The following is a 230,686-nucleotide window of genomic DNA, read 5'->3' as shown; positions in this document are numbered from 1 at the left end:
TCCCCTACATTTAATACATGAATTACAAAAAAATATTTATTAGCTGTGTTTCTTTCTTTTTCGGGATGATACTTTCAGCCCAAAGCGATTTCTCTACCATCGTACCTGAAACAGTAGGTTTATCTAGTAATCAGTTGGAAGAGCTCAATACTCAACTACATGATGTGGTTGACTCAGGTCAGCTGGCAGGTATTCAAACCGCGATCCTAAGAAAAGGAAAACTTGCTCATCTGGATACCTATGGATTTTCGAACCTGCAGAACAAAGAGAAGCTAAAAATGAATAGTATCTATAGGATTTTTTCAATGACTAAGCCTATTGTTTCTATAGCCCTCATGCAGCTTTATGAAATGGGAAAATTTAAATTGGATGACCCAATTCATAAGTTTATTCCGGAGTTCGAAAGCATGAAGATGCATTCAGAACAAGGCGGTTTGAAAAAAGCTAAAAACCCAATTAAAATTATTGACTTGTTAAGACACACTTCTGGCATTGGTTACGGTAGAGGTGAAAATGACTACATTAACCAACTATATGCAAACGCGCGATTAACGAATTCGAAAGACTTGAAAACGTTTATCGGAAAGTTATGTGAATTGCCGCTATACTTTGAACCAGGTACCAATTGGGGTTATGGATATTCAACAGATGTTATCGGGTATTTAATTGAAGTGCTTTCCAACCAGTCATTAGATACCTATTTAAGTGAAAATATTTTCGTTCCATTGCAAATGGTCGATACCCATTTTCAACTTCCAAAGGCAAAACTCGAGAGATTTACAGTGGGTTATGGAGCAGATGAAGATGGAAATTTATTCGTATCCGAAGCACCACACGAAAGCAGATTCACGCAAAATGTCACTTTGTTTTTGGGCGGTGGAGGCTTGGTGTCAACAACACCTGATTATATCAAATTTTGCCAAATGTTGCGAAATATGGGAACCTTTGAAGGAGCTGAAATTGTAAAACCGGAAACACTTCAATTAATGACCAAAGACCATTTGAGCGATGTGCGAAAACACCAAAAAGAACCTTTGCGCTTGATGCCGCGAGAAACAGGTTTTGGTCTTGGGTTTTCAGTGGCAGCCTATAAGCCAAATGGAGAAAGAGGCGTTTATGGTTGGGGTGGAGCTGTAGGAACTTATTTCAGGATAGACCCTAAAAACGATTTAATCTATATCATGATGATGCAAATATCGCCATACCGCCAACTCGGTTTACGAGAGAAGTTCCAGAATTTGGTAAATGAAGCACTAATAGTTCAGTAGTATGAATGATGCAACTTTCGTCAAATCATACTGTCTTTTAGATAACCACCATTTTTAAAGTATAATACTAAAAACTGATTTCTAAATGCTAAACCACCAAAAGAGTTTACTTACTGCTTTATTCTTCTTTTTTATCTTTTCATTTTCCTTTGCCCAAACCTTAACCCAAACCGTAAAAGGCAAAATAGTCGACGCCGAAACAGGGGCACCCCTTTTGGGAGCTAATGTGATTGTTTTGAATACCAATCCGGCGAGAGGTGCAATAACTGATGAGGATGGGTATTTTCGTTTAGAGGATATTCCCGTAGGGCGAGCATCATTTCAGTTTACCTATTTAGGCTACGAAGATTTTGTGATTTCTGAAATCTTGATTGGCTCAGCTAAGGAAGTAGAACTAACAATCAACCTGACTGAAGCGCTAAATCAGCTTGATGAAGTTGTTTTGGTTGCTCCGACGGATAATATTAATCCGAATAATAAATTAGCCACGGTTAGTGCTCGTTCATTTAGTGTGGAGGAAACAAAACGTTTTCCGGCAAGCGTTAGTGACCCAGGCCGTATGGCTTTGTCCTTTGCTGGCGTTACGAATTCTGACGATACAAGTAATGAAATTATTATTCGTGGTAATGCCCCAAATCAATTGCTTTGGCGTATCGAGGGAATTGAAGTTCCTGAGCCGAATCATTTTTCTGAAGAAGGGTACTCCCCAGGTAATGTGAGTTTGATAAGTAGTAATATGCTTGGGAAATCAGATTTCTTTACAGGAGCTTTTCCAGCAACCTACGGAAACGCACTTTCTGGGGTATTCGATATCAACTTAAGAAATGGAAACAATGAAAAGGGTGAATACGCCTTTCAATTTGGAGTTCTGGGAACAGATTTAACCGCTGAAGGTCCGTTTAGCAAAAACTACAAAGGATCCTATTTGATTAATTACCGGTATTCTACAATCGCTCTGCTCAATCAAATTACAGATGTAACCCCAGGAAGTACACCGACATACCAGGATGTTTCAATGAAATTAAATCTTCCTTTAGGGGAAAAAACAAATCTATCTATTTGGGGAATAGGAGGAATCAGTGATGAAGATGAAGATCCCGAAGTAAATGGTGATTTTTCGAGCGAGGAGATTTTCAAATCAAAAACCTATATGACGGGTTTGACACTTACTCATTTCCTTAAAAATAATGATAAGTTTGAAGGTCGAATATCCTATTCGGGAAATGCTAGTGATTTTGTATTTGAAGAACAGAATTCAGTGACCGGTGATACTTTTGGAGATAGTGATATTTTAAGGAATAGTGCCCTTCGAGTTAGTTTGGATTACACGAAAAAGATAAATGCTAGAACTACTTTAAACACCGGAGCCATAGGAAGCTTTTTGAATTATAATGTACTAACGACGGAAACTGAAAATGGTCAAACAAGGTATATTGTAAGGGAAGATGGTAATGGAAATATGGCGCAAGCATACATTCAAGCAAAACATCGTTTTAATACTGATTTTTCAACAACCTTTGGACTTCATGGAACATATTTCTCAGTGAATAAAGATATTGCGATTGAGCCTCGCTTGGGTTTTGAATGGAAGGTTGGCACAAAGCACACCTTAAGCGCGGGTCTTGGTATTCATTCCCGAAGAATGCCGCTCAATCAATATTTCATAAGAATTGAAAATAATACGCCCAATACAGAGCTGGATTTGATGCAAGCAACGCATTATATCTTAGGTCATGATTGGCGTATCATCAAAAACGGTCACCTTAAAGTGGAGGTGTATTATCAAAACTTAAATAAGGTAGCGATTGTCAACGACCCAAGTTTGACCGGGTCCTATCTCAATGGAAGGTTTTTAGATGAGGCATTGATAGATTCAGGAAAAGGTAAAAATTACGGACTAGAGCTCACCTTTGAAAAATTCTTCTCGCGTCAGTATTACTTTCTAGCAACAACCTCACTTTACGATACACAGTATAGAGCTGTTGATGGTAATTGGTATGACAGTGCCTATAATTACAACTATACGTTTAATTTAGTGGGAGGAAAGGAATTTACAGTCGGTAAGAAACAAAACAACACATTGGGTTTAGCGGCCAAAACACTTTTCAATGGAGGAAAACGTGCTACGCCTATAAATCAAGAAATCTTTGATCAAACTGGAGAAATTATCCTCGATGAAAATTTGCGAAATACGATTGAGCTTGATTCCTATTTTAGAATAGATGCTAGTATCTATTATCGTCTAAATAAGCCAAAAGCGGCACATCGCATTGCCCTGGATATTCAGAATGCTACAAATCGTTTGAATGTGGACAATGCGTTCTTCAATTCAAATACGGGCCAATTGGAAACTAGCTTCCAATTAGAGTTAATTCCATTCCTGAATTATCGACTTGAATTTTGAGCATAAAAAAACCGCCTTGCTATATGCTTGACGGTTCTTTTGAGTTAGCATGATAACTTATTATCCTACTGTTGCACGTTTGAAACCTGTAACGGATACATCTCCGTGAGAGGCAACGTATTTTGCAACACTGATTTTCTCATCTTTAATGAAATTTTGGTCCAATAAACATTGCTCTTGGTCCAAAGTTGTGTTATCAGAAATGAATCTCTCCATTTTCCCTGGAAGGATTTTATCCCAGATTTGTTCTGGCTTGCCTTCGGCTTTCAATTGCGTTTTCGCATCTTCTTCCGCTTTGGCCATTACTTCATCAGTCAATTGCGCCATAGAAATGTACTGAGGAACGTTCTTAAGTGTTTTTCCTAAACGACCTAGTTCTTCATTATCTTTTTCAATAACTGCGATTCTGGCTTCGGTTTCAGCTGCAACAAATGCAGGATCGAAATCTTTGTAAGACAAGGTCGTCGCTCCCATAGAAGCAACCTGCATAGAAAGGTCTTTACCTAAAACTTCAGCCGTATCTACTTTTGAAGATAAGCCAACTAAAGCAGCAATTTTATTGATGTGTACGTAGCTTGCAACATAGGGTGCTTCCAATTTTTCGAAAGCAGTAATGTCTAGTTTCTCACCAATTACTCCAGTTTGCTCAATCAATTTATCAGCAACGGTCATTCCTCCGAAATCAGCAGCTACAAAGTCTTCTTTTGAATTGTAGTTAAGTGCCACTTCTGCAAGCTCATTGGCTAGAGCAACAAATTTTTCATTTTTTCCCACGAAATCTGTTTCACAACCTAAAACTATTGCAACACCAGCAGTTTGGTCTGCATTCACTTTTGCAATTGCAGCACCTTCCGAAGAATCTCTGTCGGCTCTTTTCGCAGCTACTTTTTGACCTTTTTTACGAAGTACTTCAATTGCTTTGTCAAAATCTCCCTCGGCCTCTACAAGAGCATTCTTGCAGTCCATCATTCCAGCACCTGTAGCTTTTCTTAATTTATTTACTTCTGCGGCGGTAATTTTTGCCATAACGTAATCTTATTTTTAATTTCTTTAATAAAGTTGCTTACTCAACTCCTCCTTTAACACTATCCTGCCAAGCTTTCAATTCATCCCACTTTTCATCAGCGGCCATTTTAGCTTGTTTCGCCCATGATCCAGTATCTAAATGGGCTAATCTTGAACTAGCTTCAGTTAAGATATCTTTCATCTTATCCGCTTTGGCTTTTGAAACTTTTGCAAAAGTGTCAAGTCCTGCGTTTGTTAAGGCCTCCGCTGCTTTTGGACCTACTCCTTCAATTTTAGTCAAGTCATCACCCTTAGTGGCTTTTGTTTTGGCTGCTTTTTTAGGAGCAGCTTCTTTCTTTGTCTCTTCCTCTTTAGCTTCTTTTTTAGGTGCTTCCTTCTTTACGGCTGCAACAGTTTCTTCAACCGCAGGAGCTTCTTCTGCTACGGGCTCAGCTTTAGCCTCTTTTTTCGCCTCTGCCTTTGGAGCTTCTTCTTTACCTTCTTTTTCTCCTTGTTTTTCTGATTTACGCTCTGCTAAACCTTCGGCAATAGCATCAGTAACTTGGGTCATAATTATGTCAATTGATTTTGAAGCATCATCGTTGGATGGAATCAAGTAATCAACATCTCTAGGGTCAGAGTTGGTATCGACCATTGCAAAAATTGGAATGTTCAGTTTTTGGGCTTCCTTAACAGCAATGTGCTCACGCATGGTATCAACAACAAATAGTGCACCTGGCAAGCGAGTCATATCGGAAATAGAACCTAAGTTCTTTTCAAGTTTCGCACGTAAACGGTCAACTTGCAATCTTTCCTTTTTAGAAAGAGTAAGGAAAGTACCGTCCTTCTTCATTCTATCAATCATCGCCATTTTCTTAACAGCTTTACGGATAGTTACAAAGTTAGTTAACATTCCGCCTGGCCATCTTTCTGTGATGTAAGGCATGTTAACTTTTGCTACTTTCTCAGCAACGATATCTTTCGCCTGTTTTTTGGTAGCTACAAAAAGAATTTTTCTTCCTGAGGCAGCAATCTTACTAAGGGCTTCATTAGCCTCATCTAGTTTTGCTACTGTTTTGTAAAGATTGATAACGTGAATTCCGTTACGCTCCATGTAGATGTAGGGCGCCATGTTAGGATTCCACTTTCTGGTAAGGTGTCCGAAATGCACACCTGCTTCTAATAATTGTTTTACTTCGACTTTCGCCATTTTTAAATTTAGTTTACGTTCTTTTGAATTAGCAATGCTAGAGTGGTATCATGATATGAGTCATGAAGCCTCTACCATTTAGATGCTAAACTAATTTACCTTCGCTCTTTAGAGAGATAAGGATTTTTAATTGCTTCCTGAAAATCAGGAAACTTTCAATGAACTTGTTAATGAATATAAATAAAGGTGTCTCTGAAGAGACACCTGAAATTCTGTATTAACGTTTAGAGAACTGGAATTTCTTACGGGCTTTCTTCTGACCGAATTTCTTACGTTCTACCATACGTGGGTCTCTTGTCAATAAACCTTCTGGCTTAAGAGTCAGTCTATTTTCCGCATCGATTTCACACATTGCTCTGGACAATGCCAAACGAATTGCTTCTGCTTGACCAGTGATACCACCACCGTAAACATTGACCTTTACATCGTAGTTTCCTACTGTATCAGTCAAAGAAAATGGTTGATTCACTTTATACTGTAAAGTAGCCGTTGGAAAATAATCATTCAAATCTTTATTGTTAATCGTGATTTTTCCTTTTCCGTCAGAAACGTATACACGGGCAACGGCTGTTTTTCTTCTTCCTATTTTATGAATCCTATCCATTATTTGAAATCGTTAAGGTTGATTGCAGTTGGTTTTTGAGCTTCTTGATCATGATCAGGACCAACATACACTTTTAAGTTTCTAAAAAGATCTGCACCTAATCTATTTTTCGGAAGCATTCCTTTAACCGCTTTTTCAACTATACGGCCTGGAGTTTTTTCCAACATTTCTTTAGCTGAGGTATGACGTTGTCCACCTGGGTAACCCGTGTAACGAGAATATGTTTTATCATCCCATTTGTTGCCAGAAAGGGTTACTTTCTCAGCATTGATGATGACAATATTGTCGCCACAATCAACATGTGGTGTATAGTTAGGCTTGTGCTTTCCTCTTAGTAACTTTGCTACTTTCGAAGCAAGACGACCTAGTGCCTGACCTTCAGCGTCTACCAACAACCATTGCTTGTCAACAGTCTTTCGGTTCGCTGAAACAGTTTTGTAACTTAATGTATCCACTACTACTTTATTTACGATTAAATACTTCAATCCCTATAAACGGGGTGCAAATGTACAACTATTAAGTTGAATTCCAAATGCTTGTTTTCAATTATTTTCTTGATTTTTTGGCGTTTAATTTTTATCCATTTTCAATCATCTTTTTTTTGAAATGAAGGTTTGACTATGGTTTTGATTAAATAAGACCTTAGTTAAAAATGAGCTAAGTTGAAATATAACCCTTATTTCTACGTTTTCTGCGTAAATATGTCCTTAAAATTTAATAAAATGAAATGTAACCTAATAGCCCTATTTGTAGTATCGGTTTTACTATTTTCCTGTTCAAAAGATGAAAATAAAACTGATGAAGTAACTCCTGAAAACGCCATTGTTGGCTCTTGGAGGGCAACCGAGTTCAAGGCCGCTGACCCCAATAGTTCTAATGTCAACTTGGGAGCGGAAATATTGGCAAATCTTACCGCTGAACAGTGTTATATTATAACTTTCACTTTTAATTCTGATATGACTCTCATAGGTGAAAGTGGAGTTAACTACCTTCAAATTAATGCTACACCAACCGGTTTGGAAGTGCCATGTCCAACTCAAAAAGATACAGAATCAAGTACGTATACTTATGATGGAACAACCTTGACCACCGTTGATACTGACGGAGTAACGGTTATGGTGAAGGTTAGTATAGATGGAGATACCATGTCGGCCGACGCTACAGATCTAGATATTCCCAATTTTGATGCTGCTGGAGAAATAATTTTTGAAAAGTTCTAACAGCTCTTTATAAAAATTAAAAAGCCCTTTCGGATTTTTCGGAAGGGCTTTTTTGTTTTTGCACATGAAATAGTGCATGAAATTTGTCTCACACTAGCATAATTGTTTGTTTTTTTGTTTTTTCCATATCATACCTGTATTCCACTTATCTTAGTAGCAAATAATTTGGACTAGATGCAAGTAATCGAAAAAATGGGCTTCCGCTACCAGAAGTTCATCGTTGTTTTTTTTGCTTCCTGTATGCTCTCATCATGCATAGATCCAGTAGAGCCTGAATTTGAGTTCAAAGAGGGGTTGGTTTTTGTAGAGAGTATTGCTTCCACCGTTACCAAGGCTTCATTTGTAACAATAAATAGGTCGACATTAGAATTCGGGGTATATGTGGTAAATTTTGTGGAAGGCGCTTCTGTAAATTTTGAAAACGTTGGCACTGGAGAAGTTGTAAATCTTGTAGAAACTAGAAATTCGTATTTGCCTCCAGATGATTTTTTTGTTCGGCCAGGTGAAGAATGGAAATTGAACATTCAACTCCCAGATGGAAAAAGGATAGAGTCATTGCCTGAGTCTGTTTTGGATGTTGTACCCATTGACAATATTGAAGTGCGTTATGACCCAGAATTGGCTTTTCGTGAGATATTAGGAGGCAAATTTGTTCCGGGCCATCAGGTTTCAATTGATTTTAGTGATCCGGCGGACACTGAGAATTATTACTACTGGACCTACAAGAGTTTTGAGAATTTAGATTATTGTGAACAATGTGTGGAAGCGATATGGAGGAATGGCGAATGTACTCCAGTCGAAATTGCTCGATTTAGAAGTCGCTATTTCGATTATGCTTGTGATGTAGATTGCTGGCGTATTCGTTTCCCAGAAAGTATAACTATTTTTGACGATCGTTTTTCTAATGGAAAATCCGTAACACAATTTCCTGTTGGGGATCTTTTGTTATTTAATAAAGAAAATATCGTTATTGAGGTGCAGCAATTTTCTATTACACCGGCCGCATATCAATATTATAAAGTGTTGCAAGATATTGTAGATAATTCCAGTGGTTTAAACGCTCCACCTCCTGCGGCATTGATTGGTAACTTATCAAACCCAGATGATGACGAAGATTTTGTCTTTGGTCGTTTTACCGCCGCTGCAACATCAACTGCCTCGGCATTTATCAATAGAACATTTATAGAAGAATCTCCTCTGGAATTCAGAGATCCTATAATCCTCGAACCTCAAATTGCATCTCCTTATCCTCCACCTGCAACAGTTATTGCACCTTGTTCGGAAAATAGGGAGCGGACAGCCGTACGGCCAGAAAAGTGGGAATCACAATGAGCATGAAAAGTAAAAATATGATGAACAAGCCATCTTTTTTCTTGCTTTTTGCTCTAGTGGCATTTGCTCCTTTTTTTGCCCAGGCACAAGAATATGCAATCTCATTTGAAGTAGTTGCTAAAGAATCAGGACTTCCCCTAGACGACGCACAAATTTCAATCACCCCATGTAATTGTGGAGGTGTTACAAATAGCGCGGGTAGATTTTCTATCGAACTTCCAAGTGATACCTACAACATTACTGTTTCTTTTATCGGATTCAAAGACGAAACACGAACACTTGAACTAACAAAAAATACAATCCTGAAAATAAATTTAACCGAAGAACAAGAACAATTGTCTGAAGTTGTGGTGAGAGCTAAAAGAAGGCTTGACAATGTTGAAACTCCTCAAATGGGTGCTTTGCAAATCAGCGCTAGAACATTGAAGAAATTGCCGGCGGCCGTCGGTGAATTTGATGTTTTAAGGGGGATGACATTGGTAGCGGGGGTTAACAATTCAGGTGAAGTCAGTAACGGACTTTCAGTTAGAGGAGGTTCTCTTGATCAAAACCTATTATTGTACGACTATGCTCCGGTTTTTAATCCGACACATTTATTCGGATTATTTTCCGTTTTTACCCCTGATATGATTTCAACCGTGGACTTATACAGGGCAAATATTCCATCTCGATATGGTGGAAGGATAACTTCGGTGTTGGATGTAAAAGTGAAGAATCCCTATGTGGAGAAAACGAAATTCTCTGGAGGAATAGGTCTAGTTTCTAGTAGGTTAAATCTTGAGACTCCATTAATCAAAGATAAGTTGATGCTCAATATCGGTGGGCGTGCAGGTCTCACAGGATTTTTGATTCCATTTTTTTCAGAAAGACTTAAAAATACTAAAGCGAATTTTTACGATGGCACCTTTAAGTTATTATATCTGCCCACAGAAAACGATCAGGTATCTTTAACAGGGTTTTACAGCAAAGATTTTTATCAGCTTGACCTTATTAGCCAAGTTGGAAATATAAATGCAGAGAACAATCAATATGATTTACAGACTTTGAATGGTACTTTGAATTGGACCCATACTTTTGGTGATGAATCAAATTGGAGAAATATTTTTGTGTACAGCAATTATACTCCCAAAACAATTTTTCCGGAACAGGCCAATGACAACGAGATAGAATATAATGCTGCAATCAATTACTTGAGTTTCATATCTGAATATTCAAAGATAATAAGTGATAAATTTGACTATTACGGTGGGGTACAAGCGAATCAATATAAGATAAGCCCTGGGGCATTAGATCCTGGAAGTGGAAATAGTATAGTTCCAGTTACGCTTGAAACCGAGACCAGTTATGAGATTGGAACATATGCAAATCTGAATTGGAAACCAACAGAGAATATTTCTGTTTCAGGAGGTTTGCGATTCAATCATTTTGTCTTTGTCGGACCATATACAGAAGCTGTTTTTGATGATGTTTCCGGTACTATTTTAAGTTCCACTGAATTTGAAAAAGGAGATGCTGTAAAGACCTATAACAGTTTGGAGCCAAGGTTAGGAGCTAATCTCAAGCTGGGAGAGAATACCTCTTTAAAGGCTAGTTACGCGAGAACCAATCAGTATTTACAGAATATATACAATACAACAACGCCCCTTCCAACTTCGCGATGGAAAACCTCTGATCCGAATATTAAACCTCAAAGCAGTAATACCTATGGTTTTGGGGTTTATCAAAATTTAAATAATGACGAGATTGAGATTGGTCTTGAAGGTTATTACAGGGAATCTGAAAATAATCTTACCTACAAACCAGGTGCAGATTTCTTCCTTGAAGAATTTCTCGAACGAGATGTAGTTCAAGCTAAAGGTCAGGCCTACGGCGTGGAATTGAGCTTTAAAAAACCACGTGGAAAGCTTAACGGATGGTTCAATTATACCTACTCGAGAAGTTTGTTACAATCACAAAATCAGAGATTGGCAGATCGGGTCAATAATAACAAACAATATCCTTCTGATTTTGATCGACCACATGTCTTTAATGGTACTATTAATTTTGAGGGAGATAAATGGAATACATGGAGCTTCAATTTCACTGCACAAAGCGGAAGACCATACACTGTTGCGAATAGTGTTTTTGCGATAGAAGACATTAACGTTCCTATTTTTATTGAACGAAACAATGCAAGATTGCGACCCTATCATCGACTGGATTTTTCTTGGAAGGTAAAGTACGGAAGGAATCCTAATAGAAAATGGAAGGGAGATTGGACCTTTACGATTTACAACGTATACAGCAGAAGAAATCCTTTTAACCTATATTATTCGCAGCGCCAAGGTGCTGTTGATTCTGAAGTGTTTCTGGGAAGCCCTCTTGGAACCTATGAACTTTCTATATTGAATAGTCCGCTCTTTGCAGTTACTTATAACTTTGTCTTTGACTAGAAGGGACTAATTCTTGTAAAACTTCGCCTGCACCTGTTGCTCCTCTGACTCGATTCGAGCAACATATATACCAGCTCTCAAATTGGGGATAGGAATACTAACAGCATTCTTACGGATAGCCCACTGATGCTTTAAAACAATATTTCCTGAGATATCTGAAATGACAATATCGGCTCGACTGCTATTTTTTAGTCCAAGTATATTGACCACATTCGTCGCTGGGTTAGGGAAAACTTTTATTTTTTGCTTTGAAATTACTTCCGTTTGAGAAGTCGTTTTGTCTTCTTCAATACTTTGAGCAGTGGTCCAAAAAGTGAACAAAGTAAAAATCAATGGTACTAACCAGGTTTTCATAACATATGGTTTGGTACTCTCTTAACGGACTTAGGAGTAGCTTAGTGCATAACAAATCACAAAAAAATGTTAGAAGAATAGTATTTCAGCAGATAGGATTCAAAGATATATTCGAGCGAATTAATCCTCAAATAATTTTAAAAGCTGATTTTTCTAATAAATGAGTTCCTAGACTTTCTCGTGAAATCATATTTGTTCAAGTACACGTGACATAGTCATGACAAAATTGTAACCGTTTAACCGAGATTATCGCGCAATGCCGATTTTTTTTAAGGGAAAAGACCTCCAAAGCTATATTGCGGGAAAACAAATTCTTATGAAGTTTCCCCGTATTCTCCTTGCCCTTGTTTTAGTATTTGGCATTTCATGTAAAAAGGAAGACAATCAAGCCGCAATTGATTCTATCATCGGTCATTGGCATATTTTAGATTTTCAACCAGATGCAAATAGTCCCGAGAATGAATCACAGTTGGCAAAATTAGCTATTGCAGAGTTAATAGCTAGGCCATGTGACCCATTGGAGTACACTTTTAAATCTAATGGTGCAGTGATATATAAAGATGCCATGAAATATTTGGATATATCTATGGGAGATAATGGCGTGGAAGTGGAATGTGCATCTAAGAGCGATTTAATTAATGGCACATTTGATTTTGATGGTTCAAACTTAACGGTAGATTATATTGATGGACAAAGTTATAGCTTTGCCGCCGCTCTTGAAGGTGAAAACTTTACGGTTCGAGTTTCCGATTTATCTGTTAATGGAGTGCTTTTGCAAGGAAAATTGATATTTATGCGAGAGACTGATGTTCATAATTAGTATGACTTAATGCGCCTCCAGCCAATTCGTTCCTACCCCCAATTCTACGTCCAAAGGAACAGACAGCGTGTAGGCATTCTCCATCTCAGCCTTTACCATAGCTTTTAATTTGTCCATTTCGGGGTTGTAGACATCGAAAACCAATTCATCATGCACCTGAAGCAGCATTTTGGACTGGTAATTTTCTTCAGCCAGCTTTTTATGAATGTTAATCATAGCTAATTTGATGATATCAGCAGCGCTACCTTGAATAGGTGCGTTCACCGCGTTTCGTTCTGCAGCTCCGCGAACGATGGCATTACTTCCATTAATGTTTTTTAAATATCTGCGTCTTCCCAAAACGGTTTGAACATAACCATTATCTCTAGCGAAATCAACTTGCTCGCCCATATAATTTCGAAGCTTAGGATAGGTCTTGTAATAGGTCTCGATAAGTTCTTTCGCTTCTGATCGAGAAAGGTCTGTTTGATTGCTCAATCCAAAGGCAGAAACACCATAGATGATACCGAAGTTTACGGTTTTGGCATTACTTCTTTGTTCACGCGTTACTTCCTCTAGTGGAACATTGAAAACCCTTGCGGCGGTTGAAGCATGAATATCTTCTCCGTTTTTGAAGGCTTCTATCATTGTGGTTTCCTCACTCAATGCGGCAATAATTCGCAATTCTATTTGGGAGTAATCGGCGGCCAGTAGGGTATAGTTTTCATCCCTTGGAACAAAAGCTTTTCGCACTTGTCGTCCCCGCTCTGTCCGAATGGGAATGTTCTGCAAATTCGGATTATTACTACTTAATCTTCCGGTTGCGGCCACGGTTTGCATATAGTCTGTATGTACTCGACCTGTACTTTCCTCTACTTGCAAAGGAAGGGCATCAACATAGGTGCTTTTCAGTTTTGACAGACCTCTGTAATCCAAAACATTTTGAATAATTTCATGATCTTTAGCTAAATAGGAAAGAACATCTTCTGCTGTTGAATACTGTCCTGTTTTGGTCTTTTTAGGTTTGTCGACCAGTTTCATTTTGTCAAACAGGATTTCCCCGAGTTGCTTTGGAGAACCAATATTGAATTCCTCTCCAGCAGCCTCGTATATTTTTGCTGTCAGGTTCGTGATATCCGTATTCAAATCATCCGAAAGTGAATTAAGAAATTCTTTATCCAGATTAATGCCCTCCAATTCCATGTCGGCTAGAACATGCAAAAGAGGAATCTCAATATCATTGAACAAGTCCTCTGTGTTTGCTTCCTTTAATTCAGGTTTGAAATGTTCGGCCAATTGCAAGGTAATGTCGGCGTCCTCAACTGCGTATTCGGTTTGTTTTTCCAAAGGAACATCGCGCATCGAGAGTTGGTTCTTTCCTTTTTTACCAATCAAATCGGTAATTGAAACCGGAGTATAATTTAAATACGTTTCTGAAAGCACATCCATATTATGGCGCATATCAGGATTGATAAGATAGTGCGCTAACATGGTGTCAAAGAACTTTCCTTTTACCGTGACATTGTACTTACGAAGTACCTTAATATCATATTTTAAATTCTGACCAATCTTCTCTATATCTTCCGATTCAAAGAAAGGTCGCAGCTCTTCAATAAGCACTTGAGCTTCGTTTTTATCTTCAGGAAAGGGAATGTAAAAGCCTTTTGTAGATTCCCAGGAAAAAGCAATCCCAACCAATTCTGCAGTTAGCGGATTGAGTCCGGTAGTTTCCGTGTCAAAACAAACGGAAGTTTGTTTCATCAAATTCTGAACGAACAACTTCATCGCCATTCCTGGAGCGATACTTTGGTAAACATGCGCCGTATCAGCAATGGTTTTTCTGCTATTATGGTCTTTTAAAGTTCCGGCTGCTTCCGATGGGTCACCTCCGAACAATGAGAATTGTCCGCCGCCGGCTTCTTTTGGTTGTCCCTTAGGAATTGGTGCGCCTTCAGTATCCTTTTTCGGTTCTTCAATTTCTCCAGAAAATATTTTGATAAACTGGTCTTTTAGTCTTCTGAACTCGAGTTCCTCAAAAATGGTCTGCACTTTTTCATTATCAGGCTCGCACATTTCATAATCCTTGGCATCAAAAGTTACGTCAACATCAAGGCTAATGGTAGCTAATTTTTTCGAAAGTAAGCCAAGCTCCCCGTTTGCTTCGACCTTCTCTTTCATCTTGCCTTTAAGCTTGTCAGTATTGGCAAGAAGGCCTTCCATAGAACCAAATTCTTCTAAGAATTTTTTGGCAGTCTTATCACCTACTCCAGGTAATCCGGGAATATTATCACTGGCGTCACCCATCATTCCCAAGTAGTCAATTACCTGCTCAGGTCGTTCGACTCCAAATCGTTTTTGAATTTCAGGAATACCCCAAATTTCGATACCGTTACCCATTCGAGCAGGGCGGTACATAAATATGTTCTCAGAAACCAGCTGACCAAAATCTTTGTCAGGCGTTACCATAAAAACCTTGTAATCTTCTTTTTCAGCTTGTTTGGCCAGTGTTCCTATTATATCATCAGCTTCCCAACCTTCTTTGACGACAACGGGAATATGCATCGCGTTAAGAATATCCTGTATATAAGGAACCGCAATTCGAATAGCATCGGGAGTTTCACTTCGATTCGCTTTGTATTCAGGGAAAAGTTCAGTTCGCTCAGCACTTCCACCTTTGTCAAAACAAACGGCAAGATGGTCTGGTTTTTCACGTTTGATTACATCAAAAAGCGAATTCATAAAGCCCATTATGGCTGAGGTATCCATGCCTTTTGAATTGATTCTTGGGTTTTTTATGAGTGCATAATATCCTCTAAAAATCAATGCGTATGCGTCAAGTAAAAAAAGTCGTTTTTGTTCTGCCATTTTAGCTTTTTTTTGAAGGATTTCAAAACTACAAATATTATCTTCTTCCTTCTATTTATGACTTAAGAAATGATTCCGAAGGATTGTTCATATGTCCCTCCTCTGAGTAGGTTCGATAGGTGAAACCAGGTTGAATGCAATACCCACCGGTTTCTCCTTTTTTATTGATAGCGATAAAACCGATTTGAAAATCAGTTCGCCCCTTATTTTTAGACATGATGCGCTTTACGCCTTCTTCACAGGCTTCCTGTGGAGACTTCCCTTGTCGCATTAATTCGACAATTAGAAAACTGCCCACGGTTCGGACTACTTCTTCTCCTACTCCTGTTGCCGTGGCTGCACCTATTTCGTTGTCGACAAAAAGTCCGGCACCTATTATTGGAGAATCGCCAACGCGGCCAGCATATTTATAGGCCATGCCGCTGGTGGTACAGGCTCCTGAAATATCACCCTTTTTATCTATTGCCAAAATACCAATAGTATCGTGGTTTTCAATATTGATAATGGGCTTGTACTCTGATGTTTTTTTCCATTCTAGCCATTCTTGTTTGGATTGCTCTGTAAGTAGATTTAATTTTTCAAAACCTTGCTCATAGGCGAATTTTTCGGCGCCTTTTCCTGCAAGCATTACGTGTGGCGTTTCTTCCATGACCTTACGCGCTACTGAAACAGGACTAGCAATATTTTGCATCGCTAAAACCGCTCCGCAGTTTCCATTTTTGTCCATAATACATGCATCCAAAGTAACATTGCCGTCTCTATCAGGTCTTCCGCCAATACCTACCGTTTGGTTGTTTACATCGGCTTCTTCGACCATGGCCCCTTGCTGAACTGCATCTAACGAATCTCCTCCATCTTTTAAAACCTCCCAAGCTTTGGCGGTAGCGTTTTCGAAATTCCAAGTGCAGATCGCTATGGGGCGAATGGTTAGGGCTATATCGCCAGTATCGATCTTTGTATCCGTTTCATCCTTGCAGGAAGCAATCAAGGGAGCGGAAATCAATCCTGCGGCGGCGGCACTTGAATTTTTTAGGAAGTTTCTTCTTTGCATCGATTTTGGTTGTTTATTTTAGAGAAATAAATATAGGTAAAATGCTAGTAGAAGTTTGTGCTAATTCATTGGAATCTGCTTTAAATGCAGAAAAGGCTGGAGCAGATAGAATCGAACTTTGCTCGGAACTTGCAGTTGGTGGAATTACCCCATCTTATGGACTTTTAAAAGAGGTTGCCAAGAAAATTTCAATTCCGATTCGTGTACTTATTCGTCCACGAAGTGGAGATTTTACCTATTCTGATGACGAGTTCAATATTATGAAAGAAAATATCAAGCTTTGTGGTGAAATGGGCTTTGATGGAATCGTAATAGGAATGTTACATCCCAATTTTGTTTTTGATGAGAACCGTTTTTGGGAGTTGGGTGAAATGAACCACGGTCTCAAAACTACCTTTCATCGCGCTTTTGATTGGGTGCCCGACCCAATTTGGGGACTCGAATGGATTCAAAGTATGGGTGTCGATACCATATTAAGCTCTGGACAGCAAAAGACTGCGGTTGAAGGTATAGATCTTTTGTCTGATCTTCATGATATGGCATCAAGTACTGTAATAATGCCCGGTTCTGGAATAAAAGCTAGCAACGCTCATTTGTTTAAAGAGAGAGGATTCAAGGCAATACATTTATCAGGGGTTGAAATGAAGCAGAAGCTTTTTGAAGATCCCAAAGTTGAAATGAACTCTCCTAGTATGTTGTCAGACGATTCCATACCTGTATCGAATTTTGAGGTGATTCAGGAAGTTATCAAGGCCGTTAAATAAAACCTAATTGCAATTCGCTTGAATTCGATTTAAAATACCTTTGCCAAAATATTGAATATGCTTCGTTGGATACTTTTTATAGGGTTCTACCTCCTTTTAGGTTTTTATACTTTACAGGCTTTAAAAACAGCATCTCGCCACCCTTGGGTGCATTGGACTTTTATTGCTCTCTCTCTTTTGATTATCGGCAATTTCATTTTTCAATTTACGGTAGGAGAAGAACCGGGTCGCGTTTTGAGTCGCCCAAAGAGCTATGCTTTTGGCTTTTTAATTGCCATGCTGGCGTTTCAAATAATTACCGTACTATTTCTTTTTTCTGAGGATATATTTCGAGTGTTATCGGCTGGTTATAAAAGATTTGCTGGCAGTGAAAAAGAGTTCAGTTTTGGAGAGAGAAGACGTTTTTTGAGTTTAATCGGACTAGGTATTGCAGCTTTGCCTTTTGGAGCCTTGTTATATGGAATGTTCAGAGGAAAGTATAATTTCAAGGTGTTGAAGTATACCATGGAATATGAGGATCTTCCAGATGCTTTTGATGGTTATCAGATTACCCAAATATCTGATGTGCACAGCGGAAGTTTTGACAATCGGAAAAAGATTGAATATGCCATTGATTTGATAAATCAACAGGAAAGCGATGTGCTCTTATTTACCGGGGATATGGTAAATAACAAGTCTGAAGAGATGCACCCTTGGAAAGAACTTTTTTCTACTTTGAAAGCGAAGGATGGAAAGTATTCTGTTTTAGGAAATCATGATTATGGAGATTATATCGCGTGGGATACCCCAGAAGCTAAGTCGGCCAATTTAGAAGATTTAAAAAGTCTTCAAAAGGAAATGGGCTTCGATTTGATATTGAATGAAAGTCGCTATTTGCAGAAGGGAGGCGATCGTATCGCACTAATTGGAGTTGAAAACTGGGGTAAAGGAGGATTTAAAAAGGCAGGTGATTTGCAGAAAGCAAAGTCTTTAGTTGCAAAAGAGGACTTTAAAATATTGATGAGCCACGATCCTAGTCATTGGGAAGAAGAAGTTGTGCCAGATGATTATCATTATCATCTGACTTTAAGCGGACATACCCATGGAATGCAGTTTGGCATAGAAATTCCCGGATGGATTAAATGGAGCCCTGTTAAATGGCGCTATAAGCAATGGGCAGGTATCTATGAGGAAATGGGGCAATTCATAAATGTAAACAGAGGTTTTGGCTTTTTGGGTTATCCAGGTCGATTTGGTATTTGGCCGGAAATCACGGTCATAACCTTGAAAAAGAAATCCTTAACATGAATTTAACTCGGTTAAAGCCCCAAAAACCTACAATACTTCTAGGAATTTAACAATTTTTACTACTTTTGACGTGTAACCCAATGATATACATATGTCAAAATTTGGTGAACTTATAGATTTAAAGGTTCCGGTATTGTTAGATTTCTATGCCGATTGGAACGATCAATCCACTGCTATGCATCCTGTTCTTCGCGATGTTGCGGCTGCTTTGGGAGATAAAGGTAAGGTCATAAAAATAGATGTGGACAAAAATAAAGAACTTTCAAACGCACTTCGCGTAAAAGGTTTGCCAACATTGATGATCTACAAAAAAGGTGAAATGGTATGGCGCCAAAGTGGTGAGCAAGATGCCAATACCTTAATAGGTATTCTTAACGAGTACGTTTAAAAGAAAGACGTCAACTCCCGAATCTTCGAGATATTTTCTTAGATTCAATAAACAAGACTGTTTTAATACTTCATATTTGCGAGTAGTTTTTGCGACGAAGCAATCTGTTTATCTTGGTCTCGTCCAGCTTGGATATATAAATTTATAGCAACTGATTGCTTCGTTTCACGCGCTAAGACGAACTATTAATTACTTGCTGGCACTAACGTTGAATCCTGAATTTCTTCTTGTATTTGAGTCGTATCAGAAATAGGAACCGTATCTGACATATCAGGGTCTGAAGTGTCAACAGGCGGCCTTCCTTCATCTATTTCATCCTTATAGAAGTGACTGAATTTATCAATGTATTCATTGAAAATCAAAGTTTCTTTCTCAACAAATTCTCGATCATTATTGGTAATGAGCACGTCAATATTCCTACGATAGGCTTCCATGTCGCCGATGATGTCATCAATTTTGTCATACTGTTGGTCTAAATCTGTATTCGCAGCATAGTCTAACCTTTCCTGATATTTTACTTTCAAACGCTCGAATAGGGCCCTTGCTTTGGTGGTTTCTCCCACTTTATAATATCCATCAACAAAGGGCTCCACCAAAGTGTAATACCCATATTGGTCGATAGGCATATTAGTCATTGAAATATCGATTACTTCTTTTGCTTTTTCGATTTTACCTTCTTTGATTAAAGTCTCCATTAAACGCGCCAGGTTTCCTCTAAAGGTAACACCTTGAATACGCGTCTGCGTATCGTGGTAGATATCTGGGTCACCTGAATTACCCCAATCCCAGTTTTTGACAATATTGTACATGAGGTCCGTATCAATCCTTCCCATTTCAAAACTGTTCGGTCTCTCTGTTTTAATGGGGACTAATTTGTACGCCAAACCATCCAATTGTAGATAGTCTTTCATCCATATAAATTCCGCATCATCAAAACTTCCGCCAGAAAAATAGATAGGCCTTTTCCAATCGAAGTTGGCCATAATATCTAGCATCATCATGCTCTTTTTGGTAATGACACCAGGCAGTTGAATGTCAATATAATCAACCAATAGTGCAGAGTCTTTTTCTTTTACCAAACCACTTTCCAGAGCATTTTTCTTGTTTACCGGAATACGCAATTTTCTAGTGGGGTAGTACACAAAGTTCAATACATCTTCTGAATATTCAGAAGTATCAGCACCCATCTGTTCCAAATAATATTTGAACTTGGTTTGTGGTTTATCATCATTTACCCATTCGATAAAAGCTTGAACACTCCAAGTACTTTTAGAAACTTCTTTATTAAAGATTTGATCCGCGTTTTGATGATACAGCACATCTCTATTTCCTGTACGGTATTTTTCATGCGCTATTTGTGAAGGGATAGGGTCACTTTCGTAGGCTTTGCGTTTCATTTGATCTACATACCAATCTGTCTCAAAAAGACTAGTGCAGACTACACGTACGTCTGTTCGATAGCCTTCAATTTCTTGGGCGTACCAAAGTGGAAAGGTGTCATTGTCCCCAATAGTAAATAAAATAGCGCCCGCGTCTTCTTGACAAGAGTCGAGATAGGCTTTCGCGGTAGATTGAGCAGTAAATTTGTTTGAACGATCGTGATCATCCCAATTTTGAAATGCCATTAGAAATGGTACTGCTAAAAGACAGATTATGGTTATGGCGGGTGCGGCAATTTTTGCGCTCAGTAATTTCCGAATTTCATCGAAAAGCCCATAAACACCTAATCCTATCCAAATCGCAAAAATATAGAATGAACCCACTAAGGAATAATCACGTTCCCTAGGTTGAAAGATGTAGGGGTTAGTGTAAAACTGTATTGCTATTCCTGTAAACATAAAGAATACAAAGAGTACCCAAAACTGTTTCGGGTTTTTGGAGATTTGAAATACCAGTCCGATAATTCCCAATAACAGCGGCAAAAAGAAATACGTATTTCTTCCTTTGTTGTTTTCGATATCGCTAGGTAAATTCTCTTGGCTACCCAACCGGATACTATCGATAAAGTTGATTCCACTAATCCAGTTGCCATTTTCGTTGTAGCGACCTTGAACGTCATTTTGTTTTCCAGTAAAGTTCCACATAAAATAGCGCCAATACATGTAGCTAAATTGGAACTCGAACATATATTGAATGTTCTGCCAAAGGGTAGGGGGTTGTACCTCAATGTACTCATCGAAACGCTTTAAGAAGCTGATATACTGCTCGGCGTCAATTTCACCGTTGTCGTAGCCATCTTTTACTTGTTTTACGGCCTTACGTAACTCTTCATTAGATCGCTTCATTTTAAAGTCAAGTCGACCGAAATATTGCATATAATTTTCCGCGTGCTGGGTGCTCCACATCCTAGGCAGCAGGCCTACATGGTCCGGGCTCGGGCTTTGGTCGGCATCTTTATAAAAATTTACTATGACGTATTTGCCTGATTTCTCATCACGCTCATACTTGGGCGCTAAATCTCTTTTTTCTCCAGCCGGGGCAAATAAATCAGAATAGTAGGCACCATAAACTGGGCTATCAACACCTGGGTATTGCTCACGATTGTAATAGGCAAGGAGCGAACGAGCATCAGACGGATCATTCTCGTTAATCACTACATTGGCATTTGCGCGAATGGGAAGCATAATCCAAGAAGAAAACCCTAAGAGCAAGAACATCAAACAAAGTACAATCGTATTTGCTGCTTTGAAATCGTTCTTTCGTGTATAACTCAATCCAAAATAGAAGGCTGCGATGAATAAGAGTCCGACGATGATTGAACCGGAATTAAAGGGTAGACCAATGTCATTAACAAAGAATATTTCACCCTTTCCAAAAAGCATTAGAACAAAGGTCAGTGAGAATTTGTACACCAACATTAAAATGGCAATTACGATAATATTGGCGAGTAAAAAGTTTTTTATTGTAGTGTTTTTGTACGTCTTAAAATAATAGAGAAGACCAATGGAAGGTATGGCAAGAAATCCCATAAATTGAATTCCGAAAGTGAGTCCTACAACAAAAGAAATCAAGACAAGCCATCGATTTCCCCTTGGGTCATCTAAATTGTCTATCCATTTTAATCCCATCCATAATAGCGCTGCCATAATAAAACTTGCCATTGCGTATACTTCGGTTTCCACTGCATTGAACCAAAAACTATCGGAAAAAGTAAAGGCCAAACTTCCCACAACGCCGCTGCCCAAAACCGCCATTGCCTTGCTATTTGTAAGCGTATCTTTTTTGTCAATTATCTTTCGGGTTAGATTGGTAATTGTCCAAAACATGAATAGAATGGTAAAGGCACTTGATGCCCCCGAAACAAAGTTTACCATTCGAGCTATCAATTGATCATCACCAAAAGCAAACATGGCGAAAAATGCCCCAATCATTTGCATTAGTGGTGCTCCTGGAGGGTGACCAACTTGTAATTTTGCCGAGGTGGAAATGTATTCACCAGCATCCCAAAAACTGCTTGTGGGTTCAACCGTGATGAAGTAAACGATAAAGGCAATAAAAAAGACGGACCACCCTAGAATAGTGTCCCATTTTTCGAAGTTCTTTGAAAACATGTATCAAGTGTTATGTTGAGCCAGTTTTAGTCGGCCCAAGTCTTGTTCTTTTTCACCAGTACTGCGTTAAAAAATGATTCCGTAGCAAAGGCTATGCACTAATTTTTTGTCTAGTTCTGGCAAAAAATAACTACGACTTAACCAACACAACGGACTAAACATAACACAGGTGTTTAACCGATGGGGCGAATTTAGGAATAAATATAGATATGCGAATAGATTTTTGATAAACCTTTAACAGCCAAAAAGGTGCATTTTTTTATATAATTGTAATGTAAAATGTTTGTGCAAACCAAACATTGTTTTAAATTTGCACGCTCGAAAGCTGAACTTGGTTCAGTTTCTAGAGATTGGCCCATGGTGTAATTGGCAACACTCCGGTTTTTGGTACCGTCATTCAAGGTTCGAGTCCTTGTGGGCCAACGAAAAGTCCCGATACGAAAGTGTCGGGATTTTTTATCCAGTTTTACCTTATTCTATTTTAGTTATTTTACTCTTATAGATGAAGGCGTCTTCAATATCGAATTTTGATTCTTGTAAGTATGAATTCCCCTCGGTTCCTGTTATTCTGACAATCAAATCAGGTGTTGGCTTGTTCTTAGGTCTAGAATTCCAGAAAGCTGTATTTCCTTCTAAAAATTTTAGTAGATAACTACAATCATTAATCCATTCAATTTTAAGTTTCACTTCTTTTTGGCCATATTTTTCAGTTTGAATTGTATCATTCCTCTGAATCTCTGCCTTTAAAATGCCATTTTCGATATTTTGAAATTTCCCAGTTCTAAAGTTTTTACAATTTTCCTGCGAGTAAGCTGAAGTTAATCCTAAAACCAATAGTATATAAAAAAATGCTTTCATAATGATTGCCAATTCGTTTTAATATGGGTGTAACCATGAATTATTCCAGTTCACTAACGCAATAATTAAGGGTTTTGGTGTAATGAGGTATCTTTTTTGGAATACTTTAGTCAGCGGGCAACTCACCGTCAATATCCAAATCTTCCATAGAAATACCACCATCTGTTTCAGGATTTTCCAAAACGTCTGGCTCAGGAGATTCTATGGCTTCTGATGTTTCCGAATGTTCATTCAAAGCATCTTCCGCTTCGTTGCGAAGTAAAATTTCTTCATCGATTTCATCGAGCATTGTTCCCATTTTACGCTTGTCTTTAATCATGGCCCAAGTCATTATCAAACTTGTTGCGATAATTACAAAGAGTAGAATTCCAGATTCAAAACCTTCTACTTCAGCTTGTGCAGGTATAGCATAGAAAAGCAATACGGTAATCAATCCCCTAGGAGCAATAAAAAGTTGGGGTAACATATCCTTCCCGATAAAAACACGTAGAATAACCCAGCGAATCGCATAAATAGAAATGATGATTAAAATACTCACCAACGCCACTTTTAAACTAAGAAGTGATGATAAAACTATGGTTATTCCGAAGATGACAAAAAAGAAGGTTCGAACGACGAATGCAGTTTCTAGGGTTATGATATGCAATTCATGATACATTTGATGCATACGTTCTTCTTCTAAAAATATCTTTGTTTTGCCAGGAAAGAATAGGTTGATGTTTTTGATTATCAGTCCGAAAATCAAGATAATTATTAAGGATGAAAGGTGCATCTGTTTTCCGATGGCATATAATAATAAGAGCACAGCAATCAAAAGAAATAGCTTCGCCTGACTTTTTATACGTTGAAAAATTAGGATAATGGCATAACTTGCTACAACTGCAATTACGATGGTGAGCACTAAATTTCCTGCGAAACCAACTACCCCTCCATCGCTTTCAGGGTTCAATCCTCCTGCTAGAAAATAGAACATCATGATACCGAATATGTCAGAGAAGGTACTTTCGTAGATATGGAATTCCTTTTTAGTTTCAACTAAGCCGCCTACACTAGGAATAATTATCGCACTTGAAAGAATCGACAATGGTGTTGCGTATAACCAAGCTGATTGCATGGTCATGCCGTCTATAAAATAAAAAAGAATTAGCGCGGCCACCCAGGCAGATCCTACCAAACCAATCAGTGCAATTGCCATCGATTTTAGAATAGGAATAGTCTTTTCCTTTTTGAGTTCAAGCTCGAGGGCAGCTTCTAAGACTATCATGATAAGTCCGACTGTTCCTAAGATTTCAAGAGTGCCTCCAAGGGAATCGCCAAAATTCACATCACCGTGAATGAAAAAGCCAAGCCCTATATTAATAAGTACCCCCAAAACAATCAGCATCAATACCGAAGGGATGTTTGTCTTTTTTGAAATTCCGTTAAACCAAAATGATAGAACTACGATAAGTGAAGCCCCAATAATGAGGTTGTAAGAAGACAAAATTTCCATTGGTTATTTGGTTTTTGTGATTAGAACTATGGTTCTCGATATATTAAAAATAGCATTTAATACGATATTATTGTGTCAAGTGGTGGATTATTGAATAAATAGAATCTTTGAAAAGGTAAAATTAAGTGGATCCGTAGAATTGCAGAAAAACAAAAATAAATGTATATTTGCGCGACTGAAAGGATAGATTTTTTATTCATGAGGGGACATTAAGTCCTCTTTTTTATTGCTGAAACTTTGTTTCAGCAACCCTGAAAAATTTCAGGGTCTTTCAAAATTAGATAAAAGATATGTTTAAAAAGCAGGTCGAGACACTTTTGAATGATGCATTAGAGGAAGATGGAAATCTGTTTTTGATTGATTTTTCTATCTCTACGGATAACAAAATCAATGTGGTTTTAGATGGAGATAAAGGGGTTACAGTTCAAGATTGCATGAAAATCAGTCGCGCAATTGAGCATAATTTAGATCGGGAAGAGCAAGACTTTTCTTTGGAAGTAGCTTCGGCAGGAGCCGCTTCGCCGATGGTTTTGCCGCGTCAGTATAAAAAGAATGTTGGTAGGAAAGTAGCAGTTAGAACAGCTGAGGAAACCTTTGAAGGTAATTTGACGGCGGCTACAGAAGATAATATCGTTTTAGAGTGGAAAGCACGGGAACCCAAACCCATAGGAAAAGGGAAGCATACAGTTCAGAAGAAGAAAGAGATTAATTTTTCTGAGATAAAAGAAGCAAAAGTTATACTTAAATTTTAATAGGAAACAGACCCATGGAAAATATTGCGTTAATAGAATCTTTCTCAGAGTTTAAAGATGATAAATTCATAGATAGAGTAACGTTGATGGCTATTTTGGAAGATGTATTTCGAAATGCCCTGAAGAAAAAGTTTGGATCGGATGATAACTTTGATATAATCATCAACCCCGACAAAGGGGATTTGGAGATATGGAGAAACCGTATCGTAGTTGAAGATGGTGAAGTTGAGGAGCCTAATGAAGAAATTTCACTTTCTGAAGCTCAAAAAATAGAGCCTGATTTTGAAGTTGGAGAAGATGTGTCTGAGGAAGTAAAGTTAATGGATTTAGGAAGAAGGGCAATTTTGGCTTTACGTCAGAATCTGATTTCTAAAATTCATGAGCATGATAATACTACAATTTACAAACAGTTCAAGGATCTTGAAGGAGAAATTTATACTGCCGAAGTGCATCATATTCGTCATAAGGCAATTATCTTGTTAGATGATGAAGGTAATGAGATTATTCTTCCGAAAGACAGACAGATTCCGTCTGACTTCTTTAGAAAAGGAGATAATGTAAGAGGTATTATTGAGAGTGTTGAATTGAAAGGTAACAAGCCTGCGATTATCATGTCGCGTAGTTCGCCTAGATTTTTAGAGCAATTATTCTTTCAAGAAATTCCTGAGGTTTTTGATGGTTTGATTTCTATTAAGAAAGCAGTTCGTATACCTGGGGAAAAAGCAAAAGTGGCGGTTGATTCTTATGACGACCGTATCGATCCCGTAGGTGCATGTGTAGGTATGAAAGGGTCTCGTATTCACGGTATTGTGCGTGAATTGGGGAATGAAAATATAGATGTCATCAACTGGACGAACAATCCTCAATTATTAGTTACTAGAGCTTTAAGTCCGGCACGAGTTTCATCGGTAAAATTGAATGATGAGAAAATGACAGCTCAAGTTTACTTGAAGCCAGAAGAAGTTTCTAAAGCAATAGGTAGAGGGGGTCATAATATTCGATTAGCCGGTCAATTAACGGGTTATGAGATTGATGTTTTCCGTGAAGGTGTTGAAGAAGATGTGGAATTGACCGAGTTTTCAGATGAAATCGATGCTTGGATTATCGATGAGTTTAAGAAAATAGGAATGGATACGGCAAGAAGTGTTTTAGAGCAAGATGTGGCGGACCTAGTTAAAAGAACAGATCTTGAAGAAGAGACAATTACAGAAGTTGTACGCATACTAAAAGCAGAATTAGAAGAATAGCTATATATTAGCGGTGTTTTATAAGGTATTACAAGAATAGGAATTTGAATTTATGGCAGATAATGCAACAATAAGGCTTAATAAGGTTCTTAGAGAACTTAATATTTCATTGGACAGAGCGGTGGACTATCTATCGTCAAAAGGCCATGAAATAGAGGCGCGCCCAACCACCAAGATTTCCGAAGAGGTGCATCAGGTGTTGTTGGACGAGTTCCAGACTGATATGAGCAAGAAAGTTGCATCAAAAGAAGTTGGAGAGGAAAAGAGGAAAGAGAAAGAGGCTATTAGAGTTCAATTAGAGCAGGAGCAAGAAGAAAGAAGGATGGCGCGTGAGAAACGAGCTGCTGCCTCGGAAGTCATCAAAGCTAAGGCCGAACTTAGCGGTCCAAAGACTGTTGGGAAAATAGATTTAAATCCGAAGAAAAAAGAGAAAGCTGCTGTAAAAGAAGAAGCTCCAATAAAAGAGGAAGCACCTACTGCAGAAGAGCCTAAGGTTTCTGAGGTTGCCAAATCTGCAAAAGATGAGGTTAAGACAGATGAGGTTGTTGAAGCTAAGGTAAAATCCAAAGCTGCTGAAGGTGAGACGCCCGCTGCTGAGGAAGCTCCAGTGGATGAGAAGATTCAAACCCAATATAAAAAGCTTTCTGGGCCGAAAATTATGGGTGATAAGATAGATCTCACCAAATTTCAAAAGCCGAAGAAAAAGAAAGAAGAAGCGAAGCCCGCAGCGAATACCGAAAAGCGTAAGCGTAAACGGATTATTAGCAATAAGCCTGGTTCAACTTCCGGAAGAGGAACAGGTCCTAGAGGTGCTAATTCCGGAGGTGGAAATCGTAAGGGAGGAGGGCAACGTTTTGGAGCGCCAAAGGTCGAGCCTACTGAAGCCGATGTGCAAAAACAAGTTCGTGAAACTCTTGAGAAACTTCAGGGTAAATCGAAAAAAGGAAAAGGAGCGAAGTATCGCAGAAACAAGAGAGAGCAGCATCGTGAACAGATGGATGTTGATGCTGAATTACAAGAAATAGAAAGCAAAACACTTAAAGTTACCGAGTTTGTAACAGCTAATGAGGTTGCTACCATGATGGATGTCTCAACCACCGAGATTATTTCGGCTTGTATGTCACTTGGGTTGATGGTAACCATGAACCAACGTCTGGATGCTGAAACACTTTCTATTGTTGCCGATGAATTCGGATATGATGTTGAGTTTGTAACCGCTGATATTGAGGAGACGATTCAAGAGGCGGAAGATGCCCCAGAAGATTTACAGCCAAGAGCTCCAATTGTTACGGTAATGGGTCACGTTGACCATGGTAAAACGTCGCTGTTAGATCATATTCGTGAAGAAAACGTTATTGCAGGGGAGAGTGGTGGAATTACGCAGCATATAGGAGCTTATGGAGTGACATTAGCAGATGGTCAAAAAATAGCCTTTCTAGATACACCGGGTCACGAAGCCTTTACCGCGATGCGTGCACGTGGTGCTCAAGTAACTGATATCGCTATTATTGTGATTGCGGCTGATGATGATATCATGCCACAAACTAAGGAGGCAATCAGTCATGCTCAAGCGGCGGGAGTTCCCATTGTTTTTGCAATTAATAAGATAGATAGACCAACCGCAAATCCTGATAAGATCAAAGAAGGTTTGGCAAATATGAATTTGTTGGTAGAAGATTGGGGTGGTAAAATACAATCACACGATATTTCCGCCAAGACAGGTGATGGTGTTAAGGAATTATTAGAAAAGGTATTGCTTGAAGCTGAATTATTGGAGTTGAAGGCCAATCCAGACAAGCTCGCCAATGGTACTGTGGTAGAGGCATTCTTGGACAAAGGAAAAGGTTATGTTTCAACTATTTTGGTGCAGGCAGGAACCCTTAAAATTGGTGATTACGTTCTCGCCGGAACTTGCAGTGGTAAGGTAAAGGCCATGCAGGATGAACGAGGTAAAATTGTAAAAAAAGCAGGTCCTTCGCAGCCTATTTCTATTTTAGGATTGGACGGTGCACCTCAAGCTGGTGATAAATTCAATGTATTGGATGATGAACGTGAAGCAAAGCAGATTGCCACAAGACGTTCGCAGCTTCAGAGAGAACAATCTGTAAGAACACAACGTCACATCACACTCGACGAGATTGGAAGGCGTATTGCTTTAGGCGACTTTAAAGAATTGAACATTATCTTAAAAGGTGATGTTGATGGTTCTGTAGAAGCACTTACTGATTCTTTCCAGAAATTGTCCACAGATGAGATACAGGTAAATATTATCCATAAAGCTGTTGGTCCGATAACAGAATCAGATGTATTGTTGGCTTCTGCTTCCGATGCGGTTATTATTGGATTCAATGTTAGGCCAATGGGCAATGCTAGGCAGATAGCCGATAAGGAAGAAATCGATATCCGTATGTATTCTATTATTTATGATGCCATAAATGATTTGAAGGACGCTATGGAAGGAATGCTTTCTCCTGAAATGAAAGAGGAGATTACAGGTACTGCTGAAATACGTGAGACCTTCAAAATTTCTAAGATCGGTACCATTGCTGGATGTATGGTAACTATCGGTAAGATTTATAGAAACTCAAACATACGATTGATTCGTGATGGGGTTGTTATTTACACAGGTGAATTTGCTTCATTGAAACGATTCAAAGATGATGTGAAAGAAGTTGCAAAAGGGTATGATTGTGGTCTTCAAATTAAGAACTACAATGATATCAAGGAAGGCGATATTGTGGAAGCGTTCCAAGAAGTAGCTGTTGCGAAAAAGCTAAAATAAATTAAAGTATTTAGGTAGAAAAATCTACCATTAAGACAAAAAAATAGAGCCAATTGGCTCTATTTTTTTGGTTTTAATAACATCGCGGCAGGATATTTTCGTCTAACTTCTTGGAGCTTTCTTTCACCCTCCAACTTTGTTTTGAATCTACCTACTTTTACTCTATAAGTGGGGGAATCAAAATCAACCCTCGAAGATAAATTGGGGAAGTCTATATTTACTAATGACCTAAGGTCATTTGCTTTTTGGTTTGAGCTTACAAAACCTACTTGAATGGTATAATATCCAGAGCTACCGGCGGACTTATAAATCTCTAAAAGCGCTTCAATTTTTTCATCTTGGTCAATTGTAATTTCTCCTGTTTGCGCAAGGACAAAAGTAGACGAAAAGGTGAATAGAAGTATGTATGTCAGTGTTTTCATGTTTTCTGCTAAAGGTCTTGTATAGGTACGTACAAAAGTAATTTTTTATCTTTCATAGGAAAGAAATTCATCTTTATTTAGAACAATTATAAATTAGAAATTATCAATACGTTAAGATTTTCTAAATAAAGTCTGTGTCGTATTTTTGCATCCAATTTAGGAAGCGATAATTCTAACCTACATTCTTAAGTATATAAATTATCGTGCCAAGATTTAGATTGAAATATTCTGTATATGAAAAAGGTTACTTACCGCAATCAAATTTCTAAAGTTTTAGGTATCAGTCTAGTAGTTTTTCTACTCTCCTCTATTTCACTTTTTGCACAAAACGAAGTTGTCGCCGAAGAGCCAGCAGCCACTGAAGATGCTTCTAGTGGTGATGCGGTGAAAGGGAAGCAACTTTTTAATCAGAATTGTGCCGCTTGTCATGCCTTAAATCGAAAAATGACTGGTCCGGCACTAGCAAATGTTGAGGCTCGTCTGGCGGAAGATGAAGGCTTGGATCGCGAATGGTTATATGCTTGGATTAAGAATAGTCCAGGTATGATTAAATCTGGTGATGCCTATGCGGTTAAGATTTATAATGAATATAATCAAGCTGCAATGACCGCCTTTCCGACCTTGTCAAATGCAGATATTGATAATATTTTAGCTTACACGGTCCCAGTAATTGATAATGGTGGGGAAAAGGAAACTAAAACAATTCCAATCGTGTCAAACGAACCGGGCATATCCAACGAAATCATCTTGGGCGCCTTAGTTCTGGTTTTTGCCCTTTTGGTAATGATGCTTTTCTTGGTCAATAAAACGCTAAGAAGAATTGCCGAAGCCAATGGGGTGGTTGTTGCTGATGAGAATGCTGAAGAAAGAACACCAATTTGGAAAGCTTTTGCTAAGAATCAGTTTTTGGTTTTATGCACGGTTATTTTCCTTTTGTTAGGAAGCGGATATTTCGCTTACGGATGGATGATGCAAGTGGGTGTTGATCAAGGATATGCACCAATCCAGCCTATACATTATTCGCACAAAATACATGCAGGAACAAACAAAATAGAGTGTAAGTACTGTCACTCTTCGGCACGTAAATCAAAACATTCAGGAATTCCTTCTTTGAATGTTTGTATGAACTGTCACAAGTCTATATACGAGTATACCGGGGTTGCTGGAGAAGCTCCTAGTCAAGAAGATTTGGCAAATGGTTACACGAATGATTTCTATACAGGTGAAATCAAAAAGTTATATGCTGCCGTTGGATGGGATGAAGAAAATCAAAAATATACTGGCGATACGAAGCCAGTAGAGTGGGTTCGAATTCATAATCTTCCTGATTTTGCATATTTCAATCACTCACAACACGTTGAAGTTGGTAAGATTGAATGCCAAACTTGTCACGGACCTGTAGAGGAAATGGAAATTATGTATCAATATTCTCCATTGACCATGGGTTGGTGTATAAATTGTCACCGTGAGACGAATGTGCAGGTTGAAGGTAACGAATACTACGCGAAAATACATGAGGAACTTTCTAAGAAATATGGAGTTGAGACGCTAACTGCTGCGCAGATGGGTGGTCTAGAGTGTGGAAAGTGTCACTATTAATACAAACGATAAAGTAGCTAATTACAGATATACGTATGGCATCAAACAAAAAATATTGGAAAAGCGAAGCGGAGTTAAATCCTAACGATTCCATTGTTGAGGCGCTAAGGCAGAATGAATTCGTTGAAGATATTCCTGTTGATGAGTTTTTGGGTGATAAAGAAACTTTGGAATCCACCAATACTAATAGAAGGGACTTCTTAAAATATGTTGGTTTTAGCACAGCAGCCGCGTCTTTGGCTGCTTGTGAAGGACCGGTTATCAAGTCTATCCCTTATGTTGTTGCTCCTGAGAATATAGTTCCTGGAGTTGCGAACTACTATGCTACTACAATTGCAAATGGTTTTGACTTTGCGAGTATCTTAATTAAGACGCGTGAAGGAAGACCAATAAAAGTTGAAAATAATAAAGAGGCTAAAGTAGCTGGAAGTGCGAATGCTCGTGTTCAGGCATCTGTTTTGTCTCTATATGATAGTACAAGATTGCAAGGTCCTAAATCTGGGGCTGGTGATGATGTATCTTGGGATGTTATCGATGCTGCTGTAAAGTCAAAATTAGGTTCAGGAAAGCAAATCGCTTTATTGACGCAGACCTATGCTAGTCCGTCTACTTCAAGATTGTTAGAGGAGCTGAAAGCGGCTTATCCTACAGTAAATCATGTAACATACGACGCCATATCAGAGGAGGCTGCTTTATCAGCTTTTGAGGCAAAATATGGTGAGCGTGCACTTGCGGATTATAACTTTGAGAATGCGGATATCATTGTTTCTTTCGGTGCTGATTTCCTAGGAGACTGGCAAGGTGGAGGTTATGATAGTGGCTATTCAAAAGGTCGTGTTCCGAAGAACGGAAAAATGTCAAAACACGTTCAGTTCGAGGCAAACATGTCTTTGACTGGAGCAAATGCGGATAAACGTGTTGCGCTAAGCTCTCAGTTCCAAAAAGTAGCTTTGGCATATTTGTATGCAAAGCTAAATGGAACGAACGCTGGTGGCGAGCTTCCTGCTGATGCTCAAAAAGTATTGGATATTCTTATCGCTCAAATTAGAAAGAACAAAAGCGGAGCTGTAGTTGTTTCTGGAATAGATGATATCAACGTTCAAACGGTTGTTTTAGCAATCAATGAAATGTTGGGTAGTAAGGCTTTTGATTCAAAAGCGCCTAGATATACAAGACAGGGAAACACAAAGGCTGTTCAGTCGCTTATCGCTGACATGAATGCTGGTAAAGTGGGAGCCTTAATCATTGATGGTGTAAACCCAATGTACTCTTTACCGAATGCAGCTGAATTTAAAACCGGTATTGAAAATGTAGGTCTCTCTGTGACTTTCTCAACGAACTGGAATGAAACATCTGCTGTTTCAACTTATGCTGCTGCTTCTAACCATTACTTGGAGTCTTGGGGTGATGCTCAAATTAAAAAGGGACACTATAGCTTAATGCAACCTACCATCAAGGAATTGTTCGATACAAGACAATTTCAAGCATCTGTTTTAAAATGGATGGGTAATGACAAGAGCTATTACGATTATATCAAAGAAACTTGGAACACTTTTGTTTTAAATGGAAGTGACTTTAATAAAGCGATTCACGACGGCGTTTTTGTAGCAGGTGGTGATGCAATAGTAAATGATGCTGCAGAGCTTGTCGCAATGGCGACAACGGCTAGTGAAGAAGCGGATACTGTGATTGATGAGGAACAAATGATGTCTTCGTCAACTTCCATCTCTTCAGCAGTACGAAGTTTAGCAAGCGCTACAGGAGCAGATGGAATGGAGCTTACTTTATACTCTAAAGTGGGTATGGGTGATGGTCAACAAGCGAACAACCCGTGGTTGCAAGAATTTCCTGACCCAATAACTCGTGTTTCTTGGGATAACTATGTTACCGTTTCCAAAGCAGATGCACAAACGCTAGGCTTGATAAACGAAAATGTGGCTAACGGAGGATTAGACGGAAGCTATGCCAACTTAACTGTAAATGGCATTCCAGTAAATAATGTTCCTGTAATTATCCAGCCTGGTCAAGCAAAAGGAACTGCAGGACTGTCTTTCGGCTATGGAAAGAAAGCGGGAATGAAATCTGAGATGCAAACTGGCGTAAATGCTTTTGCTTTGTATCAAGACTTCAATAATATACAATCGGTCAAGATTGAAAAAGCAGTTGGAATGCATGAATTTGCATGTGTTCAGTTGCATAAAACCATGATGGGTAGAGGCGATATCATCAAAGAAACTACTTTGGAGATTTTCAACACAAAAGACCATGCAGAATGGAATCACGTTCCCGTTGTTTCTTTGAATCATCAGGAAGTTCCTGCAACTTCAGTAGACCTTTGGGATAGTTTTGATCGCTCTATTGGGCATCATTTCAACATGTCAATTGATTTAAATGCTTGTACTGGTTGTGGTGCTTGCGTTATTGCTTGCCATGCAGAAAACAATGTTCCTGTTGTTGGTAAGCAAGAAGTCAGAAAGTCAAGAGATATGCACTGGCTTCGTATTGATAGATACTATTCTTCTGAAGATACTTTTGAAGCTGATGATATAGAAAAGGACGATGCTGATGGTGTTGGTCTTGGGAATTATATGTTTGGAGATCGCGAAGGGGATGGCTCTCTTTCCACTTTTGATAGGTTGGAAGAACCTTCTGCAAATCCGCAGGTGGCTTTCCAGCCCGTAATGTGTCAGCACTGTAACCATGCGCCTTGTGAAACGGTTTGTCCGGTTGCGGCAACATCTCATAGCCGTCAAGGTCAAAACCACATGGCTTACAATAGATGTGTGGGTACAAGATACTGTGCAAACAACTGTCCGTATAAAGTACGTCGTTTCAACTGGTTCTTGTACAATAACAATGACGAGTTTGATTTCCATATGAACAACGACTTGGGCAAGATGGTCGTGAATCCTGATGTGAACGTTCGTTCAAGAGGAGTGATCGAAAAGTGTTCTATGTGTATTCAGAAAACACAAAAAAGCATTTTGGATGCGAAGAGAGACGGTCGTCCAGTAGCTGATGATGAGTTCCAAACGGCTTGTTCTTCTGCATGTAGCAATGGTGCAATTGTTTTCGGAGATATAAATGACAAAGAAAGTGAAGTCGCTGAACTGAAAGAAAGCGACCGTATGTATCACTTGTTAGAGCACGTAGGAACAAAACCAAACGTATTCTATCATGTGAAAGTAAGAAATACAACAGAAGCATAACCAATACAGTAAAGTAAGTAACTATAATATAAATCTATGGCGTCGCATTACGAAGCACCTATTAGAAAACCCTTAGTGACTGGAGACAAAAGTTACCATGATGTAACTGTCGATATTGCAGCTCCTATTGAGGGTAGAGCGAATAAGCACTGGTGGATTGTTTTTTCCATTGCTTTGGCAGCATTTCTTTGGGGAGTTGGGTGTATAATCTATACCATTTCTACAGGAATTGGTACTTGGGGTCTAAACAAAACCGTAAACTGGGCTTGGGATATTACCAACTTCGTTTGGTGGGTAGGTATTGGTCACGCTGGAACCTTGATTTCTGCGGTACTTTTATTATTCCGTCAGAAATGGAGAATGGCTATTAACCGTTCTGCCGAGGCGATGACTATTTTCTCGGTTATTCAGGCGGGATTGTTTCCGATCATTCACATGGGTCGCCCTTGGTTGGCATATTGGGTATTACCTATTCCAAATCAGTTCGGATCTTTATGGGTAAACTTTAACTCACCACTACTTTGGGATGTATTTGCGATATCAACATACCTGTCCGTTTCATTGGTATTCTGGTGGACAGGATTGCTTCCTGATTTTGCAATGTTGCGTGATAGAGCAATTCTTCCTTTCCAAAAGAAAATATATAGTTTATTAAGTTTCGGATGGAGTGGCCGTGCAAAAGACTGGCAACGTTTTGAAGAAGTATCTTTGGTTCTTGCAGGTTTAGCAACTCCACTTGTACTTTCTGTACATACAATTGTATCCTTTGACTTTGCTACTTCGGTAATTCCAGGATGGCATACCACGATATTCCCTCCTTATTTTGTTGCTGGTGCGATTTTCTCCGGTTTTGCGATGGTAAACACTCTTTTGATTATCATGAGAAAGGTGTGTAATTTAGAAGATTATATTACAGTGCAGCATATCGAATTGATGAACATTGTAATTATGATTACGGGTTCTATTGTGGGATGTGCTTATATTACTGAGCTTTTCATGGCTTGGTATTCGGGTGTTGAATATGAACAATATGCATTCTTAAATAGAGCAACCGGACCTTACTGGTGGGCCTATTGGGCAATGATGACTTGTAATGTATTTTCTCCACAGTTCATGTGGTTTAAGAAACTACGTACCAGTATCATGTTTTCATTCTTTATCTCGATAGTGGTAAATATAGGAATGTGGTTTGAACGTTTTGTAATTATCGTTACTTCATTACATAGAGATTACCTTCCATCTTCATGGACGATGTTCTCGCCTACATTTGTTGATATTGGAATTTTTATTGGAACAATCGGTTTCTTCTTCGTATTGTTCTTATTGTACTCAAGAACCTTCCCTGTAATTGCTCAAGCGGAAGTGAAATCTATCTTGAAGTCATCCGGTTCGAAATACAAAAAATTAAGAGATGCGGGTCAGCCTTTGTATCAAATAAGTAATGAATCTCCAAAAGTATCTCAAGAAATTCCCGCAAAAGCGGAAACAGCAGAGAAAATTGTTGTAGAAAAACCAACTCCCGTAGCGACTGAAAAGAAAGATGCGTCGAGTTTGTTAGCTTCAATTGGAACATTTGACCCAGCAACGGAAACGGCTGACGATTTAAAGAAAGTAAAAGGTATTGGTCCGAAAATGGAGCAGACCTTGAACCAAATCGGCATTTTCACTTTTGCACAAGTAAGTCGAATGACAGGAAAAGAATATGATTTGTTAGACTCTATTACCGAAGCCTTCCCAGGAAGGGCACAACGTGATGATTGGGCAGGTCAAGCGAGAACTTTAAATAACAACAAATAGATATGGCATCTAAAGTTATACAGGCATTTTATAATGATGACGATGTGCTTATGCATGCGGTCAAAAAGGTGAAGGCTGCCAAACATCATATTGAGGAAGTGTATTGTCCTTTTCCCGTTCACGGGCTAGACAAAGCTATGGGCTTAGAGCCAACACGAATAGCAATTACATCTTTTATGTATGGTTGTGTAGGTTTAACCGTGGCTATTGTAATGATGAATTTCATTATGATTGAAGATTGGCCTCAAGATATAGGTGGTAAGCCAAGCTTTAGCTATATCGAAAATATGCCAGCATTTGTACCTATCATGTTTGAGTTGACTGTATTTTTTGCGGCTCATTTAATGGTTATTACGTTCTACTTGAGAAGTAGATTATGGCCCTTTAAAGAAGCTGAAAATCCTGATTTGAGAACAACAGATGACCATTTTTTAATGGAAATTGAAATTCACGATAATGAAGCTGAATTAATGAGCTTGTTATCAGATACAGGAGCAGTTGAGATTAACGTATCAGAAAAAGACCTTCATTAATATGAACAGTTTGAAGAAAATAGGAATCGTATTTGGATTGCTCGCTGTTTTGGTTTCTTGTCAAGACAATAGCAAACCGAACTATCAGTACATGCCTAACATGTATGAGCCGGTAGGTTATGAAACGTATGAGCAAGTTGATTTCTTGCCTAGTGGTCAAGAGGCTATGGTGCCTCCGGCAAACACGGTTCCAAGAGGTTGGATGCCCTACGGTATTGAGAATACACCTGAAGGTAAGGAATTGGCAAGATTGAATGTTAGTCCGTTAGACACTTTACAAAGAGACGCAAACTTGGCCAAGGGAGCAGAGTTATACAATATCTATTGTGCTATTTGTCATGGACCAAAAGGTAAGGGGCAAGGTGCGTTAGTAAAGAACGAGAAAATATTAGGAGTTCCTAGTTATGATGATGTAGCACGTAATATTACCGTTGGAACTTCTTTTCATACCGTTCAATACGGGTTGAATTCAATGGGTTCTTATGCATCGCAAATGAATACGGAAGAAATGTGGCAGGTTTCTGAGTATGTTATGAAATTGAAACAAGACTTAACTAAATAATACATAGATACTGAATATGTACACGGTTTCGAACAAATTAAAGATTGGCGCTATCATTTTAATGGTGGTTGGTGCTTTAGGAATTGTTACTGGATTTTTGTCTGCTCCGTCAAATGTTGCGGAGGCAAAAGCAATGGTAGCGAGTCATGGTGATAGTCACGGAGAATCTCATGGTGATGTGGTTAAGGTAATTGACGAAGGACACGGTTCTTACAAAGAAGAAGGTCATGCGATGACCGAAGCAGAGCACGATGAGCATGTGTTTCACCAGTTAGCAAATAAGCCTTGGGCGGCGTTGTATGTTGCAGCCTTCTTTTTCTTTATGATAGCATTAGGGGTGCTGGCATTCTATGCCATTCAGCGCGCTGCACAGGCAGGGTGGTCTCCTTTACTATTTCGTGTAATGGAAGGAATAACCTCATATATTGTTCCTGGTGGAATTATTGTCTTTGTGATTTTGGTGTTGTCAGTAATGCACATGAATCATTTATTTGTTTGGATGGATCAAACGGTTGTGGACAAAGATGTTTTGTTGCAAGGAAAAGCTGGCTATCTTGATCCAACTTTCTTCTTAATCCGTGCAGCAATTTTCTTAGCGGGATGGATTGGATATCGTGAATATTCAAGAAAGTTATCATTAGCGCAAGATGAGTCTGATGACAATTCAAACTTCAAATTAAACTTTAGAATTTCAGCTGCATTCCTAGTATTTTATTTAATCTCAGAATCTATTATGTCTTGGGATTGGATTATGAGCGTAGATCCACACTGGTTCAGTACCTTGTTTGGTTGGTATATTTTTGCAAGTATGTTTGTTTCGGGTATTACCGTTATCGCAATGGTAACTATCTATTTGAAATCAAAAGGATACCTGGAGGAAGTAAATGATAGTCATATTCATGATTTGGCGAAGTTCATGTTCGGCATCAGTATTTTCTGGACCTATTTATGGTTTTCACAATTCATGTTGATTTGGTATGCGAACATTCCTGAAGAAGTAACCTATTATATCACTAGAATAGAAGATTATAATCTGCCATTCTTTGGTATGGTGGCAATGAACTTTTTGTTTCCTGTGTTGTTATTGATGAATAGTGATTATAAGCGCTTGAACTGGTTTGTAGTAATGGCGGGTATAGTTATACTAGCAGGACACTATATGGATATCTTTAATGCCATTATGCCTTCAACTGTTGGTGATCAATGGTATATAGGTATCCCTGAAATAGGAGCGATATTGTTCTTTGCCGGTTTATTCATTTTCTGGATTTTCAGGGCACTAGCCTCGGCTCCATTACAACCGAAACGTAATCCGTTTATCGAGGAGAGTAGACATTTTCATTATTAGTACGATTAAAGTATAACAGAAATAGATACGATGACTGTAGTTTTAACTTTAGCTGTTTTAGCACTAGTGGCAATTGCGATTTGGCAAATGACCAAAATCTTTGAATTGTCTCAACTAAAGGCAGATCAATCAAGAGCGCAGATAGCCAACGATAACGATAACAAGAATAACGGTTATCTATTATTCGCCTTTATGGTTTTCACCTATCTGATTACCATTTTCTCCTTTTGGAAGTATTCGAAATTCCTTTTACCAGATGCATCTTCGGCACATGGTGAGGAGTATGATTATTTGATGCTGGTATCATTCGTAATTATTTTCATTGTACAGTTTATTACACAATTCTTATTGCATTATTTTGGATACAAGTACAGAGGTAGAGAAGGTCAGAAAGCCCTCTTTTATGCGGATAATGATCGTTTGGAATTTATATGGACTATCATTCCCGTAATTGTCTTAGCTGGTTTAATCCTGTGGGGATTATATACTTGGACAAACATAATGGATGTCAATGACGAAGATGACCCATTGATTGTAGAGTTATACGCACAGCAATTCAACTGGACCGCTAGATATGGTGGAGCCGATAATGTTTTAGGTGGAGCCAATGTTAGAATGATAGATATCGACAGAGCCAATGTTTTGGGTTTAGATGAATCTGATAGCTATGCTGCAGACGATGTAATCGTTAAAGAATTGCATCTGCCAGTTGGTAGAAAAGTAAACTTTAAGATGCGTTCGCAAGACGTATTGCATTCTGCATATATGCCGCACTTTAGAGCACAAATGAATTGTGTTCCTGGTATGACTACCGAGTTTTCTTTTACGCCTATTACGACTACCGCCGAGATTAGACAAAACTCTGAGGTAGTTGACAAAGTAAAAAGGACGAATAAGATACGTGCTGAAAAAAATGTAAAAATTACCGAAGAGAATCGGATTTTAGAAGCACACGGAGAACCCACTAAAGAGCTTTTGGATTCATGGGAATACGATTACATTTTATTATGTAATAAGATATGTGGTAAATCTCACTACAATATGCAGATGAAGATTATTGTGGAGACGCAAGAGGAGTATGAGGCTTGGATGAAAACACAACAGACGTTTGGCCAAACAATGGCATCTGTTCAATAAGTAGGCTATAAAAAGAAGATTAATAAATTAAAGAATTTCGATTATGTCAGCAACAGCACATGCACAGGTAGATGATCACGCTCATGATGATCACGGACATCATCACAAAGAAACCTTTGTAACAAAATACATTTTTAGCCAAGATCATAAGATGATTGCGAAGCAATATCTAATTACTGGTGTTTTGGTAATGGGTTTTATTGGAATCGCAATGTCCTTGTTTTTCAGAATGCAAATCGCTTGGCCAGGAGAATCTTTTCCAATCTTTGAAGCGATTCTTGGAAAGTGGGCACCTGACGGGGTAATGGATGCAGATATGTATCTGGCATTGGTAACGATGCATGGAACCATTATGGTGTTCTTTGTATTAACTGCAGGACTTTCAGGTACCTTTAGTAATCTGTTGATTCCATTGCAGATTGGTGCTAGGGATATGGCATCTGGCTTTTTGAATATGCTTTCCTTTTGGATGTTTTTTGTATCCTGTGTTGTCATGGTTATTTCACTTTTTGTTGAAGCAGGACCGGCGGCGGCAGGTTGGACAATTTATCCGCCTTTAAGCGCTCTGCCCATGGCTCAGCCAGGTTCTGGTATGGGTATGACCTTGTGGCTTGTTTCTATGGCCATTTTCATTGCTTCTTCGCTATTAGGGTCATTGAACTATATTGTTACTGTAATTAATCTAAGAACAAAAGGAATGTCAATGACTAGATTGCCTTTAACGATTTGGGCTTTCTTTATCACTGCAATTATCGGTGTGATTTCATTCCCAGTTCTTCTTTCCGCAGCCTTGTTGTTGATTATGGATAGAAGTTTTGGAACGTCGTTCTTCCTATCCGACATATTTATTCAAGGAGAAGTATTGCATTACCAAGGCGGGTCTCCGGTTTTATATGAACACCTATTCTGGTTCTTAGGACATCCTGAAGTATATATTGTATTATTACCAGCCTTGGGTATTACTTCTGAAGTAATGTCTACCAACGCCCGTAAACCTATTTTTGGTTACCGTGCGATGGTTGCTTCAATTATGGCAATTGCATTCCTTTCAACTATCGTATGGGGTCACCATATGTTCATTTCAGGTATGAATCCTTTTCTAGGGTCTGTGTTTACATTTACAACCTTATTGATTGCGATTCCTTCAGCAGTAAAAGCATTTAATTATATAACCACTTTATGGAAAGGTAATTTGCAGCTCAACCCAGCTATGTTGTTTTCCATAGGATTGGTATCAACTTTCATTACGGGTGGTTTGACAGGAATTATCCTTGGAGATAGTACCTTGGATATCAACGTTCACGACACTTATTTCGTGGTAGCGCACTTTCATTTGGTAATGGGTATTTCTGCACTTTACGGATTATTCGCTGGTGTTTATCATTGGTTCCCAAAATTGTTCGAAGGAAGGATGATGAATAAGAACTTGGGTTATGTCCATTTCTGGGTAACTGCGGTCTGTGCCTATGGGGTTTTCTTCCCAATGCACTTTGTTGGTATGGCAGGTCTACCGAGACGTTATTATGAAAATACGGCATTTCCCATGTTTGATGAATTTACGGATATTCAAGTATTGATGACTACATTCGCTTTAATCGCAGGAGCTGCACAGTTACTATTTGTTTATAATTTTGTAAGAAGTATGTTTTACGGAAAGAAAGGGCCTAAAAACCCTTGGAATTCAAATACTTTGGAATGGACGGCAGAAGTAAAACACATTCATGGCAACTGGGATGGACCAATTCCTCACGTACACCGCTGGGCCTATGACTACAGCAAGGTTGATGAGAATGGGGAATATATAATACCGGGACAAGATTTTGTACCTCAAACGGTGCCTTTACAAGAGGATGAAGAAGAGCTTCAGCATTAAACAAGTTGAAATAATTCAAAAAAATGCCCAACTAATCTAGTTGGGCATTTTTTTTGATACTAGCTATTATGTATTATATTTAGAACACCATCAATAAACCAAGAACACTAGAGATGAAAAATATTGTTGTACTACTTTCCTTGTTATTATGCGTACAAGTTTTTGCGCAACGTAAACCCAAAATAAAAGGAAACAAAAATGTAATTGAGGTAACTGAAAGTCTTCCGGCTTTCAATGCCATCGAATTAAATGATGACCTAGACATCAACTTGGTAAAAGCAAACCAAGAGGGTTATAGCCTTACAATTGATGATAATTTGGTAGACGTATTAAAGTTCAAGGTAGAAGATAATACTTTGGTGATTAGTTCCTTTTATAAAATAACCAGCAAAAAGAAACTTGATATCACGGTCAACTACTATGATATTTCGAGTCTCAAACTCCGTGATGGCAGAATACTTATGAAGGATGTCATTGAGACAGATGAGCTTACTATCGAAACCTACGGCTCTTCGAAATTACAGTTAAATGCAAATACAAATTTTACGAACTTGACTATGGAAGGAAATAGCTCAGGAGATTTGAGTTTAGAAGGTGATTCTTTAAATATAACACTAAAGGATAGGGTGGACGTGAGTTTGTATACTACGAGCCAACGTAATGATATTCAAATGAATTCGAATGCAAGTGCGAAAATGGAGGGTACTGCCTACGCAATGAGCGTAAAACTTTTTGATAACGCAAACTTAAAAGCACGTAAATTAGATGCTGAAGGTGTGGAAGTAATTGCAGAGGGATCGCCAAGTGCCCGCGTATATGCAAGCAAAGTTTTTGAGCTTACCTCTAGGGGTTCGTCAAAAACCTATCTGAGTGGAGATGCCGAGATTGATATTATTGAATTTTTAGATACCTCAGAACTTCACAAAGAGAAGTAGTTTTTTGTTAGATGCGTAACAGACTGACACTTCGAGCGGAGTCGAGAACTTTGAAACTTCAATGATTAGCGAATTTCATTCTACTCAGCAATCTGCGCACTCATACAAGACTGTGGTATTCCCCAACCGTCTACTAGTATTCCAATATGAGGCCTTAGTTCGGTACATAAACGTTCTACGCGCTGACGAATAGCTTTTGACTTCGTACCACTAATGTAACCCTGTTCTAGATACCATTCTGAATCCTTTCGAATTTCATATAGGGCATGAATAGTTCCTAATTTTTTAAAAAGGTCTTTGTTTTTTCCTTCTGACATTCCATCAACAAAATCTGAATAGGTAGTGTAAGCAAGTTCAACGGCATAGGCTTTACCTAATGCTATTAAATGTGTTTGCACTTTCATAAATGCTTGATAAGAAGGCATTCCCTTTTTAATATAACTACGGATACGCTTCGCTAGTGTATAGGTCAACCTGCGGGTGCGATAATCAAAAGCATGTTTATGGAATTGAGGGTTGTATAAATGCTCCTTATCCACTTTATTGGAATATAAGGGATTAATTGTGGATAGCTTATCACTTAACTGACTACTTAGAAGTTTTAATACCGCCGAAAATCCAGCACTATTAAATTCCGCTTTAAAGTCAGAAAGAACGCCTTTGGCTGCAAGTAACAAAAGAACGGTATTGTCACCTTCGAAAGTAGTGAAAATGTCTACATCTCCTTTTAAATCGGCAATGCGGTTTTCTATCAAGTATCCTTTTCCACCACAGGCTTCTCGACATTCTTGAATGGTGTCATTTGCATACCAAGTTATGATAGATTTTAACCCTGCAACCTGCGTTTCTACAATACGTTTGTCAGGTTTGCTCTCATCACAATAATCCTTCATCATCTTATCAAGGGTGACATGATATACATAGGCACTTGCCACTAAAGGGGTCAAACGCAATTGATGTGTAGGATAATCCATCAAGAGATCTTCTTGAACTTTTATGCTGTCATTGAACTGCCGTCTTTTGAGCGCATGTTTGATAGCAACTGTTAAAGCCATTTTTGCACCTCCAAGTCCTGCTCTGGCAACACAGATACGTCCGCCTACCAAAGTTCCAAGCATGGTAAAAAAGCGTTTATTAGGATTTTTAATATCCGAGCGATATGAACCATCTTCTTTGATATCACCATATTTATTCAATAGATTTTCCCGGGGAACGGCCACCTGATTGAACCAAATCTTTCCGTTATCAACTCCATTCAATCCCAACTTATAACCATTGTCTTCAATAGTAATTCCAGAGAGTAATTCATGTTTTTCATTTCGTACAGGAACTAAAATCGCATGTACCCCTTCATTCTTTCCGTCAACAATCAACTGTGCAAATACCGATGCCATTTTAGAATGTAGGGCATTGCCGATGTATTCTTTGTTGTCATTTTTCCCGGGAGTATGAATGATAATTTGGTCTAAAGCCTTGTCATAGGTGGCTGTGGTTTTAATTCCCCGAACGTTGGAACCGTGACCTGTTTCGGTCATAGCGAAACAACCTAAAAGACTTGCCTTTCCTGTTTCAGTCAAGTATTCGTCATGATGTTTTTTGGTGCCGAGTTTTTGAATGCTTCCACCAAATAGTCCAAATTGCACCCCAAATTTTATGGTCAAGCTTCCATCCACATACATCATATTTTCAAACATGTATGCATAGCCTTCCATATCTTCAATTCCGCCGTAAGCTTTTGGGTAGGCAAGTGCGCCATAACCTTTATCCGCAAGATATTTTACTTGATTCAAAACCACCTCACGGAATTCTTCTTTATTTCGATGGATGTCCCATCTGAAAATTGGATTATCCAATGTGTTGCGAAATCCATCAATAACCTCGGCATGTTCTCCTTTTAATATTTCATCAATTTCGGAAGCATTGTAGTAGTTTGACGTGATTTCATGCTCAACCTCCACATCAAACAAATGATTGTAATGATTGGGTTGAATTCCTAAATTTACCTCAATATGTTTTAGGGAATCGTTAAAAGGACATTCCTCAAAATAATTGCAAACGACTTTTTGACTAAAAGTACTTAAAGGATAAGTATTGCTCTCTACAAGCTTTACATCTGAGTTGGACACAATATGCTTCCAGTTCTTGAGCTCATCATTTGCAGGTCGATTTTTTGTATTTAACCAAGATTTCAGGACAAAAGATTCGTCCTTGCTTAAACTGGCATCTTGCCCAATTGCTTTTTCAACAACATTTATTTCTGAAGCAGATACTAAATCATCTGACCAAATCACATAAAAAAAAGGAATATATTGAAGAATTCCCGGGGAGTATGTTTTCTTTTCCATGCTTTGAAATTACGAATTTATTTGCTTTCAAATAGTCCGAACCCAGGTTCTTTATTGGCAACAATCTTCTGACTTTTTCCCCTATCTTTGTGTAACAATGAATGAGTATTTAGACCCTTCTACTGACGGATTTTCCAATGAGGAACTCGATATCGAGAGAGCTTTGCGTCCGGTTAGTTTTGATGATTTTACGGGTCAAGAACAAGTACTGGAGAACTTAAAAGTATTTGTCGAAGCGGCTAATCAGAGGGGTGAGGCTTTAGATCATACTTTATTTCATGGTCCTCCGGGATTAGGAAAAACCACACTTGCACATATTCTTGCCAACGAATTGGGCGTTGGTATTAAAATTACTTCTGGTCCTGTTTTAGATAAACCAGGGGATTTAGCCGGACTGCTTACAAATCTAGATGAGCGCGACGTACTTTTTATTGATGAAATTCATCGTTTGAGTCCTATTGTAGAAGAATATTTGTACTCTGCTATGGAAGATTATCGAATCGATATTATGATAGAAACGGGTCCGAATGCACGATCTGTGCAAATCAATTTAAGTCCGTTTACCCTGATTGGAGCAACCACCCGTTCCGGATTATTGACGGCCCCCATGCGTGCAAGATTTGGAATACAAAGTAGACTTCAGTATTACGACACGGAGTTACTTTCGACGATTGTGCAGCGCAGTGCCCAAATATTAAAAGTACCAATCACGAATGATGCGTCAATTGAAATAGCGGGAAGAAGCCGAGGCACCCCAAGAATTTGTAATGCTCTTCTGAGGCGTGTTCGTGACTTTGCTCAAATCAAAGGGAATGGAAATATTGATATGGATATTTCGAAATTCAGTTTGAAAGCTTTGAATGTTGATGCCCATGGCTTGGATGAAATGGACAATAAGATTCTCACCACCATAATTGATAAATTCAAAGGAGGTCCTGTCGGAATTACCACCTTGGCAACCGCCGTTTCCGAAAGTGCTGAAACGATTGAAGAGGTGTATGAGCCTTTCTTGATTCAGCAAGGTTTTATTATGCGTACTCCTAGAGGTAGGGAAGTGACCGAACTGGCGTACAAACATCTTGGTAAAATAAAAGGAGGAACCCAACCCGGATTGTTCTAATGCAAAATATTCCTACCGTTTCAGCGTACAGAGTTTTTAAGAACCGAAAAAGTATTCTGAAAAATCCCCTTCCTTTTCACAATGAAAATTTTAATAAGCTAGGTGATATTTTTAAGGTCAAAATCGGCCCTACTGGTTTGATTCTTTTTACTAGAAGTCCCGAGTTCATTAAACAAATCCTTCAAAAAAATCACAAAAAGTATCATAAGTCTACTTTGCAAACAGAAGATTTGGCCAAATACATTGGTAAAGGCCTGCTGACATCTAATGGAGAACACTGGCGCACCCATCGACGAATGGTGCAACCTGCATTTCACAAGAAAAAATTGGAAGGTTTAATAGGTATTATGAATTCTGCCATTCATAGGGAACTAGAGCGAATTCATGATGGTGAGGCACAAGATATTTACCCCTTAATGGGGGATTTGGCCTTTCAGGTCGTGGCACAATCACTTTTTAGTAGGGATGATATTCAAGCTGAAATGGCTGAATTGAAACGCATCACAGAAACCAATCAGGTGATGCTGATTAAGGAAATGCGACAGCCTTATTTGAATTGGTGGTTCAAAATGAGCGGGGCAATCAATAGGCATTTAACATACTCTAAAGAAGCCAGGGGAATTCTAGATAAAATCATCCAAGAACGCATTAACTCAGGCATAGAAAAAGATGACCTTCTTGATATGTTGTTGAAAGCGCGCTATGAAGACGAAGAACCCATGTCGCGAGATCAATTGATTGATGAGGTACTTATTTTATTTACTGCAGGTCACGAAACTACGGCCAATGCTTTGAGTTTTACCCTTTTTCTATTAGCTCAGAATGAAGAGGTGCAGGCCAAGGCCTTTGAAAGTGTTTCTAAAGTAGATTTGGACGATCGGAATCATCTTGAAAATATTGTCTCACTTCAATACGTAAAACAGTGCGTTGAAGAAGGTATGCGATTGTATCCACCTGCGTATTATATTGACCGTATGTCAATTGCGGAAGATAAATTGGGGGGACATACCATACCAAAAGATGTTATGATATTACTGGCTGTTTATGAATTACATCGAGACCCAAATTTTTGGAATGACCCAGAGGCATTTCAACCGGAGCGTTTTCATCCTGAGAATAAGAAAGATTTTTCGAACTATTATTACCCTTTCGGAGCGGGACCTAGAATGTGTGTTGGGAATAATTTTGCGATGTACGAAATGATTTTGGTCGTGGCCAGAATCTTAAAAAAGTTCCGAATAGAAAAACAGACAGAGGAAGTGGAACTAGATCCTTTAATTTCGCTGAGGCCTAAAGAAGTTCGTTTAAGATTTATCCCAAGATAAAAAAGGCGAAGTAATATGAATCACTCCGCCTTCTTCATAATCAACCGCTAAATCTACTTTAAAATTGCGTTCTCATCTGAGAATTTTTTATAGCTGAAATAAATTGCAGTTATCGCGAAGGCAATTAATGACAAAAGCATTGCACTGTACATGCCCATATTAATGGTCCCTGCCATAATTTCTTTTACACCCAATCCAATATTCAACACTGGAATAAATACAGTAGCCCAGGTAAACTCAATTCCAGGCATTAGGGCCATAACCAAAGGAATGATTATCAATATAATGATAGGTGAGGCTTTGCTTTGTGCTTCCTTGAAAGAGGTGGCTCCAGCTACCAATGCTATGATAAGTCCGGCCAAGAAGAGAGAGAACGGAATCAATAATAATAAGATCATAGTGATGGATTGAAAGTTCAACATTTCACCTAATGCTGAGGTGATTACTTCTGGTATGCCATCTATAAATTGCAATCCTAAAATCAGACCAATAAGATTTAGTAAGGCAGGTATAAATCCAAGAAAGGAAGCGACAATAGCTTTGCCCATGAGTACCTTGAACTTTGAAATAGGCAGTGATAATGTAGTTTCAATGGTTTTACGTTCTTTTTCACCAGTAACCAAATCAATGGCTGCCAGAAGACACCCCCCCCACATGGTCAAAATAAAGATGTAAGGTATAAAGCCCCCAACTCTTTTGCCGATGAGTTCTTTTTGTTCACCAACTTCAACTACATTCTTAACAAATGGAGTCATTTTCTCAACTGGAATTTTCAATTGTGTTATCCTAGTTTCTTTTAATCTCGCACTATACTCCTCCAGCATTGCTGAAACACGACTATTTACATTATCCTTAGTTCCGTTCTGATATATATATACTTCACTGCTTTCTAGACTATCCATCCGTACGCGCCAATCAGAGGAAAACACCAAAGCACTTTGAATTGTACCATCGTCAATCAGTGTCTTAAAGTCTATAGATTCATCATAATTGGTAACTTGGTTCAAGGTGTCACTGACCACCAAACTTTTAAAATCATCAGGAGCATTCACTAACCCGATTTGTACTTTCTTTTCTTGATTACTCTTCTGAATCATCTGGCTGACCTTTAAGCCTCCAAACATGAGAACTGGAATCAGCAATGTAGGTAGCACAATCGAGTTGATAATTGTTTTTTTATCGCGTAAAAGCTCAGTAAGCTCTTTCTTTATAATTACAAATAGTTCGTTCATCTTAGGCTTCTTTTACTCGATTAATGAATTCTTGGGTTAGGTTGTCGGCCTTCATATCTCTTTTGAAATTGTCAAAAGTGTCGTTGTAGATGATAGAGCCTTTGTTAATTATTGCAAGGTCATCGCATAATAGGTCTACCTCACTCATGATATGAGATGAGAAAATCACCGTTTTGTTATCTGCTTTTGATTCACGGATTAAATCAATGATACTATCCGCGGTAATCACGTCAAGCCCTGAAGTGGGTTCGTCGAATATGAGTACCTCAGGATTATGAATCAAGGTACGTGCAATGGATACTTTTTGTTTCATACCCGTACTCATTTGTCCCATACGTTTTTTGCGAAACTCGTTGATACCGAGTTTTTCAAAAAGATATTCCTTACGTTCTTTTAGTTCTCTCTCTGGCAACTTGAACAATTTCCCAAAGAAATCTAGGGTCTCATCTGGGTTCAGACGTTCGTAGAGTCCGGTTGAACCTGTAAGGAATCCAATACGTTTTTTTACTTCATTATTTCCTTGGGAAATATCCACACCATCTACAATGGCTGAGCCCGAGGTAGGATTGATAATCCCGGCTATCATACGCAGTGTAGTAGTTTTTCCTGCGCCATTTGGACCAAGGAGCGAAAAAATTCTTCCGGGTTTACATTCGAAAGAAACTTCGTTTACAGCATTCACTGTAACAGTTTCTTTTTTAAACCCTTTTCCTGTTTTAGAAGTAAAGGATTTTGTTAGCTTGTTTATTTGAATCATTTTAGGTTGTTGTTTTCAATACTTCTTGTTAGTTACAAAAAAGACAAAATGTTACATTTCTGGAGTTGTTTTTATTTTCAAATTTCATAAAGGTGCATTTCGAGTTCTATTCAATAGAAAGGTTGTTGTATCTGATAATTGTAATTTAGCAGCTATTGGGAACCAAATAAATTGGTTTTCTGTAGATTTAAAAATGAGTTCAAAAGAAAATCATACTCAAATGATAAAAACCGAAGCCAAACGCCTCGGTTTTTTGTCGTGTGGTATTTCGAAAGCTGATTTTTTAGAAGAGGAAGCTCCTCGTTTGGAAAAATGGCTAAAGAACAATATGCACGGAGAAATGGGCTATATGGAAAACCATTTCGACAAACGCTTAGATCCCCGTTTATTAGTAGATGGTTCGAAATCTGTGATTTCTTTATTACTGAATTATTACCCAGAAGAAACGCAAGAGGAGAGTACATATAAGATTTCCAAATACGCTTATGGCAGTGATTACCACCATGTAATCAAATCAAAACTAAGACAACTGCAAAACTTTATTTCTGAAGAAATCGGAGAAGTCAGCGGTCGCGCTTTTGTAGATTCCGCTCCTGTCTTGGATAAAGCCTGGGCTGCTAAGAGTGGACTAGGCTGGATAGGTAAACACAGTAACCTCCTGACGCAACAAGTGGGCTCTTTTTATTTTATCGCGGAGTTGATTGTTGATTTGGAATTGGAATATGATACCCCCGTAACTGACCATTGTGGCACATGTACCGCCTGTATCGACGCCTGCCCAACCGAGGCCATCGTGGAGCCTTATGTCGTTGATGGCAGTAAATGCATATCTTATTTCACTATTGAGTTAAAAAATGAAATTCCTAATGAATTTGAAGGCAAATTTGATGATTGGGCCTTTGGCTGTGATATATGTCAAGATGTTTGTCCATGGAATAAATTCTCAAAGCCGCATCGTGAGCCTCTTTTTAATCCTCATCCTGATTTACTTTCGATGACCAAGAAGGATTGGGAAGAAATTACTGAGGATGTTTTCAAGAAAGTATTTCAAAAATCTGCGGTGAAAAGAACTAAATTTTCCGGTTTGCAACGCAATATCAAATTTCTACAATAGTACTACAAGGTTGTAGTTGGTTTTAATTGAAAAAAAAGAAAATTAAATCATCAATTATTTTTAATATAGCTGTTTGTCAAAGCAGCTATGAAGAACAAAATACAACTGATAACCTACGTTGACCGCATCGGGTGTAACAATTTATCAGACCTAGAATCTTTGGTGGCCAATGAATTTAAAGGCCTCTTTGGAGGTGTTCATATTCTTCCTTTTTTCTTCCCAATTGATGGCGCTGACGCGGGATTTGACCCTATTGATCATACCAAGATAGACGAAAGGCTGGGAGATTGGAATGACCTGAAATCTTTAGGTTCTGAAATAGATATCATGTCAGATTTGATTGTGAATCATGTATCTGCAAAATCAGACGCTTTTCAAGACTATTTACAAAAAGGGGAAGATTCGGAATTTGCTGACCTGTTCCTTACCAAAGACAAAGTTTTTCCGAATGGGGCTAGCGACGCGGAAATCAATATGATCTACCGCCCTAGACCAGGATTGCCTTTTACCGAATTCAAATTACAAAATGGGGAGACCAAAACCTTATGGACCACTTTTACTCAGAATCAAATAGATATCGATGTAAAAAGTGAAATAGGTTCTGATTACTTGGATGGAATACTGGATACCTTTCAAAAGGGAGGAATTACTATGATACGTCTAGATGCTGCTGGTTATGCTGTGAAGCGCAGGGGAACTTCATGTTTTATGACTGATGAGACATTCGATTTCATAGGACAGCTCACGGAAAAGGCAAGACTAAAAGGTATTGAGGTTTTAGTGGAAATTCACTCCTTTTACCAAACACAGATAGAGATTGCCAAACGCGTAGATTACGTTTATGATTTTGCCCTACCTGTTTTGGTTTTGGATTGTTTGTACAATCAAGATGGATCCAATCTTAAGAAATGGTTGAAAGTTGCTCCTAGAAATGTGATAACAGTACTCGATACCCATGATGGAATCGGTATAGTAGACGTGGCTTCAGAAGGAGGTAAACCAGGTTTGATTCCCGATGACCGACTGAATGCTATTGTGGAGCGAATCCATGAAAATAGTGGGGGTATGAGTAGAAAGGCCACTGGTGCTGCGGCATCAAATTTAGATTTGTACCAAGTAAATTGCACCTATTTCGATGCCCTAGGTAAAGATGAAAACGCTTATTTCATTGCAAGGGCCATTCAATTTTTTGTTCCCGGAATCCCACAGGTATATTATGTTGGATTGATGGCCGGAGAAAATGATATGCAACTACTTGCCGGAACAAATGTGGGTAGGGATATCAACCGACATTATTTTACCCACGAAGAGATTGTAGAAACTACGCAAACACCCTTGTTTTCTAAATTAAAAAAGTTGATGTTATTCAGAAATTCGCATCCATCTTTCGATGGTAATTTTGAATTGATAGATTCCGAACCGCACATTTTGCAAATGAAATGGATTGCTGATAAGGACTGGTCCGAGATTAACATCGATTTAGAAAATATGGAAGTATTCATCAGTTATTCTGCAATTGGCAATACTACTATGAGATTGGAACTATAGTGAGAATCCTACTATATCGTTTTCGTTTTCATTTCTCAGGTTTTTACTGTTAAGTTTGGTTTAGCCAATCGTTTTTAATAGTATATTGTTAGGCAGAACTACCACCAAACCTTTATAAAATGGAAGTATTAAAAAAACCGACTCTTAGCTTTTGGCAGATTTTTAATATGAATGTCGGTTTCCTAGGCATTCAATATAGTTTCGGTTTACAGCAGACAGCTATTAATCCTATTTTTTTATACTTAGGTGCTCCGGAAGAAATGCTACCAATCCTAAACATTGCTGGCCCAGTTACCGGTTTAGTGGTGCAGCCTATTATTGGTGCAATGTCTGATAAGACATGGTCACCGCGATGGGGTAGGCGCAAACCCTATTTTTTAATCGGTGCGATTATAGGTAGTCTGTGTTTGTTTGCTTTTCCCTCAAGTCCGGTATTATGGTTTGCGGTTGGGTTACTATGGATACTTGATGTTGGAAACAACATGGCTATGGAGCCGTATAGGGCCTTTGTTGGTGATAAACTACCTGAAAAGCAGTTAAGCTTAGGATACCAAATGCAGAGTTTGTTTGTAGGGGCTGGAATTCTTTTGGCTAACGGTTCTATTGTATTGTTTCAATATCTGCTCGGCGATGAATCAATTGAAGTTGCAGGTGAAATTCCGCAATGGCTGTATTATTCGTTTTACATAGGTGGAATTTTATCAATCGCAACCATTCTTTGGTCGGTTCTAAAAACACCCGAAATACCTCCATCTGATGGGGAACTGGCGGAAATTAATCACAGCAAAAGCCTAGCATTAGGGAAACGTATAGCGGAGCCATTTACTGAGATTGCGAAAGCGATTAAAGAGATGCCTTCATTTATGTGGAAAGTAGGAGCGGTCTATCTTTTTCAGTGGTACGCGCTGTTTATATATTGGCAATATATTACTCCGCTATTCAAGTTGACAATGGGCTATTCAACTTCGGAAGCCGCCTCTCAATCCGCTCAAATGAGTTTGACCTATAACATCGTAACGATGGTGGTGGCGCTGGCATTGGTACCACTTACTTTGAAATATGGAGGAAAAAAAATATATGCCTTAAGTCTTGTAGGTACGGGTTTAGCACTTTTTGCAATTCCTTTCATTACTGATGCTTATTTAGTTTTGGCACCGATGGTACTTTTCGGTATTGGTTGGGCGGCTATGATGGGTATTCCATATACAATGGTTTCAAAGGTAGTCCCTCAAGATCGACGTGGGGTTTACATGGGAATATTGAATATGATGATAGTAATTCCCATGGGAATTGAAACATTGACTTTTGGCCCTATTTACAAATATTTATTAGGTGGTAGCGCAATTAATGCTATTCTTTTCGCCGGTGTGTTTTTCATAATATCTGCGGTTCTAGCGATGCGATTGAACATATCTAAAAAGTAATTTGATGAAGAATACAGGAATAAAAATCTCGCTCTTTCTGAATTATTTTGTTTTTGCAATTTTACTGAATAGTGTGGGAATAGTAATAGCCAAGTCCATTAATGTGTACGGTGTAAGCGAATCTCAAGCTTCTGTGCTTGAAGCATTCAAAGATTTGCCAATTGCTGTAGTTTCTTTTTTCATTGCATCCTTCCTCCCAAGATTTGGTTATAAAAAAGCAATGTTAACGGGCTTGGCAATTGTCTTTGCTAGTTGTCTTTTAATGATTTTCGGAAATACTTTTCTTTATACCAAAGTTCTTTTTATGGCGATTGGTGTAAGTTTTGCTCTGATAAAACTATCTGTGTATTCCCTAATTGGGATTATTACCGATTCCAAAAAAGAACACTCTTCACTAATGAGTTCAATTGAAGGTTTCTTTATGGTCGGAATTGCGGCAGCATATTTCCTATTTCCAGCCTTTTATTCAGATACCGATGAAAATGCTTGGCTCAATGTATATTATGTTTTGATGTTACTTATTGCGCTCTCTTTTCTATTTCTTTTGTTTTCCAAAGTTGAATACGAAGTAGAAGTAATTGGGTCAAATATTAAAGAAGATTTAATCCAATCCCTTAAGTTGATACTTGTGCCTTTAGTACTGGTTTTCTTAGCATCTGCATTCTTCTTTGTAATGATAGAACAGGGTATAATGACATGGTTGCCTAGATTTAATGAAAAAATATTTAGTTTCAGCGAGGCGTTGAGTGTACAGATGGCGGTTATTTTTGCTCTCTCCCTTGCTATAGGAAGATTTTTAGCCGGGTACTTAACGAAAAAAATTTCATGGGTATTTTTGGTCATAGTTTGCGTATTGATTTCAGGTGGAATTCTCTTAGCAGTTTTGCCACAATTAGAGGTGGACGTAGAGGCACTTACTGAAATATCCAGTTTGGCTGACGTTCCAATATTAGGATTTATTTTACCACTTATTGGACTCTTTATCGCTCCAATTTATCCATTATTAAACTCAACAGTACTCAGTTCGCTTCCTAAAAATTTACATTCACCCATGTCAGGCCTTATTATAATCTTCTCAGCACTAGGTGGAACCATAGGTTCAAGAATTGTTGGAGAATTATTTGAAAATATTGGAGGTGCAAATGCCTTTTATTTTTTGCTGATTCCAATGGTGCTACTAATTGTTTTCGTTTTACTTATCGACAAAATTTCTAAGAAACAAGCCCAGGTCAATTCATGATTTTTAGACTATTAATAAGTAAAACTCTTGCAGAATTACTGCTTCAAGAAGACACAGATGGGGACAAAAAAATAACCAAAGAAGATCAGGGGCCTAAAAGTTTCGAGATACTATCTACTGAAGGACGGACCTATAAAATAAAAGGGACTTATTTTCTATCAAATCTTCTTCAAGAGTTAGCCTTGGCAAAAAACAAAGGTCTCGAGGAAGTTGAGATTCCCTTGTCAAAAATCGAGGAAGAGCCTACTCAGCGAATTTCTAGAATGATTCGTGAGGTTTTTTGGGATGACCTCACAAGAACCATAGACGAAAAAGGCATTTCAAATATCGTAGGAGATGATAAGGCAGAAAGTGTAGTAAATCGAATTTATGTTCCGTATTTGGATTATGCCGCCCAAGATTATTTTAAGAAGATAGCGTCCAAATATGATTTGGAAGTTGTGGTTCTTCCCGCAGATATAACGCCTGAATATGTAAAGTCCATCAATACAAAACCGGGGATTTTGTCCTTAAAGCTTGAAGGTGAAAACGGAGTTCCATTTGTTGTTCCTGGCGGAAGGTTTAATGAAATGTATGGCTGGGATAGCTATTTTGAAGGAATAGGACTTTTATTAGACGGGCGAGTAGATTTGGCAAAAGGTATGGTCGACAATTTTTGTTATCAAATTGAACACTATGGTAAAATTCTGAATGCAAATCGTTCCTATTATTTGACAAGAACTCAGCCCCCATTTTTAAGCTCCTTTATTCGGGAAGTGTATCAAACTGATGAATCCATAGGTAAAAAATGGCTTGAAGGGGTTTTAGAAACGGCCATCAAAGAATACGAAACGGTTTGGATGGTACCCAAAAAGCGACAAACGGAAAATGGACTTAATCGCTATTTTGCTGAGGGGATTGGAATTCCCCCCGAAACAGAGCCCGGTCATTTTGTTGAAGTATTAGAGGAATACGCCAAAAAACATGAACTGACTATTTCTGATTTGGTTGAAAAGTATCAAAGCCGAGAAATTCGCGATGAGGATTTAGACACCTATTTTGTTCACGATAGGAGCCTTCGTGAAAGTGGTCATGATACCTCTTGGCGCTTAGACGATGTATGTGCTGATTTGAATACGGTAGATTTGAATTCCTTGTTGTACAAGTACGAGACAGATTTTGCCTATCTCATTGAAACTTACTTTTGTGACAAATTTAGAACAGATGGTGGAATATATACTTCCCAGTATTGGTTGACAAAGGCCAAAAACCGCAAAGAACGAATGAATTCCATTTTATGGTCAGAGAAGCTTCAAAACTATTTTGATTTCAATATCAAAAGCAAATTATTGACTGACTTTGGTTCTGCAACCAATTTTTACCCGCTATGGGCAAAATGTTGTAGTCAAGAACAGGCAAATCAAATGGTGGTCCTTTTGATGAGTAATTTCAAGGTAAAAGGCGGAATTGCTTCTACCTCGAAAAGGTCAATTGAAGAATTATCCAAAGGAAAGGTGCAGCGACAATGGGATTATCCTAACGGATGGGCACCCCATCAAATGTTAATCTGGAAAGGACTTTTGAACTACGGTTTTGAAAAAGAAGCGCACGAACTTGCCTATCGCTGGCTTTGGATGATTACACGGAATGCGGTAGATTATAATGGAACAATTCCAGAGAAATATGATGTGGTTTCTTGTACACATAAAGTATATGCGGAGTACGGTAATGTGGGAACCGAATTTGATTACATCACAACTTCCGGATTTGGTTGGATGAACGCTTCTTACCAATATGGTTTGAGTTTGTTGCCGAAAAATAGGATTGCTAATCTTGATGAACTTGTGGATCCTGATGCTATTTTTTGATTAAGCAACTCTCATGGCGCTGCATCTTTAATGTAAAATCAAAGAAGAATAGAATTATATTTGTGTCTTAAATTTTCGAGAACATGAGTGAAGAGAAGAGTAGGCGCGAGGCATTGATTTATCATGCCAAACCCCAGCCAGGTAAGATAAAAATTGTTCCTACAAAGCCTTATTCCACACAACGTGATTTGGCATTGGCATATTCTCCGGGAGTTGCAGAGCCTTGTTTAGAGATTGCAAAAGACAAGGACAACGCCTATAAATATACTTCAAAAGGAAATTTAGTAGCAGTTATTTCAAACGGTACTGCCGTTTTAGGCCTGGGCAATATTGGTCCTGAAGCCTCCAAACCTGTTATGGAAGGAAAGAGTCTCCTCTTTAAGATTTTTGCTGATATAGATGGTATGGACATCGAAGTAGATACAGAAGATGTTGATAAATTTATTGAGACGGTAAAGATGATTGCTCCCACTTTCGGGGGAATCAATTTGGAAGACATCAAAGCTCCAGAAGCATTTGAGATTGAGCGTAGATTGAAGGAGGAATTGGACATCCCTGTAATGCATGACGATCAGCATGGCACTGCAATTATTTCCGCGGCGGCGTTATTGAATGCACTGGAATTGACTGGTAAAAAGATTGAAGATGTTCGTATTGTAGTAAGTGGTGCCGGGGCTGCAGCTGTTTCCTGTACAAGATTGTATAAAGCTTTCGGAGCAAAAGACGAAAATATCGTCATGCTCGATAGCAAAGGGGTCATTCGCAAAGACCGTGAAAACTTATCCAAAGAAAAGTTGGAATTCGCCTCCGATAGAAAAATAGACACCCTTGATGAGGCCATGAAGGATTCAGATGTATTTATCGGACTTTCCATAAAAGATATTGTATCCCCTGAAATGTTGCTTTCTATGGCAAAAGACCCTATCGTTTTTGCCATGGCGAATCCTGATCCAGAGATTAAATACGAATTAGCTTGTAAGACGAGAAAAGATATTATTATGGCGACAGGCCGTTCTGACCATCCCAATCAAGTGAATAATGTTCTTGGGTTCCCATTTATATTTAGAGGAGCTTTAGACGTTCGAGCAACTGGTATTAACGAGGCTATGAAAATGGCTGCGGTAAAAGCTTTGGCCGAACTTACCCGTGAGCCTGTACCGGAGCAAGTGAATATCGCTTATGGAGAAACCCGTTTGACTTTTGGCAAAGAATACATAATCCCCAAACCTTTTGACCCGAGGTTGATTTCTGAAATTCCACCTGCTATTGCAAAAGCGGCTATGGACAGTGGCATCGCAAAAGAACCCATTGAAGATTGGGATAGGTATAAAGAAGAATTACTCCAGCGTTCAGGTGGTGATAATAAAGTAGTGCGCTTGCTGCACAATAGAGCAAAAATGAGTTTGAAGAAAATTGTTTTTGCTGAGGCGGATCATTTGGATGTGTTAAAAGCCGCTCAGATAGCCTATGATGAAGGAATTGCGACACCTATTTTGTTAGGGAATAAAGAGATTATTTTAGAATTGATGCATGAATTGGAATTCCATGCGGACGTTGAAATTATCAACCCTCAATCTGATGAGGCTTCAGCAAAGCGGGAAAAGTATGCAGAACGATTTTGGATGAATAGACGTCGTACTGGAAGTACTTTGTACTATGCTCAAACGCAAATGAAGAAACGAAATTCGTTCGGGTCAATGATGGTCTTGGAAGGAGATGCCGACGGTATGATTTCTGGGTATTCCAGAGCTTACCCTATGGTGGTAAAACCTGTTTTTGAAATAATCGGTAGGGCTTCTGGAGTTTCAAAAGCTTCAACCGTTCATATAATGATTACTAAAAGTGGTCCTATCTTCTTAGCGGATACTTCTATAAATATTAATCCGACAGCCGAACAACTGGCGGAGATTGCTCAAAATACCGCTAATGTAGCTTCTACTTTTGGTTTTGAACCGGTTATGGCTTTATTATCTTATGCGAATTACGGCTCCTCAACCCATCCGCATTCAAGAAAGGTAAAAGAAGCCATTCGTATTTTGCATGAACGAAATCCTGATTTAATAGTAGATGGAGAAATTCAGGCAGATTTTGCCTTGAACAAAGAATTGCTGCAAAGCCAATTTCCATTTTCGAAACTTGCAGGTAAAAAGGTAAATACCTTGATTTTCCCCAACTTAGAATCAGCAAATATTACATACAAGCTACTTAAGGAATTGAATAAAGCAGATTCTATAGGCCCTATTATGGTTGGCCTCCGAAGATCTGTACATATTATGCAATTAGGAGCCAGTGTTGATGAAATGGTAAATATGACCGCTGTAGCCGCAATTGATGCTCAGGAAAGGGAGAAAAGAAAAAAGGCCAGAATTAATAAATAATAGAATACCCAAATGATTCATCACCTTAAAGGAAAACTTGTAGAAAAGAATCCAACCCATGTTATAATTGAGTGTGGAGGAGTTGGTTATTTCGTGAACATATCCTTACATACATTTTCTAAGATAGCTGATGTAGAAAGTATCAATCTCTTTACGCATTTGCAGGTGAAAGAGGACTCACATACCTTGTTCGGGTTTTCTGAAAAATCAGAACGGGAAATATTTAGGCTCTTATTGTCCGTTTCCGGTATTGGATCCAGTACAGCTCGTACAATGTTATCATCATTATCACCTGCTCAAATTCGGGATGCAATTGCAAGGGGTGATGTTCCTACAATACAGGGTATCAAAGGTATAGGGGCTAAGACGGCGCAACGTGTGATTTTGGATCTAAAAGACAAGGTTTTAAAAGTCTATGATATTGACGAAGTTTCCCTCAGTTCAAACAATACAAATAAAGAAGAAGCGTTATCAGCATTAGAGGTTCTTGGGTACACCCGAAGACAGTCTGAAAAAATTGTGGATAAAGTGCTTCTTCAAGATTCCTCCCTAAGCGTTGAAAACATTATAAAACTCGCGCTTAAAAATTTGTAACTAGTTTGAAAAAAGGGGCAAAACAAATACTTAAATCTTCATTTAAGCTAACCATTCTATTCCTACTTTTCTTTACGGCCACGGAGTCTTCCTATGCCCAAGAAACAGATGAAGAGAATACACAGCAACAAGACTCTGTAAAAACAGGTTTCTCATTAGGAAAACTGATTCTTGAGAATCCTGAAAGTATTGTCTCCAAATATATCTACGATCCGAATTTAGACCGGTACATCTACAACGAAAGTGTCGGTGATTTTGATATTGGCTATCCCATCATTCTTACGCCGGATCAATATTACGATTTAGTCCGTAAGGAGGGAATAAAGGATTATTTTAAGGAAAAAGGAGACGCACTATCCGGTAAAAAAGAAGGGTCTGGCGACGCTCAGAAAAACCTACTTCCAAATTTTTATGTAAACAATAACTTCTTTCAATCCGTTTTTGGTGGAAATACTATTGAGGTGATACCACAAGGCTCTGTTGCGATGGATCTAGGTGTGATTTGGCAGAAGAATGACAATCCTTCTTTATCTCCAAGAAATAGAACCAATTTATCTTTTGATTTTGATCAGCGGATCAGTTTAAGTATGCTGGGTAAAATAGGAGAGCGGCTTCAAGTCACAGCCAACTATGATACCGAAGCTACTTTCGATTTTCAGAATATCGTAAAATTAGACTATACACCTACTGAGGATGATATCATTCAGAGTATTGAAGTAGGTAACGTAAATATGCCATTGAATAGTTCGCTTATTCAAGGTGCCCAAAGTCTATTCGGGGTAAAAACACAATTGCAGTTTGGTAAAACGAAGGTTACGGCGGTTTTCTCAGAGCAACGATCGCAGAATAACACAGTAGTCGCACAAGGTGGAGGAACTATAAGTGATTTTTCGATTACCGCTTTGGATTATGATGAAGATAGGCACTTCTTTTTAGCCCAATATTTTAGAGACAATTACGACCAAGCCCTTTCAAAATACCCGTATATACAAAGCAAGGTTCAAATCACAAGATTAGAAGTCTGGGTAACGAACAGAAGTCAGCAGACTTTGAATGTTAGAAATGTGGTTGCTATACAAGATTTAGGGGAATACGACGAGTTAAGTACGGTAATAGAAGAAAGAACGACAAGAGTGGGTAAGCTAGGAGGTGTTTCAGGAACATTCTTTAATACCAATGGCAATGGTCCAAATAATTTGCCTAGAAACAATGCAAATGGTTTTGACCCTACGCAAATAGGAAGTGGGGCGCTTACTACTGATATTCGTGATATTGCAACAGTAGAAACAGGCTTCAATATTCCCGGATATCAAGTTGATCAAGGTTTTGACTATGCTATCTTGGAAAATGCAAGAAAATTAGACCCAGGTAGAGATTACGAGTTTGATACACAGTTAGGGTACATTTCATTAAATCAGCGTTTGAGTAACGATGAGGTATTGGGTGTTGCGTTTCAATACACCATCGATGGGCAAGTTTTTCAAGTAGGTGAATTTGCGAACGGCGGTGTTGATGCCACTAGTGCTACTGTTCAAACAGGAACGACAAACCCAATAATTGAGAACAATACTTTGATTCTGAAATTATTGAAAAGTAATGTAACCAATATCACCGACCCTATATGGGATTTGATGATGAAAAACATTTACGCTACAGGTGCTTTTCGTTTGAGTCAAGAAGATTTCAAGCTGAATATTCTATACTCTGACCCAACACCTCGTAATTATATTACTCCCGTTGACCCTTTTCCTACGTCGGCCCAAAGTGAGAAAGGAAAACCTTTAGAGGAACGAATTTTATTAGATGTCTTCAATTTGGATAGATTGAATGCCTATAATGATTTACAACCAGGTGGTGATGGTTTCTTTGATTTCATTCCAGGTCGAACGGTAAATACCCGAAACGGACTTATAATTTTCACAAAGACCGAACCGTTTGGAGAATATTTACATGATTTGTTAGGAGGTGGTGATTATAACAGGGAAGAAGATTACAACAATAATCAGGCGAAGTATGTATTTCGCGACATGTATGAGCTTACGAAGGCAGCTTCTTTGCAAAATCCAGAGAAAAATAAATTTCTCTTGAAAGGACGTTATAAATCCGAAGGAAGCAATGGTATTCCGATTGGTGCTTTTAATGTGCCAAGAGGCTCAGTACGTGTAACGGCTGGTGGTCGAACTTTACAGGAGGGTATTGACTATACGGTAAACTATCAAGCAGGTACGGTACAGATACTAGACCCAAGCTTAGAAGCTTCGAATACACCCATTAATATATCGGTAGAGAATAATGCTGTTTTTGGACAGCAAACCAGGCGTTTCACGGGTATTAATGTAGAGCACCAGGTGAATGAAAATTTTGTTTTAGGTGGAACACTTTTGAATCTAAATGAGCGTCCCTTAACGCAAAAATCGAATTTTGGAACAGAACCTGTTAACAATACTATTTTTGGTTTAAATGGAAACTTTTCAACAGAAGTACCTTGGTTGACTAGAATGGCAAACAAATTGCCGAATATAGATACTGATGTAGCTTCGAATGTATCAGTACGTGCTGAAGTAGCATGGTTAAAACCTAATTCCCCAAAAAATGCAGATTTTCAAGGAGAGACTACAACGTATTTGGATGATTTTGAAGGAGCGCAAGCCTTAATCGATATTCGCTCTTCTTTGGGCTGGTCATTGGCGAGTACCCCAATTGAGTTTGCAGAAGGTAAACAAGGTTTGGAAACGGGCTTTGAAAGAGCCAAAATGTCTTGGTATACCATCGACCCTATATTTTATACGAATCAAAGACCTTCTGGTGTTACGGATAGTGACATGTCAACCAACGAAACAAGACGGGTGTTTATACAGCAACTTTTTCAACAAGACGTGGCTCAAGGACAGACACAAGTACAGAATACTTTGAATATTAATTACTTTCCAAACGAAAAAGGGCCCTACAATAACAATCCGAATTTTGAAGCCGAGCAACCACAGGATAAATGGGCTGGAATTATGCGTTCACTGAGCAGTACCAACTTTGAGCAAGCAAATGTGGAGTTCGTCCAGTTTTGGATATTAGATCCCTATGTTGATGGAATTACAGATTCCCCTGGAGAACTGGTCCTGAATTTTGGAAATATCTCAGAGGACATTCTTAAAGACGGAAGAAAACAATATGAGAATGGACTTCCAGGTGTTGATAGTAGTGAACTCGTTCGAGATACAGACTGGGGTAGAGTACCTCAAACACAGGCCCTAGTATATGCCTTTGATGCTGATGAAAACAACAGGACTTTACAGGATATAGGATTGGATGGTCTAAACGACGCCGATGAAGCAACAATTTACGGAAACAATACTGGTGATGATCCAGCATTGGATAATTATCAATATTACCTGAATCGTGAAGGTGATATTTTAGAACGGTACAAAGATTTTAATAACCCGGATGGTAATTCCCCTGTTAGTGTTTCTAATACCGATAGAGGATCAAATACCTTACCCGATGTTGAGGACATTGATCGTGATTTAACTATGAATACGATTAATAGTTATTATGAATATCGCATTCCCATTCGGCCCAATGCTACCGTAAACGATAAATATGTTACCGATGTTCTGGAAACAGCACCCGTGCCGACAAATGATGTACCTGATGGTAGGCAAATCAACAGACGTTGGATTCAGTATAAAATCCCTTTGAGTGATTTTACCGAAGCAGTAGGGGGTATTTCTGATTTCAGGTCTATTAGTTTTATGCGAATGTACATGACTGGCTTTACAACTCCGGCGGTACTTCGTTTTGCAACTTTAGATCTAGTTCGTGGGGATTGGAGAACGTATACCAAGAATCTTCAAGATGATATGGTTGACAGTGACCCAACCGATGATGGAACTGTAATTGATGTAAATGCGGTAAATATTGAGGAGAATGAAAACCGAACTCCCATTCCATATGTTTTACCTCCTGGAGTGGTACGTGAACGTTTGAATAATAACAATACGGTGATTCGTCAAAATGAACAGTCCCTATCCTTTGTCGTCGAAAATTTGGAGTCTGAAGATTCAAGAGGTGTTTTTAAGAGCTTGAATATTGATGTACGTCAGTATAAGAAGTTGAAAATGTTCATGCATGCGGAGAAAATTGTCGATAGTGACTATTCTGACGATGATACCCCTTTGGTAGGATTCTTAAGAATTGGTACCGATTTCTCAGAGAACTTTTACCAAATTGAACGTGCATTACAGCTTACCCCCTTTACAGCAAGAACAGAAGATGAAATCTGGCCTGAGGTGAATGAGATGGAGATTCTGCTGTCTGATTTGAATAAAGTGAAATCTGCTTGGATAGCTGGTGGTGATTTAAGCGAAGTACGCTTTTTTGAAGTAGAGAATGGAGAGGTGATTCCAGTAGACGAGTTTGCGCCAAGGACTTTAGGACGTAACCGAATTGGAATAAAAGGGAATCCTTCTTTAGGAAGTATCCGAAGTATGATGGTCGGGGTAAAGAATATTGATAATATCCCTGCTAGAGGTGAAGTTTGGTTTAACGAATTACGTCTAGCCGGTTTGGATAACAATGGTGGTTGGGCTGCAGTAGCTGCCATAGATGCAAATATGGCGGACTTTGCCAATGTTACCGCTACTGGAGCCAAAAGCACTTCTGGTTTTGGGGGAATTGATCAAATGCCAAATGAACGAGCTAGAGAGGACGCACTTTCTTATGACGTGGTAACCAATGTGAATGTTGGGCAGTTGCTTCCTAACAAATGGAATATTCAACTACCTTTCAACTATGGTATATCTGAAGAAATTATTACACCTGAATTCGACCCTGTTTATGACGACTTAAAACTTCAAGACCGAATTGATGCTGCCGATTCGCAGGAAGATAAAGACATGGTTTTGGAGCAAGCTGAAGATTATACCAAACGAACAAGTATCAATTTAATAGGAGTTCGAAAAGATCGAGGAGAAGAAGCTGATGCCAATTTCTACGATATTGAAAATTTCACCTTTAATTATTCCTATAACGAAACCGAACATCGTGATTTTGAGATTGAAGATTTGAGAGATCAAAGTGTAAACACCGGATTTGTTTATAACCATGCATTCAAACCAGCTGAAGTAGCTCCGTTTGCAAAGAAAGATTCTTTATTTAATGGTAAGTATTTGAAATGGTTGAAGGATTTGAATTTTAATATATTGCCCGCTACCATATCAGTGAATTCAAATATTGATAGGCAGTTTAACCAGCAACGCTTTCGCGATGTTTTTGTGGAAGGGGAAGAGCGCTTAGCACTGCCTACGTTAAGACAACGCAACTATCAATTCAATTGGCAATATGCAGTGAATTATAGTTTGACCAAGTCGTTACGATTAAATCTGACCGCTAGCAATAATAGTATCGTACGTAACTTTTTAGATGCAGATGGTAGAATAGACGATGACCTTGACAGACAATTGAATATTTGGGATGGTTTTTTCGATATCGGTGAGCCTAACCGTCATGCACAACAAATGGAGTTGAATTATGAACTGCCATTCAGTAAGATTCCAGCTTTAGATTTTATCAGCTCACAGTATACCTACAGTAGCAATTTTGACTGGCAAAGAGGTGGTGATGCTATAAATCAGGTGGCACGCGAGTGGTTAGAACTGAATGATCCCGGTAGGGCAGGAAACTCTCAGGTTAATACAGTTCAAAATTCTAACACCCATAATTTGACGGCGTCTTTATCGATGCAAAAATTCTATGATCTTATCGGGTTAAAGAAAAAAACAGGTAAAACTCAGACAAGTGCAGCCCCTGTTCGAAAAGATAAGGCAGGCAACCCTAAGGAAAAAGAGAAGAAAAAAGGACCGCGTAAAACCAGTAAACTTTTTAATACGTTTGTAGATGCGGTTACTATGGTGAAACGCTTGAACCTTAATTATAATGAAACGAATGGTACTGTTTTGCCAGGTTATACACAATCGATAGGTTTTGTAGGTACTACCAGACCAACTTTTGGTTTTGTATTTGGCAGTCAGTCCGATGTTCGGTTTGAGGCGGCGAGAAACGGATGGTTGACTCCGTTTGGAGATTTTAATGAGCAATACATCCGCAGAACGAACAAACAGTTGAATATTACAGCAACTGCGCAACCTCTTAAAGATTTGACTATTGATTTGGTGGCGGACCGCCAATTCTCTGAAAGCTCTCAAGAAAATTTTGATCTGGAAAAATGGAAAAACGGACAACCCGCCCTTGTTAATAGCCTTGGAAGTTTTAGTATATCTACCATGATGATAGGTACTGCTTTTGGAAAAAGTGATGAATTTGATTCAAAAAACTTTGAGCAGTTTAAGCAAAATAGGATTACGGTTGCCAATCGAATAGAGGCTGACCGTGGTAATCAATCTGAAGGTGCGGTTGATGCAGAAGGTTTTCCTAGAGGTTATGGAAAAACGCAGCCTGATGTTTTGCTTCCCGCATTTTTTGCGGCCTACACTGGTCAGGATGCTAGTCGTGTGAACTTAGATGGTTTTAGAAAAATCCCCATTCCAAATTGGAATATAAAATACACGGGATTGATGAAAAACAAGTGGTTTAAAAAGAAGTTTAAACGTTTTTCTGTTAGTCATGGGTATCGAGCTGCATATAGTATTAATTCATTTCAGTCGAATTTAGAAATACAAAATGGTAGGGAAATTTTTGATGAAGATGACCCGAGCGGAATCGAATTTGACTTCCGACCTGAGTTGATATTTAACAATGTAGTTCTGACAGATCAGTTCAATCCGTTGATGCGTGTTGATTTTGAAATGAAAAATTCCGTAAGTGTTTTGGCAGAGGTTCGAACCGACCGTATGCTATCCTTGAGTTTGGATAACAATTTACTTACCGAAAATAACGGAAAAGAGTATACTGTTGGTTTAGGCTACCGAATAAAGGATGTGAAATTCGTCACCAATATTGGCGGACAAAAAACGCGTCTGAAAGGAGATTTGAATTTGAAGGCCGATGTTACCCTAAGGGATAATTTGACCATTATTCGTAACCTCGACATTGATAACAATCAAATTACTTCAGGCCAAAACCTCTTATCCATTAAGTTTACTGCAGACTACGCATTAAGCAAGAATTTGAATGCATTGTTCTTTTACGACCACTCTTTCTCACAGTTCGCGGTATCTACAGCCTTTCCGCAAACCACCATTAATACAGGGTTTACACTTCGCTATAACTTCGGGAATTAAAAAACGTCTTTGCGAGGCTTTTTTTTGCCGAAGCAATCTGTTGCTATCAAACCAGAAGTTTTTCAATATGAACTTACCGCTTCGTTACAGTAAAGTAAACAAACAGATTACCTCGTCGCCATGACATTTGTTTTTCTTCAAAGTTTGGTTTGGTTCCTCGCAAAGATGTCTCGGAATGGAATTTTCAGTTTGAATTCGATTTTAGTATTTGAGTTTGTAACGGAATCATTTACATTTGTCTGACTAATTAAAATTCCTATAATGAACATACCATCAGAATTAAAGTATACCAAAGATCACGAATGGGTAAGTATCGAAGGTGATATCGCTACAGTCGGAATTACTGATTTTGCCCAAGGTGAATTAGGCGATATTGTTTATGTTGAAGTCGAAACTTTAGATGAAACCTTAGATCAAGACGAAGTCTTCGGTACGGTAGAAGCGGTGAAGACGGTTTCTGACCTTTTTCTTCCTTTGACCGGTGAAATTATTGAATTCAATGAATCATTGGAGGATGAGCCGGAAAAAGTGAATACGGATCCCTATGGTGACGGATGGATGATAAAAATAAAAATGAGTGACCCTTCGCAATTTGAAGGATTACTTTCAGATGCCGATTACAAAAACTTAATAGGTGCCTAAACGAATTTTTTTCACAATTGCGTTTATAAGCTGGATGGTGTTTGTAACATTTTCCAGCTTATATTCTTTTCAAGGACCCCACGTATCTCGATTCAATATTCCGCACGCCGATAAGATCGTTCATTTCGTGTTTTACTTCGTTGCCTGCATTTTGGGAACCTTCTTTTTAAGAGAACGCACTAAGGGTAACCTACCGTTTAAAAAGGCTGTGGTAATCATGATTTTGGGGACCATTTTTTTTGGTATACTTATGGAAGTGCTACAATATAGCATGACCGTAACTAGAACGGGTGATTTACTAGATGGACTTGCAAATACTACAGGAAGTTTTTGTGGTGGAATCTTAATGAAATTCTATTTTTCTGGTAAAAGACGGTTAAAGTGGGAATTTTAATTGCTTTTTTAGGATATATTTAATTAAATTAGCAAACACATTAAAAGTAAAACTATGGAACCAAAAAAGAATCCAAAAGCAGACTTAAGTAGAAATACTGGTTTATATTTTGCTGTAGGATTGTTCGCTGTAATGGCTCTTACGTATTTTGCCTTAGAGCATAAAACCTATGAAGGGGGTAATGAATATGATATTTCAATGAATGTTGATGATGATTTGGATGAAGAAGTTCCAATGACTGAGCAATTAAAAACTCCACCACCACCACCACCACCAGCGGCACCTGAAATCATTGAGGTTGTTGAAGATGAAGAGGAAGTTGAAGAAACGGTAATCGAATCTACGGAAAGTAACGAGGAAGAAGAAGTTATGGAAGTAGAGGATGTTGAGGTTGAAGAAGTTGATGAAGATGTTGATGTACCTTTTGCTGTAATTGAAAATGTACCTGTTTTTCCAGGTTGTGAAAGTGAGAGTAATAAAAGAGCTTGCTTTAATAAAATGATGCAAAAACATATCAGTAAGAACTTCCGTTATCCAGAAATCGCTCAGGAAATGGGTGTGCAAGGTAGAGTTAGTGTTATGTTTACGATTCAAAAGGATGGTAGTATCGGAAACGTTAGAATGCGTGGTCCGGACAAGAACTTAGAAAAAGAAGCTGCTAGAATTATTTCTAAATTACCAAGAATGACTCCTGGTAAGCAAAGAGGTAGGGCGGTACGTGTACCTTTTAGTATTCCGATTACTTTTAAATTACAATAGAAGAAATATTCTCTCATAAAAAATCCCCAGCAACTCGCTGGGGATTTTTTGTTTTCAATCTATGAGTAGAATTCTACTTTTCTTTTAAGCTATTATAAACCGTTTCGCGAAATCTTTCCGGACTAATAAATCCATTGCCATGAACAGTGTCATAAGCTTCAGTAAGTGCTGCATTGGCTTTTACATCCTCTAAGGTAGCATCAGCATCAATTGCTGCCTGAATTTTGCCGCGTATATCTTCCAGCATGGCAACATACGTTTCCAGTTCTTTCTTAGAAGAAGGTCTGCCATGACCTGGAATGATTCTAGTATCCTCATTGATTACCATTAAAGCCTTTTTATGGGCCTCTATATAGCCATTGACACTACCGCCACTTTTCAAATCCATATACGGATAGCGACCTGAAAAATAGGTGTCACCCATGTGCAGTACATTATTATTCATAAAGTATACCATGGCATCTCCATCGGTATGCGCATTGTGAACATGGAAAGCCATTATGGTCTCATCGCCGTCATAAAATGTAATATCCTCAGAAAAAGTAACTTCAGGAAGCATTTTGGCCAAATAGTCTGCTGTAATCTCATTTTTGTCAAGCTTTGCCTGCATGGTGGCTTTGATTCGGTCCCGTACGTTATCATGGGCCACCAAAATGACAGCATCTGAATTGAATTTGGCATTTCCACCGGAATGATCTCCGTGCATATGTGTATTGAATAAAGTAGCAATTGGCTTATCCGTTAAATTTGCGATGGCTGCTTGAATTTTTTTACTTAGCCTGTCAAATTGATCATCGATCATAAATACATTGCTTTCGCCAACATAAATACCAATATTTCCACCTTGACCGGTTAGCATATAAACGTTTTGTGAAAGAGTATCCACAGTAATTATGACTTCTTTGTCCTGTGCGTTCACAAGAAAAATCGAAGTAAAAGTAAATAGAAATGTCAAAAAGGAAGCTTTCATTTTCATACGATTGAGAGTTATTGTGTCTATTTTCAAATATAGGATTAAATCAGTGTAATTGGTTGTAAAAAAGAAGGTTGGGGTTTATCTTTGCACACCATTTAAAAACAGATATGAAGACGGCAGTCAGTTCGGCAAAAAGTACCACTTGGTCTTTGGCTTTTTCCGATTTTAAGGAGATTACCAAAGCACGGCTGGCGATAAGCGTTGTCTTTTCTTCCCTTGCGGGATATTTACTGGCTCCTGTTTCCCTAGATGCCTTTTCGTTATTGCTTTTGGCCTTTGGAGGCTATTGTATGGTTGGGGCCTCGAATGCTTTCAACCAAGTCATAGAAAAGGATTTGGATGCCTTAATGAACCGAACAAAGAATCGACCCATACCTTCAGGGCGTATGTCGGTAAACAAGGCCTTATGGATCGCGGTTTTGATGACGTTGTTAGGTGTAATCGCTCTATACTATTTGAATCCGAAAACGGCAATGTTCGGCGCGATTTCTATTTTTTTATACACAAGTGTTTATACCCCTTTAAAAACCAAAACGCCCTTAGCGGTTTTTGTGGGTGCTTTTCCAGGTGCAATTCCTTTTATGTTAGGGTGGGTTGCGGCAACAAATGATTTCGGAATTGAACCAGGAACCTTATTTATGATACAGTTTTTTTGGCAGTTCCCACATTTTTGGGCACTAGGATGGATGTTGGATGAGGATTATAAAAAAGGGGGCTTTAAAATGCTTCCCACGGGCAAAAAAGATACTGGTACGGCATTACAGATTATAATGTATACGATTTGGATGATGGTCATATCGATAGTTCCCGTTTTTGGAATAACAGGAGATTTGACACTCTCAATACCTGCGGCGATAGTTGTATTTCTAATTGGAGCCGTGATGTTGTTTTTTGCTTTCCGTCTTTATGAAAAAAGAGATAATCCCGCAGCGCGGAAATTAATGTTGGCTAGTGTAAGCTATATTACATTGATGCAGATTGTTTACGTAATTGATAAATTTATATAACGCATATATGGCAATGGATTTAACCCAAGGTTCGGAGAAGGATAAAGTTGATAGATCGAAAGTAATGATGCTATGGTTCGGCATTGTTGCTTTATTGATGGGCTTTGCGGCTTGGACGAGTGCTTATATCGTAAGTAGCTCTAGAAAAGACTGGATAGAAAATATTGAATTACCATCTCTTTTTTATGTAAGCACAGGACTTATTATTATCAGTAGCCTAACCTATATCTTGGCAAAACGGGGCGTGCAACAGAACAAAAACCAGTTCAGTACAATACTATTAATCACAACTATGATTCTAGGCATTGCCTTTATTCTGCTCCAGTTTAGTGGTTTTGAACAAATGCTTTCTAAAGGGAATTACTTTACAGGGCCAACTAGTAATATCAAGGCATCCTACATTTATTTAATCGCTGGTGTGCATATTCTGCATGTAGTAGCGGGGCTCATTTCGTTATCAGTTGTTTTATTCAATCATCTAAAAGGGAAATACACTTCACAAGAATATCTAGGCATGACATTAGGTGCTACTTTCTGGCACTTTTTAGGCATTTTATGGGTGTATTTAATATTGTTTATGACCTTTGTAAAATAAATTGAATTAAAATAGGTTTTCATAGCAATTCAATTTTTGAAACGTTAAAAAAGATGTAAATTTGCACAAATCTAATCACAGGATAAGTTATATATGGATTCAACGGTAGCTACAGGTTCGGAAGAAAACGTTTGGGGTGGAGGTAACAAGCCCTTAGGAGCAAGTTATGGTAAATTAATGATGTGGTTTTTCTTGGTCTCCGATGCCTTGACATTCTCTGGATTGTTGGCCGCATACGGATTCTCTCGTTTTAAGTTTATTGAGACTTGGCCAATTGCAGATGAGGTTTTTACTCACGTTCCTTTTGTTCACGGTAATTTTCCAATGATTTATGTAGCGTTTATGACGCTTATTCTGATTATATCCTCAGTAACTATGGTACTGGCTGTTGACGCGGGCCATAGAATGAAAAAGAATGCGGTTATCTGGTACATGTTTTTGACCATTATTGGTGGTGCCATCTTCGTTGGTTCTCAAGCATGGGAATGGGCAACTTTCATTAAGGGTGACTTTGGAGCTTTAGAAACCAAAGGTGGTCGTATTTTACAATTTGTAAATGCAGATACTGGTGAAAGAGCTGCAATTGCCGATTTTGCAACAACTATTGAAAGCGAACGAGTTAACCATGAGAAGAAAAATGGCGTATGGTATTATGAGGGTCAAGCACTTCCTTCGTATTCTTTGAACGAGGTTATTGCTGGTGTTAAGGCGAATTCCAATATCCAAATAAGAACAGAGGCTATTATTCAAGAAGGAGAAGGACAAGGAGAGAAAACACTCTTGAGCAGAGAAGAAACCTTAACAAAATTAAATGACGCAGTTCAAGTGGTGGAAGGCGCAAACCTTATTCAAAATGAATATGGTAGCCGACTTTTTGCGGATTTCTTTTTCTTCATAACAGGATTTCACGGTTTTCACGTTACTTCAGGGGTTGTAATTAATCTAATTATATTCTTCAATGTAGTTTTAGGGACCTATGAAAAACGAGGCCATTATGAAATGGTCGAAAAGGTAGGATTGTACTGGCACTTTGTAGATTTAGTTTGGGTATTCGTATTTACCTTTTTCTACTTGGTATAATATTTATTGTCATTCCCGCGTAGGCGGGAATCTATTTAACTTAGTTATATATTTTTCAGATTCAACGGGATTAAAAAGAGTTTATTAAATGGCACACGAGCATAAATTAGAAATTTTCAGAGGATTATGGAAGTTCAAATCTAACACGCAAAAAATTTGGGGCGTACTTGCCTTCTTATGTGTTGTTACGGCAATAGAAGTAGTTCTGGGTATCATGAAGCCCGAAATCCTAACAGACACCTATTTTTTAGGCATGAAGTTGTTGAATTGGATATTCATTATCTTGACTCTTGTGAAAGCCTATTATATTGCCTGGGATTTTATGCACCTGCGTGATGAAAAAACGGCCCTGAGAAGAGCAATTGTTTGGACACCGATATTCCTTGTGCTATACCTTGTATTCATATTGCTTTTTGAAGCCGATTACGTGTACAACGTTTACAAAGATGGCTTTGTGACATGGAATTTCTAACGTATAATTAACAATCTAAAAAGACGGCATATGAGCCGTCTTTTTTATTTTTGTACAAGCCGAATTTAGTTCGGCTTCTTTTCAATTTTTCCGGAACTAGTATTCAGTAATAATACGGTTCCCTATTATTGTAATCATGAAGAAGACCTTTGTTTTAGCTATTCTTTTTATACTTCCTATAGTAGCATATCTCTTTTTTGCTTCCGGAGTAAATAACTTTGGAAAACTACCGACTCTAACGGAAAATGTAAACGATGTTTCGAACATAAACGGAAATGTTTCACTACATGACAAGATTACAATATTAGGTTTTTTAGGAAGCGATATTGAAAATAAAAAGGCAAATACCTTCAATCTAAATCAGAAGATTTACAAACGTTTTTATGAATTCAATGACTTTCAATTTGTGATGCTCGTTCCAAAGGGGAACGAGGAAAAAGTAGCGGAACTAACCGATGAACTTGCCAATCTGGCTGACACATCAAAATGGAAGTTTGTTTACGCTGAAGAAAGCCAGATAAAAGATTTGTTTTTAAGCCTAAAAACGGACTTGGCCTTAGATGAGAATTTAGCAACACCTTATGTATTTGTTATTGATAAAGATAAGAACCTTAGGGGCAGAGACGAAGATGAGGATGAAGGAACGAAATACGGTTTTAATACCGTATCCGTTGCCGATTTAAATAACAAAATGGTAGACGATGTAAAAGTCATCTTGGCGGAATATCGCTTGGCATTGAAAAAGAATGATCCAAATCGAAGGAAATAATGAAGAATAAATATACCTACGTCTGGGTATCACTAATTATCTTGATTTTCGGAATTATTTTTATACCGAGAATAATCGATCGCGTAAAAGGGGGAACTGTTGTAGAAAACGACAGAATTAACGTAAAAGATAATAATGGAGATTTAGCATTTGTAATGCTAAATGGTAAAAAGAGGAGGGTTCCTAGTTTTGAATTCTTAAATCAAGATAGCCTTTTAATCAGTGATAAAGATTATGAAGGAAAGGTTTTTGTTGCAGAATTCTTTTTTACCAGCTGTCCTTCCATTTGCCCGATTATGTCAAAGAATCTAGTCGAGATTCAAAATGAGTTTTCTGAATCGGAGAACTTTGGCATCGCCTCGTTTTCCATAACCCCCGATTATGATACCCCTCGTGTTTTAAAGGAATATGCTGAGCGATATGGTATTACCGATCTCGATTGGCATTTAATGACCGGCGACAAAACCAAAATCTATGACTTGGCAAATAGTGGATTCAATATATTCGCGGCTGAAATGCCTGATGCTCCGGGAGGTTTTGAACATTCCGGATTATTTGCCCTAATTGACAAGAATGGCTATATCCGTTCACGAGTTGATGAATTTGGCAATCCGATTGTTTACTACAGGGGTGCAATTACTGAGGAAGCAGGGGAGAATGATGAAGGCGAAAAGCAACAAATAACTGTTTTGAAAGTGGATATTAAAAAACTACTTGAAGAATAATGGAAGACTTGGCATTAAAGGAAAGAAAGTTTAATCGATTGATAACTATTGTTTCAATTGTTGTGCCTTTGGTGGTGGCGATTTTGTTCGGAGTTAAAATTGATGGAGTTGAGCGAATGGGTTTTTTACCTCCTATTTATGCAACTATAAATGGGCTTACAGCAATTCTATTGATTGCGGCAATTATGGCAATTAAAAATGGAAACCAAAGTTTGCATCAGAAGCTAATGACAAGTTGTATTGGTCTTTCTCTGGTATTTTTAATCTTATATATCATCTACCACATGACTTCTGAATCTACTTCTTATGGAGGAGATGGAATTTTGAAGTACCTCTATTTTATTATTTTGATTTCACATATCATATTATCAATTGTAGTTATTCCCCTAGTTTTAAAGACCTATGCAAAAGGATATTTAGGTAAATACGAAAGTCATCGTAAGTTTGCGAAAATCACTTTTCCGATATGGCTTTATGTAGCTATTTCAGGGGTGGTGGTTTACCTCATGATTTCACCCTATTATATTAACTAGTCTAATGTTGCTTTGAGTGGAATCAAAGTGTTTTCAAATGAAAAAAGCTATTCTTATAATCTTATTCTTGCTGCTTTTTCTTCCGGACACTGCGCAAGCGCAATGCGCCATGTGTAGAGCTGTCTTGGAAAGTGAGGGAAATAACGAAACTGCAGAAGGCATCAATAATGGCATTGTTTATTTGATGGCTATCCCCTACGTTTTGGTAGCGGTGCTCTTCTATTTTGTTTACAAAAAGATGAAAAATTAAGGGCCTCAAACTTTTTTAACATTTTTTTGTTATCAAAACTGTAACATTTTTGTGACATTGAGCGTCATATAGTAAGTGTGTGGTTATACCATACATTCATCAATCAACTAAATCAATACAATGTTCGACATCGAAAGATGGCAAGAGATTTTTGACACCATCCGTAAAAATAAATTGCGGACTTTCCTCACAGGTCTATCTGTTGCCTCTGGAATATTTATCCTAGTTATTTTATTGGGTTTTGGTCAAGGCATGCAAAATGGCATTGCCGAGGAGTTTAAAGAAGATGCTGCCACAAGTATTTGGGTTTGGCCTCAACGTACTACTATTGAGCATAATGGTTTGAATCCTGGACGCCGCATTCAACTTCGTAATGAGAATTTTGAAACCGTTACGAATGCCTTCAAAAATGATTATGAAAAAGCGTCTTTATTATACTTTCCCCGCGATGTTCAGGTGGTTTACAATAATGATTTATTGGTTTACAATGTGGCCGGAACAAACGGAGACCTTCAAACCATTGAAAACGAGTTTTTGTCGGAAGGAAGATATATCAATGAAACAGATGTACAGGAAAATGCTAAGGTTGCTGTAATCAGTAATAAAATAAAAAGAGAGGTCTTTGCCGATTTAGAAACACCTATAGGAGAATACCTTACTATATCTGGGGCAGGTTTCAGAATCGTTGGTGTATTCGGTGAACATGGTGAGAATGAAGGTGAAGAGGAACGCATTTTTATACCTATAACTACAGCTCAACTAGCATTTAATGGGTCCGATAATATTAACAACCTGAATTTTATGCTTCCAGAAATGGAATCGTTTGATGCAACTGTAGAAAAGAACAATGAATTTACTAAAGAGCTTTTGACTTATTTAAAGCAATATCATGGGGTTGCCCCGGAAGATGATAGGGCCATTCGCTTATGGAATCCGATTCAAGAAGCAAAACGGTTTTACACATTAGGAACCGCAATCGAAATGTTCTTTTGGGGGGTTGGATTTTTAACGTTGATTGCAGGAGTTGTTAGTGTTAGCAATATCATGCTCATAGTAGTTAAAGAAAGAACTCGAGAAATTGGTATACGAAAAGCATTGGGAGCAAAACCTTCTTCTATTATTGGAATGATTATGCACGAAGCCATTTTTGTTACTGCGATTGCAGGATTTTCAGGTCTCATTTTTAGTATGGGGCTATTAGAGATTGTTGGTCCTGAGATAGAAGTAGATTATGTATTGAATCCATCTGTAGATTTTAAAGTAGCCCTATCTACAGTGATTTTGTTAATTGTTGCAGGCGCTTTTGCAGGTTTTTTTCCAGCCTGGAAAGCCGTACGAGTTCAGGTAATCGAAGCACTTCGTGATGAGTAGCGATAATATGAATCATATTTAGAAAAATAGCAAGTAAAAATGTTTAGTAAAGACCGTTGGAAAGAAATATTAGAGGTGCTCTCAAGCAATGTGTGGAGAACGGTAGCGACGGCTTTTGGTGTGGGTTGGGGAATCTTTATTCTAATTATCTTGTTAGCTGCTGGTAAGGGCCTTGAAAATGGTATCCGACAGGATTTTAATGGTGTGGCAACAAATACGATGTTCATGTGGACGGAGACTACTTCTATGGCGTATGAAGGACTTCCGGAAGGGAGAAACTTCAACTTTAAATTGGAAGATGTTGACCTTTTGCGTCGAAATGTCCCTGAATTACGAATAATATCCCCTAGAAATAGTATTCGAATGCAAGAGGGTGACAATGTGATTCGAGGAACGGAAACGGGCAGATATCGTGTTTTCGGTGATTACCCTGAAATTATAGAACAGAACCCAATGTTTGTAGCTCATGGGCGATTTTTCAACTATAATGATATCAATGAGAAGCGCAAGGTAGTCGTTATTGGCGATGGGATTCGACAAGACCTTTATGAAGAAGATGAAGAAGTTTTGGGGACTTATCTCAAAATCAGTGGTGTGAATTTTATGGTTATTGGTACATATAAAGAGAAAACCAACAATGGTGGTGAAAACAGTGAACGTCAAATCTTCATGCCGTTTACATCCTTTTCCCAAGCTTACAATAGAGCTGATAATGTTGGATGGATGGCCATTACGGCAAAAGACGGAAGCTCAATAAGTGAATTAAATGAGGAGGTAATTAACACCGTAAAACAAAGTAGAAAAGTACATCCAGATGATGAAAGAGCCATTGGGTATTTTGATTTGTACGAGCAATTTAATAGGGTGGAAAGCTTATTTGGGGCATTGAGGTTCGTGGCCTATTTCGTTGGTATTTTAGTACTCATTTCAGGAATAATAGGGGTGAGTAATATCATGCTCATTGTAATAAAGGAGCGAACTAAAGAAATTGGGATACGCAGGGCCTTAGGGGAAAACCCTTGGTCAATACGTTTACAAATCTTAATGGAGTCCATTTTCTTGACCATTATTTCTGGAATGATAGGCATAATTTTCGGAGCTCTTTCTATTTACGGCATAAATTCGCTCTTAGATTCGATTGGTCCCGTAGATATGTTTCTTAATCCGAGCGTAAGTTTAGGTGTTGTTGTTAGTGCCCTGGTTATATTAATCGTATCCGGATTATTAGCAGGTTTCATTCCTGCAAATAGTGCAATACGAGTACGGCCCATAGAAGCTTTAAGGACAGAATAAAGAACATCAATCAAGTATTTATTAACAAACCAATCAAAAATGAAGAAATCAGTTACTAGAATTATCTTATTGCTTATCGTTATTTTATTCGGAGGAGCAATGTATTATCTCTATCAAAAAAATTCAGAAGACCCTGTTGTATACGAAACAGATCAAGCCTCGACCCAAACCATCATTAAGAAAACAGTAGCCACTGGAAGTATTCTTCCTTTAGAAGAGGTTTTAATTAAACCTAATATTTCTGGGGTAATAGAAGAGGTTTTTGTCGAAGGTGGAGATTATGTGAAGTCCGGAGATCTGCTATGCAGAATAAAAGTTGTGCCGAATTTAAATGCGCTAAATGACGCAAGAAATGCAATCGATGAAGCAAAAATCGGATTAGATGATCAACTCCGTAATTTGGAACGTCAAAAAGGTCTTTTTGCGAAAGGAGTGATTTCTAAAGTGGATTTGGAACGAGCTCAAGTGACTTACGATCAAGCCAAACAGTCTTATGGTGCGGCCAACAAAAGGTACGATATTGTAAAAACAGGTACTGCCAAAGGGTTCGGGAATTCAGCTAATACGCAGATTAGGGCGACAGTTAGCGGAATGGTATTGGAAGTACCAGTGGAAGTGGGTAACCAAGTAATAGAAAGTAACAACTTTAATGAGGGCACCACGATTGCCGCTATCGCCGATGTTGAAAAAATGATTTTTGAAGGCAAGGTAGATGAGTCTGAGGTGGGTAAAATCAAAGAAGATCTTCCTTTAGAGATTACAGTTGGAGCTATTGAAAATACAGTATTTGATGCCGTGTTGGATTATATAGCTCCCAAAGGGAAAGAAGAAAATGGTGCGATTCAGTTCGAAATTAAAGGTACCATGAAGAAGCAAGATACGGTATTCATTCGTGCTGGTCTGAGTGCAAATGCCTCTATTATTTTGGCAAGAGCCGATAGTGTATTGGCTGTTAAAGAGGCCTTGGTGCAATTTGATGATGAGACCAAGAAACCTTTTGTCGAAATTGAAAGTGGAAATCAAAAGTTTGATCGAAAAGATGTCGAATTAGGAGTGAGCGATGGAATTTTCGTAGAAGTGAAATCAGGGATATCCAAAGATGATAAAATAAAAGTCTGGAATGCTATAGAATCGGGCGAAGAAGATTCCAACTAATCTTTAACATAAAATTTGGAGGAAATCTTGTAACAAATTAACAACTTAGGTGTCTTATTGCCGAATACCTTTTGGCAATCACCAAACAAAACAAATACTACCAACATGATTGAAATCAAAAACCTTCATAAATCGTATAAGATGGGAAGCAATTCCCTACATGTTTTAAAAGGTATCAACTTTTCTGTAGAAGAAGGTGAATTAGTCGCTATTATGGGTTCCTCGGGTTCAGGAAAGTCTACATTGCTCAATATTTTAGGAATGTTAGACGAACTGGATGAAGGGTCGTATGATTTAGATGGAGTTCCTATAAAAAATCTTAATGAGACCAAAGCCGCCAATTATCGCAATAAATTCCTAGGCTTCGTTTTTCAATCGTTTAATTTAATCAACTACAAAAGTGCAATGGAAAATGTTGCACTCCCATTATACTATCAAAGAGTAGGAAGAAAAGAGCGTCAAGAGAAAGCCCTCAAATATCTAGATCAAGTTGGTCTGAAAGAATGGGCTGAACACCTTCCCAGTGAACTTTCGGGTGGTCAAAAACAACGTGTCGCAATCGCTAGGGCAATGGCTGCTGAACCAAAGGTGCTGTTAGCCGATGAGCCTACAGGTGCATTGGACAGTAAAACTTCGTATGAAGTGATGGATTTGATTCAAAAAATTAACGATCAGGGCAATACCATTTTAATCGTTACTCACGAACCCGATATTGCAGATATGTGTAAGCGTATTGTGCATTTGAAGGATGGTATTATTCTAGAGGATAAAAAAATCAAACAAGTTAGGGCTTCAGAATATGTTTAGTAGGGACAACTGGAAAGAAATATTCGAGACAATTCAAAAGAACAAACTACGTACGTTCTTATCGGGCTTTACCGTAGCCTTGGGTATTTTGATTTTTGTTGTGCTTTTTGGTTTTGGTAATGGACTAATCAATACGTTTCAATCTTTTTTTGAAGATGATGCCCAAAATTTAATTTTTGTTTTTCCTGGTCGCACTACGGAGCCATATAAAGGCTACAAGTCAGGTCGTCAAATTGAATTTGATAATAGCGACCTGGTCGATATTGAAAAAAACTTCAGCATGTTCTTGGAGTATACAACACCAAGAATTACCAGAGGTGGCCTAGTGAGTTATAAGAATGAATCTAATAACTATTCTACGAGGGCTGTTGCTCCTTCTCATCAATTTGCGGAGAAAACAATTATGATGAAAGGGCGGTATTTAAATAGCCTTGATATCAAAAACAAAACTAAAAATGCAATTGTTGGTCGATTGGTAGAACAAGATTTGTTTGGTGAGGAAAACGCCATGGGCAAATACATAGATATTGCAGGTAGTGCTTTCAAAGTTATTGGTGTTTATCAAGATGACGGTGGTGATGATGAGGAGCGGAGAATTTATATTCCCTATACTACACGGCAGCTTATTGAAAAAAATACCGATAAAGTTGACCAGCTAATTGTTGCCTTTAAACCAGAATTGGGATACGCCGGTGCATTGGCTCTTGATAGAAGCTTGAATACCTTCATTAGAGAAAAGAAGTATATCAGTCCTGAAGATCAACAAGGTATTTTCATACGTAATGTTGCCGAAGGATTAAAACAAAGCCAACAGTTTGCGGGGGTCTTACAACTCATTGTTGCTTTTGTTGCCTTTGGAACTATCATTGCCGGTATAATCGGTATCAGCAATATAATGGTCTTTGTGGTCAAAGAGCGAACCAAGGAATTGGGAATTCGAAAGGCCCTGGGAGCTACTCCAAAATCAGTAATTGGTACAATTCTTTTGGAGTCCATTTTTATCACCACAGTTTCAGGCTTTGTTGGAATGATAATAGGCATTTCAATGCTCAGTTCCTTTGGGGAAAAATTAAAGGATTTTTTTATTACCGATCCTTACATAGATATGGGAATGGCAATTGGAGCAACTATAGTCTTAATACTTTTTGGCGCACTGGCCGGATATATTCCAGCAAAACGCGCCGCCCGTATAAAGCCTATTGTAGCATTAAGAGACGAATGATATGAGATTTATATTCGATAGTAATACCTGGCAAGAGATCTTTGGTTCTATTAGTAAGAACAAGACGCGAACGGTGATAACCGTAATAGGTGTACTATGGGGAATTTTTATTTACATAGCCTTGGCAGGATCTGCTCAAGGATTGAATAACGGATTTGACAAGGCATTTAAGACCGTAGCAATGAATAGTATGTTCGTTTGGCCTCAGAGTACAAGTATGCCCCATGATGGCTTCAAGACAGGAAGGCAAATGGATTTAAGATTGAATGACGTTTCTACGATACAAAATAGAATACAGGAAGTTCAGTATATAGCTCCTCGGATTAGACAAGGTGACGGTGGCCCGAATTCAGAGCCTGTTTATACAGTAAAAGGTCAAAAGTCAGGCAATTATGGCTTGTACGGTGACTATCCGGTGTATACAAAAATAGCAACAAAGAAAATCTATGACGGAGGGAGATTTATCAATGAGGAAGATATAGAACAGGCGAGAAAGGTTATCGTAATTGGAGAACGTGTTCAACAAGAGCTTTTTGAGAAGGATGAAGACCCAATTGGCGCATACATACGCGTGGGAACGGTTTATTTTCAAGTAGTGGGAGTGCATAAGTTAGCTAATGGGGTAAGTTTTGATTCAGATAGCGATATGTTCATTCCTTTTACCACACATCGAAAACTGTATAATACTGGAGATCTGGTAAGTTATTTATGCATTGCAGCCTATGATGATGTCGATGTTGTTAAAGTGGAAAAAGATATTAAAGCACTTTTAAGGAGTACGAAAAGAGTACACCCTGATGATGAAAGGGCGTTTGGGTCATTTAACTTAGGGGAGGCTTTCGGCAGAACTATGGATTTTGCATTTGGTTTAACCTTTATGTCACTAATAGTGGGAATAGCAACCATTTTGGCAGGAGTAATCGGTATTGGAAATATTCTTTTGATTTCAGTAAAGGAGAGAACGAAAGAATTGGGAGTACGACGAGCACTTGGTGCAACTCCAAGTGAGGTGCGGAATCTTATTGTTTTAGAATCTGTTTTCTTAACACTTATCGCTGGAGTTCTAGGAATAATACTCGGAGCAGGGGTTTTATCTGCAATAAACGCATTTACCAAAGACGTTGATTTTCCATACACCAATCCTACGGTACCCATCCCTTATGTTTTAGGGGCTTTGGTAATTATGGTAGTGTTAGGCACCTTAATAGGACTAATACCAGCACAACGTGCGGTCAGTATCAAACCAATAGACGCATTACGTGAAGAATAATAAACAAAACCAATAGACGAATTCAAATACATTTAAAATGAACAAATATTTAAAATACTTTTTAATTTTCGCTTTTATTGTAGGCATTTTAGCGGCTGCTGTTTTCTTCATTTCATCAAATAGTAAATCTTCGATTACCTATGAGACCCAGAAACCATTCATCTCTAGTATCGAAAAGAAAACTGTTGCTACAGGTAAAGTGGTACCAGAAGATGAGGTAGAGATTAAACCTCAAATTTCAGGTATCATCGAAAAGATATATTTGGAAGAAGGGGCGAAGGTAAAAGCTGGTGATTTGATTGCCAAGATAAAGATTGTTCCAAATGAGCAGTCCTTGAACCAATCTCGTGGTCGGGTTCGTAATGCGGAAATCGCCTTAAATAATACAACTATAGAGTACAACAGAAACAAAGCCTTATTTGATAAAGGAGTTATTTCAAGTCAAGATTTTAATAATCTTCAACTTCAAATAGATCAGGCTAAGCAGGAATTATCGAATGCGCAAGCGGATTATCAAATCATTCGAAGAGGTTCTGCGGGAGGTTCCGCGACCGCTAATACGAATATTAGAGCTACGGTCAGTGGAACAATTTTGGAAATCCCAGTTGAGGAAGGCGACCAGGTGATTCAAAGCAATAACTTTAATGATGGTACTACTATTGCTTCAATAGCCGATTTGACCAAGATGATTTTTGAAGGAAAAGTAGATGAAGGGGAAGTTGGAAAATTACAAGTTGGAACTCCATTGAAAATAAGCCTCGGAGCCGTGGAGGGAGCAGAGCTTGATGCTAAGTTAAAGTTCATTGCTCCAAAAGGAGTGGAAGAAACAGGAGCGGTTCAATTCAAGATTGAGGGAGATGTTGAAGTTAAGGAAGATGTTTTTATCCGCGCAGGATATAGTGCCAATGCCTCGATAGTCTTAGAAAAGAAAGATAGCATTTTGGTTATCTCAGAAGCCTTGTTGCAATTCGATAAAAAAACAGATAAGCCCTATGTTGAGTTGGCAGTAGGTTCCGCAGAGGAACAAAAATGGGAAAGAAAGGAAATTGAAATTGGAATTTCTGATGGAGTAAACGTTGAGATTGTTTCTGGTCTTACAGAAAGTGACGAAATAAAACAATGGAACAAAACAGAGCCAATTAAAAAAGGTGAAGAAGATGAAGAAGGCGAAGAGGATAGTGAAGAAAGCGAAGACTAATACATCAATCAATAATCAAGAAAACAAATCAAATGAAATTTAAACTTACAACCCTATTTCTAGTATTGACAATAGGAATACTATCTGCACAAACTAAAAAATGGACGTTACAGGAGTGCGTTGAATATGCAGTAGAGAATAATCTTAGTATCGAACAATTTGAACTCGACCTTCAGAATGCTCAAATAGATGAATCAGATGCATTGGGTAATTTTCTTCCAAACCTAAACTCAACGGTTACTGCTTCTGGAAGTAGAGGTTTATCTTCGGATCCTATTACAGGTAGTAATTTTACTGCTGGTATTTTTACACTAGGGGGTAATCTTTCTTCAAATGTGGTTTTGTTCAACGGAATGCGAAATAAAAATCGCATGAATAGAGCCAAGTTGAACGCTATCGCAGGTCAATATCGTTTAGACGACCTAAAGGATGATATCAGATTAAATGTCGCCTTAAATTATTTAGATATACTTTCAAATAAAGAGGCTTTAAAAGTTTTTAAGGCGCAATATGCGTTCACTGAACAAGATTTGAAAAGGACGAAAGAATTAGTAGAATCTGGTGTTGTTCCTAAAGGGGATTTGTTAGAAATCGAGGCAACTGCGGCTGGTCAACAACAACAAATAGTTAATGGTGAAAATCAAGTGCTTATTTCTCGAATCACTTTAGCGCAACTGTTGCAGATAACGGATTATGAAAATTTTGATATTGCGGATGATGCCTTTGAGATACCTCCCTCTGATATATTGAACAATTCGCCTAAATCCATTTTTGCTAAAGCAGTCGGATTCCGAAATGATATTAAACTCTCAGAGTCGAATGTTGAACTTGCTGAAAAAGATCTTGATATAGCTAAGGGGGCTAGATATCCAACCTTGGCAGCTTTTTTTAATTACAATACTTCATATTCGAGCAGAAAGCAATTTGACCCTATTACGCAAACATCTTCAAGATTTGATTTATTGGATCAGCTATGGCTTTTTGATGGAATCACATATGGTGGTCAATTAAGCATTCCAATTTTCAATGGCTTTAGTACAAGAAACTCTATCAGACGTTCAGAGATTGGCGTTGAAAAAGCAAAAGTGCAATTGGAACAGGATAAACTGGCCCTAGAGACAACGGTGAATCAAACCTATGCGAATGTAAATAGCTCTTTTGCGTCATACGAAGCAGCCGAAAAAACGCTTGAGGCAAGACGTTTGGCCTATCAATATTCCAAAGAACGTTTTGATGTTGGTTTAATGAACGCCTTCGATTTCAGTCAAGCACAAGCGAGAGTTGATAACGCGGAAGCTGAAGTAATACGAACGAAATATGACTATATTTTTAGACTTAAGGTATTGGAATTCTATTTCGGAATTCCCATTAAGTTGGATTAATTTTCCATATGTTGGTTAATCGACCCGCAAGCTTCTTTAAAAGCTTACGGGTCTTTTTTCTTTTAATAGGAAGCACATATCTTTGCGCCCATTATGGCATTGATTTTAAATCTAGAAACGGCAACTACAAACTGCTCGGTGAGCGTGGCTAAAGAAGGCAAGACTATTGCAATAAAGGAGCATGATACGCCAAACTATTCACATTCTGAACAATTGCATGTTTTTATACAGGAAGTCTTAAAAGAAGCGTCGATTTCTTTGTCTAACTTAGATGCAATTGCTATTAGCAAAGGACCTGGTTCATATACCGGACTTCGAATAGGTGTTTCCGCAGCCAAAGGACTTTGCTTTTCTTTGGACGTTCCTTTGATTTCCGTTGAGACTTTAGAAAGTCTGGCGTACCAAGAAAAATCTCAGGCGTTTGATTTTCTTATTCCAGTTCTTGATGCCAGACGTATGGAGGTTTATTCCAAGGTTTTCGATAACCTATTAAATGAGATTCGAGAAACAAAGGCGGAAATTATAGATGCAAATTCGTTCAGCTCTTTTTTGAATCAAGGAAAAGTGTTGCTACTTGGGAGTGGTGCATCGAAATGCCAAGAAGTATTGAAAAATGAAAATTTGAGTATCGCTGACGAACATGTTCCTTCCGCAGAACAATTGTCGCAACTCTCATTTGAGAAATACCAAAATAGGGACTTTGAAGATGTGGCCTACTTCGAACCTTACTACCTAAAAGACTTTATCCTTCAAACAAAAGCAAAGAAATGAACTTAATCCAAAGTATCATAATAGGAGAGAATCTGAATAACTTCTTCTTCTGTTTTAACTTTTAGTTTGTTCTTTTTAATGTAATCCCGTACTTCATTGTATTTGTTGTTGAGAGCGAATAATACTTCTTTTTTTGACAATTTAATTCGTACGGCCGGTCTATGTTTTCTTTTGATATAATAATGGTTGAGAGTTACTAAGTCGGTTGGTGCAAATTGTGTGTAACCATGATCTTGTAATTTGAACTTTGGAACTCTTTTAGTTGTTTTGTTATAAAGGACGGTCTCTCCATCAGATAGCGCACAGAAATAACCTTCCTTCATATTGCCGCTTAATTGCTGATTTTTGTTTTGCGGTAAATAATATAATGCCTTGTCTTGAACCGTCTCTTCATAGGTGAGCAGATGGTAGGTTTTCCCGTCTAGCTGTACTATTACATTATTCGATTTTAGGACAGATGCCTTCTTTTTGTTTTCATCCAAAACTTGAAAATAGTCATAGTATGCATTGTATCGAATGGGTGCCTCCATTGTTGTCTCGCCATTGATAATAGTTCCTAATTGATGCTCCTCATTTAGATATGGAGTACCCTTTATGGTAAAAATTCTTGTTCTATCATCTTGCAATCGGTCGGCAGTAGAAGGCAAACTGAACCTTATGGTCACTGGCTCATCGGTATCCTGTGAAAAACAGTAAAAACTAGACAACAAAATCAAGAAGGAAAGTTTTGTTTTCATAAACAGAAGATAAAAAAACTTTCCCAAATTCAAATTAGAATGGTGGGAAACTACGATGCATATTCTTACAAAAATAATACCAAACCTAGAAATTTAAGTAATAGCACCAAAGAACCTGGCTTTTAGAATTTAATTTCTGAGCAACTCCAAAGCCTCATTTACCGTCGGTACAGGAAGCTTGCAGGCGCCTTGCTCGCATATGTAAATGAAGGTATTCTCGGGTGAGTGTCTGTTTTGAAGAATGCTTAAAGTGCTTTCCTTCTCCGTTGCGGCCATAATAGTGTTTGATAAATAGTAACCCGCAATTTCCTTGGCTTTCTCCTTGTGATTTTCTCCAACGATAGCTATTTCATAATACGGTTGGTCAAAGAACAAAAGTAGTTCTAACCAATTGGCATGGTTTTGAGCATTCTTATCAAAGTTGTGCTGTACGTTTTTCAATAATTGCAAAGCAGTTTCCTCATAACTCTTTTCTGGGAATAGCTTTGAAAGTCGAAATAGATTCTTTGCCATTATGGAGTTCGATGCTGGCACTACGTTATCAGAAGTTTCAATTGTTCTTCTGATAACATAATCGTCTTGCTTTGAGGTGAAGAAGAACATTCCACTCTCGGCATCAAAGAAGTTTTTCTGGCAATAGGCAGTTAAAATGTTCGCATGAGTTAACCATTGTTCATCAAAGGTAACTTCGTACAAGCCTATAAAAGCCTCAATGATAGAAGCATAATCTTCTAAATAGCCATTGATGGTGCTCTTTCCGTTTTTGTGATTGTGCCAAAGTCCGCCATCGGGTTTTACTAAATTTTCTAAAATGAAACTGGCATTCTTTAAGGCGAGTTCTAAATAGGAATCATTTCCTAAATACCGATAGGCATCTACGAGCCCGTTTAACATAAGTCCATTCCAAGAGGTTAGAATCTTATCATCTAATCGGGGTCGGTTTCTTTTGCTTCGTTCCGCATCCAGTATCGCTAAAGAGCTATTGATAATTCCTTTTAAATCATCAGTATTAATGGAATGTTTCCGAGCAATTTTTTTGTCGGATGCATCCCGAATCAGAACATAATTGCCATGTTCCCAATGTCCATAACCATTGATATTGAAATAATCTTTAAAAATTCCGAAGTTATCTCCCAAGAACTTTTTTAATTCTTCTTCCTGCCAAACGTAATAGGCTCCCTCTTCGAGTTCTCCAGTTTCGGTAAAACTATCCGCATCTAATGAAGAATAGAATCCGAAAGTATGATGCATTAATTCTTTTTCTACAAAAGCAATCGTTTGCTCAACTGTGGTTTTGTATAAGTCATTTTTAGTTGCGGCATAAGCTTTTGCATATAAACTTACCAATTGTCCATTGTCGTAGAGCATTTTTTCAAAATGCGGTACATGCCATTTTGTATCTACCGAATAGCGTGAGAACCCCCCACCGACATGGTCAAAAATTCCTCCCCAAGCCATTTTTGTCAAAGTGGTATGCGTGTATTCAAGAACTTTTTCATTTTTCCGTGCAGTACCGTAATGCAATAGAAAATTCAAATTGACAGGCATCATGAATTTAGGCGCACGTTTGTAGCCTCCTAAAAAAGTATCAAAATAGCGAGACCAATCTTTTACAGCATCGTCTAATTGCTCTGCGGTAAAAAGATGAAGCTCATTTTGGTTTTCTACAAGATTGATGGCTTTTATTCCATTCGCAAGGTTCTGCGCATATTCTTCAACCTTTTGCGGACTATTTTTATACGTTTCCGACAATTGATTTAAGATACTTATCCAATCTTTCTTTTTAACATAGGTTGCTCCCCAAAATGGACGGCCATCAGGTAGCGCTACGATATTGAGGGGCCAACCACCACTTCCGGTCATCATTTGAAGGGCATCCATATAAACATGGTCTACGTCTGGTCGCTCTTCCCTATCTATCTTTATGTTTATGAAATTAGCATTCATAACCGTAGCCGCTTCATCATCTTCAAAACATTCATGCTCCATAACATGACACCAATGACAAGCAGCATACCCAATGCTTATTAGGAGAAGTTTATTCTCTTTTTTGGCCCGCTCAAGTACTTCGGGGTTCCAAGCTTCCCAATTAACCGGATTATGAGCGTGCTGCAACAAATAAGGGCTCGTTTCATTAATGAGGGCATTGGTGTATTTATGAGTCATGGTGTCCTTTTTTTGAGCATAAAAGTTCAATGAAAACAATAAGAGTACTGTTAATTTGAACAAGCTGCGCATACTCAAAGTTAATGCTAATATCAGGCATAAAAAAAGCATCCCGCTTAGGAAGGATGCTTTTAAAAAAAGTTTGATGTTGTAAAATTTATTTCACTTCAAAAGTGATTTTAACATTTACTCGAAAATCACTTATTTCGCCGTCTTTTACACTAGCGCTTTGGTCTTGAACGTAAACCGAACGAATATTTTTTACTGATTTAGAAGCCTGTGCAACTGCCTTTTTTGTTGCGTCTTCCCAGCTTTTGTCAGAATTGGCCAATACTTCTATAACTTTTAAAATTGCCATAATTTTTTGTTTTTTAGATTTGGTTCAAGATAGCAAATTAATAAGGTAAAATGCTAGATAAATCTTACAAATTATCCGTTTAGAGCTACGACCTCGTTGATTCTATCTCCCATCATATTTTTGAGCATCGTTTCGATTCCATTTTTGAGAGTAAAAGTGGAAGAAGGGCAACCGCTGCAGGCACCTTGTAAAATAACATTCACAGTTTTACTCTCTTTCTCATAAGATTGAAACAGAATATTACCACCGTCACTAGCTACAGCAGGTTTAACGTATTCTTCTAGAATGTCGATAATCTCTAGTGAGGTGTCGTCTAAATCAGCAGCTGGCTGATTTTGATTTTGAGACTCTTTTACTTCTGGTTTGTTTTGAGGTTGAATGTTAAGGGAAACAACATCTTTTCCATCAGCGATAAAATTGCGGATAAGTTCGCGCAATTCCATGGTTATGTCATCCCATTCGGCAACATCATACTTGCTTACCGAAACATAGTTTTCATCTAGAAATACTTGTTTCACAAAAGGGAATTGAAAAAGGGCCAAAGCCAAATCAGAATCTTTAGCTTCATCAATATTTTTGAATTCAAAGGCTGCGGGTACTATTTTCCGACTGGCCACGAACTTCATAGTCGACGGATTTGGAGTTACCTCCGCATATACGGTTACCGCGACTGGTTTTGTCTTTTCTTCTTCTATTATAATAGGTTCGCCTGCGTTTAGGTATTCTACCAGCTGCTGTGCAACTTCGTCTTCTACATCTTGCCATTCCACAATGTCAAACCGCTCAAGACCTATAAAGTTTCCTGAAATATAAACTGTTTTTATAAAAGGTAGATAGAATAATTGTTGGGCCAATGGAGAGTTTTTCGCCTCATCTATATTTTTAAACTCGTAATTGGCACCTGTAGTTATGAAGTGATTGGTTTCGAATTTTAATATGGTAGGATTGTTGGTTTCTACGACAGTAATTGAATACTCCTTCATTGCGTTTAATTTTTGGCAAAAATACGAAGTAAATCTAAATGTATCCTGTTTATAAAGTTCAATAGCTTTTCATTTTATGTTAAATCGTAATGCCGGGGATCCTATGATTCTCGATCATTTTTCTATCTAATTGAACTTGAAATTGGAAAAATAAGGTTGAGTTTTTGAAAAGGATACTCATTTTTTGCTAAAATCCATACCGGATTACCAGTATATCCACGTATAATATAGTTGCATTTCATCCGTTATACTTTATATTTAGACGGTAGAACAATAGCCTCATCCCATAAATGAAGAATCTTTTAGTAGCCCTATTCACTTTCCTAGCCTTTGGAAGTTATTCTTATGCTCAAGAAGGTATTCCAGTATATTTTGATTATCTATCTGATAATTACTATCTCGTGTATCCTTCAATGGCAGGTATTGGTGAAGGGGGCAAAATACGTGGAACTATCAGAAAACAATGGTTCAATGTAGATGAAGCTCCAAGTCTTCAAACCTTGAATGCACACTTTCGATTAGGGGATAGTAATAGTGGTATTGGTGCAATTGTATTCAATGATGCCAATGGATATCATTCTCAAACGGGCGTAAAACTGACTTATGCACATCATTTAAAACTAGGTGGGGATGCGCGCTATTTGAACCAACTTTCATTTGGACTTAGTGCAGGTTTGCTACAGAGTAATTTGGATGAATCGGAGTTTCGCTCGGTTATTCAAGACCCGGTTATTACAGGTTCAAATAATAGTGTGAGCTATGGAAATGTCGATTTCGGTATGTCTTACAGCAAAATGGAATTTTACGCGCATTTTGCTGCACTGAATATTCTAGGTACGGGCCGTGATTTGTACACTGCGATTGAGTTTGATAATCTTCGGAGATATTTGGTCTCATTAGGATATATTTTTGGAAGAAACGAGGTTCAAATTGAACCTTCAGTGCTTTTTCAAATGACTGAATTTACGCAGGAAAAAACTTTGGATATTAATGCCAAGATTTACAAAGATGTTAATTTTGGAAGAATATGGGGCGGTTTATCGTATCGTAGAAGTTTCGATGGTGCTCAATTTCAAACCGATGGAACTTTTGGAGAACAAAGACTACAGCTTATTACCCCAATTGTCGGTGCCAATGTTGGGAGATTTTTAGTTTCATATAACTACTCTTATCAGATAGGGGACATCCGTTTTGATAACGGCGGGTTCCACCAACTTACTGTTGGGTATGATTTCGGACAGACGGAAAGAAAGTACGATTGTTATTGTCCGGCCGCTCAATAAAATGGGCCTACCCAAAATTCGGATAGACCCACTAACTAAACACCAACCAACTGCGTTCAACAATTTCATCTATATGATTTAGGTGTTTATTCCCAGGTATAATTTTTCTTTTTTGCCTGCCTTTTGATAGCCTCTAACATTGCATTTTCCAATTCACCTTTTGTACTTTCTTTTTGATTTTCAGAAATGTAAGCTTCACGCTTGCTATTCAGTTCTTGAATTTCCTTCTGAATTTTGACTCGTTCTGATTTCTTTTCTTCAATATAAGAGGTGATTTCAGCGTCGGACTTATCCTTTAATTCCTCTGGTAAATCTTCATCTGCTATATCTGAGATTTCAATTTTATCGTCTTCGATTGCATCAACTAAATCCCAAGAAGCGTTATTGTACATTCTTGAAGATTTGCTTACGGCACGTTTTACGGCAACAGCTTCTTCCATTTCCAGGGCATTGTAATCTTGCCTGGATTGCTTGTTCATGTTTACTGTTCCTAAGGCTCCATAAGAAACATATGTCTTGTTTAGTTTGGAATTTAATTTGATGATTACTTCGTCATAAGGTGTATCAATATGAACTACTTGACGGTTATGGTCAATGGCGATATATTCACCGCCTGTGAGTTTGGCACCATTTTTCCAATCGGTGTTGACTCCTTGGTCATAATTCCCGCAAAAAATGGTATTTACTACTACATCCTTTTCCTTTGCGTTGGTAACGGCATCCTTGTAGTTCAATTTTCCTTGTGTAAAAGGTTCATTACCTGCGATGAATATCATTTTAAGATTATCAGCATTTTTACCCCAATCCAATTGTTTTAATGAGGTTTGAATAACTTCTCCGCAATACTCCTCTCCACCATTGGTGGTCAGAGAAAATAGTTTTTCAGAAATTTCATCTAAATCTCCACTGAAATCAAGTACTTGCTGTATGTAACCTTCTCTCGAAGATAAATCGTCATTGCCGTACTGATATAAGGCAATTTGTAATTTCGGACGTGCTTCATTGCCGCATTTCGCGTGGGTAAACTTGTTTACGATATCCCAAAGTTGCGCCTTGGCTTGATTGATAAGTCCGTCCATACTATTGCTAGTATCAAGCAGAAGGGCAATTTTTACCGTATTGTTTGCTTCTTTTTCATTATTGGCTATAGCATGGGCGATAAGTGATTCTGTTTTTTTTGTTTTCAGTTCACAACCATAGGCCGATGAAAGCGTTAGGGCCATAAGCCCAATTCCTAATATTTGTCTTGCATTTTTCATAAATAGAATCTTTTATTTTTCATTTCCTTGAAGAGGGAAATCTGTTCATTATTAAATATTTGTTCGTATTTTTTCTATGGATAGTAGCAGGAGGTAGGTAAATAGCGCTGCAAAAGACAATCCCACCAGTAGAAGGATATAGTATTTAATCGTCCATTCTAGAGCTACCTTAATTCGCTGTAGGGTGCTTATTTCAATAAGTTGCACCTCTGATAAAGCTACCTTTACGGTACAGAATTCGTTTTCATCATCGAAGTTTCCCAAACTCACGCCAAGTTCTTGCAGCTGTTGTTCAATCTCTAAGATCCGGTTCTCTAACTGCATATATTCGTCAATTCGTCCACCTTTGTTCTTCAGTTCAATTAAAGAGCTACGTATTTTTTCAAGGGATGCCTTCTTAGCATTTAGTTCCTTATACTCATTTGTTTTATCTGTTTTAGTAATTTGTTTTGATTGAATTTTTCCAATCTTTATAATGCTATGATAGATAGAGTCAAAATTCTCAGGCGGAATACCGATTATCAAGTTCAATCTGCGATGACCTTCATTACCACTTTTGTTTTCAAATTGAATCAAACCTTTATAATCTTTTACTTGAGCACGAATCTGTTTTTCCTCTTTGTCAAACTTGGTTGATAGGGTATTGACGTCAGCAATCTTTTCATATTTCTGATCTACGCTTACAGGGGACATTCCTGAATTAAGTTGATACTTTTTGGATGCATAGTTTTTGCGCACTTCCGAAGAAATATCAATTACTTCATGGAATCGGTTAGATATCGTCGGTTCCGTAACCGTTTGATATCCATATATCAGTCTGAAGATAAAAAGTGCAACAAAGAGTAATACCAGAATTGAAGCTACTTTCTTGAATCGTTTTTTAATGAAGGATTTCATCTTGATATTGTTAGTGATTATGAGGTAAAACTATATTCAAAGTTTTTCTAATAAAATGTGGAATGAGTGAAACGGACTTCCGAATGCGTAAACAAGCAGTTTGATTGCGTAAACCTAATAAACATGCCCATTTTATTGAGGGTTATCGCCAATACTCATTTTTTAATAAGACATAAATCAGCTAAGTTTACGTTGTATTGCTAAGAGATATGAGAAAGTACATTTATATATGGATTCTTTTTTTCTCGGGATGTTCTTTCCTTTTTGCACAGGAGCAGCCCGAATTTAATGGTGCCACGGAAATCCGTAGAATTGTTGAAATAAAAGGCTCGGTACAAGGAAAGGAGAATTTTGAGCCCATATCTGGTGTCGAGGTATCAACAGATAAAGGAATTTACACAATAACGGATAGTCAAGGAGAATATAAGATTCGGGCTGCCATTGGCGACGAACTGATTTTTCAAAGCCCAGAATTTGAAACCAAGCGATACCTTATCAAAAGTGATGAAGATGTTGATGTACGGGTAGAAGGTTATTCGGAGGATAGTTCTGTAAGGTCAAAAAGTAAGATGCTCAGGGATAATAAAATTTCGATCCACCAGTCTTATTTGGACTCTGCCGACACTTATAAGAAAAAGGACATAGAGAAAAGTATTGACTTTATAACTCAGTCTATCGCGCAACTTGGAAAACGGGGAAATAAAAAGGAGTTGGCCCTATCGCTAACGGCTCTCGGTGAGGTATACCAGTATCACAATCAACATGATTTGGCAATTACCAACTATAAAGATGCTTTAGAAGCAAATAAAACAAGTAAAACCACTATACTTTTAAGTAGCGCATATTTATCGAATAAAGATTTTAAAAGTGCTGAGAAGATTTTAAGGCCGCTCCTGAAAGTTAAAAATTTGATTCCTTTTCAACGGGTGCAATTGTATGAAAACCTTGGAGATACGTATATAGGTTTGGGTGATATCAATAAGGCTGTGGATTTTTATGAGGAAGGTTTGACTGTCGCTAATAAGAATCAGATTACACCAAAGTTAACTGATTTGAATTCCAAAATAGCCGATGCATACGCAATCGATAATAAGTCCATTGAGGCAGAAGGATATTACGGAAATTCCTTGAAATTGGCAGAAAATGAAGCACCACAGCGTGCCATTCAAGAAAAGGAAAAGGTGGCGAATTTTTATAATAAGAAGAACCGCTATGATGATGAAATACAATTGCGGAAACAGATTTTAAATGAAGTTAACAACCTTCCAGAACCATCTTTTGAGTATGATTCAGGTCTAATCAAGCCTGATACAATTACTCCACAACGTATCAACTATAAAATTGCTAGCGCGTATATTGCTCAAGACAAATATGAACAGGCCATTCCCTATTTAGAGAAGAGTATTGTAGAAGCAGATTCCGATGATGATTTGATAGTTCAGAAAGATGCTACTAGAAAACTTTCTGAAGTCTATGAATATAACGGAGATTTTACAAAAGCCTTAGCAACATATCAGGCCTATGTTTCGGTAGTGGACACACTATATATTAGAAAAGAACAAGAGATTTCGCGAGCAGCACGTTTCAATCGGGAAATTTCAACGAAGCAGAGTCGCATTTCAGGTTTGGAACAAGAAAGGGAGCTTTCGCAAAGTAAGTATGACTTAGCGGTTACAGAGCAACAGCTGATAACTGAAAGTAACAAGCGGCAAAAATGGGTAATCTATTCTTTAATTTTTGGATTGATTTTGATGGCTTTGGCAACCTTCTTTTTTTATAGAAGCAATCAACAACAAAAGTTAGCTAATAACCTACTGGCTCTGAAATCCTTAAGATCTCAAATGAACCCTCATTTTATATTCAATGCGCTGAATTCGGTCAATAATTACATCGCGAAGAGTGATGAGCGAAGTGCGAATCGTTATTTGAGTGAGTTTTCAACACTAATGCGCTCGGTGTTGGAGAATTCTGAGGAAGATTTTATTCCATTACCCAAAGAACTTGAACTTCTTGAACTTTATGTCAAGCTTGAGCATTCACGTTTTCCTGATAAGTTTGATTACAAAATTACGATAGGAGACCATTTAGACGTTGGTGCTTTTCAAATTCCGCCTATGCTATTGCAACCCTATATTGAAAATTCCATTTGGCATGGACTTCGATATAAGGAAGAAAAAGGATTCTTGAATATTGAGCTCTTGCAAAAGGATAAAGAAACCATTGAGATTACAATAACCGATAATGGAATTGGTAGAAAGAAATCCGCAGCGTTGAAAACAACAAATCAAAAGAAACAGAAATCAAAAGGAATGGGTAATATTAAGAAAAGAGTTGCCATTCTGAACGATATGTACAAAGATAAAGTAGATGTGCATATTGCAGATTTAGAGACTGATGGAACTGGTACAAGAGTCGTATTTACCTTGAAAAAAGATTAACATGAAACTAAAATCAATTATAGTAGAAGATGAAGCAAATAGTCGTGAAATACTGAGGAACTATTTGACTAAATACTGCCCAAGTGTAAATCTTGTAGGGGAAGCTGAATCTATTGAAGAAGCTAAGAATTTAATTGAAAAACATTCTTTGGATTTAGTATTCTTAGATGTGGAAATGCCCTTTGGTACTGGTTTTGACTTACTTGAGCAATTACCCAATCGTACTTTTGAAACCGTTTTTGTAACCGCCTATAATCAATATGCAATTGATGCGCTGAACAATCACGCAGCTTACTATTTAATGAAACCCATTAATATTGATGAACTCATCAAAGCCGTGGACTATGTGACTGAAATCAGAACAAAAGAAGATGCATTAGAAGACCGCGTACTTACTCCAAAATTAAATAAAGTGGATGGTAAAATAACGCTTCCGCAACAAGACGGTTTTCAAGTGCTGAATGTCGCTGACATACTCTATTGTAAAGCAGATGATAATTATACTGAAATTTATTTAGAGAACAAGAAAATATTGGTGAGCAAGACTTTAAAGTATTTTGAAGAAGCGCTTTCAAAATTTGCCTTTGCCAGAATTCACAAATCATATTTGGTGAACGTCAATGAAGTTGTTAAATACAGAAAGGGTAAAGGGGGAAGCGTAGTTGTTTCCAATGGAAAGGAATTGTTAGTGTCCGCATCAAAGAAAAAAGATCTTTTGGCTTATTTTTAGAGTACCTTTTTAAATATTCAATTCACACATGATTATAAAAACAATAAACGGTAAAACTCCGCAAATAGGAGAAGATTGTTATATAGCAGAAAATGCAACAATAGTTGGGGAAGTTAGCATGGGAGACCAATGTAGCATCTGGTTTAATGCAGTATTGCGCGGAGATGTTCATTTCATCAAATTGGGCAATAAGGTAAATGTACAGGATGGCGCTGTTGTACATTGTACCTATGAAAAATCACCTACCACGGTCGGGAATAACGTTTCAATAGGTCATAATGCCATCGTTCATGGTTGCACCATTAAAGATAATGTTTTGGTAGGTATGGGAAGTATTATAATGGATGACTGTATTATCGAAAGCAACAGTATCATTGCCGCTGGGGCAGTCTTAACTAAAGGGACCCATGTACCAGCAGGAACTGTCTTCGCAGGTATGCCGGCAAAAAAAATAAAAGATATTAGTCCTGAATTAAGCACGGGAGAAGTAGATCGTATCGCTAATAATTATGTCAAGTATTCCAGTTGGTTCAAAACAGATGAGTAGGGATTATCATTCTTCAATTGTTAATACTTTAAGTACATAATCATTGAATTTGAACTTAGTACTTGTGCTTGAACTTATTTTATATCCTTATTTTTGCCAATCAAATTAGAAAGTAATGAAGGCATATATATTTCCCGGTCAGGGAGCCCAGTTTGTGGGTATGGGGCTGGATCTTTACGAAAAATACCCAATAGCACAAGAGTTATTTGAAAGGGCGAATGAGATTTTAGGTTTTTCCATTACCGATATCATGTTTGAGGGCACTCCGGAGGAGCTAAAGCAAACTAAGGTTACCCAGCCTGCGATTTTCCTGCATTCCGTTATTTTAAGCAAGGTAATGGGCGATTCTTTTCAGCCCAATATGGTAGCTGGCCATTCGCTTGGTGAATTCTCAGCCTTGGTTGCCAATGAAGTTTTGAATTTTGAGGATGGTTTAAAATTGGTATCTCAACGGGCTTTGGCGATGCAAAAAGCATGTGAATTACGACCTAGTACAATGGCCGCGGTTTTAAATTTGCCGGATGATGTTGTAGAAAGACTATGCGAGGAAACTCCCGGTGTAGTAGTTGCTGCTAACTATAATTGCCCGGGACAGTTGGTGATTTCTGGAGAGGTGTCAGCAATTGAGGCTGCCTGCGAAAAAATGAAAGAAGCGGGGGCAAGAAGAGCTTTAGTGCTTCCTGTCGGTGGTGCTTTTCATTCCCCCTTAATGGAACCCGCAAGAGAAGAACTTGCCAATGCTATCGAAAATACAAGCTTCTCGACGGCTAAATGTCCCATTTATCAGAATGTTTCGACAACGGCGGTATCTAATTCAGAGGATATTAAAAATAATTTGATTTCTCAACTGACGGCACCGGTTAAATGGACGCAAAGTGTACAAAATATGATAAAAGACGGAGCTACTTTGTTTACAGAGGTGGGCCCAGGTAAGGTATTACAGGGCTTGGTTCGGAAAATTAATTCAGAGGCTCAAACGGCTTCGGTCACCTTAATACAAAATCAGTGACCGATTTTATCTGTTGTTTATCTTGAATAACCCATATTTAGCTAGTTATTTAAGGTATTGGTAGATTTTTTTAGTATTATTGACACCCATTTTTTACCTACTTGGAATGCCTATTCATGCTGTCCCTTTGGATTATTTGTAATTCAATGAACAGATTATGATTTTGAAACGAGAACATAGCTCCTTTATGAATTTGTCAAAAGTTTTTAAAGGATTTTTATTTTTTGGCATATTGCTGTTGACTAATGCATTGTCCGCACAACTGGTATCAATAACCTCTGCTGATTCTGATGCCGGTGAAGTTACGGCTCCTGGAGCTCAGAATTTGGCCAGTTTTACAATTTCCAGGCCTGGAGGGACACTTTCAGCCCCTATGGTAGGTTATACCGTTACTGGTACTGCGACTAGTGGTGTTGATCATGATTTGGTTTCTGGTACGGTGACTTTGCCAATTACTGGGGCTGGGACGGATTCCGAAGTTACCGTTAATATTACCTCAATAACTGATGACGAGTTGGTAGAAGGTGTGGAGACAATAATTGTGACATTAACATCTGTTACTAGTACGGGTATTATCAATGCTGCTGCCGATGAGGTAACTATTAATATCGCTGATAACGATGTAGGAGTGGTCACTTTAAATTTGGATACTTCGGTAATTAATGGATATCGACCCAATGCATTTGAAGGTGGTCAAAATGGTCAGTTTCGATTAAGCGTCGATAAGGCCAATGGCACAGGTGCAACGGTATTGGTAGACTTTGTAATAACTGGGACTTCAACCCCCGGTCCGGGCGTTGGTGCATCATTTGATCATGATCTCACCGGAGCTGTCAATGCCGCGAACAACAGGGCAACTTTTCCCGAAGGTACCTTGGGAAGAAACATAAATGTGGTGCCCTGGGATGATAATATTGCAGAATCTGACAAAACTGTTATAATAACGCTAACAGGAACTAGTAATCCGCTTTACTCTATTGGAGTGCCAAATACAGGTACTGTGACAATCATTGATGATGATTGTGCAGCCGGAACAACGGCACCAGTTTTAAATGGTAACCCAACAACACTTTGTGATGTTGCAAATGTTGACTTGAATTCTTTTGTTAATGGATTAGCTCCTGGGGGAGCCTCTTTATCGTGGAGCACGGTAGCAAACCCGACTGAGGCACAATTACTTTCAGGTACTGCGGTTACTGCAGCACCGGCGGGTACGTATTACGCCTTGTTCACGGCGGGTACGGGTGCAGCTTTTTGTAGTAGCCCCTCCACAGAGTTGGTTATTGTTTTAAATACGTCTCCTTCGGCAGGTACTGCAGTTACGGGATTGACAAGATGTAATGAAAGTGGTTTCGGACAACTTACTGCTATTAATTTGAATACTGCAATTACAGGGGAGGATACTGGGGGCACATGGACCTATATTTCTGGTGGGACAGGAGATCCGGGAATCAATGCAAGTGACGTGGTCAATTTTAACGGTGATGCAGCCGGCACTTATGTTTTTAGATATACTGTGACAGGGGTTGCGCCTTGCACAAATGATAATGAGGATGTTACCATTACGGTTGCTGGTTGTGACCCTTGTCTAGCGGGAAATACCGCACCACCTTTAAATACAGCTACAGCAACTGACCGTTGTGATGTGGCCAGTGTTAATCTAAATACTTTTATCACGGGTGGGGCAGCAAGTGCGCCAGCTGGAACCACTTTACGATGGAGCTCGATTGCTAACCCTACAACGGCGGGGAATCTTCTTCCGACCAATACTGCAACAGCCTCCGGAACTTATTATGGGGTATATTGGGACGCTGCTACTCCTTGTGCTAGTCCATCGAACCAAGTTGATTTGGTTTTAAGTCAGTCTCCGACTGCAGGAGCTGACGCCAATGGTTCTGCTTGTAATAATCCTGATGATACCTTCGGGCCAACGCTAATAGACCTCGATGACTTGCTTTCCGCAGGTGTTGATGCAGGTACTTGGGCTTTTACCTCTGGGCCAGAGACCTTGATACCGAATGCGAATAATCGGGTGCAATTTAGAAATCGAGATGCAGGTACTTATGTGTATACCTATACAACTAACAATGCCGTTGCGCCCTGTACGAACGATGCTGCTGTGTTTACCATTTCGGTCGATGATTGTGACCCCTGTGTTGCAGGGAATATAGCCCCAGTATTAGACCCGGACACACCAACTATAGCCTGTGATGAGTTTACAGCAAGTTTCAACGATTACACAAATAGTACGGCCCCAACTGGCACTGTACTCACATGGAGTACGGATTCAGATGCGGAGAATACAAATGCACATTTAACTCCTGCACAAGCCAATAATCCTCCAACTTTAGAGGGTACTTACTATGGTTTTTTCTATGATGCTGTAAATATGTGCGCTAGTCCGACACTTCAGGTTAATTTGGTTCTGAATACTACTCCTGTTTTAAATGAGGTAACTGGAAATGGACGTTGCGGCACTGGTATGGTTGTTCTCGGTGCTATGGCTTCTGATAATGCAACAATCAATTGGTATGCCTCTGAAACGGGGGGAGGAATAATCGGCACGGGTTCAAGTTTTACAACCCCTGTCATTTCAACAACAACTTCGTATTATGCCGAAGCTACATTGAATGGTTGTGCTAGCGAAAGGCAACAGGTAATTGCAATGGTGCAACAACAACCTTCTTCAGGAACGCCTCAGAATGGCGGAAATGCTTCTGCCTGCAGCGTTGAAGAAAACGGGCCTACAATTTTAGATTTAGATGATTTGATTTCCGGAGAAGATACAGGGAATTGGGCTTATACAAGTGGACCTTTTGCAGATTTTAATATTCCATCCAACAATATCCTTAATTTTGAAGGGAGACCAGATGGAGAATATGTGTTTACGTATACAACTACTGGGGCTCAGGCGCCTTGTGTGAACGAATCGACGGTTATGACCATAACTGTAAATGATTGTGACATCGATACGGATATGGACGGATTGTTCGATGGTCCCGAAGCTATCTTGGGTACAGACCCTAACAACGCTGATACCGATGGTGATGGTATTAACGATGGTGAAGAAGTTGGCGGTGATATTGAAAATCCTTTGGATAGTGATTTAGATGCTGATGGAATGCCAAGCCCTGATGGAATTATCGATGCACTGGATTCAAATATCTTGGATTCAGACGGAGATGGGGTGGTTGATCAGTTGGATCCTAGTAATCCGGACCCTTGCATACCTACAAGATTAAACGGGGTATGCGATTTTGATGGTGATAGTATAACCGATAGTGATGAGGTTTCAAATGGTAGTGACCCAGATGACCCTTGTGATCCTGACCTCGAGAATAGTGCATGTAACGCTGAAGTCGACCTAGAAGTATTGAAAGCTGTTGATAACTTAAATGGACTGATAGGGGAAACGGTTGTTTTTACGATTACCGTTAATAACCTCTCTAGTAATAGGGCGAGCCGTATTGTAATAGGAGACTTACTGGAAAGTGGTTTTGAATACGTATCGCATAGTCCAGCCACCGAAGGGTATGATCCGAATAGCGGAGAGTGGTCTATACCACTTATTGATGGAATGGATAGTGCTTCTTTGGAAATAACCGTAAATATTCTTGAAGGCGGCACCTACACCAACATCGCGGAATTGCTGGAAGTTTTTCAGATGGATACCAATCCGGCCAATGACCGCAGTGAACCTATAACCTTACCAATTGAGCTCCCTGAAGGAATTGATTTGGTATTGGAGAAAACAGCGTTGAGTGCGAATCCATTGATTAACGAAGAGGTGATTTTCACTCTTAAAGTTACCAATGCTTCAATTGATGCCAATCCCGTTAACAATATTGAGGTAAGAGATATTATTGATACTGAGAACTTTGAATACATTGATCACAATACTGTTTCAGGTGAGTTTAATGTAGTTACAGGTATTTGGAGTGTTCCTTCCATGGCAAAAGGGCAAGAAGTAACACTTGAGATTAGGGTAAGGGTACCTAATGAGGGTAAATTCACAAATACGGCTTCTATAGTAAGGTCAACTCCTGTTGACGGCAATCCCGCCAATAATGAGGCTACTGTTGAGGTAACTGTAAGTCTGCCGACCCCTGCGGACGTTGGCTTTTTATTTAATCAATTTTCGCCTAATGGAGATGGTACTAATGACGTGCTGAAAATAAATAGATTGAACAGTGAAACTAATCAAGAAGTAGAGGTCAGATACAACATTCAGATTTTTAATCGATATGGAAACTTAGTTTATGAAGCAAACAACAAATCTGACGGTGAAGTTTGGGATGGTTCTTGGAAGGGCAAAGACGCTCCTAATGGAACCTATTTCTATACGATGAATTTAGATATAGGTGATGGTCCAAAACTCAAAAAAGGCTGGATTCAGCTCATAAGATAAGATACGAATGATTTACAGTAAAAGTAGATTTCTATATAAGTACGTTATGTCTATTGGCCTTTTTTGGTGCTTTGTTAGCGTATCTCATGCTCAAAAGGAACCCCAGTATACACAATACATGTACAATATTGGTAGTTTCAACCCTGCATATGTGGGTACTACTGAAGTACCTGAGATTATTGGATCCTATCGTGCGCAGTGGATTAGTTTACCCGGGGCCCCAAGCACAATACGATTAGGTACGAACATTCCATTTTCGAACGAAAAAATGGGTATTGGATTTAACATCGTTAACGACCAAATAGGCCCAACAGGCCAAACTTATATTGATGTGGCCTATTCGTACCAATTCAATCTCTCGGAAAATACCAAACTCTCTTTCGGTATGGATGTTGGAGGCTCATTATTAAATGTAGATTTTACCAAAGGTTCTTTCGAGAACCCAGGTGAACCCATTTTAGATCGTGAAATGATTAATAAGTTCTATCCTACCATCGGGGCAGGGCTTTTTATGTACGGACGAGATACTTGGTATTTGGGAGCCTCAATACCTAATTTCTTAACCGATGGTATTTATAATGAAGATGTAGCTACAATTGTGGAGGATAAAATGCAGTTAAATTTTATCGGGGGCTATGTATTTGATATTAGTGAGGGCTTAAAATTTAAACCCGCATTTTTACTTAATTATATTGGCGGAGCTCCACTTAATATAAATGTTTCGACTAACTTTTTAATAAATGACAAGTTTACTGCAGGGGCATCTTATCGCGTTGGAAATTCCATTAGCGGGTTAGCTGGATTTCAAGTAGGTGGTGGAACATTTATTGGATATTCATATGATTACAATACCAATGGCTTGGGAGAATTTAATAGCGGTTCTCATGAGGTGGTTTTGAAGTTCTATTTAGGCAAAGGTGATAGTAGCAGCAGTGGTTCTAATAATAAGAAGCTAAAAGGAAAACCGAAACAAATCGATACACCTAGATTTTTCTAAAGAAAGGGTAAAATGGAGATAAAGAATTTCATACTTTTTTTCTTGCTAATGGTCGTGGTATCTCATGCTCAAGAGGAAATGTCGAAAGCGGACAAGTATTTTTACATGTATGCTTATGAGGAAGCTATAGCAGAGTATAACAAGGATATGCGGGATGGGAAACTTATTACAAATCACCAGTTCCTTAATTTGGCCGATAGTTATTTTAGAACAGGAGACTATACAAATGCTTCAAGAATATACTTAGACATCAATAAGAGAGATACAATAATAGATAATCATCGTTTCAATAAGATGTTACAAAGTTTGTCAAAAACCTCTGAAAAGGAGCGTATAAAGGCTTTTTTGAATACAAAAGGTGACTTGCTGGCAAATGAATTAATGGAAAATGCCGAATTCAATTTTGAACTTTTAGAAACAACAAAAGACCCTCAAAAGTTCGAAATTTTCAATATAAATGGAAATAGTCCTCAGGGGGATTTTTCGCCGAGTTTTTATAAGGATAAATTACTATTTAGTAGTGGACGCCCTGTAAAATCAAAAAGGATTTATGGTCCCTCAGGTGAATCTTATTATGATATTTATGTCGCTCGAATAGGTCAGAATGGAGACGTTTTAAACCCGAACGTTTTCGACCGAATGCCCAATACAAAGTTTCACAAATCGACCCCATTTTATGCGAAGGAATTGGATAAAATCTTTTACATTCTATCAAATGCAGAAGGTGATAAGTTATCCTTTGATGACAATGGAAAAAATTCAATGGCGATAGGTATGGTTTATGAAAATGGCTTTTTTTCATTCTTACTTCGTGATTTGAGCACTTCCTTTTACTATCCATTCTATGATGATTCAAGTGGCCGACTGTATTTTGCCGCAAATTTTGAAGATGGTTACGGAGGTACCGACATTTACTATGTTTCAACGAACAACGGGCAAATAATGTCTGAACCAGTTAATTTAGGGCCTAGAGTGAATTCTCCAGGGAATGAGATTGCCCCCTTTATACACGACAATAGTTTGTATTTCTCTTCGGATATTTTTTACGGTCTCGGAGGAATGGACATCTACAAAGCCAATACAAGATTAGATGGAACTTTTAGTATCCCTATAAATCTGGGAGCTGGAATCAATTCTGAAAAAGATGAGTTTGGTTTTATTATACGAGGAGATGAAAATTTAGGTTTTTCAGGATATTTTTCTTCGAACCGACCTGGAGGTAAAGGCAATGATGATATATACGGTTTTAAAATTAGAGAGTATTTAGGGCCAAAAACTTTCTCCCTCAAAGGTGAAGTAGTCGAGCCTAAATACCAGCAAGGTATTATAAATGTGGCGGTGCGTCTAATGGATACCGAGGGTAATCTATTGAAAGAATTCATTACCAAGGGCAATGGTAAATATCAAATTGAAATTCCCTGGAGAGATAATTTAATTATTGAAATAAAGAAAGATGGGCATTCCTCTTTTTATAGTTCCTATAATAAAGGGCAGCTAGAAGACTTACAAAAAAGTGGTTTGAATGTTGAAATGGTTAGTATTGATGATATAGTTACTGAGCGAGAGAGTAAAAATGTTTTAGATGTAAATGATTTCTTTTTTGCAAGAGGCAAAAGTGATGTGACGGCAGATATTGCTCTTGAATTGGACAATGTTATTAAAATGTTACGTCAATTTCCACAGTTAAAATTACAAATAGAGACCCATACGGATAGTAGAGGCGGAAGTAGAACCAATAAAGCACTTTCTCAAAAGAGAGCGGATGCGGTTCGTAATTACCTTTTACAAAATGGTGCTTCTTCAAGTAATATTTTATCGTCTACTGGTTATGGAGAAGAAAAAATAATGAATAGCTGCACAAATGGGGTGTACTGCCTAGATTTTCTACACAAACAAAATCTTAGAACACTTTTTGTTATTCAAAATCTTGATGAATTAAAGTAAGGTTTGCAAGAAGGGTTTTTGCTTTTTTCGCTTGTAAAAAGGGGAGTTTATTTAATAAAATTCGGTAGTTCTACAACGTAAGCGTCTACTGATTTTCCATCTTGTGAGCCACTCCAGTCAGAACCAAAAAGCACTCTAGTGCCTGTCGGACTTATTACTGCATGCGGCTCACCCCAATAGTCGAATTCGTTCTCGTCTGCTCTGTGATGACCTATACGGTATACTTCCACATTTCCTTTTTCTACTCGGGCAATAATTAGTTCTTGATCTAAAAGACTTTGACCATCTTCGTCATTGCCAACCATAGAAGCGGCAATCCACCCCGGGCTTTTATGAGCTACAGCCGAGATATGGGTACCGCTTTTAGGATAATCATAACCTTGTTCTTCACTGATAACTGGAAAGCATTCACCGGTGGTTAAGTCATGGGCAATAATATTTCCAATACAACCTCCTTCTGGCCCTTCAGCAAAAGCAACGGCAAAATGAGCATCATTACCCCCTATCAACTTACCAAGACATGAATGTTCAACACTACTTTCATTTAGTAAAGCTGCTTGATTACCATCCATATCGTAGACTGCCTTTCCATGATAATATTGATTTCCACTTGCTCCCGGCATAGGAGCTGTATACTGAACATCATCAATGTTAAAAGTAATTAGTTCTCCGGTTGAAATTCTGTAAGCATATGCGCCTGTATTATCACATCGAAAGCCGATAACATCTGAATTCCATGACATCATCTGCACATCGTTTCCAGAGCCAATATTATCAGCACAATTGGTTAGGGACTTTAAATTCGTTAGAGCTTCCTTGTTTTGAGTAGTCGTATTGTATTTAACTAATTCAGCGGTTGTTCTGTCGATATAAAAAAATATTTCGGGGTCATTGAAATCCCAAAAAATCTGTTCTAAGTCATCAGGATTTACATCGTCTAAATATCGAATAAAACTATAGTCCATTCCATTGAGCAGTTGATGTCCTACTCCTTGCTCATACAAAATCATTAAACTTTCGTCGGAATTCCACGCTTGAATAGTGCTATACATGGGTTTGATAATATTGCCATCGCCTGCATCACTAATGCGACGAATGGTCGTTCCGAATGAAGGGTCGGTAATAGTTTCTAAATACGCCGGTTTGTCAATACCCTGCATTGGATGAGCGGACAAATCATTAGCTACGAGTTCTAAAGTGTTTTCACTTGAATCGGTATTTTCATCGGGTTCTGTATTAGTATCCTCAGGTGTGTTATCGGTATCGACCTGTTCTTCATCTAATAGAACTAGAACGGTATTGTCACTATTGCAATTAACGAAAATGAATATACAGAGTAACAAGGCCACATGGGAGCTTTGGATTTTCATAATTCAGGGATTAGGGGTGAATTTTAAATATGTACGTAAAAAAATCACTTTAAGGACTTCAACCTAGAATTGAGTTTATACTTTATTTAATTGATAACCAGTATTTTGTCTAACAAATTGCAGGGGTGGGTATAAAATAGAAGCATGAAAATTACTGCTAAAAAATTACTATGTAGAAATAGTAAATTGAAAAGAAAGCCAAAAAAACAATACCCGCATAGGTTAAGTATTGTAGCCATTTTTGAGGCTTGTTTTCCTCTGCTAAATCGTCGCTCATAACATTTTTGAGGTTCATGTAACCTATAATAGGAGCAACTACAAATGAAACAAAAGTGGCCAGAGCAACTAACTTACCCATGTTGGCGGAGAACAGGGCGATAACTATAAAATTGATAGCAGCTAGCAAAAGAACGCCAATTGCAAAGAAACTTTTTTTACCCTGAAGCTTCGTCTTTGGGGATAATAAATCGATAATATCCAAACTCACGCGGGTTACAGCATCGTGGGCCGTCATACAGGTGCTAAACATAGTTGCAAAAGCGGAAACGGCAATAAATATATAAGCCCACGAACCAATATGCGTTGTAAATAATGAAACAACCTGATCCGCAAAAACGACACCGTTACCGCTTAATTCAATACCAGTTCCATATAGCGTCATTGAACCTATAATCAAAAAGAATATCGCTAAAATTGCTGTCATTAAATACCCAATATTGAATTCTTGTAGTGACTGTTTCAAGGTAGGTTTTACATTCTGGTTTTTCCATTTTTCAATGCTCCAAAGACTAACCCAACTTGAGGCTTCTACCGTGGTGGGCATCCATCCCATTAGACTTATTAAAAATAAAATTCCCGCATCGTTAAATATAGGAGGTGGTGAGAAGTCAACGACAGAATCGACTTGACCCTTATAAATTACGAGAATAGTAGTAACCAAAAGTGCGATGAATAAAATGGCCACTACAAACTTTAAGGAGGTTTCAAGAAACCGATAACGACCAATTATTAGCAAAGCACTAATGAACACAAAGAGGCCAAGAGCTACCATGGCAATGGAAATATCTGAAATTTTGAATAGGTTTATGAAAAGACCTGCCGTGACCGTATAAAGAGCAGCTAATATCGTAAAAGTTGTAATCAAAGTGATGAAAGCGTAAAACCATAACCAGCCTTTTCCGCGATTAAGATAACCTTCAATAAGGGTTTTGTTTGTAACGTTAGTGTAACGCACACCAAACTCAAAAAAAGGATACTTAAAAATGTTAGCTAGAATAATTGGAATTACCATCAACCAACCATATTGAGCCCCAGCTTTGGTGGAAAGAACCAAGTGAGAGGTGCCAATAGCCATGCTGGCAAACAAAAGCCCAGGGCCAAGATTTTTAAGAAGTGTTTGAAGTTTTGACATTGGCGATGGTTCTTATTACGCTTCCTAAAATAAGTTTTTTTCCTTAAAGGTGTTCTTGTTACCTTATTTCGATGCGCTCACCATAAAATTTGGGTTGAGTATTGAATATTAAGTCAATGAACACTTTTACACGTGCAAGATATTCCCTGAGATGTACTTTCAGTCCAGAATTGCCAGTTACATCCGTAGCGTTAAAACCAATAGCGGTGAGCCCCTTTCGCTCGGCGATATAAATAGCTCTCTGGTTGTGAAATTTTTGTGAAATTACGGTCGCTTTTTCCAAACCGAATACTTCTTTGGCGCGAACCATTGAATCTAAAGTTCGAAAACCGGCATAATCTAGAAATATCTTTTCTTGAGGAATTCCCTCCGCGATCAAATCTTTCTTGATGGTAGTAGGTTCATTGTAGTATTGTGTACCATTATCACCACTCACCAAAACAAATTCTATTTTACCCGCTTCGAAAAGAGCTACAGTTGCCATTATACGATATGAATAGTAAAGGTTCGGACGACCATCGGATAACTTTTTAGCAGTGCCAAGAACCAAACCTACTTTATTTTTTGGAACCTCTTCGATTCGCGAAAACGTTTTTCCCTCAGCTGAAGAATTAATAGCAAAGTTGCAAAGCAAAACCAGGAGAATTGGTATTACTGTAAGCCAAAGTAGAATCCGGAAGTATTTTTTTTTCATCCTAAATTAAAAATCCAATATTAAAGATAGGTAAATGCCATCAGTTTTTTGGCTAGGCCTTGTGCTAAGGTTATTTTGAGAAATAATATCCTTACTTATCGAGCAAATCAGAATTCCTCAGATAAATGTTCGAAAATTTATTGAAACGGTTATCAGGGAGGGTGAATTTTGAAAACATAAAAATTAATCTTTTGATAAACCCATGGTCCAATATGTTTCTTATATTAAATGTTACTTGAAAAGGCAATAATATAGGCAGGTTTGATGGTTTTGCATTTTGAACCTTGAATGTTGCTTAATTAGTAATTCGTTTGTAGTACGAAGGATATTTTCGTCGTTCATCTAATAATTTGCCCTGTTAGGTAGCATAAAATTAATTTCGACTTTTAACTATAAAGACCAAACCAAAAGGGGCAGAACATTAATCAGGTACAGTCTATACAAAAGTATGGAAGGTTATCTAATGGGATTTCATGTTGTTCCTTTTTATAACCTTTTTCATGAATTCTAAAAATAGATTTGTACTTGTCAATTTACTGGCCATTGAATTCATTTTATTGAATTTTGTTTTGGTTGTATTTCTTTACTTCAAGCTTCCACAATTCTCTTTTAATGATACCGGGTTTCTTTTGAATATGGTAAAACTAGGTACTATTTATAACCTAAGTTGGTTATTTATAATACTCTACATTCGTGATAATGAATTCTATTTCAATGCAGATTATCGTTATATGAAGAACGTTTTAACTTCTTTGTTCTTCTTTATAGGAATAGTTACAACTTTGGCCTTGGTTTTTAGGATTGATTATTTTGTTCGCTCAACCTTTATCATACCAATTTTTATCTTTTCATACTTAATCTTGATTAGTGCTAAGTACTTGTTGAGATTTCTAAAGGATAAAGGTTCTCACCTTTTTTCAAATACCTTATTGATTGGTTCAGGTTACAAAGGCAATAACCTAACGGGTTTTATAAATGCTATGACCCAATATGGGTATAATGTAATGGGCTATCTTGAAGATCGAAATGTAATGACCCCAAACGATCTTGATTTGAGTGTTTCTGGTGAAATCGATGATTTACCAGATGTGTTGCGAGATTATTCCATTGATGAAATTTTCGTTTCCATGTCAGATGTGAAACACGAAAAAATTGCGGAGGTCATTAAGGTTGCCGATGATTTTGGAGTTCGCATTAAATTGATTCCTGAGAACCCGCTTTTAATGTCAAAAAACTATAAGGCATTTACTATGGGCGAGTTGGCCGTTTTTAAATTGCGCCAATCACCATTGGATAATTTCAGTTTAACTATTTTAAAGCGTCTTTTCGATTTCTTGTTTGCTTTTTTTATACTTATCGCATTTGCACCGATTTTCTTGTTAATTGCGATTCTGATATATCTAGATAATAGAGGTCCTATTTTTTATACACCTTACAGAAAAGGAGAAGCAAATAGAACATTTAAATGCTATAAGTTTAGAACAATGTCTGTCTGTGAAGACCCTATGAATGGGACAAAATCAACAGAAGTCAATGACCCAAGAATAACTAGGGTGGGTAAGTTCTTAAGAAAGTTGGATTTAGATGAGCTACCTCAGTTTTTTAATGTATTGAAAGGTGATATGAGCGTTATAGGACCCAGGCCACACCGAATTCATTTACAGAATGATTTTAGAAGTACGGTTAAAAACTATATGGTTAGGAGTTACGTGAAACCCGGGATTACTGGTTGGGCGCAAGTAAATGGTTGGCGTGGCCCAACGGTGACCGAAGAACAAAAAAACGAACGCGTTCATCATGATTTATGGTATATTGAAAATTGGAGTTTTTGGTTAGATGTAAAGATCATTTTTATGACGGTTTTTGGGGGTCACCATAAAAAGGCATTTTAAACCATAAATTATCACCTTTGAATGGAGTGATATGTATGATAATAATACATAATATTAACTATAGATTAATTTTGGGTTTTAACTTTGTACATCAAGGAAGAAAAACTAGATATTGAAACGCAAACATGTTACAGTCCAATTGGAATACACATAATGAAATAAAAGGCCGAGCGCCCAGATGCTTCATGTTTTTAAAGTATAAATTAAGTCTTCAATGACTGCAAATTGCACAAATAGTATGAGTAAAAAGAGTATAACATCTAAAATGAAGAAGTCTATGTTGGATATGAGAAAATCAATAGGTTTTAACTTTTCAATTGCATTGATCTTGGCATTCATGTTATCTTCTTGCTATACATCAAAAGGGGTTGATTATTTACAAAGTAATCAACAAACTATTATTTTACCCCTTAACAAAGGAGAGCAATACAAGATTCAACCTAGTGATGTCTTAAGTATAAAAGTGCAAAGTAGAGATCCTGAACAAACGGCTTTTTTTAACTTGACCTCTATCGAGAATAGAAATTTTCAAGCAAATCCTGCTTCCTTGTTTCTTAGTGGTTACACGGTCGATCCAGAAGGAGCAATAAATCTCGCTATTGTTGGCGAACTTAAGGTGGGTGGACTCAATGTCGATGAGATTCGAGATTTGGTGCAAGTAGAAATAGACAAATACCTTGTTAATGCAGCAGTAACTGTTCAATTAACAAGTTTTAAAGTCTCTGTTTTGGGTGATGTCAAAAACCCGGGAACAAATTATATATATAATAACCAGGCCACAATTTTTGAAGGATTGGCGGCCGCTGGGGATTTAAACCTATCTGCGAAGCGAAAAAAGGTAAAGGTTATAAGACAGATTGGGAACGAATCAGTGGTAGTAAATTTAGATTTAACGAAACCTTCGATTATTAAGTCTCCATACTATTTTTTACATCCTAACGATGTTATTTATGTAGAGACTTCAAAACCTAATATAAAACAAAGTAACTTGGGAGTGTTAACTTTAATTTTATCAGCCATTACAACTACTGTTTTAGTATTGAATTTTACTACGAAGTAGGAAAAAATTTATTGGAGGTATGCATAAGCACTTGAACTTTATAATTGAAAAATGAAAGAGAATAAGGACTCTCAATTTAACGCTCAACACGAGGTTAATTTGAAATTATTTTTTCAGAAAATACTTCAAAATAAATGGTTTTTTATTTTGAGTATCGGTCTGTGCTTAGCTCTTGCTATGGTTTATATTAAATTGGCCACACCAAAATATGAAGCATCTACTTCTATTCTAATTGATGCCTCTGGAAGCCGGGCTTTGGGTGATAGTAAATATGTTGATGGGGGAGTAGGTCTTATAGACGTTGAAAAGAACTTGTATAACGAAATAGGTATTATTAAATCCTTTAGTCTAATCAGGCAAACCGTTGAAGATCTTGGGTTCGATGTCAGTTATCATACGAAAGGTCTCATTAAGGAAAAAGAATCCTACGGTTATTTTCCTATTGTGGTTACACTTGATAAGAGCAAATCGCAGCTGTACGGTGTTCCATTTGAGATTGAAATGCTTCCGAATGATACGTACAGAATAACTATTGAAGGTGATGATTTTACTGTTTCGAATCCGGTAAATGGCTCTACACGGGAGATTAAGAGAGACTTCAGATTCTCCAAGGAATATAGACTAGGTCAACCTGTCATTCATGATTATTTCAATTTTACTCTTGAAAAACCTGAGTATAAGGTGTTAAATGAAGATTTTAAGGAAGAGCAACTAAGTTTTACTATTAGTAGTCTAGATGCCGTGGCTGGAGGCTACGCTTCAAAAATAGGGGTTAGCAATATTGATATCCAAGCCAGTATATTTAAAATAACATCGTCTGGTACCCTTGTTGCCAAGGAGGTAGATTTTCTGAAGAAGCTTACTGAAAACTACGTTGAAAGCAAGCTTACCTCCAGAAACAAGATTGCATCGGCCAAAGAGGATTTCATAAGAAATCAATTGAAGGTTGTGTCAGATTCCCTGACGAAGGTTGAATTAAGTCTCGAGAACTTCAAAAAGGATAAGAGAGCACTTGACTTAAGTGCCACTGCCTCCAACGCACTAGGTCGAACTTCGAACTTGCAAATGCAAAAGGCCAAAATCAAATTGAATGTTGACTATTACAATTCCCTAATTCAAAATATTCAAGATAATCGAAACAGTGAAGAGTTTGTAATACCCACGGCCATCGGTATAGATGACCGTCTAATAAATGAAAATGTACTTGAACTCAAAAGATTGTACGCGGAACGGTCAAAAAAGAAGTTCTATGTGACCAGTACGAATCAAGAAATGAATATTCTCAACAAACAAATTGATGAATCGACAGATTTACTTTTAAGTAATTTGAGAAATTCTATTAAGTCTTCTGAGTTTACTTTAGAAAGAATCAATTCACAGTTATCAAGTTATAATGGGGTTATTAGTTCTCTGCCGAACCAAGAAAACCAACTACTAACTATTGAAAGGCAAAGTGCGCTTTACGAGAACCTCTTCAACTACCTCAGTCAGGAGTTAGCAAAAACGGGTATTGCTGGTGCCGAAAATACTTCCGATACCAGAATATTGGATGAAGCAAGAATGGTTGGAACTGGCCCGGTTTCACCTCAGAAACCCCTTCTTTTATTATTGGCACTTATAGTGGGCACATTGATTCCAATGGCATGGATTGTTTTGTTTTCGTCAAGGGATATTATTGAAAACGTGGGTCAGATCATGGCGAATAGTGATATTCCGGTCATAGCAAGTATTGTACATCACGAATCAAAAGGCAAAAAATCCAAATCTGATGTATCCTTATGGAAGTTTAAAGAATCATTTAGAGACCTAAGTACCAACTTAAGGTTTGTGAGTTCAAAAGAACCTTGTGTTTTAGGTGTGACATCAATTATGCCTGAAGAGGGAAAAACGTATAGTGCCATTAATTTGGGAATCACTTTTGCTGAAGCTGGTAAAAGAACACTCATTATTGATATGGATTTACGTAATCCAAGTCTAGTAAATAGGGTGAATAAGGTTGAAGGAAAAGGGCTTTACAACTACCTGCGGGGTAATGTTTTTGAGATAAACGATATTACTTATCCGCATGAGGAATTGAGCAATCTGAAGTTCATACCTACTTCTTTGGCAGAGGGGAATGTACATGAGCTGCTTTCAGGCTCTAGACTGAAAAACCTCGTGGAAGAACTGAAAGGGAAATTTGATTATATCATTCTAGACACGCCGGCCGCAGGTCTTGTTTCTGATTTTATGCTTCTCTCAGAAGTTATAGACATCAATTTATTTGTGGTACGAAGAAAGATAGCAAGAATCAAATTTTTAGAAGATTTAAAAGGGCTAATTCTGAAGAATAAGAAAAGCTTCATAATCTTTAATGACGTACCTAAAAAAGACCACAAATACGGTTATGAGGAGAAATATGGCAAAAACAAAGAAGACCAATTAGTCAACGAGTCACTTTCAGTTTAAGTTTATATTAATTTCTAACGGTAAAATGTTTATCGAGCCGTTGTAATCGATTTCTCCAATACTAGGGTAAAATGATTGAATATTCAGATTATTTTTATTTTGATTTGGCCGAAATAAATATAACGCATTTTTATATTTATTTTGTTTTCGCCTTGTTAGTTGCCAGTTATTTGATCTTTAAAAGTAATTCTAAACATAAGGTTGAGTTATTTTTTATATCATTTTATCTATTGACAGGAAATTTAAACAATCTGTTAATATTAAAAATTCCAGGTCTCAGTCTTTTTGAAATCCAACCCATACGATTGATTTATTTGCTTTTAGGGTTCCTGCTACTCAGAAAAACATTTTTTTCAAAAAATGGTCAAGGAATAAGTTTTAAAAATACCCTTCCTTGGTACGAACTGGCCCTAATAGGTTTCTTAATTTTTCAAACACTTTCCATTGTAGTAAATATTTTTCCAACCGGGCTAAAAGTCATTTTAGATGGATTTGCATTTCTAATTATTATTAAAGGCGTAGGTATAATGAAGGATAAAGCTTCCTATGCTCTTATAGGTAAATCTATTATTATATGTGCCGTAATTACCAGTATAGTGGCTATTATACAATTGGTAATCGACCCTTTTTTTATGAGAATCGGTTCGGCTCGAGATGCATTTGGAGATGTGTTGCGGTCTAATGGTATATTCAGTCAAGAGTATCACCATTCTTATTATTTAATAATTGCAATTGCATGGGTACTGACCACCGTTAAAAAGGAAGTATATAAGATACTACTCGTTACCTTATTTTCATTTGGAGTTATCACTTCGTTTATGCGAATGAGTTGGTTAGTCTTGGCTTTGGTATTAGTAACTTATTTTGTTTACGTACGAAAAACTGCCATAGAAAAATTAATGGTATTAGGTTTGTCGATGCTAGCTTTAGGGCTATCTGTGTCCATTTTTTACTATCAAGACATTATGAATAGCGCACTGGTTAAAGAGCGACTTTCAGACGATATTGATGGGCGAAAAGGGTACTATACCATGGTTTTTAACAATTATCAAAAAAAACCAATTTTGGGATATGGCGATCGTAATAATGAAGTCTATTATACGGGTATGTTGTCGATAACACGAAACAGGGATCGTGCTGAAGGTACGGTTGGAGGTATTCACAATGGGTTTTTGGCTGTATTGTTCTATTATGGCATTCCTGCGTTAATCTTTTTTACTTTATTTACTGTTTTATCAGTTGTTTTCCATAGCCAATATATAAGAATGGACGATTATTTCGTCATTCCTTTTCTTAGCGGCATTATTTTCTTGGTTGGAAATTTGACAAACTCACTTGTACTATTATCAGACCCTGGAATAATTTATGCCATTCATATTGGTATTGGTATTGGGTATATGAAACTGGCCAAAAACCAACCAAAGCCATTAGAACCTGCTACCGGTTCATAAGTCATCAATTTTATAAAATGAATCTGTTCGATAAGGTTAAAAGTATTTTGTTAAAAGGTAGTGCTCGAACAGTGAATGCCAAAAAAAATGTATTGCTGTCTATAGTAATAAAAGCAATGGGCATTTTGATAGGCTTTGCCTACTTTCCTTTATCACTTGATTATCTAGGTGCCGTTAAATTTGGAATTTTCTTGACTTTACTTTCTGCCGTTGATTGGTTTCTAAATTTTGATATTGGAATTGGATTAGGCTTGCGTAACAAATTTGGTGAGTCAGTGGCTAAGGGCGAAGAAGACAATGCGATACGTTATGTGAGTACTGCTTACTTTATATTGAGCATTATTATCGTCTGCTTAACACTAATATTACTAATTCTAAACTTCACGTTGCCTTGGACCGATTGGTTGAATATAAAGCAAATTTATGTTGAAGAGGTTAAAACTCTGAATGCCGTAATAATTCTAGCTTTCGGAATTCGATTCATAGCTCAAAATGTATATGAGATATTTTATGCGCTTCAAAAAATGGCATATGTGGAGATTTTCACCTTCTTGACAAAGTTGTCATTTTTATTGCTCATTTTGGCACTACCATTTATAAAGAAAGATTCTCTAATTCTATTCGGTAGTGCTAGGGCCATGACTTTTGCACTTGTGCCATTGTTTGTGGGCTTTTACTATTTCAGAACCAAATTCAAAAAATACAGGCCCTCAATTGCACATGTTAAACTATCCTATTTTAAAGACCTATTTTCTTTAGGAGTGAAGTTCTTTGTAATGAAGATTTCGATTCTTATAATACACAATACGAATAACGTTTTGATAGCAAGTTTTGTCTCCTTAGAAGGCGTGCCGAAATATGAAGCTGCTTATAAATATCTCTCTGTTTTTATGTTATTATTTGTAGTGTTAAATAATCAATTATGGCCTTCGAATATTGATGCGTTTAATAAAGGAGATTTTAATTGGATGAAAAAGTCAATGCGTAGCGTAATTAAAATTTGGTTTGGAACTTTGATTTTGGCAGCCTTAATGGTACTGGTATCTCCCTACGTTTATGAGTTATGGCTGCAAGGGCAATTGGATATCCCTATAGCGATTACCATTTCGGTAGCTATATCCGTTTGCTTGACCAATTGGGTAAATATGTACAATATTGTCCTAAATGGCACGGGTAAAATTACTTTACAAATGTATGCATGGATATTTGCTGCAATCATTAATATTCCTGCATCGCTATTCTTTGTTAAGGTCTTTGATTTAGGAGTTGTAGGTATTGTTTTAGGTACGATTACAAGTTTGATTCCCTTGGCAATTATCTCACCCATTCAGGTGAGAAAGATTTTATTAAGAAAGGAGCGTGGAATATGGTCTCGATGATTTGTCTTACAGGATTACGATGTCGTAACTATATCCTGATTACCGTGACCATTGCGTTGGCCGGAACAATTAATTTCGAACAACTCTATTTTTTTAAAGCATCACCAAATGTCTAAAGAGAATATGAAAGAAGTAAAGTCTGTTGTGTTTCTCGGTGATTCCGGTTTTCCGGTGGGCTTGGCGCATATACAACGTATGACCTTAATGGGAAGGGCTCTGATAGAAGCAGGATGCGAGGTAAGAGTAGTCTGTAGATACGGAGTGTGGCGTAAAAATGTCAAAACTGACTATGGGAAAGAGGGCATACATGAAGGTATTCATTATAAGTATACTGTGGATAGTCCTTTTAGGCAAGAGGGTTTTATCTCGAGGCAATACCAACGCTTAAAAGGACTTATTAATGAATTTTTTTATCTGATAAAACTAAAAAAGGAAGGAAGCATAGACGCAGCAGTTCTTTCTACCATGAATTTTACTGATGCTTTACGCTATAAATTATACAGCGTTTTTCTAGGCTTTCCCATTGCTCTTAGTTTGCTTGAAATGGCCTCAGCCTTAGATCGTAGGTCTTCCATTTCAATGAGAATTCAAAATTGGTTGATGGAAAAATGGCTGCTTAAGCGTTTCGAAGGGGCAATGCCGATAAGCAATAAGTTATGTGAATTCTATGCTGATATTGCACCTAACAAAGGGAATATGAAAGTCCCGGTGATATGTGATTATGATACTTTTGCCGAGGTCAAAAGGAATCCTCAGGAACCTTATTTTCTCTACTGTGCGAGTATTTCCTTTATGGATGTTGTTGAATTCGTACTTGATTCCTATCAAAACATGAAGAATAAGGATAAATTTAAATTGTATTTACTGATTGGTGTTAGGGAGCAATGGCAATTTGAGGAACTACAAGAGAAATTGAATAAAAGGTTTCCTAAGGGCAATGTAAGACTATTTTCCAATGTGCCTTATCAAGAATTAATGCAGTTGTTTACAGATGCCCAAGCCCTTCTGATACCTTTGCGCCATACCGTGGAAGATACCGCAAGATTTCCACATAAAATAGGAGAATATCTTGCAACGGGCAATCCGGTTATCACAACAAACGTGGGTGAGATAAGTGCGTACTTTGAAGATGAGGTAACTGCTTTGATATCTCAAAAATATGATGTTGAGGAATTTGCACAAAAAATGGACTATGTACCTGATAACTTAGAACAAGCTAGAAAAGTAGGAATTCAGGGTAAAGAGTTAGGGGAGAGAAATTTTCATTTCAAAGTCTATGGACAAAAGATGAAACAATTTTTACAAGATTTAAAATAAATAACTGCAAAAGCGAAACAAAGGATGATGGCAAGTAGTGCATTTTAAAAGCAGTATTTAAGATAAAATATTTGAGTGGAAGATAACTAATGAAGCAAAAGAAAAACATCTGTATTACAATTAACGCGCTTGTAATGGGCGGGGCTGAAAAACAAAGTGTGCTATTAGCTCAGGCCCTAAAACCATTTCATAACGTTATTCTCGTTGTAGTTGACCCAACGAAAGAAGTGTATGCTCCTAGATTAAAGACCATTCAAGAAGAGGGTATTGAAACTATTTTCCTTCCTAAAAGCATCTTTGGCAAGACTCAAGTTTTATTTAAGTTATTTAAGAAGAAAAAGATAGAATACACCTTTTCGTTTCTAGCGACCGACACTGTTTTATCAGCTATCGTAGGGAAATTATCCGGAGTCAAATATAGAATAGGAGGTATTAGAAGTAGTTCTTGGCCTAAGTGGAAGTTTAGGGCCTTAAAAGCCACGCACAACTACTTACTGGATTATACCATTGCGAATAACTATGCGGGCTACCAAGTTGCTATAGATTTTGGATTTACTCCGAAGATATTCGTAATTCCAAATGGTATTGAAATTAGAGAACTTCATGAAAAAGCAGATGATGCAGATCAGATTAAGATGATAAGTCTTGGAAGATTGGCATTGCCTAAGCGATATGATATTGCAATTCAAACTATTGCTCACCTAAAAACAATTATCCATGAAAATATTAGTCTTAAATACACAATTGTCGGTCAAGGACCGGAATATGATTCTATTTTAGAACAAATTAAAAAACATGATGTAAAAGAGGAAATAGATGTTGTAACTGATGCTACAGACATGTATGCGATGCTTGACACGGCAAATATCTACCTGTGTACTTCGTCATTTGAAGGTATTTCTAATGCTTTAATGGAGGCTATGAATTGTGCTATGCCTATTATTGCGACAGATGTGGGAGATAATTCTCGTTTGGTGCTAGACACCAAAAATGGCTTTCTTGCTGAGGTTAATGATTACAAAAACCTTGCTCAAAAAGTAAAGCAATTAATTGAGAACCCTCAGCTTAGAGCGGAAATGGGAAAACATAGTTATACTCACTTGATTGATAACTTTAGTTTTGAAGCCTTTCAAAAAAAGTACCTAGATTTTATCGCAAACATTGACGATGTAGCGATTAAAGATGGTGATTTTGAAATAAAAGGGAAAGCGTAAATACTGCTAAAGAAATACTAAGTTTCTGGAAAGAAACTCTTCCCAGAAACGTATAAATTACTACCTAATATTTTGATTTATTAAATCTACGGTCTGATCAATATGGCTTTTCTTAGACATACCAACTACTACAGATTTAACTTCAGGAAATTGTCCGATATATTCGAATGCCTCTTGAGGCGGAATAGCACCAGCAGCTAGGGTACTCATCGGGATAAAGTTCATTCCAGGTTTTTTCAAGGTCTTTTCGGTCAATTCCAAAGAAGGGTTGATATAGAACCCCGTTTTATTAAAAGCTGCCATGATGAGATACTCCTCCCAACCTCTAGCATCTAGGGTATCCACTAGCATTGGTACATTTTTGGTAATCAGGCCACCAGGGACACTGTACTTTTTTTCGATATGGTCTCTGAAAACATCAAACGCTTCGTCACAACCAAGACCTAATGCCAAATCGACCAATCCGTCATGCATGAAAACAGCTCCCAATTTGTGATTTTTGAATGGTAGCATTTCAATGTCAATTAGAATTTTTATAGTCTTATAAAGATTTCCGCCTACAAGACTACTTAATCCGCTCATGAACATAGATAAGCTTCCACCGGTTCCTGCTTGGCCCAGCAAATCTTTTACCACGTTGAACATTCCTTTTTCATTGGATGCTCTTACATATTTTACAACGTAGGGTAAAAGTGGATAAACGGTAAAATCATCCTTTAATACAGGGTCTTTTTCAATAATATCAAGAATTACTTGTGCCCGAGGATGGGTGGACATCATCATGGCTTTTACACCCTTACTATGAGCATACCTCAATATATCAGTCAAGGCGTTCTTGTTTTCGAACTTTTGATCTTTCGCATTTCCTTGTGCTTGAGAAAGGTGATCTACCCCAAATAACGGGTTATGTCCGAGTAGTATCTTATCTAATTTTTTCATTATAATTAATGGTTATTCTTTTAAATCAAATCATTTTATAAAAACAGGTGCTCCATCATTTGATGCCGATTCGTAACAAGAATCTACAATCTTTTGAATGTGAAAACCATCGTGTATGGAAGGAGAAGTGCTATCTTTTTCCATAATAGCGCGAATAAATTCCTGATCTTGATAGGTGAATTTTGCCCCTGAAATATCAATATGTACCCCTGAGAATAATTCATTGGCTGACAAATAAGTCTTTCCTTTCTTATAGTCCCCAACTGGAGAATCTAGAAAAAGATCAACCGAATCATCACTGATGGCAAGGTTTCCGTTTTCCCCAAGGATATCTATTTTCAATTCCATCTTTCTTTTGAACCGTACACTCCAAGAAGCATCGATCCAACCTTTTAGACCGCTTTCAAAATCCATTACTACGTGCGAGAAATCTTCAATTCCCTTTGAGTATACCGAAAGAATATCAGCATTCACCTTTTTGACAGGGCCAAAGTACCAGTATAATAAATCGAGTAAATGAGACCCTTGACTTTCTAATACGCCACCTCCTGATATTTTTGGGTCGTATCTCCAACCTTTTCCTTGCTTGAAAAGTTGTGACACGTAAACCGTTCCCTTGACATTAATAATTTTACCTAAGGCACCTGAATCGATTATTTTTTTACCTTCTTGAAAGCTATCAATATTACGTGCCATGTACCCGATCATATTTGGCACAGGATTTTTTTTAAGTTCATCAATTAATGGCTGAGCTTGTTCCGCATTTAAAGCCAGTGGCTTTTCCATAAGGAAGGGGATGTTATTACGGACACACTCTAAAGCATTCTCAATGTGAAACCCCACTGGGCTAGCAATCAAAACACCGTCTATATGCATCTTTTTTAACATTTTGTCAATAGACTTAAAAACTTTGATTTTAGGATTCATCATCTGAAGCGGCTTTGCTGGAAATAATGCAGGGTCAACCACGGCCACGACTTCACTTTCGGGAAGAGAGTTAAATATGGCAGCATGAACCAAGCCCATTCTTCCGAGGCCGATGATTCCTATTTTTAGTTTTTCTTGTTTCATTCTTTAATTTTTATAAGTATACTGTGGTTTATCTGTTTGCAACTTTCTTAAATACTTCTTCATATTGACGCGCAATAGTCGGCCAATTGTATTCGGTCAAAAATTTAGTTTTTGCATTTTTTGAGCGATTAATCATCTCGTCAAAATTCGAATAGGCCCAAGTGATTTTTTCTGCTAGGTCATCAATATCACCAGTTTTAAAATATAAGGTCTCATTATTGGCCAAAACATCTTTGTTAGCAATTATATCACTACTGATTATCGGACAATCTACGGCGACAGCTTCTAGCAACATCATAGACATGCCTTCAACATAAGATGGGAAAATGAGCATTTTAGCATGCATCATATAACTATAAAGTAGATTTTTGTCCTTAATTAAGCCGATGAATTCAATATTTAAATCTCCAACTAAACTTAAAAGCTCAGATTTATATGATTGCATTTGATCCATATCACCTGCCACAATTAATTTTCCTTTATAATTGATTTTATGCAATGCTTTCATTAAATCATGTAAGCCTTTGGTTGGTATTATACGACCTGAACCGAAGAAAAGATAAGGCTCCGTAATGTCAAGTTTTGGCAAAGTGTTTTTATCAACAGGATTAATGCCATTGGGAATGTAATGAGCATCAAGGTTTAGTAGATCTTTGAATTGTCTTCTCTCATCTTTTGATACACAGCACAAATAGTCCGCTTTTTTGACGAGGTGCTTCGTATTATATTCAAAAAACCATGCAAATTTTTTCCACTTATCTCTAACTATAAAGGCACCGTGTGTGGTTAATACAATAGGGTATTTTCTTTTCAGCAGTCCCACGGTAAAACCAGCAAAACTGTTATGTATATGAATTACATCATACTTTCCTATAAATCGAGCGTGTAATGCAGATATTAAGTAATACCAAAATGCATTAAGTTTTTTGTTAGGAAGGGTTTTGAAAACTTTTTGATAATACCCATTTAAATAACCTGATTTATGATCGGTGTGCGATGCGGTTGAGTATACGTAAAAGTCGAACTCATCTTTTAATTGGTCAATAATGTTTTCTCCAACAGTACCAGCACCAACAAAGGCGGGTAGTCCTTTTAATCCAATTACTGCAATTTTCTTTTTCATTTAATCGTCTTCTATTGAATGTCGGATAGTATAAGTATTAGGTTTCCGTTATCCATTGCAGAATGAGGTGTTGGCTGTATCAAAGTCGTCATATAATCAACGATTTAAGGATGTTTTTGGTTATTATTTTTTGGGACTTTTTAGGGACGACCAAATTATGGATTTATTGGTTTAAACTGTCTATACTTCGTTCAAAATGTTAAATAATACGACATAAGTAGCTTTATTTTTTTAATCGGTATGATTTGGGGGATTATAAAAAAGCAGTGACAAGATTTCCCGGCCATGGTCTTAGAATAGTATAGATTTTCCTTGCCGTTTTATAAGCTTTAGAACCAGCATTTTACAAAACTGGCTTTGTTCAATCTCCGATGTACAGTTCATAAATTCGGATAGAATCGCGTATTTCATCGAAAACTTGGTCGTGACATTGTATTTCATCTAATTTTAATACTTTTAGCCGACTATTCGCATTGTAAGTTACGTACGTAGTGTAAGAGCTCTATCTATAGCTTTTAACCCCAAATCTACTACTTATGAACTTACAGGCTTTTCGAACACGATTACCTATGCACTTTATTTGCACTTTTATCGCAATTTTTCTATTCAACTTTTCTTGTAGTAAGGATGCTGATACTTTGAGTGCCAAGACTGTCAAAGAAGAAACTGTTTCGTTGATTGAACAGGATGGTACAACCAATGAAGAACAAGAAGAAAATATTTCCAAGGAAGATTCAGATGATGAAGGAGTTGCTGAAACAGGTGATTGCGCAACCTCTGGGGGCATGGCAAATGATTCAGGACTAAAGACCTGGTGTTGGGGAGATATTGATGTTCCATCGGGAGCATCTACAGGAAGAGATAGCTTCAGCAATGGCCAATTGGCGTTGAACATTCAATGCAATGCCAATCAAGTTTATAAAGAAGGAAATCGTTTGCGATTTGTACTTAATCCGACCAAACCTTCTCCCGCTAGCTGGTGTCCTGAAAATTTCAATATGCGCTCAGAAATCAGAACAATGCCTTGGAACGTTGATCACCCATCCGGAACTGAGGAATGGATTGGTTTTAGCTATGGTTTTGGTGATAATTATATTCCTGACCCTACCAATAACTGGGTTTTTTATCAAGCGCATGAAGGCACCCTAGGGGCAAGTCCATTGCTTTCATTGCAAATAGACGGAAGAGCTGGTAGCTCATATAAAACCGGTGAAATAGTTGTTGTGAACGCCTCACAGGATGGTTCGAAAAATTCAATTTATGGCACCAACATTGTGCCAACGGCAGGAGAGACGGTTGACGTGGTGCTTCATGTGATTTGGGGAGATGAAAACACCGGTTTGCTTGAAGTGTGGTTAAATGGCAACAAATTAGTTGACCTACAAACAACAAGAACAGTCCGCAGCTCGACCCGAGTTGGAGGTAATTCTAAATTTGGAATCTACAAACATGCCTGGCGTAGTGAAACAGGGGTTCAAACTTCTGCAGCTCAAGGTGTCAGTGAAGTTGAGACCTTTATGGGCCCTTTGCGCATCATTACAAGAAAGCCTAGTGATACGAATTATAGACAAAATGCGTATGATAAAGTTTCTCCCGAATAGACTCCCATGGAGAAATTATTGAAATCAGTTAGTAACACGATGTAAAGTATTCAACTGACAAAAGATTGAAGTTCGCTTTTATATAACCTAAAATCAAAACTTTCTTTTGAAGTTTTAATTGCATTCTCAATAATATCTTCTTTCAAAGCATCAAAATTTTCAATAATGTAAACTAGTTTTTCGAACATCATTTCTTGACTGTTTGGTTCTACTATGAAACCGTTTACACCATCTTTGATGTACAGGGCATTATCACTGATGTCAGTAATTAGAATAACTTTTAGGTGATTGAGATAGTCGGAAAGTTTTGTGGAAAACCCATATTTATTTTGAAGGGTATAACCACGTGGAACCACTAGTAAATCTTGTTGTTTTAGAAAATTAGACAACTCCGTTTCATTTAGATTTCCATAATAGTTTATGGTGTTTTCTTGAGTGCAGGAATCTATCATCAGCTTAGAATTCTTTTCTGATAACGTTCCGCATAAATTGAATTTTAAGGCAAACCCTTTCTCTTGAACTTTATTTATTACCTGTACAAACTCTATTAGGTTTTCTTTTCCTGGGACAATAGAACCTGAAAACCCGATATTAAAACTGTCTGCGTCTGCATATTCTTTATTTGAATGCTCAATTTTAAGTCTAGGATTTGTCAAAATCGGAATACGTATCGTATTCTTATTATAAAGCTCACCATAGGCTTGAATGTTTGTTGAAATACAAATGAGACCTTCGTAAAAGCGCATCAAATAATCTAGTATCACAAACAGAACCTTATGAATATTGGTTTTAAAGAAAGCCTTGATTTTTGAACTTGAATTTGATTTGTATAGAAAGATATAGTGTTTCTTAACTTCATTGAATTCATAAAAGACTTTCTGTCGTTTAAGGAATATCAAGTAAAATACGGTCCATAATTCCAAGAAAAAATAGGCCTGCGGATATAAAATAAATGAAGCAGGAGTGGCTTTCGATTTTGAAAAAGAGTACAGTCGTCTTAAAAATAAGAAAGAACTAAAAGATGATGTAGTATACGATTTACTTTTAAGTAGATGAATTCCATTTTCGACCTCGATAAAATTTTCAGGGCAAATTTTAGTACGGCTACAGCTAAGCAAATAGACCTTTCTTTTTTCATCGGCTAAAGCTTTTGCATAATACATCATTCGTTTTGCTGCAGCGGAGTTGCCTGAAAAATCTAAATTGCCATATATGTAAATAGTACTTTTCATTCAATTTTTCCACCTGCGCTTCATTGGTATGAATGCTTTGGATGTGCTATTAAGTTTTCATTAATCGGCCATACAGGCATTATTTTTAACCTGAATTTCAATAACTAAGACACTTTTCTTGCGATTTAGGATTGTGTAATCATAGTAGTAGCAAAGATTATATTTTAAAACTGTAACTGCATTAAAATTCTTTGAAAAGGTTAAAATAAAGGACGAACTCGTGAGAGTACCCAATTGATTTTCATGGAATATAATTTTTCATCGTACTTCTGAAATTGGAAGAATGCCCACGTAACAAGGTATCTCTTCGCCAAACTACTTACTCAAGAATAGGGTTTTTTATTGATGAATAGATTTCGTCGCTGTTTCAAGGCACCTAAAGAGTACTTTAATATCACTAAAAAATATGAATAGAATCATACTAAACCTGCTCTAAAAACGTATTAAACAAGTGTAATTGTTAAAATAAAGTGCATTTCATCGAAATAATGGGTCGTTCATCGGCTATTTATAAGATGGTCGCGTAGCTATAACGAAGTAAAGATAAACCCCAAATTTATCCCACATGAATAAACGCCCCACTCGTCTATTTAGGTCTTTCATATGCCTTATTTTTATATCGTTTTTGTTAGTTATTTCTTGTAATAAAGACAGAGATACATTTCTTGATGCTGTTCTTAACGAGGAGGAAGTTCCCGTTATCGAAGAAGATAGTAGTACGCTAGAGGAAAACGAGGATCAATCTGAAGATCAAATTCAAGATGAGAGTGATGTCGAAGAAACTGATGACGTAAGTGAAGAAGAAATAGAGCTCGAAAGCAGAACAACTACTTTTCCTGCAATAAACGATGCCTATCTCCAAAATGGAATTGGCTTTGATCAAGAACTGGTTAGGTTACAAGAAAATTTTCGAAGGAGCTACCTGATGTTTGATTTAAGCCCGATTGATTCCATCGGAGGAAGCATAACATCTGCACGTCTTGAATTCATTATAAATGCCGATGATGGTAACGGTATAATAAAGGCCTTTAAAGGGGCTTCAAGTGATTGGACTGAAGATAAGCTTTCTGAAAAGTCCGCTCCCCAAACTATTACCGAGTTGGGAAAAATAGAGCAAGTATATCATGTTGGGGTAGAAATCGATATAGAATTAAAGGTTACTGAATTATTTCCCGAAATTTTCACTTTAATCTTGGAACATGAAGATGGAAATGATTTGGCTTTTGCTTCCAAGGAAAATAAAACGAATAAAGGGCCAAAATTAATAGTGACTTATGATGCACCTACTAGCTCCGAAGTAATTATAGTAGATGACAATCAGGAATTAGTGGGGCCAGACGACGATACAACAGAAGATAGTCCTACAGAAGACGATAGCACTGAAGACAGTCCTACGGAAGATGACACAACAGAGGACAACCCTACAGAAGATGATACGACTGAGGACAGTCCCACGGAAGACGATACGACTGAGGACAATCCTACCGAAGATGATACTACTGGGGACACTCCCACTGGAGATGATACTACTGGCGATAATCCTGCGGAAGATGATACAACCGAGGATAATCCTACGGAAGATGACACTACCGAGGACAAGCCTACCGAAGAGGATACTCCCGAAGAAGAAATAAATTCTGCCCCAAAAGCAGTAGCAGAAGCGACACCTTCTTCTGGAATAGTTCCTCTAGAAGTAAACTTTAGTGCTAGTAAATCGACGGATGACAAGGGGGTAGCCAGTTACGAATGGGATTTCAAGAATGGGAATACGGCCTCCTCAGCAAACCCTACTCATACATTCTCTGAGCCAGGAAGTTACGTCGTCACGCTCAAAGTTACTGATGCAGAAGGGTTAAATTCAACAGATACCGTAACGATAACCGTAAATGAAAAAGAGAATGAAACTCCAGTTGCCAGGGCAAATGCAAATGTTACTTCGGGAACAGCACCATTACAAGTGAACTTTAATGGTAGTGATTCAACAGATGATGAAGCGGTAACCAAGTATACATGGAATTTCAAAGATGGTTCTTCATCTAGTTCAGCCAACCCGTCGCATACTTTTAATACTCCAGGTACGTATGTTGTTGAACTAACGGTTGAAGACGAGAAAGGTCTGACTGATACCGATTCCGTTACGATAACTGTAAGCGACCCTCCAAATCAGGCACCGGTAGCAGTTGTATCTGCAAACATAACTTCAGGTACGGCACCATTGCAGGTGAATTTTACAGGAAGCAATTCGACAGATAATGAGGCTATTGAGCGCTATGAGTGGAACTTTAAAGATGGTTCTATCTCTGATTTGGCCAATCCTTCCCATACATTTAATACCCCCGGTGTTTATAACGTAGACTTAGTTGTTTACGATGCACAAGGCTTATCGGATTTGGCTGCAGTTACTATAACGGTGGAAGAAGAAATAGTCGTCAGTAATTCTTGTTCTACAATATCAACCCCAAGAAGCACGGAAGGATTTAAGCAATGGTGTTGGACCGACTTAGCAGGAGAGGTTGCTAACACAAATGCCTTAGAATCTTTTGCAGGTGGTAATTTATACAGAAGTGCCCATTATCAAGATTCAGGTACCTATGTCCAAGGTGGTCGTTTACATTTTAATCTTATTGCAAATGCATCTTCGCTTGACTACAGACAGGAGATAAGGACCGATGCGTATACAGTACTTCCATCAAACACAGAGGAATGGATAGGATACAATATTAAATTTGATTCTAATTATGTGCCCGATAATAATCCTTGGGTGATGACCCAATTTAAAATAGAATCATCTAGAGGTAATACACAACCTATGCTTAGCTTACAGCCCTTGCCCGTAAACCATGGAGGGCTGGGAAATGCTTCAGGTGAGCTTTGTGTCGTTAATAGCGCGGTCAGTCAGCCAAATCTTGACACTGCTGCGACGGGTGTTGTTCCTGTTGCTGGGGGCAGTTACGATATAGTTATGCACATTGTTTGGGGTGATGCCTCCAGTGGCAGATTCAGGCTATGGGTAAATGGAGCATTGGTTTATGACAAGCAACAAAGGGTTTTATTTGGAAGTGAGCAAGAAGTGGGATATTGGAAGGTAGGTGTTTATCAGGCTAATTGGAGAAATAGTACCGCGGTCAATAATTCCAGGGCAAACGGCACCACTGAATTACATACCTCAATTGGTAACCTAAGACAAGTCATGAGAAAACCTACGCATGGCGATTACGGTAAAAATGCATATAATACCGTAGCACCGAGGTAATGGCTATGAAGAAAGTAGTATAAGAATTTAACGATTCGCTTTAAAAGAAGCTACTACAATTGTAGAAAATATTCTAGTTCAGTTAGCATTGAATAATTAGTGTATACTGTGTTAATCTAGTTCAGGATTTAGGCCTCCCGATTTATGATTTTGACCTGCAAGAACCTATTTAAAGTATAGGCAATTAAAAATATCAAAATCGGAATAATCGGAAGCAGATGCCGAACTCGACCATCCAAAAGGGTCAACCCTCCCATAAGAACAATAGATAAAAAACCTAATATGTATATCTCAAATGGAACAACTTTTATATTGGTAAAAACCAAAAATGATGTTATCAATAAAAATACGATGAGAAAAGTATTGGGCAATAAATAGAAATAGGTGGATACCTTTAGGGGCATATGGGTATACGGGTAATTATAAAATAATCGAAATCCACTGGCAACTGTATTTTTAGCAAACTTAGTAGGATGGTTTTTAATATTTTCAATAGCTTTTTCTTTGTAAATACTGTCTCTTTCAATTGCTGAATAGGGTTCCAAAGATTTGATGAATTCCCCATGATTCGCAACTAAGCTTTCCGTGTCAATGTAATTCGATTCTGATTTTCCTGTTATAATATCAGCACTTACCCAGTCTCCATACTCGTTCTCAAAGGGGGTAGATCTCCAATATAACATTTCACCGCTATGAGTTCCCCATAAGAATTTTTTACCAGTTACATGCTGTGTATACGCTAAATACGGAATACAGAATAAAAAACTTAGAATGAAGGTGAAAAGACTTAGTTTGATTTTTTTGGACGTATTGAAAATAAATGTCACTAAACATCCAAGTATTCCCAATAAAATAACATATCCAAAGATTACTTTGGTCAAAGCTAAAACACCGAGAAAAAGACCTGAAAGGAATAAATTACGGCCTTGTTTAAATTGATGGGTGCAAAGTTTAACAAAGAAAAATAAAAACCCGCACATCAAGAATATAGAAAAGGATTCGGATAGTATTCCTGTTACACTTCTGGCCAGTGGAGGATATAAGCCCAGCAGATAACAAATGGCTATGACAATTCTTGGGGTTTTGATAAACATGGCAAGCAATTGGTAAAATAGCAATAAGGCCATGGCCAAAAAAACAACATTCAAAAGCCGAATCAACAGAAAAGGTGTCTTGAGTAATACCGGAAGCGTAATTGCTAGTGGATACCCAGGGCCATTTCTTATCCACGGATCAGAGGTGTCCGCATAAAATCCTTCTATAATATTATTGGCATAATACATATACCTACCTTCGTCGCCAACGAGTTGGTCTGGTGAAAAAACCAAAATCAAAACGACATATAGTGCAAGAAGGGGTAAAAAAGGTATTAGGTGTTTCAAGCCTATTTTTTTGGCAAGTTTCATAAGTCTATATTTTCTGAATCTCTCTGGTTCTTTTTTAGAATAGCGGAATTCAAATGAAACAACTCATCAAAATAACGCTTCTTTTGAAGCGATATAAAACCTAAACTCATAATTTGAATAGATATAATCAAGGTTACACCACCTACAACAAAAGAATACGGTCGCTGTCGGTATACTTCAGATACAGCTAGACTAAATCTATTTTCAAAGCCTTGGGCTAGCTCAGCCGTCATTGGGTACTGTAAATAGGTGTTGATGAAAATCCAGACAATAATGTATAGCGAAATCAGAAAAACAGATATACCCAACAGCCAGAAAAATAAGTAAGGGCGAAAGATAAAACTATTCACCAAACCATTGAAAATGCCTTTTACAATTCGAACTCCAGAGGTTCTTACTTTTCCTAAATCCCGTTGTGCCGACCAGTCTAAATGAGCAGGGATCTCGATTACTCTTGCTCTCAAAATATGAGCTTTGAAAATGAGTTCTGAATTGATATCAAAGGTGCTTGATTTTGTGTTGACCGATCGTATAAACTCACCTTTAAAAATCCGTACCATACCCGTGAATGTACAGATATTTAAACCTGATGCTTTACGCATAATAAAATTAACGGTCTTGCTAAGAAACAAACGCAAGGGCGGAACGGCTGTATTTTTACCACCTTTCATATAGGGGGAGGCAATCACCATATCAGCATCGCACTCTTTCACCTTTGATAAGAGCTTTTCAATATGATCGGGGGAATAACTCAAATCAATATCAAGAACAATAACGTAGTCTCCCTTTGTGTTTTGGAAGCCAGTACGTAAAGCTGTTCCCAAATTTCTATTGGTTATGTGATGGAGTACCCTTAAGTTATCATACTTCTCAGCCAATGCATCGGCTATCGGACCAGTCTGGTCACTGCTACCATCATTGACAATTAAAATATCCCAACGATACGAATCACCTAGCGTTTCTAAATAAGTATATAACAGGCCGACATTCTGCTCTATCAATGCCTCTTCATTATACGCTGGTATAATTATCGAAACCAAAGGCTTGATTAAAGTGACGGTTTGATTTTCTGCAACCATTTAAGGTGGTTTGGTCGGTTAATATTAATTAATATGGCGGTTTCACCAATTTAGGTAAACAAAGAAATTGGCACCGTTTTTTTATTTCTTATGATAAACTACTTATTGCTACTGATTTCAATGAAGTTTTACTTTCAATGGCCTCAACGTGGGTATTCATATCTACCAGGGTAAAATGTTTTGCCAGTTTACGCATTACTTTCTTAAAAATAAATATTTTCCGATCGCTTGAGATATTCATTCCCGGAAAAAAGGCCAGGCTTTCAATTTGATCTCCACCAATTAAATCCAAAGGATGTAACAAGAAACTAGGTTCAGTCCGTGTTATTTTGCAAAGAAAGATGGCAATATTTAAATACAACATTGCGATATGAATAGAAATGTTACTTAAATATAAAAGATAGCTCAGGTGAAATGGTATTCGAAAAAGAGGCATTGTTGTTACAGGCAGTTCAAGCAACTTCTTTTCCTTTTTTAACTGCCAATAGTAAGGTTTTAGCTTTCGGAAGCCATCAGAAAATTTACCAAAAATTTCTTTCCTGTCTTCTTTTTCCTCTTTGGAAAGGTTAGACGTACTAAAGTAATAGGCTCGGGCAAGCGGCCCAATTACGGTAGGTAGTGTTGATGCGTCATACTTATAGTTTTTTTCTGATAAAACCTCCAATAAGGTGCGACTCCAACTAAAGCCTGGGCCACGAAAGCCGCTAGGCGTTTTTCCTGTAACCTTTTCAATGATATCATGAGCTGTATCTATTTCCTCTTTCATTTCTTCCTTGGTGTAAAGATGTAGCCAAGTTTCATGTTTGAAGGAATGATTTGCAATGTCATGACCAGCATCGGCTATTGCCTTAAGATACTTATGATTGCTTTCAAAAGCGGCATCTTGCCCTACTATGAAAAAAGTGATTTTCAAGTCCAAATCAGCCAATACTTTTAGCACATGCGGCACAAAAATATCGAGATATGAAGGATATTCTTCCCAACCTTCTTCGCCATGAATTTTCATGTACGACCATTGGTTATCCATATCAAGTGAAAGGCTTAAAAATGGTTTACTCATAACGTATTTTCAATTTTGGTCTTTGGCTTTGATGAAAGTTCTATTTTGAAATCATTCATAAAGCTTTGAACATGATTCACTACAGAGTTGTTATTGAGGGTGTCATTAACAAACTGAGAGGTGTTCAAAACAAAAAAGTCTGAATGTTTTGTTTTTATTTTTGGGATAATGTCCGAATAGTTCAATACTTGTAGGGGCTGTACCTTAAATGCTTTGTTCATATGAACGGATTGAACCGCTTTCATGTCATACTCCGGATAAAGACGTCGAACGCCATCAAGGAAAATTGCCTCCAATTCTTCATTTGATTTACACCAATAGTCATGATCAGCTGTTATATATTTTGGAAAATAAGTAATGTAACTCCCATCTGTCTGTTCTAAATCAACCAAAGAACTCATACCTATAACACCAGTGAAAGGCACCTCTTTATCAGCGATATTCAATACATAATAAGGTGTCAAGGGTTCTTTGGTTATTAGGGCCATGCAGATTACCCCAAGATACTCCACAGCCTCTTTATTATTTGAAAGCATAAAAAGATCTGGTGAACTTACTTTTTCCAATATGTTCAAAGGAGCAGTAAATATGACCTTGTCAAAATGCTCTTCACCACCGTTGTGATGAAGTGTTATTCCTCCCAGTGGGTTTGGTTCAATTCGTTCAATGCTAGCATTGGTAATTGCTTCTGAACCTTTTTCATTAAGCAGTTGTTGTATGCTATCAAAGATGGTTTTATATCCGCCTGATACATAACCCATATGTTCTTTTTGAGCAGCTGAACTTCGTGCTTGAAATAATCTTTTGATATAGGTCCAAATGAAAACCGCGGATACCCTGTCATGGTTGTCTCCCAGTTTTGCCTTTAATAGGGGAGACCAAAACTTCTCATACGTCTTTTCGCCACCCATTTTTACGAGCCAATCTCTTACTGAAATCCCTTCGAGTTTCTTACGGTCCTTAATTTTGGAACCATAAAATATAGTATAGGCCAGTTTGATTTTATCGAAAATGTTTAAAGCGGGGAAAAGCAAAAATTCTTTGGAACTGCTTATGGAATAGAATTTTTTATTTACGTAGTACCCAGTCATTGACCTTCGCCACTGCAAACTTTCTTCAAGCCCTATGTCATTGATAAGATTGATAAGATGATTATCTGTCGGTAAAATGACATGATAGAACTTGTCCCATATGAAAGAACCGAAATCATAGTGTGTTGCCAGGCCTCCTAATTGCGAGTCACTTTCAAACACTTTTACTTTGGTATTTGTTTTTGAAATTTCATGGGCCAATACCAGCCCCATAAAACCTCCGCCAACAATACCTACTTTCATGTAGTTTCGACTTTATCCATTGTGACCTGTTTTTGCCACTCATAAGTTAGGCGTAGACCTTCCCTCATCTTAGTTTTTGCCTTAACACCTAAAATTCTTTCAGCTTTTGAAGTATCTGGTACGCGCCGCATCACATCTTGATATTTTCTACCACTTGAGATTTCGTTATATGGAATCAGCTGTATTTCGGCCTTTACGGTTTCATCAGCTATGTCGTTGAGCATTTCTGCCAACTCAAGAATCGTAATCTCTTCATTCGCACCAATGTTGAAGATTTCACCATTTGCCTCTGGTTTCATGGCAGCCGCATAAATGCCTTCAACAGTGTCATCTACAAAAGTAAAGGTTCTTGTTTGCTTTCCATCGCCATGAATAGGAATCACTTTATTATTTAAGATACAATCAATAAATACCGATTGTGGGCCGCCCCACCAAGAAAGATGCTGGTTTGGGCCGTAAGAGCCAAAGAATCGTAACATTACTACCGGAAAATCGTAATCTTCCATATAGGCGAGTGCCAAATGTTCGTCAAAGAGTTTTGAAACAGCATAGGCCCAACGCGGTACCTTTGAATCGCCGATGACACAGTTGCCATCTTCTCTAAAAGGAATATCAGGGCTCATACCATATACATCTGAGGTAGACGCCAAAACAAATTTAGTTTTGGTTTTACGGGCGAATTCAAGCATATTCTCGCTTCCCTTGGAATTGATTTGTAGGGTAGCCACGGCATTTCCATATCTAGGAATTTTAAAGGCCGCTAAATGGATGATTACATCAAAATCGTTATCCAGATTTTCTACAAAGTCTTTATCTAGGATGTCATTCTCTAGAAAAACAAAGTTCTCATGATTTAAAGAACCTTGAATGTTTTCTAATCTCCCCATTGAAAGATTGTCGATACCCACAACATGGTGTCCTTCATTCAGGAGTTTGCTCAAAAGGTTCGAGCCTAAAAATCCTGCAACGCCAGTTACTAGTACTTTATTTGGTGTTGTACTCATTTATTTGGTTTGTTATATTGGTATGGTCGCTATTCAAAAAAATGTTCTCGATGCTGTGATATCTGCGCCTGGTTTTTAAGGTATAAATATCAAGCCACTTCTCGATTCTAAAAAAATGGATTTGGTAAAAATCCGCTCATTGATTATTGCATTTAATCGATGAGACGTGAAAGATACTGATATTGCCAAATGGGTATTTAAAAACTCTTTAAAGGGTAAAAGTTATCGATGAGCGGTTATTTTGGCTTTAAGAAAGGTAAATGAGATGTACTAACTGAGTTCTGATTATGAAGCGAAATAGCTTTTTGAAATTTGAAATTTCTGAGGTCAATGGCACCTAATATGGTTGATTATATTTTTAGTATTTCGACTTTTCCCCAGAATGATTTAGTTTCTAGAATAGCCACGATTAAATCGATAACTTAATACAATACCGTGGGTATTTCCAAAGCTTAGATTTTTTGAAGCTACGTTGTAACTATATATGATTCGGAGACTTTCGAATAAATATACACCTGCAAGGATATTAAGGGATGAGTTTGTTCTATACCCTAATCCAAATTCAAGTTTTGAATTCATGGTAAAGGATAGGTTCAAATCTGCTTGAATCGGAGCTCCATTTTCGTATTTCAAAAGCACATTTGGTTTCAATAAGACATTTTCAAAGCGACTAAAGTAAAAACGATAACCAATATAGGCATAGTATGGGCTTTGAAGATCCAGATTATCCTCGGAAGCAAAACGATCTCCTAACAAATTTGGAGTAGATAATCCAATATAAAATTTAGCATAGTTCAATACAATCCCAGCACCGACCATGGGAAGAGTAGCATTGATATTTTGAGATAATAGCGGATCCGTGCCTAGACCTAGACCTAATAAGTTCTCTTGATATTTTTGAAACCCGATTGTCAATCCAAAAGAAATACCTGTGGGTTCTTGCACTTTCCAGTAGGGCTCATCGTCCAAATTTAATGGTATTCTATACGAATAGGCGGCAAAAGTTGAGGTTGTAGTTGTTACGCCAATTTCATCATGAATGAATCCTCCACCTAAACCCATTTGCTTATTTGCTAAAGGTGTTCTAAAGCTAACATTTGAACTTTTTGGACTACCATCTATAGTGCTAAAAAGCCCCGAATGCGTCAACGAAATTTCAGCATTTTGCAAAGCCCCTGCATGAGCGGAATTAATAAGAAAAGGATTGTAATTATATTCTGAAAAAACCGGAGTCTGCTGGGCATAACATGCGACTCCTAGCAAAATTGCTACAATAAAAAAGCGAAAACTCATGATTATCTTTTAAGTATTAGATAGCCTCTTAACTTATCGATATCATGCTCCCCATCAATGCGAATATCAAAAAAATAAGTACCTGTTGGAAGCTGACCGGCTCCTAAACTGGCCATTTGATTTGCTTCTCCAGAAAAGACATTCGTCAGATTGTTATAGCCATTTATCTTAAATACTTCATCGCCCCACCTATTGAAAATACGGACAATATTATTTGGATGTGCTTCGATACCCTCTATTCGCCAAAAGTCATTGAGTCCATCTCCATTCGGTGTAAGTGCAAATTTGGTTTCATTTTTTGATGGTTCCACAAAAGTGGTAATAAATTTAGTTTCTTGACAGCCCTCTTGAATTCCTTGTGCGTTATAAGGTTTTATCTGTACATAAATAATAGCTCCTATGGGTAGTCCTTCCACATCATAACTAGTAGATGAACCCACATCAAAATTATCAAGGATATCGTTTTCTCCAGAAGTGGTCCCAATAGATATTCGGTATCCATCTGTATTGGATACTTCGTTCCAACGAAGTGTTGTCTCCGTCTGTATATTTGATTGACCATCAATGGGTTCATATAAGGAGGTGCAAAAAGGAACGACGTCTGTACTTGAAGCTGCGGTGGTAAAGGATTGACTGGAACAATTTAAATTTTCTCCTACAACATTATATGGAGCAATCGTAACATATATCTGAGAAGCGGTAGGGAAACCTCCATTCAAGGAAAATTCGGTGAGTAGGCCTACATCTTGATTGTCAATGATATCGGTACCCCCTGCAGTAGTTCCTACTGAAAGACGATACCCATCGGCATCTGAAACTGCGTTCCAAACAACTCTAGTATTTGGGTCCACAGCTCTCGAACCTTCTACGGGGGATATTAGAAGAGAACAAGAAGGCACTGTTGGTGCATCGGCAGTGGTAAAGCTTTCCTCCAAACAACCTTGAGCTTCGCCTAAATCATTGTATGCTCCAATGGTTACAAAAATTTCAGTACTCTCGGGCAATTCGTTTTCTAAATCGTACCAAGTTGTGCTTCCGACATCTCCGGAGAAAATTTCAGAACCACCTGATGAAGTGCCGATCTGTAGGGTATAACCTTGCGCGTTGTCAACCAGATTCCATGCAAAGTTGGTAAAAGTACTCGCAGACATCTCTCCATTAATGGGTAAACTAAGCGAAGTACAGGAAGGAATAGTCGGTACAGAAGCGGTGGTAAAAGAATCTTCTGTGCATGCAAGGGCAGAACCTTCATTGTTATAGGGTACAATGGAGACGTAAATGACTGTACTTGGTGGCAAATCTTGTGCTAAATCATAAAAGTTCGTCAACCCAATATCTTCTGAAAAGATATCTGTACCGTTAGTAGACGTACCAATGTTCAAGAAATAACCACTGGCATTGGCAACTGCAGACCAGGCAAAATTAGTAGACATACTCACTGCTGTACCTCCATTGGTTGGCATGGTCAAGTTTGCACATGAAGGTGTGATGGGGGCAGCCGTAGTTGTAAAAGTTTCTTCGCTACAGGAGAGAGCATCCCCTATGGCATTATATGGTGTAACCAAAACATAAATACTACTATTTTCAGGTAAGTTTTCAGGGAGACTTATAGCGTTTGCAATACCGACATCCTCAGAGAATACATCTGAAGCCCCACTTGAAGTCCCAATTATAACTCGATACCCCTCGGCATTGCTAATGGCATTCCACGCAAGACTGGTCGTAACAGGAACTTCGGTAGTTCCATCGGTAGGCATTGTCAAATTGGTACATTCAGGTAGGACAATAGCTCCACTTGTGGTAAAACTTTCTTCGATACAATCAATTGCATCACCTGAATCGTTATACGGTACTATGCTCACATAAATAATTTGCTCTTCAGGTAAACTATCTGGTAAATCAAAAAAGGTAGTTGCACCAACATCTTCAGAAAGTATATCAGAGCCTCCCATAGTAGTACCAATATTTAGGGTATATCCCTTGGCGGTGGAAATGGCATTCCACGCAAAATTTGTAGTGGTGCTAACATTTATTGCACCGTTTTCCGGCAGTGCTAACGAAGTACATTCTGGTCTTGTAGGTACACTTGTCGAAAAGCTCTCCCCTTGACAATCAACTGCTTCACCAGTCTCATTATATGGGATGATTTTCACATATATTGGCCTCCCTTCGGGCAAATCATCCCTGAAATTGTAAAAGGTTGTCAAGCCAACATCTTGTGAAAAGAAATCATCACCATCCGGTGTGGTTCCTACCTCTATAATATAACCTGTAGCATTTTCAGAAATATTCCAAGCCAAATCTATGAGTGGGTCTACATCCCTTTCACCATTTGCGGGTGAAATCAAAGTAGTACATTCTGGTAAAGGTGTTTCCGCCGCTGTTTCAAAACTTTCTGAAACACATCCTTCCGCTGAACCTTGCGTATTGTACGGGATGACCGTAACAAAAATGGTTTGTTCATTTGGTAAATTATTGTCAAGTTGAAACTCTATTTCCGAGCCAACGTCACGTGAGAGTATATCAGTTCCAAATGCAGAGGTTCCAATATTGAGCACATACCCACTTGCATTACCAACTCTATTCCAGCGAATAATAGTATTTGCATTTACTTCAAGCTCTCCATTGAGTGGGCGCGATAGGTTAGTACATGGCGGAAGAGCATCCGCGGAGGCGATAAAAAAACTACTTTCATCGCAACCTATAGCATCACCCACATCATTGAATGAAGTAATTGTAACAAAAACTTCAGATCCGACTACAAAATCATCAATCGGATCGTACGATGTGCTTCCATCATCGATATTGGTATTTGCCAAATCACTGGCACCAGAACTTGTTCCTAATCTAATACGATATCCACTTGCACCACTAGCAACTGACCAATTGATATTTGTATTGGCATCTACGCCCACACTACCCGCAAGGGGTTGTGTAAGAATTGCACAATCCGGCACGGTAGCCTCACTGCTGGTAAAGAATGATTCTTCAAGACATCCATCTAAAGAACCGTCTTCAAAATAAGGCGTAATGGTCACAAAAATCTCAGAATCAGGAGGAAGATTATTTTCAAAGTTATATCCACTTACGTTACCAACGTCTAACGCATCTAGTATATCAGAAGCCCCTGATGTCGATCCAACACTCAATAAAAAACCACAAGCACCAGATTCACTCTCCCATTCAATTCCAGTATTAATTGGTACATCGACCGACTTGTTCAAAGGGCTGATTAAGAGCGCGCAAGTTGGTACTCCATTAGCGCCTAATACCAAATCGTTTCGTTGTAAGACAAGATTCCTTCCATTATTACCAGGGTCATCCCCATCTTCAAGTGGTACCAAATCACTTGTTATTTCTGCATAATAAATACCAGATTCACAGGATTCAGGTGAAGAAATGGTATACTCGGGTGCATCTGCTGCACCAGGAATTTCAACCCCGTCTTTAAACCATTTGTAATGATTTCGGGCACCTCGCACCACGGTTGCCAAGGTAATTGGTTGACCTGGTACCGTCGTAATTACCTCTCGTACGTTGACTTTATTCTGACCAGCATACCAATATCTCTTAAAAATTGTTCCTCCACCTCGGGGCGTATCTCGATAACTTAAATACTGCGCATGCTGCTGTTCGAAATCACCGAAATGAAAATTATTATTCTGAAAATTCAAACTAAAATTTCTTGTGGTGGTTGATACAAGTGAGGTGAAATCTGGTATCGTGTTTGACAAAAGATTGTCATTTAGTGCGTAGGTCTCTTCGCCTAATGTTCTGCCCGCAGTTTGATAATTTTGAACTATTTGTTCTAAGATGTTATTGCCTGAAAATTGATTGAAAGAAAGATCAACAGATTCCAATTTTAGACATGAAGTTATATCTAAGGTAGAAATACTATTGTTAGCCATATTAAGTTTTACTAACTCCGTATTTTGAGTGATGTCTGGCCCTTCACCCGAAAATAAGTTTTTCGAAACATTTAAATCTTCCAAAACTGTATTTTGACTAAGATCTATTCCTTCCAATCTATTATCAGACAGATCTAAAACGGTTATTTTATTGCTATTTCTTAAATCTATATTGGTAATTAAATTTTTGAAAGCGATTACAGATTCAAGCTCTGAGTTCTTGCTCAAGTCAAGCTCTTCAAGGTTATTCTCCTTTACTTCAAGAAGACGTAATTTTGGATTACCTGACAAATCGAGATTGACCAGTTTGGTATCTTTCAACACCAGTATTTCTAATTCGGAGTTAGATCCTAAATCAATTATAAAAGGAGTTTCTACCTTGCTTGAACCTATGGTTAATGAGTTTAGATTCGGTACTCCATTAAAAGAAACAGGAGTAGCAATATAATGTGGGATTATTTGAACATCGGTCAGACTATTTGATTGAGGAAATTCAATAAATTCTGTGCGTGTGAATAGAATTATTTTTTCTAAGTTGACAAATTCCCCTAAGCCCCTGAAATCTATTACTTCTCCATTGGCAACGCGAATCGATCTTAAATTTGTTTTAACCTGTGGCAATGTTAGTGTGATAATCATGCCTCGAAACACTTCGATATCTAAGAATTCTAGGTTGTCATAATATGAGGTGTCTGCAATTAGATCAAAATTTGATTTAATATCTAAATATGTCAATGTTTTAGTTCGCGGGAGTACAATCGTTTCTAAATCTTGAAAATTAAAAATATGAATGTGCTCAAGCCTAATATTTGCAGAAAGATCCAATGTTGTCAATGTAGAAGTGTTTATAGCTGGTATAGATTGAATATCTAACCATTTAAGATTGACATTTCTTGTTAAATCAAGGCTTGCGAGTACTTCGTTATCCCTAAAAGTTAATCTTTCTAAGCCAGTTAAGTTGCTCATTGGTAAGGTGGTAAACTGGTTTCGGTCTAAATTGAGCTCAATTAAATTTCTAAAAGCTTGTAATCCATCAAAATTAGTGATGTCATTTCTGTTGGTTGTGAGATTAGTAACTAGGTCGGCATCACTATTGAGAATGTTTCCGTTAGCTCCATTTGAGTCATATCCTAGTGCGATTAGCTGAGCTTCAAAATTCGGGTCAGGAATAGGAGTAGATTGACTAGATGCAGAACACCAAATAAAAAAGAATATTATAGAAAAAAATACTCTACCTATTTTGGACATTTTTTTTGATTTTATTTTGATAAATAGTAATCGTCATCTCATTGAAAGGTAGCTATTTGGCAAAAAAAAGACTTTTTTGCGAATAACGCATCAATCTATAAAAATATCCCGATTTCACGGGTTTTTATCGATAATAATTTGAAGACATCGATAAAAAACTATTAAACTTACTCTGATTTTTCTTTTTTTAAATTAAAGCTGTCTAGGGTCAACTTTTAATTTACAAAAAATTAAAAATCATTATGGTTTTGTTTATCGCCTTATTTCAATAAAAATACTTAGTAAATAAGGTGAATTTTGGACCGATAATATTGATTTGTATAAAGAGGGTGGTAGATGATAAAATCTCCAATGCGCTAGCAAAATAAGTTCGTTCCTCGAAAGTTCTTTTATCTTCGAAATCTATTTTTTTTTGAAAGTTAATGTCCATTTGTTTTTCAAAAGATACCCTAGAAATACAAAGCCATAGTAAATATATCTTTTCCACATTCGTTTAGGTTCTTTAAATAAACGACCAAGCCATTCTAATCCTAGATCAATCCATATTTTTTTAGGCCGTTTTACGGTGCCGGCATAAAAATCAAATACGGCGCCTATTGAGCATATGACTTTAGCATCCAAAGCATTTTTATTTTCATAGCTCCATTTTTCTTGTTTGGGAGCGGTCATTCCTACAAATAGAACATCGGGTTTGAATTGATTCACGACATTAAATATTTCATCGTTGTCTTTTTCTGTAAAAACAGGTTTGAATGGAGGGGAATATGTGTCAACACGAATATTAGGATATTCTGATTTAATCCGCTTGCTTATCTTCATAAGCGTAGTATCAGATGAACCTAGATAGAAGCATGAACCATTTTCATTGTTAAGTTTTTCCAAAAGAAATTGGTGAATATCGGCTCCAGCAATTTTCTTTATTTTTTTTCCATAGAGAAATTTGGTGGCCATTACGATACCTATACCATCTGGCAGTAATACTTCAGATTCCTTTAAAGATTTTTTAAAATCTGAATCTTTTTCAGCAATGCAATAGGAGTATTGGTTGATTGTGCTGATTAAGGTTTTTTTGTAAAGTGGTAACTGTACAAGCGACTTTTCAAAAATGTCATACCCTAAGCAAAAAGTATGGTTTGTTTTGGACATAGATAAATATTTTGAGACAAAGAAAAAAAGAGCTTTGACTTTTTGTAGTAGTGCGCTATAAGTGTTAATCTAATTGCAAAAAGGTCATCCAAAGTTAAGATTCAAGGGCGTTTTTGATACTTGTTTCATCTTAAATATGGTCATGTGTTCTTTTTATTCTGGAAAACTATTTTTTTCCATGATATACTCTAACATAATCTATTTCCATTTGTGTAGGAAATATGGTGTCATCAACTCCTTCAACACCTCCGAATTCGCCTCCAACTGCAACATTCATTATAAAATAAAAAGACTTTGTAAAGGGCCAATTTTTATCATTTGCATTGGGAGGTCTTTGGTATGTAAATGTAACATTGTCTATACTATCAATATAGAATTTCAGGTATTCATCCGTCCATAAAACACCATAGTTGTGAAATTGGCTTTCGGCAGATTCAAGTGCAATTGGTCCTGAAGTACCCGGAGGAGCATTGCCTGCTAAATTGTCTGCGGTTATCGCCTCCGAAAGAACCTCATCTGGAATATGACTTACATATTTCATTATATCGATTACTCCCGAATTTGGGAAGCCGACCTGTTCAAAATTACTACCTAAAAGCCATAATTTTGCCCAAAGTCCGTTTCCGAGTTGTGCAGGAAGTTTAGCTCTCATTTCAACTCGACCATAAGTGAAAATGAATTTACTATTTAGCCGGCCAGAATTGTAATCGCCAGTATTTTGACCTTCTCCTATTTTGTCCACCTTGATTTTTAAGGTTCCGTTGCTGACTTCTAAGTTGTCAATTCCATTATAGTTTTGCAGCTCTGTATTGCCAACACCACCTAAAAATCTTTGCGGTGCCCAGTTCTCTAAAGAAAGTGAAGATCCATTAAACTCATCACTCCAGACCAAATTATCACCATCCCAGAAATCTGGAGCATTGACGTCTCCTGTAAGAATAGAATTATCAATTATTTCAACCACTTCATCATCCACTGAATTTTTGGACTTGCTGCACCCTAATAGGGCACTCATCAGTATAGATAAAATAAAAAGTTTTGAAACCAATTTAGTTTTCATAATATATTTTATTGAAAATAATTTACACGATACCGACTTCCTGAAGAAATCTCAAAACCGTAAAATAAATGTTTTTTTACTATTTCAATCAAATTTTCGGTAAAGAGTGATAATAGCAACCTAAAGTGCTTTACATCGAAACATTAGGCGAATTAGCCGACGTCTAACTTTTTTGATTTAAAAAGAATTAATTTTACGAGCATTAGAAGTCAACCTATAAGCATTCCGAAATATAGCCCACTGTTTTGCAATTTATGATGGACTACATTCCTTTAAAAAATGTTTTAAGAGTAAAATGGGTGCCCTCTCTAAAACTGATGAATTGTTTTCACAATCATTTCTATGTTCGAGAATAAAGGATTTTGTAGCGTTAGACCTCCATTTCGAGACTCTAAAGTATAGAATTCTTCTTGTTGAATTTTGTATGATATACATGAACTAAATCTTGAAAAAAATCTTTAAAAAAATACAAGCTTTTCTTGGTATTGAAAGTGATAGAACGAAGAACATATCTAAACATGTTCTTCTATCTGCCATATACAAAGGTGGTAGTATAGTGGCAAATTTTATGCTCGTACCTTTAACCTTAAAGTTTTTAAGTACAGAGGATTATGGTGTGTGGATGATTCTAAGCAGTTTCGTTGCTTGGTTTTCGTTTTTTGATATTGGTCTAGGCAACGGGCTTCGAAATAAATACGCTGAAGCCAAGGCCGTCGGCGATATGAAATCTGCCAGAGGCTATGTAAGCACCGCTTATTTTACGATAACTGCGATTTGTTCGCTTTTGTTTATCGCTTCTCTGGTAGTCAGTTATTTTGCCGACTGGGCAAAAATATTCAATACTTCAGAGGATTTAAATAGTCAACTGAATTATCTTATGCCTGTCGTTTTCGCCTGTTTCAGTATTCTTTTAACTGTTAAGCTGATAACTTCGATTTATACTGCCGATCAGAATCATTCGATACAAGGCAAAATAACCTTTATTACAGCTTTAAGTTCGCTCCTAGCAGTTTGGCTTTTAACAAAGTTAGCCTTAAGTTCTCTTTTGCTTTTTGGAATAGTTTTTTCTGTAATACCAGTTTTGATATTAGTCGGTCTGAATCTTTACGCCTTTTCAAATAAATATAAAAAATATGTGCCCAACATAAAATTTTTTAAAAAAGAGTATTTCAATTCTATTTTCGGTTTAGGAATCAACTTTTTTATCATCCAGATTGCGGTAATTGTTATGTTTTCTACAGATAGCTTTATTATTACCCAACTATTTAGTCCAGAAGCTGTTGTTCCATATACCCTTTCCCATAAGTATGTAAGTATTTCTTCAATGGTATTTGTTATTCTACTCACACCTTTTTGGTCTAGTATTACAGAGGCTTATACTAAAAAAGAATACGAATGGATTAAAAAGTCAATGCGTAATTTGACAAAATTTTCTCTTTTAATAATAGTTTTCATCGTTTTTTTAGTGCTAATCTCCCCTTGGTCATATCAATTTTGGTTTGGGAATAAAGTTGAAATCCCTATGATTTTGACCATATGTATGGGTGTCTTTTTTGTTGTTACACTTTCATATGCGCCCTTTAATTTTTTCTTAAATGGAGTAGGTAAGATAAAACTGCACATGTATTCTTTTGCCATTGGAGCGATTTTAAATATTCCTCTTTCTGTTTTTCTTGTCAAATATTTCAACCTTGGGGTAGAGGGTGTCATATTGGCGACTATTATTTGTGTTGCTCCAAATCTCGTATTGTTTCCCATTCAATATTCAAAGCTTATTAATAAACGGGCCAAGGGAATATGGAATAAATAGTTGTTGAAGAATTGTTTTAATATTGATACCCTATAGAACTGGGTTATTTGAAAATGTAATACTATAAAATGAAAGTTAAAAATTTACAGCTTAAACTATCATTTTTGCTCTTGTTGATTTTCGAGCTTTCAACTAGAATTTTTTATTTAGATGGGCTTTCGATTTTCAAAATTGTAATTACAGTTCTGGTTTGGTGTTCTTTCGGAATAGCATTATTTCAATATGTAAAAAAACATAAGATTCTACATAAAAACATACCTGCTTTCACCGTGGTTGTCTTGATTTTGCTATTGGGATGGAATATTCTAGGAGTGCTCAGAAGTATTTTAACTAGAGACGGTTCGATGATAACTATTATTGGGAATGTTTTTACTTCTTTATCCTTACTGGTGCCTTTTGTAATTATTTTCTCTATTAGTAATAGAAGTATAAAAATGATGAACGATCTTTTTGTACGACTAATGCTGGTAGGAATACCTTTATTCTTGGTATTCTATATTTTAAGTGGAGGTTCAGCTACTCAAACCCAACTACAAATATCGTTTCTTTTATTACAACCAATTGTTTTTTTAATCCTCCTGCTGCCATTTCAAAATAAGAAGATCGTATTATTGGTGTTGTTAGCTGTCATTCTTCTTTTTTACATATCATCAAAAACTAGTATCCGAACAATGATGATACGAGAAATACTTCATTTCTTAGCTTTATTCGCTGTATATCTCGTTCAACGCTTTAGAGTAAAGATTATTTTGGTTTTAGCCCTGTTCTCAATAATCACCCCGTTTGTGCTTTTGCAACAAGGAATAGTTACTGGTGAAAGTCCTTTCGAAAAATATTTGTCTAAATCTTCAGACGACGAATATAGTGTTGATACCAGAACCTTTCTATACAAAGAAGTTTATATTGATTTGATTGATACAAATCGTATGCTAATAGGAAAAGGGGCAAACGGGCGTTATTACAGTGATTATTTTAGCACAGTAGAAGGAGATTCTCCGATACGGTTGAATATTGAAGTTGGTGTATTGGGTATTCTTTTAAAGGGAGGTATAATAGCTCTTCTTTTAAACCTTATTCTTTTTATTAGCGCCATATATCTTGCCTTTTTTAGATCTAACAATACACTTGTCATAAGTCTTGGATTTATTTTATTGGTACATACTGTATTATTATTTGTTGAGAATGTGATTAGTTATTCAACATATAACTTTACTATTTGGTTTTTTGTGGGAATATGTTTTTCAAATAAATTCAGAAGACTAACTGACGATCAAATAAAGAAGATACTAAACAATAAGGTTTAGAGGCTATTGAAAATCCTTGGGGTCTATGTTAAATGGAAAATGATAATGATGCCAAATATTGGATTGTACCATTTATTACTTCATTCTAGATATTGAAAGTAATTTTGAGAAGGAATTAAGGGGTCATTTTTAAAGCGCATTAGAATTCTATTCAACTCGAGGTCTAAGACATTTACTTCATTAGAATAATAAGTTATTCTATAATTAGCGAGTCTAAATGAGTTCATTTCTAAACACAAAGAAGTGCCAACTACCAAAGAATCTCTAAATAGTTTTTTAGGTAGGGTTTATGGTTTGCAAATTGTTACATATTTATATTCGAAGGTGCGAAGTATTCCGCTAAAATACGCTGAGTTTATCTCCTTAACATAAAATAGGTTACTTTTTATCTATTAAATGTATCAGGTAATCTGATACGATAAGCCAGCAGAACTTTTTATATTATATTGCGCGCACTTGATTAAGAACACTTATATAAAATGAAGAGAATAGTTGTTATTTTACTTCTAGGTTTCCTTTGGCCAATTTATACAAATGGTCAAGGTGAATCGAATAATTGGTATTTTGGCTACCAAGTTGGTTTACAATTCAACGCTGATGGCTCTATAACGCAATTTGATAATAGTGTTATTGACGCACCCGAGGGTAGTGCTTCGGTTTCAGATGCTCAAGGTAATCTTCTTTTTTATACGGATGGAGCCAACGTTTATGACCGAACTCATAGTTTGATGATGAACGGTACCGGTTTAATTACCAATCCGACAGGTACCCAAACCGCCTTGATTGTTCCAGACCCTGGAGATTCCAATTTACTTTACATCTTTTCTGTTGATGCCACAACAAGTGGGGTTAGAGGAACAGGATTGAACTATTCGGTGGTTGACATGCGCTTAAATAATGGTAATGGAGCTGTAATTACAAAGAATACGAATTTGCTTGAAGATTGTGCTGAAAAAATTACTGCGGTTATTCAAGATTGTCAGACCAGATCAATTTGGATTATTGCGCAGGCCACGGAAACAGGGCAAAGAGTGTTACCTCCGACATTTCCAGATTTTAATACTCTTCATGCTTTTGAACTTACACCGGCTGGGGTATCAAATACCTCAGTCAAGAGTACTTTTAATACGATTACGGTATTGGATGATAGGGGTTACATCAAAATTTCACCAGATAAGACTAAGTTGGCAAGTGCCAACATGAGAGATGGTTTGCTTATATATGATTTTGACGTAGCCACGGGGTTGTTTTCGAACCAACAGCGTATACACATGTCCGGTTTGAACTATGCACCTTACGGTGTTGAGTTTTCTCCAAATAGTAGATATTTATATGTACATGCATCTAACAACCGAAGTGCGTACGATGGGCATACTTCTGATTTATCGCAATATGATTTGACTGCAGCCGACATTACCGGGTCTCAAATTCTGTTAGATACTTCCGATATTTATCGTGGAGCACTCCAAATGGCGAATAATGGTAAAATTTATAGGGCACTGTCTGTTAATTTTGAAACTGGAATTCCGTTCTTAGGAGTTATAAACAATCCAGATACGGCTGGGTTAGCTGCTGATTACCAACATCAAGGTTTGGCTTTGAACACTGGAACCTCTTCGGTTGGGCTACCGCCTTTGGTTCCATCATTTTATGAGAGTGTCGATTTTTTGCCGAAAGATGCGGACGATAACAACGCAATCGAACTTGTGGTTTGTGAAGGAGAGCCTCTCTTGCTCGAGGTACAAGACATTGTTGATGGTACTTATACCTGGGAGAAGGACAATGTTGTCTTTAACAATCCGACCCGAAATATTTACCGAATTGATGCACCTACTGCTGCGGATGAAGGCGTCTATAAAGTGACGCTTACGAGACCTTATGAAATAGAGTGCCCAGTTTTTGGTGAGATTTCGGTTACTCTTGACGCAGTACCCGTTGCGGATCCTAAAACATTGATTGTTTGCGATGATGATATAGCCGATTCTGAAGATGGGTTGACGACTATAAACCTTCGTGAAATAGAAAATGACGACACGTCTACATATTCCTATTATCTTACTTTGGATAATCTTAATGATGATATAAGCATCCCGTCCCCAGAAGAATTTATGAACACATTGCCATTTGGTCAAAGTATCTATTATAGGATCTCAAATGCGGCTGGATGTTCTTCTAATGCTGAATTGTTTGTTCAAGTGGAACCAAAATCGACTATTGTTCTAGAAGAATCTTATTTAATTTGTATGAATGACCCTCAACTATCAATAATGGGGCCTGAAAATTTTGATGCCTACAGGTGGTTGAAAATAAATGAGAATGAAACGAGTATAGTCTCGCAGACCCAGGAGTTTAATGCTATTGAGTCGGGAGACTATATTTTGGAGGCGATTAATATTTTTTCATTCGATGGAAACACGATTGAGTGTATAAGTACGGCTAGTTTTGAAGTATCACCTTCAGCCACGGCAACAATTGATGATCTCGTTGTTAATGGAAGCACTGTGCAAGTTGCGATTAGCGGAGAAGGAGATTACGAGTTTTCACTTGATGGAGTTACTTACCAAGACGAAAATATTCTTCAAGTGGTAGCTGTGGGCGAGATTAATGTTTTCGTTAGGGATAAAAACGGTTGCGGGGTTACGAGTGAAACAATTGAGCAAGATTTAACGGTTGGGAGATTCCCGAAATTTTTTACGCCCAATGGTGATGGAGCTAATGATTATTGGCAATTTATTCCTCCAATTGTTCAGGGCGAAGTTGAATGTGATGTTATTCATATTTTTACAAGATACGGTTATATGCTTGCCCAAATTGACCCAAAATCAGTAGGTTGGAATGGAATGTTAGCAGGTCGTCCTTTACCCGCAACCGATTACTGGTATAAGGCAATATTTTCTGATGAGTCGATTGTAACGGGTAATATGAGTCTGAAACGTTAAAAGTAAAAATTGATTCGCTAAAAATTCACCTTTAGATTTACTCATCTTGTCGAAAGAAATCTAAATAGTTCTATTTAAACACTATTTTTGGTCAGCCATTAAAGACCTAACTTTCCACCAATGACCGATAATCCTCACGAGTCTTATTTAAGGCCCTTTTTCGAGGCTATGAACAATGAGTTTCACAGTGAATGGTGCGTTTTGCACTCTTATGAAACATTACCTTTTTTTTCAAGTTCTGACGTAGACATGGCTTTTGGTAGCACCAATGTTTCAAAACTCGAAAAGTTAATTGTAAACATTGGAGAATTAACCGGTTGGTCCTTGTATCAAAAGTTATGGTATGATATTCAATACTGTTTCTATTATGTTCTGAAAAAGGACAACGAGGATATTTTTCTAGCACTTGACTTTTTGATTGACCCTAAAGGTATTGGAAAGTACAGTTTTAAAACTAATACATTAGTTCACAACTGTAATCGATTTAATGAGATAATACCAATTCCTAATAACGAGATTGCATGTTGTTACAAAGTAGTAAAACGTGTCGTTAAAAAAAGGTCGCTTGAGCAAGACGATAGGTACATTAGAAATCATTTCAAGTTATCAGATTCTAAAGCGGTATTAACTCTTTTAAGGCAACATTTCAAAGAAGAAAGTACAAATTTGTTAATGAACTATCTGAAAGGGACCAAGGAAAAGTTGGATGAATATGAAATAATCGAATTAAACAATTCCCGATTACATCATATTTCCTCAATGGGGAAAAGAGTACAATATATTTTGTGGAATACCTATAGAATTTTAAACAGAATTTTAGCGCCTAAGGGAATGATTTTGCATATTCCAAACCTAGAATCAAAAGAACTTGACAAATTTGTGAGTTTGTTAAATGCAAAAGTTGATATTTTGTTTCGTTTTGTGGAGCTAAGCCGGGCAAATTCCTTCATGAGCAATTTTAAAGCGATAACAGGAAGTACACTGATTATTCAGCCAGAGGAACGTTTTAATCCTGAAAAAGCTGTTAGGACTCACTGGTTGAATTTTAAAAATGCTTCGGTGCCATTAGATAAAAAAAACGAATTTAGTTTATCAATAGATGAAATGGTCGACATTTATTACCATGCAATTTTAGATAATTTGCCAAATAGATTTCATATTGATGGTTAATACAAAAAGAGTACTTCTAATAGCATATGCATGCGAACCTGATAAAACTTCCGAACCAGGGGTGGGTTGGAATATGGGAAATCATATTTCAAAAGCCTATGATACCATAATTTTAACTCGTGCAAATAATCGTGCGGTTATAGAATCGAAGCAAGCGGGTAATGTTGAATTTATCTATTATGATTTACCTTCTTTCTTTACTTCCCTTAAAAAGAGATTGCCCTTGGGTACACAAATATATTATGCGTTATGGCAATGGGGAGCCTATTTTTATGTGAATAAATTTATGAAAAGTTATAGTCGCCCCATTGATTTGGTACATCATCTAAATTTCGCCATATCATGGATAGCTCCTCCTGGTTATTTACTAAAACAACCATTTGTTTGGGGGCCAATTGGGGGTGGCGATACAGTACCCATGCGATTTTTGAAAAATATGGGATTCGGCGCAGTACTTCAAGAATTGATTTATACTACTGTTAATCAAATCAATCGAATTTCGATTTTTTCATTTTTCACTAGGAAAAAGGCAGATGCCATTTTATTTCGAACTCAAAGCTCAGCAAGAACTTTCCCCAAGAGAAAAAGTACCATCTATGAAACTATTTCTGAAACAGCTATGCCAGCATTTAGTTTTAAAAATCATCCTAAGAAAAATCACAGTAAAAACATTAAGGCCATATGTGTTGGTAGAATGAACTATTGGAAGGGTTTTTTATATGCCGTCAAAGGGTTTCATCGTTTTTTGGAAGCAGGCGGAAGTGGTACACTTGAATTATTTGGAGATGGAAAGGAAATGTCTAGTATTGAAAAGTATATAAATAAGAATAAGCTTGAAAATTCTATTTTCGTTAGAGGCTTTGTCGATAATGCTAAGATAAAAATGAAGATGGTTGAATCCGATGTTTTAATACATCCATCTTTTCGTGAAGGGGGTAGTTGGTCTATAATGGAAGCTATGTCTTATGGTTTGCCAATTATCTGTCTTGATACCAGCGGGCCTAAAGATATGGTTACCGAAAATTGCGGTTTGCTCATAGATTTAAAATCTTCCAAAATGATTTGTGAACAAATAGGTGATGGGCTGATGGAATTGTCGCATAACGAAAAAAAGTATTTAGATTTAAGTACGAATGCTCAGAAAAGAATTATGACAGAGTATACTTGGGTCCGGCGTAAGGAACAGATATGCCATATCTATGAGGATGTTTTAAATAAAACAAAAGCCTAAACATCAGAGATAGGTATGGTAAAAAAGACAAACGTTCCCCGCAATCAAACAGCAGATAATGGTTTTGCCATTGCCTTTTTAGGCCCAGATGGCTCCGGTAAATCTACTATTATCCAAAAGTTATTAGCTAAGAATCTACCCTTTAGTAGGTATGACTATTTTCACTTAAAACCCCTTTTTAAAGCTGAGGGAAGTAAGCATGTTGTACAGGATAATCCGCATGGTCAAAAACCTTACGGCCACCTCAAGTCATTTTTGAAGTTGCTATTTTTTGTTGTTCAATATAATTTCGGCTGGGTATATAATATTCTCCGTTTAAAATCACAATCTTCATTAATAATTTTTGATAGATATTATGATGATCTATTGGTAGATAGCCGTCGATATAGGTATGGAGGAGCAATGAGTACGGCCAAGTTTATACGGCATTTTATTCCAAAACCTAGATTTTATTTTATTTTAACCACTGATGCAGACGTTATTTATAGTAGGAAAAAGGAAGTTCCTTTGAACGAGCTAAAAAGACAAATTGTTCAGTATCGCAATCTAGCCGATGGCAAACGTTACATCAATATCGAAGTTAATCGACCCCCAGATGAGATAGCCTCTGAAATCGGTCGTATTATTAGGAATAGTATAAATGGATAATACAGAATTTTTATCTGGTGGTGTAAATTTGGTGTTGCCAACAAAAAATAATCCCAAAGTTTACCTTAACATTGAAAATGGACGTTCAGCCAGAGAGGCCTTCAAGCTGTACAATCCTTTTTCTAAAAAAGCTAGACTTTTAAAGACATTCACTAAATTCTTAAGTATATATTTTAATTTCTTTGCAAAGATAATTCTACCAACTGTACGAAGTGAAAAATCAAAATTTATCCAAGAGTTAGAGAGGCGGCTTGATAAGGAGATTAAAAGTTCAGTTTACTTATCGACCGCGCATGACAAAGTTGTTTTACAATTATTGGAGAATGGAAGTATTCTCGGGTATCTGAAGTATGCTATATCTCCGTTAGGTCATAAACGAATCCTTAATGAAAAAAAAGCGACTAAAATGCTTTTTGAACTTGACTTAATTCCTGAACTCATTGATGAAGGGAGTTACGATAAACGACCATATATTATCCTTCAAAATGTCGAAGGCTCAATAGGCAATCTTGAACCTTCGCAGTATCAGGTTGTATTGGATTTGTTTAAAAAACAAAATTCTTTCAAACTAGTTGATCACCCCAGAATTCATAAACTTAGGAGTCAATTAGAATTTTTGGAACTTTGGGAGTTGTGTGAAATACTGGATCAAGCTATAAACCATTCCACCAATCAGTATTATGAGGTTTTCGAGCATGGTGATTTCGCCCCATGGAATCTTATATGGGTCGCAAACGAATTAATGCCTTTCGATTTTGAATATTTCGAAGAACACGGACTTGAACATTTAGACGCATTGAAGTTTCAGTTTCAGGTAAATCACTTACTTCATAATAAGCGGGATAAAAAATTATTAGAATCTATTCGAAATGAGGTTGGCATACCTGAATTTAACTCTATTTTTTCTGTTTTTTTGATAAAAGAAATTTTGATGAAAGTAGAGGTTGATGAACCATATGGAATGGAGATGTCATTATTGAATCTTTTGTCATATAAAAATATTTCAACAATCGAATAGAAGAAATCATTAACTAGCTAGAAAATTGGAAGACCAATCTGTAAAAAAAGTGCTTTTCATATTGCATTACCCACCGCCAGTACATGGTGCCGCTATGGTGGGTAAATATATAAGGGAAAGTCAAGATATCAATACCACTTTTAAGTGTGATTATATAAACCTTGGTACTTCTGTAAGTGTTGATGACATTGGCAAAGGTGGTTGGTCTAAAGTGAAAAGGTTTTTTCAAATTCTGAAAGAAACTTATAGGTCTCTGAAAAATTTCAGACCTAATTTGGTCTACATCACCCTAACCTCTACAGGAATTGGCTTCTTTAAGGATGCTCTAGTTGTTCTACTAATCAGACTATTTCGTATTCAGATGGTCTATCATTTTCATAATAAAGGTGTTAGTAACAAACAAAATAAATGGGTTTATAATCTTATATACAAGTTTGTTTTCAAAAAATGTAAAGTCATACTACTGGCTCCTCCATTGTATAGTGATATTCAAAAATATATTCCCGAATCTAAGGTGTATTATTGCCCCAATGGTGTACCGGAAATAAGGGGATTCGAAATAAAAGAGCAAAAGCAAAACGGAAAGCCGCAAATATTGTTTCTTTCGAACCTGATTGAATCAAAAGGAGTCCAAACCCTTATAGATGCTTGTAAGGTATTAAAGGATAGAAGTATAGATTTTAGTTGTGTTTTTATTGGGGGTGAAGGAGATATTTCAGAAGGTCAGTTTCAAAGTAGGGTTGAAGAATTGCAATTACAGAATGATATCTTTTATTTAGGAAAAAAGTATGGAAAGGATAAGGATGAAGCATATAGAAATGCCGACATTTTTGCTTTGCCTACACATTATGATAATGAATGCTTTCCTTTGGTTCTCTTAGAGGCCATGCAGTATGGATTGCCAATTGTTTCTACCCCAGAGGGTGCCATAGCAGCAATAGTCGAAGAAGGTCAATCAGGCTTTTTGGTCAAACAAAAAAATTCTGAACAATTGGCAAATAGGCTAGAACAATTGATAGCTAGTCCGACACTAAGATCTGAAATGGGAGTCAAAGGACGAAATTTCTATTTGCAGGAGTTTACTCTTAAAAAGTTCGAGGATAATTTGACTGGAATACTTAAAAGAATTGTTTGATGCCTTAGGTCATCATTTAGTATGGAAATGGTTTATTCAAGAGTTTTTTGCTTGAGTAATACAACATAATGAGAAAATCTAGGTATGGAATTATTCTGTCGTACTAATTGATGCGATTGTCGGTAAAATCTTATACTCTGATGTAGAAACTTTATATTTGAAATTTAAAAATTAATTTTGACAACGCTTTAAAACCTAAAAAGCAAGTACCGAGATGGATGAATTGAAAGATAGCTTTGATTATTTCGAGAAAAAGGATTTGTTCTCACTAACGGATGCTTTTATGAAGTATTTTAGGTATTGGCCATTTTTTTTAGGCATGACCTTGCTTAGTCTTTTTATTGGTTTTCTTTATATGCGTTATGCTTCAGTTACTTTTCTAACTATGGCCAAAATCAAGATTATAGACGATACCAAAGAATTGGATATTGCAAAAGACCCCTCTACCTTATTTTGGTCAGATAGCAAAATCAACATGGACAATGAGATAGAGATTTTAAAATCATACCGTCTTTTAGACCAAGTTGTAAACGACCTAGACTTAGATATTTCATACTATTACAAAGGCACTTTCAAAACCTCGGAAATCTGGAACCAACCTTTTGTTGTTGCTGATCATTTGTTATCTGAGGAAGCTATCGAGCCATTATGGTTTGAAGTTGAATTAAAGGCCGAAGGTTTTCATATTACTGATGATTATGATAGGGAATATTTTGTTGAATATAATAATCTGGGAAGTTCTATGACTGGTTTACCATTCAATATTCGACCATTGGAGGGTATTGTTCTAGAAGAATATGAAGATGTAGTTTATCAAGTAGCTATTCACCCTAAGAAGGAAGCTGTAATGAACCTGACTAATAATCTGCAGGTTCAACCTTCAAACAAGAAAAGTGAAATTCTAACTTTATGGCTCGTAGGAGAGAGCGGGCAACGTTCGGAAGATATTTTGAATAAAACTATTGAAAAATTTAATGAAGATGGTATTCGAGATAGACAGTTAATTTCAAAACGAACCTTGGACTTTTTAGATGAACGTTTTCTATACCTTTCAGGAGAACTAGATTCAATAGAAGCCGGAAAACAAGGTTATAAACAGGCTAATAATCTTTCTTATATTGAAGAAGATGCTACGAGTATCTTAAGGAAAAAATCTGTTGCTGAAGACGAGGTTTTTGATTTGGAGACCCAAATTACCCTATCAAATTTGCTAAAATCGGCACTTGTTAACGAGCAGTCCTATAGCTTACTGCCATCCGATGTTGGTTTAGAAAATAGTAGCATCAATAACTTAGTTTCAGAATTTAATGAGCTTTCTCTTGAAAGAAGTAAACTTATGACAAGTGTTGGAACTAATCATCCAACACTTCAAGATATGAATGCTCAATTAGAAAGTGCCAAACAAAATATTCTTAAGACGTTAAATGTGTTTCGAAGGCAATTGGGCTCATCTTTAAAAAAACTCGATGAACAGAAAGATTTGGCCAATGACATGTTCTCGAGGTTGCCTGAAAAAGAGAAAATGCTGCGATCTATTGAAAGGCAGCAATCAATTAAAGAGAAACTATTTTTGTTATTACTGCAAAAGCGAGAAGAAGCCGCTGTTAATTATGCGATTACGGCACCTTCAATTAAAATAGTTGATTACGGTTTAACGCAAAAAAAACCGGTTTCTCCTAAAAAGCTTATTACCTATCCTATTTGCCTTTTCTTAGGGCTAGCAATACCATTCTTGGTTCTTTATGTTCGATTTACTTTTGACAATAAAATTCATGAACGAAAAGATTTAATTCAGACGAATTCTGAAATTCCAATAATAGGTGAGATACCGTTTTTTGAAAATGACAAACGCTTTCTTGAAGTGAATGACCGCTCAGTTCTTGCTGAATCGTATAGATTATTAAGTGCAAATATTATTTATCATTTGGGAAAAGTATCCGAATATGCTAATGGAAAAGTAATTTTAGTGACATCTTCAGTGAAAGGTGAAGGAAAAACTTTAACCGCACTAAATTTGGCATTTGCGCTTACAAGTTTGAAGAAAAAAATATTGATTGTTGGAGGTGATTTGAGGAATCCGAAACTGCAGACATTTTTTGACCAAAGCAGCGAATTAGGTCTGTCACATTATTTGTTGTACCCTGAGATTGATTGGAAAGAACCCATAACTGCTAATGGTTTAAGAAACAAGTATCTCCAGGTTTGCTTTACAGGTAAGGTTCCTCACAATCCATCAGAATTACTTTCAGGAAATGCCTTCGGTACTTTTATTGAAAATGCTAAAAAAGAGTATGATTTTGTTGTCATAGATACGGCCCCCACAATGTTGGTGTCTGATACTTTGTTAATTGCCCCATTTGCAGACATTACTCTTTTTGTAACTAGAGCAAATTATACCAAGAAAAAATTGCTCGAATTCTCTAAAGAGATTTTTGCTCAGAACAAGCTAAGAAATATGGTATATCTATTGAATGGTGTTGGTCATAATGATAAAGAATATAATTATGGATATGAATATGGTTACGGGGAAGTCGAATCTTTCGAAGTTATAAACAAAAAGAACCTCATTTACGGGACTCTTAAGAAATTGTATGTGAAGTATATTTCATTTGGTCGAAAGACTTTTGATAAAATGAAAACCATAATTTTTAGAAAGAATTCATAAAATACGTTTGGCCATTTTTTATCAAAAATTTATATATATACTGCGCTTTTTTTATGAAAATTATAAAAATAAAATAGCCATAAGTACAACCGCCGTTATACTTTTTCTTGGTTTATTCCAATCATGTTCACAAGAAAAAATAGAAGCAACAGTATTTGTGAGAAAGACCTCTTCGGGCTATGAACTTGTGCGTAACGGTAAGATTTTCTTAATCAAAGGCACTTCAGGTAATTCTAATTTTAAAGAGCTAAAGAAAGCAGGTGGAAATACGATACGAATTTATGACACCACCAATTTAGTACAGACTTTAGATGAAGCGGACAAAGCTGGTTTAGCAGTTATTTTGGACATTCCTATACCAAGATATATAGTCCCCGATTCGGTTTATGCTAATAATAGTCAAATGAATCGTCTTTTTGAAGATATAAGGGCGTTCGTCATTAAGTACAAAAATCACCCTGCCTTGCTATATTGGATGTTAGGTAACGAACTGAAAGCACCTGATCTACCTGGTGATGATAATTTCTATGATAATTTTAATAAACTTGTTCGACTGGTTAAAGAAACAGATCATAATCATCCAGTAAGTACTGCAGTGGGAGGTTTTGATAGAAGTAGAATTTTAAGTATTAATCATAAGGTCAATAACCTAGATTTATTAAGCATCAATATTTTTGGGGAGTTAAGTACATTTGGTTCTAGAAAGAAACTGATTTATCCACTATGGCACGGACCTTATGTCTTTAGTGAGTTCGGAGTTAACGGCCCTTGGGAAGCAGAACAAACTTTATGGAATTCTCCAATAGAACAGACAAGTACCAAGAAGGCTGAACAGTATAAAAATAGATATGAAAAGTATATTAAAACTCTAGACGATGGAAGATTCTTAGGGTCGTTGACTTTTTATTGGGGCCATAAGCAAGAAAGAACGCACACTTGGTTCAGTTTTTTTTCGGAGACTGGCAAAAGGACTCAAGCCGTGTTTGAAATGGAAAGCTTATGGAAAAACCAAGAACGAACATTTTTGGGTCCAAGAATTAATTATGTTCTATTGAATGGTAAGGGCGCGCAGGAAAGTATTATTCTCAACTCTAATGAAAAGGTAAATACACAACTATTGCTAGCAGATAATCAATCCTCTTCACAATTTAAAACCCGTTGGGAAATTCGGCCTGAGAATTGGAATTACCTACATTACGGAGAAGAAGCAAAGCCAGCACCGATAAATAATCTCTTTTTAAGCAGTGGTTCAACGAAATCAAGTTTCATTTCACCAATGAAGGAAGGGCCTTATAGGCTTTTTGTATATGTTGAAGATAATAAGGAATTCCATGCAACCGCGAACGTTCCTTTTTATGTCCTAAATCCAAATAATGAATAAAAAAAAGAGGGAGGTTAAAGCACCTACTAGAGTTGAATCAATTACCGTCAAGATTATGATCGTAATTGGACTACTCAGTATTGTCAACTTTTTGTATTTCTTCTATAAGTCTGAATTTAAGGGAAATACACTCTTATATACACTCCTCTCAATCTTGATTTTCTACGGAATCTTGAAGAAAGTATACTTATGGTATCATTATTTCAGTATTTCCATTCCAGAAAAGCCTAAACTGAATAGGGCATTTACGGTAGATGTTTTAACAACATATTTTCCGGGTGAGCCTTATGAAATGACTCTTAAAACTCTAAAAGCTATTCAGAATATTACCTATCCGCATAATACTTATCTATGTGATGAGGCCAATGATCCTTTTCTTAAGCAAGAATGTCGAAAATTGGGAATAATACATGTCACAAGAGACAACAGAGTAGATGCCAAAGCGGGAAATATTAATAACGCCCTAAGATTTGCCAAGGGAGAAATATGTCTGATTTTAGATCCAGACCACATACCAAAGCCTCATCTTCTAAACGAGGTTATACCTTATTTTAAAGATGAAAAGGTCGGGTTTGTTCAAATTGTTCAAGCATACCACAACAAGCATGAGACATTAGTAGCTAGAGGAGCAGCAGAACAGACTTTTCATTTTTATGGCCCCATGATGATGGGAATGAACACTTATGGTACCGTCAATGCGATTGGAGCGAATTGTACTTTTCGAAGATCAGCTCTTGATAGTATTGGAGGACATGCCCCAGGTTTGGCGGAAGATATGCATACAGCTATGCTTATTCATGCAAAGGGCTGGAAGTCGGTTTATGTACCCAAAATTCTAGCAAAGGGTATGGTTCCGGTAGATCTAACATCTTATTATAAGCAACAATTAAAATGGTCAAGGGGCACTTTTGAACTACTATACAAAGTTTACCCCAGAATATTTAGACAACTCACTACTAGACAAAAAATTCATTATGCGCTTTTGCCCTTGCACTATTTGATAGGTTTTATTTACTTAATAAGTTTCTTGATCCCGATTATTTCGTTGTTTATGTCTGAAATGCCATGGACTGGTAATTTTTTATACTTTGTCATAATTAGTATGCCCGTTTATATGAGTTCTCTCATGATTCGAACCTATATTCAGCAATGGGTTATTGATAAACGAGAGAGGGGTTTTCATATTATAGGTGGGCTTTTGCAAATAATTACATGGTGGGTTTATTCGCTGGGAGTAGTTTATACATTTGTCAGAAAAAAGATTCCATATCTTCCAACCCCTAAAAGTGAAAACCAAGAAACTAATCTGACGATCGCTATTCCGAACATAATTATTGGGGCTCTATCGGTAATTGCTATCGTTTATGGCCTAAATAGGGATTTAACCCCCTTTAGTCTTATTATGGCCTTTTTTGCTTTGTTAAACGCTGTATTTATGTTTATGAGTGTTTACGGAGCCTCTAAACTTATGAATAGAAATAGAATATTAAGGACCAATTTAGAAAGCCATACTATTGATTCGCTAAAGAAGATTAAAGAATATATTAGCAATCTTTCCAATATCATTTTTACTAGTATTCGTAAAATAGCTCTCCCAATTTTGATGGCATCCATATTTTTATCCTACTTCTTACTCAATAAAATAGAAGAAAGTGTCTGGGAAGATGTAGAATCATATACTGAAACGAATATGAGTTATATGTATTATGGGATTTTCGAACCATCTGATTCTACGGGTATTTCTGATATTGAACAAATCAGTAAAATCCAGAAAAAAACCAAATTGAATTATCAAATTGTATCAATGTATATTCCTTGGGGAGATTCAGAGAAAAGTCTCATTTCCATGGAGTATCTACAACAAATAAAAACAAGTAGTGCTGTACCAATGATATCTTGGGAACCTTGGACGAGTGACTTCCAAATTAGTGATTCAATTCCTGGACTTAGCGATAATAAAAAGGTTTTTTATCATATTACCGAGGGAACATTTGACAATTATATAAAAAAAATGGCAAGGAGAATTCAAGAGTTTGATGCTCCTGTATTTTTGCGATTTGCACATGAATTTGATAATCCAGGATATCCATGGTCTTTGACAGGTAAAAATACGCCTGAGGAGTTTATAGAAGCTTGGCAATATGTTTATAGAATATTTGAAAATATGCATGTTGAAAATGTTGTATGGGTATGGAATCCCTGGAAGGACAATGCAATTGCAAAATATTATCCGGGTGATGAATTTGTTGATTGGATTGGTATAACCCTGTTAAATTATGGAAAACTAAATTCGGATGGTAAATGGTATGAATTCAAAGAACTTTACCACCCTTTTCATGAAGGGCTAAAGCAACTGCCTTACAAACCTGTTTTGCTTGCGGAATTGGGTTCTTTGAAAATTGGCGGGAATCGAAAAGAATGGTTTCACAATGCCTTTAGTTCAATTGATTCTTTATACCCAGAAATTAATGCAGTAGTTTTCTTTAACTCATCTTTCGATAAAAATATTCCTATCAATAAGCATGAATACTCTTATGAATATTTAGATTGGTCGTTCTCGGACTACAATGCCAGTAACTTTTCTTTCTTCTCGAAGAATGATACTTTTAATGGTGAGAATGTAATGAACGATACCATTATTAAAAACAGTTACGTTCCCAAACAAATAGATCAGAAAATACAAGGAGCAGGTTATGAAAAATATGTAAACTGGATAGAGAATAATTATGTGGCGAAAAAAGGGGAGCTCGAACGTGATTTTCGTTTGATGAAAGAGCTAAACATTAATTTTTTGAAATATAAAGAATCTTCTATTTATGATAAGAATGTTTTGAAATACTCGAAAGAGAATAAACTCGACTTAATATACAGTTTCGATTTATTAAATACGGTAGATTTTGTAAAAGATAAAATATTGCTTGAGGAACTTAAAAATAAAATTATTCAAAGAATCAAAGAATTAAATAATCATGTTCATATAAAGGGTTGGTTACTAAAGGATGATTTCTGGTCTAGACTTAGAAATTGCAATAATTATTTTGTTTTCTTAAAGCAAGAAGAGGCATATTATCAATGGCTCCGTGACTTGGTAAATGAAATTCATCGAGTTGACAGTCAAAGATATGTCATGCAAGAAATTCAACTTTCGCAATTTTCTATTGAAAGGGTACGTAACATGAAATCAAAGGGCATAACAGTCGACGCATATGGATTAAAAGTCGGGGATGATTACTTTTTGAATGAATTTGTGAAGTTTGCGGAGTCGAATAATATACAACATTTTATAAGTAGCATAGATGTACGGAACTATATCAATAACTATAAGGTATTGGCAAATAAGTCAATTTTCATTAAAAATTGGCAGAATGAATGGAGGGTTAAAGATATTACCTTCGACGGAGTTCTTGATTTTAGAGGTAAAAAGAAGTCAGATTTTTTTAAACTTAAAAATATCTGGAATGTACCAAAGCATACCTTTTTAGTGCCTAAAATTAGAATTTTGAAACCTTCTTTAAGGCTTATGCCAGGTGATAAGGTAAGTTATCATGCATTAATTAATCAAGATGGGAAATGGGAGCATACAAATACCAAAAATTTGAAGGATAAATTTGAATGGATGTTTATCAAGTATGATCAAAGTGGCAATGTATTAGCAATAAAACCACTTGGTATTAATTCTAAGATTGATGTTACCATACCAACCGAGTACACTAATTACAATCTTTTACTAACATATACTGAAGCGAACGTTGCAACTTCGGTCATCGAAACTTTAAATACACCTCTATCTGAAGGTCATAAAGCGAACCACTATTAGTTTCTAGATTGTATTTTACAAAGAACCAAAACAATTTTAACCAATAATAAAATGAAGAAAAAAATACATAAAAAAATATGTCTTCTTGGATATGGTTACGCCTCGCTAATAGCTTATCACAAATTATTGGAAAGATATAATGCTAGTGATATTGTTATTTTAAAAAAATCCTCTAGAAATCACTTTTTAACTATACAGCACCATGAAATCGAGTTCAGTCCCCTGCCAATTTTTCCTGTACTTGAATCAGAACTTTACCTAAGCGATTTATTTAAGAATATTCCTAAGCAAAAGCCTATAAGGGTTAGGTATACCGATGTGGCAAATTTTGATTTTAGAGAACATACTATTGGAGAAAACTCTCTTGCCGATTTTATGATTTCAAATGAAAGTATAAATAAGTGGCTTTGTTTAGGTTTAAAACAGTGGAGTGAAAAGATGCTAACCAAGCCATATAAACAAGTACGTTCAAAAATCGAAAGACACTATTTATCTAAAAATAAAGCCACCCGAATCGGTTATATCAATGGACTTTCATTGTTTAATCTGGCCATCCAAAAAATAGAGCCTAATATTATACAGTACAGTGACATTGAAAAAATTGATTACCTTAAAAAAGAAGTAATTACCAATGAAATTATTATAAATTACGATCACCTTATATCTACAATACATTTGCCCGAATTGTTGAGTCTTTGTCAAAAACCTTCTGCCTATAACTTTGAAAGTATTCCTGCCTATTTTTTCTATTATACTTTTGATGGAGAAATGGAAGAAAATGAAGTTGTTTATGATTGTGATTACAATTCTTCAATCTTAAGATGTATTTCGGTCACTGATTCTTTATTACTTGTACAATTGCAAGCACATAAGTATGGAGAGGTCCAAGAAAAGGCAATTCAACTGCGCATAAAAGAAATTGTGCCTGAAATTAAGGAGTTGAAATATTTACGGGATTTATATGCTCCAACGAGTTATCCAACTGAAAATATAGAAGATGAAACTACTTTGGAAAACATCGCTATTCTTAAGGAAAACAATATTCTACCTTTTGGTCGCTTTGGACAATGGGAATATAGTGACTTGCACGAGATAGAATGGTGTTCGTTACCTTGATTTAATTATTAATTGTGGCGGCATACGCTACCATAAATTCATTGCTGCAATAATCCCAAGATCTCGTTTTTGAAGGTTCTTCATAAGGAATCTTTGTTGATACTTCCTCAAATTTCTCAATTCCCTCGGCTAAGTCCAAACTAGTGTTTTCAAATAGTACCCCCCAGTTGTGAGGTTCTAGTTGATCGGCAAAATTAGTTTGAAAAGTAGTCAATATCTTTTTCTTCCTACAAAGGGCGTGTCTTAGCGGTCTTGGATTTCCATCAAAATGGCAAGGATATATAATCGCTGCGGCATAAGAGTATAAAGCTTCTTTTTCTACTTCAGTAACCTCGCCTAAAAAATGAATTCTACTTTTTGAATTATTTTTCCTTAGAAAATTTTCAATATACAGATTTCCGTTATTGTAGTTACGTCCGGAAATTACCAAATCAAACATTTCACTTTTGATACTATATTTTTTAAAACCTTCCAATAAAATATTTAACCCTTTTTGATGGATATCTAGTCGTCCAAAGAAGAGTAAAAATGGTTTTTTCATGACCAAAGGCATAATTTCTTGGGTATTTTTGACGTCTTCGGGATATATTCCAAAAAAACTCTTAAAAGTTGGTGTTGAAATTTGATATTTAATAAGTTCTTTCGCTTCGTAATCTGTGAATACATGAATTTTGCTCGCTCTTCTTAAAATAAAACGACCAAAGCAATTGATGAAGAAAATCTTTTTTAGTTTGCCAATGGATAGGGCTCCCGGTAATAACTGGCCGAAAACTGATACTATATATTTTTTATTAAAGACAATACATAACAGACATGTTAGGAAAATTTTGAAAGAAAAAAAGCCAAAAACATGAACACAGTCTAACTTTTTGAGCGAAACAAGGAGCTGAGGTAGACTTTTGATTTTTTTTACTTTAATACCATCTTTACTCTCCAGTTCTTTGAATAAACGTAAAACATCACGAGGGTAGCCCCCTTCTTTGTCTAAATCAGGGTAAAATAATCCAACCTTCAGAATTTCTTTTTCTCGAAACGCACCCATAATTATTTCAAGAATTTAAAAATGGGGTAAAAAAGTCTAACTAAAGACCCGAAAATGACTGCAAAGACACGTTCTAAAATTGACATTCCAGCTTGCCTTCTCGCAAGATATGCCTCTTTTTTACTTTCTAAAAACCCCATATGAGCACTTATACCATCTAGTCGATAATTGACCAAGGTTTGGTCGATATAGTAAAATCTATCAGGATCCCTTAAAAATGCGGTAAGTATAAATTCGTAATCTGAAAGCGACTTTAGCGTAGTATTGTACAAATGTTCTTTATATTCCCTGGGAGAAATGAACATACTTGGATGGTTGTATGTCATTCCGTAATATTTGAATTTAAAATTTGATGGATTAAATTTTCTGATTTTTTTAGTATCATTATCAACATCAAAACGATTTGAGTGGAATATTGTTTTTTGAGGAAACTCTAGATAGGTATTAACAACAGTTTCTACGGCATTAAGTTCATACCAGTCGTCACTATTGATGATGCCTATTAAAACCCCCTTAGCCATTCCGATACCTTTATTCATTGCATCGTACAACCCTTCATCGGGCTCACTAATCCATTGTGAAATATGGTTGCTATTTTTTTTAATAATAGAAAGTGTAGCGTCAGTGGACTCTCCATCTACGATTATATATTCGATATTTTTATAGCTCTGATTTGCTACACTATCAATGGTCTGTTGTAAATACCGTTCGCCATTATAGACTACGGTTATTATACTAATCAAAGGGTTTTTATCAATCACTTAATAAGGATTTGAAAACTTTAACTATTTGGATATGGTAATTTAAATATGTTTTTCTAAAAACAGCTAAAAGCAGAAAACTAGGTTAATTCTTTTTAAAATATTTCTGCTAAATATAACTTTATTTGATGATTAAAATACCGTTTGGAAATCTTCTTAATAAGCTCGTTCCTCCCCTTTGAATACATTGAAAACTGTTTTGAAAATAATATCAAAATCTAACCATAACGACCATTTTTCAACATAAAAAATGTCCAGTCTTGTTCGGTTTAGAATATCCGCTTTTTCAATAATTTCTCCTCTAAAACCTTTTATTTGAGCAAGACCTGTTATGCCTGGTTTTACAAAATGTCTAACTAGGTATTTGTCTACTGAAACCTCATAGTCTAAAGTATGTAATTCCATATGAGGTCTTGGGCCTACGACACTCATATCTCCCATGAATACATTAAAAAACTGTGGGAGTTCGTCGATACTAGTCTTTCGCATGAATTTACCCATACGGGTAAGACGCATATCATTTTTTGTGGCCATTTTTGTATGAGCATCTGCAGATGAGGTCATAGATCGAAATTTGTAACACCAAAAAGGTTTTCTTTTAAGGCCGTGACGTTTTTGCTTAAAGTATAAAGATCCTGGTGACTCTAATCTGACCAAAATAAAAAGTATAGGTGATAGCCAGGATAGCACGCCGACGATTACAATTGAAGAAAATACGATATCGAAGGTACGCTTTAATATTCTCGCGTATTCTGTATCTAACGGAACGTTTCTTAAATTTAGTACGGGAATATTGTCATAAGATTCAATTGACATTGCCCTAGAAAATATTTGTTTGTTATCGGGAATGACTTTTATTCGAATCAGATTATTATCCGCAAAATTGATAAGATTCTGGAGTTCTTTTTTGTTGAATTTTGAGGCAACACAATAAATCTCGTCGATATCATTTTCAAGGATATATAAGAAGCAGTCTAAGACTTTGCCTAGATAGGTTGGGCTGGTCGAAGGTATATCGTCAAAATAGCCTTTGTAACGATACCCAAGAAAAGGATCATCGAATACATTGCGAATTTTCTTTAGCATCGTGTCTCGTCCGATAACCACAACGTTAACAGAATTCCCCCCTACTTTTCGATACTTACCCCTTGCCCAAAAGAAAATTACCCGATACCAGGTAATACATAGGCATATTAAGGCGAAAATAAGGAGTTGATATTCTAAAGAATCAAAGCTTTGGTTTGTAAAACCAAATAGCGCAAAGTATGCTAGTCCGAAAACAATATATAGTTGAAAGCTCTTGTGAAAATTAGTAGTGAATCGTTCCTTCCTATCTGTGGGGTAGTAATTAATTGCATATGCAATACTTAGCCATGCTACATTGTAGTAGATGTAATTGATTTTATTGAGGTACGTTTCTGGGGTAAGCAACCATAGTATGCCATTAATAATACATAGATGTATCACAATGGAGATTGGAATAACTAAGTCTGATTTTTTAAATTTTTTCATTAACCCAAATGAACAACTCTAATTATTTTACCCTTGTCAATTGTTCCAATTTATTGTACTATAATTCTGAATAAATCATTAAAATACTCTTGTTGGACAATACAACGTATTACTACTAAAAGAGTTCTGCAATAAGATACGATTTTCCAATCTATTCTACTGCAAAATTAGCCGTTATAAGAGGTAGGAAGTACACGGATTGCGGGGGACTACACATATTCAATGTTTGCGTAAAGATAGATTTATGTACAAATATGGGCAACAATTTATGGTGTTTTTCGATGACTGCACCTAGATAAAAACGTTCATTAGATTTAAAGAAAAAAAGAAGCATCAATAAAAAGCAAGGCTAGCCCAATATTCCGAAGATTTTTCTTACTAAAGTAATCCGATAAACTCAAATTCAGGCCGGAACGACCAAAGGATAAAAAATTCGGTAAACGACTTGGCATTACTAGAACAAAGGGTTTTGACTTTTTATTTACTCGAGATAGATCCTTATGTCAAATCTTTGTTCATTTCACGGCACTAACTTTTAAATTATAATCTAATCTCTCTATCCCAATGTTCGTTGAAAAATAAAAAATTGCTTGTTATTCCTTGACCCCCATTGTGGTTTAAAAATAAAACCTCAAATAAATCTACTAAATGCCTCATGTAGCGACAGGTTAAAACCTCCAGAAATCAAAGGTTTTGCATACCTATTTTTACGGTAAAACCGCGTAATTTGTCCTATTATAATGAAAAGCGGTAGTTTGTCGAAAGCAGCTTGAAAAATGCAATTTTCGGGATGTTTGAATAGTTAACTTAAGATAGTTTAACCCTTAAAAAAGTTAATTATGAAAGCAAAAAACCTAGTGTTTGCATTAGCTGTTTTATTCGTTACTGGCATGTTTACATCTTGTTCAGATAACGCTGAAGCAGACGACAATCTTTATGACTCAATTGAAAAAAAAGAAGTTAAAAACGAAGATACCTAAAGGTTTTTGGATAGCGATGGCAATTGTTAGCTTGTCATCGCTTCCTTATTTGCACGAAGCAATTACTACTTTTAATAGCGGTCTACAAGAATGGGTGCCAATCTTCGGCATCGAAATTTTACTAACAGACGGTCAAGGAAAGGTTTTAGGTTTTTCGACCTATAGAATGTTCCTCTACACTATTTTTATTTTTCTCTTCACCGAGTTTGGCTGGTTGGCCTGGCTCTTTGTTTCAAAACGTACATCTTACTATTTTGCCCTTTTCATACCAGTTATAATGGGAGCTTATCAAATCTTCATAATCCTATTTAACTTAAGAAAATCAGGGGCCAACACACCGGAAGTAAAGCTCATCCTTTTGCTCGGTATTAGTCTTATTTCGGTGTTGGCCTATCTTAAGAAAAATAGATTGGATCTCCCCACTTCAATGATATGGTTTGCTATAATTTTAATTAGTACGCTTCCTTATTTACATGACATCATCACTTTAAGAGATGCCTCATTACGTCCCTGGGTTCCTATAATTGGAATAGAAAGCTTGCTCACAAATAGTGATGGGGTAGGAGGGTTTTGGTCCTACAGATCTTTCATTTATTTCCTAATGCTACATCTTTATGCCCATCTGGGTTGGCTGGGAGCTTTCATTTACTACGGTGCAAGAAAAAGGAAACCAAGACCATTTCTTTTAGTACCCGTTATTATTAGTTTGTATTCAGTTATGATAATCCTTTTGAACTGGCAAGAGACAGGCTTTAATAAACCGAATATAAAATTTTATATAACATTAGTACTTAGCGTACTTCTAGCATTCAATTTCTTTTTTAACGATAAAGTAAAAATTCAAAATAAAGTAACTAGAAAAATATAGAAATATGAAGAAAACTGATTCAGAAATGTCTCATCTGAAAAAAGCAATACCATCCGACGGAACAAGATTCGGATTTGTAAATAGACTACAAACAGGTGTTGGAGAATTGTTTCAAAAAGTCAATACATTATTATATCAGGTGGCAGATTCCAAACCTTATCATTTGGACTATAAAGAAGTGGAGGAAAAATACTATGAGCTTGGTTTTGGCGACATTGACGAATTCGCGAGTTCATATGCCTTGGGTTGGGCTATGATGAATGACTTTGTAAATGATAATGTCATTAAACAAGCTGTTTATGAAGAGGTGAGGATTCATTTGTGGCAAAAAAGGGAACAGGGTGAGATTGAGTAAGAATCATATTGGAAAACAAGCTGACCATACTTAAAATTTAAGGTTAACCTGTTCAAAGCCCTATAAAAAATAAAACCCTGATAATTAATTGATTATCAGGGTTTTCTGTACTCGAGATGGGACTTGAACCCATACGGACTAATGTCCATTGGATTTTAAGTCCAACGTGTCTACCAATTCCACCACTCGAGCCTCATCAATGTACTCGCAGTACATGAATAAAAAAACGCTGACTAGCAGCGTTTTTGGAGCGAAAAAAGGGATTCGAACCCTCGACCTCCACCTTGGCAAGGTGATGCTCTACCCCTGAGCTACTTTCGCATGTGGTAATCTTACATTAAAAAGAACGTGCATTACTAATTAATGCGGATGCAAATTTAATACAATTCTATAAAATCCAAAGGAATTTCTTTTAAAAAATAGCAGCTCTAAATTTAGCTTGTTGCCTTTTTGTTTTTAGTCAATAAACGCTTTATTTCATTCAGTTTCATCAGGGCTTCAACTGGGGTAAGGGTATTGATATCTAAATGCGTTATCTCTTCTTTTATCTGTTCTAAAAGTGGGTCATCCAAATTAAAAAAACTCAACTGCATTTCGTTTTGAGCGGCATTTAGGCTATCAGTGAGCTCTTCATTAGAATGGGATTTCTCAAGCTTCTTTAAGATTTTGTTAGCTTTCGCAATTACCGCCTGAGGCATTCCGGCCATTTTTGCTACATGTATTCCAAAGCTATGCTCGCTTCCTCCTTCGGTAAGTTTGCGAAGGAAAAGCACATTATCTTTCAATTCTTTTACAGAAACATTGAAATTCTTAATACGCTCAAAAGTAGAAGTCATTTCATTCAACTCATGATAATGGGTAGCGAAAAGGGTTTTCGCCCGAGCAGGGTGTTCATGTAGATATTCTGAAATCGCCCATGCAATAGAAATACCATCATAGGTGCTTGTGCCACGACCAATTTCATCAAGCAAGACCAAACTTCGCTCAGAGAGATTATTCAAAATAGAAGCAGTCTCGTTCATTTCCACCATAAAGGTAGATTCACCCATAGAGATATTGTCGCTTGCACCAACTCTCGTAAAGATTTTATCAACAAAGCCTATTTGGGCTGACTCAGCAGGTACAAAGCTTCCCATTTGGGCCAGCAATACAATTAGGGCAGTTTGCCGTAAAATAGCGGATTTACCACTCATATTCGGCCCTGTAATCATTATGATTTGCTGATTATCGCGATTCAAAACAACATCATTGGCAATGTACGCTTCCCCCAATGGCAATTGTTGTTCAATTACCGGATGTCTCCCATTTCGAATCTCAATTTCCGTAGAATCATTCAGAATAGGTTCACAATATTTGTTTTCCTTGGCTAGCTGTGTAAATCCACAAAGGCAATCAAGCTGTGCGATTTGATAGGCGTTATTTTGGACTGGAGCAATATATTCTTGCATCCAAACAATCAATTGTGAAAACAACTGGTTTTCAAGACTTAGAATACGCTCTTCCGCACCTAGTATTTTAGCCTCGTATTCTTTTAGTTCTTCGGTAATATACCGCTCTGCATTGACTAAGGTTTGTTTGCGAATCCATTCTTCGGGGACCTTGTCTTTATGCGTATTTCGAACTTCAATGTAATATCCAAAGACATTGTTTGAGGCTATTTTCAATGAGGTAATGCCAGTGCGTTCGGTTTCTCGCTCAAGCATCTTAGCTAGATAGTCTTTCCCTGAAAAAGCCAAAGCTCGTAGCTCATCAAGTTCTTCAGAATACCCATCGGCTATGGTTTTTCCTTTTGGAATTTGCACGGGAGCCTCCTCATTTAGCATCTCCTTTATTTTGTCACGTAATAAATCACAAGGGTGCAATTGGTCAGAAATCAATTGCAAAGCTTCATTATCAGTCTGGGAAGTCATTTGTTTTATAGGAATAATGGCTTCCAAAGAATTCTTCAACTGAACCACTTCTTTCGGGTTAATTTTTCCGGTAGCGACTTTGGAAATCAGTCGTTCCAAATCACCCATCTTTTTTATATGTTGCCGTAATCTTTGAAGGGTATCTTCTTCTTGTGTTAAATGCCCAATAACCTGATGCCTTTTTCGGATTTTCTCCACGTTCTTCAAGGGAAGCGCCAACCATCGTTTCAACAATCGTCCGCCCATAGGCGAAATCGTCTTATCAATAATATCGAGAAGCGTAACCGCATTCAAATTGGTAGAATGGTACAATTCAAGATTGCGGATGGTAAATCGGTCCATCCAAATATATTCCTCTTCCGCAATTCGCTTTAACGAATTGATATGTTGCAATTGGCGATGTTGGGTTTCAGATAGATAATGTAAAACCACTCCAGAGGCAATAGTGCCATTACTCAAATGGTCAACCCCAAAACCTTTGAGAGTTTTGGTTTTGAAATGATTGTTAAGGGTTTCTTGAGTGTAATCTTCCTGAAATACCCAATCTTCCATAAAGAAGGTATGGAACTGATTTCCAAAGACGTCTAAAAAATCCTTCCTATGTGTTTTGGAAACCAATACTTCATTTGGCGCAAAATTCTGAAGTAATTTATCTATTTGCTCTTCAGTACCTTCGGAAGTTAAAAATTCTCCTGTTGAAATATCTACGAATGAAACACCGATTAGTTTTCTTCCAAAATGAACCGCGCAAAGAAAATTATTGGTCTTGGTATCAAGAATGTCATCGTTCATCGCCACACCAGGAGTCACCAATTCAGTTACCCCCCTTTTGACAATGGTCTTGGTCATTTTGGGGTCTTCCAGTTGGTCACATATGGCAACACGCTGACCAGCCTTTACCAATTTTGGTAAATAGGTATTTAAGGAATGGTGTGGAAAACCGGCCAATTCAGTTCTATCGCCCCCATTGTTTCTATGGGTTAAGATGATTCCTAATATCTTAGAAGATTTAACCGCATCTTCACCAAAAGTTTCGTAGAAATCACCCACGCGAAACAGCAATAAGGCATCAGGATATTTCGTCTTGATGGTATTATACTGCTGCATCAAAGGGGTTACCTTCTTTACTTTTACTTTTTTTGCCAATGTGATTGTATTGAAATTTTATCGCATACCTATCGGTAGAAACGAATGTACTATTTTTGCCAAGGAAACCACAGTATTGTTGATAGTATGGGGATAACTTTTGCTATATAAATACAAAGCCTGCCTGCCGGCGAGACAGGTTCAAGCTCAGATAAATTATCTTTTGAATAGCCAATAGCCAATAGCCAAATGAGAAAACTAAAAAACGAAGAATTACCCCGGTTGGATGTTGACGGATTCAAAAACGCCAAGAAGACCCCTATTATAGTTGTTCTCGATAATATTCGAAGTTTGAACAATATCGGTTCCGTATTTCGAACAGCGGATGCTTTTTTAATTGAAAAAATCTATCTCTGCGGAATTACCGCAACTCCTCCTCACAAAGATATTAGAAAGACAGCTTTGGGAGCTACAGAAAGTGTTCATTGGGAGTACAGAGAAAGTACCATTGAATTGATCACCGAATATAATTCAAAAGGATACGAAACAATAGCCATTGAACAGGCTGAAAAGGCCATAATGCTCAACGAACTAAAAGTGGAAACTTCAAAAAAGTATGTTCTGGTTTTCGGTAACGAGGTGAAAGGAGTGGACCAAAGCGTAGTCGATATCTGCTCAAAAGTGGTAGAGATTCCCCAATTCGGCACAAAGCATTCCCTGAATATCTCCGTCAGTGCAGGTGTTGTAATTTGGGATTTTTGGCGAAAGTTGAATGCATAAAAAAAGCCCGATAAAATCGGGCTGGGTATATAGTTTGAGTTAGTTAGTTATGTTTTCGTTGCCGCTAATTAAGGAAATCCATATGTTCTATGCAACATTTTCCTTAAAATTAACTTAAAATGGCAATTGAACCGCGAACTTTAGAATTTTATCGATTAGGGTTTCATAGTCTTCTGGGTTTTGCACAAAATCCATATCCCCTAAGTCAATTACTAAATTGTTTTGCTCCGGGTAACTTTTGATGAATTCGAAATATCCGGAGTTGATTTTCTCAAGGTATTCGGGTTCAATGTTTTGCTCGTAATCCCTTCCACGATTTTTAATGTTTTTCAATAGCCGTTCAGTAGATTGGTATAGATAGACATAAATCTTCGGTTTCTTAACCTCCTTATACATCAAATTGAAAAGCTTTCGATAGAGTGCAAATTCTTCTTTTTGCAAGGTTACTTGGGCAAAAATCAATGATTTATAAATATCGTAATCACTAACCATAAAACTTTTGAAGAGGTCGTACTGCGATGTGTCATCGGTAAATTGCTGGTAACGGTCTGCCAAAAAAGACATTTCCAAAGGGAAAGCATAGCGGCCTTGGTCTTCATAAAATTTTGGTAAAAAAGGGTTGTCCGCAAAACGTTCTAGTACTAGTTTTCCATTGAAATCCTCTGCTATTTTTTTGGCTAGAGTCGTCTTTCCTGCGCCAATATTTCCTTCGATTGCTATAAAATTGGTATGTGCAAAAAGGTCATTTCTATCCTTGAAAAGACGATATGTTTTTTTTTCGAGTGTTCCCTTATCTCTACATTCTTGTAAAAGATTCCGTGAATCTTTGTTTAACACTGGATGATAGAACTGAGGTGCAATATCCGCCAAGGGTCTCAATACAAACTTTCGAAAAGGCAATTCGGGATGCGGTATCACCAGGTTGTCATTAAATATCGTTTCCTTTTCATAATACAGAATATCGATATCTATTTTACGAGGTTCGTAGCCATCCTCTTTTAACCGAATTCTTCCCTGTTGAACCTCGATTTTCAATAGAGCATCGAGTAAGGTTGCCGGAGCTAATTGTGTTTGAATCGTTATGCAGATATTAAAAAAATCCTCGGCTTCAAATCCCCATGCACTGCTTTGGTAAACAGGTGATATGCGTAATACTTCTCCAACAGTCTGATGAATAGCAAAGATGGCATCCTGAATATTATTCAGTTTATCTTCAATATTACTTCCAAGGGAAAGATGTACGGTTTTGGTTGAGCTCATAATAGGGAGTAACAAAGTAAATAAAACAAATTCACTTTCATTATCTTTGAAAGATATTTATAACACACCATTTATGAAGTTTTTACGAAATTTTTTGGCAGCCATCTTAGGCTGTCTTGTTGCTTTTGGCATTGTCTTTTTCATGTTTTTCTTATTTGCTAGTTTATTTGGCAGTGCTGAAGATGGAGTAGCGGTAAAGAAGAATTCAGTTTTAGAGTTGCAACTTCAACTGCCTATAAGTGATTATGTTGGTTCTAATGCCGATGACCCTTTCGGAACGCTTTTTCAAGAGTCTCAAGGGCTAGATGAAATTTTGAATGCTATTGAAGTCGCTAAAAATGATGATGACATCAAAGGAATTAGCATCAATAACAATTTTACGATGGCTGGTTATGCCCAGACCCAAGAAATTCGGAGAGCCTTACAAGACTTTAAGAACAAGGGAAAATTCATCTATACCTTTTCTGATTTCTACATGCAGAAAGACTACTATTTGGCAAGTGTTGCCGATTCCATTTTTATAAATCCTGTTGGGGCCATTGATTTTAAGGGTTTGGCTTCTGAAGTTCTATTTTTTAAAGACCTTCAAGAAAAGACAGGCGTCAAGATGGAGGTTATCAGACACGGAAAATATAAAAGCGCTGTTGAGCCCTTTTTAGAGAATGAAATGAGCGATGCGAACCGAACACAAATCAAGGAGTTGATAAGCTCTTTGTGGAATTCAGTGGTTGAGGAAATTTCGGATGGGCGAAACATTCTTCCGCAAGATTTAAATCGAATTGCTGATACCCTAGGAGGAAGAACTCCAGAGTTAGCAAAAGCATCCGGACTAATAGACGGAATCGTTTTTCACGATCAGTATGAGGCTAAATTGAAGTACGCTGTTGATTCAGTTTTGGATAATGACTTGAACATCATAGCACTTGAGGACTATTTGAAGCGTTCAAATCCGAAAATGAAAAAATCTGGCAAAGATAAAATTGCCGTAATCTACGCTCAAGGCGAAATCATTTATGGAGAGGGCGGGCCACAACAAATTGGGCAAGGTTTAATGAACGAAGCCATAATCAAAGCCAAAGAAGACGATAAGGTCAAAGCTATAGTTTTGAGGGTAGATTCTCCCGGAGGAAGTGCCTTAACTTCCGATATTATTTGGAGGGAAATCGAATTGGCCAAAGAGAAGAAACCAGTTGTGGTTTCTATGGGCAATGTTGCGGCTTCCGGTGGGTATTATATTGCCGCCGGAGCGAATAAGATTTTTGCAGAACCTACAACCATAACAGGTTCGATAGGTGTTTTTGGTACTATTCCCAATATGACCGAGTTGGCAGAAGATATTGGAATCAATGCAGAACAAGTTGGCACCAACGAAAATTCGGTGGATTATTCCCTTTTTGAGCCGATGACCGATACTTTTAGAAATACAGTTCAAGAAGGTATCGAAGATGTGTATGAGACCTTTTTAGACCGTGTTTCCCAAGGTAGGGGAATTACAGTTGCTCAGGCCGATAGTCTAGCGCAAGGTAGAGTATGGAGTGGGGTAGATGCGAAGAACAACGGTTTGGTTGATGAATTAGGGAATCTAAACGATGCTATTGAAGAAGCGGCGAAAATGGCAGAAATAGAGGAATACGGAATCAAGAAATTTCCAAGATATAAGACCGGACTAGAACAGTTTATGGAAGATTTCGGTGGTGCAGGTGCAAAGGCGAAAAAGAGTATTATCGAAGACGAGATTGGTGTGGAGGCGTATACCATTTTAAAGCAAATAAAATCGGTGATGGAACAAAAAGGTCCGCAAGCTAGAATGCCATTTGTATTGGACATCAAGTAATAAAAGAGATTGTCCCCTTGAGGGGACTTTAGGGGTGTTTTACGATGCTTCTTAGTTGCAATGGGTAACAAATGACCGTAAAGGATAAAAAACTTGCTTATAAAACATACCTCTACTTAGGAGCTTTATTTATTACCTCCTTAGTAGTTTCGAACTTGATTTTTCAAAAGTTCTTTTATTGGCAACCTTTTGGGGATGTTACTGTTTTTGGATCTTCCCTCTTTGAAGTTTCTGTGGGTATATTGCCGTATCCGATTACTTTTTTAATTACCGATTTAATCTCTGAAATCTTTGGGAAGAAAAAGGCAAATCAAATAATTGTGGCGGGTATTTTCGCGTCAGTTTTTTCCATTGCTATTGTCTATGTTGCCACTATTGTTCCAGCAACTAGTTGGTCACCGATTCAAGATGAAGTTTTTTTGGAGGTTTTCGGAAAAACTATTTTAGCAGTAGGTGCCTCAATGATAGCGTATTTACTTGCCCAATTTGTTGATGTCCACCTTTACCACTTTTGGAAAAAACTAACTAATGGAAAACACCTTTGGTTAAGGAATAATTTCTCAACATTTTTATCGCAGTTTGTAGATACGTTAACTGTTCTTCTTTTACTTTGTTATTTTCGTGAAATAGAATGGGAGCGTTTCCAAGGTTTATTGGTGGCTGGATTTCTTTTTAAGGTTTTAGTTGCCTTCTTTGACACCCCTTTTCTCTATTTCTTCGTATATCTCCTAAGAAAACGATTTGGTCTTAAAATCGGGGAGGAAATTAACTTGGATATTTAGTCCAATTTTTGAAATATTCTGCTTTCCCGAGAGTTATAGAAATAGGTAAATTTTATATGGATATGGGAAAGAAATTCTTGAAGATTATTGGTATTCTTTTGTTGTTAGTAGTAGGGGTATTAATTGCTGCACCTTTTATTCTAGAAGCGAAGATCGGTGATATCATAAAGAACAATGTCAACAATACTGTCAATGCAACGCTCGACTTTTCAGATGCTAGTCTGAGTCTTGTGCGTAGCTTTCCAGATGCGGAGGTTTCGCTTACTGACATTACTCTATTGAACAAAGCTCCTTTTGAAGGTGATACGTTGTTTGCTGCGAAGCAAGTGGATTTGAAAATGGGCATCCGTCAGCTTTTCAAGAATGAAAATGAATCCATTGCAATTGAAAGCCTATTTATTGACGGTGCAAATCTCAATATTGTAGTGGATGAGTCTGAAAATGCGAACTATGATATTGGTGGAGATTCGGCTACGGAAAGTGAATTGAAGGCAGAAGAATCGACCGGATTTCAGCTTGATATGAAATCCTACGAAATCATAAACTCTAGTATTTCTTATTTGGATAAGTCCTCGGGAATGTCCTTTGAACTTTCCAATCTGCAGCACGAAGGAAAAGGAGACCTCTCTCTTGCTTCTTCCGAATTAGACACGCACACAGAGGCCTTGGTTTCCTTCGAAATGGATAGCACGAATTATCTCAACGAAAACAGAGTGCTTTTAGATGCCGTAATCGGTATAGATTTGGAAGAGCGTAAATATACATTTCTGAAGAATGAAGCGGTCATAAATCAATTGCCTTTGATTTTTGACGGATTTGTGAAAGTGAATGAGGACAATCAAGAAGTGGATATCAGTTTTAAAACACTTTCTTCGGAGTTCAAGAATTTCCTGGCACTGATTCCTCAAGAGTATTCGAAGAACATTGAAAACGTTCAAACTACTGGAGATTTTATAGTCGAAGGTAAATTTGAAGGAATTGTTGATGATTCTTACATCCCAAGGTTTCATATCGGAATCAATTCAGATAATGCTTCATTTAAATATCCTGATTTGCCAAAATCAGTTCGTAATGTGTTCATTGATGTAGATATTGTCAACAAAACGGGCGTTACCGAAGATACCTATGTCGATATCACAAAACTCTCTTTTATGATTGATGAAGATACCTTCAATATGGTTGCCAATATTAATGAGTTGATGGGCAACACCAAAGTCAATGCCCATTTGGATGGAAAAATGAACTTGGCGAATATCGAGCAAGCCTATCCAGTGCCTGCAGATTTAGATTTAAAGGGGATTCTCGATGCAGACATCACAACAGCATTCGATATGGCTTCCGTAGAAAGCCAGCAATATGAGAAAACGGAGACCACTGGAAAGATGAGTCTAAAGGATTTTGAATACAATTCAGAGGAGTTATTGCATCCTGTAAAACTAAAAGCAACAGCTTTGACATTTAACCCGAAAACGGTGACTTTGAATGAACTTGACGGAACTACGGGTAAAACAGATTTCAATGCGACGGGAACCATTAACAATCTCCTCGGTTATATGTTCAATAATGAAAAAGTGGAAGGGGATTTTGATTTGAAGTCCGATACCTTTGCTCTAAGCGATTTTATGACTGCAGATGAAACTTCAGAGACAGATACAAATTCAGAAAGCGATTCGACTACCACTAAAGAAGCAGAACTTAAAATACCCTCTTTTCTGGATGCGAATATCAATGCATCTGCAAATACGGTATTGTATGATGATTTGGTTTTAAAAAATGTGAAGGGAAACCTCAGAATCAAAGATGAGAAGGCGACTTTAAGTAATATGACGACTTCCATTTTCAGTGGAAAAATGGCTTTTGACGGAGAAGTATCCACCAAGGAAGAAACACCAACTTTCAATATGAAATTGGGAATGGACCAATTGCAAATTGGAGAAACTTTCAAGTCTTTGGAGCTGTTTAAAGTATTGGCTCCGGTCGCGGAAATCCTAAAAGGAAAACTTAATTCAGATATTGAATTATCCGGAGCGTTGACTGATAATTTAACACCCGATTTATTGACGCTAAGTGGTGATATGTTAGCCAACATCTTTACCAAGGATTTTGATACGGAATCATCTCCTTTGTTACAATCCCTAGCGGGTCAACTCGATTTTATCGACTTAAAGCAATTGAACCTTGATGATTTAAAAACAAAGCTTTCTTTCAAAGACGGATTGGTAAGTGTAAAGCCTTTTACTCTTAATTATAAAGACATTGCTATCAATATCGATGGTGGGCATTCGTTTGATAGAAAGATGGACTATAAAGCATCAATGGAGGTGCCTGCAAAATATTTGGGAAGCGAAGTAAATAGCCTAATTGCAAAAATTGATGACAGTCAATTGGATAATTTAACCCTACCCGTAGTTGCCAATATTGGAGGGGATTATAATAATCCGAATGTAACTACCGACCTGACTTCGGGAATTAAAACTTTGACTTCTCGCTTGATTGAAATTCAAAAGCAGAAACTCATCAATAAAGGAAAAGATAAAGCCACCGAACTGTTGACTGATGTTTTAGGAGGAAATTCAAAAGAAAAAGATTCCACCAAAACCGAGGACCCAACCAAAGATGCCGTCAAAGATGTTTTAGGCGGAATTTTAGGAGGAAACAAAAAGGATACGACAGCTACAAAAACAGATTCTATTCCAGCAAAGACGGAAGAAGATGTTGTAAAAGAAAAAGCAAAAGATATTTTGGGTGGATTTCTGAACCGGAAGAAAAAGAAAGATACGACGAAGTCTGAGAAGGATTCCATTAATTAGGCTTAAACGCATAGGGCGCAAGGTTTTTCGCAAGGGTCGCAAAGAAATAATAACTCATTGCGACCCTTGCGCTTTCTTTGCACTCCTTGCGTTTAAGTAAAGTTCTATTAATGAATTCCAAGTGCGACATAATACCCTTCACTTCCCCGAACATTAAAAACGGTATCATCTTCAAAGATGAGGTACTGCCCTTTAATCCCTTTTAAAACCCCTTCAAATTCAGGCGTTTTAGACAAATTCAAACTTTTGACTGTCTTAGGGTATTGCAAAACAGGAAATTCCAAATGTGTTTCCCCATTATTGTCTAAAAAATATTCCTGTGCTTCCATTGGAATGTATTGTTTGAGCTTGCTTCGCCATTCCACCAAATTCTCATCTTCAATTGCATTGGTTAGCATCTTGCGCCAGTTGGTCTTATCTCCAATATGGTCTTTCAGGGCTACTTCGGTAATTCCGGCTAAATACCGATTGGGAACTTCAACTATTTCTATAGCCTCATGTGCGCCTTGGTCAATCCATCGTGTCGGGACTTGCGTTTTACGTGTTACGCCAACTTTGATATTGCTAGAGTTTGCCAAATAAACGATATGAGGCTGCAGCTGTACTTTTTTTTCATATTCCAGGTCACGGTCTTCTTTTCCTAAATGGGCGGTGCTTAATTCAGGACGCATAATCCAGTCTCCAGCTGATGGAATCTCAAAAAAACAGCTCTTACAGAAACCCTGACGATAAATAGGTCGGTCGTTGCCACAGTTCAAGCATTGATGCTTGATAAAATTGATTTTCAAGGTCTTGTTCAGTACCTGATTCACATTTAGAAAATCATCCTTAAAAACCATATAATATTGAATCGGACTCGCGATTTCGGTCTGCATTTTTCGTAATACACCTTCGTACTGCATAAAAGTATTTCTTATTTGAAAATGATAACTTTTAAAGCTATTTTTAGCTACACAACGTAATAGCCAAAGATACCCAAAATGCCAATACCTTTATTCAATTCCATTGCTTCATGGTTGCTTAAAAAGCGCTATCATCAGATAGAGCTTTTTTTGAAATACCCAGCCGAGGTACAGGAAGAGGTTTTGGAACAACTGCTGGAAATTGCTGAAGACACAGAGATTGGCAAGCGTCATGATTTTGAGTCCATTGAAAATTATAAAACCTTTCGAGAACGTGTTCCTATCGTTTCTTATGAAGACATAGAGCCGAATATAGAACGAACGCGACGTGGAGAACAAAATGTATTTTGGCCCACGGCAATAAAGTGGTTTGCGAAGAGTAGTGGTACGACGAATGCAAAAAGCAAATTTATTCCGGTAAGTGCGGAAGCTTTGGAAGATTGCCACTACAAATCGGGTAAAGACATGTTGTGTCTGTATTTGAACAATAACGAGAACTCTCAGCTTTTTACCGGTAAAGGCCTTCGTTTGGGTGGTAGTAAACAATTGTACGAAGACAACGGTTCTTCCTTCGGAGACCTTTCTGCGATTTTAATTGATAATATGCCACTTTGGGCAGAATTCAGTAGTACACCTAGTAATAAGGTTTCATTGATGGGAGAGTGGGAGTCCAAGCTCATGGCAATTATAGACGAAAGTACCCGAGAAAATGTTACAAGTTTAGCAGGAGTACCTTCTTGGATGCTTGTTCTTCTAAATAAAGTACTGGATGAAACCGGGAAAGACCATTTATTTCAAGTTTGGGAAAATTTGGAAGTATACTTTCATGGGGGCGTAAGTTTCAACCCATATAAAGAACAGTATCAGAAATTGCTTCCGAGGAAAAGCTTTAAATACTATGAAATTTACAATGCTTCCGAAGGTTTTTTCGCCATCCAAGACCGCAACAATGCCGATGATTTATTGTTGATGTTGGACTATGGAATCTTCTACGAGTTCATTCCCATGGATGTCTTCGGTACTGAAACAGAACAAGCAATTCCTCTTTGGGAAGTGCAAAAAGACATTAACTACGCTATAATTATTACTACAAATGCCGGCTTATGGCGCTATAAGATTGGTGATACGGTTCGGTTTACTTCCACTGATCCTTATCGAATTAAAGTAACTGGTCGTACCAAACACCATATCAATGTATTCGGGGAAGAATTGATTATTGAAAATGCCGAAGAGGCCTTAAAAAGTGTGTGTAGCAAGACCGGTGCAGAAATTAAAGACTATACTGCTGGACCAATTTTTATGGTTGGCAAAGAAAAAGGTGCGCACGAATGGATAATAGAATTCAGAAAACCTCCTGAAAAACTAGATTATTTTACCGAGATATTTGATAACGCATTGAAATCTTTGAATTCTGATTACGAAGCAAAGCGATATAACAATACTACTTTAAATATGCCATCGGTTCATATGGCACGTGAGAATTTGTTTTACGATTGGCTTAAGTCAAAAGACAAGCTCGGTGGGCAACATAAGATCCCAAGGCTTAGTAATAAACGAGATTACCTAGAAGAGCTTTTAAATATGAATTCCTAGCCAATGACTGCTGTATTCAATTTCTTGATGATAGCAGGTTCAGTACAGGGCTTCATCTTCAATGCAGCAACCTTTCTTTCACGTAAGAAGATAGAATCACCTGTTCTTTTTTTAAATCTCTTTGTATTCTTTCTATCACTGAACAATTTACAATCATGGTTAATTGATAAGGGCTTTATAGCTTTTTACTACTACACAATCCCTTTTTACGTGCTTTTGGCGCCGATGTTTCATGCCTTTTTGGTCAATTATCTGGGAATTGAAAAAAAACGAAAACCTTTTTTTAAGCTCACCGCTCTTGTATTTGTTTTGGAGCTGGTTGCAAGAGCAATCATAATATCTCGGATAACAAGTGGAGCTTTAGACCCTCAGTACATTGAACTGTACAATGCCATTGAGGACGCATTAACCTTGGGTTTTTCTATATTCATTTTTTATCATGTTTTGAAAGTCCTTTTTAGATATCAAAAACTATATGCGTCTATCCTAGCCTATGATGATTTAAAATGGATTAAACGCCTAATTCAGTTGGGAGGAATTGTTTTGGTTTTATGGGGAATAGCCGTGCTATTGAACTTTGTGTCAGAAACTATTAAGGCTCCCTATAGTTATTATCCTTTACGTTTAGGGACTTCGATTTTTATTTATTGGATAGGATATCAAGGCTTCTTTAGATTCGTAGTCCTTCAGGACAGAAAAAGCCTAAGGAAGAAGATAAGGGAAGTGAATAAAACTGCCGGAACAGTATCTACTGATAGGGGCATAGACTTCAAAAAAGGGGAGCGGGAAAGTTTGGTCTTTAATGAGATGAATAATTATGTGGTCAATAATCAAAAGTACTTAGATCCTTATTTAAGTTTGGAAAAACTATCCGAAGAATTGGAGATAAGCACAAGTAAGCTTTCCATGTTGATTAACCAGCTCAGTGGAAAAAATTTTTCAGATTACATCAATTCGTTGCGTGTAACTGATGCCAAAAAGTTGTTGGCGAATCCAGATTTTGAAGGGTATACTATTGTTTCCATAGGATTAGAATGTGGATTTAATTCGAAATCTACGTTTTATACCGCGTTTAAGAAATTTACTGGGCAAACTCCTACAACCTATAGAAAGTCTACTTCCAAATAACAGAAAAGGTTGTCCGAATTCCTCTAAATAGGATAATTTCGGACTCCTTTTTTGTTACCTATTCTAGTTTTGAGAAAACTTTAAAACTAAAAATCATGAAAACTTTTTGGATTCTTTTAATGAGCTTAAGCGCATGTCAACTTTTCTCACAAGTATCAATCAAGACTGATAATGTTAAAAATGAAATGAAGGTCAACGCACTTTATTTACCCGGAGGTTACGCAGAATTGTCTTATGAACGAATAATAGGAGATAAATCAGCAATCGGTTTGACCATTGGGGGTTTCATTATAGCTGAAGAATCGAACTATGTTACGGATATTTTGACCTATGATTTTGCTGTTTTACCATATTATAGGTATTATTTAGGTAGAAAACTTGCTGCAGGATTTTTCTTTGAAGCTAATAGTCTGGTTTTTTCTAGGGATTCGTTTGATGAAACGGACAAAGAAACTGGATTAGGCATAGGTTTGGCTGTTGGCGCCAAATTTATGGTCCGAAAGAATTGGAGTTTAGAAATTGTTGCTGGTGGTGGCTGGAATCTGAATGAAGATACAAATACGGATACTGAAGGTTACTTCTCAAATTTTCCTGATGTTTATCCGAGATTGGGGATAACCGTTGGCAAGCGGTTTTAGTTTAGTCCTACAGAAACTATAAAAGTCCTCTGAAAGTTATAAGATCCAATTTTGATATCAATTGCGGAATACATTTCACAATTCAACGGTAAACGTAATAAACACATGGTTCATCGGATAAAACGTACTACGTCGAAGAATTATCCCACCTCAACAAATAAATAAGGAATTCGAACGTTTAATGCTCAAATTAGCTCCATCGCTTAACCGAACAACTAATATAAGCTTATCATTATGGCCGAAAAACTAGTAATATTATCTGATATGTGGGGTGCCAAAAAAGGTCTCTGGATAACTTCTTACCTGGGATATTTGCAACAATATTATGATATAACCTATTACGATATTCAACAACTTTCGAATATTGACGTGAAGGTTCAAACCACTGAAAATGTACATAGGGCTTTTGTTGAAGGAGGTATTGATACGGCTGTTGCACATTTGTTGAAAAAAGAAACAGAGGCGGCTCATTATCTTGGTTTTAGTATAGGTGGTACGATAGCTTGGAAAGCTGGATTGATGGGTCTTCCTATGAAATCACTTTATACGGTTTCTTCCACTCGAATTCGGGCAGAGGAATCGAAACCTGAATGTAAAACAGTTTCTTTATTCGGTGATCAGGATGTGTATCGACCTAAATTAGACTGGCATCAAAAAGTTGGCGTGAAGTCGGACCTTATTACAGGTTTTGGCCATACAATGTATGCAGATGAAAAAATTATTAGTAGGATTTGTTTAGACCTCCTAAATAACGTTACCAAAAAACAAAAAGAAGAAAAAACGATACAAATTAAGATAGCTTAGTTCGAAATCGTTATTTGATAAAAAACTAAAGGCAGTCTCTAAGAGACTGCCTTTAGTTTTTTAATAGTTTCATAAGATAGCTTTTCTTCAGCATAGGGTTTGGTAACCTTAAATTCGGTTTCACCACTGCTGGGCATCTCAAACATGGCATCGGTGAAGATAGCTTCACATAATGACCTAAGTCCTCTTGCTCCTAATTTATATTCTATTGCCTTCTTGACGATGTACTCTAATGCCTGGTCAGTAATGGTAAAAGAAATACCATCCATATGAAACAGTTTTTCATACTGTTTGATAATAGCATTTTTTGGTTCGGTAAGAATCGCACGAAGTGTTTTTTCGTCTAACGGATTCATGTGTGTCAATACAGGAAGCCTTCCTATAATCTCTGGAATTAATCCAAAGTCCTTTAAATCCTTTGGGATAATATATTGTAAAATATTGCTTTCATCTAGGTTTTCATCTGCCTTTGAAGCACTATAACCTACGGCTTGCATATTCAAACGCTTGGTGATGGCTCTTTCGATTCCGTCGAAAGCGCCTCCTGCTATAAATAATATGTTTTCAGTATTAACCTCTATGAATTTTTGATCTGGATGTTTTCTTCCTCCTTTAGGTGGTACATTTACAACTGTACCTTCTAAAAGCTTGAGTAAACCTTGTTGTACACCTTCTCCCGATACATCACGGGTAATAGAAGGGTTATCACTCTTTCGAGCTATTTTATCAATCTCATCAATAAAAACGATGCCACGTTCGGTTTTCTCAAGGTTGTAATCTGCTGCTTGCAACAAACGTGTTAGTATGCTCTCAACATCTTCACCAACATATCCTGCTTCAGTAAGTACGGTAGCATCTACAATGGCTAAGGGAACATTGAGCATTCTGGCAATGGTTTTAGCCATTAAGGTTTTACCCGTACCAGTTTGACCCACCATGATGATATTGCTCTTTTGTATTTCAATATCATCTTCCTTCGCCTTTGGTTGTAACAACCTTTTATAATGATTGTAGACAGCAACCGACATTACTTTCTTGGTACGCTCTTGACCAATAATAAAAGTGTCAAGGAATTCCTTAATTTCCAGAGGTTTCTTTAAAACCAACTCTGAAGATAAGTCGTTGGTTTTTGTTTGTTTGGACTCTTCCGCAACTATGCCATGTGCCTGCTCAATACAGCGGTCACAAATATGGGCATCTAAACCAGCAATCAAAAGATTGGTTTCTGGTTTTTTTCTTCCACAAAATGAGCACTCTAAGTTTTCTTTTGCCATAATAGTCCTATCGTATTATTAGATACTAACGCTGTAATTTGATTTTTGGTTCATCAAATAGGCCTCAGATATAAACAATTTTAGGGTATTCGTCGAAATTAGTCTTTATCTCTTACTAAAATTTCATCAATCATACCATATTTCTTGGCTTCATCAGCTTTCATCCAATAGTCTCTATCACTATCATCATGAACTTTCTCGATTGTCTGACCAGAATGGTCAGCAATAATTGCATAAAGCTCTTCTTTGAGTTTTAAAATCTCACGAGCGGTAATCTCGATATCACTTGCCTGACCTTGGGCACCACCCATAGGTTGGTGAATCATAACGCGAGAGTGAGTAAGTCCACTTCGCTTTCCTTTTTCTCCCGCACATAAGAGTACTGCTCCCATAGATGCGGCCATTCCTGTACAGATAGTTGCTACATCTGGTTTTATGAATTGCATAGTGTCATAAATACCTAATCCGGCATAAACACTTCCACCTGGGGAGTTGATATAAATCTGAATGTCTTTAGAGGCATCCGCGCTTTCAAGAAATAATAATTGTGCTTGTACAATATTCGCTACCTGATCATTAATCCCTGTCCCAAGAAAAATAATACGATCCATCATTAGCCTCGAGAAAACATCCATGGCAATGGCGTTTAATTGACGTTCCTCAATAATATTTGGAGTCATATTCGTAGGATACATGCTACTCATGATTTTATCATAATACATGCTATTGATACCTTGATGATTTATAGCGTAATTTTTGAATTCTTTTCCGTAATCCATTTGCTGTCGTTCAATTTTTTAGATAAAAAAGGTGCCGAAAAGAACATTTTCGGCACCGTAAATATACTTATTATTTTTCGGAAACTTATCCGTAAACCTCCTTAACAAAGTTTTCGTAAGTAACCTCTTTAGTCTTCAAGTTCGCCTTTTCTTTGTAAAGGTTCAAAAGCTTTTGACTCATCAATTGTTCTGATAGTCTTTTAACTTCATCTTGATTGCTCATTACTCGTGCAGCAATAGTATCCAATTCCTCTTCTGCAGGATTTAACTGTCCGTATTGGGCCATTTGCGATTTGATAAACCCTTTCGCAAATTCCTTCAATTCATCAAACTGAATTTGAACATCATTATCCTTAATTACCTTTCCTTCTATAAGTTGGTAGCGGAGTCCCTTTTCTGATTTTTCGTACTCTTCACTTGCCTGCTCCTCGGTTAAAGGATTTTCGCCGGTCATCTGAATCCATTTGGTTAAGAAACCACTTGGTAAATCAAACTTGGTATTTTCAATGAAATATTCGGTGACATCGTTCAATAATTTTTGATCAGACTGCTGCTCGAATTGTTTTTCAGAATCTTCTTTGATTCGTTCTTTCAACTCTTTTTCAGATTTCACTGCATCCGGGCCGAACAATTTGTCAAATAGCTCTTGATTTAGTTCTGCGGGCTCTCTCTCATTGACTTCTTCAATTGTGAAGGAAACTTCAATGTTTAGTTTTTCAGCCTTATCCGCAGAAACGCCTAAAACACTTGTCAAGAAGTTATCCTCTTTAAAAAGTCCTTTAATCTTTAAGCTAACAACATCGCCAACTTTTTTTCCAACAAGGATATCAATCGCCTTTTTACTTTTCAGCATGTTGAACTCTAAAGTTGTTTTGTTGTCTATTTCTTCTTCTTCGTTTTTGAAAGTTCCGGTTACTTCGTCTTTCTTACTGACTTCGGATTTACTAACGAGTTTACCATATTGCTTTTGAATACGTTCGACTTGCTCGTTGACCATTTTTTTATCAGCAACGATTTTATAATGGGTAATTGCCTTTTTTGTTTTCAAAGGAACTTCGAAATTCGGGGCCAAACCCAGTTCGAATTCAAAATCGAAATCTTCCTTATCCCAATCAAAGCCATCTTGTTGTTTCGGAAGGGGGTTTCCAAGAACATCAAGTTTTTCTTCGGTCAAGTATTTATTCAAATTATCTTGGATCAACTTGTTCACTTCGTCAACCAAAACCGCCTTTCCGTATTGTTTCTTGATAAGACCCATTGGAACTTGACCTTTTCTGAAACCGGGAATATTTGCCTGCTTTCTATAATCCTTTAGAATTTTATCAACCTTATCTTGGTAGTCATCCTTAGTCACGGCTACTTTAACTACTGCATTCAAATCGTCAATCTGCTCTTTGGTAATATTCATCTTATACTAGTATTATTGCTTAAATAAATGGGATGCAAAAGTAGTACAAATTCTATATCCTACCAAGTTTTTAAGTTGCTGAAAAACAATCGTTTTCTACTTCTTTTTGTCGCTTTTCAAAATAGAAAACAAAATGGATTGCAGTAAGGATAGAAGCAAGCTAAACACAATTGCCCAAAGCCATCCGTCGACGGTAAAACCATCTACAAAATGATCTGCCAGCTTTATAATTATTGCGTTAATAACCAAAAGGAAAAGCCCGAAGGTCAATATGGTCACGGGTAGTGTAAGAATCACTAAAATAGGTCTTACGATAAAGTTTAAAAGGCTTAATGCAACTGCTACAATTAGAGCAGTGGTATAGGTGTCTACTGAAACATTAGGTAGTACCTTTGATAACACGACCACGGCAAGGGCACTTAAAAGTAGTCTTAGAATAAATTTCATGATTTAGATTTTTTAATGAATATTGACTAACGCAAAAAAGGTACCGAAAAATTACGATACCTTTTAGTAAAACTTTTAGTATTTGAGTGACTACTCTATATATACACCAGTGAAGGCCTCAGGCTCTACTTCAGGTAGAGTAGCTCCATATTTATTTTCTATTTCTTCGAGAAACTTATTGGCCAACAAAGCATAACCACGTGGTGAAGGATGTACTCCGTCAAGTGAAAACCCACCACCAGTACCAAAAGTAGCCGTAACTGTGGTGCCATCATTAAGAGGGAAACCACCTGCTTTCAATTCTTTGAGAAAAGCATTTGCATCAACAAATGCCAAATCAAAAGTCGCAGCTGCCGCAGCTATGGTTTCATTGTACGCTGACAGCGCCTGTGAAACGCTTGCTTGTTCCTCTGGCGTGAGTACCCATTGATCACCAAGTGGAACCCCGACCCCATTTACAGAGGCAGGATTATTTGGATCGGCTAATGTACCTATGAAAGAAAGTCCGACAAGAACCATCAAATCATCTGCCGTGGCCTGACGCATGTTAATCAAAGCTGGATTGAAAGAAGTCAGGTCAGTTAAATCTTCATCAATAATAACTGCGGCATTTGTTGCTCCTTCGCTAAATGATATTGTTCTTCGAGCAACTTCCTCAGCAGAAATCACCCCCAGTTGTTGTAGTTGGGCTAGCCCTCCATTGTAAGCTGCATAGGCGGTATTAACTGCTCCTGCTGTAGCTGCGTCCAGTGGAATTGGATTATGGGGTACTGTTGTAAAATATGGAATGGAAGTGACATCTGGAATATTAGCAATAACCCCTTTTGCACCACCTGCGGTCAAAGTTTGTAAAATACCATTGTACGTCTGGGCAAATACGTTTGGATCAGTTATGTCAGTACCGCCATATGTACTGGGGTCAAAATTACCTTGTTGGTCAACTCCTAATCCTCCAGAGGTAGCGAAACTTAAAATATCGTTATTTCCTATCCAAAGTGAAAAGAAAGTTGGTGCTTGGCCAGCGGCATCACCTAAGACTGTTGCGTTAGGACTTGAGGCCATTCTTGCATAGTATGGGTTTGCAGCTCCAATAGGAACACCGGCTACATTTCCGTAACCAGGAGCTAACAAGTGAAAACTTTTAGCGCCGGGTACACCCATATTGTTGAAAGGTCCGGATAATACAGATGAAATTTCGGTACTTCCAGTCCCACTAACCGGAGTGGGTAGGGGAGAGCCTGAAGCGAAGGACAAAAACAGTCTATTTCCAAGAATTGGTTGTCCACCTAAAGTGGCCCCGCCTAAATTGTCAGCCATAAAAGGTATTGTAAACGCACCTCCACCAACTTGAGCAAAGCTAGAAGCCATCATATTCGGAAAAGAGTTTGTTTGCCCTTCCATAAACAAGGCGTTATCTGAAAAACCTGCCGTTAATGAATTTCCGACAGAAACAAATTTTGAAAAATCAGCTTCGCCACTTGTGAAATTAATGGCCGGTGGCGTGGGTACTTCGAATACTGGGGGTTGAGCATCATCGCTTAGGCAAGAAACGAATAGCAAGCTCGAAAATGCTAGTAATGCAAGGAACTTTTTCATGTTTGATTTTTTGAGTTAAGTCGTGTAAAATCAAAATTAACCAAAATTATCAGACGCGCAATAATTTGGACTAAAAAATTATGCATGCATAATAAATTGATTCTTTTTTTATGAATTTAAAAAAGCAATCGATTTTTCAAAAAATTGTTTTGGATTTTCGGCATGCAGCCAATGTCCGGCGTTTTCGATTGTATCCAATTCCGCATTTGGAAAGTGTATTTTGATTTCAGGTAGATCGGCAGCAACTACATATTCTGACTTGTCACCTTTTAAAAAAAGAGTGGGCCCATCATAATTGGAAATTGCAGATATGTTTTCGCCTATTTCTTCCATTTTAGTGCTCAATACCTCCAAGTTAAATCTAAAGCCAAGTTGTCCCTTCTCTACCCAATACAGATTTTTAAGTAAAAATTGTCGTGTGCCATGCTCGGCAATATGCTTTGCCAACTCTTGGTCGGCCTGACTTCGTGAAGGTATTAACTCAAAATTTAATGCATTTAGACCGTTGATTATTTCGTTATGATGAGGGGGATAGTATTTTGGAGAAATATCGGCTACTACTAACTTTTCTGTTAAATTAGGAAAGTCGCAGGCGAACTGCATTGCTGTCTTTCCGCCCATGGAATGTCCAATAATACTCGCTTTTTCGATTTGGTGATAATCAAGGTAGGTTTTTAAATCAGCCGCCAAAAAATCATAGTTAAAGTCTTCTGAGTGAAAACTCCTTCCATGGTTCCGTTGATCGACGAGGTGTACTTCGAATCCATTTTCCGAGTATTTACTTCCTAGTGTTTTCCAGTTGTCGCTCATCCCAAGAAAACCATGCAAAACTACCAGCGGTTCTCCGGATCCTAAAATCTTTGAATGTAACAAGTCACTCATTTCAATTTGTTGAGATACATATTAATAACGTTGTCCAAACCAAAATAAAGCGATTCACAAATAAGTGCATGACCAATTGAAACTTCCAATAAATGCGGAATACTATCTTTGAAGTATTTAATATTGTCCAAGCTCAAGTCATGGCCGGCATTAATACCTAAACCCAAAGAGTTTGCAACTATAGCTGCTCGGATAAATGGAGATATTCCCTCTTCCTTTTTATTTTCATCAAATGCCTTCGCATAACTTTCTGTATAAAGTTCTATTCGGTCAGTACCGATTTCCGAAGCACCTTCAACCATTTTGGTATTTGCATCTACGAAGATTGAAGTACGAATTCCGTTTTCCTTGAATGTTTTGATAACATCCTTGAGAAAGTCTTTGTGAGCAATAGTATCCCATCCGGCATTTGAAGTAATGGCGTCAATGGCGTCAGGAACCAAGGTTACCTGTGTTGGTTTCGTCTCCAGAACCAAATCAATAAACTTAGGGTTGGGATTACCTTCTATGTTGTACTCGGTGGTAACTACCTTCGTTAAATCCCTAGCATCTTGATATCGAATATGTCTTTCATCGGGCCTAGGATGAATGGTAATGCCTTCGGCACCAAATCTTTCGATATCTGCGGCAACCTTTAAAAGATTAGGTACGTTCCCGCCACGGGCATTACGCAGAGTGGCAATTTTGTTAATATTCACGCTTAAGTGTGTCATAAATTCGATGTCTTTCTAAGAGGTGGTAAAAATACAAATTAGGCACACCTTTTGATATTATTAATTAGTATTTTGCGTTATATTTTAACCTATGAAGATCCACGACCACATATTGCCCAATATTCCGATTTTCAAAGTTGGAGATTCCCTTGAAAAAGTAGTTCAGTTTTTCAAAGACCATACTTATTCACATGTTGCTGTTGTTGAAAAGGATAGATTTTTAGGTGTATTGAGTGAAGATGACCTTGAAAATTTTAAAATAGAAGACAAAATAGAGGATTATCGATATAACTTGGAAACCTTTTTCGTTCGGCGTGATACGAATTGGCTTGATGTATTGGAGATGTTTTCTAGAAATGAGGCAAATTTGCTGCCTATTTTGGGTGCCAGTGAAACGGTAATCGGCTATTATGACCTGACGGATTTTATGGGTGTTTTCATAGATACCCCTTTCTTTACAGAACCTGGCGGTATATTAGTGGTCTCAAAAGGAATAAAAGATTACTCATTTAGTGAAATTGCGCAGATTGTTGAAAGCAATAATGCTAGGTTTATAGGAGGATTTATAACCGAGATGCAAAACGATGTTGTACAGGTTACTATAAAGGTAGGTACAACCAACTTCAATGAGATTACCCAAACGTTTCGACGTTACAACTACAATATTCTTTTTGGAAACCATGATGATCAATTCCTTGAAGATTTAAAGCAACGCTCTGATTATTTGGATAAATATCTAAATGTATAAGGAATGAAAGTTGCCATTTACGGTCAAACCTATCAAGACAATGCCATAGCTTATGTGGTTGAACTTATAGACGAGCTACAAAAGGTTGACGCTGAAATAGCAATTGAGAAAAATTTCCTCGAACTTTTATCCGAAAACTACGATACGGATTCATATGCAAGGTTTACTGATTCTTCGGGGCTCGACTCATCTTTCGATATGTTTGTGAGTTTTGGTGGTGATGGTACTATTTTAAGAGCCACTACTTATGTTCAAGATAAAGGTATTCCCATTGTTGGGGTGAATACAGGAAGGTTAGGTTTCCTCTCCACCTTCAAAAAAGAAGATGTTCGAAAAGTAGTTCAAGAATTTGTTCAGGGGGCATATACAGTTGTAGAAAGAAGTTTAGTAGAGGTAACAAAAGATTCGGGCATTCCTGAATTTAGTGAACTTAATTTTGCTTTTAATGAAGTCACCGTGAGTAGAAAAGATACCACGTCGATGATTACCGTTGAAACCTTTCTTAATGATGAGTACTTGACCTCATATTGGGCTGACGGACTTATCATTTCTACACCTACCGGTTCAACAGGGTATTCACTTAGCTGTGGAGGTCCCGTAATTGTTCCAACGGCGAAGTCTCTTGTTCTGACCCCTATTGCTCCACATAACTTAAATGCAAGGCCCCTCGTTATTTCAGACGAAACAGAGATACGGTTAAAAGTATCAGGTAGAGAGGAAAATCATTTGGTTTCATTAGATTCCAGAATTGCATCCGTGGCCAATGGAACAGAACTTAGAATTCGAAAAGCACCATTTACCATTAAAATGATTGAGTATACTTCAGAAAGCTTTTTAAAAACGCTTCGCAATAAATTGCTTTGGGGCGAAGACAGGCGTAATTGAACATCCCAGAAACAATAAAAACTCCTAAACGCTGTTTATCAAGTGAGAACAGTAGTATGGCAAATGAACTAGTCCTAGCTATTGCAATTGTTGTATTTGCAAACTTTTATAACCTATGAGGAGTTGTCTCTTTTGTATCCTTTTTTTTATTTGGATGGGCCTGAGTGCCCAAACCTATGAAATCGGCGTGTTTGGCGGTGGAACCAATAATATTGGAGATGTAGGCAGAACTAATTTTATATTACCCTCTAATTTTGCCGTAGGAGGATTGTTTAAGTGGAATAAAAGTAAACGGTATGCTTGGCGTGGTAGTGTTATTTATGGAAAGTTTACAGCTGACGATTCAAAATCAAGTATCTCTTCGAGACAACAAAGAGGTTATGTGGTAGGAAATTCGATTTTAGAAGCTTCTGCCGGATTAGAATTCAACTTCGTAGAATACAACTTACATAAATTAGGCCCAGCTTTTACTCCTTATTTATATACCGGATTGACCTATTTTCGATACGATTACAATTACTTCGACGCCGGAAGGTTGCAAGATGGGCTAAATCAAAGAGATGGTTCTCTTGCTATTCCTATGACAGTGGGTTTTAAATACCGTATAAGCGAGCTTTTTATTTTGGGAGCTGAAATCGGTGCGCGTTACACGTTTACTGATAATTTAGATGCGAGCAATCCCACTAAATCAACCGTTGCGCAGCAAATCAATCCCGCTTTCGGAAATATCTTCAGCGATGATTGGTACGTTTTTTCTGGCATAACTTTCACATATACCTTCGGCAGAAAGCCTTGTATGGATTGTTTTGAGTAATTTCTTCGTAATCATTGCAATTCCGTGACGTCTTGTCCAAAATGTCTGCTTATATTTGCACCGCTTTTTAGCAGAGAGTAAATTTGAAGTTAATCCCTTGATTTAACGCATAGTCTCAAAATAATGCCTCAGAAACTTTCTAGTTTCTTTTGGAATTTGTTTTTTTTGAATTTTGGAATTTATTCTAAATGAACACAATCGCAGACATAACTGAAAAAAACCTACCGCGTCATATTGCCATAATTATGGATGGCAATGGAAGATGGGCAAAGCAAAAAGGAAAATTCCGTGTATTTGGGCATGAAAATGGTGTAAAAACGGTTCGGACAACTGTTGAGAACTGTGTGAAGCTTAAAATAGAATATCTTACGCTCTATACATTTTCAACAGAAAACTGGAAAAGACCCAAGCTTGAGGTTGATACACTAATGCGTCTTCTAGTTTCTTCCCTTAAGAAAGAACTTAAAACTTTCATAAAAAATGATGTTCGGTTGAACACTATTGGTGATATCGATTCCTTACCAGATAAGGCACGAAAAGAGTTGATAGAGGTAATGGAAAAAACAAGAAAAAACGCGGGAATGACGCTTACGCTGGCACTTAGCTATGGTGCCCGCGAAGAGCTTAAAAATGCTGTAAAACAGATAAGTACCAAAGTTAAAAATAATATAATTTCTATTGAAAGTATTGATGAAACGATTATTAATAACCATCTTTACACGCATGATTTGCCCGATGTAGATTTGCTAATACGAACGAGCGGAGAACATAGAATCAGCAATTTTTTACTTTGGCAAATAGCATACGCCGAATTATATTTTATAGACGTATTTTGGCCCGATTTTAGCGAAGAACATTTAGTACAGGCCATTCAAAACTACCAGAACAGAGAAAGACGATTTGGAAAAACTAGCGAACAACTCAACTAGCGGTATGAAAAAATTCATATCCCTTGAATTCTTATTTACACTCCTACTACTTTTTACCTTGATTAATTTGAGCGCTCAAGAAGGCGCTTCGTATGAGAATGGTAAAAAATATATTCTCGGTGGTCTTGAAGTCACCGGACTTCAAAGTTATAACGAGCAAACTGTAAAGACATATACGGGTTTACGTGTTGGACAGCCTATAACGGTGCCTGGAGATCAGATAAGTGCGGTTATCAATAAGTTATGGAGTTTAGAGCTCTTTACGAATATCGACTTCTTTATTACGAATGTTGAAGGAGAGAAAATCTTTTTAGAGCTGGTAATCAACGAAAGGCCAACCTTGTCTAAGGTAACGGTATACGGGGTGAAGAAGCGAAAAGTAGATGAAATCCTTAAGGATACCGACCTTAAAAAAGGAAAGAAAATAACTGAAAGTTTAATCGCGAATACCAAAAACTACCTTCAGAACAAGTACAAGAAGCAGGGCTATTTAAATGCAAAGGTGAATATTGCGACGGCTAAAGATACGGTTGATACCAATACTCGCTCTATGGTAGTCAATGTTAAAAAGGGAGATAAGGTAAAAATCAATGATATTGTATTTGAAGGCAACGAAAAGTTGCCGGCTAAGAAACTTCGTAAAGCCTTAAAGAAAACGAAGAAAAGACAGTTTGGTCGTTTTTGGAAAAAGTCCAAGTATATTCAAGATGACTATGACAATGACCTCGACCTACTTGTGGATAAATATGCAGAAAATGGATACAGAGACGCAAGAGTTTTGTCCGATACTATAGTAAACGTCGATGAAAACAATATTGATATCAAGATCAAAGTCGAGGAAGGTAATAAGTACTATTTTGGTGATATTGATTTCGTTGGTAATAGTGTTTATACGGATCGGCAGCTGAATAGCTTTTTAAGAATAAAAAAAGGTTCTACCTATAATGGTGTTTTACTTCGAAAAAGAATTGCCGATGATTCAAAACCAGACGCAGAGGATATTACAAGCGCTTATCAGAACAACGGGTATCTCTTTTCAAGTATTAATCCGGTTGAGGTTTCTGCGGAGAATGACACCATAAATTTCGAGATACGAATTATTGAAGGCAAAGAGACATTCTTAGACCATGTTACGGTAACTGGTAATGAAAAAACAAACGATCACGTAATTTTTAGAGAACTCCGTACCCGGCCAGGTCAGAAGTATAACAAGTCTGATATCATTCGTAGTATTCGAGAGCTAGGTCAATTGGGTTATTTTGATGCTGAGCAGATTAAGCCGGATATTCAGAACCCAAATCCAAATGAAGGTACCGTAGATTTGGCCTATAGCTTGGTTGAATCTGGTTCAAGTCAGATTGAATTACAAGGTGGTTATGGCGGTGGCGGATTTATTGGAACGCTAGGTCTTTCATTTAGTAACTTCTCTATTGGTAATATCTTAAAGGGTGAGGCATACAAGCCAGTGCCCATGGGTGATGGGCAAACCTTTGCTTTGAGACTTCAAGCAAGTAGAACCTTTAGGGTCTACAGTCTTAATTTCTCTGAACCTTGGTTAGGGGGTAAAAAGCCCGTACGATTTAACCTATCGGTGTCTAGAACACAGCAATTTGGTGTTACTAGAGATAATCGCGGTAGATTTCAACCGAATAAAGAGCAACAGTTTTCTATAACTGGAGCAACTCTCGGTCTAGCAAAGCGAGTACAATGGCCAGATGATTTTTTTACCATTTCTCACTCTTTGGGTTATCAGCTTTATGATTTTAGGAACTATAATATTGGCCTATTCAATTTTGGTAATGGCAAATCAAATTCGATTGCCTATACCTTGGGTATTTCTAGGAATGCAACTTCTGGTGGGCGAATTTTCCCAAGAGGAGGGTCGAATTTTGAGATAACGGCCAAGTTTACACCTCCCTATTCCCTTTTTAGTGACAAGGATTTTGAGTCACTCAGAGACCGAAGTGAAGAGCTTAATATTAAAAGATCGACTTTACAACAAGGCGAAACCTTATCAGCTGAAGAATCTGCTGAACTTGAAAATTCAGATCAAGAGCGATTTCGATGGTTGGAATATTATAAGTTAAAATTCAAAGGAGATTGGTATACCACTTTAGTCGGTAGTGCTGATAAATCACTTGTTTTAAGAACAAATGTAGAGTTCGGGTTTTTAGGAAACTATAATAATGATGTAGGTGATGTCCCTTTTGAACGATTTTTTGTGGGTGGTGATGGTCTAGGTAATTTTACCTTAGACGGTCGAGATATCATTCAATTAAGAGGGTATGAAAACCAATCACTTACCCCAGTTGATGAATTAACCGGTCAGCAGGAGGGTGGTTTGATATACAATAAATTCTCCGTAGAACTTAGATATCCGCTAACTTTAAAACCTTCAGCATCCATCTACGGACTAGCTTTTTTAGAAGGAGGTAACGCTTTCAACAATTTTCAGGAGTTTAATCCGTTTCAGATTAAACGATCGGCTGGAGTGGGGATCCGTATTTTCATGCCTGCATTTGGGTTATTGGGGATAGATTTTGGTTATGGGTTTGATGAGGACTTAAGACCACAATCTATTGGCAATGGGCCGAGTGGCTGGCAAACACACTTCATTATCGGCCAACAGTTTTGATTTAATAGCTTCGTATCAAAATCTAAAGCGCTCATTTATAAAGTTTTAGTATTTTTGGCACGATATTTTCTATAGGATAAAACGAAATCAAAAATGAAAGCAAAAACACAAGTTCTTATTGTACTGATAGCTGTACTTTTTTCTTCGTACACCTTTGCCCAAAGAGGAGTTCGAATAGCTTATGTAGATATGGAATATATCTTGGAGAACGTAGAAGAGTATCGTGATGCAACGGCACAATTGGAAACGAAAGTGCAAAAATGGAAAGGAGAAATCGAGCAAAAGCAAAATTCGGTTGAGCAAATGAAAAAAGATCTCATGGCTGAAAAAGTTTTGTTGACCGATGAGTTGATTTCAGAGCGGGAAGAGGAAATTCAGATTCTTGAAAAAGAAATGTTTGATTATCAACAAGATCGTTTTGGTCCACAGGGAGATTTGGTTTTACAAAAACGACAATTGATACAACCAATACAAGATCAAGTTTTCAATGAAGTACAGAAAATAGGAACGAATAAAAAATATGATTTTATTTTCGATAAATCAGCGGATGTCGTAATGTTGTATTCCCAGAAAAGACACGATATTAGTGACCAGATTTTGAGAGGTATAGCACGAACTAGAAAGGTGAGTGCTCCTAAGAAAAAGGCACCTCGGAAAAGTCGGTTTGAAGATGAGGAAGAGCCAGTTGAGGAAATGAGCGATGAGTTGAAGGCTCGAAAGGAGCAGGCGGAGAAAGCGGCCGACGCAAGAAATAAGACGGCTGATGAAAAGAGAGCTGAGCAGCTGAAGTTGAGGGAAGAAAGAAAGAAGGCATATGAAGAAAGAAGAAAGAAATTACTAGAAGAGCGCGAAGCAAAGAAGAAGGCGAAGCAAGAGGAACGAAAAAAAGATACTGAAGACAATTCAGAAAACGGATAAATATTATTTTCACTAACATAAATTAACACTCAAATTTTAAAATTAAACTCATGAAACATTTAAAAAAGATTGCTGTAGCACTAGTTTTGTTCATCGCGGCATCAAGTTTTGTAAACGCCCAGAGCAAGGTAGCTCACATTGACGTTCAGAAATTATTAGCTGACATGCCAGCAATGAAAGCTGCTGAATCTGAATTAAAGAAACTCTCTGAAACGTATCAAGCAGATATTCAAGCTTCGATGACAGAATTGCAGAATAAGTACACATTGTATAAAAATGAAGCTGGAGCAAAAACTGAAGAGGAGAACCAGAAAAGAGCTTTAGAACTTCAAGGTTTTGAAAAAAGTATCGGTGAGGCGCAACAAGCTGCGCAACAGGAGATTCAAAAGAAGCAAGCCGAGTTATTTGCACCTATTTCTGAAAGAGCCAAAGCAGCCATTGATAAAGTTGCAGCCGCTCAAGGTTTTGACTACGTATTAGACGCTCAACAACCTGGAGGACTCATAGTATTTAAAGGAAAAGATTTACTTCCAGAAGTAAAACAAGAGCTAGGTTTTTAGGAAGTTTAATTAGATATACTTTAAGAACGTCTCGCAACTTGTGGGACGTTTTTGTTTAAAAGAGTTTTCTCTTTATGTTTTTCCAGCGTAGATTCCTAATGAACTTTCCTTGTTCTTCGTTTACTAAAAATGGTTCCTTTTCTTTTCTTGCAGTATAGTATCCTTCGAAGTTATCAATAAAGCGTTTCCACTTTTTGACTTTCCAAGCCATTTTTGCAGAAGCAATAAAGGTAATCCAAAAGCCATAGCGCATGGCGTACATGGCCTTTCCTTGAAGCAATTTTGCTTTTTCATTATAAGAGTGACCAGTTGGTCTTAGGTGTTTGGCGTGCAGACTATCATCGGTAAAGATTTCGAAGTCGTTGTACTGTGCTAAAAGCTCATCAATAGTATCCCATCCCATTGCTGCTTTAAGTCCATCTATGGCTTTAAAACATGTCTTAGAATAGGCTTTAAATGCCCCGCGAACATGGTTTTTGTTCATTGGGTGATTCAATTTCCATCTACCTTCTGCATCTTTCTCATATATAAACCCTCCGGCGATACCCACTTTAGGGTTTCCAGTGAAAATATAAGCGATACGTTCGAAGTAATTATCGGGTAGAATGATATCAGCATCAAGCTTTACCATAAAATCATAATTATCATCCAAAATAGCTAAACCTTTGTTAAATGCATTTACGACCTTGCTACCGGGCATGTGAATTTCGGAAGAGGCCGTATTCAATTTTGAGAAAATAGGACTTAACGTTGTGAACTCATTTATGATGGTTTCCGTTCCATCTGAAGAATTATCGTTTACGACAATTACCTTTTGCGGCCTTAAACTTTGTCTTAGAATAGAATTTAGCGTGTCGGCCAAAAAGGCTTCTTCGTTATGCGCGGGAATGATTATATAATATTTCATATTACAAGCACCAAATTATAAATAACAAATTCCAAATGCTACTTCCAAGAATATACATTGGAATTTGGGATTTTAATCTTGGAATTACTTACGCTCAGCATAAACGATGTAATACCTAGGTGTAAAACTTCGGAGTAAAGGGCGTATTCCAATTTTTTTGACTGGGTTAGTCCATTTAGCACTGTCTTTTATCGTCCAACCCGCTTTTTCGAGCAGCCAATCAAATTGCCAATCTTCAAATTCGTGGTAATGTCTATCCCAAGGATCCGTTTTACTTTGGTATGCAGGAGAAAACCATAAGCGCCTAGGAATACTAGCAACCAGTTTATTCGCCTTAATTTCTCTTAATACATTAAAGGGAGCTATGAGGTGTTCAAAAATTTCGAAAGCGGTGACCACTTGAGCGGTTGAATTTTGGACCGAGGAAAATTCTATATCTAAATCTTCTCCTAAGGTATTTTGTACAGAATAACCCTCTCTGGTCATTATTTCGGAAAAGGGATTTGATACACCCAAATCTAAAATAGATTCATCTGTTGATATATGTTTTTGCAGAAAGGAAAGTGTATTTTGAAAACGTTTATTCGGAAAAGTCTTTTCGTACATCTAGAGAATTCAAGGTTTTATGTTCAGGGTTTATAAGTTTACCGAACCTTTACCATGGGACCTTAAACTTTAAACCCTATATACAATGGCGTTTATATTCATACCTGCGCCAACACTTGCAAAGATAACAACATCTCCCTTTTGAATAGATTGATTTTCCAACTTTCCATTACGAACCATATCGAAAAGAGTAGGTATAGTGGCCACCGAACTATTGCCTAATTTCCCAATATTCATTGGCATAATTCCTTCTGGCATTTCCATATCATAAAGACCATAAAATCGTTTTACGATGGCTTCATCCATCTTTTCATTGGCCTGATGTATGAATATTTTCTTTATATCAGCTATTGATACCCCACTATCCTTTAGACAATCATCCATGGCTTGGGGAACGTATGTAACCGCAAACTCATAAATTTTTCGACCATACATCTTTATGTACTTTGTATTTTCCTGCCGGTCGGCACGCGTAGCATCCGATGGACTTTTATATGACTTTCCAAAGAATAAAAGAAAAGCCTCATCGTGAGCATAGGTTGCACTTGCGCAAGATAAAATTTGCCCTGCATTTTCTTTTGCTTCTATAATTGTTGCACCAGCACCGTCGGAATAAATCATTGAATCCCGGTCATAGGGGTCCACTATTCGTGAAAGCGTTTCGGCACCAATTACCAAACACTTTTTGGCCATTCCACTTTTGATAAATGCATTGGCCTGATTTACACCTTCAATCCATCCGGGACAGCCGAAAATCAGGTCATATGCGACGCACTTCGGATTCTTGATGCGCAAATGATGTTTTACGCGGGTTGCTAAACTTGGCAAGGTATCTCCCTGAGATTGGCCATAAGCGACATCGCCGAAATTATGTGCAAGAATAATGTAATTTAAGTCCTCTTTGTCAATTCCTGCATCCGCTATAGCTCGCTCGGCTGCAAGAAAGGCTATATCGGAGGTATTCAAGTTTTTGGCTACATAGCGTCGTTCACCTATACCAGTAATGGCTTTAAATTTTTCAATGATTACAGGATTATCGTGTTTAAACGAAGAACCGTCAGAATTTAGAAATTCGTGTTTTTCAAAATCTTGGTTTTCAACCACTGTTTCTGGTATGTAGCTGCCGGTACCTGTGATTGCGATTTGCATGTGACTTATGGTTTTTGGTCGAATAAACATACTCTAAAAATCTAAAAATATTATGCGTGCATAATATTTAATACGACGGTCAACACCACTTTGCTTCCTTTCGAAACATAAAAAAAGCCTTTCTCAAAATAGAAAAAGGCTTGAAAGTACTATTTTTATTGAGCTTACTCTACTTCTGCATACGCTTCAATCGGCGCACAAGTACAAATGAGATTACGGTCGCCATAGGCATCATCTACACGGCGAACCGAGGGCCAAAACTTATTATCTTCGATATAGGATAATGGAAATGCCGCTTTTTGCCTGCTGTATGGAAACTCCCAAGAATCACTAGTTATCATACTCATAGTATGCGGTGCGTTTTTTAAAACGTTATTGGGATTTTCCAATTGCGTTTCATCAATCTCCTCCCGAATGGCTATCATAGCATCGCAGAAACGGTCAATTTCATCAAGGCTTTCACTTTCTGTTGGCTCAATCATCATGGTTCCCGCCACTGGAAATGAAACCGTTGGCGCATGAAAACCATAGTCCATCAGACGCTTTGCAATATCGGTAACTTCAATTCCGTGGGCTTTAAAGGGTCTACAGTCGATAATCATCTCATGTGCTGCACGACCTTGCTCGCCAGTGTAAAGCACATCATATTTGCCTTCCAATCTTTCTTTAATATAATTTGCATTAAGAATGGCAATTTTTGTAGAATCTGTTAATCCGTTTTCACCTAACATCTTGATATATCCGTAAGAAATCAAGCAAGCCAAAGAGCTACCCCAAGGGGCACCCGAAATTGCCGTTATGGCTTGGTCACCACCTGTTTTTACCAAAGGATTTCCAGGTAAAAAAGGTACTAATTGTTCAGCAACGCAAATCGGTCCGACTCCTGGTCCGCCGCCACCGTGTGGAATTGCAAAGGTCTTATGAAGGTTTAAGTGACAAACATCTGCACCAATCATCCCGGGATTTGTGAGTCCTACTTGTGCATTCATATTGGCTCCATCCATATAGACCTGTCCACCATGGTCGTGAATTAGTTTTGTTATATGTCTGATTGATGATTCAAAAACCCCATGTGTTGAAGGGTAAGTGACCATTAACGCAGCCAAATTTTCCGAATGTAGGGTCACTTTTTCTTCTAAGTCAGCGACATCAATATTGCCTCTTTCATCCGTTTTAGTGACAACTACTTTCATTCCCGCCATTACCGCAGACGCAGGGTTAGTACCGTGAGCAGATGCCGGAATAATACAAATATTTCTATCTCCTTCACCTCTTGATTCATGATAAGCGCGAATCACCATCAGACCAGCGTACTCACCTTGTGCACCAGAATTTGGTTGCAGGGAAGTATCTGCAAATCCGGTAATAACCGTGAGATTTTTGGCCAATTCTTTCAACATGATTTGATACCCTTCAGCTTGTTCTATTGGAACAAAAGGATGAATATTGCCCCAATTCGCCATACTAAGGGGTAACATTTCTGAGGCTGCATTCAATTTCATGGTACAGCTTCCCAAAGAAATCATAGAGTGATTGAGAGCTAAATCTTTACGCTCCAATTTTTTGATATAGCGCATCAACTCGGTTTCCGAATGATAGGAATTGAACACTTCATTTTGAAGAAAAGGCGAATCTCTTTGAATAGAGGCCGGGATAGCGGTAATTTTGTCCGCTTCTGCATAGAAATCCTCATTAATGACTTTGGTTTTCAAAATTTTAAAGACTTTAACAATAGCAATAATGTCTTTAAACGAAGTTGCTTCATTTATAGAAATTGAAATTGTCTTGTCATCAATATAATTGAAATTTAATTCAGCTTTTTCTGCAGCTTCACGCACTATTTGGGCATTTTCAACACTAACCTTAATAGTGTCAAAGTATGCTGTGTTATGTTGGGTAATGCTCAGGTTTTGTAGAGCTTCACTCAATATCTTTGTTTTGTTATGGACTTTATCCGCGATGTATTTCAGTCCTTCTGGGCCATGATAAACTGCATACATGCCTGCCATTACCGCTAGCAATACCTGGGCCGTACAGATGTTCGAAGTCGCCTTATCACGTTTGATATGTTGTTCTCTTGTTTGCAGAGCCATTCGCAGGGCCGGTTTACCATCGGTATCCATAGTAACCCCGATGATACGACCTGGGATATTTCTCTTATAAGCCTCCTTTGTTGCAAAAAACGCTGCATGAGGTCCTCCGTAGCCTAACGGAATTCCAAAACGTTGCGTAGTACCTACGACTACATCAACACCAAATTCACCAGGTGCCTTTAAAAGTGCAAGACTCAAAATATCGGCCGCAACCGCAACCTTGATATCATTTTGTTTTGCCTTTGCCGTAAACTCGGCGTAGTCATGTACTTGTCCGTATTTACCCGGGTACTGTAAAATGGCCCCAAAAAAATCATTGGAGAAATCAAATTCTTCATGATTACCATTTACCAACTCGATATTCAAAGGCGTGGCACGTGTTTTTAACAAGGAGAGCGTTTGAGGTAAAATTTCTTCGGAAACAAAGAATTTTAAAACTCCGGTTTTCTTCTGCTCTCGGCTTCGAACATCAAAAAGCATGGTCATTGCTTCCGCGGCTGCAGTGCTCTCATCTAAAAGCGAAGCATTTGCCAATTCCATTCCGGTTAAATCACAAACAACCGTTTGAAAGTTCAATAAGGCTTCCAACCGCCCTTGTGCAATTTCTGCTTGGTAGGGGGTATATGCCGTATACCAACCCGGATTTTCCAAAATATTCCTTTTGATTACTGAAGGGGTCAAACTTTCATGATAGCCTAAACCAATATAAGACTTGAAAACCTTGTTCTTTTTTGATAAGGCTTCAATATGACCTAGAAACTCGTGTTCGCTCATCGGAGTATCAAGTTCCAATGGCTCTTTTAGTCGAATATCTTCAGGAATGGTTTCAACAATCAGTTGTTCCAGATTTTCAACTTCCACCTCTTTTAACATATGTTGAATATTCTCTTCCCTAATGCCAATATGGCGCGATGCAAACACGTCCGTTTTCATAAATGATATACAAATTAGTCGAGCAAAATTAACGATTAATTGACATAAAATCAGCCTATACTCGACGAATGGCATGAAAGTTTTTAACTAAAAAAGAAGGTTATAAACAGTTTGGCTACTTTTGTTTAATGAGGTGGTTAAAACTCATTTTTAACTTTTACTTAGATGCCAGTGTTCACGTTGCCTTTGCAATATATGCGCTACTTCAGGTGACATATCAAACCTTAAACATTCCAAGTGATTACCACCTTTCTATTTTTCTATTTTTCGGATCGATAAGCTGCTACAATTTTATAAAATATGGAGTTGAAGCAGAAAAGTATATTATGGTTGCTGATAAGTACCATAAAGGGATACAGTTTTTAAGTTTTATTACATTAAGCATGGCCCTTTACCATGGGTTTTTTTTAAGTATGAGTACATGGTTAGGTATTCTAGGCTTAGTTCTTCTTACGGGTCTCTATGCAATACCTGTTTTGCCAAATACAAAAAACCTTAGAAGTTGGGGTGGTCTTAAGATATTTGTTGTAGCAATAGTTTGGGCAGGAGCAACGGTTTTGCTACCAATACTTTCCGCTAACCAATACGTGGCATGGGACGTTGGTATTGAAATCTTTCAACGTTTTATATTGGTACTGGTCCTTTTGGTGCCCTTCGAAATACGAGATTTGATTTATGATAAAGTAGAATTGAAAACTGTACCACAACGTCTTGGAATCACTAACACTAAGATTTTTGGAGGTTTTGCAACGCTACTGTTTTTTTTCAGTACTTTTTTAAAAGATGATTTGAGTAACGAAGAGTTGATTCTAAAGGGAATACTTTTCTTGACTCTCGGATGGGTACTTTTCATAACCAAACGAAATCAGTCCAAGTATTTTTCTTCTTTTTGGGTAGAAGCCATTCCCATTTTTTGGTATGGTATGGCCATTTTGCTAAAAGGCTATTTCAATGTTTCCCCTGAAGTTGCTCTTTCATTTTAAGTTTTTCCGCTTCTGAAAGACTTTGAAGGTTCGCCTTTTGGCAAAGCGTCGTGAATTCTGTGTTCTTTTTTGTAAATGCAGAACAGGTTTTACACATAAAAAGGTGATAGCGGAGCTTCAGTTTTTCCATAAAGGAAGCCTCATCATATTGAGTCTTATTGCAAATTATAGCAGCTTTTTCACAAGAAATCATAGTATTAGAACCAATTTTCATTAAGGCAACCCATCAGGGCAGTTCTTGACCGATGTATCATTACCCATAGGTTTGACGGATTTATTCCGAGTTCATTACAAATATCTTCAGTACTTATTCCTTGAATAGTTTTCATCTTGAAAACCAAGGCCTGTTTTTTTGGTAATTTAGAGATGCATTCTTGAATTGCCATGCCTAATTCTTCATTCTCAATAGGGCTGTTTTCTAACTTGCTAAAGGGATCTGCTACTTGTTCCTCCAACCAATCACCTTCAGAATCGCTACTTGAGCTGTAATTCATACGAACTTCCGCTTTGCCCTTGTTGGAATTGATTTTTCTGTAATGGTCGATGACTTTACGCTTTAAAATGGCAATCAACCATGTACGTTCGGCGGCATCTCCTTTATAGTTTTTTGCTGATTTAAGTCCTGCAAAGAAAGTTTCTTGTACCAAATCTTTTGCGATTTCAGCATCGCTAACGCGAGCTACCGCAAAATTGAACAGGTAGTCAGCGTACTGCTCTACCCAGTTATCAGGATTTAGTTGATGTGGAGCCATTTTTTTTGAATCGCTTTCAAAAGTAACGGAATTTGATTTAATTACCTCAAAATTTTCTTGTGTCTGTGTGAATTTTAATGCTGCCATATATTTTATCTTTGATTAAACTTCTTCTTTATGCGAAATACAATATTCCTTTCACTATTATTCTTGTTTTCAATGGGCTGTGCCCAAAGTAAGTCAAAACCTATCACAGAATTTTCACAAAACGATACCAAAACCGGGATATTGGTTGATGTGAGAACCCCAGAAGAGTATGCTACTGGTCATATTGATAATGCATTGAATATCAATTGGTACGATTCAGATTTTGCAAAACAGCTGGAATCCATAAGTAAAGACGAAACGATTTATGTGTATTGTAAAAAGGGAGGCCGCAGTGCAAAGGCTGCGCATCTTTTGGATTCACTGGGTTATAAGAATGTCATTGATTTGGAAGGAGGTTATGATGCCTATCGCAACAGGTAGCAATTTATTCTTTCCTTTTACCCTTTTTCTCCTCTTCGGTTGAAAAAATCCCTGAAATTGGGGATGGACTCTAGCTACTAAAACTACAACTTTGTACACCAAGTGTTCCTAAACAATCTTTGTCGATAGTGTTTTTAAACAGATTTTTTGAGGTTTAAATGATATTTGGCCATTCATACGAGAATATCACTATTCAAAATTTAGGCCTTGTAGACACTGGGCAAGTATTATGAAGAAATACTGAGATACAATTTTAGTTTGTTATCAAACGTTCGTACATCGAACCTTTTTAACGAAAAACAGAATAGATGGAAAGCAAGAATAAACGAATGCGAGTCGGTGAAGGCAAAATTAGCGGTACCGTTTCTATTTTTCTTGGCGTCCTATCGCTGGCCGGTATCTTATGTTTCAAGTTTCCCGAGCAATTAACTACACCTGAATTTCGAGAGGTATATACTCCGGAATTGGTGGAAAATCTAATGCTGGGAGCTATCATTGCTACCTTCCTTTTTGCTTTGGTAAGTATGCTTTTGGCAAAAAACAAAAAATTAGCTGTTTACGGAGTTGCCTTGGGTACTATGGCCGTTGTACTAGGTGGCTTGACCGTAGAAGGTAGGGCAGTAGAAAAACTGAATTGGAGCCTTGGCTTGGATTGGCTAATACTTGATCTTCTAGTAATGGTCTTGATTTTTGTACCCATTGAACTGGCTTTTCCCAAAAATAAACTACAGACCAAATTTCATGAAGAGTGGCGTACGGATCTGATCTATTTTGGAATAAGTCACCTAGCGATTCAACTTTTTGGTGTACTGACTAAAAAACCTGCCGTCGCTTTTTTCGGTTGGATGAACTTAGAAGGTGTTCATACTTGGGTCAACGATTTACCTTTTGTGGTTGAACTTTTACTGGCATTGGTGGTCACTGATTTGTTTCAATATTGGGCACACCGAATTTTTCATTCACACTATTTTTTATGGCGTTTTCACTCAATTCATCATTCCACAGAAAATATGGATTGGCTTGCGGGTTCACGTACCCATTTTATTGATATTTTCTTTACTCGGAGTATGTCTTATATTCCTTTGTATGTACTTGGCTTTTCTACTTTGACATTTAATGTCTACATCGTTTTTATAGCGATACATGCTGTTTTAATTCATGCCAATACAAATATTAATTTCGGCTTTTTGAAATACATCATTACAACACCTCAATATCACCACTGGCATCATTGTAAAGAACCAGAACATTATGGTAATAACTTTGCTGTGGTCTTCCCTTTTATCGATATGATTTTTGGTACGTATTACCTTCCCGGTAAAGAATGGCCAGAAGGAACGGGCTTGGTAGATGCTTCTTTTCCTAAGGGATTTCTCAAACAATTTGCGTTCCCGTTTGTGAAGAATCCGTTTAAAAATGATTTGTTACCTGAGGAGAAAAGTGAACGATAATATCAAGCGCTGAAAGAGGAACTTATTTCACTGTTTATGGGGATTTGAAAAAGTAGCTCAATGCTTAGTTTTGAACCCTCCACGGTGCAAAAAATGCACCAATAATCATTATGACCAAGAAAAAAACAATATGTAGGTTAATCATTTTGGCGATAGTTTTTGTTTTTTGGTTTGTTTTTTTTACCGAAGTGAAGGTACAAGCTGCAATAGTTGCAGCATTTGGATATGTAATTGGCCAAATAATCATTGTTAGCTGTTCAGCGGCTTTGGTGATTTGGTTTTATAATCGAAAAAGAAATAAACATCATCCTTTTTAAAGTCAATAAAAAATGTTCTGGAAAAAGAAACTGAAGCTACCTGTAACGTCTGAAGACCAAATTTGGGTCGAAGAGTCGCTTTCTTTTTTAATGGATAGTCTGGGTGACGAAAGAGTGCGAAAGGTCAAAACCGTAGAGCCCACCAAGGAATTTTTTGATAGGGATTTTAACAGTTCAGAAGCTGATGCTCAGTTTATTTTGGAGCGTTGCATGGCCTTGATGGATATAGAGAAAGGAAAAATTTCTTTGGAGTTCTATTCAGAGGAAAATCGGTATTTAGATGACGGTACCCTTTTAAGTTCTACTGCGGACATCATGGGAAAGTCTTCAGGAGCTGCTGGAACGTATCAAAAGTCAGGTGGAAAATCACTGATTCGAATAGAGCGTAGTCAATTAAAACACTCAGAAAGTTTGATTGCAACCATAAGTCATGAATTGGCACACGAAAAACTATTGGGCGAGCATCGTATCATTCAAAATGATGAATATCTAACCGACCTTATGGCCATCGTGTTCGGTTTCGGAATTTTTATCGCCAATGCCAAATTTCAGTTTCAATCAGGTATGAACGACGGATTTGGTTGGCAAATGCAAAGTCAAGGGTATTTGCCAGAGCAAGTTAGCGCCTATGCAATGGCATCATTAGCACTCAAGAAAAAAGAAACTAATCAAGAATATAAAAAGTATTTAGATAGCTCGGTCGAGAAATATTTTGAACAAGGTTTGAATTACCTCCAGTCTGATGAAAATACTACAGATGTTACTAGTTTTTGGGGAATAAAGGAACAAGTCGAGGCGAAAACCAAGTTTCAACCTGTTGCGAAGAATGAAGAAGCCAAAGTTTTCGAATCTTCTGAACTAAAGCAATTGCAACAAGAAATGCAGCATGCGTGTTATCAAAATAATATCGAAACTGTAGAAGGTTTGTTACAAAAACGTCTTTCCCCAAATTTCATCGCTATTGGGGGTTCGCCCCTTACTATTGCCGTAAAAAGAGAAAATAAAGAACTTATAGATTGCTTATTGTATTATGGAGCGGACATCAATTTTTCTGACCCTGAAAATATGATGGACGTTTTGCCTTTGATGGCGGCAAGTGAAAACGAGAACGTCGCGATGATGAAATATCTCATTGATCTAGGTGCAGAAGTTAATCGCGTTGGTGGTAACGGAAAAAGCATTTTAGAAGTCGCAGTACTAACCAGAAATACTGAGGTGGTTATAACACTTTTGGATGCCGGGGCTAATATTGATATTAAGTCAGGGTTTTTCTTGAATTTTGATAAAACCCCAATTACTTCAGCGGTTTTGGAAAATGATACTACAATGGTTTCTTTTTTGGTTGAGAAAGGAGCTAAGACCAAACCTATTCGAAAAATCGATAGGCATAAAATACATCCGAAGATGGTGAAGTTTCTAAAAACTAGAAAATATCTGTAATAATGGAAGAAATAAAAATACTGGTATTCGCTTTGGTGTCTTTTTTGTCTACTGAGGATATTCCGATTGGCTCAAAATTGGCAGAAATCGATATCAATGTAAAGACCAAACAAATCAGGTTGCATCAATATGACATTTATAGTTTGGAACAATACAAAGAAAACGCAAAAGCAGGACTCGATACCCTTATGAGAACAAATGATGTTATTCAGGATTTATCGCCCATAAGCATGACTTCAAAGCATATTTATGAAGAAGATGGTAAACTAAATGCCATTCTTTATTTGCAATACCAAGACCTAAAAGATTTACGCAAGATTTCTTTTTATGCAGACGAAGCGGGTAATCTTAGCTATCCATACCTAGAAGACTACCGGTATGACCTTTCAGCTGGAAGAATAGATGGCCGTTACGTTCATTTTGATGCCAACCAAAACGTTCAATTTAGAATGGGTAGAAAGGAATACCTTTTTAAAGGCATGTATAATTTAGCCGGGGAGTGGAAGCAATTGGAGGACAAAAAATTTATGGATATCAGCGAAACGTTTTCCAAAGAAGATTTTGAAAAGCTTAGAAAATTCATTTTTAAAAATGGAGACCGCAAAACTTACAGGAATTTTGATAACGATAATCCGCACTATTCGTTTGAAACTTTTGATGTGTATTTAGGCACGGGTAAACAACCGCTTGCCTTCAATACAAAGAGAATAAGAAATAAGGATTATACCGAATTGGTTATTCACGACCAGCAGTATTATAACGTTTATTTGATTTCTGAAGGCAAACAGAATAAAAGGCATACTAATTTAAAGACTGATAAAGTGTATTGGCACAATCGATCTTTTAACAAAGATGATAAGCTCAAAGAATATTTGTCACAAATACTCGAAGAGATAAACCAATAAAAGCGTAAAACAATTATTTTATTCAAACGTAAAGCCTTTTAAATAGAATGTAAATAATTTTTAAAAGGACGATATTCATTTTAGTTATTTAACTGAATTCAGGGATGTTTTTATAATTCATACGAAGTAATTTCGTTCTAGAAAAGATGCAGTTTTAAACATCGGTAAAACCAAAGTGAAATGCCCCAAAAAAGACCCTCGAAATCAATTCAAATAGTGCTGTTTGTAGTAGGATTAATAGTGATAAATACTTCCTTATTTGCACAGCAAGATACCTTATTCTACAAATCAAACTGGAAAACGACGGTAAAAGATAGCGCCACCTTTTTTAGGCCCCCTGTCAAGAAAGAAGGAAATATATTTAAGGTGCAAGACTACTATATTTCAGGTCAACTTCAAATGAATGCTGCATCTCAAAGCGCTGAAAAAGATATTTGGGAAGGAAAGGTGACTTGGTATAATGAAGATGGAAGCGTTTTTCAGGAAGGCATTTATAAAAACAACCGTTTGGAAGGACAATTTGTTACCTACTTAGGAGAGCAAAAGCTAATCGCACTATATGAGAATGGTCGCTTCAAATCAGGGAAAAGAAATACGATTTTTGGTAATCGACAATTGTACTTTGAGCAAGAAGGCGATACTTTGTTTGAAGTGCTTTACGAAAAGGATATCAAGGGTATTCGTGAAGAACATTACGGCACTAAAGAAAGTTACAGGTTTCTTTCGAAATATTATGATGATAAGGGAAAGTTGATAGGAGAACGAAAACTTTTACCAAATAATTATTACAAAGGAGTCGAGGTTTTTTATTACACAAACCCGATGCGCGTCAAAACAGTTAGCTATCATCCTTTTGGACAGTTATTGATTTCAGATACTTATTATGACAATGGTCAAATACGAGAAAAAGTAGGCAAAGATCCTAATTGGTCTAAAACTTTTTTTGCAAAAAATGGAAAAGAATTGGCAGAAGTAACGTATCAGTTAGATAGAGATCGTTTAAAACCACTTGATGGTACCGAACTATTTTTTGGATATGACAAAGGTGTCAGAACCGATGTTCTTCAAACAGCTCGTAGCTATGCTGACGGAGTAATTACAAAAGATAAACTATATCATGAGAACAGTCAACTTAGTGCAGTAACTGATTATGTGAACGGTTCTAAAGTATTACAAGTAAGCTATAATGAAAATGGTAAAGAAATAGCTCGAATGGTATATGAAAACTATCGACCATTTGATGGTACCGAGATTGCAAAAGGACGCACGAGCACTTATATGGACGGTGAACTTGTAGAAGAAACACTTTTTTACTTGAATAGCGAATTGCCAAAAGTTAAGAAGACTAAAATCTCTGAAACGTATTACGACAAAGGGGGAAATACTTTAGGGATTCTTTTCCTAGAAGATGACAATGGATATCTAAAACCAAAAGATGGAACACGCTACTCCATGGACTATCAAGATGGTGTTGTCAATGGTATTGATGAGTTTAAGAACGGTATTCAAATTAAGAGAACCAGTTTTAGAAAGCGTAAAGTTGGAAAAAATGCTAGCAAAACATTTAAGAAAATAGAAGAATACGATGACAATGGTTATGATAGAATAAAGGAAACCTTCTTTTACAGTAATGGGAAAAAACAAAGTGAAATAGAGTACGTAAAGTATAACAAAACCTTCGGGAAATTCTATAATGAAAAGGAACACTTAATCGGATCCTACGATTACAAAAAGAAAGACGGTATACGCTACGAATTTTTTGGTGATTCTGACAAATTGAAACTTATGGAAGAGGCGAAAGAGGGAGCAACCCAACGTTTGAAGAAATATAGTTACGGAAAGAGCGATGGGTATGGTCATATAAATCCAGTATTGGAGGAAGAACTTGATATAAATTGCTGTGCTACCTATTATGACCTTGAAGGCAAAGTGATTGCGAAGTTGACTTTTAAGGACCAAAAGCCTTGGGAAGGTATTGCTTATGATAATAGTAATAGGACCAAATACACCATAAAAGACGGTATAAAGAATGGATCTTATACCAAGGTAGATTATAACAATCAGAGTGTTTTGGAGAAAGGCCAATTTGTGGATGATAAAAAAGAAGGTGTTTTTAAATACTTTGGTTATCAAGGTAATTTGCAAAAAATCGAAAACTACAAAGCTGACAAGTTAAACGGAAAATCCATCTACTATAGTAAGGAAGGGAAAATCGTATCCGAAATGGATTATCAAGATGGACTCCCTATGAACGGAACTAAAGTTTTGAACGTATATACCACGGAGAAGCAAAGTAAAGAGACCTATAAAGATGGTATGTTACTAGAATCTGTATACTTTGATACAAACGGCAAACGTGTCACCAAATATAAAAGTGCTCAAGAGTCAGAAGTAACAGCTTATTTTAAAAATTCAGATAAAAAACGTCTTGTTTACTCCCTTTCAAATACTTCTTTAGAGGGACCCGTGATTCGTTATGATAAAGACGGAATTGAACAACATCGTGCAGTATTCGAAAAAGGTAAGCTGCAATCCGGAACATTATTAGTATCTCCAAGATATCAGGATAAAAATATATCTTTTATTGAAGTATCTAAAGCATCGGATAAGCTTATGATAAAGTACTTCAATTTTGATAATGAGATTGTATTTAAAGCTGAAGAGAAAGTAATTACTGGGTCAAGAGACGTTTACATAAGTAATTTGAATTTGAACCTTGATTACTTGAATCCTAACGATTTGTATTGATAGACGTTTATTTGAAATATTGCGAACTCCGGTTTTACAGAAGCCCAGCCCTTTCGAGCAAAGCTTCAACCTTAGGTTCTGCTCCTCGAAACCTTTTGTAAAGGACCATTGGTTTTTCCGTACCTCCTTTTGAGAGTACATGCTCCTTGAATTTTGTGGCGACCTCTTTATTGAAGATACCCTTTTCTTTAAAATAAGCAAAAGCATCCGCGTCAAGTACTTCGGCCCATTTGTAACTGTAATATCCTGAGGAATAGCCGCCTTGAAAAATGTGTGCGAAAGCTGTACTCATACAAGTTTCTGGAGTATCAGGATATAAGTTGGTTCCAGCAAAAGCTTTTGTTTCATGTACTTTTACATCCGTAATATTGGTTGGGTCTGCTCCATGCCATGACATATCTAAAAGCCCGAAACTTAGTTGGCGTAATGTAGCCATACCTTCTTGAAAGGTTGCGGATTCTTTTATTTTTTGTACTAGTTCCATAGGAATGACTTCGTCTGTTTCATAGTGTTTGGCAAACAATTCCAAGGCCTCTTTTTCGTAGCACCAGTTCTCCATTACTTGTGACGGTAGTTCTACAAAATCCCAATAAACAGAAGTGCCCGAGAGGCTAGGGTAAGTGGTATTCGCTAACATGCCATGTAAGCCATGTCCGAATTCGTGAAACAAAGTAGTTACCTCATTAAAGGTTAATAGGGAAGGCTTTGTTTTGGTAGAGGGTGTAAAATTACAGACATTCGAAATATGAGGGCGAACGTTTTCGCCATCTTTTTTCCATTGTGATTTGAAGGAAGTCATCCAAGCACCGGCACGTTTTCCGGCCCTAGGATGAAAATCCGCGTAAAAAACGGAAATAAAATTCTTTTCTAAATCGTACACACGATAAGTTTTTACTTCTTTATGGTAAGTATCAATGTCTGATACTTCTTCGAATTGCAATCCGAATAATTTCTCGGCTACTTGAAAAACACCATCGATAACGTTTTCCAGTTTGAAATAAGGTTTTAATTGTTCATCATCTAAACTGAACAATTTCTGTTTTAGTTTTTCGGAGTAATAACTGCCATCCCATTTCTGTAACTGGTCAATACCATCTAAATCTTTGGCGAAGTCTTCCAATTGTTTGAATTCGCGCTCAGCCGCTGGTTTTGCTTTTTCAAGCAATTCATTTAAGAACGAATGGACTTTCTCTGGAGTCTCCGCCATACGTTCTTCCAACACAAAATGGGCATGTGTTTTATAGCCCAGCAAATTGGCACGTTCATGTCTTAGATTGGCTATTTTTAGAACGATTTCTTGATTGTCTAGTTCATCACCTTTGAATGATTTGCTTCCGAAAGCTAGTGATAGTTCTTTGCGTAATTCCCTATTCTCAGCATATTTCATAAAGGGGATGTAGCTGGGGTAATCTAAAGTAAGCATCCAACCTGAATCTTTTCCTTTTGCCTTTGCTAGCTGAGCGGCCGCCTCTTTGGCTCCATCAGGTAATCCTTCTAAATCAGCATCGTTTGTAATATGCTTTTGATATTTATTGGTTTCTGCCAAAACGTTTTCCCCGAATTTCAATTTGAGTTTTGAAGATTCGGCATCGATTTCCCGCAAACGTTGCTTTTTATCCTTGGATAAATTGGCTCCGTTTCGACTGAAACTTTTATAACGTTTATCTAACAACGTATTTTGTTCTACAGAAAGATTTAAAGTGTCTTTTTGCTCGTAAACCGATTTAATCCTTATAAATAATGCCTCATTCAATGTAATATCATTCCCAAATTCAGAAAGTAGAGGAGAAACCTCTTGTGCTATCTTCTGAATTTCCTCATTTGTCTCCGCGGAGTTCAAGTTAAAAAACACACTTGAAATTCTATCCAATTGTTGACCAGAGAATTCCAGAGTCTCAATCGTATTTTCGAAAGTAGGTGCTTCCGAATTTGCGGTAATCGCATTTATTTCAGCACGAGCATCTTCCATAGCCTGTAAAAAAGCTGGTTTGAAATGTTCGTTTTTTATTTTTGAAAAAGGGGCGGTATCAAATGGGGATAAAAGTGGATTCATGTTTTATAAGTTCAAGTTCAAACGTCAAGTACAAGTTGAATAACGCTTAAAATAGATTAAGAAATTAGTTTTACTCACAATCAGAGGTATACTTTGTACTTCTTACTTTGTACTTCGTACTTTTTTAGCTCCCTCAATAACCTTCTGCTTCAAACCTTCTTTGTAAAGAATAATTTTGTCAAGAACGCACTTGTCATTTGAGCCAATAATTTGGGCAGCAAGAATACCGGCATTTTTTGCTCCGTTTAAGGCAACGGTAGCTACGGGAACACCACCTGGCATTTGGAGAATTGATAATACAGAATCCCAACCATCAATAGAGTTACTACTTTTTACAGGAACCCCAATTACGGGTAAAGGAGACAATGAAGCTACCATTCCGGGAAGGTGAGCAGCTCCTCCAGCTCCTGCTATAACAACAGCATAACCATTGGTATGTGCATTTTTACTAAACTCAAAAAGCTTTTCCGGGGTGCGGTGCGCTGATACGATATCAACATCAACTTCGATATCAAAACCTTTTAAAATATCAACAGCTTCCTGCATTACGGGCAGGTCGCTGGTGCTTCCCATTACTACGGCTACTTTACTCATATTATTTGCTGATTACTTTAATCGTTTCCTTTACTTTTTGCGCCACTCTTCTGGCCTCGTCAATATCTTCATCTACAATCGTTACATGCCCCATCTTGCGAAAAGGCCTGGTTTGTTTTTTTCCATAGATATGTGGAGTAACACCATCCATTGCCATGATTTCAGCAATGTTCTCATAAACCACTTCACCTGTGTATCCGTCTGCTCCAACTAGGTTCACCATGATTCCGGCTACCTTACTATCAGTTTTACCCAAAGGTAAATCTAAAATGGCGCGAATATGTTGTTCAAATTGATTCGTATAACTTGCCTCAATACTATAATGCCCACTATTATGAGGTCTCGGTGCTACTTCGTTCACTAGAATTTCATCTTCTTGCGTCTGGAACATTTCCACAGCTAAAATTCCGACATGACCAATTTCCTCTGAAACTTTTAAGGCAATTTCAGTTGCTTTTTGAGCTACAATTTTATCAATACGTGCGGGACAAATTACGTACTCCACTTGATTGGCTTCCGGATGAAATTCCATCTCCACAACAGGATAAGTAACAACTTCTCCACTCACACTGCGAACTACTATAACGGCTAACTCATGTTTGAAAGGAATCATCTTTTCAGCAATACATTCTCCAACTGGTAACTCCTTCAAATCATCAATAGAACGAACCACTTTTACGCCTTGTCCATCATAGCCAAACTGGGCAGCTTTCCATACAAAAGGAAGTTCTAGTCCGCCATTTTCAATTGCATCTTCAATTTCGCTTGCATAAGCAAAACGAGAGAAGTCGGCGGTTGGAACATTGTTATCCGTGTAGAACAGTTTTTGAGTCGCCTTGTTTTGAATGGTACGAAGTGCTTTTGTAGGCGGATATACCTTAATTCCTTCTTCTTCAAGTTTTTCAAGTGCATCGAGATTGATATTCTCTATTTCGATGGTCAAGACATCTACTTGCTTCCCAAAGTTGTAAACTGCATCGAAATCCATTAAACTCCCTAATACAAATTCATCGCAGGCGATTCGGCAAGGGGCTTCTTTTGAAGCTTCTAAAACTTTGGTATGAATATCGAATTTTCTTGTTTCATAAAGAAGCATTTTACCAAGTTGACCTCCGCCTAATATTCCCAATTTAAAATCGGAAGAAAAGTAGTTATTTGAGTTATTTGTCAAAGTCCTTTTTTTTGTTCTCACAAAAATACATTTAAATAGTAAAACCAACGTTATGGCGGTAAAAAAGAGAAATCAAAACGCTATATTTGCGCCTTTATAAATAGAAAGGTGATCAAGCTCCAGGACAAATATTTTAAACCATTTTTAAGTCAAGCTGAAATTCAAATAGCAGTTGAAGATTTAGCGAGAAAAATTTCGGCTGACCATAAAAATGAGACACCAATTTTTATTGGGGTTTTGAATGGGGCTTTTATGTTTGTTGCCGACTTTCTAAAAGCCTATGAATACCCTTGTGAAGTCTCATTTGTGAAGTTGAGCTCGTACCAAGGCTTGACTTCTACCGGTATTGTTGAAACCTTGTTAGACCCACCGGAAAATATTGAAGGCCGAACTGTTATCATTCTTGAGGATATTATTGATACGGGTCGCACCTTAAAAGAATTGGTGCACCTATTCTCAAATACAAATGTCAAGGAGTTCAAGATTGCCACCTTATTTTATAAATCCGAAATTTATAATGGGGAATATAGCATCGACTATGTCGGTATTGAAATACCAAACAAATTTATTGTAGGTTATGGACTCGATTACAATGAGCTAGGCCGAAATTTAAAAGAAGTATACCAACTAAACCAAAAACACATGATTAACCTCGTTTTATTCGGTAAACCTGGAGCAGGAAAGGGCACTCAGGCTGAATTTTTGAAGGAAAAATATAATTTGAAACATATTTCAACTGGAGATCTTTTCCGCTACAATATGAAAAATGATACAGAGTTGGGACAATTGGCCAAGTCATATATAGATAAAGGAGATTTGGTGCCTGATGAGGTTACTATCAAAATGTTGCAGGATGATGTTGAAAAAAACCCTGAAGCAAGTGGGTTTATATTTGACGGTTTTCCAAGAACAACGGCTCAAGCAGAAGCATTGGATCAATTTCTTGCTACTAAAGGAATGAAAATAGATGCTACAATTGCGCTAGAAGCAAATGATGAAGTATTGATTCAACGGCTTCTCGAAAGGGGAAAGGTGAGCGGCAGAACAGACGATCAAGATGAAGATAAGATTAGAAATCGTTTTGATGAATACAATCAGAAGACCGCTCCTTTAAAGGATTACTACGAAGTGCAAGGTAAATTTCATAGTGTTGATGGCATTGGTGAAATCGATGCAATTACCCATCGTTTGGGTAAAGTTATCGAAGAACTTTAAGCCCTCAACCGATATGATAATCTAATTTATATAAAGGCAATAAACCTTTTGTAGTCAAGGAACAAGAATTTTTAGCCCCAAATTATGGCAGAGAAAGTAATACGCCCTAAAGAAGCAATGAAGGGTTGTGCCTTCACTGGTTGTGCCGCTGTTCTCATTTTTGTGGTTCTCTCTATATGCTACCTTATTTATATTTTTTATTTAGATGATTCTTTAGCAACCCCTTGAAATGAACTTTAACCTCCAACCCTTTCTTGATAACGATTTAGTTGAACTTCGACCTTTAAGTCAGTCTGATTTTACAGCATTATATTCCATAGCTTCTGACCCATATATTTGGAAGCAGCATCAAAATAAAGATCGCTATACTCAGAAAAAGTTTACTGAATTTTTCAATGAAGCATTAAATTCAAAAGGTGCTTTGGTAATAATTGATGTACAAACAAAAAATGTCATCGGAAGCTCTAGATTCAAGATTATTGATGAGGATGAGAAGGTTGTCGAAATTGGATGGAGTTTTCTTGGAAGGGCGTATTGGGGAGGCAGGTACAATAGGGCATTTAAGCAATTGATGATCAGCCATGCGATGCAGAATTGTAACCATGTTGTTTTTTATGTGAATTCTAAAAACTATAGATCCCAAAGAGCTATGGAAAAATTAGGTGCTCGGAAAATGACTTCCAAAGAAAAAACTTGGGTATTGAACGAGGATACTGGTATAACCTACGTCATAGATTCCCTATTATAACATTAAAATTCAGTTACCTTTGCCGAAATTTAAATTGCCTAAAATGACTGAAGGGAATTTTGTAGACTATGTAAAAGTTTTTTTGACCTCAGGTAATGGAGGCAAAGGTTCTGTACATCTACATCGTGAAAAGTATATTACCAAAGGTGGACCTGATGGAGGTGATGGTGGTCGTGGAGGCCATGTGATACTTCGGGGCAATCAAAACCTTTGGACATTAGTTACCTTCAAATTCAAAAAACATTTTAAAGCAGGACATGGTGCGCATGGAGCTAAGAGTCGCAGTACTGGAGCAGATGGAGAAGATGTCTATTTAGATGTGCCCTTAGGTACCATATTGAGAGATGCTGAAACGAATAAAATTGTTTTGGAGATTACTGAGCATGGAGAGGAAAAAATTGTGGTTGAAGGTGGTATGGGCGGTCGCGGTAATTGGCATTTTAAATCATCGACGAATCAAACCCCCCGATATGCTCAACCAGGAATGGAAGGCAAAGAAGAGTCTTTTATTTTAGAACTAAAGATTCTGGCAGATGTGGGCTTGGTAGGTTTTCCGAATGCGGGGAAGTCTACACTACTTTCAGTTATCACCTCTGCAAAGCCCAAAATTGCAGACTATGAATTCACTACGCTGAAACCGAATCTAGGAATTGTTCAATATCGCGATTTTCAAAGTTTTGTGATGGCTGATATTCCCGGAATTATCGAGGGTGCGGCTGAGGGTAAAGGGCTCGGTCATTATTTTCTACGTCATATCGAGCGTAATGCGACATTACTATTCTTAATTCCAGCAGATAGTAATGATATTAGTAGAGAATATGAGATCCTTTTAGATGAGCTTCGAAGATATAATCCTGAGTTATTAGACAAAGAGAGACTCGTTGCTATTTCAAAAAGTGATATGCTAGATGATGAATTGATGGAAGAGATGCGTTTGGAGTTGGACAACGATTTGAAAGGAGTGCCCTATATGTTCATATCTTCTGTAGCACAACAAGGTATTCAAGAGTTAAAAGACCGACTCTGGCATATGTTGAACTCCTAAAAACGGTATTTCCCATGATTTTTTTGAATAAATTACACGCTTTGTAAGAATACTTCTTTTGTTAAAAACTTTCGTTTGAGAATTTGTTGAAATTATATAATTTGCTTTTTCAAAACATAAGAATTATTGTGTTTTGTTTCCAAACCAAATTTGAACGAGCTTAAACTGTAATGTTTTAATACATTACTTTTTTTTCAAGTTTTTTAGTGCACTGTGTTCCCCATGACGGAAGTATAACTAGAAAAAATTATAGATGGCAATATGTGCTATGTACTACATTGAGAACCACAAGATTGAAGTGGTAAGTACGCTTTTAGGAAAAGAAAAAATCTTGCTCAATGGTAAAACGGTTTCTGAAAAGAATGCAAACATAGGAACCTCTCACAAGTTCACTATTGGAAAGAACGAATATCGAATCGCTCAACGAGATAAGAATTACCGAAGAAAGGGGAGTATTTTCGAAATTAGAAAAAATGGAATGCCAGTTTCTCTGGTAAATATTCGTCCAAAAACTTCAACTCAGCTACTTGTATTAGTTGTTATAATGGGACTTGCCTTCGGATTTACCTTAGGAATTCTTTTCTATAACTTGTTTTGGCCAGCAATGGAGGTTTAATCTACTTTCTCTTTACCCTCACCACATAAGTAGCCATAATAGTATCATCAACTTTTATGTGCACATCGTACCTTCCTGATTTATCAAAGATGTGTTGTACGATATAATTATTTCCGTTTTGGGTAATTTTAGGTTGAAGGTCTTTGCTGCTTCCACCGGTATTCAATACTAACACTAGATTTTCGGTATCAACTGGTTGAATTGAGGTTAGATGAAAAGATATGGACTCAGTTTTAACTATCTCGGCATGCATTTTTTTTGGTTCAATGGGGAAAATTCCAGCACTAAAAGCCTCTTTATAAACCACAGGACCTTCAATAAAATCGTCCAAAGTTGGAGGATTCTCCAAAAGGGAAGCACTAATTTCAAGGGGGTAATGGGTTCGAATAAACAGCTCAGGTTCCGCTAAAAAGTAGCCATCAAAATAACCCGATTCAAAGCGAGGTCCATCTTCTTCAATAACAATTCTACCAGCCGACCAGGTTGGGTCGCACAGATACCATTTTCCATTGAGTTCAACAGTGTTCCAAGAATGATTTGGGATACTATTTTCATCTAAAATCAAAGTGGCGGTGCGTCCATAACCATTTATGATTTTACAATTAATATCCGCCAGGCTTGCCAATTCACGGATTAAATAAGCATAACCTGTACAAGCCGTTTTTTTGTATTTGAGAAGATTTTCAAAGACCTTGGGCGTGAAACTATTATTCCAAGCAGTTAAAGCTTCTTGATTTTTGGATAGTTTTTTCCGCTTTTTTCGTGTCTTTATGTAGGAGTTATAGTCATTCTCGATATTCGTGCCGACCCATGTGTAAATGGCTCTAAACCTTTCTACATCTGTGGGTAGGTCGGCCGTTAAATTATGAGTCAGTACAGGTAAGTTTTTTAAACTTGCTCCGGAATAATAGGCAGCAATACTATCCGCCTTTGTAAAGTCGATATCTTCGAAGTCGGAACGTTGTCCGTAAACTAGCGTTCCGACTAGGAATAGTGCAATTATAATGAATCTCATTATTTAAAGAGACCTATGAATTTTTTGAAGATGTTCTGTTTAGATCTATAAACACCTTCAACTTCAACAGCTCCCATGAGTGAAATATCAGATAAGTCAAAAGTAATTTTGATGTTCTCATTTGCGAAGGTATCCGCAACAACAGTATACTCCTTTGGATTGTATCCGATATAACTGAAAATTAAAACATCGTCAATATCCAATGCCCTTGGAAATTCAAACTTTCCATCCAAGTCAGTGACGACACCCATTCTAGTTCCCTTTAAGACCACATTTACACCAGCAAGGGGTAGGTTTTCTTCATCGACCACGGTTCCCTTTACGGTATATTGTTCAATCGCGATATCTCCCATAACCACTGTGCGCCCCAAAACGCTTAATTCAGTTTGTGTAGGGGCGTTAATACTTGCTACTTCTTGTGCTTGCAAATTGGAAACAGCACACAAGGAGAGAAGCGAAAAACTCATAATGGCGAGTCCTCTTGACAAGAAACTATTATTTGATTTGCTGGTCATCATCGGTTCATATTTTTTTAGCTGTGAAGGCTTAAAGCGACCACAAGTTTTACCAGAGTTAGTGCTGAAATGAGTTAGGATATCCTCAGATGTCATTGTTGTAAAATCAATGACTTCTTTTTGACAAGAATCACAAAACCCTCCATCTGATGTTGGACTAAAATTTTCAAACTTTTCTGGACATGGTTTTTCTACGGAAATTCGAATGGCATTTTTCATAATCTACAAGTTTTAAAGTTATACCTCTAAACTATGTGCTTACTTCCGCCTAAAAAACCACTAACTAGGCTAATGCCACTTTGAACGAGTCAAGTCACCTTTATAGTTAGTTTGAAATTACAAAATGTAATTACAATTTAGTGAATTCTATCATAAATTATGCGCTTGATTTGTTTTGAAGAAATTTGAAGGCAATTTTTTCACTTATTTTGATTTTCATACCAATTTCCAAATTTTTCTATTTGGTTGCCATTGAGCTCCAACCAAGTTAAAACTTCTTTGTCCTCAGACGACATTTGAATGTAGTAGCTAAAGGCTTCGGTGTGTTTGTCATGAACCAATTTTTTAAAAAAGGGAACATAGAATCTCTTTTGAAAACTACTTTTTGGCTTCTTGTCGTTTAACTCACCTAGAATTGTGAAGAATGATTTTGTATTTTCAAAAAACAGTTCCCCTTGAGATTTGTCTTTATTTTCTTCTAGATTCTTAGAAGCCTCTAATAGGGACATCATCAATTCTGATGCTCCAAAATCCTTATCGTCATTAACATTTACTACGACATCAATATTTTTTTCATCACGACGAGTAACCCCCTTTTTATGAAGACTGTTTAAAAGGTTGAGCGCTTCTTTTGACCGAGGAGAATTTGCTTCTAACATTAAAAAATAATAGAGGGAAAGAACAGTTTTTGAACGCTCTCCTTTTTGATTATTCATATAGGCCAGTAACAGGTGACTACTTGGGTGACTAGGATTAAATTCAATCGCTTTAATTGCATTTGGCTCTGCATTAATAATGTCATTTAGATTATAGTATGTAAGAGCTAAATTGTAGTAAAGAAGGTACTTTTTTGGAAACTTTTTAATTCCTTTCTCATAAGCTCTAATCGCTTTTTTTGGTTTCCCTATGATATCATATGCTGAACCTAAAATGACGTAAGAATAATACGCACTGTTTTTATCGTTTTTGATACTTTTTTCGGCGTTCAAAATGGCATTTTCATAATCTTTCATTTCATAACTAGAAAAAGCGATTTCATAATGAGCTAACCAAGAATCAGGATTGATTTTTAGGGCCTCCTGATATTTTTCAATAGCCTTTTCGTAATTCTTTTCATCATGATATTTCGTTCCTTCATTGACCAAGCTATCAACTTGACTTTGACCTTTCAAAGAGAATCCAACTAGTAAGAAAAAAAAGAACGCTATGTATTTCAAAACAGAGGGTATAATAGTTAGTCTACTCATAACGTATTTTGAAAAGAATTATTCCCCTACTTTCACCCGTATGCCTTCTGAATGGCTACTAAACTCAGGCGCGTACATACTCTGAATGGTGGTAATTCCGTTGCTGAAATCTCCTGCATTGTTGACGCGTAAGTCATATTCGAATACAAAAACTCCTTTTGGTAAGTAGTCAAAGAAGAAATTGGTGCTAGCATCTTTTGTGGCTTCATAGTAGCCCAGCCCGTCTTGCCATTTGTATCTTGAAATGACGTTTATGGGTTCGAAACCAGCTGCTCGCATATCTTTCATATGAACAAATTCCATGGATCGGTCTGCTCGTAGTTCAATACGTACTCTAACCAAATCACCAACTTTTAGATCGGTTTTATTTGTTATTTCAGATATTTCCTCTCCCGTATCTGTATTCTTTTTTAGAAAGAGCTTCTTCTTCAATTTCAATGGGGTTTCCGCAGATGTAATTTTATCCAAATCCTCGAAATATTGCCAGTACAAGGCGCCCCAAGCGATGCCTTTTCCTTTTTTGCTGATTTGTACTTCGGCCATTTCGGGCTTTACTTCTGCTCCGTCCCAAGCGGTTTTATAGTAGCCAGTACCTGCTTCAACTTTTACATTTTCCAGTTTTGAAGGTTCGATTTTTTCGCCTCCCACTAAAACATCAACTGCGTCTGTGACCGATAACCAATCGCTTCCCTGCAAGAGTAAGGCATAAACAGCATCTGAAGTAGCTTTGGTCGTTTTCCATTGGTTGGTCTGCTTGTTCTTCAATAACCAAATTTTAAGGTTATCGATAGTTGTATTATCCTCCGGAGTAATTTCCGAGAACGCTTCAATCAATAAAGACTGTGTTTCAATGGGTGCTTGGTACCAATACCAAGAGCTTGTATTTTCTTTCCAATACATGCCTAATTCTTCCGAGGTAATGCTATTCTCCTTTAAGGCTCTAAGAATTTTATCAGATGTTTTTGCATCGTTCGCTCGGTGCATAATCAAGGCTAACATCCCTTGAGAATACAATCCTTTATTCATCCAATATTTCTGAGTTTGCCCTTTGTAATAAGCCGTTATTTCGTCAACTTTTTTGGAGGTTTTGATGTCCGAAAAGAAGCTACGCATATACAAGTAATGAATCTGAGTATTGCTCAAATGGTCATCATTGATATTTGAAGCATGCCTTTTCGTTAGGTTGTACTCTATGATAAATTCGCTGTCTAAATAGGCAACTGCTCTTTGAATTACGTTCTGCATCTCGACTCCGCTCGATGTGACAGAAAGATGTTTTAGATGGCCCAGACCAGTAATGATATGCTGCGTGATAAAACGGCTATCCGGACCGCCATTAAACCATGGCCAAGCTCCTGAACCTTTTTGGTTCTGCTTCAATTTGTTCAAAGCAGTGGCTTGCTCGTTCTTCATTTTGTTCAAGTTGAACAATAGTGCAATCCGTTTTTTCTGTTCCGTTTCGGATTGTGCATCACGCAACCATGGCGTTTCTTGAATCAAGAGTGACTTCAATTCTTGATTCTTTTCCAAGTTACTTACTAAGGCATCTGTATTTGCCCATTGGTTAAAGACTTCTTGAATTCTCGGATTATTATTTGCAATGTAAGTCGCCAAGGTATTCGCATAGTATTTGGAAAATGTCTGTTCATTACATTCATAGGGATACTCCATTAAATATGGCAGTGCCTGTACCGCATACCAAGCAGGGTTTGAAGTCATTTCCAAAGTCAACTTGTGATGCTTCAAAGTAGTTGACTGAGTTGTTTTCAACTTATCTAAAGTGAAGGTCTTTGTTTGATTGCTTCTCACCCACATGGGTAGCGTTTCGGTAACCAACATGCGATTTGTCAAAACAGGAAGTAGATTCTGTTCACCATCACTAAAATCTCCAGCTTTTGCCGTAACTGTATATTGAATGGCTTGAATATTATCTGGAATTAATAAATCCCAAGAGACTTGCGTGTTACTTAGTGAATCAACCTGAAAGGAAACCTCGCGAATTTTACTTTTATCTTTGTTCGCGTCTGCTATGATCAAGGACTTTAAAAGAATTTCATCGGTAACATCCCTGCCCGTTAGCGCGTCATTCAATTGTAGATTGGCTATACCAGAAAGATTTTTATCTACAAGGTTTGCAATTTTACTGCTAATGAAGATTCTATCTCCTTCTCGTAAAAAACGAGGCGCATTAGGAATCACCATCAATTCTTTCTGTGTTACCGCTTGCATGCTTTGGTATGAACTCTCTAATTTTTTGGTGTGTGCCAATAGTTGCACATTCCATTTCGTTAGGGCTTCAGGAGTGGTGAAATTGAAAGACACATTACCCTCCTTATCAGTTTTTAGTTGTGGAAAGAAAAAAGCATTCTCTTGGAGATTTTTACGTATTTGAACTTCACCTGAAGAGCTTTCTTGTTGTTGTTCTGGTTTCTTTTGTGATTCGGATTTGGTTGATACAATAACTGTATCTTTTTCGTTAACTCCACTTACATCTCCATAAATAGCATCCGCAGCAGATTCTTCCAATTCCATATCTTCCATCATTATTCCTGATGCTAATGGCGATGGAGCTCCTTCCTTTTTCATCATTCGACTGCGTCGAAGACCTCTTCCATAATAACCTCCATAACCAAAGTGTAAACCAAACCAGTTTAAAGAATCAAAGTACAGACTTGTATAGCCATAACTTTGATTGTCTAAAAAGGTGTTGAACGAACCTGTAGAAAAACAGTTATAGGCATTTGCAGTACGTTGGGTATAATAGGTTGGTCTAACTAGCGGATTAAACCCCCAGTAATGTCCTCGAAAAGAATCAAGAGAAGCATCGTACATATTTGCCAAAAGCTCGGCAGTGACTTTATCACCTTTCGGACCTTTGATTTTAAAAGACCAAGTTTCATCGGTTCCGGGTTGTAATTTATCACGGAAAGTGACGGTCTCAATTTCCAGTTGGGAACTAGGGTAGGGCACTTGTATATTTAGACTACTCGCTTGAAAATAATTATATGCTGAAAAACTGTAGGTAAGGGCAAATCCCCCTAAATCATCTGCAGTTACTGGTATGGTAAAAGAATCCGAATTGTTGTTGAGATGAATCAACTTCGTATCAATGACTTTATGGTCTTTTTCTATGTTTACGGTAACGTTGATATCTTCAACGTTTGATAGCAGCGTAACTTTTACTTTATCGCCAATGAAGTAACTATTCTTGTCTGTTTTGATTTCGAATAGACCATTATCTGCCAATTTTTTATCCGAATGGCTAAAGAGCGTCGTTTGAAAGATGTCTTTTACAGGCATTCCAAATTTGTCTTTGCTTTCTAATTCAAGCACGTATTTTCCGGATAGCCATTTTTTGGTATTCCCAAGAGAGATTTCTTTGGCTTTTGACGTATCGAAATTTGTTTGCCAAACGAGCTCGCCTTTTTCCCACTTCGATGGGTCATGCTCATTGTCAAACGCATCATGCGGATAAAGTTTCTTGAACTCACTTTTTGACCATCCTGAATAATCAGGTGCAGGCCAAGTTCTCGGACGATTTACACTTTCAGGCGCCTCTAATTTATACATCCTAACGACTCCTTTCGCGGGAACAAATTGTCCGTTTAGATTGTTAGTTGAAATACTAAGTTTATTTTCTTTGGAATCCTTATCAAACGGATTAGCCATATACATATTCGCCGTCATGGTGTGATAGCCGACAGTTACAAGAGTTGTGGTGCTATGTGTTTCTCCGTTAATATCAGTAACATCGGCAGTCACCTCATAACTAAAGGTGGGCATATTATTTTTATCCACTCCGTTGTCGGGAATAGCCTTAAAATCGATTTCATATTTTCCAGAGGCATCGGTGGAAGTTTCCCCATGTGCAATCTCATGTGGAGAACTACTAAGATTAGGATAATACCAATAGCACCATCTTGGATAATAGACTACTCGTTTTACACGATAGACGACTTTTGCATCGGTAATATTACTTCCCGCGTATGCGGTAGCGTTTCCTTTTACAGTTACACTATCATTGACTTTATAGGTTTCCGTTACAGGTTCAAATGAAGTTGCGAATTTTGGACGTTTGTATTCTTCCACCGAGAAATTCGCATATCCGCTTAAAGCGATTTTATTGGAAAGGACTAGCATTGAAAACTCTCCCGTTAAACCATTGTTCGGTAATATGAATTCCCCAGAAAAAGAGCCATAATCATTGGTTGTGAACTCGGTTGTTTTTAGTACTTGTCCGTTTACATCCTTTAGTTGAACAGAAACAGTTTCATTCTCTAAAATCGAAGAAACGCCATTATTGTTTTCAATAGTAATTCCTTTAAAATATAGAGGCTGCCCGGGCCTGTAGATACTTCTGTCGGTAAATAAGAAACACGAATAATTGACCACATTCTTATTCTGATGATACATTCGGTTGACATAATAATCTTTGAAATAGGCCCAATCCTTGGCTGAATTTACCGATACGCTAACATCACTCCAGTTTTCATTGTTTAAGGGAATGGTAATATTCCCCATTTTATCAGCTGTGAAGTTTTTGCTCAGACGTTGGCCATCATAATTTATTCGATATCGAAAAGTAAGTTTAGCCCCAGCGATAGGTTTCCCGTTATGTCTATTGATAACTTGAAAGTACTGATGGGTATTTGTTCGAGTTTCTGCCAAAGCTATGTTGGTTGCTTGCACCGGACTATATGAAAAGTCTTTGTTCACTTCACCTTTTGGCATTGCCAAAATCACATATTGACCATTTTCTAAAGGTGGCATCGAAATTTCCGTGCTGTGCATTTGGTAGTCATTTTCATTTTTTAAGTCAGCCTCCCAAGTTTTGGCAATAGGTAGCTTTTTAATGAAATCCAATATTTTTTCCTTCGGATATAGCTCTTGTATTTTATTGAGTTCTCTCTGTGTCGCCCTTCTTGCTGTAAGTGATAAGCCATCGAGGTTTTTGTAATTCACTAAGAAACGAGAAGTCGTATTGATAGGAATATGTCTTTCCGCCGTTAGTTGCAAACTCTTCTGAAGAATTTGTGATTTCAAAGATTTGCATTGTTCTGCACCTCTACTATCTGGTAATTCTTTAATTACCTGCTCACAAATGGCTAGTGCTTCTTTCGTTTTCCAACGGTTTTCCTCGTTGGTTTTAGGATGAAATGAATTGCCTTGACGGTTTAATACTGAAGCCATTTGAAACTTATATAAACCTGATGCCAAGCTTCCTTTTGTGGCTGAAGCAGAATTCTGTAATACTTCGAGAAATTGGGCATCTTTATTTTCAAAGGTTGCGTTTTGATGTATAAAGTTCAGACGTTCAATATTGATTTCAGCAAAGGTGTAGGGCTTTGCGCTAGGAAGATGTTGCAATAATAACTTTTGATAAATGCAGAGCGCTTTGGCTTGCATGGAGGTTGCATCTGCAATATCGATGTTTATAGCAGAAAAAGCTACTCCGTCGCAGAGCAAGTCTGGGTCATCAATTTCAAACTTATCTGCCGGACGTGTTATGTTGTTTTCACTTGTTTTATAAAAACTAAGTGCGTTATGTGCCAATAAATCAAAGAGGGTAGGGCGATATTCTTGGGTATTAGTTTGTTTATTCAAAATAACATCAAAATCGGAAACCAGAGTTTGTTTCAATGCTGTTTCATTCTGCAATGAAGCATCAAAATGAACGCTTATTTCTTGGAACAAGGTGGTCAAATCCCACGTTCTGAAATCTATTGAATCTACTTTTACATCGGTTTTAGTCCGGTTGTAAAACTGATATCTGTTTTGTTGAAAATACTGCCAGAATAGTCCTGCCAGATAACTTTCCAATACGTTTCTGGTGGGCGATTCTGCCTTTGCAATTTCCGATTTGAAATCATTGATGATTTTTATTTGGGCATCTTCTTCCAAGGTCATGGCATACTTTGAAGCGTACAACAAAGCTTTTATGATTTGAGCTGAATTTTTTTCCTTTTTCGCCTT

Annotated in this window: 170 protein-coding genes and 3 tRNA genes (1 of these 173 running past the window's edge); 109 read left to right on the top strand and 64 right to left on the bottom strand. The window is 37.3% G+C overall.

The window, feature by feature from the left end:
• Positions 1-17: 17 nt before the first annotated feature.
• Complete coding sequence (locus FEE95_RS02455) at positions 18-1,268, top strand: serine hydrolase domain-containing protein (protein ID WP_138656242.1); 1,251 nt, start codon at positions 18-20, stop codon at positions 1,266-1,268.
• An 85-nt stretch (positions 1,269-1,353) separates the two neighbouring features.
• Positions 1,354-3,672, top strand: a complete 2,319-nt coding sequence (locus FEE95_RS02450; RefSeq protein ID WP_138656241.1) for a TonB-dependent receptor — start codon at positions 1,354-1,356, stop codon at positions 3,670-3,672.
• Positions 3,673-3,732: 60 nt separating this feature from the next.
• Here FEE95_RS02450 and tsf read toward each other — a convergent pair whose 3' ends face one another.
• The 4 genes from tsf to rplM form a co-directional block, all read right to left on the bottom strand.
• Positions 3,733-4,698 carry a translation elongation factor Ts gene (tsf, locus tag FEE95_RS02445; protein WP_138656240.1) on the bottom strand — a complete coding sequence of 322 codons (966 nt, stop codon included), beginning with the start codon at positions 4,696-4,698 and terminating at the stop codon, positions 3,733-3,735.
• A 37-nt stretch (positions 4,699-4,735) separates the two neighbouring features.
• On the bottom strand, positions 4,736-5,887 hold the full coding sequence (gene rpsB / locus FEE95_RS02440) for a 30S ribosomal protein S2 (protein ID WP_138656239.1): 1,152 nt from the start codon (positions 5,885-5,887) through the stop codon (positions 4,736-4,738).
• A gap of 217 nt (positions 5,888-6,104) precedes the next feature.
• Positions 6,105-6,491, bottom strand: coding sequence for a 30S ribosomal protein S9 (gene rpsI, locus FEE95_RS02435; RefSeq protein ID WP_138656238.1), 387 nt, complete (start codon positions 6,489-6,491; stop codon positions 6,105-6,107).
• Complete coding sequence (rplM, locus tag FEE95_RS02430; RefSeq protein WP_138656237.1) at positions 6,491-6,946, bottom strand: 50S ribosomal protein L13; 456 nt, start codon at positions 6,944-6,946, stop codon at positions 6,491-6,493. Before rplM ends, rpsI begins: the two co-directional genes overlap by 1 nt.
• A 267-nt stretch (positions 6,947-7,213) precedes the next feature.
• Between rplM and FEE95_RS02425 the strand changes: the two genes are divergently transcribed.
• From FEE95_RS02425 to FEE95_RS02415, 3 genes are all read left to right on the top strand, one after another.
• Positions 7,214-7,711, top strand: a complete 498-nt coding sequence (locus FEE95_RS02425; RefSeq protein ID WP_138656236.1) for a lipocalin family protein — start codon at positions 7,214-7,216, stop codon at positions 7,709-7,711.
• 174 nt (positions 7,712-7,885) lie between these two features.
• The gene (locus tag FEE95_RS02420; protein ID WP_138656235.1) at positions 7,886-9,043 is read left to right on the top strand and encodes a DUF4249 domain-containing protein; all 1,158 of its coding nucleotides are present in this window, start codon (positions 7,886-7,888) and stop codon (positions 9,041-9,043) included.
• Positions 9,044-9,045: 2 nt separating this feature from the next.
• A complete protein-coding gene (locus FEE95_RS02415; RefSeq protein WP_238474487.1) occupies positions 9,046-11,475 on the top strand; it encodes a TonB-dependent receptor in 2,430 nt (809 codons plus the stop codon).
• A 6-nt stretch (positions 11,476-11,481) separates the two neighbouring features.
• Here the strand turns inward: FEE95_RS02415 and FEE95_RS02410 are convergent, their stop codons facing one another.
• On the bottom strand, positions 11,482-11,829 hold the full coding sequence (locus FEE95_RS02410; protein WP_138656233.1) for a T9SS type A sorting domain-containing protein: 348 nt from the start codon (positions 11,827-11,829) through the stop codon (positions 11,482-11,484).
• A 316-nt stretch (positions 11,830-12,145) separates the two neighbouring features.
• Between FEE95_RS02410 and FEE95_RS02405 the strand changes: the two genes are divergently transcribed.
• Positions 12,146-12,649 carry a hypothetical protein gene (locus FEE95_RS02405; protein WP_138656232.1) on the top strand — a complete coding sequence of 168 codons (504 nt, stop codon included), beginning with the start codon at positions 12,146-12,148 and terminating at the stop codon, positions 12,647-12,649.
• 6 nt (positions 12,650-12,655) lie between these two features.
• Here FEE95_RS02405 and polA read toward each other — a convergent pair whose 3' ends face one another.
• Both polA and FEE95_RS02395 read right to left on the bottom strand, forming a co-directional pair.
• Complete coding sequence (gene polA, locus FEE95_RS02400) at positions 12,656-15,493, bottom strand: DNA polymerase I (protein WP_138656231.1); 2,838 nt, start codon at positions 15,491-15,493, stop codon at positions 12,656-12,658.
• Between the two features lie 55 nt (positions 15,494-15,548).
• Positions 15,549-16,544, bottom strand: a complete 996-nt coding sequence (locus FEE95_RS02395; protein WP_138656230.1) for an isoaspartyl peptidase/L-asparaginase family protein — start codon at positions 16,542-16,544, stop codon at positions 15,549-15,551.
• A 41-nt stretch (positions 16,545-16,585) separates the two neighbouring features.
• Between FEE95_RS02395 and FEE95_RS02390 the strand changes: the two genes are divergently transcribed.
• The 3 genes from FEE95_RS02390 (at position 16,586) to FEE95_RS02380 (ending at position 18,983) form a co-directional block, all read left to right on the top strand.
• Positions 16,586-17,308 carry a copper homeostasis protein CutC gene (locus tag FEE95_RS02390; protein ID WP_138656229.1) on the top strand — a complete coding sequence of 241 codons (723 nt, stop codon included), beginning with the start codon at positions 16,586-16,588 and terminating at the stop codon, positions 17,306-17,308.
• 57 nt (positions 17,309-17,365) lie between these two features.
• On the top strand, positions 17,366-18,595 hold the full coding sequence (locus FEE95_RS02385) for a metallophosphoesterase (protein ID WP_138656228.1): 1,230 nt from the start codon (positions 17,366-17,368) through the stop codon (positions 18,593-18,595).
• Positions 18,596-18,686: 91 nt separating this feature from the next.
• On the top strand, positions 18,687-18,983 hold the full coding sequence (locus FEE95_RS02380) for a thioredoxin family protein (protein ID WP_138656227.1): 297 nt from the start codon (positions 18,687-18,689) through the stop codon (positions 18,981-18,983).
• 185 nt (positions 18,984-19,168) lie between these two features.
• Here FEE95_RS02380 and FEE95_RS02375 read toward each other — a convergent pair whose 3' ends face one another.
• A complete protein-coding gene (locus tag FEE95_RS02375; RefSeq protein WP_138656226.1) occupies positions 19,169-22,534 on the bottom strand; it encodes a protein O-mannosyl-transferase family in 3,366 nt (1,121 codons plus the stop codon).
• A 351-nt stretch (positions 22,535-22,885) separates the two neighbouring features.
• Between FEE95_RS02375 and FEE95_RS02370 the strand changes: the two genes are divergently transcribed.
• A tRNA-Gln gene (locus FEE95_RS02370) sits at positions 22,886-22,957 on the top strand.
• 48 nt (positions 22,958-23,005) lie between these two features.
• On the opposite strand, the gene FEE95_RS02365 is transcribed toward FEE95_RS02370, so the two are convergent.
• On the bottom strand, positions 23,006-23,392 hold the full coding sequence (locus FEE95_RS02365) for a hypothetical protein (protein ID WP_138656225.1): 387 nt from the start codon (positions 23,390-23,392) through the stop codon (positions 23,006-23,008).
• Positions 23,393-23,498: 106 nt separating this feature from the next.
• Positions 23,499-24,884 (bottom strand): cation:proton antiporter domain-containing protein, encoded by a 1,386-nt coding sequence (locus FEE95_RS02360; protein WP_138656224.1) that lies wholly within the window; start codon positions 24,882-24,884, stop codon positions 23,499-23,501.
• Positions 24,885-25,174: 290 nt separating this feature from the next.
• On the opposite strand from FEE95_RS02360, the gene rimP reads away from it, so the two are divergent.
• The 3 genes from rimP to infB are packed head-to-tail and all read left to right on the top strand — an operon-like array spanning position 25,175 to position 29,665.
• Positions 25,175-25,636: a ribosome assembly cofactor RimP gene (gene rimP, locus FEE95_RS02355; RefSeq protein ID WP_138656223.1), complete on the top strand. Its 462-nt coding sequence runs from the start codon at positions 25,175-25,177 to the stop codon at positions 25,634-25,636.
• A gap of 14 nt (positions 25,637-25,650) precedes the next feature.
• Positions 25,651-26,883: a transcription termination factor NusA gene (gene nusA, locus FEE95_RS02350; protein ID WP_138656222.1), complete on the top strand. Its 1,233-nt coding sequence runs from the start codon at positions 25,651-25,653 to the stop codon at positions 26,881-26,883.
• A 52-nt stretch (positions 26,884-26,935) separates the two neighbouring features.
• The gene (gene infB / locus FEE95_RS02345) at positions 26,936-29,665 is read left to right on the top strand and encodes a translation initiation factor IF-2 (RefSeq protein WP_138656221.1); all 2,730 of its coding nucleotides are present in this window, start codon (positions 26,936-26,938) and stop codon (positions 29,663-29,665) included.
• Positions 29,666-29,724: 59 nt separating this feature from the next.
• On the opposite strand, the gene FEE95_RS02340 is transcribed toward infB, so the two are convergent.
• Positions 29,725-30,087, bottom strand: coding sequence for an SPOR domain-containing protein (locus tag FEE95_RS02340; RefSeq protein ID WP_138656220.1), 363 nt, complete (start codon positions 30,085-30,087; stop codon positions 29,725-29,727).
• A gap of 234 nt (positions 30,088-30,321) precedes the next feature.
• Here FEE95_RS02340 and FEE95_RS02335 point away from each other — a divergent pair, with 234 nt between their 5' ends.
• The 9 genes from FEE95_RS02335 to FEE95_RS02295 all read left to right on the top strand — a co-directional run bounded on the left by FEE95_RS02335 (position 30,322) and on the right by FEE95_RS02295 (position 43,080).
• Positions 30,322-31,686 carry a cytochrome c3 family protein gene (locus FEE95_RS02335; RefSeq protein ID WP_138656219.1) on the top strand — a complete coding sequence of 455 codons (1,365 nt, stop codon included), beginning with the start codon at positions 30,322-30,324 and terminating at the stop codon, positions 31,684-31,686.
• 35 nt (positions 31,687-31,721) lie between these two features.
• Positions 31,722-34,895 (top strand): TAT-variant-translocated molybdopterin oxidoreductase, encoded by a 3,174-nt coding sequence (locus tag FEE95_RS02330; RefSeq protein WP_138656218.1) that lies wholly within the window; start codon positions 31,722-31,724, stop codon positions 34,893-34,895.
• A gap of 36 nt (positions 34,896-34,931) precedes the next feature.
• A complete protein-coding gene (gene nrfD / locus FEE95_RS02325; protein ID WP_138656217.1) occupies positions 34,932-36,692 on the top strand; it encodes an NrfD/PsrC family molybdoenzyme membrane anchor subunit in 1,761 nt (586 codons plus the stop codon).
• Positions 36,693-36,694: 2 nt separating this feature from the next.
• Positions 36,695-37,225, top strand: coding sequence for a DUF3341 domain-containing protein (locus FEE95_RS02320; protein ID WP_138656216.1), 531 nt, complete (start codon positions 36,695-36,697; stop codon positions 37,223-37,225).
• Between the two features lies 1 nt (position 37,226).
• Positions 37,227-37,787: a c-type cytochrome gene (locus FEE95_RS02315; RefSeq protein WP_138656215.1), complete on the top strand. Its 561-nt coding sequence runs from the start codon at positions 37,227-37,229 to the stop codon at positions 37,785-37,787.
• Positions 37,788-37,803: 16 nt separating this feature from the next.
• A complete protein-coding gene (locus FEE95_RS02310; protein WP_138656214.1) occupies positions 37,804-39,135 on the top strand; it encodes a quinol:cytochrome C oxidoreductase in 1,332 nt (443 codons plus the stop codon).
• 30 nt (positions 39,136-39,165) lie between these two features.
• Positions 39,166-40,272 carry a cytochrome c oxidase subunit II gene (locus FEE95_RS02305; protein ID WP_138656213.1) on the top strand — a complete coding sequence of 369 codons (1,107 nt, stop codon included), beginning with the start codon at positions 39,166-39,168 and terminating at the stop codon, positions 40,270-40,272.
• A gap of 43 nt (positions 40,273-40,315) precedes the next feature.
• The gene (locus FEE95_RS02300; protein ID WP_138656212.1) at positions 40,316-42,145 is read left to right on the top strand and encodes a cytochrome c oxidase subunit I; all 1,830 of its coding nucleotides are present in this window, start codon (positions 40,316-40,318) and stop codon (positions 42,143-42,145) included.
• A 113-nt stretch (positions 42,146-42,258) separates the two neighbouring features.
• Complete coding sequence (locus FEE95_RS02295) at positions 42,259-43,080, top strand: GIN domain-containing protein (RefSeq protein WP_138656211.1); 822 nt, start codon at positions 42,259-42,261, stop codon at positions 43,078-43,080.
• 80 nt (positions 43,081-43,160) lie between these two features.
• Here FEE95_RS02295 and FEE95_RS02290 read toward each other — a convergent pair whose 3' ends face one another.
• Complete coding sequence (locus FEE95_RS02290) at positions 43,161-45,425, bottom strand: acyl-CoA dehydrogenase family protein (RefSeq protein ID WP_138656210.1); 2,265 nt, start codon at positions 45,423-45,425, stop codon at positions 43,161-43,163.
• Between the two features lie 97 nt (positions 45,426-45,522).
• Here FEE95_RS02290 and ruvB point away from each other — a divergent pair, with 97 nt between their 5' ends.
• Positions 45,523-46,545: a Holliday junction branch migration DNA helicase RuvB gene (gene ruvB / locus FEE95_RS02285; RefSeq protein ID WP_138656209.1), complete on the top strand. Its 1,023-nt coding sequence runs from the start codon at positions 45,523-45,525 to the stop codon at positions 46,543-46,545.
• On the top strand, positions 46,545-47,870 hold the full coding sequence (locus tag FEE95_RS02280; RefSeq protein WP_138656208.1) for a cytochrome P450: 1,326 nt from the start codon (positions 46,545-46,547) through the stop codon (positions 47,868-47,870). The genes ruvB and FEE95_RS02280 overlap by 1 nt, the downstream gene beginning before the upstream one ends.
• Before the next feature lie 53 nt (positions 47,871-47,923).
• Here the strand turns inward: FEE95_RS02280 and FEE95_RS02275 are convergent, their stop codons facing one another.
• Together FEE95_RS02275 and FEE95_RS02270 are read right to left on the bottom strand one after the other, a co-directional pair.
• A complete protein-coding gene (locus FEE95_RS02275; RefSeq protein WP_138656207.1) occupies positions 47,924-49,102 on the bottom strand; it encodes an ABC transporter permease in 1,179 nt (392 codons plus the stop codon).
• A 1-nt stretch (position 49,103) separates the two neighbouring features.
• Positions 49,104-49,859, bottom strand: a complete 756-nt coding sequence (locus FEE95_RS02270) for an ABC transporter ATP-binding protein (protein ID WP_138656206.1) — start codon at positions 49,857-49,859, stop codon at positions 49,104-49,106.
• Between the two features lie 193 nt (positions 49,860-50,052).
• Between FEE95_RS02270 and queG the strand changes: the two genes are divergently transcribed.
• From queG to FEE95_RS02215, 11 genes are all read left to right on the top strand, one after another.
• A complete protein-coding gene (gene queG / locus FEE95_RS02265; protein ID WP_138656205.1) occupies positions 50,053-50,973 on the top strand; it encodes a tRNA epoxyqueuosine(34) reductase QueG in 921 nt (306 codons plus the stop codon).
• Positions 50,974-51,060: 87 nt separating this feature from the next.
• Positions 51,061-52,521 (top strand): sucrose phosphorylase, encoded by a 1,461-nt coding sequence (gene gtfA / locus FEE95_RS02260; RefSeq protein ID WP_138656204.1) that lies wholly within the window; start codon positions 51,061-51,063, stop codon positions 52,519-52,521.
• Positions 52,522-52,640: 119 nt separating this feature from the next.
• Positions 52,641-53,945 carry an MFS transporter gene (locus FEE95_RS02255; RefSeq protein WP_138656203.1) on the top strand — a complete coding sequence of 435 codons (1,305 nt, stop codon included), beginning with the start codon at positions 52,641-52,643 and terminating at the stop codon, positions 53,943-53,945.
• Between the two features lie 4 nt (positions 53,946-53,949).
• Positions 53,950-55,185 (top strand): MFS transporter, encoded by a 1,236-nt coding sequence (locus FEE95_RS02250; RefSeq protein WP_138656202.1) that lies wholly within the window; start codon positions 53,950-53,952, stop codon positions 55,183-55,185.
• Positions 55,182-57,032 (top strand): trehalase family glycosidase, encoded by a 1,851-nt coding sequence (locus tag FEE95_RS02245; protein WP_138656201.1) that lies wholly within the window; start codon positions 55,182-55,184, stop codon positions 57,030-57,032. Before FEE95_RS02250 ends, FEE95_RS02245 begins: the two co-directional genes overlap by 4 nt.
• Before the next feature lie 83 nt (positions 57,033-57,115).
• Positions 57,116-59,410, top strand: coding sequence for an NADP-dependent malic enzyme (locus FEE95_RS02240; protein ID WP_138656200.1), 2,295 nt, complete (start codon positions 57,116-57,118; stop codon positions 59,408-59,410).
• 12 nt (positions 59,411-59,422) lie between these two features.
• Entirely contained in the window at positions 59,423-60,004 is a 582-nt protein-coding gene (gene ruvA / locus FEE95_RS02235) for a Holliday junction branch migration protein RuvA (RefSeq protein ID WP_138656199.1), read from the top strand.
• Positions 60,005-60,009: 5 nt separating this feature from the next.
• The gene (gene sov, locus FEE95_RS02230; RefSeq protein WP_138656198.1) at positions 60,010-67,236 is read left to right on the top strand and encodes a T9SS outer membrane translocon Sov/SprA; all 7,227 of its coding nucleotides are present in this window, start codon (positions 60,010-60,012) and stop codon (positions 67,234-67,236) included.
• A 261-nt stretch (positions 67,237-67,497) separates the two neighbouring features.
• On the top strand, positions 67,498-67,878 hold the full coding sequence (gene gcvH, locus FEE95_RS02225; protein ID WP_138656197.1) for a glycine cleavage system protein GcvH: 381 nt from the start codon (positions 67,498-67,500) through the stop codon (positions 67,876-67,878).
• A gap of 34 nt (positions 67,879-67,912) precedes the next feature.
• Positions 67,913-68,272 (top strand): VanZ family protein, encoded by a 360-nt coding sequence (locus FEE95_RS02220; protein ID WP_262710884.1) that lies wholly within the window; start codon positions 67,913-67,915, stop codon positions 68,270-68,272.
• Positions 68,273-68,326: 54 nt separating this feature from the next.
• On the top strand, positions 68,327-69,031 hold the full coding sequence (locus FEE95_RS02215) for an energy transducer TonB (RefSeq protein ID WP_138656195.1): 705 nt from the start codon (positions 68,327-68,329) through the stop codon (positions 69,029-69,031).
• 73 nt (positions 69,032-69,104) lie between these two features.
• Here the strand turns inward: FEE95_RS02215 and FEE95_RS02210 are convergent, their stop codons facing one another.
• Complete coding sequence (locus FEE95_RS02210; protein ID WP_138657542.1) at positions 69,105-70,001, bottom strand: MBL fold metallo-hydrolase; 897 nt, start codon at positions 69,999-70,001, stop codon at positions 69,105-69,107.
• A 113-nt stretch (positions 70,002-70,114) separates the two neighbouring features.
• Here FEE95_RS02210 and cyoE point away from each other — a divergent pair, with 113 nt between their 5' ends.
• From cyoE to tsaB, 17 genes are all read left to right on the top strand, one after another.
• Complete coding sequence (cyoE, locus tag FEE95_RS02205) at positions 70,115-71,014, top strand: heme o synthase (RefSeq protein WP_138656194.1); 900 nt, start codon at positions 70,115-70,117, stop codon at positions 71,012-71,014.
• Positions 71,015-71,027: 13 nt separating this feature from the next.
• Positions 71,028-71,609, top strand: coding sequence for a cytochrome c oxidase subunit 3 (locus FEE95_RS02200; protein ID WP_138657541.1), 582 nt, complete (start codon positions 71,028-71,030; stop codon positions 71,607-71,609).
• 93 nt (positions 71,610-71,702) lie between these two features.
• The gene (locus tag FEE95_RS02195) at positions 71,703-72,689 is read left to right on the top strand and encodes a cytochrome c oxidase subunit 3 (RefSeq protein WP_138656193.1); all 987 of its coding nucleotides are present in this window, start codon (positions 71,703-71,705) and stop codon (positions 72,687-72,689) included.
• An 88-nt stretch (positions 72,690-72,777) separates the two neighbouring features.
• On the top strand, positions 72,778-73,161 hold the full coding sequence (locus tag FEE95_RS02190) for a cytochrome C oxidase subunit IV family protein (protein WP_138656192.1): 384 nt from the start codon (positions 72,778-72,780) through the stop codon (positions 73,159-73,161).
• Between the two features lie 136 nt (positions 73,162-73,297).
• Positions 73,298-73,930, top strand: coding sequence for a hypothetical protein (locus FEE95_RS02185; protein ID WP_138656191.1), 633 nt, complete (start codon positions 73,298-73,300; stop codon positions 73,928-73,930).
• Positions 73,930-74,655: an SCO family protein gene (locus FEE95_RS02180; RefSeq protein ID WP_138656190.1), complete on the top strand. Its 726-nt coding sequence runs from the start codon at positions 73,930-73,932 to the stop codon at positions 74,653-74,655. Before FEE95_RS02185 ends, FEE95_RS02180 begins: the two co-directional genes overlap by 1 nt.
• Positions 74,655-75,188: a DUF420 domain-containing protein gene (locus FEE95_RS02175; protein WP_138656189.1), complete on the top strand. Its 534-nt coding sequence runs from the start codon at positions 74,655-74,657 to the stop codon at positions 75,186-75,188. Before FEE95_RS02180 ends, FEE95_RS02175 begins: the two co-directional genes overlap by 1 nt.
• A gap of 37 nt (positions 75,189-75,225) precedes the next feature.
• Positions 75,226-75,438, top strand: coding sequence for a hypothetical protein (locus FEE95_RS02170; protein ID WP_138656188.1), 213 nt, complete (start codon positions 75,226-75,228; stop codon positions 75,436-75,438).
• 120 nt (positions 75,439-75,558) lie between these two features.
• Positions 75,559-76,809 carry an ABC transporter permease gene (locus FEE95_RS02165; protein WP_138656187.1) on the top strand — a complete coding sequence of 417 codons (1,251 nt, stop codon included), beginning with the start codon at positions 75,559-75,561 and terminating at the stop codon, positions 76,807-76,809.
• Positions 76,810-76,848: 39 nt separating this feature from the next.
• Positions 76,849-78,102 carry an ABC transporter permease gene (locus FEE95_RS02160; protein WP_138656186.1) on the top strand — a complete coding sequence of 418 codons (1,254 nt, stop codon included), beginning with the start codon at positions 76,849-76,851 and terminating at the stop codon, positions 78,100-78,102.
• Between the two features lie 39 nt (positions 78,103-78,141).
• The gene (locus FEE95_RS02155) at positions 78,142-79,257 is read left to right on the top strand and encodes an efflux RND transporter periplasmic adaptor subunit (protein WP_138656185.1); all 1,116 of its coding nucleotides are present in this window, start codon (positions 78,142-78,144) and stop codon (positions 79,255-79,257) included.
• Positions 79,258-79,362: 105 nt separating this feature from the next.
• Positions 79,363-80,064: an ABC transporter ATP-binding protein gene (locus FEE95_RS02150; RefSeq protein ID WP_138656184.1), complete on the top strand. Its 702-nt coding sequence runs from the start codon at positions 79,363-79,365 to the stop codon at positions 80,062-80,064.
• Positions 80,057-81,286: an ABC transporter permease gene (locus FEE95_RS02145; protein WP_138656183.1), complete on the top strand. Its 1,230-nt coding sequence runs from the start codon at positions 80,057-80,059 to the stop codon at positions 81,284-81,286. Before FEE95_RS02150 ends, FEE95_RS02145 begins: the two co-directional genes overlap by 8 nt.
• Before the next feature lies 1 nt (position 81,287).
• On the top strand, positions 81,288-82,556 hold the full coding sequence (locus tag FEE95_RS02140; RefSeq protein WP_138656182.1) for an ABC transporter permease: 1,269 nt from the start codon (positions 81,288-81,290) through the stop codon (positions 82,554-82,556).
• A gap of 37 nt (positions 82,557-82,593) precedes the next feature.
• Positions 82,594-83,754, top strand: coding sequence for an efflux RND transporter periplasmic adaptor subunit (locus FEE95_RS02135; RefSeq protein ID WP_138656181.1), 1,161 nt, complete (start codon positions 82,594-82,596; stop codon positions 83,752-83,754).
• Positions 83,755-83,786: 32 nt separating this feature from the next.
• On the top strand, positions 83,787-85,136 hold the full coding sequence (locus tag FEE95_RS02130) for a TolC family protein (protein ID WP_138656180.1): 1,350 nt from the start codon (positions 83,787-83,789) through the stop codon (positions 85,134-85,136).
• Between the two features lie 93 nt (positions 85,137-85,229).
• Positions 85,230-85,907, top strand: coding sequence for a tRNA (adenosine(37)-N6)-threonylcarbamoyltransferase complex dimerization subunit type 1 TsaB (gene tsaB / locus FEE95_RS02125; RefSeq protein ID WP_138656179.1), 678 nt, complete (start codon positions 85,230-85,232; stop codon positions 85,905-85,907).
• Between the two features lie 2 nt (positions 85,908-85,909).
• On the opposite strand, the gene FEE95_RS02120 is transcribed toward tsaB, so the two are convergent.
• The 4 genes from FEE95_RS02120 to FEE95_RS02105 form a co-directional block, all read right to left on the bottom strand.
• Positions 85,910-86,644 carry a hypothetical protein gene (locus FEE95_RS02120; protein WP_138656178.1) on the bottom strand — a complete coding sequence of 245 codons (735 nt, stop codon included), beginning with the start codon at positions 86,642-86,644 and terminating at the stop codon, positions 85,910-85,912.
• Positions 86,645-86,773: 129 nt separating this feature from the next.
• Positions 86,774-88,810 carry a thioredoxin domain-containing protein gene (locus FEE95_RS02115; RefSeq protein WP_138656177.1) on the bottom strand — a complete coding sequence of 679 codons (2,037 nt, stop codon included), beginning with the start codon at positions 88,808-88,810 and terminating at the stop codon, positions 86,774-86,776.
• Positions 88,811-88,967: 157 nt separating this feature from the next.
• Entirely contained in the window at positions 88,968-89,168 is a 201-nt protein-coding gene (locus FEE95_RS02110; RefSeq protein ID WP_138656176.1) for a dodecin family protein, read from the bottom strand.
• Between the two features lie 71 nt (positions 89,169-89,239).
• Positions 89,240-90,151, bottom strand: coding sequence for a NifU family protein (locus FEE95_RS02105; RefSeq protein ID WP_138656175.1), 912 nt, complete (start codon positions 90,149-90,151; stop codon positions 89,240-89,242).
• 290 nt (positions 90,152-90,441) lie between these two features.
• Between FEE95_RS02105 and FEE95_RS02100 the strand changes: the two genes are divergently transcribed.
• Positions 90,442-91,434: a PorP/SprF family type IX secretion system membrane protein gene (locus FEE95_RS02100; RefSeq protein WP_138656174.1), complete on the top strand. Its 993-nt coding sequence runs from the start codon at positions 90,442-90,444 to the stop codon at positions 91,432-91,434.
• Between the two features lie 86 nt (positions 91,435-91,520).
• Here the strand turns inward: FEE95_RS02100 and FEE95_RS02095 are convergent, their stop codons facing one another.
• Together FEE95_RS02095 and FEE95_RS02090 are read right to left on the bottom strand one after the other, a co-directional pair.
• The gene (locus FEE95_RS02095) at positions 91,521-92,693 is read right to left on the bottom strand and encodes a vWA domain-containing protein (protein WP_138656173.1); all 1,173 of its coding nucleotides are present in this window, start codon (positions 92,691-92,693) and stop codon (positions 91,521-91,523) included.
• 51 nt (positions 92,694-92,744) lie between these two features.
• Positions 92,745-93,590, bottom strand: coding sequence for a DUF4349 domain-containing protein (locus tag FEE95_RS02090; protein ID WP_138656172.1), 846 nt, complete (start codon positions 93,588-93,590; stop codon positions 92,745-92,747).
• 209 nt (positions 93,591-93,799) lie between these two features.
• Here FEE95_RS02090 and FEE95_RS02085 point away from each other — a divergent pair, with 209 nt between their 5' ends.
• The 7 genes from FEE95_RS02085 (at position 93,800) to FEE95_RS02055 (ending at position 105,663) form a co-directional block, all read left to right on the top strand.
• A complete protein-coding gene (locus FEE95_RS02085; RefSeq protein WP_138656171.1) occupies positions 93,800-96,028 on the top strand; it encodes a histidine kinase in 2,229 nt (742 codons plus the stop codon).
• Position 96,029: 1 nt separating this feature from the next.
• Complete coding sequence (locus FEE95_RS02080; protein ID WP_138656170.1) at positions 96,030-96,758, top strand: LytR/AlgR family response regulator transcription factor; 729 nt, start codon at positions 96,030-96,032, stop codon at positions 96,756-96,758.
• A 28-nt stretch (positions 96,759-96,786) separates the two neighbouring features.
• Complete coding sequence (locus FEE95_RS02075; RefSeq protein ID WP_138656169.1) at positions 96,787-97,305, top strand: gamma carbonic anhydrase family protein; 519 nt, start codon at positions 96,787-96,789, stop codon at positions 97,303-97,305.
• 115 nt (positions 97,306-97,420) lie between these two features.
• Positions 97,421-98,314 carry an ACP S-malonyltransferase gene (gene fabD / locus FEE95_RS02070; RefSeq protein WP_138656168.1) on the top strand — a complete coding sequence of 298 codons (894 nt, stop codon included), beginning with the start codon at positions 97,421-97,423 and terminating at the stop codon, positions 98,312-98,314.
• A gap of 187 nt (positions 98,315-98,501) precedes the next feature.
• Positions 98,502-102,722, top strand: coding sequence for a T9SS type B sorting domain-containing protein (locus FEE95_RS02065; RefSeq protein WP_171036961.1), 4,221 nt, complete (start codon positions 98,502-98,504; stop codon positions 102,720-102,722).
• Positions 102,723-102,768: 46 nt separating this feature from the next.
• Positions 102,769-103,719: a PorP/SprF family type IX secretion system membrane protein gene (locus tag FEE95_RS02060; protein ID WP_138656166.1), complete on the top strand. Its 951-nt coding sequence runs from the start codon at positions 102,769-102,771 to the stop codon at positions 103,717-103,719.
• A gap of 12 nt (positions 103,720-103,731) precedes the next feature.
• Positions 103,732-105,663, top strand: a complete 1,932-nt coding sequence (locus FEE95_RS02055; protein ID WP_138656165.1) for an OmpA family protein — start codon at positions 103,732-103,734, stop codon at positions 105,661-105,663.
• Between the two features lie 47 nt (positions 105,664-105,710).
• Here the strand turns inward: FEE95_RS02055 and FEE95_RS02050 are convergent, their stop codons facing one another.
• The 3 genes from FEE95_RS02050 to FEE95_RS02040 all read right to left on the bottom strand — a co-directional run bounded on the left by FEE95_RS02050 (position 105,711) and on the right by FEE95_RS02040 (position 109,138).
• A complete protein-coding gene (locus FEE95_RS02050; protein ID WP_138656164.1) occupies positions 105,711-107,033 on the bottom strand; it encodes a hypothetical protein in 1,323 nt (440 codons plus the stop codon).
• 157 nt (positions 107,034-107,190) lie between these two features.
• Entirely contained in the window at positions 107,191-108,444 is a 1,254-nt protein-coding gene (locus tag FEE95_RS02045) for an NRAMP family divalent metal transporter (protein ID WP_138656163.1), read from the bottom strand.
• Positions 108,445-108,502: 58 nt separating this feature from the next.
• Positions 108,503-109,138, bottom strand: a complete 636-nt coding sequence (locus tag FEE95_RS02040; RefSeq protein WP_138656162.1) for a SanA/YdcF family protein — start codon at positions 109,136-109,138, stop codon at positions 108,503-108,505.
• A gap of 500 nt (positions 109,139-109,638) precedes the next feature.
• Between FEE95_RS02040 and FEE95_RS02035 the strand changes: the two genes are divergently transcribed.
• The 7 genes from FEE95_RS02035 (at position 109,639) to FEE95_RS02005 (ending at position 119,899) form a co-directional block, all read left to right on the top strand.
• Complete coding sequence (locus tag FEE95_RS02035) at positions 109,639-111,030, top strand: exopolysaccharide biosynthesis polyprenyl glycosylphosphotransferase (protein WP_171036960.1); 1,392 nt, start codon at positions 109,639-109,641, stop codon at positions 111,028-111,030.
• A 238-nt stretch (positions 111,031-111,268) separates the two neighbouring features.
• Positions 111,269-112,090 (top strand): polysaccharide biosynthesis/export family protein, encoded by an 822-nt coding sequence (locus FEE95_RS02030; protein ID WP_171036959.1) that lies wholly within the window; start codon positions 111,269-111,271, stop codon positions 112,088-112,090.
• Between the two features lie 51 nt (positions 112,091-112,141).
• Positions 112,142-114,538, top strand: coding sequence for a GumC family protein (locus FEE95_RS02025; RefSeq protein ID WP_138656159.1), 2,397 nt, complete (start codon positions 112,142-112,144; stop codon positions 114,536-114,538).
• 71 nt (positions 114,539-114,609) lie between these two features.
• Positions 114,610-115,989, top strand: a complete 1,380-nt coding sequence (locus FEE95_RS02020) for an O-antigen ligase family protein (RefSeq protein WP_138656158.1) — start codon at positions 114,610-114,612, stop codon at positions 115,987-115,989.
• A gap of 17 nt (positions 115,990-116,006) precedes the next feature.
• The gene (locus FEE95_RS02015) at positions 116,007-117,368 is read left to right on the top strand and encodes a lipopolysaccharide biosynthesis protein (RefSeq protein WP_138656157.1); all 1,362 of its coding nucleotides are present in this window, start codon (positions 116,007-116,009) and stop codon (positions 117,366-117,368) included.
• A 108-nt stretch (positions 117,369-117,476) separates the two neighbouring features.
• The gene (locus FEE95_RS02010; protein WP_138656156.1) at positions 117,477-118,685 is read left to right on the top strand and encodes a glycosyltransferase; all 1,209 of its coding nucleotides are present in this window, start codon (positions 117,477-117,479) and stop codon (positions 118,683-118,685) included.
• An 89-nt stretch (positions 118,686-118,774) separates the two neighbouring features.
• A complete protein-coding gene (locus tag FEE95_RS02005) occupies positions 118,775-119,899 on the top strand; it encodes a glycosyltransferase family 4 protein (protein WP_138656155.1) in 1,125 nt (374 codons plus the stop codon).
• A 60-nt stretch (positions 119,900-119,959) separates the two neighbouring features.
• On the opposite strand, the gene FEE95_RS02000 is transcribed toward FEE95_RS02005, so the two are convergent.
• Genes FEE95_RS02000 through FEE95_RS01990 form a run of 3 tightly spaced genes read right to left on the bottom strand, consistent with a single transcriptional unit; the run spans position 119,960 to position 123,032 of the window.
• Positions 119,960-120,838, bottom strand: a complete 879-nt coding sequence (locus FEE95_RS02000) for a hypothetical protein (RefSeq protein ID WP_138656154.1) — start codon at positions 120,836-120,838, stop codon at positions 119,960-119,962.
• Positions 120,839-120,868: 30 nt separating this feature from the next.
• Positions 120,869-121,909: a Gfo/Idh/MocA family protein gene (locus FEE95_RS01995; RefSeq protein WP_138656153.1), complete on the bottom strand. Its 1,041-nt coding sequence runs from the start codon at positions 121,907-121,909 to the stop codon at positions 120,869-120,871.
• A gap of 28 nt (positions 121,910-121,937) precedes the next feature.
• Positions 121,938-123,032 carry a glycosyltransferase family 4 protein gene (locus FEE95_RS01990; RefSeq protein ID WP_138656152.1) on the bottom strand — a complete coding sequence of 365 codons (1,095 nt, stop codon included), beginning with the start codon at positions 123,030-123,032 and terminating at the stop codon, positions 121,938-121,940.
• A 536-nt stretch (positions 123,033-123,568) separates the two neighbouring features.
• Here FEE95_RS01990 and FEE95_RS01985 point away from each other — a divergent pair.
• Positions 123,569-124,633: a heparin lyase I family protein gene (locus tag FEE95_RS01985; protein WP_138656151.1), complete on the top strand. Its 1,065-nt coding sequence runs from the start codon at positions 123,569-123,571 to the stop codon at positions 124,631-124,633.
• A gap of 50 nt (positions 124,634-124,683) precedes the next feature.
• Here the strand turns inward: FEE95_RS01985 and FEE95_RS01980 are convergent, their stop codons facing one another.
• A complete protein-coding gene (locus FEE95_RS01980; RefSeq protein ID WP_138656150.1) occupies positions 124,684-125,865 on the bottom strand; it encodes a glycosyltransferase in 1,182 nt (393 codons plus the stop codon).
• 565 nt (positions 125,866-126,430) lie between these two features.
• Between FEE95_RS01980 and FEE95_RS01975 the strand changes: the two genes are divergently transcribed.
• A complete protein-coding gene (locus FEE95_RS01975) occupies positions 126,431-129,118 on the top strand; it encodes a PKD domain-containing protein (RefSeq protein ID WP_138656149.1) in 2,688 nt (895 codons plus the stop codon).
• 128 nt (positions 129,119-129,246) lie between these two features.
• Here the strand turns inward: FEE95_RS01975 and FEE95_RS01970 are convergent, their stop codons facing one another.
• The 9 genes from FEE95_RS01970 to FEE95_RS01930 form a co-directional block, all read right to left on the bottom strand.
• The gene (locus FEE95_RS01970) at positions 129,247-130,524 is read right to left on the bottom strand and encodes a hypothetical protein (RefSeq protein WP_138656148.1); all 1,278 of its coding nucleotides are present in this window, start codon (positions 130,522-130,524) and stop codon (positions 129,247-129,249) included.
• Complete coding sequence (locus FEE95_RS01965) at positions 130,521-131,603, bottom strand: glycosyltransferase family 2 protein (RefSeq protein WP_138656147.1); 1,083 nt, start codon at positions 131,601-131,603, stop codon at positions 130,521-130,523. Before FEE95_RS01965 ends, FEE95_RS01970 begins: the two co-directional genes overlap by 4 nt.
• 88 nt (positions 131,604-131,691) lie before the next feature.
• Entirely contained in the window at positions 131,692-132,663 is a 972-nt protein-coding gene (locus tag FEE95_RS01960; protein ID WP_138656146.1) for a polysaccharide deacetylase family protein, read from the bottom strand.
• Positions 132,660-133,997 (bottom strand): NAD(P)/FAD-dependent oxidoreductase, encoded by a 1,338-nt coding sequence (locus FEE95_RS01955; RefSeq protein ID WP_138656145.1) that lies wholly within the window; start codon positions 133,995-133,997, stop codon positions 132,660-132,662. The genes FEE95_RS01960 and FEE95_RS01955 overlap by 4 nt, the downstream gene beginning before the upstream one ends.
• Positions 133,994-135,001, bottom strand: coding sequence for an NAD-dependent epimerase/dehydratase family protein (locus tag FEE95_RS01950; RefSeq protein WP_138656144.1), 1,008 nt, complete (start codon positions 134,999-135,001; stop codon positions 133,994-133,996). The genes FEE95_RS01955 and FEE95_RS01950 overlap by 4 nt, the downstream gene beginning before the upstream one ends.
• 387 nt (positions 135,002-135,388) lie before the next feature.
• Positions 135,389-136,294, bottom strand: a complete 906-nt coding sequence (locus FEE95_RS01945; protein WP_138656143.1) for a PorP/SprF family type IX secretion system membrane protein — start codon at positions 136,292-136,294, stop codon at positions 135,389-135,391.
• A gap of 2 nt (positions 136,295-136,296) precedes the next feature.
• Entirely contained in the window at positions 136,297-141,450 is a 5,154-nt protein-coding gene (locus FEE95_RS01940; RefSeq protein ID WP_138656142.1) for a T9SS type B sorting domain-containing protein, read from the bottom strand.
• A 402-nt stretch (positions 141,451-141,852) separates the two neighbouring features.
• On the bottom strand, positions 141,853-142,596 hold the full coding sequence (locus tag FEE95_RS01935) for a WecB/TagA/CpsF family glycosyltransferase (RefSeq protein WP_138656141.1): 744 nt from the start codon (positions 142,594-142,596) through the stop codon (positions 141,853-141,855).
• 166 nt (positions 142,597-142,762) lie between these two features.
• Complete coding sequence (locus FEE95_RS01930) at positions 142,763-143,656, bottom strand: glycoside hydrolase family 16 protein (protein ID WP_138656140.1); 894 nt, start codon at positions 143,654-143,656, stop codon at positions 142,763-142,765.
• A gap of 445 nt (positions 143,657-144,101) precedes the next feature.
• On the opposite strand from FEE95_RS01930, the gene FEE95_RS01925 reads away from it, so the two are divergent.
• The 12 genes from FEE95_RS01925 (at position 144,102) to FEE95_RS01870 (ending at position 163,890) form a co-directional block, all read left to right on the top strand.
• A complete protein-coding gene (locus tag FEE95_RS01925) occupies positions 144,102-145,466 on the top strand; it encodes a lipopolysaccharide biosynthesis protein (RefSeq protein ID WP_138656139.1) in 1,365 nt (454 codons plus the stop codon).
• A 68-nt stretch (positions 145,467-145,534) separates the two neighbouring features.
• Positions 145,535-146,770 carry a hypothetical protein gene (locus tag FEE95_RS22070; RefSeq protein WP_171036958.1) on the top strand — a complete coding sequence of 412 codons (1,236 nt, stop codon included), beginning with the start codon at positions 145,535-145,537 and terminating at the stop codon, positions 146,768-146,770.
• Between the two features lie 479 nt (positions 146,771-147,249).
• Positions 147,250-149,709 carry a T9SS type B sorting domain-containing protein gene (locus FEE95_RS01915; protein WP_138656138.1) on the top strand — a complete coding sequence of 820 codons (2,460 nt, stop codon included), beginning with the start codon at positions 147,250-147,252 and terminating at the stop codon, positions 149,707-149,709.
• Between the two features lie 120 nt (positions 149,710-149,829).
• Positions 149,830-150,879 (top strand): hypothetical protein, encoded by a 1,050-nt coding sequence (locus FEE95_RS01910; RefSeq protein ID WP_138656137.1) that lies wholly within the window; start codon positions 149,830-149,832, stop codon positions 150,877-150,879.
• Positions 150,872-152,110, top strand: a complete 1,239-nt coding sequence (locus FEE95_RS01905) for a glycosyltransferase family 4 protein (protein ID WP_138656136.1) — start codon at positions 150,872-150,874, stop codon at positions 152,108-152,110. The genes FEE95_RS01910 and FEE95_RS01905 overlap by 8 nt, the downstream gene beginning before the upstream one ends.
• Before the next feature lie 15 nt (positions 152,111-152,125).
• Positions 152,126-152,758 (top strand): nucleoside/nucleotide kinase family protein, encoded by a 633-nt coding sequence (locus FEE95_RS01900; RefSeq protein ID WP_138656135.1) that lies wholly within the window; start codon positions 152,126-152,128, stop codon positions 152,756-152,758.
• Positions 152,751-153,776: a hypothetical protein gene (locus FEE95_RS01895; RefSeq protein WP_138656134.1), complete on the top strand. Its 1,026-nt coding sequence runs from the start codon at positions 152,751-152,753 to the stop codon at positions 153,774-153,776. Before FEE95_RS01900 ends, FEE95_RS01895 begins: the two co-directional genes overlap by 8 nt.
• A gap of 25 nt (positions 153,777-153,801) precedes the next feature.
• Positions 153,802-154,911: a glycosyltransferase gene (locus FEE95_RS01890; protein WP_138656133.1), complete on the top strand. Its 1,110-nt coding sequence runs from the start codon at positions 153,802-153,804 to the stop codon at positions 154,909-154,911.
• A 214-nt stretch (positions 154,912-155,125) separates the two neighbouring features.
• Positions 155,126-157,576, top strand: a complete 2,451-nt coding sequence (locus FEE95_RS01885; protein WP_138656132.1) for a GumC family protein — start codon at positions 155,126-155,128, stop codon at positions 157,574-157,576.
• A gap of 157 nt (positions 157,577-157,733) precedes the next feature.
• Positions 157,734-158,957, top strand: a complete 1,224-nt coding sequence (locus FEE95_RS01880; RefSeq protein ID WP_171036957.1) for a glycoside hydrolase family 2 TIM barrel-domain containing protein — start codon at positions 157,734-157,736, stop codon at positions 158,955-158,957.
• Complete coding sequence (locus FEE95_RS01875) at positions 158,950-162,774, top strand: glycosyltransferase (RefSeq protein ID WP_138656130.1); 3,825 nt, start codon at positions 158,950-158,952, stop codon at positions 162,772-162,774. The genes FEE95_RS01880 and FEE95_RS01875 overlap by 8 nt, the downstream gene beginning before the upstream one ends.
• A gap of 51 nt (positions 162,775-162,825) precedes the next feature.
• Positions 162,826-163,890, top strand: a complete 1,065-nt coding sequence (locus FEE95_RS01870) for a hypothetical protein (protein WP_138656129.1) — start codon at positions 162,826-162,828, stop codon at positions 163,888-163,890.
• A 1-nt stretch (position 163,891) separates the two neighbouring features.
• On the opposite strand, the gene FEE95_RS01865 is transcribed toward FEE95_RS01870, so the two are convergent.
• The 3 genes from FEE95_RS01865 to FEE95_RS01855 all read right to left on the bottom strand — a co-directional run bounded on the left by FEE95_RS01865 (position 163,892) and on the right by FEE95_RS01855 (position 167,205).
• Positions 163,892-164,932 carry a glycosyltransferase gene (locus FEE95_RS01865; RefSeq protein ID WP_138656128.1) on the bottom strand — a complete coding sequence of 347 codons (1,041 nt, stop codon included), beginning with the start codon at positions 164,930-164,932 and terminating at the stop codon, positions 163,892-163,894.
• A 2-nt stretch (positions 164,933-164,934) separates the two neighbouring features.
• Positions 164,935-165,693 (bottom strand): glycosyltransferase family 2 protein, encoded by a 759-nt coding sequence (locus FEE95_RS01860; RefSeq protein ID WP_138656127.1) that lies wholly within the window; start codon positions 165,691-165,693, stop codon positions 164,935-164,937.
• A gap of 156 nt (positions 165,694-165,849) precedes the next feature.
• A complete protein-coding gene (locus FEE95_RS01855) occupies positions 165,850-167,205 on the bottom strand; it encodes an exopolysaccharide biosynthesis polyprenyl glycosylphosphotransferase (protein WP_138656126.1) in 1,356 nt (451 codons plus the stop codon).
• 839 nt (positions 167,206-168,044) lie between these two features.
• Here FEE95_RS01855 and FEE95_RS22065 point away from each other — a divergent pair.
• From FEE95_RS22065 to FEE95_RS01845, 3 genes are read left to right on the top strand one after another with little or no spacing between them, the layout of a single operon-like run.
• A complete protein-coding gene (locus tag FEE95_RS22065; protein WP_171036956.1) occupies positions 168,045-168,185 on the top strand; it encodes a hypothetical protein in 141 nt (46 codons plus the stop codon).
• A complete protein-coding gene (locus FEE95_RS01850) occupies positions 168,142-169,053 on the top strand; it encodes a hypothetical protein (RefSeq protein ID WP_138656125.1) in 912 nt (303 codons plus the stop codon). The genes FEE95_RS22065 and FEE95_RS01850 overlap by 44 nt, the downstream gene beginning before the upstream one ends.
• Before the next feature lie 4 nt (positions 169,054-169,057).
• Positions 169,058-169,408, top strand: a complete 351-nt coding sequence (locus FEE95_RS01845) for a hypothetical protein (protein ID WP_138656124.1) — start codon at positions 169,058-169,060, stop codon at positions 169,406-169,408.
• 108 nt (positions 169,409-169,516) lie between these two features.
• Here the strand turns inward: FEE95_RS01845 and FEE95_RS01840 are convergent.
• From FEE95_RS01840 to mutS, 3 genes are all read right to left on the bottom strand, one after another.
• Positions 169,517-169,600: transfer RNA gene (locus FEE95_RS01840), tRNA-Leu, on the bottom strand.
• A 54-nt stretch (positions 169,601-169,654) separates the two neighbouring features.
• A tRNA-Gly gene (locus FEE95_RS01835) sits at positions 169,655-169,729 on the bottom strand.
• A gap of 113 nt (positions 169,730-169,842) precedes the next feature.
• On the bottom strand, positions 169,843-172,464 hold the full coding sequence (gene mutS, locus FEE95_RS01830) for a DNA mismatch repair protein MutS (RefSeq protein WP_212748412.1): 2,622 nt from the start codon (positions 172,462-172,464) through the stop codon (positions 169,843-169,845).
• 189 nt (positions 172,465-172,653) lie between these two features.
• Between mutS and FEE95_RS01825 the strand changes: the two genes are divergently transcribed.
• Positions 172,654-173,184 carry an RNA methyltransferase gene (locus FEE95_RS01825; RefSeq protein WP_138656123.1) on the top strand — a complete coding sequence of 177 codons (531 nt, stop codon included), beginning with the start codon at positions 172,654-172,656 and terminating at the stop codon, positions 173,182-173,184.
• Between the two features lie 114 nt (positions 173,185-173,298).
• On the opposite strand, the gene folK is transcribed toward FEE95_RS01825, so the two are convergent.
• The gene (folK, locus tag FEE95_RS01820) at positions 173,299-174,444 is read right to left on the bottom strand and encodes a 2-amino-4-hydroxy-6-hydroxymethyldihydropteridine diphosphokinase (RefSeq protein ID WP_138656122.1); all 1,146 of its coding nucleotides are present in this window, start codon (positions 174,442-174,444) and stop codon (positions 173,299-173,301) included.
• Between the two features lie 73 nt (positions 174,445-174,517).
• Here folK and sppA point away from each other — a divergent pair, with 73 nt between their 5' ends.
• From sppA to FEE95_RS01805, 3 genes are all read left to right on the top strand, one after another.
• Positions 174,518-176,278 (top strand): signal peptide peptidase SppA, encoded by a 1,761-nt coding sequence (gene sppA, locus FEE95_RS01815; protein ID WP_138656121.1) that lies wholly within the window; start codon positions 174,518-174,520, stop codon positions 176,276-176,278.
• Positions 176,279-176,349: 71 nt separating this feature from the next.
• A complete protein-coding gene (locus FEE95_RS01810) occupies positions 176,350-177,060 on the top strand; it encodes a queuosine precursor transporter (protein WP_138656120.1) in 711 nt (236 codons plus the stop codon).
• A 62-nt stretch (positions 177,061-177,122) separates the two neighbouring features.
• Positions 177,123-179,870, top strand: a complete 2,748-nt coding sequence (locus FEE95_RS01805) for an AsmA family protein (RefSeq protein ID WP_138656119.1) — start codon at positions 177,123-177,125, stop codon at positions 179,868-179,870.
• A 107-nt stretch (positions 179,871-179,977) separates the two neighbouring features.
• On the opposite strand, the gene FEE95_RS01800 is transcribed toward FEE95_RS01805, so the two are convergent.
• The gene (locus FEE95_RS01800; RefSeq protein WP_138656118.1) at positions 179,978-180,772 is read right to left on the bottom strand and encodes a DUF2797 domain-containing protein; all 795 of its coding nucleotides are present in this window, start codon (positions 180,770-180,772) and stop codon (positions 179,978-179,980) included.
• 78 nt (positions 180,773-180,850) lie between these two features.
• Here FEE95_RS01800 and FEE95_RS01795 point away from each other — a divergent pair, with 78 nt between their 5' ends.
• The 4 genes from FEE95_RS01795 to FEE95_RS01780 all read left to right on the top strand — a co-directional run bounded on the left by FEE95_RS01795 (position 180,851) and on the right by FEE95_RS01780 (position 184,935).
• The gene (locus FEE95_RS01795) at positions 180,851-182,365 is read left to right on the top strand and encodes a GH3 auxin-responsive promoter family protein (protein WP_138656117.1); all 1,515 of its coding nucleotides are present in this window, start codon (positions 180,851-180,853) and stop codon (positions 182,363-182,365) included.
• Between the two features lie 3 nt (positions 182,366-182,368).
• Positions 182,369-183,493, top strand: a complete 1,125-nt coding sequence (locus FEE95_RS01790) for a helix-turn-helix domain-containing protein (RefSeq protein ID WP_138656116.1) — start codon at positions 182,369-182,371, stop codon at positions 183,491-183,493.
• A 95-nt stretch (positions 183,494-183,588) separates the two neighbouring features.
• Positions 183,589-184,131, top strand: a complete 543-nt coding sequence (locus FEE95_RS01785) for a DUF3575 domain-containing protein (RefSeq protein ID WP_138656115.1) — start codon at positions 183,589-183,591, stop codon at positions 184,129-184,131.
• A gap of 234 nt (positions 184,132-184,365) precedes the next feature.
• On the top strand, positions 184,366-184,935 hold the full coding sequence (locus FEE95_RS01780) for a hypothetical protein (protein WP_138656114.1): 570 nt from the start codon (positions 184,366-184,368) through the stop codon (positions 184,933-184,935).
• Between the two features lie 38 nt (positions 184,936-184,973).
• Here FEE95_RS01780 and clpX read toward each other — a convergent pair whose 3' ends face one another.
• From clpX to FEE95_RS01745, 7 genes are all read right to left on the bottom strand, one after another.
• A complete protein-coding gene (gene clpX, locus FEE95_RS01775; protein WP_138656113.1) occupies positions 184,974-186,209 on the bottom strand; it encodes an ATP-dependent Clp protease ATP-binding subunit ClpX in 1,236 nt (411 codons plus the stop codon).
• A gap of 98 nt (positions 186,210-186,307) precedes the next feature.
• Positions 186,308-186,988 carry an ATP-dependent Clp endopeptidase proteolytic subunit ClpP gene (clpP, locus tag FEE95_RS01770; RefSeq protein ID WP_138656112.1) on the bottom strand — a complete coding sequence of 227 codons (681 nt, stop codon included), beginning with the start codon at positions 186,986-186,988 and terminating at the stop codon, positions 186,308-186,310.
• A gap of 85 nt (positions 186,989-187,073) precedes the next feature.
• Entirely contained in the window at positions 187,074-188,396 is a 1,323-nt protein-coding gene (gene tig / locus FEE95_RS01765; protein ID WP_138656111.1) for a trigger factor, read from the bottom strand.
• Positions 188,397-188,492: 96 nt separating this feature from the next.
• Positions 188,493-188,843, bottom strand: a complete 351-nt coding sequence (locus tag FEE95_RS01760) for a phage holin family protein (protein WP_138656110.1) — start codon at positions 188,841-188,843, stop codon at positions 188,493-188,495.
• A gap of 90 nt (positions 188,844-188,933) precedes the next feature.
• A complete protein-coding gene (locus FEE95_RS01755; RefSeq protein WP_138656109.1) occupies positions 188,934-190,439 on the bottom strand; it encodes an SGNH/GDSL hydrolase family protein in 1,506 nt (501 codons plus the stop codon).
• Between the two features lie 108 nt (positions 190,440-190,547).
• The gene (locus FEE95_RS01750; RefSeq protein WP_138656108.1) at positions 190,548-191,321 is read right to left on the bottom strand and encodes an alpha/beta fold hydrolase; all 774 of its coding nucleotides are present in this window, start codon (positions 191,319-191,321) and stop codon (positions 190,548-190,550) included.
• Complete coding sequence (locus FEE95_RS01745) at positions 191,318-192,034, bottom strand: pyridoxine 5'-phosphate synthase (RefSeq protein WP_138656107.1); 717 nt, start codon at positions 192,032-192,034, stop codon at positions 191,318-191,320. The genes FEE95_RS01750 and FEE95_RS01745 overlap by 4 nt, the downstream gene beginning before the upstream one ends.
• A 91-nt stretch (positions 192,035-192,125) precedes the next feature.
• Here FEE95_RS01745 and FEE95_RS01740 point away from each other — a divergent pair, with 91 nt between their 5' ends.
• The 7 genes from FEE95_RS01740 (at position 192,126) to FEE95_RS01710 (ending at position 199,523) form a co-directional block, all read left to right on the top strand.
• Positions 192,126-192,782: a CBS domain-containing protein gene (locus tag FEE95_RS01740; RefSeq protein ID WP_138656106.1), complete on the top strand. Its 657-nt coding sequence runs from the start codon at positions 192,126-192,128 to the stop codon at positions 192,780-192,782.
• Between the two features lie 3 nt (positions 192,783-192,785).
• The gene (locus FEE95_RS01735; RefSeq protein WP_138656105.1) at positions 192,786-193,667 is read left to right on the top strand and encodes an NAD kinase; all 882 of its coding nucleotides are present in this window, start codon (positions 192,786-192,788) and stop codon (positions 193,665-193,667) included.
• Positions 193,668-193,782: 115 nt separating this feature from the next.
• A complete protein-coding gene (gene porG / locus FEE95_RS01730; RefSeq protein ID WP_138656104.1) occupies positions 193,783-194,481 on the top strand; it encodes a type IX secretion system protein PorG in 699 nt (232 codons plus the stop codon).
• Positions 194,482-194,669: 188 nt separating this feature from the next.
• Positions 194,670-195,410: an isoprenyl transferase gene (locus FEE95_RS01725; protein WP_138656103.1), complete on the top strand. Its 741-nt coding sequence runs from the start codon at positions 194,670-194,672 to the stop codon at positions 195,408-195,410.
• A 4-nt stretch (positions 195,411-195,414) separates the two neighbouring features.
• Positions 195,415-198,045, top strand: a complete 2,631-nt coding sequence (gene bamA, locus FEE95_RS01720; RefSeq protein ID WP_138656102.1) for an outer membrane protein assembly factor BamA — start codon at positions 195,415-195,417, stop codon at positions 198,043-198,045.
• A 93-nt stretch (positions 198,046-198,138) separates the two neighbouring features.
• Complete coding sequence (locus FEE95_RS01715; protein WP_138656101.1) at positions 198,139-198,963, top strand: OmpH/Skp family outer membrane protein; 825 nt, start codon at positions 198,139-198,141, stop codon at positions 198,961-198,963.
• A 50-nt stretch (positions 198,964-199,013) separates the two neighbouring features.
• Positions 199,014-199,523 (top strand): OmpH/Skp family outer membrane protein, encoded by a 510-nt coding sequence (locus FEE95_RS01710; RefSeq protein ID WP_138656100.1) that lies wholly within the window; start codon positions 199,014-199,016, stop codon positions 199,521-199,523.
• Positions 199,524-199,578: 55 nt separating this feature from the next.
• On the opposite strand, the gene FEE95_RS01705 is transcribed toward FEE95_RS01710, so the two are convergent.
• The 4 genes from FEE95_RS01705 to gcvP form a co-directional block, all read right to left on the bottom strand.
• Positions 199,579-200,430 carry a glycosyltransferase family 2 protein gene (locus tag FEE95_RS01705; protein WP_138656099.1) on the bottom strand — a complete coding sequence of 284 codons (852 nt, stop codon included), beginning with the start codon at positions 200,428-200,430 and terminating at the stop codon, positions 199,579-199,581.
• An 84-nt stretch (positions 200,431-200,514) separates the two neighbouring features.
• Positions 200,515-201,036 (bottom strand): methyltransferase domain-containing protein, encoded by a 522-nt coding sequence (locus tag FEE95_RS01700; protein ID WP_138656098.1) that lies wholly within the window; start codon positions 201,034-201,036, stop codon positions 200,515-200,517.
• A 69-nt stretch (positions 201,037-201,105) separates the two neighbouring features.
• The gene (locus tag FEE95_RS01695) at positions 201,106-202,185 is read right to left on the bottom strand and encodes a 3-oxoacyl-ACP synthase III family protein (protein ID WP_138656097.1); all 1,080 of its coding nucleotides are present in this window, start codon (positions 202,183-202,185) and stop codon (positions 201,106-201,108) included.
• Positions 202,186-202,349: 164 nt separating this feature from the next.
• Positions 202,350-205,211, bottom strand: a complete 2,862-nt coding sequence (gene gcvP, locus FEE95_RS01690; RefSeq protein WP_138656096.1) for an aminomethyl-transferring glycine dehydrogenase — start codon at positions 205,209-205,211, stop codon at positions 202,350-202,352.
• Between the two features lie 128 nt (positions 205,212-205,339).
• Between gcvP and FEE95_RS01685 the strand changes: the two genes are divergently transcribed.
• Positions 205,340-206,194, top strand: coding sequence for a UbiA prenyltransferase family protein (locus FEE95_RS01685; protein WP_138656095.1), 855 nt, complete (start codon positions 205,340-205,342; stop codon positions 206,192-206,194).
• 197 nt (positions 206,195-206,391) lie between these two features.
• Here the strand turns inward: FEE95_RS01685 and FEE95_RS01675 are convergent, their stop codons facing one another.
• Positions 206,392-206,946: a sigma-70 family RNA polymerase sigma factor gene (locus FEE95_RS01675; protein ID WP_138657539.1), complete on the bottom strand. Its 555-nt coding sequence runs from the start codon at positions 206,944-206,946 to the stop codon at positions 206,392-206,394.
• Between the two features lie 117 nt (positions 206,947-207,063).
• Between FEE95_RS01675 and FEE95_RS01670 the strand changes: the two genes are divergently transcribed.
• From FEE95_RS01670 to FEE95_RS01650, 5 genes are all read left to right on the top strand, one after another.
• Positions 207,064-207,414, top strand: a complete 351-nt coding sequence (locus tag FEE95_RS01670; RefSeq protein WP_138656093.1) for a rhodanese-like domain-containing protein — start codon at positions 207,064-207,066, stop codon at positions 207,412-207,414.
• 308 nt (positions 207,415-207,722) lie between these two features.
• Positions 207,723-208,865: a sterol desaturase family protein gene (locus FEE95_RS01665; RefSeq protein ID WP_138656092.1), complete on the top strand. Its 1,143-nt coding sequence runs from the start codon at positions 207,723-207,725 to the stop codon at positions 208,863-208,865.
• Positions 208,866-209,194: 329 nt separating this feature from the next.
• A complete protein-coding gene (locus FEE95_RS01660) occupies positions 209,195-210,622 on the top strand; it encodes an ankyrin repeat domain-containing protein (RefSeq protein WP_138656091.1) in 1,428 nt (475 codons plus the stop codon).
• 2 nt (positions 210,623-210,624) lie between these two features.
• On the top strand, positions 210,625-211,527 hold the full coding sequence (locus tag FEE95_RS01655) for a hypothetical protein (RefSeq protein WP_138656090.1): 903 nt from the start codon (positions 210,625-210,627) through the stop codon (positions 211,525-211,527).
• A gap of 180 nt (positions 211,528-211,707) precedes the next feature.
• Positions 211,708-214,275 carry a toxin-antitoxin system YwqK family antitoxin gene (locus FEE95_RS01650; protein WP_138656089.1) on the top strand — a complete coding sequence of 856 codons (2,568 nt, stop codon included), beginning with the start codon at positions 211,708-211,710 and terminating at the stop codon, positions 214,273-214,275.
• Positions 214,276-214,309: 34 nt separating this feature from the next.
• Here FEE95_RS01650 and FEE95_RS01645 read toward each other — a convergent pair whose 3' ends face one another.
• The 3 genes from FEE95_RS01645 to FEE95_RS01635 form a co-directional block, all read right to left on the bottom strand.
• Positions 214,310-216,328 carry a M3 family metallopeptidase gene (locus FEE95_RS01645; RefSeq protein ID WP_138656088.1) on the bottom strand — a complete coding sequence of 673 codons (2,019 nt, stop codon included), beginning with the start codon at positions 216,326-216,328 and terminating at the stop codon, positions 214,310-214,312.
• A 102-nt stretch (positions 216,329-216,430) separates the two neighbouring features.
• Positions 216,431-216,922 (bottom strand): 5-(carboxyamino)imidazole ribonucleotide mutase, encoded by a 492-nt coding sequence (gene purE / locus FEE95_RS01640; RefSeq protein ID WP_138656087.1) that lies wholly within the window; start codon positions 216,920-216,922, stop codon positions 216,431-216,433.
• Between the two features lies 1 nt (position 216,923).
• Entirely contained in the window at positions 216,924-218,114 is a 1,191-nt protein-coding gene (locus FEE95_RS01635) for a 5-(carboxyamino)imidazole ribonucleotide synthase (protein ID WP_262710871.1), read from the bottom strand.
• A gap of 87 nt (positions 218,115-218,201) precedes the next feature.
• Here FEE95_RS01635 and FEE95_RS01630 point away from each other — a divergent pair, with 87 nt between their 5' ends.
• From FEE95_RS01630 to FEE95_RS01615, 4 genes are all read left to right on the top strand, one after another.
• Positions 218,202-219,308: an adenylate kinase gene (locus FEE95_RS01630; protein ID WP_138656086.1), complete on the top strand. Its 1,107-nt coding sequence runs from the start codon at positions 218,202-218,204 to the stop codon at positions 219,306-219,308.
• A gap of 229 nt (positions 219,309-219,537) precedes the next feature.
• On the top strand, positions 219,538-220,056 hold the full coding sequence (locus tag FEE95_RS01625) for a GNAT family N-acetyltransferase (protein WP_138656085.1): 519 nt from the start codon (positions 219,538-219,540) through the stop codon (positions 220,054-220,056).
• A gap of 43 nt (positions 220,057-220,099) precedes the next feature.
• Entirely contained in the window at positions 220,100-221,101 is a 1,002-nt protein-coding gene (gene obgE, locus FEE95_RS01620) for a GTPase ObgE (protein ID WP_138656084.1), read from the top strand.
• A 253-nt stretch (positions 221,102-221,354) separates the two neighbouring features.
• Positions 221,355-221,717: a hypothetical protein gene (locus FEE95_RS01615; protein ID WP_138656083.1), complete on the top strand. Its 363-nt coding sequence runs from the start codon at positions 221,355-221,357 to the stop codon at positions 221,715-221,717.
• Between the two features lies 1 nt (position 221,718).
• On the opposite strand, the gene FEE95_RS01610 is transcribed toward FEE95_RS01615, so the two are convergent.
• The 4 genes from FEE95_RS01610 to FEE95_RS01595 form a co-directional block, all read right to left on the bottom strand.
• Positions 221,719-222,732 (bottom strand): transglutaminase domain-containing protein, encoded by a 1,014-nt coding sequence (locus FEE95_RS01610; protein ID WP_138656082.1) that lies wholly within the window; start codon positions 222,730-222,732, stop codon positions 221,719-221,721.
• On the bottom strand, positions 222,732-223,466 hold the full coding sequence (locus FEE95_RS01605; RefSeq protein WP_138656081.1) for a carboxypeptidase-like regulatory domain-containing protein: 735 nt from the start codon (positions 223,464-223,466) through the stop codon (positions 222,732-222,734). Before FEE95_RS01605 ends, FEE95_RS01610 begins: the two co-directional genes overlap by 1 nt.
• Before the next feature lie 200 nt (positions 223,467-223,666).
• On the bottom strand, positions 223,667-224,713 hold the full coding sequence (locus FEE95_RS01600; protein ID WP_138656080.1) for a tetratricopeptide repeat protein: 1,047 nt from the start codon (positions 224,711-224,713) through the stop codon (positions 223,667-223,669).
• An 18-nt stretch (positions 224,714-224,731) separates the two neighbouring features.
• Positions 224,732-230,686 carry the 3' portion of an alpha-2-macroglobulin family protein gene (locus FEE95_RS01595; RefSeq protein ID WP_171036955.1) on the bottom strand. It continues 162 nt past the right edge of the window, so the window shows 5,955 of its 6,117 coding nt (coding positions 163-6,117); its start codon lies off the right edge, out of view; the stop codon is at positions 224,732-224,734.

Source organism: Maribacter algarum (ex Zhang et al. 2020) (assembly GCF_005885635.1).
In the GTDB taxonomy this organism is placed as follows: domain Bacteria; phylum Bacteroidota; class Bacteroidia; order Flavobacteriales; family Flavobacteriaceae; genus Maribacter_C; species Maribacter_C algarum.
The sequence above is the reverse complement of the archived record's forward strand: the minus strand, read 5'-3'. Positions and strand labels throughout refer to the sequence as shown.

Bases quoted from the DNA above. Each gene is read 5' to 3' on its own strand.
- FEE95_RS01915 (WP_138656138.1), top strand. From the start codon at position 147,250: ATGAAGAGAATAGTTGTTATTTTACTTCTAGGTTTCCTTTGGCCAATT.
- FEE95_RS01655 (WP_138656090.1), top strand. From the start codon at position 210,625: ATGGAAGAAATAAAAATACTGGTATTCGCTTTGGTGTCTTTTTTGTCT.
- polA (WP_138656231.1), bottom strand. From the start codon at position 15,493: ATGGCAGAACAAAAACGACTTTTTTTACTTGACGCATACGCATTGATT.
- FEE95_RS02335 (WP_138656219.1), top strand. From the start codon at position 30,322: ATGAAAAAGGTTACTTACCGCAATCAAATTTCTAAAGTTTTAGGTATC.
- FEE95_RS02000 (WP_138656154.1), bottom strand. From the start codon at position 120,838: ATGAAAAAATTAGATAAGATACTACTCGGACATAACCCGTTATTTGGG.
- FEE95_RS02310 (WP_138656214.1), top strand. From the start codon at position 37,804: ATGTACACGGTTTCGAACAAATTAAAGATTGGCGCTATCATTTTAATG.
- FEE95_RS02245 (WP_138656201.1), top strand. From the start codon at position 55,182: ATGATTTTTAGACTATTAATAAGTAAAACTCTTGCAGAATTACTGCTT.
- clpP (WP_138656112.1), bottom strand. From the start codon at position 186,988: ATGGATTACGGAAAAGAATTCAAAAATTACGCTATAAATCATCAAGGT.
- FEE95_RS02030 (WP_171036959.1), top strand. From the start codon at position 111,269: ATGAGTAAAAAGAGTATAACATCTAAAATGAAGAAGTCTATGTTGGAT.
- purE (WP_138656087.1), bottom strand. From the start codon at position 216,922: ATGAGTAAAGTAGCCGTAGTAATGGGAAGCACCAGCGACCTGCCCGTA.
- FEE95_RS01805 (WP_138656119.1), top strand. From the start codon at position 177,123: ATGGGAAAGAAATTCTTGAAGATTATTGGTATTCTTTTGTTGTTAGTA.
- ruvA (WP_138656199.1), top strand. From the start codon at position 59,423: ATGATTCATCACCTTAAAGGAAAACTTGTAGAAAAGAATCCAACCCAT.
- FEE95_RS01905 (WP_138656136.1), top strand. From the start codon at position 150,872: ATGGTTAATACAAAAAGAGTACTTCTAATAGCATATGCATGCGAACCT.
- FEE95_RS01700 (WP_138656098.1), bottom strand. From the start codon at position 201,036: ATGTACGAAAAGACTTTTCCGAATAAACGTTTTCAAAATACACTTTCC.
- FEE95_RS02250 (WP_138656202.1), top strand. From the start codon at position 53,950: ATGAAGAATACAGGAATAAAAATCTCGCTCTTTCTGAATTATTTTGTT.
- FEE95_RS02010 (WP_138656156.1), top strand. From the start codon at position 117,477: ATGTCTAAAGAGAATATGAAAGAAGTAAAGTCTGTTGTGTTTCTCGGT.
- FEE95_RS02290 (WP_138656210.1), bottom strand. From the start codon at position 45,425: ATGGAAAAGAAAACATACTCCCCGGGAATTCTTCAATATATTCCTTTT.
- FEE95_RS01930 (WP_138656140.1), bottom strand. From the start codon at position 143,656: ATGAAAACTAAATTGGTTTCAAAACTTTTTATTTTATCTATACTGATG.
- FEE95_RS02020 (WP_138656158.1), top strand. From the start codon at position 114,610: ATGATTGAATATTCAGATTATTTTTATTTTGATTTGGCCGAAATAAAT.
- FEE95_RS01710 (WP_138656100.1), top strand. From the start codon at position 199,014: ATGAAACATTTAAAAAAGATTGCTGTAGCACTAGTTTTGTTCATCGCG.
- FEE95_RS02080 (WP_138656170.1), top strand. From the start codon at position 96,030: ATGAAACTAAAATCAATTATAGTAGAAGATGAAGCAAATAGTCGTGAA.
- FEE95_RS01825 (WP_138656123.1), top strand. From the start codon at position 172,654: ATGAGAAAACTAAAAAACGAAGAATTACCCCGGTTGGATGTTGACGGA.
- FEE95_RS02175 (WP_138656189.1), top strand. From the start codon at position 74,655: ATGGAAGACTTGGCATTAAAGGAAAGAAAGTTTAATCGATTGATAACT.
- FEE95_RS02120 (WP_138656178.1), bottom strand. From the start codon at position 86,644: ATGAAAACAAAACTTTCCTTCTTGATTTTGTTGTCTAGTTTTTACTGT.
- FEE95_RS02420 (WP_138656235.1), top strand. From the start codon at position 7,886: ATGCAAGTAATCGAAAAAATGGGCTTCCGCTACCAGAAGTTCATCGTT.
- FEE95_RS01850 (WP_138656125.1), top strand. From the start codon at position 168,142: ATGACTCAATTGAAAAAAAAGAAGTTAAAAACGAAGATACCTAAAGGT.
- FEE95_RS02215 (WP_138656195.1), top strand. From the start codon at position 68,327: ATGGAACCAAAAAAGAATCCAAAAGCAGACTTAAGTAGAAATACTGGT.
- FEE95_RS01760 (WP_138656110.1), bottom strand. From the start codon at position 188,843: ATGAAATTTATTCTAAGACTACTTTTAAGTGCCCTTGCCGTGGTCGTG.
- FEE95_RS02100 (WP_138656174.1), top strand. From the start codon at position 90,442: ATGAAGAATCTTTTAGTAGCCCTATTCACTTTCCTAGCCTTTGGAAGT.
- FEE95_RS02040 (WP_138656162.1), bottom strand. From the start codon at position 109,138: ATGAAAAAAAAATACTTCCGGATTCTACTTTGGCTTACAGTAATACCA.
- FEE95_RS01705 (WP_138656099.1), bottom strand. From the start codon at position 200,430: ATGAAATATTATATAATCATTCCCGCGCATAACGAAGAAGCCTTTTTG.
- FEE95_RS02255 (WP_138656203.1), top strand. From the start codon at position 52,641: ATGGAAGTATTAAAAAAACCGACTCTTAGCTTTTGGCAGATTTTTAAT.
- FEE95_RS02130 (WP_138656180.1), top strand. From the start codon at position 83,787: ATGAAATTTAAACTTACAACCCTATTTCTAGTATTGACAATAGGAATA.
- tig (WP_138656111.1), bottom strand. From the start codon at position 188,396: ATGAATATTACCAAAGAGCAGATTGACGATTTGAATGCAGTAGTTAAA.
- FEE95_RS01665 (WP_138656092.1), top strand. From the start codon at position 207,723: ATGGAAAGCAAGAATAAACGAATGCGAGTCGGTGAAGGCAAAATTAGC.
- FEE95_RS02015 (WP_138656157.1), top strand. From the start codon at position 116,007: ATGAATCTGTTCGATAAGGTTAAAAGTATTTTGTTAAAAGGTAGTGCT.
- FEE95_RS01870 (WP_138656129.1), top strand. From the start codon at position 162,826: ATGAAGAAAAAAATACATAAAAAAATATGTCTTCTTGGATATGGTTAC.
- FEE95_RS02360 (WP_138656224.1), bottom strand. From the start codon at position 24,884: ATGGAAATTTTGTCTTCTTACAACCTCATTATTGGGGCTTCACTTATC.
- FEE95_RS01625 (WP_138656085.1), top strand. From the start codon at position 219,538: ATGAACTTTAACCTCCAACCCTTTCTTGATAACGATTTAGTTGAACTT.
- FEE95_RS01615 (WP_138656083.1), top strand. From the start codon at position 221,355: ATGGCAATATGTGCTATGTACTACATTGAGAACCACAAGATTGAAGTG.
- FEE95_RS02185 (WP_138656191.1), top strand. From the start codon at position 73,298: ATGAAGAAGACCTTTGTTTTAGCTATTCTTTTTATACTTCCTATAGTA.
- FEE95_RS02025 (WP_138656159.1), top strand. From the start codon at position 112,142: ATGAAAGAGAATAAGGACTCTCAATTTAACGCTCAACACGAGGTTAAT.
- tsaB (WP_138656179.1), top strand. From the start codon at position 85,230: ATGGCATTGATTTTAAATCTAGAAACGGCAACTACAAACTGCTCGGTG.
- FEE95_RS22065 (WP_171036956.1), top strand. From the start codon at position 168,045: ATGAAAGCAAAAAACCTAGTGTTTGCATTAGCTGTTTTATTCGTTACT.
- gtfA (WP_138656204.1), top strand. From the start codon at position 51,061: ATGAAGAACAAAATACAACTGATAACCTACGTTGACCGCATCGGGTGT.
- FEE95_RS02415 (WP_238474487.1), top strand. From the start codon at position 9,046: ATGAAAAGTAAAAATATGATGAACAAGCCATCTTTTTTCTTGCTTTTT.
- gcvH (WP_138656197.1), top strand. From the start codon at position 67,498: ATGAACATACCATCAGAATTAAAGTATACCAAAGATCACGAATGGGTA.
- FEE95_RS01980 (WP_138656150.1), bottom strand. From the start codon at position 125,865: ATGAAAAGTACTATTTACATATATGGCAATTTAGATTTTTCAGGCAAC.
- FEE95_RS01895 (WP_138656134.1), top strand. From the start codon at position 152,751: ATGGATAATACAGAATTTTTATCTGGTGGTGTAAATTTGGTGTTGCCA.
- queG (WP_138656205.1), top strand. From the start codon at position 50,053: ATGAGTTCAAAAGAAAATCATACTCAAATGATAAAAACCGAAGCCAAA.
- FEE95_RS02375 (WP_138656226.1), bottom strand. From the start codon at position 22,534: ATGTTTTCAAAGAACTTCGAAAAATGGGACACTATTCTAGGGTGGTCC.
- porG (WP_138656104.1), top strand. From the start codon at position 193,783: ATGAGGAGTTGTCTCTTTTGTATCCTTTTTTTTATTTGGATGGGCCTG.
- gcvP (WP_138656096.1), bottom strand. From the start codon at position 205,211: ATGAAAACGGACGTGTTTGCATCGCGCCATATTGGCATTAGGGAAGAG.
- FEE95_RS01960 (WP_138656146.1), bottom strand. From the start codon at position 132,663: ATGAGTAAACCATTTTTAAGCCTTTCACTTGATATGGATAACCAATGG.
- rimP (WP_138656223.1), top strand. From the start codon at position 25,175: ATGTTTAAAAAGCAGGTCGAGACACTTTTGAATGATGCATTAGAGGAA.
- rpsB (WP_138656239.1), bottom strand. From the start codon at position 5,887: ATGGCGAAAGTCGAAGTAAAACAATTATTAGAAGCAGGTGTGCATTTC.
- FEE95_RS02275 (WP_138656207.1), bottom strand. From the start codon at position 49,102: ATGAACGAACTATTTGTAATTATAAAGAAAGAGCTTACTGAGCTTTTA.
- FEE95_RS02165 (WP_138656187.1), top strand. From the start codon at position 75,559: ATGTTCGACATCGAAAGATGGCAAGAGATTTTTGACACCATCCGTAAA.
- FEE95_RS02075 (WP_138656169.1), top strand. From the start codon at position 96,787: ATGATTATAAAAACAATAAACGGTAAAACTCCGCAAATAGGAGAAGAT.
- obgE (WP_138656084.1), top strand. From the start codon at position 220,100: ATGACTGAAGGGAATTTTGTAGACTATGTAAAAGTTTTTTTGACCTCA.
- FEE95_RS02320 (WP_138656216.1), top strand. From the start codon at position 36,695: ATGGCATCTAAAGTTATACAGGCATTTTATAATGATGACGATGTGCTT.
- FEE95_RS02105 (WP_138656175.1), bottom strand. From the start codon at position 90,151: ATGAAGGAGTATTCAATTACTGTCGTAGAAACCAACAATCCTACCATA.
- FEE95_RS01790 (WP_138656116.1), top strand. From the start codon at position 182,369: ATGACTGCTGTATTCAATTTCTTGATGATAGCAGGTTCAGTACAGGGC.
- tsf (WP_138656240.1), bottom strand. From the start codon at position 4,698: ATGGCAAAAATTACCGCCGCAGAAGTAAATAAATTAAGAAAAGCTACA.
- FEE95_RS01670 (WP_138656093.1), top strand. From the start codon at position 207,064: ATGCGAAATACAATATTCCTTTCACTATTATTCTTGTTTTCAATGGGC.
- FEE95_RS01975 (WP_138656149.1), top strand. From the start codon at position 126,431: ATGAATAAACGCCCCACTCGTCTATTTAGGTCTTTCATATGCCTTATT.
- FEE95_RS02395 (WP_138656230.1), bottom strand. From the start codon at position 16,544: ATGCAAAGAAGAAACTTCCTAAAAAATTCAAGTGCCGCCGCCGCAGGA.
- FEE95_RS01645 (WP_138656088.1), bottom strand. From the start codon at position 216,328: ATGAATCCACTTTTATCCCCATTTGATACCGCCCCTTTTTCAAAAATA.
- FEE95_RS01855 (WP_138656126.1), bottom strand. From the start codon at position 167,205: ATGAAAAAATTTAAAAAATCAGACTTAGTTATTCCAATCTCCATTGTG.
- FEE95_RS02170 (WP_138656188.1), top strand. From the start codon at position 75,226: ATGAAAAAAGCTATTCTTATAATCTTATTCTTGCTGCTTTTTCTTCCG.
- FEE95_RS01740 (WP_138656106.1), top strand. From the start codon at position 192,126: ATGAAGATCCACGACCACATATTGCCCAATATTCCGATTTTCAAAGTT.
- FEE95_RS02270 (WP_138656206.1), bottom strand. From the start codon at position 49,859: ATGATTCAAATAAACAAGCTAACAAAATCCTTTACTTCTAAAACAGGA.
- FEE95_RS01610 (WP_138656082.1), bottom strand. From the start codon at position 222,732: ATGAGATTCATTATAATTGCACTATTCCTAGTCGGAACGCTAGTTTAC.
- FEE95_RS01725 (WP_138656103.1), top strand. From the start codon at position 194,670: ATGAACACAATCGCAGACATAACTGAAAAAAACCTACCGCGTCATATT.
- FEE95_RS01800 (WP_138656118.1), bottom strand. From the start codon at position 180,772: ATGCAGTACGAAGGTGTATTACGAAAAATGCAGACCGAAATCGCGAGT.
- FEE95_RS01940 (WP_138656142.1), bottom strand. From the start codon at position 141,450: ATGTCCAAAATAGGTAGAGTATTTTTTTCTATAATATTCTTTTTTATT.
- FEE95_RS01865 (WP_138656128.1), bottom strand. From the start codon at position 164,932: ATGGGTGCGTTTCGAGAAAAAGAAATTCTGAAGGTTGGATTATTTTAC.
- FEE95_RS02240 (WP_138656200.1), top strand. From the start codon at position 57,116: ATGAGTGAAGAGAAGAGTAGGCGCGAGGCATTGATTTATCATGCCAAA.
- FEE95_RS02210 (WP_138657542.1), bottom strand. From the start codon at position 70,001: ATGAAAGCTTCCTTTTTGACATTTCTATTTACTTTTACTTCGATTTTT.
- FEE95_RS01795 (WP_138656117.1), top strand. From the start codon at position 180,851: ATGCCAATACCTTTATTCAATTCCATTGCTTCATGGTTGCTTAAAAAG.
- FEE95_RS02300 (WP_138656212.1), top strand. From the start codon at position 40,316: ATGTCAGCAACAGCACATGCACAGGTAGATGATCACGCTCATGATGAT.
- FEE95_RS02200 (WP_138657541.1), top strand. From the start codon at position 71,028: ATGGATTTAACCCAAGGTTCGGAGAAGGATAAAGTTGATAGATCGAAA.
- FEE95_RS02385 (WP_138656228.1), top strand. From the start codon at position 17,366: ATGCTTCGTTGGATACTTTTTATAGGGTTCTACCTCCTTTTAGGTTTT.
- fabD (WP_138656168.1), top strand. From the start codon at position 97,421: ATGAAGGCATATATATTTCCCGGTCAGGGAGCCCAGTTTGTGGGTATG.
- FEE95_RS01935 (WP_138656141.1), bottom strand. From the start codon at position 142,596: ATGTCCAAAACAAACCATACTTTTTGCTTAGGGTATGACATTTTTGAA.
- FEE95_RS01950 (WP_138656144.1), bottom strand. From the start codon at position 135,001: ATGAGTACAACACCAAATAAAGTACTAGTAACTGGCGTTGCAGGATTT.
- FEE95_RS02410 (WP_138656233.1), bottom strand. From the start codon at position 11,829: ATGAAAACCTGGTTAGTACCATTGATTTTTACTTTGTTCACTTTTTGG.
- FEE95_RS02180 (WP_138656190.1), top strand. From the start codon at position 73,930: ATGAAGAATAAATATACCTACGTCTGGGTATCACTAATTATCTTGATT.
- FEE95_RS01685 (WP_138656095.1), top strand. From the start codon at position 205,340: ATGAGGTGGTTAAAACTCATTTTTAACTTTTACTTAGATGCCAGTGTT.
- cyoE (WP_138656194.1), top strand. From the start codon at position 70,115: ATGAAGACGGCAGTCAGTTCGGCAAAAAGTACCACTTGGTCTTTGGCT.
- FEE95_RS02005 (WP_138656155.1), top strand. From the start codon at position 118,775: ATGAAGCAAAAGAAAAACATCTGTATTACAATTAACGCGCTTGTAATG.
- FEE95_RS02280 (WP_138656208.1), top strand. From the start codon at position 46,545: ATGCAAAATATTCCTACCGTTTCAGCGTACAGAGTTTTTAAGAACCGA.
- FEE95_RS02295 (WP_138656211.1), top strand. From the start codon at position 42,259: ATGAAAAATATTGTTGTACTACTTTCCTTGTTATTATGCGTACAAGTT.
- FEE95_RS02455 (WP_138656242.1), top strand. From the start codon at position 18: ATGAATTACAAAAAAATATTTATTAGCTGTGTTTCTTTCTTTTTCGGG.
- FEE95_RS02340 (WP_138656220.1), bottom strand. From the start codon at position 30,087: ATGAAAACACTGACATACATACTTCTATTCACCTTTTCGTCTACTTTT.
- FEE95_RS01990 (WP_138656152.1), bottom strand. From the start codon at position 123,032: ATGAAAAAGAAAATTGCAGTAATTGGATTAAAAGGACTACCCGCCTTT.
- FEE95_RS01885 (WP_138656132.1), top strand. From the start codon at position 155,126: ATGGATGAATTGAAAGATAGCTTTGATTATTTCGAGAAAAAGGATTTG.
- folK (WP_138656122.1), bottom strand. From the start codon at position 174,444: ATGAGCTCAACCAAAACCGTACATCTTTCCCTTGGAAGTAATATTGAA.
- FEE95_RS02060 (WP_138656166.1), top strand. From the start codon at position 102,769: ATGTCTATTGGCCTTTTTTGGTGCTTTGTTAGCGTATCTCATGCTCAA.
- FEE95_RS01945 (WP_138656143.1), bottom strand. From the start codon at position 136,294: ATGAGTTTTCGCTTTTTTATTGTAGCAATTTTGCTAGGAGTCGCATGT.
- FEE95_RS02160 (WP_138656186.1), top strand. From the start codon at position 76,849: ATGTTTAGTAAAGACCGTTGGAAAGAAATATTAGAGGTGCTCTCAAGC.
- FEE95_RS01675 (WP_138657539.1), bottom strand. From the start codon at position 206,946: ATGGCTCCACATCAACTAAATCCTGATAACTGGGTAGAGCAGTACGCT.
- FEE95_RS01970 (WP_138656148.1), bottom strand. From the start codon at position 130,524: ATGAAACTTGCCAAAAAAATAGGCTTGAAACACCTAATACCTTTTTTA.
- clpX (WP_138656113.1), bottom strand. From the start codon at position 186,209: ATGGCAAAAGAAAACTTAGAGTGCTCATTTTGTGGAAGAAAAAAACCA.
- FEE95_RS02115 (WP_138656177.1), bottom strand. From the start codon at position 88,810: ATGACTCATAAATACACCAATGCCCTCATTAATGAAACGAGCCCTTAT.
- FEE95_RS01735 (WP_138656105.1), top strand. From the start codon at position 192,786: ATGAAAGTTGCCATTTACGGTCAAACCTATCAAGACAATGCCATAGCT.
- sppA (WP_138656121.1), top strand. From the start codon at position 174,518: ATGAAGTTTTTACGAAATTTTTTGGCAGCCATCTTAGGCTGTCTTGTT.
- FEE95_RS01785 (WP_138656115.1), top strand. From the start codon at position 183,589: ATGAAAACTTTTTGGATTCTTTTAATGAGCTTAAGCGCATGTCAACTT.
- FEE95_RS02305 (WP_138656213.1), top strand. From the start codon at position 39,166: ATGACTGTAGTTTTAACTTTAGCTGTTTTAGCACTAGTGGCAATTGCG.
- FEE95_RS22070 (WP_171036958.1), top strand. From the start codon at position 145,535: ATGAAAGTTAAAAATTTACAGCTTAAACTATCATTTTTGCTCTTGTTG.
- FEE95_RS02095 (WP_138656173.1), bottom strand. From the start codon at position 92,693: ATGAAAAATGCAAGACAAATATTAGGAATTGGGCTTATGGCCCTAACG.
- FEE95_RS02145 (WP_138656183.1), top strand. From the start codon at position 80,057: ATGTTTAGTAGGGACAACTGGAAAGAAATATTCGAGACAATTCAAAAG.
- FEE95_RS02365 (WP_138656225.1), bottom strand. From the start codon at position 23,392: ATGAAAGCATTTTTTTATATACTATTGGTTTTAGGATTAACTTCAGCT.
- FEE95_RS02330 (WP_138656218.1), top strand. From the start codon at position 31,722: ATGGCATCAAACAAAAAATATTGGAAAAGCGAAGCGGAGTTAAATCCT.
- FEE95_RS02380 (WP_138656227.1), top strand. From the start codon at position 18,687: ATGTCAAAATTTGGTGAACTTATAGATTTAAAGGTTCCGGTATTGTTA.
- rpsI (WP_138656238.1), bottom strand. From the start codon at position 6,491: ATGGATAGGATTCATAAAATAGGAAGAAGAAAAACAGCCGTTGCCCGT.
- FEE95_RS02220 (WP_262710884.1), top strand. From the start codon at position 67,913: ATGGTGTTTGTAACATTTTCCAGCTTATATTCTTTTCAAGGACCCCAC.
- FEE95_RS02135 (WP_138656181.1), top strand. From the start codon at position 82,594: ATGAACAAATATTTAAAATACTTTTTAATTTTCGCTTTTATTGTAGGC.
- FEE95_RS01755 (WP_138656109.1), bottom strand. From the start codon at position 190,439: ATGAAAAAGTTCCTTGCATTACTAGCATTTTCGAGCTTGCTATTCGTT.
- nusA (WP_138656222.1), top strand. From the start codon at position 25,651: ATGGAAAATATTGCGTTAATAGAATCTTTCTCAGAGTTTAAAGATGAT.
- FEE95_RS02085 (WP_138656171.1), top strand. From the start codon at position 93,800: ATGAGAAAGTACATTTATATATGGATTCTTTTTTTCTCGGGATGTTCT.
- FEE95_RS01600 (WP_138656080.1), bottom strand. From the start codon at position 224,713: ATGAGTAGACTAACTATTATACCCTCTGTTTTGAAATACATAGCGTTC.
- FEE95_RS01995 (WP_138656153.1), bottom strand. From the start codon at position 121,909: ATGAAACAAGAAAAACTAAAAATAGGAATCATCGGCCTCGGAAGAATG.
- FEE95_RS02405 (WP_138656232.1), top strand. From the start codon at position 12,146: ATGAAGTTTCCCCGTATTCTCCTTGCCCTTGTTTTAGTATTTGGCATT.
- FEE95_RS01750 (WP_138656108.1), bottom strand. From the start codon at position 191,321: ATGAGTGACTTGTTACATTCAAAGATTTTAGGATCCGGAGAACCGCTG.
- FEE95_RS01715 (WP_138656101.1), top strand. From the start codon at position 198,139: ATGAAAGCAAAAACACAAGTTCTTATTGTACTGATAGCTGTACTTTTT.
- FEE95_RS02390 (WP_138656229.1), top strand. From the start codon at position 16,586: ATGCTAGTAGAAGTTTGTGCTAATTCATTGGAATCTGCTTTAAATGCA.
- FEE95_RS01780 (WP_138656114.1), top strand. From the start codon at position 184,366: ATGGCCGAAAAACTAGTAATATTATCTGATATGTGGGGTGCCAAAAAA.
- FEE95_RS01900 (WP_138656135.1), top strand. From the start codon at position 152,126: ATGGTAAAAAAGACAAACGTTCCCCGCAATCAAACAGCAGATAATGGT.
- FEE95_RS02140 (WP_138656182.1), top strand. From the start codon at position 81,288: ATGAGATTTATATTCGATAGTAATACCTGGCAAGAGATCTTTGGTTCT.
- nrfD (WP_138656217.1), top strand. From the start codon at position 34,932: ATGGCGTCGCATTACGAAGCACCTATTAGAAAACCCTTAGTGACTGGA.
- FEE95_RS01745 (WP_138656107.1), bottom strand. From the start codon at position 192,034: ATGACACACTTAAGCGTGAATATTAACAAAATTGCCACTCTGCGTAAT.
- FEE95_RS01650 (WP_138656089.1), top strand. From the start codon at position 211,708: ATGCCCCAAAAAAGACCCTCGAAATCAATTCAAATAGTGCTGTTTGTA.
- FEE95_RS02450 (WP_138656241.1), top strand. From the start codon at position 1,354: ATGCTAAACCACCAAAAGAGTTTACTTACTGCTTTATTCTTCTTTTTT.
- FEE95_RS02055 (WP_138656165.1), top strand. From the start codon at position 103,732: ATGGAGATAAAGAATTTCATACTTTTTTTCTTGCTAATGGTCGTGGTA.
- FEE95_RS01845 (WP_138656124.1), top strand. From the start codon at position 169,058: ATGAAGAAAACTGATTCAGAAATGTCTCATCTGAAAAAAGCAATACCA.
- FEE95_RS02150 (WP_138656184.1), top strand. From the start codon at position 79,363: ATGATTGAAATCAAAAACCTTCATAAATCGTATAAGATGGGAAGCAAT.
- FEE95_RS02090 (WP_138656172.1), bottom strand. From the start codon at position 93,590: ATGAAATCCTTCATTAAAAAACGATTCAAGAAAGTAGCTTCAATTCTG.
- FEE95_RS02065 (WP_171036961.1), top strand. From the start codon at position 98,502: ATGAATTTGTCAAAAGTTTTTAAAGGATTTTTATTTTTTGGCATATTG.
- FEE95_RS01605 (WP_138656081.1), bottom strand. From the start codon at position 223,466: ATGAAAAATGCCATTCGAATTTCCGTAGAAAAACCATGTCCAGAAAAG.
- FEE95_RS02045 (WP_138656163.1), bottom strand. From the start codon at position 108,444: ATGTCAAAACTTCAAACACTTCTTAAAAATCTTGGCCCTGGGCTTTTG.
- ruvB (WP_138656209.1), top strand. From the start codon at position 45,523: ATGAATGAGTATTTAGACCCTTCTACTGACGGATTTTCCAATGAGGAA.
- FEE95_RS01955 (WP_138656145.1), bottom strand. From the start codon at position 133,997: ATGAAAGTAGGTATTGTTGGCGGAGGTTTTATGGGGCTGGTATTGGCC.
- FEE95_RS01875 (WP_138656130.1), top strand. From the start codon at position 158,950: ATGAATAAAAAAAAGAGGGAGGTTAAAGCACCTACTAGAGTTGAATCA.
- bamA (WP_138656102.1), top strand. From the start codon at position 195,415: ATGAAAAAATTCATATCCCTTGAATTCTTATTTACACTCCTACTACTT.
- FEE95_RS02110 (WP_138656176.1), bottom strand. From the start codon at position 89,168: ATGGCAATTTTAAAAGTTATAGAAGTATTGGCCAATTCTGACAAAAGC.
- infB (WP_138656221.1), top strand. From the start codon at position 26,936: ATGGCAGATAATGCAACAATAAGGCTTAATAAGGTTCTTAGAGAACTT.
- FEE95_RS02315 (WP_138656215.1), top strand. From the start codon at position 37,227: ATGAACAGTTTGAAGAAAATAGGAATCGTATTTGGATTGCTCGCTGTT.
- FEE95_RS02155 (WP_138656185.1), top strand. From the start codon at position 78,142: ATGAAGAAATCAGTTACTAGAATTATCTTATTGCTTATCGTTATTTTA.
- FEE95_RS01810 (WP_138656120.1), top strand. From the start codon at position 176,350: ATGACCGTAAAGGATAAAAAACTTGCTTATAAAACATACCTCTACTTA.
- FEE95_RS02035 (WP_171036960.1), top strand. From the start codon at position 109,639: ATGAATTCTAAAAATAGATTTGTACTTGTCAATTTACTGGCCATTGAA.
- FEE95_RS01965 (WP_138656147.1), bottom strand. From the start codon at position 131,603: ATGGTTGCAGAAAATCAAACCGTCACTTTAATCAAGCCTTTGGTTTCG.
- FEE95_RS01660 (WP_138656091.1), top strand. From the start codon at position 209,195: ATGTTCTGGAAAAAGAAACTGAAGCTACCTGTAACGTCTGAAGACCAA.
- FEE95_RS01985 (WP_138656151.1), top strand. From the start codon at position 123,569: ATGAACTTACAGGCTTTTCGAACACGATTACCTATGCACTTTATTTGC.
- FEE95_RS02190 (WP_138656192.1), top strand. From the start codon at position 72,778: ATGGCACACGAGCATAAATTAGAAATTTTCAGAGGATTATGGAAGTTC.
- FEE95_RS02050 (WP_138656164.1), bottom strand. From the start codon at position 107,033: ATGAAAATCCAAAGCTCCCATGTGGCCTTGTTACTCTGTATATTCATT.
- FEE95_RS02425 (WP_138656236.1), top strand. From the start codon at position 7,214: ATGAAATGTAACCTAATAGCCCTATTTGTAGTATCGGTTTTACTATTT.
- FEE95_RS01695 (WP_138656097.1), bottom strand. From the start codon at position 202,185: ATGCAAATCGCAATCACAGGTACCGGCAGCTACATACCAGAAACAGTG.
- FEE95_RS01910 (WP_138656137.1), top strand. From the start codon at position 149,830: ATGACCGATAATCCTCACGAGTCTTATTTAAGGCCCTTTTTCGAGGCT.
- FEE95_RS02195 (WP_138656193.1), top strand. From the start codon at position 71,703: ATGGATTCAACGGTAGCTACAGGTTCGGAAGAAAACGTTTGGGGTGGA.